Below are 230,686 nucleotides of genomic sequence, written 5' to 3' on the forward strand. Positions count from 1 at the left end.
CGTATGGTTTCAGGTTCTTTTTCACTCCCCTGTTCGGGGTACTTTTCACCTTTCCTTCACAGTACTGGTTCACTATCGGTCTCTTGGGAGTATTTAGCCTTACCGGGTGGTCCCGGCGAATTCAGACAGGATTCCTCGTGTCCCGCCCTACTCAGGATACCGCTATCGCATGACTTGATTGCCTGTACGAGCCTTTCACTCTCTATGGATAACCTTTCCAGATCATTCCAGTTCTCAGTCACTTGAACATTGCAGTCCTACTACCCCGCATTTGCCGTAACAAATACGGTTTGGGCTCCTTCCATTTCGCTCGCCGCTACTTTGGAAATCGATGTTTCTTTCTTTTCCTCCTCCTACTAAGATGTTTCAGTTCAGAGGGTTGGCCCACTTTCGTGTGACAGGTCTTCTACCTGCCGGGTTGTCCCATTCGGAAATCTCCGGATCAATTCTTGTTTGCAAATCCCCGGAGCTTTTCGCAGCTTACCACGTCCTTCGTCGCCTCCAAGAGCCTAGGCATTCCCCATACGCCCTTCATTACTTTCTTCCTTCCTTCCCGAAAACCCTATTGCGTTCTCGGGAAGCCTTATCTCATAACCTCAATCATGTCAAAGAACTTCGGAACTTGCGTTCCTCATGAACAGCACTCGGTTCGAACCTACGCCTAAAGCGGTGCTGTTGTAGCGTGTCTTTGAAGTTCAGAGCAGCTTACCTTTGAAACAAGCTCCAGAAAGGAGGTGTTCCAGCCGCACCTTCCGGTACGGCTACCTTGTTACGACTTAGCCCCAGTTACCGGTTTTGCCCTAGGTCGCTCCTTGCGGTCACGAACTTCAGGCACCCCCAGCTCCCATGGCTTGACGGGCGGTGTGTACAAGGCCCGGGAACGTATTCACCGCGCCATGGCTGATGCGCGATTACTAGCGAATCCAACTTCATGGAGGCGGGTTTCAGCCTCCAATCCGAACTGAGATAGGCTTTCGAGATTCGCATCCCTTCGCAGGGTAGCTGCCCTCTGTACCTACCATTGTAACACGTGTGTAGCCCCGGACGTAAGGGCCGTGCTGATTTGACGTCATCCCCACCTTCCTCTCGGCTTACACCGGCAGTCCCGCTAGAGTGCCCAGCTTTACCTGATGGCAACTAACGGTAGGGGTTGCGCTCGTTATGGGACTTAACCCGACACCTCACGGCACGAGCTGACGACAACCATGCAGCACCTAGTTTCGTGCCCCGAAGGGAAGACTTGTTTCCAAGTCCGTCACTAACTTTCAAGCCCGGGTAAGGTTCCTCGCGTATCATCGAATTAAACCACATGTTCCTCCGCTTGTGCGGGCCCCCGTCAATTCCTTTGAGTTTCATTCTTGCGAACGTACTCCCCAGGTGGATAACTTATCGCTTTCGCTTAGTCACCGACATTGTATCGCCGACAACGAGTTATCATCGTTTACTGCGTGGACTACCAGGGTATCTAATCCTGTTTGCTCCCCACGCTTTCGTGCCTCAACGTCAGATATAGCTTGGTAAGCTGCCTTCGCAATCGGTGTTCTGTATGATCTCTAAGCATTTCACCGCTACACCATACATTCCGCCTACCGCAACTACTCTCTAGTCAAACAGTATTAGAGGCAGCGCCGGTGTTAAGCACCGGAATTTCACCTCTAACTTATCTGACCGCCTACGCACCCTTTAAACCCAATAAATCCGGATAACGCTTGGATCCTCCGTATTACCGCGGCTGCTGGCACGGAGTTAGCCGATCCTTATTCGTACGATACTTTCAGCCGAATACACGTATTCGGGTTTACCCTCGTACAAAAGCAGTTTACAACTCATAGAGCCGTCATCCTGCACGCGGCATGGCTGGTTCAGACTTCCGTCCATTGACCAATATTCCTCACTGCTGCCTCCCGTAGGAGTTTGGTCCGTGTCTCAGTACCAATGTGGGGGGTTAACCTCTCAGTCCCCCTATGTATCGTCGCCTTGGTGAGCCGTTACCTCACCAACTAGCTAATACAACGCATGCCCATCCATAACCACCGAAGCTTTCAACCCCAAGTGATGCCACTCGAGATGTTATGGGGTATTAGTACCAATTTCTCAGTGTTATCCCCCTGTTATGGGTAGGTTGCATACGCGTTACGCACCCGTCCGCCGGTCGCCGACAATTGAAGCAAGCTTCAATCTCGCTGCCCCTCGACTTGCATGTGTTAAGCCTGCCGCTAGCGTTCATCCTGAGCCAGGATCAAACTCTCCATTGTAAAAAAATGTTTTGTTAAATCTTTAGCTCTATCTCAAAGGTATTGTTTGAAATCACTCCGAAGAGTGGATAAACTTTAGCTGCTCAAATACTTCAAAGAACACCGTTCCTATATTGCTATAAAGAACTTTCTCTTTTTTTCAGTCCCCCGCCGGCCTTGTCGACCCCTCGGTGAACCGTCCCAGTTTTTAGTGGGAAAGTGGTGCAAAGGTAATTCCTTTTTTTGAAACCTCCAAATCTTTTTCGATGTTTTTTTCAAACCCCGAATCAGACCGGATATTCGAAAGAACCTTGCTCCGCCTCGAGTTCCAAACCCTCGCGGGTTTCTCTCTCAAAGCGGGTGCAAAGATAAGTACTTTTTTAGCTTTTTTACAAACTTTTCACAACTTTTTTTCGATTTTTTACACCCGAAAAAGCAATCGACAGATTATCAGCGAGGTTTCAGAATGACATGGAAAGCATTATCTTTGTCCTGCAAAGAGAGAAGTGCATGAAACATTTATTAATATATATAGGTATGGCATGTGCCGCTGCCAGTTGTACCCCGGCCCGGCCGAAGCTTCAGAGCGGCGATTTGCTCTTTGAGGCGGGAGCCGGCTCGGCAATGAGCGAGGCTATTCGCTCGGCAACGGGCTCCGCTCGGGAGCTCTCCTACACCCATGTGGGCATCGCCGTGGTGAACGGCGGGGCCGATTCGGTACTTGAGGCGACCTCGGAGGGCGGCGTGCGGATGACGACGCTCGAAGAGTTTCTGGAGGGGGCGGCACGCATCGACGGGGCCCCGGCCGTCACGGCAGCGCGACTGAGGGATACATCGGGGCTTGCCGCCTCACTTAACCGCGCACGGCAGCATCTGGGCGAGCCCTACGACTACTCGTACCGGCCCGACAACGGAAAGATGTATTGCAGCGAATTGGTATGGGAGAGTTACCGCCGGCCGTCGGGCGAGCGCATCTTCCCGGCACGGCCGATGAACTTCCGCGACGAACAGGGTGAACTGCCCCGCTACTGGAGGGAGCTCTACGAGCGGCTCGGCGAGGAGGTGCCGGAGGGTGTGCCGGGAACCAACCCCAACGAGATGGCACGCGACAGCGCACTCCGCATCACGGGCCACTTCTTCAGATTCAGAGACAGATAACGGCCGAAAGCCGGGACAAAGGGCGTTCAGACAATCCGTTCGACCGTGATATCGGGGTCATTCTGCAGCACGGCCAGGTAGCGGTCTTCACCCGCCGAGCTTTTGGCCCGAATGACGAGCGTCGCGCGGTAGAGCATTCCCTCCCCGCTCCGCTCGGCCGTCACCTCGTAGGAGAGGACCGTATAATCCTCGGACTTAAGGCGGTTGAAGGCCTCGTTGAGCACGTTGCGGTCGGCAGCCGAGAAGACGAGCATGATGCGCCGCTGCCCCAGGCGGCGGAAGACGAGGTTAAGCCCCTCGAGACCAATCAGCGTGAGGACCGTCGCCGCTCCGGCAACCAGATACATTCCGGCGCCCGAAGCCAGACCGATGCCGGCCGAGGCCCAGAGGCTGGCGGCGGTCGTCAGGCCGCGGACCAGCTGACGGTGGATGATAATCGTACCGGCACCGATGAAGCCGATGCCGCTCACCACCTGTGCGGCGATGCGGCTCGGGTCGAGCTTCACCTCGGGCACGGCCGAAAGAATGTCGCTGAAACCGTACTGAGAGACGAGCATCATCAACGCACTGCCCATCGCCACCAAAAAATGGGTGCGGAAACCTGCATCCTTCACCCGATATTCGCGGTCGAGTCCGATGACCGTTCCGCAGAGCCCTGCCACGCAGAGCCTCAAAACAAAATTCCACTCCATGATGTGCTCTTCCACTATTTTAGGACGGCAGAGGCATCCGCCACCGAAGCTCTTCGCACCTGAGCAACCGCGCCCTTCAGGCCGGGCCTCTCGGCAGGCCCCGTCACGGACAGCCCCTTCCGTACTACAAATATAGTACAAAACAGCCGGACGGCCAACCCCCGCCGGCTACTGCGGGGGGATATGACCCTCACGGCGCAGGCTCCACCCCGCCCTACCCCCTCTGCGGCGGTTGCCGGCAGGAGATTTTGCGTCCGAAATACGAAAAATTTGTTCCGAACGTATTGTTCCACGAAAAAATTTGTATCTTTGCAGGCTATGTTTAACGAATTAACTGTTTACGACCATGCCAAAAATGAAAACTAATGCCGCTGCGAAGAAGCGTTTCACCTTCACCGGCACAGGTAAGATTAAGCGTCAGCACGCTTATCACAGTCACATCCTGACCAAAAAGACTAAAAAACAGAAGCGTAACCTCTGCTATTCGGGTATCGTTTCGGCAGCCGATGAGGCTAAAATCAAGAACCTGCTCGTCAAGTAATTGACCTGCGGAATTTTACTAATCAAGAGCGAATCAGCCCCGAAGAACGTGAGAGAAACACGTCGCTGACAGCTCTCAAAAACTTTAATCACTATGCCACGTTCAGTTAATGCTGTTGCGTCTCGCGCAAGAAGAAAAAAGGTTTTGAAACTTGCCAAGGGTAACTTTGGTTCAAGGGGAAATGTGTGGACCGTTGCCAAAAACACGGTCGAGAAGGGTCTGCAGTATGCTTATGCACACCGTCAGCTCAAGAAGCGGACATTCCGTTCGCTGTGGATTATGCGTATCAACGCTGCCGTCCGCGCGCAGGGAATGACCTATTCGCAATTCATCGGCAAAATCAACGCCAAGGGCATCGTCCTCAACCGCAAGGTTCTGGCCGACCTGGCAATGAACGAGCCGAAGGCATTCGAAGCAATAGTTAATGCAGTTAAATAGCACGGTCGGGCCTGAGCCCGGCGAGTTCACCGCAGCCGCGTCGGAAAGGCAACTTGCCGCCGCGCTGCAAAAAAGGCGGGACGCCCCACAGGGTGTCCCGCTCTTTTTTGTCTGAAACATAGAAGTCACCGGCCGAGCGCTCAAACAAAAAGCGCGGCTCCGTTGCGGAACCGCGCATGACCGGACAGACGGCCGTCTCTCATCGGGGCTGCCTCCAGCTCTCCCGGACGACGTCACTCAGAGCTTCATGACATCGTCTATTCCCATATCCTTGTAGGTGGTGGCCAGCTCCTCGCCCCGGTCCGAAATCACCAGCAGCTTGTCGCCCACCTTCAGCTCGGTCTTGCCCTGCGGCACGAAGTATTCACCGTCGCGGCAGACCATCATCACCAGCGTATTGTCCGGCAGAATAATCCGGCTGAGCGTATGTCCGTTCTCGAGCATCCCCTCGTTCACCTCGACCTCGGTGAGCACCGAATGGATGTTGTCCTGCATGTCGACGTCGAACGACGGCTTGCGCTCCTTGAAGGCCAGGCCGAGCAGGTTGGCCATGCCGCTCACGGTCGTTCCCTGGACCAGCAGCGAGATGATGGTTCCGATGAAGACCACATTAAAGAGCAGCTCGGCATGCTCGACGCCCGCCATGAGCGGGTAGGTGGCAAAGATAATCGGCACGGCGCCGCGCAGCCCCACCCACGAGACGTAGAGCCGGGCCTTGGCGGAGAAGCGACGGAAGGGGGCCATGCAGAGGAAGACCGAAACGGGGCGCGCCACCAGCATCAGGCAGGCGGCCACCACCACGCCGAAAATCAGCACGCGCGGCTCGAAGAGTTCATGGCTGTTGACGAAGAGGCCCAGCGTGAGGAACATCACAATCTGCACCAGCCAGGTGAAGCCGTCGAAGAAAATCGTCAGCGTCCGTTTCTGCGTCAGCTTGTAGTTGCCCACGACCAGTCCCGAAATGTAGACCGCCAGATAGCCGTTGCCGCGCAAAAGGTCGGTAAACGAGAAGGAGAAGAAGATGAAGGCCAGCAGCAGCACCGAATAGAGCGACGTGTTGGTCAGATTAATCCGGTTGATGGTCCAGACGGCCAGCCGTCCGATAAGATAGCCCGAAAGGGCTCCGACAACAAACTGAACGACCAGCATCAGCAGTCCGGAACCGATGCCCATACCGCCGGCATCGGGCGAGGTGAGCACCCCGACCAGCAGCACCGTAAGCATGTAGGCCATCGGGTCGTTCGAGCCGCTCTCGAGCTCGAGCAGCGGACGCAGGTTCTGGCTCAGCCCCTGCTTTTTGGTTCGCAGAATCGAGAAGACCGACGCCGAGTCGGTCGAGGCCATCGTCGAGGCGAGCAGCAGCGCGAGGGCAAAGGGCATCTCGATGCCGAGCCACGGCGCGATGAACCAGACCAGACCGGCCACGATGAAGGCCGTGACAATCACACCGACCGTCGCCAGCAGCACTCCGGGCCCGATAACCGGACGTATGTCAGAGAACTTGGTATCCATGCCGCCCGTGAAGAGGATGACGCAGAGGGCAATCATGCCGATGAATTGCGTCATGTCGAGCGAGCGGTACGAGATGAAGTGCCACCCGAAGAGCATGCCGACCCCCAGAAAGAGTAGCAGCGCCGGTGCGCCGAAGCGATAGGCCAGCTTGCCCGCCATCACCGCCACGAAGAGCAGCAGGGCGCCAATCAAGACGATATTTTCGGTACTGAAGTAAACCATCGATATTCGTTTGTTACAATTCGGAAATCCACATCGGCAAGGCCCCGCCGTCGGGGTCATGCCGCCCGCGTGCACGGCGCGGCGCGCAAAAAACGGGCCATAACCGACTGATGCACAACTCAGGCCATAGTGCCCCGCCTGCGGTTCACGCCGTCTTCCGCCGTCCCACAGCCGGCGCAGACAGCTCCGCCGATGCGGAGGCGCAACCGGGTGCAAGACGAAGGTTCCTCCGACAAAGAGGCACCCGGACCGGCTTCCCGACGGAACCGCATCATCGGAACGTTACAAAGATAGGAAAAATTATCCGCCAGAGGCTGCTCCCGCTCCGAAAAAGCCCGTCGTTGGCGAAAAATGGGAGAGCAATCGGGAAAAATGGAAAAGGCGGCCCTCATCCGCCTGCAGCAGAGAGCGGCGTCTCGCTGCGGAGAGATTCCCGCCTGTGAAACGCCCGGCCGAAGCTGCCTTCGCAAACAGCAAACGAGAGCCGGGATAGCGAAAGGCGACAAGAAAAGAGGGCGCAAACCGTCGAACAGTCCGTGCGGAGCGCACCGCCCCGCATGCCGGAATATTTCCGGACACGCCAGGGCATGCTGCTCGCCGGGGCATGCCAAGACACACCCTGCGCGGCAAAGCCCGGACCGGATATGCTACTGGGGAATGAAGATGTAGGTGATGGTTCCCGTCTGACGTGCGGGAGCCGAGTCGTCGATGTTGAAGAGCGAGTTGCGCGCGGCACGTTCGGCCATCTCGCGCATGCAGGCGTCACCGCCCGACCGCACACGGGCGGCCGTCACCTCTCCGGCCCGGTTGACCGTGATTTCGACCACCACCTCGCCGCCGCTCTCGCACCGGTAGGCCGGCACCTCGAGGTAGCGCTTCGTCCGCACGGGATTCTTCAGCGAGAAGGAGACCGTCACGCGTCCCTTGACCTTCACGTCGCTGCTCTCGCCCGTTTTGCCGCCGCCCCGCCGCTCGCGGATGGCCCGCTCCTCGGCCAGCCCCTGCTCGTAGGCCTCGCGGTTGGCCCGCAGCCGCTCCTCGGCGTCGGAGGCCGCCTCGTCGAGCGCACGCATGTCGGTGCCGCGGTCGTCGCGCAGTTCCCCTTCCGCGGCATTCTCGTTCGACATGCGGTTGCGGATGCTCGCCCAGTCGGCCGCATCCTGCTGCCGCTGGCGCACCTCCTCCTCGAGCTGCTCGCGCTGCTCCTCCAGCTCGGAAAGCGTCTGCAGGTCGATGAACATCCCCTGCGTCTGGGCACGCTGTCCGATGACGATTTTCGAGCTGACAAAGACAATCATCACCACCAGATAGGCGATGAGCGTCACGCACAGACCCACGCGATGGTCATAGGCCCACGACCCCGCATCCTCGCGCCGGTTGTCGAAGGGCAGGTTGAGCCGGGGACGCCGTCCGGCGGGACCCTTTCCGCGCTCCGGAGCGGGGGCGGCTTCACGACCGGAGGAGGGTTCGACCGGATTATTCTGTCGGCTGGGAGTCATTCGCTGTGCTGAAATTTGTCCGCAAAAATAACGCTTTTTAACGAAAAATTAATATCTTTGCGCGCAAATATACAACAAATTCACCGCCTATGTCTACCAAACAACAAACGCTCAAGGCTCCCATCTCCTTTTCGGGAAAGGGCTTACATACCGGCGTCAGCGTGAACATGACCATCCGTCCCGCTCAGGCCGACCGCGGCATCGTATTCCGGCGCATCGACCTCGAGGGCTGCCCCGAGATTCCGGCGCTCTGCGACTACGTAGTGGATACCTCGCGCGGCACGACCATCGAGCATGCCGGCAACCGGGTCAGCACCATCGAGCACGTCATGTCGGCCCTCTGGACACTGGGTGTGGACAATGCCGTCATCGACATCGACGCCCCGGAGACCCCCATCATGGATGGCTCGGCACGCGAATACGCACAGGCCATCAGCCAGACGGGCCTCGAGGAGCAGGAGGCGGAACGCAAATACTTCCAGGTGACCGAGAAGATGGTCTACACGATTCCCGAGAAGGGCGTGGCCATCATCCTCTTCCCCGACGACGAATTCTCCGTATCGCTCCACGTCGACTACAACTCGAAAATCATCGGCAACCAGTACGCCACCTTCAACCCCGGTGACGACTACACGGCCAAAATCGCCCCCTGCCGCACCTTCGTCTTCCTGCACGAGCTTGAGCCGCTGATGAAGATGAACCTCATCAAGGGCGGCGACCTGGACAATGCCATCGTCGTGGTGGAGAATCCCGTACCCGACGAGCAGCTGGAGCACCTCAAGAAAATCTTCAACAAACCCGATATCCGCATCACGGGGGGTTATCTGAACAACCTCGAGCTGCGCTTCAACAACGAGCTGGCACGCCACAAGCTGCTCGACCTGCTGGGCGACTTCGCCCTGCTGGGCCAGCGCATCAAGGGCCGCGTATGGGCCACCCGCCCCGGCCACTTCGCCAACACGGAGTTCATGCGCCAGCTCAAGCACACCATCCGCAAGGCGGGCGAGAAGCCGCGTTACTACTACGACTGCCGCAAGCCGGCGCTCTACGACATCAACGACATCCGTCGCATGCTGCCCCACCGCCCACCCTTCCTGCTCATCGACCGCATCTTCCACTGCGACAGCACGTCGGTGGCCGGCATCAAGAACGTCACGATGAACGAGCCCTTCTTCGTGGGACACTTCCCCGAGGAGCCCGTCATGCCAGGCGTGCTGATTGTCGAGGCGATGGCCCAGTGCAGCGGCATCATGGTGCTGCGCAGCGTTCCCGACCCGGAGAACTACTCGACCTATTTCATGAAGATTGACGGCGCGAAGTTCAAGCACAAGGTCGTTCCCGGCGATACGCTGCAGTTCGAAATCCATCTGCTCGAGCCCATCCGCCGGGGTGTCGCTCTGGTCGAGGCCAAGGCCTTCGTCGGCGAGACGCTCGCCTGCGAGGCTACGCTGATGGCCCAGATTGTCAAGAACAAGAAGTAAAACCCGTACGGAGGGGCCTTCTGCAGCCGGTTGCTGCGGGAGGCCCTCTGCCGTCACCCGGTCTCCATGCGCTGCCGGACAAACGACGATATTCCTATATATGATTAGCAAGTTAGCATACGTACATCCCGACGCAAAACTCGGTGCCAACGTCACCGTCGAGCCCTTTGCCTGCATTGCCGGCGACGTGGTCATCGGCGATGACTGCTGGATTGGCCCCGGCGCCGTGATTCACGACGGCGCCCGCATCGGCAAGGGGTGCAAAATCCATACGGCCGCTTCGATTGCCTGCCTGCCGCAGGACCTGAAGTTCGCCGGAGAGGTCACGACCGCTGAAATCGGCGACTACAACGACATCCGCGAGTATGTGACCATCAGCCGCGGCACCGCCTCGCGCGGCAAGACCGTCGTGGGTGACCACAACCTCATCATGGCCTACGTGCACATCGCTCACGACGACGTGGTGGGCAATCACTGCGTCATCGCCAACCGCGTTTCGCTGGCCGGCGAGGTCGAGGTGGGTGACTGGTGCGTTATCGGCGGCCACGTGGCCGTACACCAGTGGGTGCGCATCGGCGCCCATGCGATGGTCCAGGGCGGCGCGCTGGTAGGCAAGGACATTCCGCCCTACGTCATCGTCCGCAACGATACGCTGCGCTTCGCCGGCATCAACAAGATTGGTCTCTCGCGCCGCGGATTCACGCCGCAGCGCATCGGCGAAATCCACGACGCCTGCCGCATCCTCTTCCAGAGCGGGCTGAACTATCTGGCCGGCTGCGAGGAGGTGGAGCGTCAGATTCCCCAGAGCGACGACCGCGACGCACTGCTGCAATTCATCCGCTCGTCGCAGCGCGGAATCATCAAGCCCTATGCGGCCGATGCGGAAAAAGCATAGTTTACACGGTTTTTTCGAAGAAAGTGTTGGTTTCTTCGGAAATTAATCCTATATTTGCATTGTCGAAAGACGAATGCACGCAGTAAGGGGACGCAAAAGTCCCCTTATTTCGTAGTAATACCCCACCCCATCCGGGCTTTCGCCCCGAAAAAGGGCCACCCTCCACAACGGCCGATGAGGCGTCCGCAGGCACGGACAAAGGAGAAAAGGGCCGAGCGGGCAAGGCCGGAGCGAACAAGGAGGAGGATGCGAGCACGGGAGCCAGGGGGGGGCGAGAGAGGCAGGGGGAGAAAAAGACCAAGGAATCAGGAGGCTGAAGGACCGGGAGGCCGAGGAACTTGAAGACCAAAGGACCTGAAACCCGAAGACCGGCGGAAAAGCCGAAACCGAAACCGAACGAAGCACAACAAGAGACTATGATAGATACTCAGAAAATCATCGCACTGGCCGAGAGCCGGCTCGCTGGAACGGACATGTTCGTGGTGAGCTGCACCTGCACGGCGGGCAACGACATCGAACTGCTCATCGACAGCGACACGTCGGTCGACATCGACACCTGTGCCGACCTGAACCGCGCCATCGAGGAGGTGCTCGACCGCGACAACGAGGATTTCTCGCTCACGGTCGCTTCGGCCGGCATCGGCTCGGAGCTCAAACAGCTGCGCCAGTACCGCAAGCTCATCGGCCGCTCGGTCGAGGTGCTGCTGCTCAACGGCACGAAGATTCTTGCACGGCTCGACGCCGCCGACGACCAGGGCATCACCCTCTCCTACGAGGAGAAGCAGGCCGTCGAGGGCAAGAAGCGCAAGCAGAGCGTCACGGTGAGCCGCACCTACCCCTTCACCGAGGTCAAATACACCAAGGAGTATCTCGATTTCAAATAGCGCCGGAGCCGCCGCGCCTCCATGAGACGGATTGAGGCGGATGAAGACTAAATCGGAAACAAAACAAAAAAACATAGAACGACAATGGACAATCTCAACCTTATCAGCAACTTTGCCGAGTTCAAGGAGTTGAAGAACATCGACAAGAGCACGATGATTGGCGTGCTGGAGGACGTCTTCCGCCACGCGCTGCAGAAGCAGTATGAAACCGACGAGAATTTCGACGTCATCATCAACCCCGAAAAGGGCGACCTCGAAATCTGGCGCAACCGCACCGTCGTCGAGGACGGCGCCGTGGAGAACCCCAACATGCAGATTGCCGTCTCGGAGGTCAAGGCCATCGACCCGACCTACGAAATCGGCGACGAGTATGCCGACGAAATCAAGCTCTCGTCGTTCGGCCGCCGTACGGTGCTCTCGCTCCGTCAGAATCTGGCCTCGCGCATCCTCGACCTCGAGAAGGCCAACCTCTACGAGAAGTATTCGGAGAAGGTGGGCGAAATCGTCACGGGCGAGGTCTACCAGGTATGGAAGAAGGAGGTGCTGGTCCTCGACGACGAGGAAAACGAGCTCATCCTCCCGAAGGCCGAGCAGATTCCCAACGACTTCTACCGCAAGGGTGACACCATCAAGGCCATTGTCAAGAGCGTGGAGATGAACAACAATCAGCCGCGCATCATCCTTTCGCGCACGGCGCCCCAGTTCCTCGAGCGGCTCTTCGAGCAGGAGGTGCCCGAAATCTTCGACGGTCTGATTACCATCAAGAAGATTGTCCGCATCCCCGGCGAGCGCGCCAAGGTGGCCGTCGAGTCCTACGACGAACGCATCGACCCCGTGGGCGCATGCGTCGGCATGAAGGGCTCGCGCATCTACTCGATTGTCAAGGAGCTGCGCAACGAGAACATCGACGTGGTGAACTACACCTCCAACCCGCAGCTGATGATTCAGCGCGCACTCAACCCCGCCAAGATTTCATCGATTACCATCGACGAGGAGAAGAAGACCGCTTCGGTATACCTCAAGCCCGACCAGGTCTCGCTGGCCATCGGCAAGGGCGGTCTGAACATCCGCCTTTCGAAGATGCTCACGGGTTACGACATCGACGTCTACCGCGAAGTCGAGGAGGAGGACGTCGCCCTCACGGAATTCGCCGACGAAATCGACGGATGGATTATCGACGCGCTGAAGGCCGCCGGCTGCGATACGGCCAAGAGCGTGCTGGAACTCCCCGTCGAGGAGATTGCCAACCGCGCCGACCTCGAACTGGAGCAGGCACAGAAGGTCGTCGAGATTCTCAAGGCCGAATTCGAAGAGTAACTTAAAGCAAGAAAGGAGAGAAGAGATATTATGGGTAACGAAAGAAAATTAAGGCTCATTCAGGTTGCAAAGGAGTTCAAGGTGGGGCTCAACACCATCACGGACTTCCTGCAGAAGAAGGGCATCAAAAGCGACGGGTCGCCCAATACGCTGGTCGACGCGGAGACCTACGCCGTGCTGGAGAAGGAGTTCGGCGCCAACCGCAACGCCGGCAACGCCCGGGAAAGTGTCCGCGAACGGATTTCGATGAAACAGGGCACCGTGACTCTGGAGGCCGCCAGACAGAAGGAGCGCGAGGAGGAGAAGGAGGTGGTCATCAAGAGCCACGTCATCAGCGTGAAGGATGAGATTCCGCAGCCCAAGTTCCTCGGCAAAATCGACCTGAATCCCAAACCGAAGGCTCAGGTCGCCCATACCGAGCCTGCACAAGGCGCGGCAACGGCTGCCGCTGCCGCAAACCGTCCCGTACAGACCGCCGAGCCGAAGGCCGAGGCGCCGAAACCGGCCGCTCCCGCACAGCCGGCCGCACCCGCCGCCGAGCCGAAGGTTGAGAAGAGCGAGGCTGCGGCACCGGCCCCTGCCCCCGCCGCTGAAACGGCACCCAAGGCGGTCGAAACACCCCGCCCCGCCGTAGCAACGCCGGCAGCCCAGCCGGCCGAAACGGCGCCCAAGGCTGCCGAAGCGGCTCCGGCCGAGGCTCCGAAGGACAACGTTTTCCGTCCGACCATCACGCCGCTGGCCGGACCTCAGGTGCTCGGCACGATGGATGTCTCGGGCTTCGTTCCGGGCGGACGCCACAAGCGCAAGCGCCTGCAGAAGGAGAAGGTCGACGTGACGAAGAGCGCCCAGAAGAGCGGCAATGCCCAGGGTAACAGGGGCGGCAACGGTCAGGGCGGCCAGAACCGTCCGGGCGGCCAGCAGAACCAGCAGAATCAGCCCAAGCCGGGCGAAGGCCGCCGCAACAAGAACAAGAACAACAAGGCCCCGAAACCCATCGTCCGTCCCGAAGTGAGCGACGAGGAGGTATCGAAGCAGGTCAAGGATACGCTGGCCCGACTGACGGCCAAGGGTGCCAAGAGCAAGAGCGCAAAATACCGCAAGGACAAGCGCGAGGCGGTCGCCGAGCGCATGAACGAGGAGTTCGAACGCGAGGAACAGGAACGTTCGACGCTGAAGGTGACCGAGTTCGTCACCGTGAGCGAGCTGGCCACGATGATGAACGTATCGCCTACGGAGGTCATCACCGCCTGCATGAACCTGGGTCTGATGGTATCCATCAACCAGCGGCTCGACGCCGAGGCGCTGGTGGTCGTCGCCGAGGAGTTCGGCTTCAAGGTCGAGTTCGTATCGGTGGAGATTCAGGAGGCCATCCACAACGACGAGGACAAGGAGGAAGACCTCGTTCCGCGTCCGCCCATCGTGACGGTGATGGGTCACGTCGACCACGGTAAGACCTCGCTGCTGGACAACATCCGCAAGACGAACGTCATCGAAGGCGAGGCGGGCGGTATCACGCAGCACATCGGTGCCTACAGCGTGGAGCTCAACGGACAGAAGATTACCTTCCTCGATACGCCGGGTCACGAGGCCTTCACCGCCATGCGTGCCCGCGGCGCCGCCGTGACCGACGTCGCCATCATCATCGTGGCGGCCGACGACAACGTCATGCCGCAGACCATCGAGGCCATCAACCATGCCCAGGCGGCCGGTGTGCCGATGGTCTTCGCCATCAACAAAATCGACAAGCCGGGTGCCAACCCCGACCACATCAAGGAGCAGCTCGCCCAAATGAACTACCTGGTCGAGTCGTGGGGCGGCAAGTATCAGGACCAGGAGATTTCGGCCAAGAAGGGCATCAACCTCGACAAACTGCTCGAGAAGGTGCTGCTCGAGGCCGAGATGCTCAACCTGAGGGCCAACCCCAACAAGAAGGCGGTCGGTACGGTCATCGAGTCGACGCTCGACAAGGGGCGCGGCTACGTCTCGACGGTGCTCGTGCAGGGCGGTACGCTCCACGTGGGCGACGTCATCCTGTCGGGAACCTACACGGGCCGTGTCAAGGCGATGTTCAACGAGAACGGCAAGAAGGTGACCGAGGCCGGTCCCTCGACGCCGGTCCAGGTGCTCGGTCTGAACGGCGCGCCGCAGGCCGGTGACTCATTCAACGTGATGGACGACGACCGTTCGGCCCGCGAAATCGCCAACAAGCGCGAGCAGCTGCAGCGCATGCAGGGCATCATGACCCAGAAGCACGTGACGCTCGACGAAATCGGCCGCCGCATCGCCATCGGCTCGTTCAAGGAGCTGAACATCATCGTCAAGGGCGACGTGGACGGTTCGGTCGAGGCGATGTCGGGTTCGCTCATCAAGCTCTCGAAGGAGAGCGTCCAGGTGAACGTCATCCACGCCGCCGTAGGTCAGATTTCGGAGTCCGACGTGCTGCTGGCCGCCGCCTCGAACGCCATCATCGTCGGCTTCCAGGTGCGTCCGTCGGCCGCCGCCCGCAAACTGGCCGAGAGCGAGGAGATTGAAATCCGCCTCTACTCGATTATCTACGACGCCATCAACGACATCAAGGATGCCATCGAGGGCATGCTCGAGCCGGTGATGAAGGAGGAGATTGTGGCTTCGGTCGAGGTGATGGAGATTTTCAAGATTTCGAAGGTGGGCACCGTTGCGGGCTGCATCGTCCGCGAAGGCAAGCTCACGCGCAACACCCCGATTCGTGTCATCCGCGACGGTATCGTCATCTACACCGGCAAGCTGGGTTCGCTCAAGCGCTTCAAGGACGACGTCAAGGAGGTCACCTCGGGTCAGGACTGCGGTCTGAACATCGAATCGTTCAACGACGTCAAGATTGGCGACATCATCGAGGGATACGAGCAGGTCGAGGTAAAACGGACCAAGTAACCCGCGTAGAGAGAACAGCGGCACCGACCCGGCGCAGAGCGCTCCCCCGCCCGACTCCGCAAGCATGTGCAGCGGGCATCGGAGCGGCACAGCGCCGGCGGGAACCGCACCCCGGAAACGGCAACAACCAAAACTAAAGGCCTAATACCAAAAATTTACACACACAATGAACACCCAAATCAAATTCACGACACCGGAGGAGGCCGTCAAGGTCATCAAGTCGGGCGACCACGTCCACCTGAGCTCCGTAGCATCGGCACCCCAGTGCCTCATCAACGCCATGTGCGCACGCGGCGAGGCGGGCGAGCTGAAGGATGTACACATCCACCACCTGCACACCGAGGGCCCGGCACCCTATGCCGACCCGAAGTTCGAGGGGGTCTTCCAGCTCGATTCGTTCTTCGTAGGCGGCAACGTCCGCAAGGTGACCCAGAGCGGCTACGCCGACTACATTCCCATCTTCCTGAGCGAGACGCAGCGTCTCTACCGTTCGGGAGTGGTTCCCTGCAACGTGGCCATGATTCAGGTCTCGGCCCCCGACAAGCACGGCTACGTATCGCTGGGTACGTCGGTCGACGCCACGCTGGCTGCCGTCGAGACGGCCGAGCACGTCATTGCCGTCGTGAACAAGCACGTTCCCCGCGCCTTCGGTGACGCGATGATTCACGTCTCGAAAATCGACCTCTTCGTTCAGGACGACACGCCGCTCATGGAGGCACACTTCACCGAGCCCAACGAGATTGAGACGGCCATCGGCAAGCACTGCGCGGCGCTCATCGAGGACGGCGCTACGCTGCAGATGGGTATCGGCGCCATTCCCAACGCCGTGCTGGCACAGCTGGGCAACCACAAGAACCTCGGTATCCACACCGAGATGTTCGCCGACGGCGTACTGCCGCTGGTTGAGAAGGGTGTCATCAACGGCGAGGCTAAGAACATCGACAAGGGCAAGATGGTATCGACCTTCCTGATGGGTTCGCAGCGCGTCTACGACTTCATCGACGACAACCCGGGCGTGCTGATGATGGACGTCGGCTACACGAACGACCCCTACATCATCGCCAAGAACGACCGCGTGACGGCCATCAACTCGGCGCTGCAGGTTGACCTGACGGGTCAGGTATGCGCCGACTCGCTGGGCACGAAGTTCTATTCGGGCGTCGGCGGTCAGATTGACTTCGTCTACGGAGCCTCGCTCTCGAAGGGCGGCAAGGCCATCATCGCCATGCCTTCGATTACGAACAAGGGTGTTTCGAAGATTGCCCCCGTGCTGACGCCGGGTGCCGGTGTGGTTACCACGCGCAACCACATCCACTGGTTCGTCACCGAGAACGGTGCCGTGGACCTCTACGGCAAGACGCTCCAGGAGCGTGCCCGCCTGATTATCTCGGTGGCACACCCCTCGGCCCAGGAGGAGCTCGACCGCGCCGCATTCGAGCGCTTCGGTTCGCACCACCACTATGTGAAGAACTACATGGCCCAGAAGAAGTAGTCCATACTCTTCCCGCCAAATGCAGTCCCTGTCAGAGAGTCTCTGGCAGGGATTTTTTATGCCGATAAAGAGGGGAAAATAGGCTGAAAGGTCCGGTGATGCATCGAAGCAATTTTTTTTGTCTATATTTGATTTCACCCATAAACCCTTAAAAACAACCTATGAAAACCTTTTTCAAAGAAATTCTCCGTACCCTGACGTATCGGAGTGTATTCCTGTTGTCGCTGCCGATGCTGATGCTGGCTGCCCCGTCGTGCGAAAAGAGCGACGAACCCGACCCCACGGCACTCAAGGCCCCGGTGCTCACAGCCGGGGAGACGACCGACACCTCGCTCGAAGTGCGCTGGGAGGCGGTCGAACGGGCCGCGCACTACGAGTGGGAGTTCAACAGCACCAGCGGTGAGACGACCAACCACAGTTTCTTCGCCTCGGACCTTACCCCCTCGACATCCTATACGCTCCGCGTCAGAGCCTGCCCGGCGGCCGAAAACAAGAGCCTGCTGCCGTCGGAATGGAGCGAAATCACACTCACGACCGGCGAACGGAGGCTGGAGGATGTGCTCAGCATCAAGATTCTGCACATCAGCGACATCGGCGTGCAGGTCGAAAGTTCGTCGACGCAGACCGAGGAGACCTACTACCTGAGAATCAGCCCGGCCGACCAGGTCGACGGCCGCTCCGACGAGGAAATCCGCGCCGCCGACCGCGCCTTCTTCGAGGAGGAGGCCCGCACGCTCGGATTCACGCTGAGCGAATACCTCGACCTGCGGCTCGACAAGGGGACGACCGTCACCACCTCGGGGGCACTCTCCCCCAACTCGGCCTACTGCGTCTACGGGTACGGCATGCGCAACGACGGCACGGTGACCTCGAACCTGGTGCGCAAATCCTTCCGCACGCTGAGCAACGAGACGCCCCAGATAGCCATCACGCTCGGAACGATTGAAACCACCTCGGTCGAGGCGTCGTTCGCACCGCAGGACGGCGACATCGAATATGCCGCACTGCTGCGTCCGGCTGCCGCATACCTCGAGCTGGGCGACGAGGAGTGCCTCAAAAAGCTGGTCGAGGAGCTGGTCAAGGAGGGCATCGACGGCACATCGCTGCTGAAGGGCGACGCCACCCGCACCTTCGACATGCTGACGCCCGATACCGAATACCTGCTCTTCGCCTTCGGATACGACGCCGAGTCGCAACAGGCCTTCACCTCGCTCTCGCGCAAGGTCTTCAAGAGCGCCCGCGAGCTCTCGGAGCTCACCGTGGAAATCACCGTCGAGGACATCACCCCCGAGACGGCACAGGTTGCATTCATCCCTTCGGACAAGAACGCCACCTATTTCTATTCGGTCGAGCCGGCTCACCAATTCGAGGGGCTCACGGACGAGGAGTTCATCGCCCGGGCCGTAGCCAACGCCAAGGCGAGCGGACTGCTGAGCTTCTACCTCACCTCGGGCGACGAGGCCTACCGTCAGGACCTCTACCCCGACATGGACTACGTTGCCTTCGCCTTCGGATTCGAATACGGTTCGATGCAGGTTACCACGGGGCTCTTCCGAAACGAGTTCCGCTCGGGCCACCTCGACGTTCCCGAACTCGGAATCGACATCAAGGTCTCGAACCTCACCTCCGACACCGCCACCGTAACCTTCACCCCGACCAACGACGAGGCCTACTACTTCTCCTACGTGGCACCCTCGGCCGAATTCGCCGGACTCGACGACGACGCGATGATTGAGAAGGCCCTCTCGCTGCCGGGCTACGCATTGGCCTTTGTCGACTGCGGAACGCTGGACTTCGACGCGGAGCTCTCGCCCGGGACCGAATATACGGCCATAGCCTTCGGCTACGAGCACGACATGCCGACCACCAAGCCCTTTACGCTCACCTTCACCTCGCCCGAGTGGGAGGACCCGAGCCAGCTCTTCAAGATTTCGCACTCGAACCTCACCTCCGATTCGGCCGACATCCACGTCATCCCGGCCGACAAGCAGATGCGGTACTTCTCCGACCTGAAACTGTCGTCCGACTACGAAGGACTCACGGAGGAGGAAATCACCCGGAAGATGATTGACGAGGCGTGGTACATCTCGCTCTACATCCACTACGGCATTCTGGACGAACCCTTCTCGGGTCTTCAGGCCGACACGGAGTACACCTACTTCATCTTCGGATACGACAGCGATACGGGAACCCGCACCACCCCGGTAACCAGCTACCGGATTCGCACGGCAGCCCAATAACCCGGACCGAACAAAAACAAGGAAGCGCATCTCCCCAAAGGGAGGTGCGCTTCCTTGTTTCAACCGAGGGATGGCGCGGCTGAAGGGGTGGGTCACTTTATGGCCATGTGCCCGGCGCCGACACCGCGTGCCAGCACATACCCGTCGTCCGCCTTGCGGAGCGTCCCCTGCGCCACCATCTGGGCGACCGTGCGCGAGAGCGAGGGGCGCGCAACGCCGAGGATGAAGGCCACCTCCTGCAGATTCTGAATCACGCGGTTGCGCTGCAGGTAGCCCACCACGCGCGACGAGAGGCTCTGCAGGGCGAATTCGTGGATTTTCCGGCTCAGGAAGAGGCTGTGGTCCGACAGCACGGTCAGGAAGTTGCGCAGCACGACCTTGTCCTGCTCGATGAGTTCGAGCAGACACTCGCGGCTCATCACCCACAACTTGCAGTCCGAATTGGCGATAATCGTCACGGGAAAGATGCTCTCGGTGCCGAAGACAAAGGTCGAGGCCAGCACGTCGGGAGCCGTCAGGGCATCGAGCGTGAACTCCTTGCCCTCATCGTTGGTCATCCGGGCGTAGACGCTCCCTTCGCAGAGGAGAAAGACCGAGCGGCAGACGCTGTTCTGCAGGGCAATCAGGTCGCCCTTGGCGTAGGAGGCCAGACGGCCGGGCAGTTCGTGGAGAATACGCGTGACCACGGCCGGGTCGCTGCCGCGGAAAAGAGGCATATCGGAAATTTTTTGTTCCATATCAATATGGTTTACAACAACTTGACACCCTTCGTAACATTTGTTACGGATTTCGTCGTATCGTGGTCGTAGTTTTGCGGTCGAAATGGAATCGGAGGGCTCGCCGCAGCGGAGAAACCCGCTTCGGAAGAGGGTCCGGGAACAGAGGCAAAGATACGAAAAAGTACGACGCCGAAACGAACCCCGACCCGAAATTTTGCCCGACGCACCAAACAGCGCAACAAAAGGACAAATGAGCAAAAGAATAACCATCCTTCTGGCCGGCCTCGTGATGCTGGTCGCGTGCCAGAGCGAAGAGCCGCAGCCGGCACCGCGTCCGCAGCAGAGCGGCGGCGTGGTCTTCGAGCTGCAGTGTGAGGAGTATGCCGCGGCGGAGAGCCGTGCGGCATCGCTCCGCGCAACGGATTATGACCGCGTGGAGTTCGGCGTGGCGGACAGCGACGGCAACATCGTCGGGGAGCTCAAGGGCATCTACGACGCCGCCACTTCGCAGATGCGCATCGAAGGGCTCCGCGAGGGGGAGTACCAACTGCTGATTCTGGGCATCCGCGGCAACAGCGACCGGGACGGCGTACGCTTCCACCGCATGCGTCATATGGACGACCTCTGGCTGAGCTTCCCCGAGACGCTCGACCGCCCGCTTCAGGCCGAGTACTTCTACTCGCAGAGCCCCTTCAGCGTCATCTCGCGGACGACCGACGCGGGCCAGGTGCAGGAGGCCGTCGTCGAGCAGACGCCCGTACAGCGCCGCATCATCGGCCGCACGGACTTCTCGTTCACCTACAACAACCCCTACGTCGCCGCCGCGGTCCTTGAGAAACAGGCCGAGGTGGAGGCTCCCCGCTTCCGCACGCGGTTCTCGGGCGGCGGCGCCTTCTCGGGAGAGAGCGACGGGGCGGACATCGCACTGACGCTCGACGAGCAGCAGTCGTACCTCTTCCCCCCGACGGTCGACGGGGAGCCGCTGCGCGGTACCATCGAGCTCTTCACGCGGAACTATCTGGGCTACGAGGTGCGCCGCACCTTCGGCTTCGAACTCGAGCGGCTCGAGGCGAACCATATCGGCCCGATTCACACCGGGGTAATCCACCCCGACGACCCTTCGGGCACGATGTTCGTCTCGGAGCAGTACTACCGCACGAGCGACCACTCGCTCATCCTCCAGGACGACGAGCCCAAGAGCGTCTACGCCGACCCGGCCCAGCGCAAGTTCAACACTGCGGCACCGCTTCAGCTCTCGGTGGCCGATGACGGGCGCTTCCACGCCCGCTTCTACTCGCCCCGCCCGCTGAGCGACGTAACGGTCCGGGCGCTCATTCCGGGAGCCGGCAGCGAGTACCTCGACCTGGCCTATTTCGACCACATCCCCGCCTTTGCCGACTTCTACGGCGAGATGCCGCTCACGCAGCGCGCCTGCATCTTCCGCTCCGAGTCGGGACGGCTGATGCGCGTCGAGCGGATGACGCCCGAACAGCTGGCCGCCATCGAGTACCGCATCGTATCGAGCGACCCCTACTGGGCCAAGCTCCAGGGGATTATCCACGGCTGGAATATCAGCTTCGGACTCTACGGCGGCGACCCCGACCGTCCGGACGGAGGTCCCGACGGCAACTGGATGGGAATCCGCCCGGTGCACTGTCGTGAAGTGGTGGCCCTCTTCCTCAACTTCACCTACATGATTGACATGCCCGAGCACGAGGAGATTCTCCGCGCCAACGAGGACCGTCTCTACGGCAACGGCGGCGTCAACGACAAGGTGACGGCTGAAACCGTTCTGCGCCAAATGCGCCAGGCCCGGACGCTGAGTGTCGGTCTCGTATACCCGGGCAACGGCATCGTCGGACTGGGCGGCGGCACAGTCTTCGGAGCCTACCAGCAGGCGTGGCTGCAGCACTACTTCAACACCTACTCCTGCGAAATCATGTTCCACGAGCTGGGCCACGTGATGGGTTACAGCCACAGCAGCTCCTTCACCTACGGCCCGTGGGCCCAGGAGTTGATGAACCACTTCTACGTCAACCACATCGACCAGATGCCCATCGACTCGCCCTCGTACCTCAACAGTTCGCAGAACCCGAATCTATACTGATACGCACGATGAAAACGACCCTTATGAAATATGCCCTCCGGGGCCTTCTGCTCCCACTCCTGACGGGCTGCCACACGGGGCAGGAGCTCGCGACGCCCGACGGCGCCGCAGGCGGCGTGACGGTCCGCTTCGAGGCTGCCGCATCGACCTCCACACCGCTCGGCACCGCCCGCGTCACGGCCGACGACATGCAGTTGGGTACCGTCGTGGGCTTCCGCTTCGAGCAGGGGCGGCTTCGGGAAATCGCCGCAAGCGAGGCGACATTCACCGGCTCGAGCCGCACCTTCCACCTGCGGGCCCGCTCGGGGAGCATCTACTTCGTTGCCAACCCGCCGGCAAAAGTCTTCGAGGAGATGCAGCCCGACGTGACCACCCTCGAGGAGTTCCTCGCCGCCGAGGCGCCCACCGCGGCGATGACGGCCGACGGCCTCACGATGACCGGCTCGGCCGAACTTTCGGCTGCGGAGCGCACGCTCACCGTCGCTCTGACGCGGAGCGTGGCCCGGCTCGACCTCGCATCGACCGATGCCGGCGTGGAGGTCCACAGCGTCGTGCTCCGAGGCGCGGCCGACCAGGGCTACGTCAACGGCCGGAGCGATGTGACCACACCGCCGACGGCCTCGACGACGGAGTTCCGCCGCGAATACGGCGACACGCCGCTTGTCAACGGACGCGAGACGTTGCTCTATCTGGCCGAACAGAGCGAGGCGGCACTCACGGCCGAGGTGGTGGTCCGCTTCGGCGGAGGCTGGCACCGGATGGAGGCGGCACTGCCCGCTGAAATCCGCCGCAACACCACCTACACGCTGCAGGTGCGCGGCCAGGGGAGCGAACTCCGCGTGGAGATTGAGGCCGACGGCTGGCTGACGGGCGACAGCGTCGAGAGCCGTCCCGACCTGCGGGGGCTCATCGACCTCGAGGCCTCGGAGCTGCCCGACGGCGTCCGGGTCAACGAACTGCGCGACACGGTCCGCATCGCGCACGCCGAGAACCGCTTCCGGCTGGTGCTGCTGGCCGAGCCCGACTCGGAGCTCCGCATCGAGGGGCATATAGACGGCGTCACGGCAACGCCCGAAGAGCTGACCCGCGGCGTAGAACGCGTGGCGGCCGTCTCGGTCGAGAAGCGACTCTTCATGCCGGGCCAAGGCGAGGGATACCTCTGCCTCGACCTGCTGCGCGGCAACCTCCGCTCGGGACGCGTCGTCCTCATCTTCGAGGAGAACCCGATTCGGATGAGGGGGCAAATCACCTTCGACAGCGAGGGAGTCTGCGACTTCGACCGCTACATCGACGGCGAACTGGCCACCCTCTCGCTCCCCGAGGGGGCCGAGGCCCGGCTCGAGTTCGATGCCGACGAGGCGCTCTGGATGAAGCTCGAGCCCGCGCAGGATGAATACCGCCTGCTGGGGGGCTGGAAGCCCAACGACCCGAAGGCCGACGGCCGCGTGCAGGAGGCGCGCCTCATCGTCGACCTCAACGACGGCTCCCCCGAGGAGCGCTACACCATCCGCCGCCGCAACTGGGGCCTCCCGGTGGTCGAAATCGGCCGCAACTGGTGGTGCAAGTACAACCTGCGGGGCAACGTGAAGCGTTTCGAGGAGCAGGTCACGATTCAGGAGGACCCCGCCACCGAGGCCGAGCTGGCCGACTTCCTGGCCGCATGCGACAACGAGCAGCTGCTGGCACTCATGGGCGAGCAGTACCAGGGCGGCAACCCCGACGGGCTCCCGCTGCGCCACAACGGCGAGGCCTTCTACCACGAAGGGATGCAGGAGACGGCCGGCAACTTCGGAACGCTCGACCCCACCGCGATGGCGCCCGACGGATACCGGATTCCCGACCATGCGGATTACGGCTACTTCAGCGCCAACGACAACTTCAACCTCGGCGGCATCGGCGAGCGCCCCTTCTGGAACCGCACGCAGGACCGCGTCTGGGTGCGCATCATCGAGCGCGAGGCGGAGTTTCTCGGGGCAACCTACGGCACCGTCACCCTCTATGAGTTCACCGACGGCACCAACCACTGGGTGCTCTATGGACTGGGGCACCAGTGGAACACCACTCCGGGCAACATCGCCCGCATGAACCTGCTGATGGCCACCTGGGGCAACAGCGGAAAGACCTGGTCGATGGAGGGCTATGCCCAGAGCGACCGCCCCAACCAGAACTGGCTCAAGTATGTGAGTCAGAACGCCACCAAGACGCGCTCCATCCGCTGCATCAAGACCCCCGTGGAGTATATCTACGATTAGCGGCAGCCGAAGCGCCCGACCAAGAGAAACCGGAACGGAACCGGACAAATCCGAACCGAAACCTGGAATACAAAGCAGTACTAATCAATTCAAAAAAGGGGAACAAAGACCATGAACACGATTGCAAAAGCAACCACCGCAGCACTTCTCATCTCGAACCTGGCCCTGGTAGCCTGCGCCGAAAAGGAGCAGACTCCGGGCATGCCCGCCGCGGGCACCGTGCTCTCGCTCCGCATGGCCGACTACGAAGGCGCCGGACAGAGCCTTGCCGGCGAGAACGAAATCACCGACTTCAAGGCCTGCATCTTCGAAGAGGGCCGTATGACGCACATCTACGACAACATTCAGGCATCGGGCTCGGGATACGCGCTCCAGCTCGACAGCCACTCGGGCACGCTCTACGTCCTGGCCAACACGGGCAACCAGATTGACCTCCACGAGCTCCAGAGCCAGTCGCTCGACGAGCAGTCGTGGCTCAAGCAGACCATGGCGCTCGACCGCGAGGCCCCCGTTCACTTCTTCACGGGCAGCGTGAAGCTCGACGAGATGTCCTCTTCGCAGACGACGATTCCCGTTACGCTCAAGCGCGGTGTGGCTCGCTTCGACCTGCAGGTCAAGACGGCCGGCGTAGCCCGCATCAAGAGCATCACGATGAAGAATACCGCCGGAAAGGGTCTCCTCTTCACCTCCGACGCCGGCAGCCTCTCGCCTGAGGGTGTGGAGCGCGCCGAGAGCAGCGTGCGCTTCGACGAGCCGCTGACGGCAAACACCCAGGGTGTGATGTACCTCTACGAGCAGAGCAACGAGGGTCTCGAGGTGACCATCGAGGCTGAAATCGACGGCGTGGAGAAGAGCCTCTCGAAGGCCATCGACGGGGACATCCGCCGCAACACCGTCTACACGCTCACCGTGCGCAAGGATGTCATCGACGTCGAGGTCAGCCTCTCCTTCGACGAGTGGGAAGAGGGCGGCGACACGGAGCTCACCCCCGCCCGCCGGTAAGGCCACCCGACAAACACCCTTCAGGGCTCCCGGCTTCAGTCGGGAGCCTTTATCCCGAAACAGACCATTCACCCCAAAACGATGATTCTACGCAACACCTTCATACGCCTCATCCCGACACTTGCGCTTGTTGGCGGCACGCTCCACGCCTGCACGTCGCCCGACGACGGGACGACAGCACCCGGCGCCGGCGTTCGGAAGCTCCGCCCGCAGCTCGAGGCATTCGCCGACGGAGCTCAGACCGCACAGGGCGAAGAGTCGGTCGACCGGCTCGACGCCTACCTGTTCGAGCAGGGACGGCTGAGCGCACGCTTCGAGGGGCTGACGGCCGCAGGCGACGGCTTTGCCCTGCAGCTCGGGCAGCTCTCGGGCCGCCTCTATCTGGTGGCCAACGCCGGGGCGGAGGCCATCGGCACGCCCGAAGAGGGGCTCTCCGAGCAGGAATGGCTCGCGCGGAGCATCCTGTCGGGTGACGGAGCGCAGCCCCGCCACCTCACCGGTACCATCGAGCTGGGCAGCCTTCCCTCCGGCACGACCACGCTGCCCGTATCGCTCCGACGCGGCTATGCCCGCTTCGACCTGCGGATTCTGGTGGCGGGCGAGGCGGCCGTCGAGCGGCTGCTCTTCACCTCCGCCGCCCGGGAGGCCTACCTCTTCCCGAGGGAGCAGGTGGCAACCCCCGCTGGGGCGCCGACCGGCGAGGTGGAGGTTCGTCCCGACCGCCCCTTCACCGTCAGCACGCCCGCCGTCGCCCTGCTGCACGAGCAGGCGTCGCCCGAGCTGACCCTCCGCGTCGAGGCGCTCATCGACGGCAAGCCCTGCACCTTCGAGAAGAGCCTCCCGGCGGAAATCCGCCGCAATACGGTCTACACCGTAACGCTGCGCCGCGACATCGTCGACGCCGACGTTGAGCTGACCGTCGAGCCGTGGCGCGACGGCGGCTCGACGGAGCTGGAGCCCGACCTGGACGCTCTGCCGACGGTCGACCTCGAGCGTTCGGAGATTCCCGACGAGGTGACCGTTTCGGAGCAACGCACCGAGGTGACCTTCCCCTACTACCGGAGCGAGATGGTGCTCGCCGTCGACTGCAACGACGAACTGGAGCTGCTTCCGCTCGCGGGCTATCCGCTGACGGTCGAGCCTCTGGCCAACGACGGCGGCATCGAGGGGATGAACCGTTTCCGTATCCGCAAGGCGCTCTATGCCCCCGGCATGCCGGCCGACCGCGTCGAGCTGCGCTTCCACCGCAAGGGGCTCGGCAACGACTACCCCGAGGATTGCATCGTGCTCCACCTCGAGGCCAACCCGACCGCCATCGAGGGCCCGTTCGCCTTCTCGAGCCCCGGCTACTCGTACGACTTCGGCCGTTACGTGGACAACGAACTGGGGCGCTTCGCGCTGGCTCCGGGCAAGGAGCTCATCGCCGAGTTCGACGGTGACGAGGACCCCTGGGTACGCATCATTCCCGACACCGAAGAGCCGGCATTCACCCGCGTGGTGGCGGGCTGGCGCCCCAACGACCCCAAGGCCGACGGCCGCGAGCAGTCCGTGCGGCTGGTGATTCGCAACGCCGCGGACCACTCGCAGCGCGAGGAGTACACCGTCGTGCGCCGCAACTGGGGGCTGCCCGTCACGTGGTTCCACGGCGTATGGTGGTGCAAGTACAATTCACGGGGACGCTCACGCGAGTTCGCCGACCAGATTCTCCCCTCGACCGACCCCGCGGCGCTGGCCGGCAAGAGCCTCTTCAACTACCTGGCCACCTGCTCGCCCGAGGAGTATTACGAACTCTGGTGCTGGGCCTATCAGGGCGACAGCGGCATCGGGCAGCGCGTGGTCGACAAGGAGGGGGTGCTGGTCATGGACGGATTCACCAACACCAACACGGCCCACATCAACCGCCTGCCGGCCGATGCGCTCTCGCCCGACGGCTACGAGCTGCCCTCGCTCGAGGAGTTCAACCGGATGTTCGACGCCACGGACTACATCTGGATGATGTGGACCGGTTCGCACCAGCTGCGCAACCCCTGGGAGGGACACGCCACCGTACGGCGCACGCAGCAGCGGCGCAACGACCTCACGGTCGGCTCGGTCGCGGTCAAGGACCTGCTCTCGGTAGCGTTGACGAGCCCCGACTTCCCCGACCTCGAGGGGGTGACCTGGTACGGCCCCGGAGCACAGTGGAACGCCGACGGCATCAAGCACTCGGGCCACTACAACAACATGCTCTTCTCGGTCCATGCACCCGACGGCGGTGGATGGTACATCACCGGCGGCATGGGCAACCTCTACATGACGAAGAACGCCGCCGGCTACAACGACACGCGCCTGCTGCGCTTCAAGAAGTCGCCCGTCGAGTTCACCTACTGATGTCCCGCGGGGAGGAACCCGGCACCCGGAACTCGCCCGACACAGGCCGACATGCCGTCCCCGCCGCAAGTCAAAGCCCCGATGCATCCTGTGATGCATCGGGGCTTTTCGTCGCTGCACGGCCTGAACTTCATGCGGACCGCAAGCGGAGGGTCACTCCGACAGCGGCGTCGCCAGCTTCACGCGGACAAAGACCGGGAAGTGGTCCGACGGAGTTCGCGCCCTGTAGCGGTAGAAGGAGACCTCGCGCGGGAAGGCCCCCGACTTGAGCTCCTGGTCGCTCCCCTCGACGGGCGTGCGGTAGGTCGAAGTCAGCACCCCGTAGGAGCAGACCTCGACCGAGGGGGAGACGAAGATGTGGTCAATCCGGCTCGAGGTCATGGCCTCGGGGTCGAAGTTGTTGAAGGTGCCGTTGGGGGCGTAGCGTCGTTCGGCCGCCTCGTACGCATCGCGCAGCGCCTCGGAGCGGGCCAGCAGCGCATAGATTGCATCGGTCTGGTCGACGTTGAAGTCGCCCGTAAGGAAACAGCACTCGCCCGGCGCGCACATCGAGCGGATGCGTTCAAGGACCAGACGGCAGCTCTCGGCGCGCGCCCGGACGCCGACATGGTCCAGGTGGAGGTTGAAGAAGTGGAAGACAACGCCGCTCTGCCGGTCGCGGAACCTGCCCCACGTACAGATGCGGGGCAGCGCCGCATCCCACCCCACGCTCGGCCGCCCGGGACTCTCCGAGAGCCAGAAATGGCCTTCATCGAGCAGTTCGAAGCGCTCGCGGAGGTAGAAAATCGGGGCATACTCCCCCTGCGTCGCCCCGTCGTCGCGGCCGACGCCAATATAGGCATAGTCGGGCAGCCGGTCGAGCATGTCGTGCAACTGGTCGTCGAGCACCTCCTGTGCGCCGAAGATGTCGAAGCCCTGTGACTCGACAATGCCGCACACGTGCGGAAGGCGCCGCTCCCAGCCGTTTCCGGCCGCAGCATCCCCCTCGTTGCGGTAACGTACGTTGAACGTGGCGACGGTCATCTGCTGGGCCGTCGCTCCCAGCGTGCCACCCAGAAGCAGCACCCACAGCAGCAGGCGTTTCATCATCGTTTCGATTTTTGTATCGGGTTCATTTCGTAGAGCAAAGGTAACAAAATCCTGCCGTTTGAACCAATCCGACGACGCTTTGGAACGAATCCGTTCCACTTTTTCCGACGAGGCTCGGCCGTTTCGCAAATTTTTTGTATCTTCGTTGCGCCTTAAGGCGCGTAAGCGAGCCCTTCGCCCCTCTTCCGCGTCCGATACCGCACGGCGGCCACCCGCCCCGCGCGACGCCGGAGCGGGCATTTGTGCGACGAGCGCCCGCCGACCCCGAAACCGACTACAAAAACCGGAACAGCATGTACAGATACGACAGCCGGGTGGTCATCACCCTCGACGCAGGCGGCACGAACTTCGTCTTCGGCGCCATGCAGGCCAACAAATTCATCGTCGACCCCATCACGATGCCGTCGAACGCCCAGGACCTCGACAAATGCCTCGCCACGATGGTCGAGGGCTTCCGTCAGGTCATCTCCAAGCTGGAGACCAAGCCCGTGGCCATCAGCTTCGCCTTCCCCGGCCCGGCCGACTACCGCAACGGGGTTATCGGCGGCTACCTGCCCAACTTCCCGTCGTTCCGCGACGGCGTGGCGCTGGGCCCCTTCCTCGAATACACCTTCGGCATCCCCGTCTTCATCAACAACGACGGCGACCTGTTCGCCTACGGCGAGGCGCTCGGAGGCGCGCTGCCTGAGGTCAACGCCAAACTGGAGGCGCTCGGCAGCTCGAAGCGCTACCACAACCTCATCGGCTACACCTTCGGCACGGGCTTCGGCATCGGCATCGTCACCAACGACAACCAGCTCCATACGGGCGACAACTCCTGCGTGGAGACCTTCTGTCTGCGCCACAAGAAGATGCCCAACATCATCGTCGAGGACGGCGTGGCCGTGCGTGCCATCAAGCGCGTCTACGGCGAGGCTTCGGGCGACGTGAACCACCACTTCGAGCCGAAGGACATCTGCGAAATCGCCGACGGGACGCGTCCGGGCAATGTCGAGGCGGCCAAGAAGGCCTTCGCAGAGCTGGGCGAGGTTGCCGGCGACGCCATGGCTACGGCCGTGACGCTCATCGACGGACTCATCGTCATCGGCGGCGGCATCACCGCAGCGCGCAAGTACATCATGCCGAGCCTTCTGAAGGAGCTGCGCGGCAAAATCGGAACCCTCTCGGGCGAGACGCTCAACCGCGTCCAGATGGAGGTCTTCGACCTGGACAACGAGGAGGAGTTCAAGGCCTTTGCCAAGGGCAACCAGCGTCCGCTGAAGGTCTACGGCACGGACCGCTACGTGGCCTACGACCCGATGAAGCGCATCGGCGTGATGATTTCGAAGCTGGGTGCAAGCAAGGCCATCTCGGTGGGCGCCTATGCCTATGCGCTCCATCAGCTGGACACCAACAACGAACAATAACAGAACAACCCAATAGGAGAAAACCATGTATCCGTTCAAATTCAGACCCATTCTCAAGACCGTACTCTGGGGCGGTGAGAAGATAATTCCCTACAAGCAGATTGAATCCGACCAGAAGCAGGTCGGCGAGAGCTGGGAGCTCTCGGGCGTGAAGGGCAACGAATCGGTCGTTGCCAACGGCGAGCTGGCCGGCACGACCCTGCCCGAACTGCTGGCCCGCGAAAAGGAGCGTCTGCTGGGCAAGGCCAACTACGAACGCTTCGGCAACGAGTTCCCGCTGCTCATCAAGTTCATCGACGCCCGTCAGGACCTCTCGATTCAGGTGCACCCCAACGACCAGCTGGCCTGGGAGCGCCACCACTCAAAGGGCAAGACCGAGATGTGGTATGTCGTGGATGCCGACAAGGGGGCGCACCTCCGCTCGGGCTTCGCCAAGCAGGTGACCCCGGCCGAGTATGAGGCCAGCGTCGCCGACAACACCATCACCGACATCCTGAAGGACTACGAGGTGCACCCGGGCGACCTCTTTTTCCTGCCCGCAGGCCGCGTGCACAGCATCGGCGCCGGTTCGTTCATCGCCGAAATCCAGCAGACGTCGGACATCACCTACCGCATCTACGACTTCAACCGCAAGGGCGCCGACGGCAAGCCCCGCGAGCTGCATACCGAGCTGGCCAAGGGTGCCATCGACTACACCGTGCTGCCCGACTACCGCACCCACTACAAGGCCGAGAAAAACGAGCTCACGGAGCTGATTTCCTGCCCCTACTTCACCACCTCGCTCTGCGAGCTGGACGAGGAGAAGACCTTCGATTTTGCATCGCTCGATTCGTTCGTGGTCTTCATCTGCGTCGAGGGCCGGGGCATGGTCGAGGACAACGAGGGCCACAAGCTGGAGGTGCACCAGGGCGAAACGCTGCTGCTGCCCGCCACGACCCGCTCGCTGCGCGTCAAGCCGGAAGGGAAACTCAAGTTCCTGACCAGCTGGATTGCATAAAAGCAGGACGCATTTTTGGTAAAGTGTCGGAAAAAGGCTATCTTTAGAGTCCAAAGGGGATTGAACGATGAAAGATAGTCTTGCCACCGGCCTTCACACGATTCGTCGCACGAAGGGCATCCGCACCGCGGAGCAATCCGTTCCCGGGGCATCGGGCAGCGGCCCGATGCGGAGATGCGCGGCCGACGACGACAGGATTGCAACCCCTCCTTCCGGAGCGACCGGAACCGCAGAGCGTTACAATCAGCTCGACCTTCCCTGAACGGGGAAGGCTCCGGGCTGATTTTTCGCAAATATGTCCGCAACAAGGAGATACGGGAGGAGTGCCCGTACGAAGCGGCGAACGACAATCCGGATTGGTGCGGGCTCGTGAGGGCCGCGCCGGAACCAGAACCAAACAGAGTAAGAGCGCATGGAAGAAAGACTTGCAGCAATCGCGTCGCGATTTGCACTGGACGGTGAAATCCTCGACATCACCCCCGTGGGCGAGGGCTTCATCAACGACACCTACCGCATCCGCACCGGAAGCGGTACGCCCGATTACATCCTCCAGCGCAAGAACGGCAACATCTTCAAGGATGTTCCGGCCATGATGGAAAACATCCGCAAGGTGACCGACCACATCCGCCGCAAGGTGCTTGCCGCGGGCGGCGACCCCGACCGCGAAGTGCTGCGCGTCATTCCCACCCGCAGCGGCAGCCTCTCGCACCGCGACGAGGCGGGCGAGCACTGGGCCGCAACGCTCTTCATCGACGACACGGTCACCTACGACCGCGCAGACTCGCCCGAGCTGGCCCGCAAGGGCGGCATCGGCATCGGGCACTTCCAGTCGCAGCTGGCCGACTTCGACGAGCCGCTGGCCGAGACCATTCCCGGCTTCCACAACATCCGCCACCGCTTCGCGCAGTGGGACCGGACGCTCGCGCGCGACGCCGCGGGCCGCTGCCGCAGCGCAGCCGAGGAGATTGGATGGATTGAATCGCGGCGCGAGGAGATGCTCGCCTTCTGGCGGCTGGTCGAGGAGGGGGTCATACCCCGCCACGTGACGCACAACGACACGAAAATCAGCAACATTCTCTTCGACCGAGCGGGCAACGTGCTCTGTGTCATCGACCTCGACACGGTGATGAACTCCACGTCGCTCAACGACTTCGGCGACGCCATCCGCACCTACACCAACACGGGGGCCGAGGATGACCGCGACCTGCGGCGCGTCGGAATGTCGATGGAGCTCTTCACGGCCTACACGGAGGGCTATCTCTCGCAGCACGCCCGCGAACTTTCTCCGTCCGAAAGAGAATATCTGGCCTTCTCGGCACGTTATATTACCTACGAGCAGGTGCTCCGCTTCCTGATGGACTACCTCGACGGCGACACCTACTACAAGACCCGCAGCGCCGACCACAACCTGGTGCGCACCCGCGCCCAGTACCGGCTGCTCCAAAGCATGGAGGAGCAATACGACGCCATGTGCGACGTGGTGCGCAGGCTGGCCGACCGATACGCAACAACGAAACATTGAACATGACCATGAAGATAAGACACCTCAAACCGTTCGACACGACCGACCTCCGGGCCATGGAGGAGGCCTTCGCCGCCATCGAGCCGCAGCCGATAGCCTGCTGCAACTGGCCCGACACCTACCCCTACCGGCCGCAGGTCTCGTTCCGCATCTTCCATACGGGCGAAACGCTGTGGCTCCGCTTCGACGTGGAGGAGCGCTACACCAAGGGCGAAGTGACCGAGGACAACGGCCGCGTATGGACCGACTCCTGCGTGGAGTTCTTCATCGCGCTCGACGATACGGGCTACTACAACTTCGAGACGACCTGCACGGGACGCCTGCTGCTCGCCTTCCGCAAGGAGCGCGAGCATCCGACCCATGCCACACCGGAGCTGCTCGCCCGCGTCGGCCGCTACCCTTCGCTCGGGCGCGAGCCCTTTGCCGAGCGCGTGGGCGACAACCGCTGGTCGACCGTGCTGGCCATCCCGGCCGACGTCCTCTTCCGCCACCAGCTGAAGCGGTGGAACGGCGTGCGGGCCACGGCCAACCTCTACAAGTGCGGCGACGAGCTCTCCCACCCGCACTTCCTCTCGTGGCAGCCGATTGAGAACCCCAAACCGGACTTCCACCTGCCCCGCTTCTTCGCCGAGGTGGAGTTCGAGCAATAGAACGACAACAAAAGTTACTGCATAAATAGTCACAACCATGAACAACAGCAAGTATTCACTTCCGAAGGACGGCGGACTCATCGAAAGCTCCGCCCCCCGCGACATCATCCATCGCTACGAGAAGATTCGCACCTCGGTCTACGAGAACGAATATCTGGGTGTAAAGTATGTCGCCGACGTCATCGTGAAGATGATTCGCAACTACAACGAGAGCCACTGCTCGAACGAGGTCTACGACGAGAATGCACCCTTCGTGCTGGGTCTGACCACCGGCCGCACGCCGCTGGGCCTCTACCACGAGCTGGTAAAGCGCTACGAGGAGGGCGAGGTCAGCTTCCGCAACGTGGCCGTCTACAGCCTCGACGAGTTCTACCCCATCAAGTCGAGCGAGCAGCAGAGCCGCAACTACCGCATCCATGAGGATTTCCTCAACCACATCGACATCCTGCCCGAGAACATCCACATTCCCGACGGCACGATTCCCGAGGACAAGGTTTCGGAGTACTGCGCTTCGTACGACAGCGCCGCCAGCCACATCGACCTGATGATTATCGGCGTGGGCGAGAACGGCCAGATTGGCTTCAACGAGCCGGGCTCCTACGCCAAGTCGCGCACGCGTCTGGTACAGCTCAACTACGACACGCGCAAGACGCAGTCGGGTGCCTTCTTCGGACTGGAGAACACCCCGAAGATGGCCATCACGATGGGTATCGGCACCATCATGCACGCCGAGAAGATTATCCTCATGGCCTGGGGCGAGGACAAGGCCGATGTCATCCAGAAGGTTGTCGAAGGGGACATCAACCCGATGCTGCCCGCCTCGAACCTGCAGGCACACCCCAACATCGAGGTAGTCATCGACGAGAATGCGGCCCACCAGCTCACCCGCGAGCAGACCCCCTGGAAGGTGGGTCCCTGCAACTGGACGCCGAAGTTCGTCCGCAAGGCCGTCGTATGGCTCTGCGGCGAGGTGAAGAAGCCGATTCTGAAGCTCACCTACAAGGACTACATCGAGAACTCGCTGGGCGAGCTGCTCGAACAGGGCCGCACCTACGACCAAATCAACATCGACGTATTCAACGACCTGCAGCACACCATCACGGGATGGCCCGGCGGCAAACCCAACGCCGACGACTCGACGCGCCCCGTCTCGTCGAAGCCCTTCCCCAAGCGCGTGGTCATCTTCTCGCCCCACCCCGACGACGACGTAATCTCGATGGGCGGTACCTTCATCCGGCTCGTACAGCAGGGTCATGACGTACACGTAGCCTACGAGACGTCGGGCAACGTGGCCGTACACGACGACGTGGTGGTCCAGAACATCGACACCTCGCGCGAGCTGGGCTATGCCGACCACCTCGAGGAGGTGAAGCGCATCATCGCCGGCAAGAAGAAGGGCGAGCCCGAGCCGCGCGCACTGCTCGACCTCAAGGGTTCGATTCGCCGCGCCGAGGCACGCGCCGCCGTACGTTCGTTCGGTCTGAACCCCGACACCAACGCCCACTTCCTCAACCTGCCCTTCTACGAGACGGGCGGCATCAAGAAGGGACAGCTCACCGAGAAGGACATCAACATCATCGTCAACCTGCTGCGTGAAATCAAGCCTCATCAGATTTACGCCGCCGGTGACCTGGCCGACCCCCACGGAACGCACCGCACCTGCATGGAGGCGGTTCTGGGCGCGCTGGAGATTGTCAAGGACGACGATTGGCTCAAAGATTGCCATCTGTGGCTCTATCGGGGCGCCTGGATGGAGTGGGACCTCGGCATGGTGGACATGGCCGTGCCTCTGTCGCCCGACGAGCTCATCAAGAAGCGTCATGCCATCTACCGTCACCTTTCGCAGAAGGACATCGTTCCCTTCCCGGGCAGCGATACCCGCGAATTCTGGCAGCGGGCCGAGGAGCGTACGCAGCACACGGCACGTCTCTACGACCAGCTGGGCATGGCCGAGTATCAGGCCATCGAGGTCTTCGTCAAGATGTTCTGAGCGCCGCCGAAGCGAACGTAAAAAACAATTAATAACCGGGCGGAAGGGCCTTCCGCCGGAGTGCAACCCCTCAGCGTCGGACCCCGTCGGGGTGCCGTGCGGCATCCCGACGGGCAAGATGCGAAGGAGGACACCGGCAGAAAGGCCATACCGCCACAAACAGGAAACACCATGCGAGTAATTATCGAAAACACCCCGCAGCAGGTAGCGCAGTGGACGGCTCGCTACATCGTCGAGCAGATTCGGCTCAAGAGCAAGCTCACCTCGTCACCCTTCGTACTGGGCCTTCCGACCGGCTCGACGCCGCTGGAGACCTACAAGGAGCTCATCCGCCTCTACAAGGCGGGCGAGGTGTCGTTCAAGAACGTCATCACCTTCAACATGGACGAATATGTGGGTCTTCCCGAGGAGCATCCCGAGAGCTACCACTCGTTCATGTGGAACAACTTCTTCCGCCACATCGACATCATTCCCGAGAATGTCAACATCCTCAACGGCAACGCTGAGGACCTGGTCAAGGAGTGCGCCGACTATGAGGCACGCATCGAGGAGGCCGGCGGCATCGACCTCTTCATGGGCGGCGTGGGCGAAGACGGCCACCTGGCCTTCAACGAGCCCTTCTCGTCGCTCCAGTCGCGCACGCGCATCAAGACGCTGACCACCGATACGATTCAGGTCAACGCCCGCTTCTTCGGCGGCGATACGCGTCTGGTTCCGAAGACGGCGCTGACGGTGGGCGTAGCGACGGTGCTCTCGGCCAAGAAGGTCGTCATCCTCGCCACGGGCCACAAGAAGGCCCGCGCCGTACGCCACGGTGTCGAGGGCGGCTACAACCACCAGTGGACCATCTCGGCGCTGCAGGTACACCCCAGCGGCATCATCGTCTGCGACGATGCGGCCGCCGAGGAGCTCCGCGTCTCGACCTACCGCTACTTCAAGGACATCGAGAAGGATACGCTGATTTAAGGCGAGCGGATACGCCCCGGAGGTACACCTTCACAGATGCGAGGCGGCTGCCGATGGCAGCCGCCTCGCTGCGTTCAAGTTCAAATAGCAAAGGCACTTCTCTTCGCAGAAAGAAAGGGGCCTTTGCCATATCCTGCGGAATACGCACGTTCAAGTGGATGCGGCGGCACGGCCTGCGCAGGAAGATGAGAGCCGCACCAGAGCGGACAAAAAACGCCCGGCAAAGCACCCTCCGCACGGACACAAAAAAAGACTCCCGCCGCATCCGACGCGGCAGGAGTCTATTCAGGACCGTCGAGATACCGCCACAGGGCGGCATCGCACGGCTACTTCTCGTAGGCAAGGTTGTCGATGGCGAAGTAGTAGGGGCACATCGTATCCTCGCTCTCGACCGTGAAGGTCATGCTCGTAACCGTTCCCAGCGACGAGAGGTCGAGGGTCTCCCAGCCCGACTGCACCGTACCCGATGCCTTGTCGGCCATCACGAACTTCACCTCACCGCTCTTCGTCTCACCGTTGTAACCCGTGATGACACCCTTCACGTCGGCAACCGACGTCGCCTCCTTCGTATAATAGAGGTAGAAATAGGCGGTGTTGGCTACGGCAATCGATTTGGGGCGGACGGCCGTTGCAAAGCGCACGAGCGGAATGCCGTAGGGGGCGCCGGTCCATGCACCGTAGTAGGCAACGGCAAACTGCGACGAACCGTCGGCTCCACTGGTGGCATAGACGCTCTTGTCGTTGACATAGCCCGGCGTGGTCATGTCGGTGTGGTTCGAGATGACGAATCCGTTCCACGTATCGGTGTTCCAATCCAGTCCGGCATAGTCCGTGTAGAAGGTGAAGATGGAGGCATCGTCCTCGGTGTAGAGCGCGTCGTAGAAGAAGAGCGAACCGGCACCGAACGTCTCGCTCTCGGCGTCGTCATCGGTCAGCAGACGGGCCTGGGGCTTGCCCCAGATGTAACCCTCCGCGCCGAGGTTGGCACCTTCGAAATCAATCACGGTCGTCTTCGCTCCGGGGACCTCTTCGTCGTTCGAATCGGAGCATCCGGCAAAGGCCAGAGCGGCAAAAGCCAAATAGAAAAGTTTTTTCATCATTGTTTGTTATTTTGGTTGAACATATGCTCGGCAAACCGCACGCGAAGCGCAGGCTCCGCCCCTCCGCACTCGGAGAACGAACCTTTTTCCGACCGCACCCGGGACCGCCGGCCTATCCGACATCGAACGATGAAACGACCTGATGTCCGACACCTCCGTTCGCCGCAGAACGTGTCCGAAAAAGAGTCCTCTTCCGAAGGATGCAAGGCAGGTCTTCTGGCTTGTTCCGAACGCAATGCCTTCCCGGTCCCAAGGACCAGTGGCAAAGAGTATTGCGCCCATTGAGGAACTTACAGCAGCGGGAACTGCTGCCGAATTTCACGGCATTCCCATTTAATCACGCGGAGTGGTTGTGAACTCTTTGTGAACCATTGCGGTGCAAATTTAGAAAATAAATTCGTATCTTTGCCCACGCAAACAAAAATTATTTGGAAATCATGAAACACGCATACGTATTTCCGGGTCAGGGTGCTCAGGCCGTAGGCATGGGCAAGGACCTCTACGAACACGTACCCGAGGCGAAGGCCCTCTTCGAGCAGGCCAACGAGATTCTCGGCTTCCGCATCACCGACATCATGTTCGCCGGTACGGACGAGGAGCTCAAGCAGACCAAAGTGACGCAGCCCGCCGTATTCCTCCACTCGGTCATCATGGCCAAGGCGCTGGGCGTAAAGCCCGATGCCGTTGCCGGCCACTCGCTGGGCGAGTTCTCGGCACTGGTAGTTGCCGGAGCCCTCTCGTTTGAGGATGGTCTGAAGCTGGTTTCGAAACGTGCCATGGCCATGCAGGCCGCCTGCGAGGCGCAGCCCGGTACGATGGCCGCCATCCTCGGTCTGGAGGATAAGGTTGTCGAGGATATCTGCTCGTCGATTGACGGCGTGGTCGTTGCAGCCAACTACAACTGCCCGGGCCAGCTGGTTATCTCGGGTGCCGTCGAGGCCGTCGAGGCTGCCTGCGAGAAGGCCAAGGAGGCCGGTGCACGCCGTGCGCTGCGTCTGCCCGTGGGCGGTGCGTTCCACTCGCCGCTGATGGAGCCCGCCAAGCAGGAGCTGCAGAAGGCCATCGAGGAGGCTCCCTTCCAGACGCCGAGCTGCCCCATCTACCAGAATGTCGATGCGAAGCCCTATACGGACCCCGCCCGCATCAAGGCCAACCTGATTGCCCAGCTGACGGCCCCCGTACGCTGGACCTACATCGTCAAGAACATGCTCGCCGACGGCGTGACGGAGTTCACCGAACTCGGCCCCGGCACGGTGCTCCAGGGCCTCATCAAGAAGGTCGACAAGGAGGCTGTTGTCGAATCGAAATCGACGCTGTAGTACCACTGCACGGCACAGGAGGAAGGGGTTGTTTTTCAGTCCCTTCCTCTTTTTTTGTGCCGTTTGGAACGAAATATATTAAATTTTATTAAAATATATTGGCGTTTTTAATAATTCTTATTATATTTGCCGAAGTTCGGTTAAATAATGAGATAAAGGAATGGCATCGCTGACAGAATTCTTCAACAAGCACGAGGACGATGAGCTGAAGGGCATCACGCACAAGAACAGCATCATCAAACGTAACATCATCGCTCACATGGCCATCAACGGCGAATGCACGCTGTCGGAGTTGACCAAGGAGCTGCATATCAGCGTACCGACCATCACCAAACTGGTCCAGGAGCTCGTCGACGAGAACATCGTGACGGACCTGGGCAAGGTGGAGACCCCGGGCGGACGGCGTCCCAACATCTTCGGCCTGGCCAACTCGGCCATCTACTTCGCCGGAGTGAGCGTCAACCGCGACAAGATGAGCTTCCTGATTACCGACCTGCAGAACAACATCATCAAGGAAGAGTACGACAACACGTTCGAGCTGCTCGACCGCCCGCAGTGCCTCGAGCGCATCTGCAGCAACATCGAGCACTTCATCGCCACGTGCGGCATCGACCGCAGCAAGATTCTCGGCGTGGGCGTCTGCATGACGGGCCGCGTCAACCCCGCCACGGGGCGCAGCTACAAGTACTTCACCACGAGCGAGCAGTCGCTGCGCGACATTCTCGAGTCGCGCATCGGCATCCGCGTACTGCTCGAGAACGACACCCGAGCCCGCTGCTATGCGGAGTACACCTGCGGCAAGTCGAAGGAGGACAGCGACGTGTTGTACCTCCATCTGGGCCGCGGCGTGGCCATCGGCATCGTCATCGACGGCAAGCTCTACTACGGCAAGAGCGGCTTTGCGGGCGAGTTCGGCCACATCCCCTTCTTCGACAACGAAATCATCTGCTCGTGCGGCAAGAAGGGGTGCCTCGAGACCGAGGTTTCGGGTATCGCCATCGAGGAGAAGATGTGCCATCTGATTGAGAACGGGCGCAATACGATTCTCAAGGAGAAGTACGACCAGCAGAAGAGCATCCACATCGACGACATCATCGCCGCGGCCAAAAACGACGACAACCTCTCCATCGAGCTCATCGAGGAGGCGGGCGAGAAGATGGGCAAGGCGGTGGCCTTCCTCATCAACACGTTCAACCCCGAGACGGTCATCGTGGGCGGCAACCTGGCCGCAGCGGGCGACTACATCATGCTGCCGCTCAAATCCTCGACCAACAAATACTCGCTCAACCTGGTCTACAAGGATACGAAGTTCCGCCTGTCGAAGATGAGCGACAATGCCAACGCCTGGGGCGTAGCGATGCTCATCCGCAACAAAATCATCGGACTGTAAAGCTCATCCGGAGGCAGCGGGCACCCCGCGACCCGCACCGAATCGAAAAACATGAGACTCGAAGGCAAACTCATCCGCCTGCGCGCCGTCGAACCCAACGACGTCGAGCCGATGTACCGTTGGGAGAACGACCCCGCGGTCTGGCACGTCAGCGGCACGCTGGCCCCCTTCTCGCGCCATCAGCTGCAGCGCTTCGTCGACGAGCAGCAGTTCGACATCTACCAGACGCGCCAGATGCGCCTCATCATCGAGGCGCTCGAGACGGGACGCCCGGTCGGAGCGCTCGACCTCTTCGAATTCGAGCCGCAGCACCGCCGTGCCGGCGTCGGCATTCTGGTCCATGACCCGGAGCTCCGGGGTCTGGGTTACGCCTCGGAGGCCCTCGAGCTGCTGACGGAGTACGCCCGCGAGGTGCTGGGGCTCCACCAGCTGTGGAGCAGCGTCGCCGCCGGCAACAAGGCCAGCCTGGCCCTCTTCCGCCGGGCGGGATTCATCGAGACCGGCACGCGCCGCGACTGGCTCTGGAGCTCCGAAGGGTTCTGCGACGAGGTGATGCTCCAGCGCATGCTCTGAGGCGGATGCGGAGCACCGGACGTGCAGCCACCCCAAGCAAAACGGGCATCCAATCCGGGGCCCGACACGGCTCCACCCGACCCGACACAGCGACAAGACACAAAAAATCCCGCGACCTTTCGGTTGCGGGATTTTTCACCAATTTATAAATAAGTGTATTACTCCAGCCGGCGCGAACCGTCCGAGATGACTACGTCGTAGACCTTCGGCTCGTGGCCGTAACGGGCAGCGAACTGCTCCCGGGCCTTTGCGATGAAGTCGTCGTAGCGTTCGTCCTTCACCAGGTTGATGGTGCAGCCGCCGAAGCCGCCGCCCATGATGCGCGAACCCGTGACGCCGCACGCCTCGGCCACCTCGACCAGGAAGTCAAGCTCCTCGCACGACACCTCGTAATCCTTCGACATACCCCAGTGCGTCTCGTACATCCGACGGCCGACCGTCTCGTAGTCGCCCCGCCCCAGCGCATCGCAGACATCGAGCACACGGCACTCCTCGCCGATGACGTAGCGGGCACGCTTGTAATCCTCCTCCGAAATCTGCCCCTTCACGGCATCGAGCTGCTCCATCGTGGCGCCGCGCAGGAACTCCTGTCCCAGCACCCGGGCCACCCGCTCGCACGAAGCGCGGCGGTCGTTGTAGGGCGACCCCACCAACTCGTGCTTCACGCGCGAATCGAGCAGCACCAGACGGTATCCCTTCGGGTCGAAGGGAAAGTACTCATACTCGAGCGAGCGGCAGTCGAGACGAATCAGATTGCCCCGCTTGCCGAAGACCGAGGCGAACTGGTCCATGATGCCGCAGTTGACGCCGCAGTAGTTGTGCTCGGTCGCCTGGCCGATTTTCGCCAGTTCGAACTTGTCGATGCCGCACTGCCACAACTCGTTGAGGGCAAAGGCATAGGTCGATTCGAGCGCCGCCGACGAAGACATGCCCGCACCCAGCGGCACGTCGCCCGCAAAGACCGTATCGAAGCCGCCGATGCGGCCGCCGCGCTTCTGCACCTCACGGCAGACGCCGAAGATGTAGCGCGCCCACGACTGTGCGGGCTTGTCCGCCTCGCCCAGACCGAACTCCGAGGCCTCGTTCATGTCGAGCGACCAGGCCCGCACGCGCTCCGTGCCGTTGGGACGGATGGCTGCCATGATACCCTTGTCCACCGCTCCGGGGAAGACGAAGCCACCGTTGTAGTCCGTATGTTCGCCGATGAGGTTGATGCGTCCAGGTGACGTGAAGAGCGATGCCCCCTCGCCGTAGAGTTCCCGGAACTTGGCGAGAAGCTGCTCCTTCATATTCTTATTCATAAGTCAATATTTTGGTTGGATTCAAACTTTACGAAGATAGGCATTTTTTCCGAAATCCGAAAGCGGCAGCCGCAAAACTTACGCTTCATGCATCCGTCACACCGCTCCGCCGTCACCACCCTACCCTGCTGCCCGTACACGTGTGGAGTATAAGGTAACCGACCGTGGAGAGAAAGGTCCGCAGGCCGCGAAAACGGCAAACGCAGGCGGCCGGGAACAGCAAAGAACAGAGGGTGAAATAGGGCCATAGAGAGAACCGCGGGCAGAAACGGGGAAGAACCGGGGCGATGACAAAACCATGAAACGTCGGCCGGGCCGAAGAATTTTTGTTGCAGGTTGGCAAAATTTCCCTATCTTTGTTTTAAGTTTCGTTTTGTAATTACTCAAACCTGAATGCCATGAAAAAACTTTCGCTTCTTTTCATCCTTCTGGCTGCCGGTGCCGGCTCGGCTCTGGCCCAGCCCAAGGTCATCGCCCACCGAGGCTACTGGAAAGCCCCCAACTCGGCCCAGAACTCGCTCGCTTCGTTCTCCAAGGCCGACTCGATTGGGGTCTTCGCCTCGGAAATCGACGTATGGCTCACGGCCGACGACCGGCTCATCGTCAACCACGACCGCGTCTTCAAGGGGACGGACATCAACATGGAGCGCTCGACACAGCGCGATATCTGCAACATCGTGCTGGCCAACGGCGAGAACATCCCGACGCTCGACGCCTATCTGAAGCTGGTGACGACGAAACCCGACACGCGGCTCGTGCTTGAGATGAAGTCGCTCTCGGACCTCAGCCGCGAGGACCTCGCCGCCGAAAAAATCGTCAAGGCGCTGCGCAAGTACGGCCTTGTCGAGCGGACCGACATCATCGCCTTCTCGCTCAACGCCTGCCTGGCCTTCAAGAAGCTGCTGCCCGATTCGAAAATCTACTACCTCGACGGCGACCTCACGCCCAAGAAAATCAAGAAGCTCGGTCTGGCCGGCATCGACTACTCGATTGAGGCGCTGCGCAAGCATCCCGAATGGGTCGAGCAGGCGCACAAGCTGGGCCTCGAGGTCAACGTCTGGACCGTAGACAAGGAGGAGGACATGCGCTACTTCATCGACCTGGGTGTCGACTACATCACCACCAACTACCCCGAGCAGCTGCAGCAGCTCATCGGCGAGAAATAGCTCAGCACCCCGGCGTCGCAGCGCCGGGCCGGGAGCGATACGAAAGAAGCGCGTTGCCGACATGCGGCAACGCGCTTCTGCTTTTCTATCCCGGAACTGCCCTACGGCACGCTCCGACAGGTGCACACGGCGGCCGGCACAATGCGGCAGCCACCACCTGCGCCGACGGGACGGAGGCGGTTCAGACCTCAACCACGCGCACCTCGATGCCCCGCTCGCGAAGCTCCTTGAGGATATGGGGCTGCACCCCGCTGTCGGTGATAATCATATCGACCGAATCGAGGCTGCAAATCCGGCTGAAGCCCCGACGGCCGAACTTCGAGCTGTCGGCCAGCACGATGACCTTCTGTGCCGAGTTAATCATCACGCCGTTGAGCGCCGCCTCGAGCAGATTGGTCGTCGTCAGTCCGCACTCGAGGTCGATGCCGTCGACGCCCATGTAGAGCTTGCTGCAGTTGAAGTGTTTGAGCATCTCCTCGGCAAAGGGGCCCACCACCGATACCGAACTGCTGCGCGTGATGCCGCCGAGCTGGATTACATCGATGTTCGACTTCTGCGACAGAATCGAGGTGACGGGCACCGAAGCCGTGATGACGGTCAGCCGCCCGACCGGTTTGATTTCATGAGCCAGGAAAGCCACCGTAGTACCCGAAGCGATGATGACCGAATCGTCCCGTTCGAGCAGCTTCGCAGCCTCGGCTCCGATGGCACGCTTTTCGGTCACATTGCGCTTCTCCTTCTCGTTGACGTGGCGGTCGCTGATGTAGGGGCTGATGAGAATCGCACTGCCGTGCGTACGATAGAGCTTCTTTTGCGATTCGAGGTAGGAGAGGTCCTTGCGGATGGTCACCTCCGAAACCTTGAACATCTCGGCCAGCTGCGTGACCGAAATCGACCCGTGCTGTTGCAGCAGCGCCAGAATACGGCTGTGCCGTTCGGGCAGGCTCAGCAGGGACTCTTCACCGACTTGATTATTCATTCAAAAGCGTTTTTCGTTGATTATTTACGCTAAGATACGAAAATATATTCGGAAATGGAAGCATCGGGAGCAAAATTAACAACACTTCGGACATTTCGGAATAAAATTCAGTTTCATTTTGAAATAAAAGGGCAAATATTTTGAAATATAAAAAATCATAGCTACTTTTGTTCCGAAACGAAATTCATAAACCTATGAAAAGATCAACCCAACTCGAAAAATTATCCGAAAAAGGAAAAATCTGGGATATGGTCGTAGTGGGCGGTGGTGCCACGGGCCTGGGCGTCGCAGTGGACGCCGCATCGCGCGGTTTCAGCGTTGCCCTGCTCGAGAAGACCGACTTTGCAAAGTGCACCTCCAGCCGGAGCACCAAGCTCGTCCATGGTGGCGTCCGCTACCTGCAGCACGGCGACGTCATGCTCGTGCTCGAGGCGCTGCGCGAGCGCGGCCGCATGAAGGCCAACGCACCCCATCTGGTCAAGGACCAGGCGTTCGTCATCTCGAACTACAGCTATTGGGACAACTTCCTCTACTTCTGCGGTCTGACCTTCTACGACATGCTCTCGTTCGGCTTCGGATACGGACGGTCGAAGTTCATTTCGGCCAAGAAGGTGATGAAGTACCTCCCCACCTCGGTCGAGAAGGGTCTCAAGGGAGGCGTCGTCTATCACGACGGTCAGTTCGACGACTCGCGCATGGCGGTCAACCTGGCCGAAACCTGCATCGAGCAGGGCGGCGTGGTGGTCAACCAGGCAACCGTGACGGGCATCCTGCACAACGCCGAGGGGCGCGTCAGCGGAGTGACCTTCACCGACAACCTCACGGGAGAGAGCTATCAGCTCAATACCCGCAGCGTGGTCAATGCCGCCGGCTGCTTCGTCGACGACATCATGCACATGGACAGCCCCGAGCACCGCAAGATGGTGACCCCGAGCCAGGGCGTGCACCTGGTGCTCGACATGAAGTTCCTCAAGAGCGACTACGCCATCATGGTCCCCAAGACCTCGGACGGCCGCGTGCTCTTCGCCGTGCCCTGGCACGACAAGGTGGTCGTGGGTACGACCGACATCGTGCGCCCGAAGGCCGAGGAGGAGCCCCGTCCGCTCAAGGAGGAGATTGACTTCATCCTGGGAACGGCTGGCCTCTACATGAACCCCGCACCGACCTACAAGGACATCCTCTCGGTATTTGCCGGACAGCGCCCGCTGGCCGCACCCAAGAAGGAGGGCAAGAGCACAAAGGAGATTTCGCGCAGCCACAAGATTATCGTCTCGGACAACGGTCTGGTGACTATCACCGGCGGCAAGTGGACCTCCTACCGTCTCATGGCCGAGGATACGGTCGACCGCGCCATCGAGGTAGCGGGACTTCCCGCCCGCAAGTGCGTCACCAAGAAGCTCCACATCCACGGCTACCGCCCGAAACCCAACCTCAAGGACCACATGTATGTCTACGGAAGCGACGAGCCGAAGATTCTCGAGCTGATTCGTCAGAATCCCGAGCTCGGCGAGAAGCTCTCGCCCAAGTTCGACTACACGATGGCCGAGGTCGTATGGGCCGTACGCGAGGAGATGGCCATGACGCTCGAGGATGTGCTGGCACGCCGCGTGCGCATGCTCTTCGTCGACGCCCGCGAGGCGATGACCGCCGCTCCGAAGGTTGCCGCCGTCGTAGCCCGCGAGCTGGGTCGCGACAAGGCCTGGGAAGAAGAGCAGGTGAAAAAGTTCACGGAATTGGCAAAAGGTTATATCTTTGAGCAGAAATAACCGACCTTTCCGTACCACTACAATTAACGATTAACCGATACGGGTCCGCCGGATTGTTCCGCCGGACCCGTTCGAACGAAAACCCGACTCATGTTCAGCTTTTTCAATCCACCGGCCGCCAAGCCTCTTCTTCCGGCCGACAAAATCGACAAGCGCTACCGCCAGATGCGTCTACGCGTCTTTCTGGGCGCCTTCATCGGCTACGCAGCCTACTACCTGGTCCGCAAGAACCTCTCGCTGGCTGCACCCGGCATGATTGAGGCGGGGCTGCTCGACAAGGCAAGCGTCGGCATCGCCGGCTCGGCCATCTCGATTGCCTACGCCTTCAGCAAGTTCATCATGGGAAGCCTCTCGGACCGCTCCGACGCCCGCAAGTTCCTGGTCGTCGGACTGATTCTCTCCTCGCTGCTGATGATTGGCACGGGACTCTTCCCCTACAGCCACACCAATCCGGGGCTCAACGTCACGGTGGTCTTCATCCTGATGCTGGCCGTCGGCTGGCTCTCGGGCATGGGATGGCCTCCCTGCGGCCGCATCATGGCACACTGGTTCTCGCAAAACGAGCGAAGTTTCAAGATGTCGGTCTGGAACACCTCGCACACGATTGGCAGCGGGTCGCTCGGCCTGCTCGTCACGCTGGGTGTGGGGCTCTTCGTGGCGCTGGGCTGGGGTGACACCTGGCGCGCCGCTTTCATCTTCCCGAGCTGCATCGCCCTGCTGCTGGCGCTCTTCTGCTGGTGGGCGCTGCGCGACACGCCGCAGTCGTGTGGTCTGCCGCCCATCGACGAGTACCGCAACGACTACTCGCCCGTCAAGGCAGCCAAGGGTGAGGAGGAGAAGATTCCCTTCCGCCGCCTCTTCGTCGACTACATCTTCAAGAACAAGATTCTCTGGCTCATCGCGCTGGCCAACGCCTTCGTCTATCTGGTACGCTACGGCATCAGCGACTGGGCTCCGGTCTACCTGCAGGAGATGAACATCATGGACGCCTCGCAGAGCAACCTCGCCTTCTCGCTCCACAACTATGCCGGTGTGCCGGGCACGCTCATCTGCGGCTGGATTTCGGCCCGCTTCTTCAAGGGGCGCTGCGCTCCGGCCAACGTGCTCTACATGGTGCTGGTGCTGCTCGGAATCCTCCTCTACTGGAAGGCTGCCGCCGTGGCCCAGCTGCTCGCCGGCGGCTTCGGAGGCGACCCGACGGCCATCTGCCGCACGATTGTCTACGTGGCGCTCTGCGTCATCGGCTTCTGCATCTACGGCCCCGTGGCGCTGGTGAGCATCCAGGCGCTGAACCTCGTACCGAAGAATGCCGCCGGTACGGCTGCCGGCTTCGTCGGACTCTTCGGCTATCTGTTCGGAGATGCACTGCTGGCCAAAATCGTCATCGGCTCGGTGGCCGAAAGCAGCGCGGGAGGCTGGAACGCCACCTTCTGGATTTTCGTCATCGGCTCGCTGCTCGCCACGCTCTTCTGCGCAACGACCTGGCGCCGCGAAAAGATGTCGGTAGATTCGACCCGATAACAGACAATCCGCCTGCCGGTCGGCCCGGCAGGCGGAGGGAGACCGGCCGGCTCGGTTCAACGACCGGTCGTATAGGCCCTCAACTCACGGTTGAGGGCCTTTTCGTGTCCGCCGACCAGACGGTCGAGCAGCGCATGAAAGCGGGGCGAATGGTTGTGGTGAAGCGTATGGCAAAGTTCGTGGAGGATGACGAAATCGCGCAGATGTTCCGGAAGGGTCATCAGAAAGAGGCTCAGCGAGATGTGGTTCTGCCCCGTGCAACTCCCCCACTTCGAGCGCGAGGCGCGGATGGTAAGTTTCGTATAACGGAGGCCCGTGAGCTGCGACCAGCGCTCGATGCGCGGCGGCAGGTCCTCGCGGGCGGCGCGGCGCAGCTCCTCGATGCGCGCCGTACGCTCCTCGTCCGACAGCTCGGGCGACAGGGCCGGCTGCCGGCGGGCCATCCGCTCGCGCGCCGCCTCGACCCACGCAACCTTCGACTCGAGGAACTCAAGCGCCCGGGCCTGGGCGAAGCGCCACGGATAGGAGAGCCGCACGGCCCCCGACGGCCGCACCGAGAGCGTGACGCGCCGCGCACGGGAGGTGCGGGCGAGGGTCACCTCGCCCAGACGGGGATGGATGATGGTGCACTGCTCGGTCATCGGTCGGTTTGTCGGAGGGTTATCGGGTCATGGCGCAGTCGACCGCAACATGGTCGAGCCTCCAGACCGAATCGCGGCGGAAGCAGGCACTCGAGAAGAGAATCAGAATGTCGTCATCCTCGTAGAAGAGCATGCGGTCCTTCTCACGCTCGAAGTCCTCCTCCGTAGCGCTTGCCGCATCGAGGTGCACCCGCAGGAGCATCTGCTCCATCAACGCGCCGCCCGTAATCCGGAAATCGGGACGGTCATCGCCGAAGGCGAGGCGCAGCGTATCCTGGACAAAGAAGCCTCCGGAGCTGCCGTTCGCATAGTCGAAATCGGCATAGAAGGTTCTGAAACGGTCAATTCCCTCAATCCGACGGCTCGACGACGGCGTCACCCAGCACTCCTCCTCTCCGGCTCCGGCCTCCGTCACGTACTCCTCCTCAAGGGCAAAGGGAACCGCATGGCGGAACTCGTCGGGGGTGACCCCGAAGCGGCCCATGGCGAGCGTATCGCGGTATTCGAGGTAATCGAGCGCCTCGTAAAGGTCGCGGCACGTGCGGCGCTGCGTCGTGTCGGCCTCAAACCGGGCCAGGTCTATGCGTCCCCCGGCGGTGAGGATGCCCAGCCGCCCGGCGGCACGCTCGGCGCGCTGCGTCTGGGAACGAACGGCAAGGCGTGCAGGTTCGAGGGGCGGAATGTAGAGCAGCATGGCCGCCGTGACCATGGCCGCCAGCACGACCCACAGGTAGCGTCCCGCCCGGCGCGAAAGGAAGAGCAGCACGCAGAACGACATCACCGCACCGCTTGCCAGCAGCCAGACGCGCATCTCGGTCAGTCCGTATTCACCCACACGCCGTGCTACGCCGACCCAGAACAAGGCGACAAACGGCAGCGACAGAAAGTTGAAGCGGTCGTAGAACCAGTCGAGCGTCCGCCGCGCGAGCAGTTCGCGCAGCGCCTTGACCAGCAGCGCCGCAATGGTGAAGCCGAAGACCAGATAGGCCACACCGCCGTCGGGCAGCCGCCACGTGAAGAGAATTTTGAGCAGGTAGAGGTAAAGAATGGCCGCATAGGCGACCACGGCCGGCGTGAAGATGTAGTTGAGCATCACCTCAAGGATGCGCCCCCCGGAGACGCCGCGATGGAGCCAGCGGTCGAGCATCATCATAAAGAGCACCGGCACCACGAAGAACTGGTTCAGTATCTCGAGCCACAAGGAGAGGCGGGCGACCCATGCATCCGAATCGGACGAGAAGCCGAAGATGACAACCGTCGACCAGAGAATCGCCTCGAAGAGTCCGTATGCGACATACGCGAGGAGCATCGCCAGAACCGCCGAGCGCAGGTAGACCGCCACGTCGGAGACAAACTGCCGGTTCTCCCGCGCACGGCGGCAGGCGAGCAGCGCCAGCGGCGTGAGCACCAGCAGCGAGACGAGCCCCTGAGGCGTGGTCAGCCACTCGGGAAGCCCCGGCCAGAGCGCCAGCGGCACGAACGGCAGCCAGACAACCCAGTAGATGCGGCGCCAGGGGCCCTGCCCGACCAACAGGTTGACAATGAGCTGCACGAGCGCGCTCCACCCCAGAAGGGTCACCCACGAGGCGGGCGTATCTTCCCGCTCGAGATAGACAAGCATCGTAACGGTGAGTGCCAGCAAGAGCACCAGCTCCACCGGATGGCGGCGAACGACGGAGACAGCCCCTTCGCGGAGCGCCTTCAGCCCGTTTCGGAATTTCTGCTTCAGCTCCATATTCACTTGGGTTATGGGTTATCGGATGTTCTGTTCGTGTGCGGGATACACAGCCCTCGCCCACATGGGTGTGCTACCCTGCTACCCGCAACAGCTCCGCAGCGGCAGGATACACCCGGAAGGGCCTCACCCGAAAGCGTGCGCACGCGAACTGTCCGCACGCGGAAACGGCTACTGGCCGATGCGCTGGCGGACCACCTCGAAGAGCATCACGGCAGCCGCGGCCGAGACGTTGAGCGACTCGATGTGGCCGATGAGAGGGATGGCCAGCTGCTCGTCGCAGAGCTTGAGCACCTCCTTCGAGATGCCCGTATCCTCGGCCCCCATGACGATGACCGTCGGACGGCGGAAGTCGGCGTCGTAGAGCAGCTTGCGGCTCTTCTCGGTGGCGGCGACCACCTGGAAGCCCTCCGTCTGGAGCAACTTGAGCGTATTGCGTATTGAGCCTACGCGGCAGACCGGGATGGTCGTCAGCGCCCCGGCCGACGAGCGAATCGCCTCGGCATTGACCGGCGCTGCATTCTTGAGCGGCACGATGAGGCCGTGGGCTCCGGCGCACTCGGCCGAGCGGGCAATGGCGCCGAAGTTGCGCACGTCGGTCACCCCGTCGAAGAGGACCACCAGCGGCGTCTCGTCGTCGGGCACCCGCTCCAGAATGTCGTTGAGCTCGACATACTCGATGGCGGCAATCTGCGCCACGACCCCCTGATGGTTGCCCCGCACCAGCCGGTTGAGCTTCTCGACGGGCACCTCCTGCACCCGAATCCGGTGGCGGAAGCAGAGGTCGCGCAGTTCGGTCATCAGCGCCCCCTCGGCACCCTTGCGGATGTAGAGCTTCTCTATCTGCTTGCCCGCCTCGATGGCCTCGGCCACGGGGCGTATTCCGAAAATGATATTTTCCATCGTCGTTTGGTGTTTTTCGCGGTTTCGGGATATGGAGTTTCCGGGGCGGCCCGCTCCGATGCCTGCAGCATGCGGCGGTGCGGGATGAGCGCCCCCGGCGGAGCTACTCGCCTTCGGTAATTTCCAGCTCGTAGGAGGCCTTCTCCCACTCGTGCATCTGGTGGTCGTAGCGCGCCTTCAGGTCGTTGTAGGCCTTGAAGTCGGCCTCGTTGTACGCGCCGCCGGCTGCAAAGCGGGCGTCGTATTCGGCAATCTTCCGCTCGATGTCGGCCAACTCCGCCTCGATGCCCTCCACCTGCTTGCGCAGCTTGCGCAGCAGCTTCTCCTGCTCCTTGCGCTGCTCGTAGGAGGCCTTGCCCGAGAGCGGCGCCGCGGCAGGCTCCGTTCCTCCCTTCGCGGTTTTGGGTGCTGCCACCGTCTTCGCCACCGGCGCGTCGCGCCGCTCAATCTCCTGCAGCGACTCGAGCTTGCGCTTCTCGAGGAAGTAGTAGATGCCGCCCAGATACTCCTTCACGCCGCCGTCGCGGAACTCGTAGACCTTCTGAACCATGCCGTCGAGGAATTCACGGTCGTGCGAAACAACCACCACCGTGCCGTCGTACTTCATCAGCGCACTCTTCAGGATATCCTTCGAGCGCATGTCCATGTGGTTCGTCGGCTCGTCGAGCACCAGCAGGTTGCGCGGTTCGAGCATCATGCGGGCCATGGCCAGACGCGCCCGCTCGCCGCCCGAGAGGACCTTGACCTTCTTGTCGATATCCTCGCCGCGGAAGAGGAAGGCGCCCAGGATGTCGCGCAGGCGGGTGCGGATATCGCCCACGGCCACGCGGTCGAGCGTATCGTAGACCGTGAAGTCGCCATCCATCAGGTCGTCCTGATTCTGGGCATAGTAGCCGATGTTGACGTTGGCACCCAGACGGATGGAGCCTTCGGTGGGCGTGAGCTGACCGATGAGCATGCGCGCCATGGTCGTCTTGCCCTCGCCGTTGCGCCCCACCAGGGCAATCTTGTCGCCCTTCTCGATGGTGAAGTTGGCGCCGCTGAAGACATGCTTCGAACCGAACGACATGCCGGCGTCGCGGACCTCGGCCACAATCTGCCCCGAACGGGGAGCGGGCGGGAACTTGATGTTGAGCGTCGCGAGGTCCTCCTCCTCGATTTCAATCCGCTCCAGACGGTCCAGCTGCTTGATGCGCGACTGCACCTGGTTCGACTTGGTGGGCTTGTAGCGGAACTTCTCGATGAACTCCTCGGTCTTCTCAATCATCCGCTGCTGGTTCTCGTAGGCGGCCAGCTGCTGCGCCCGGCGCTCGGCGCGCAGGACGACGTATTTCGAGTAGGGAACCTTGTAGTCGTAGATTTTGCCCATCGAGAGCTCGACCGTGCGCGTGGTCACGTTGTCCAGAAAGGCGCGGTCGTGCGAGATGAGCAGCACGGCGCCGTTGTAGTTGCGCAGGTACTCCTCCAGCCACTGAATCGACTCGATGTCGAGGTGGTTCGTCGGCTCGTCGAGCAGGAATATCGAGGGGCGGCGCAGCAGCAGCTTCGCCAGCTCGATGCGCATGCGCCAGCCACCCGAAAATTCGCTCGTCGCGCGGCCGAAATCCTCGCGGCGGAAGCCCAGACCGAGCAGCGTCTTCTCGATGTCGGCGTCGCGCGTCTCGCCGCCGAGGATGCGGTAGCGGTCCTGCGCGTCGTTGAGCCGGTGAAGCAGCTGCTCGTAGGCGGCGCTCTCGTAGTCGGTGCGCTCGGCGATTTCGCGCGTGAGCGAGGCGATTTCGGCCTCGAGGCGCAACACCTCGTCGAAGGCCTTGGCCGTCTCCTCGACCAGCGTCGTGGTGTCGGCCACGCGCATCGTCTGGGGCAGATAGCCGATAGTGCACTCGCCGTTGATGGTCACGGCACCCGAGGTGGGCTGCTGCTCGCCGGTGATGATGCGCAGCAGCGTGGTTTTGCCCGCTCCGTTCTTGCCCACAAGACCGATGCGGTCCTTGGGGTTAATCAGGAACGAGATATTGTCGAAGAGGGTCCAGCCCCCGTAGCTTACGGTAAGATTGTCCAGCGAAATCATAATCGGAATAAAAACAGCGCAAAGGTAGCGATTTCTCCCGACAATCCGCCCCCGGCGGAGCGGAAATCACCCCGCAAGGCGGCAAAACGAGAGACGGGGCCGGAGGCCGGCAGGCGGGATGCAGGCTCAGACGCAGAGCATCCGCTCGATTTCGGCCTCGGGGTCAGCGGCGGCGAAGACGGCGCTGCCGGCCACGAGCACCTCGGCACCGGCATCGAACACCGCACGGGCGTTGCGCGACGAGATGCCGCCGTCGACCTCGATAAGCGTCTCGAGCCCCTGCTCCTGCACCAGCGTGCGCAGGCGGGCGATTTTGTCGAGCGATTCGGGGATAAAGGACTGTCCGCCAAAGCCCGGCTCGACGCTCATCACCAGCACCACGTCGACCAGCGGCAGGAGGTCGCACAACACGTCGACCGAGGTGGCCGGCTTGATGGAGATGCCCACCCGAACGCCGCTGCGGCGAATCTGCTCGATGCAGCCGTGCACGTCGCACGTCGCCTCGTAGTGGAAGGTCACCAGGTCGGCCCCCGCCTCGGCGAAGCGGGCAACGTACTTTTCGGGCTCGACAATCATCAGATGGACGTCGAGGAACTTGCCCGTGGCCTTGCGGATGGCCTTCAGCACGGGAAATCCGAACGAGATGTTGGGGACGAAGACCCCGTCCATGACGTCGATGTGGACCCACTCGGCGGCGCTGCGGTCTATCATCCGCGTATCGCGGTCCAGATGGCCGAAGTCGGCCGAGAGCATCGAGGGTGCTATGATTCTTTGCATGGTTGGTCGTTTTTTAAGGTTGCTGCTACAAAGATAGCGAACAAATCCGGCTCTGCAAGTGCCGGCCGCCCGATTCGCCCGGCTTTTCCGCCGCCGGCGGGCGGAAAGGTGCAGCTCGGGCAGCTGCACGACCCGAACCGGTCACCTGCGCCCGACGGCGAAGAGCATGCGGCAGCTCCGGCGTGCCGTAGAGGCCGAGGCTCGAGACAGGAGCCGAGGCGGCGACAAAAAGGGGCGGAGAGGGGGTTGCCGAAGCGAAATATTCACTACTTTTGCATGTATGAACACCATACTTGTCATTGCAATCGTCGTGCTCTGCCTGGCCACCGGAGCACTGGCCGTGGCGGCGGTGCTGCTGCGGCGCGACGTCGCACGGCTGCACCGCGAGAAGGCCGAGGCACTCGAGGCATGCGCCCGTGCCGAAGCCGAGGCGCGCACCCGCTTCGAGGAGCGCATGCGCGTCGAAACCACGCTGGCCGCCGAGCGCGAGCGGGCTGCGGCCGAACGCGAACGTGCCGCCGCCGAGATTGAGGCCCTGCGCAGCCGCTCGGCCGAGGAGCACGCCGCCGAGCAGGCCGAGCGCGAGAAGAGCGAGGAGCGGCTCCGCCTCCAGTTCCAGAACCTGGCCAACGAGGTGCTGGGCGAGCAGTCGCGCCGCTTCAAGGAGACCAACAAGGAATCGCTCGACCTGCTGCTCAAGCCCTTCAAGGAGAATATCGCCGAGTTCCGCGAGCGGGTCGAGCGCATCTACAGCCACGAGAACGAGGAGCGCGGCGCGCTGCACAACGAGCTGAAGAACCTCATGGAGCTCAACCGCCGCATCACCACCGAGACCACCAATCTGACCAACGCGCTGAAGGGCAACTCGAAGGTGCAGGGCGACTGGGGCGAGGTGATTCTCGAAACGATTCTCGACAGTTCGAACCTCATCCGCGGCGTGCACTACCAGACGCAGCTCAACATCAAGGACGAGGCGGGGAACAACCGCCGCCCCGACGTGGTGCTGCGGCTGCCCGAGGGGAAGTGCATCGTCATCGACTCGAAGGTCTCGCTGACGGCCTTCGTCAACTACACCTCGGCCGAGAGCGAGGCCGAGCGGGCGCGCCACCTGGCGGCCCATCTGGCCTCGGTGCGGCAGCACGTCACCGAACTGGGGCGCAAGGAGTACCAGCGGCTCGTCTGCCGGGAGGTGCAGCCCCCGGTCGAGTCGCCCGACTTCGTCATCATGTTCATTCCCAACGAGCCGGCCTTCCTCACGGCGCTGCAGAACGACCCCACGATTTGGGCGGACGCCTACGAAAAGAAGGTCATCATCTCGTCGCCGACCAACCTCTTCGCGCTGCTCAAGTTGGTGGACGACCTCTGGAAGCGCAACGCCCAGAGCCGCAACACGGCCGACATCGTCACCTACGGCACCAAGCTCTACGACCAGCTGGTCGCCTTCACCACGTCGCTCGAGGGGGTCGGTGCAGCGCTGGGCAAGGCGCGCGAGGCCTACGACGACGCCTACAAGCGGCTCCACACGGGCAACGACAACATCGTCCGCACGGGCGAGCGGCTGCGGCGGCTGGGGCTGCCGACCAAGCGGCGGCAGTCGGCCCGCACGCTCGAGGCGGCCGGCGCTACGGACGAGGAGCAGCCCGCCGACGAGGAGCTCCGCACACTGCCCGACGAGGCTTCGCACGCCGACCCGGCCCAACGCGGGTAGCTCCGCCGCTTTTCACCGGCAGACAGCAACGCATCGCTGCAAAATTACGTGCAGCGATGCGTTTCGTTTTCTATTTTTTCGTATCTTTGTAGGGATAAATGATACTCCCGACATGAAACCCCTGCATCTTATTCTGCTTGCCGCCACGCTGGCGCTCCTGCCTGGAGCCTCGGCGGCCGAGCATCCAAAGGCCGACCCCAACGCCGTGGTCGTCTGCGGCAATGCCCGCTTTACGGTGCTCACACCCCGCCTCATCCGCATGGAGTGGAGCCAGGACGGCCGCTTCGAGGACCGCGCCACGCTCACCTTCGTCAACCGCGAGACGAAGGTGCCCGACTTCAACGTGCGCGAGAGCAAGAAGCGCCTCACGCTCATCACCTCGGCCCTGCGGCTGACCTACCTCAAAGACGACGGCCCCTTTACGGCCGACAACCTCGAGGTGGCCTTCCGCATCGGCAAGAAGGAGGTGGCCTGGCACCCCGGCATGGAGGATTCGCTCAACCTGATGGGTACGGCGCGGACGCTCGACGGCGCGGACGGTGACCGCCTCAAGGAGCCCCTCGAGCAGGGCATCCTCTCGCGCTCGGGCTGGGCCGTGGTGGACGACAGCCAACGCCACGTGCTGACGCCCGACAGTTCGGCCTGGGGCCGGTGGGTGGTCCCCCGTCCCGAGGGCGAGCGGCAGGACCTCTACATCTTCGCCTACGGCCACGACTATCGTCAGGCGCTGGCCGACTATGCGCTCGTCGCCGGCCGTGCGCCGATGCCCCCCAGGTATACGTTCGGGTATTGGTGGAGCCGCTACTGGCAGTACTCCGACAACGAGTTCGTCGACCTGGTGCAGAAGCTCCGCAGTCTGGACATCCCGATTGACGTGCTGATTGTCGACATGGACTGGCACGAGACCTGGGGGCTGCGCAAGAACGACCCCACGCTCGACGAGTACGGGCAGCGGGTAGGCTGGACCGGCTACACGTGGCAGAAGCAGCTCTTCCCCTCGCCGCAGAACTTCCTCCGCTGGACCGACCGCGAGCAGCTGAAGACGGCGCTCAACCTCCATCCGGCGTCGGGCATCCAGCCCAACGAGGAGGTCTACGACGCCTTTGCCCGGGAGTACGGCTGGACGGAGCCGGGCAAGGGCATTCCCTTCCACATCGACGAGCAGAAGTGGGCCGACACCTACTTCAAGTGCGTGCTGGAGCCGATGGAGCGGCTCGGCGTCGACTTCTGGTGGCTCGACTGGCAGCAGTGGAAGGAGAGCCGCTTCACGCCGGGGCTTTCGAACACCTTCTGGCTCAACCACACCTTCTTCGAGCATGCACGGCTCGCACACCCCGCGCAGCGCCCCTTCATCTACCACCGCTGGGGCGGGCTGGGCAGCCACCGCTACCCGCTGGCCTTCTCGGGCGACACCTACGCCACGTGGCAGATGCTGGCCTACCTGCCCTACTTCACGGCTACGGCCTCGAACGTCAACTACGGATACTGGGGCCACGACATCGGCGGCCACATGTTCCACCGCAACCAGCAAGCCACCGACCCCGAGCTCTACACCCGCTGGCTGCAGTACGGCGTCTTCACCCCCATCTTCAAGACCCACGCCACGAAGGACTCCCGCATCGAGCGCTGCATCTGGATGTTCCCCGACTACCTCTTCACCATGCGCGACGCCATCCGGCTGCGCTACACGCTGGCACCCTATATCTATAACGCCGCCCGCCAGAACTACGACACGGGCGTAGGCATCTGCCGCCCGATGTACTACGACTCACCCGAAGAGGAGGAGGCCTACCGGGCCCGCGGGCAGTACATGTTCGGCGACGACATTCTGGCCACGGCCGTCACCGAACCCGTCGACAGCGTCACGGGGCTGGCGCGCTGCACGGTCTGGTTCCCCGCAGGGCGGTGGTACGACTGCGCCACCGGAGCCATGCACGAGGGCAACCGCCGCGACACGCTCCACTACACGCTCGCCGAGAATCCGTGGTATCTCCGCGCCGGGTCCATCGTGCCGATGAATCCCACGACGGTTAAAAACCTCCAGCAGCCGTGCGACACGCTCGTGCTGGAGTTCATCCCGGGGGCCGACGGCGAGCTGGACTACTACGAGGATGACGGCAACAGCACGGCCTACGCCGAGGGACGGTACGCCACGACGCACATCCTTCAGAGACAGAGCGAACAGGGCATACGGGTGCTCATCGGTGCACGCCGAGGCAGCTACGACGGTGCCCCCGCACGCCGGAGCTACGAACTGCGCTTCCCGGCCCAGTTCCCGCCCGTCAAGGTGCGCATCGGCAAACGCGAACTCCCCTATTCGCGCTTCCCCGAGGCCGGCACCTGGAGCTACGACCCCTACACGCTCGCACCGGTCATCCATACGGGCGAGGTCGCCTGCAGCGAGCCGCTCGCGGTCGAGCTGCAGTTCGCCCCCCAGGACCTTGCACGCCAGAAGGAGCTCTACGGCAAGAGCGGCATCTTCAGGCGCTGCCTCGCGCTGACGGTCGAGTTCAAGGCCGAGCAGGGCCGCCAGGAGCCCTACATCATGCTTCCCACCGAGTACCTCACCGTCTCGCAGACGCCGAACTTCATCGTCGAGGAGCCGACACGGGCCGCGGAGCACCTGCGCGCCTACGAGCAGAACAAGGCGCAGCTGCTCGAACAGGTCGACTCGCTGCCCTACATCGGCGCAGCGTTCAAGGAGCGGCTCAAGGCCCAGCTGAGCGACCTCGAATAGCCGGAGCCGGCAGATAAACAAGCGGGAGCAAAACCCTGATGGGTTTTGCTCCCGCTTGTTTGATTTCCTGCGGCAGGATTACCGCCGCTCCGGACCGAGCCTCATCCGCCCGTCGCCCCGGCTTGCGCACTCAGAAGAGCTTCTTTTTCGAGGTCGTCACGACGAAATCCTTCAGATAGAAGGGCTCGAAGTAGGCCACATCCTCCCGCCGGCCCTCGTCGAAGGCCTGCTGCGCCAGCCGCGCCAGACCACGCGCCGAGGGGGTCACCTCCACCAGACGGGCATCGGGCAGCACCTCAACGCACTTGCGGGCGCCGTTGCCGAAGATGACGAAGGGGCGCCCTTCGCTGCGGAAGCGGGCGAAGCTCTCGGGGCCGACCACCTCGGCCGAGACCTCGCTCAGCGGATGTCCCTCGCTGTCGAAGACCTGCGCATAGACCTCCATGCGCCGGGCGTCGACCATCGGGCAGAGCAGCGCACGGTCCCAGTCGTCGACCCGGATGATGCCCGCCTCGTAATCCTCGCGGGCCACCTCAGTCAGAGCATCGAGCGAACCGACAGCCAGCAGCGGAATCTGCAATCCGTAGCAGAGCCCCTTGGCAAAGGAGACGCCGATGCGCAGCCCCGTATAGGAGCCCGGCCCCTTGCCGACGGCCACCGCATCGAGTTCGTCGGGCGCAATGCCCGTTTCGCGCAGCAGTTCATCGACGAAGAGGCCCACCTTGCGCGCATGGTCGCGCCCCTCGTCGCTCTCGCGGAGCGACAGTAACTCGCCATCCTTGGCGATTCCGACCGAACAGATGTCGGTACCGGTTTCAATACAGAGTATCAGTGCCATATATTCATTGTTTCGTTTTCATTCACACTTTTTTGTTGCGGACTCGCCGGCCCCTACCGGCCGATGATGCCGAAGTGTTCGAAGGCCCGGCGCAGACCGTCGTCGTCGACCGACGCGGTCACGTAGTCCGCTGCGCGCAGCGCCTCCTCGCAGCCGTTGCCCATCGCCACGCCGACACCTGCCGCACGCAGCATTGCCGCATCGTTGCCTCCGTCGCCGAAGGCCATCGTCTCGGCCGGGGTGAACCCGTCGACGCGGGCGAAGAGCTCGAGCCCAGTCGCCTTGCTGGTCCCCGCGACGTTGATGTCGGCAAAGAGCGGGCACCACCGCGTAGCCATCAGCCCCGGAAGCTCGGCCATCACCCGCCGCTCGGTCGCCACATCGAAGAAGAAGCACATCTGGCGGCATTCGCACCGCTCGAAGAGCTCCCTCAGGTCGCACTCCACCGGAACGGGATGGGCCACCAGCCGGGCCCACTCCTCGGCTGCGGACGAAAGGCGGTTGACAAAGAGCCCCTCGTCGAGCTCGAAGGCCAGCGAGAAGCCCAACTGCCCGGCAAGGGCGAGCGCATGCTCGAAATCCGCGCGGGGGATGGGCACGCTGCCCACCGTACGGCCGTCGCCCGCCACGCAGTGCGAACCGTTGAGCGCCACCACGCCGTCGCAGGGAATCCCCTCGAGCACCTCGAGGTCCTTCGCCGCGCGTCCCGTGGCGATGTAGAGCTTCACGCCGGGCTCGTGCGCCTCGCACAGCGCCTCGCGGGCCGAGTCGGGCACCCGATGCGTGCGGAAGCTCACCAGCGTTCCGTCGACATCGAAAAACAGAGCCTTGAATCGTCTATCTTCCGTCATCCTTTCCTGTCCGTGTCGTCATCCGTGCGCGCGGACGACGGGTGCACCCCGCCGCCGCGCGGCGCAGCTACCGTTTGTAGGCCTTCATCGCCTTGTCCATCTCGCGGCGCGCATCGTTCTCCTTGAGGTATTCGCGCTTGTCGTAGGACTTGCGGCCGCGGGCCAGTCCGATGACGATTTTCGCAAGCCCCCGCTCGTTGAGGAAGAGCCGCAGCCCGACGATGGTCAGTCCGCGGTCCTGCGACGCACGTGCGAGTTTCTCCAGCTCGCGGTGCGTGAGCAGCAGTTTGCGGTCGCGGCGCGGCGCATGGTTGTTGCAGGTGCCCCAGTCGTACTCGGCGATGTTGACGCCGCGAATCCACAGCTCCCCCTTGTCGAAATAACAGTAGGAGTCGGTCATAGAGACCTTGCCGGCCCGAATCGACTTGATTTCCGTGCCCACCAGCACGACACCCGCAACCCACTCCTCGAGAATCTCGTAGTCGAACGTCGCGCGCTTGTTGCGTATGTTTATCTTCTTCTGTTCCGCCATATCGGCACAATTGTTGTCATTTTTACTTCGGGGCGGATGTCCGGCCCGGGGAGTCTGCTCCCCACCGGATATGTTCCGTACATGTCCTACCCTTATCTATTCTGTTTGCACACGTCGCGTGCTCCAATGCATGCACCGCCGGGCCTCCGCCCCTTTTTTATCACCCCGGCCTTCCGTCTACAAAATCGTCCGCTGCAACTTGTGGGAAATCGAGACCCTTGCCGCATTGAGCCGCGTCATGCGCTGCATGATTTCGGAGGTCTCGTCCTCGCTGAGGTCTCCCTTTTCCAGCTGCGCGCGCAGCTCCTTGATGAACCCATCGATAACCTTCGACTTGTAGAGCATCACCGCCTTGGGCACCCCCACGGCCAGCATCTCCGCCTCGCTCTCGACATGCACCTCCTTGCGCTTCCACAACTCCGAGGCGACGTAGTTGTCGTCCGAGGTGAGGATGTCGACCGAGGCGTTGCACACCTCCGGGTCGGGATGGTTGAGAAAGTAGTGCACCGGCACCTCGACCCCCGTGCCCAGCTCCTGCCAGTGTTCGCGGTAGGTGGCCAGAATCTGGTTGTAGAGCGGGTTGCGGAAGCTCAGGTTGTCGGCATCGAGCTCGGCGAAAATCACCTCGGCCACGTTGCAGGGGACCATGTTGCGCCCCTCCTTGAAGTCAAACGAGCAGTGGCCGTACTTGAGCAGGTACTTGACCAGCTCGCGCTCGAGCGCCTCGGTGCTGCTCCCCGCCTCGACGCGCTGGACATACTGCACCTCGGGCTGCACCTCCTGTTCGGAGCGCTGCCGCGCGCTCTGCCGCCGCAGGAAGTCGTCGGCCTCGCGGTCGCCCGTGGTCGAGATGCGCTTGCGCGCCACCTCCGAGATGAGGAGGTTCTCGTCGATGTCCATGATGCGGGCGCACTCCTTGATGTAGACCGAACGCTGAATCGGGTCGGGAATCTGGGCTACGGAGGTGACCATGTCGCCGATGAGCGCCGCCTTCCTGATGGGGTCGCCCTGGGCATCCTTCAGCAGCAGCTCGGCCTTGAACTCCAGAAAGTCGCGTTCGTGGTCGCGGATGTAGCCCTGCACCTCCTCGGCCGTATGGCTCCTGGCGAAGGAGTCGGGGTCCTCGGGCTCGGGCAGCAGCACCACCCGCACGTTCATCCCCTCGCGCAGAATCATGTCGATGCCGCGCAGCGAGGCGTGAATGCCCGCCGAGTCGCCGTCGTAGATGACCGTGATGTTCTTCGTAAAGCGCCCCAGCAGCCGAATCTGGTCGGTTGTCAGCGAGGTGCCCGACGACGAGACGACGTTCTCGACTCCGGCCTGGTGCATCGAAATCACGTCGGTGTAGCCCTCGACCATGATGGCGAAGTTCTGCTGCTGAATCGCCTTCTTGGCAAAGTAGAGGCCGTACAGCTCGCGCTTCTTGCTGTAGATTTCGCTCTCGGGCGAGTTCTGGTACTTGGCCACCTGCTTATCGGTGCGCAGCGTGCGGCCGCCGAAGGCGACGATGCGTCCCGAAATATTGTGAACCGGGAAGATGACCCGGTCGCGGAAGCGGTCGTAGAGCGAGCCGTCGCTCTCGCGCGCCAGCGAAAGGCCCGTCGAGAGGAGGAACTCCCGCTTGTAGCCCGCCGCCAGGGCATCCTTCGACATGCGGTCGCCCCGGGCGGGGCAGAAGCCCAGCCCGAACTTGCGAATCGTGGCGTCGGTCATGCCGCGCTTCTGACGGAAGTAGCTCAAGCCGACGCTGCGCCCCTCCGGCTCGTTGTGGAGGTAATTGGCGAAGTACGCGGCGGCCCAGCTGTTGAGCGCGAACATCGACTCGCGGTCGTCGTTGCGCCGCACCTCCTCCTCCGTCAGCTCCTTCTCGTGCACCTCGATGCCGTAGCGCTTGGCCACCATCTTCAGCGCCTCGGGATAGGAGATGCCCTCCTGCTCCATGAGGAAGGTGACGGCATTGCCGCCCTTGCCGCAGCCGAAGCACTTGAAGAGCCCCTTGGCCGGCGAGACGATGAACGAGGGGGTCTTCTCGTTGTGGAACGGGCAGCACGCCGTATAGTTCACACCCTTGCGTTTGAGCGTGACGTAGTCGCCGATGATGTCCACGATGTTGGCGGCGGCATAGATACGGTCTACCGTTTCCCTGTCAATCATACCGGCAAAGATACGAAACAATTCAGAAAGCTCGACCGTCGGCTCCCGATTTCTTTGCGCCCGCCGTCTGCGACGCCCCGTCCGGAGGGCGCCGCGGACAAAATAATGGGGCGCGAGTCTCCGTTTTATGAATTCTTCACTAACTTTGCTCCCATGAACTTCAACCTTGTATCGGACTATGCCCCCATGGGCGACCAGCCGGAGGCCATCGACCAACTCGTGAGCGCCATCGAGCACGGCTCGAAGCACAACACCCTGCTCGGCGTCACCGGCTCGGGCAAGACCTTCACCGTGGCGAACGTCATCGCCCGGCTCGACCGTCCGACGCTGGTGCTCAGCCACAACAAGACCCTTGCGGCGCAGCTCTACGGCGAATTCAAGAACTTCTTTCCCGAAAATGCCGTCGAGTACTTCGTCTCCTACTACGACTACTATCAGCCGGAGGCCTACCTCCCCTCGACGGACACCTATATTGAAAAGGACCTCTCCATCAATGCCGACATTGAGAAGATGCGTCTGAACACCGTCGCCACGCTCCTCTCGGGGCGGCGCGACATCATCGTCGTCTCGAGCGTCTCGTGCCTCTACGGCTGCGGCAACCCGGCCGACTTCCACGCCACGGCCATCAACATCCGCGTGGGTCAGGTGGTGAGCTACAAGCACTTCCTCTACAAGCTCGTCGAGGCGCTCTACACGCGCACCGAGCGGGAACTCGAGCCCGCCACGTTCCGCGTCAACGGCGACACGGTGGACATCATGGCCGCCTTCGGAGAGTTCGGCAACCAGTGCTTCCGGGTGATGTTCTACGACGACGAGGTGGAGGCCATCCAGAGCATCGACCCCGTCACGGGACAACGCATCCACTCGCTCGACTCGCTGACGCTCTACCCCACGAGTCTCTTCGTGACCACGAAGGAGCGCATCAACTCGGCCGTGCAGCAAATCTACCTCGACCTGGGCAAGCAGGTCGAATTCTTCGAGCAGTCGGGCCGCATGGTCGAGGCGCAGCGGCTCAAGCAGCGCGTGGAGTACGACGTGGAGATGATTAAGGAGCTGGGCTACTGCCCCGGCATCGAGAACTATTCGCGCTACTTTGACGGCCGCGCCGCCGGAACGCGCCCCTTCTGTCTGCTGGACTACTTCCCGCAGGATTACCTGATGGTGGTCGACGAAAGCCACGTCACGCTGCCGCAGGTGCACGCCATGTACGGCGGCGACCGTGCCCGCAAGGAGAATCTGGTCGAATACGGATTCCGGCTCCCGGCGGCGAAGGACAACCGGCCGCTGACCTTCTCGGAGTTCGAACAGCTGCAGGGCACCACCATCTACGTAAGCGCCACGCCGGCCGACTGGGAGCTGATGAAGAGCGAGGGTGTGGTCGTCGAGCAGTTGATTCGCCCCACGGGGCTTGTGGACCCGCCGCTCGAGGTCCGCGTGACGCTCAACCAGATAGACGACCTGCTGGAGGAGATTGACCGCCGGGTCAAGCACGACGACAAGATTCTCGTGACGACCATCACCAAGCGGATGGCCGAGGAGCTGTCGAAATACTTCGACCGCGTGGGTGTGCGCAACCGCTACATCCACTCGGATGTCGACACGCTGGAGCGCATCCAGATTCTCGAGGACCTGCGGGCCGGCATGTTCGACGTGCTGGTGGGTGTCAACCTGCTGCGCGAAGGGCTCGACCTGCCGGAGGTGGCGCTCGTGGCGATTCTCGATGCCGACAAGGAGGGATTTCTGCGCAACGTGCGCTCCATCACGCAGATTGCGGGCCGCGCCGCCCGCCATGCGCAGGGCAACGTCATCATGTACGGCGACACCTGCACCGAATCGATGCGCTACGCCATCGAGCAGAGCAACCGCCGCCGCGACATCCAGGTGCGCTACAACATGGAGCACGGCATGCTGCCCCGCAAGGCGCAGAAGAGCGGCTCGGGACAGAGCACGCTGCTGGCGGGCAGAACCACGGGCGAATCGACGCCGACGGTCTACCCCATTGCGGAGGAGCACTACATGAGTGCGGCCGACATCCAGAAGAGCTACGCGGCGAGCGAGAACATCGACGCGCTGATTGACAAGGCGCGGGCGGACATGGAGCGGGCGGCCAAGTCGCTCGACTTCCTGGCTGCGGCGAAGTTCCGCGACCGGATGTACGAACTGCAGAAGCTGCGCGAGGAACGAAAGAGCCACTAAAGCGGCGGTCGGCGCGTCGTACCGGTCCAAATCATCCAATCAGGCAATCAGAAGAAAAGCCGCGAGGAGGTCACTCCTCGGCGGCGTGGCGGAAGGTGAAGTATTTGGCCGCCAGATAGCTGTAGACCATCGTGATGAGCGAGGCCAGCATCTGCGAAGGGGTTGCCCAGAAGCCGCACACATCCACGAAAAGTTTCAGACAGAGGTAGTTGACCACCACCGAGCCCAGCACCGAGAGCAGGTAGCGGAAGAGCTGCGTGCCCCGCGGCAGCGGCGAGCGGCGGAAGGCGACGTGGCGGTTGAGCCAGAATCCCGAAAAGAAGGTGAACGGAAAGATGAAGAACATCGTGGCCACGTGGGGCGTGAGCACGACGAGCCCCAAATCGAGCAGCTGCTTGTCGAACAGATAGTTGTAGGCCAGGAAGTAGCATCCCCATCCGAAGACGACGTTGACTGCGCCGCAGACGGCATAACGGTAGGTCTGCCGGGGCAGAATCGCCGCGACCGGCTTCACGTAAAACCAGTCGACAACTTTGATTATCAGCTCCGAAAGGCTCATTTTGCGGAGTATACCCACATCTCCGGGAAGGCGCTGCGGCCGGCGCGCATGAACTGACGGCTCGCCTCGACGTCATCCGACTCGAAGGGCGAAACCATGAACTTGCCGCCGAAGCGATAGACCGTACAACGCATGGCCGGCTCCTTTTTGGCGGCAATCGCGGCGGCCCGTTCGGCATTCTCCAGCGTCGAGTAGACACCCAGCACCACATAGTGACGCTTCGAGGTCATGCGAAGCGGCTCACCGGCCGGTGCAGCGGGCTCCGGCGCGGCAGCTAACTGCGCAGAGGGCTGTGCGGCAGCGGATGGTGCGGATGTGGCAGGTGCGGAAGCCGAAGGGTTGGCCGCTTCGGCCGGACGGGGAGCCGGAGCCCCGGTCGGAGCCCCCTTTGCAGCCGCGTCGGCGGGTGCTCCGGCGGCAATCGTTCCGGCAGCATTGCCGGTTGCGGCAGCGGCATCATTCCCTGCGGCAAATACCCCACCCGCTTCGGCAGCTGCATCTTCGACAGCGGAGCCGGCAGCGAGCGCCTCGCCGGCAGCCGGCTCGGAGACCTCGACGAACTCCGCTTCGGGCTCATCGAGCGGATTGCGCTCCAGACCGAACTGGTAGACGAGCCCTCCGACGGCCAGCACCGCCGCAACGAGCCCCACCCAGACGCTCCAGTCGAGCCGGCGCGGCGTGTGGACCCGCATGGGCCTGCGGCCCTGGGGGTTAAGCCGGCGGTCGAAGGCTTCGTCGGGGGTGAAGTTCTTGAATTTCAACTCGCCGACCCCCTCCATCACCACTCCGTTCTCGGTCCGCACGCGGGAGAGCCAGCGCGCATAGATATCCTCGGCCGTCGCCTGGTCGCACCGGGCGGCACGGGCAATGGCATCGACGAGCGACTCACCGCTGCGCTGCGAGGAGAAGTTGACCAGCCGCACGGGGGGCTGCACCTCCCGGCGCGAGAGCCGCCGGGCCGCCTGACGTTCGACGCGGAGCGTGCCCACATCGGGAAGCCAGACCACGCTGTTTGCCGCGAGCAGATTGCCAACCAGGCGGTTGACCTGCTCGACCATCGAATTGCCGTTCATCGCTTATGCTTCTTTTCGGGTTTGGCCGCGGCGCTCTTTGCGGCGGGGTTCTTCGTCGACTGCACCGTCTCCTCGGGACGCGAATAGCCGCGGTAAATCATGTAGATGCCCAGCAGGATGAAGGGGATGCTGAGCCACTGTCCCATATCGAGCGCCCAGCCCACCTCGAAGGACTCCTGCTCGGTCTTGATGAATTCGATGAGAAAGCGCGTGAGGAAGATGCCGAGCAGACCGATGCCGAAGAGCACCCCGGGACGGCGGCGCGCCAAATCACGCCGGTAGTAGAGCCAGGCCAGCAGCGCAAAGGTGGCCACGTAGCAGAGCGCCTCGTAAATCTGGGTGGGATGGACCGCCTGGGGGGCAAACTCGTTCACCCACTTGACCGAACGCACGAACTCGAAGCCCCACGGAAGGGTGGTCGCCGTGCCGAAAATCTCGGAGTTGAAGAGGTTGCCCATGCGGACAATCGCACCGCCGATACCCACGGCAATCATGATGCGGTCGAGCGACCAGATGTAGGGCAGTTTGTTCTTGCGCGAGAAGAGCCACAAGCCGATGAGCAGGCCGATGGCGGCGCCGTGGCTGGCCATGCCGCCGTCGCGGAAGCCGGTGATGATGGTCCACGGACGGCTCAGATACTCCATCGTGTCGTAGAAGAGGCAGTGGCCCAGGCGTGCGCCGATGATGGTGGCCAGCGTGCCGTAGATGAAAATCGACTCCGAGACCTTCGAGGGGAGCCCCTCGCGTTTGCAGAAGTTGTCGAACAGCTTGGCGCCGACCAGAATTGCCAGCGCCCACATCAGTCCGTAATACCGGATATCGAAATCGCCAATCCGGAAGAAGACGGGATTGAAATCCCAAACGATACTCAACACGACAGAAAACGGGGTTTTAGAGTTGCTACATTAGTTTTTTTTGCGGGACGCAGGCCCGACTGCGGCCAAGGCCGGCGTCAAGGGCCGCATCCAGAAGGGAGACAGCGTCCCCCGACAGACAAATTGCGGAAACGGGAGCTCGGGAGCGCTCCGCCGCCCGGCTCCCGCACGATTTATTTCACGTCCGAGACATCGACCTTCTTGAGCGTGAAGGAGAAGGTGCTGCCCACGCCCAGCTCGCTGCGCACCGATATCCGCTCGCCGTGCGCCTCGATGATGTGCTTGACGATGGCCAGTCCGAGGCCCGTGCCGCCCTGCTCGCGCGAACGCGCCTTGTCGGTGCGGTAGAAGCGCTCGAAGACGCGCGGAATGTCCTCGCGGGCGATGCCCGTGCCGTTGTCCTCGACCTCGATGAGAATCTTGTCGAGCATGTCGCGGAAGCGGATGCGCGTCAGACCGCCCTCCTTGCCGTAGTGAATCGAGTTGATAATCAGGTTGACGAAGACCTGACCGATGAAGTGCTTGTCGGCCAGCACCCAGAAGGGCGAGGGGAGGTTGTCGGCCCCCTTGACCTGGATGCGGATGTGCTTGCGGTCGGCCTCCATTTCGGCCTGTTCGGCAATCTCCTTGGCCAACGCCACCACGTCGAACTGCTCCATCTTCATGCGCGTCATGTTGCTCTCGAGCTTCGAAATCGTATCGAGGTCGTTGACGATGTTAATCAGCCGGTCGATGCTCTTTTCGGCCCGCTCGAGGTACTTGCGGTTAATCAGCTCGTCCTCCAGCCCGCCGTCGAGCAGCGTCGAGATGTAGCCCTGGATGTTGAAAATCGGGGTCTTCAGCTCGTGGGCCACATTGCCCAGATACTGCTTGCGGAAGCGCTCGGCCTCCTTCAGACGGGCAATCTCCTTGTCGTTGGTGTCGGCCCAGGCGGTGAGCTCCTCGCCGATGTTCTCCACGTGCTTGTCGCGCAGTTCGGAGAGCACCTCGCGCGTATGGACGTCGCGCGAGAGGACAATCGAGTAAATCGGCTTGAGCTTGTAGGCGACGTATTTGCGGATGATGAAGAGTGCCAGCAGCGCCATCACCACGAAGACAATCAGCGCGGCGCAGAGCGCCATCCACCACACCCCGTGCAGCAGAAGCATGCACGCGGCGACGCAGAGGGCCGAAATCAGACCGATAATCAGCGAAGCGCCCTCCTTGGTTTTGATGCAGATTTTCATGACTTCATGTAGTTTTGCATGAGACGGGCAATATACTTGCCGATGATGTCGAACTCGAGGTTGACCACCGAACCGGGCTCGATACGGCAGAAGTTCGTATGTTCGAACGTATAGGGGATAATCGCCACGCGGAACGACGTGGGGGTCGAGTCGCAGACCGTCAGGCTCACGCCGTTGACCGTCACCGAACCCTTCTCGACGGTGCAGAGACCGCCGCCCTGGGGCTTGTATTCGAACTTGAAGTACCAGCTGCCGTCGGCATCGCTCTTTTCGGTGCAGACGGCCGTCTGGTCGACATGTCCCTGAACGATGTGGCCGTCGAGCAGTGCATCGGGCTTCATCGAACGCTCGAGGTTGACCAAATCACCCACACGGAGCAGCCCGAGGTTGCTCCTGTCGAGCGTCTCCTTCATCGCCGTTACGGTATAGGTGTCCTCCTTGATGTCCACAACCGTCAGACATACGCCGTTATGGGCGATGCTCTGGTCGATTTTGAGTTCGCTGCAGAAGTCGGCCCGCAGCGTAAAGTCCTTGTTCTGACGGTCCGTGCGGATGGCAACCACCTCGGCCGTACGCTCCACTATGCCTGAAAACATATCTTGCTCAATAATTGATTATCAACTTGCCGTTCACGCGATAAACGGCATCCAAATCGTTCATGTCGACGAGCATGTCGTCGTAATTCGCGCGGTTGACGGCCACCAGGCGGAGCTTGCCCTCCTGCTCGGCGGCACGTACTATGCGCAAAGTTACAATTTTTCGGCTTACAATCGCATATTCTTCGCCGGGAATAATCGCTTCGGGGTCGATGCGCTTGAGCAGAACGACCGTTTCGGGGGGGATGGAGTCTCCCATGGCGCGACCGCAGTAGACCATCGCGAAGTCGCTCTCGACCGGACGGGCGAACGACAGGCAGAGCCATTCGTCGCTCTTGAGCCGCGCGAGCTGTGCGAGCCCCTGTTCGACATCGACGTCGTAGAAGGGAATCCGGGCGCCCCGCTCGCGCGAGTCGGCAAACATCTGACCCTCACCCGTAAGCAGCCACAGTTTGTCGATTTGGGGGAACTTGGCCACGATGCGGTTGGCCACGTCGAACGAGATGCCGTTGTTGCCCCGCTTGATTTGGTAGAGATTCTCTCCGCGCGCGAGGCCGATGTAGCGGGCGAAATAGTTGGTAGTCATGTTCGCCCACTTGATGACGGCTTCGATACGCTCCCAATTATTTTCTTTTTCTCGCATTTTTTTCGCGTAATTAAAATTTTTTTTGCATCTTTGCAGTCCCGGTCCCGTAGTTCAATGGATAGAATATAAGATTCCGGTTCTTACGATAAAGGTTCGATTCCTTTCGGGACTACACAGCAGGCGCTTTCGAGTGCCTGCTTTTCGTTTATGGCCTCTTTCGTATGTTATAACGACAAAAATAATAACAAAAATCGAACGGGCAATAGAAAATATCAATTTTAATCCGAACCGTAACAGTTTCGGTACGGTTTGCTCGTCTCTTCTTACACATCATAAGCACAAACGGACACCCCGCCTCCTGTGAAGACGGGGTGCAAAGCATAAGGAAACGCAAGTGTGCTGTTTCAGAATGAAAAGCGCAAGCCCAGACGAAGCGTGAGGTCGAGCGGCGAATCGGCCCTCGCGGTCGTAAGGCGCGTCCGGGTCAGGTACCACGCCAGGTCGGGTTCGAAGTAGAGCCCCACGCGGCGGCTCAGGTCATACTGCGCACCCAGGGCGCCGCCGACCGACCACTGCAGGCCGGGTTCGTGCACCGCCGTCGAGCCAAAACGGGCGGCGACACACATCTCGGCCATCACCCCCGCACCAATATATAAGGAGAAGCCGCCGCGCTGGAGGAAGCGCCAGTCGAGGCGCAGCGGAATGCCGATGAAGTGAAGCTGCTGGCCCACATCCTCCGAACTGATGCGCAGCTTCACGTCGGAGCGCAGCAGCGAGTAGTTGACTCCGCTGCCGAGCGAGAGCCCGTAAGGCAGCGCATAGCGGAACGAGAGGCCGAAGCTCAGCGTCTGATGGTGGCGGAACGAACATGTGGAGTTATCGGGGTATTCGAAACGGTGGTCCAACACCACGTCGTTGCTCTCCGGAGCAACCAGCGCAGCGTAGGTTGCGGGGAGCGGAGCCGCACCGGTCGTCCGGGCAGCCTCGGGCGCACCCGAGGCAAAGGCTCCGAACGACATGCGGCGGGAGCCGCGCTCGGCGGCCGCATCCCGTTCCGTCCACGCCGCCTCCTGCCGGGGTAGATACCCCGACTTGTCGTCCGTCGCAGGCTCCCGATGGCGGGACGGGTCCATGCGTCGGGCGGGCTCGGAACGCAGGGCCGTCTGCGTCGGGCGGTCAACCGCAACCGGGACCGCCGCAGGAGAGGCCGCAGGAGAGACTGCAGGGGAAGCGGCACTACCCTGCTTCCGCACGGCCAGCGCCGGCAGCGGCTCCACGACAGGCGCCTCCACGCGGCTCATCACGGCCAAAAGCGGCTCCTTCGAGAGGGGCCGTTCCATGAAATGCTCAGCCCGGGCTGCCCCCGTCCCAAGCGGCTTCTCCGCGTGTGCACCCTCTGCCGGCAAGGACTCCGTCCCGCTCCCTGGCCAGTGCAGAGCCGCACGGAGGCGCTCCGCCGCCCCGGCATTCCGGAATGTTCCGCTCCCTGCGGACTGCCGCGACGGATTGCTCCAACCCGTTGAAGGGCCCAGCTCCGCAGCAGCGGTCACCACGTCCCACTCCGAGACCTCTTGCCCATCCGCGCCGCGCCGCTCAGTCCGGACGTCGGATGCCGAGACCGATACCGGACCCGATGCCGAACCCGATACCGGCTCCGCAACGAGTGCCGCAACCTCGCCGTCGCGAGGTCCGGATGCGGGAGGCAAGCCTCGGGATGCTCCGCTCCGATCGTAAAGCAGCCAGCCTCCTCCGGCCAGCAGCGCCAGCAGTGCGGCCGCAGCCGCCGGGCGCAGCCACCGCAGAGAGCCTCCGGCGCCGCGGCCGCTCCGCTCCGATGCGTCCCGAAGGTCCGCCGGCGCGAAGGAGCGGGGGGCTGCTCCGAGCTCACGCTCCAACCGTGCCCACACCTCCTCGGAGGGCTGCACCCCCGCTTCGCGCACGCTGCGCCGCAGTTCATCCGTCCAATCCCTGTTCCGTTTCATAGTTCATGCGTATCCAACCACGCGCGGAGTTTCCGCGCCAGAAGCGCCCGGGCCCGGGCCAGCTGCGACGAGGAGCTCTTCTCGTTGATGCCCAGCATGGCGGCAATCTCGCGGTGCGGGTATCCCTCGATGCAGAAGAGGTTGAAGACCGTCCGGTAGCCGTCGGGAAGCTCGCCGACAAGGCGCAGCAGCACCTCGCGCGGGATGCGGGCCACCTCGTCGTCTGAGGGCTCCGCGGCCGCGGGCAGCGCACGGCTCTCCTCGAGCCGCACCTCGCCCAGACGGCGTTCGCGCCGCAGATGCTCGAGCGCCGTATTGACCGCAATGCGCTCCATCCATGCCCGCAGCGACCCCTCGCCCCGGTAGCGGAAGCGGCCGATGGCGCCGAAAATCTTCAGAAAGGCGTCGTGGAGCACATCCTCGGCCGTCGCGCGGTCGCCCACATAACGCTGACAGAGCCCCAGCAGCAGAGCGGCGTAACGGTCGTACAGCTCCCTGCGGGCCGCATTGTCTCCCCTGCCGCACCCTTCGGCCAATATCTGCTCCCCGGTCTTCATTCCTTTTTCCAATGGAATAAACGCTTCGGAGGCAAAAATACTGCGCGGTCCCGAAAAAAATTCCTATTTTCGTACATCCGACATGCAGTATTCCGCCCCCAGTCCCGTTATAGGGGTGAAAAAACAATTGAAAGACATGAAACGATTCGCACTTCTGCTCGTCGCCACCCTGACGCTGACGCTTCACGGCTGCAACGACTCGGACGGCGACTATGCACGCTACTGGGCCGTGGCCACCGTCCATCCGCTCGGCGAGAACAACTACTACTTCACCACCGACAGCAACCGGAGCATCTACGCCGGCGACAAGAGCCGCATCATCGCCTACGAGCCCGTCGAGGGGCAACGCGCCTTCATCTGGTTCAACTACCTGCCCGTAGCGTTCGAGGGCTACGACTACAACGTGGAGCTCTACAAAATCGAGAACATCCTGACCAAGGAGGTCGAGACCGTAACGACCCCCACCGACCTGGCCCTCATGGGCGATGACCCGATTCAGCTGGTCGGCTGGCAGCTCGGAGGCGGATACCTGACCCTCCAGTTCGCCTTCCGCTCGCAGGGATTCACAACCCACGTGGTCCATCTGGTCAACAACGAGGCCACGACGGGCGAAGAGGCGCCCGAGGGGTATGTCGGGCTGGAGTTCCGCCACAACGCCCGCAAGGACCTCGACGGCCACTACGGATACGGGTACGCCTCGTTCCGGCTCGGCGACTTCGACCCGCAGACGACCGGCCGGAAGGGCATCTACCTGCGTACCCGCACCCCCGAAGGCGACGTGAAGTACATCAGCATCGAGCCCGAAACGACCGGAACGGGACGATAACCGCCCTGACAGGGACCTCTTCGGAGAGGCAGCGCACCATCCCGGGTGCGAAGTTCGGCCGCAGCCGTGCTCCGCGCCCGCTTTTTTATCCGCACCCGTTATCCGCACCTTATCCCCACCGGCAGTGCGGACAAGCCTTCAGACGAAGCCCCCCGCGCGAAAACTTTGCCCGGTGTTTGCCTTTGCGCGCACCTTTCACTATCTTTGCGACATGTCTATCGTACGCAATACCGAAAGCGACCTCGAATTCGAGAACAAGATACGCCCCCAGGAGCTGGGCGCCTTCTCGGGTCAGGACAAAATCGTCGAGAACCTGCGCATCTTCATCAAGGCGGCGCTCATGCGGGGTGACTCGCTCGACCACGTGCTGCTGCACGGCCCTCCGGGTCTGGGCAAGACGACGCTGGCCAACATCATCGCCAACGAGATGGGGGCGCAGCTGCGCGTCACGTCGGGCCCCGTGCTCGACAAGCCGGGTGACCTGGCCGGGCTGCTCACGAGCCTCAACCCGGGCGACGTGCTCTTCATCGACGAGATTCACCGCCTGAGCCCCATTGTCGAGGAGTACCTCTACTCGGCGATGGAGGACTACAAAATCGACATCGTGCTCGACAAGGGACCCTCGGCACGCTCCATCCAGATTGAGCTGGCCCCCTTCACGCTCATCGGCGCCACGACGCGCAGCGGACTGCTGACCTCGCCCCTCAGGGCACGCTTCGGCATCCAATGCCACCTGGAGTATTACGACGCTCCGGTGCTGGCCGGCATCGTGAAGCGCTCGGCGCGCATCCTCGACGTGGCCATCGACGACGAGGCCGCCAACGAAGTGGCGCTCCGTTCGCGCGGCACGCCGCGCATCGCCAATGCACTGCTGCGCCGCGTCCGCGACTTTGCCATGGTCAAGGGCGAGGGACACATCGACCTCCCCATTACGCGGTTCGCCCTCTCGGCGCTGAACATCGACTCGCGCGGGCTGGACCAGATGGACAACCGCATTCTGGGGACCATCATCGAGAAGTTCAACGGCGGTCCGGTCGGGCTGAACACCATCGCCACGGCCGTCGGCGAGGAGGCCGGCACGGTCGAGGAGGTCTACGAGCCCTTCCTCATCAAGGAGGGCTTCCTCAAGCGCACGCCCCGCGGACGCGAAGCCACGGCGCTGGCCTACGAACACCTCGGCATCGCCTCGCCACACGGAAGCGACGCCTCGCTCTTCTGAGCGGTGCACGCGGGGATAGCTCCTTCCGAAGAGCTCCGCAATGCAGCGCAAAGTTCCCGGCGGAACGTCCCCACGACGTTGTCCGCCGTATGTCATGACCCGGAAAACCCACCCGGCCCGCCGAAGGCCGCAAGGGATTCCGGGTCTTTTCCTATTTATGGAGGGATGTCCGGCCGCGGCTGCGGCGCTTTCCCGCAACGGCACGGAGCGCACAATAAATTCGGCTCCGGCACGTTATGTGATATTCAATAAATATAATTCAAAAAACGCACACTACGATGAACGCAAAAGATACGACCCTCGACGCCGAGGCTCTGAGCTACCACAGCGAACCCAGACCCGGCAAAATCGGCATCGTGCCGACCAAGCCCCACACCACGCAGCACGACCTGGCGCTGGCCTACTCGCCCGGCGTGGCGGCCCCGAGCCGCGCCATCGCCGCCGCGCCCGACGACATCTACCGCTATACGGGCCGAGGCAACCTGGTGGCCGTCATCTCCAACGGAACGGCCGTTCTGGGGCTGGGCAACATCGGAGCGGCGGCCGCAAAGCCCGTCATGGAGGGCAAGGCGATGCTCTTCAAGACCTTCGCGGGGCTCGACTCCTTCGACATCGAGGTCGACACGACCGACCCCGACGACTTCGTCCGCACGGTACGGAACATCGCCACCACCTTCGGAGGCATCAACCTCGAGGACATCAAGGCTCCGGAGTGCTTCGAAATCGAGGCCCGGCTGCGCCGCGAGCTCGACATCCCCGTCATGCACGACGACCAGCACGGCACGGCCATCATCGCCGCCGCCGCGCTGATGAATGCCGCCCGCATCGCCGGCAAGCAGACGACGGCGCTGCGCGTGGTCATCAACGGTGCCGGTGCGGCGGCCATCGCCTCGGCGCGGCTCTTCCTCAAGCTGGGCATTCCGGCCCAGAACCTCATCCTCTGCGACAGCAAGGGGGTCGTCTCGACCTACCGCACGGACCTCAACCCCATGAAGCGCGAGTTCGCCACCTCGCGGCGCATCACCACGCTGGCCGAGGCGCTGCTCGACGCCGACGTCTTCATGGGCGTCTCGGCTCCGGGCGTGCTGACCCCCGCCATGCTCCGCACGATGGCCCAGAACCCGATTGTGCTGGCGCTGGCCAACCCCGTACCCGAAATCTCCTACGAGGAGGCGCTCGCCTCGCGTCCCGACATCATCTTCGCCACGGGGCGCTCGGACTACCCCAACCAGGTGAACAACGTGCTGGGATTCCCCTACATCTTCCGGGCGGCGCTCGACGTGCGCGCCTCGGAAATCAACGACGAGATGAAGCTCGCCGCCTCCCGCGCACTGGCCGAACTGGCCCGCGAGGAGGTCCCCGAACAGGTTCTGAAGGCCTACGACATCGACCATCTTGAATTCGGCCGCGGATACTTCATCCCCAAGCCGCTCGACCCGCGGCTGCTCGTCCGCGTCTCGACGGCCGTGGCCCGCGCCGCCATGGAGTCGGGTGTGGCCCGGAAGCCCGTCACCGACTGGAAGGCCTACGAACGCGAGCTGGCCGACCTGCTCCGGTAGTGTCGGAGCGGATGAAAAGCCGAGGGGCGCTGCCGCACGCGTGCGGCAGCGCCCCTCGTGTCGTACGGGAGGCCGGAGCCATAGGCTAATCCTGTAAAAAAGAGGCACCGCAGCCCGAAAAACCGGCACATTTTGTTATCTTTGTTTTTCAAACGACACAATACCCGAAAAACGCCTCCGCATGAAACGACTGCTGCTTCTTACGGCCGCGCTGCTCTTCGCCGCCGCGGCTTCGGCCCAACCGCTCTGCTGCACCGAGGCCGGAACGGAACTCACCTATGCCCAATACGACGCCTCAGGCACACGCACGGGCCAGACACGCACGCTCGCCCTCTCCTGTGAAGAGACCGACGAGGGGCTGAAGGTCTACACCACCGAAGAGGAGCTCGACCCTTCGGGCACACCTTCCGGCAATGCCCTCAGCACATCGACGCTCGTCCGGCAGAACGACATGGTGCTGCAACTGGACGAGATGCTGCGGGGAATCGACCCCTCGATGCTGCAGGGAATGACCCTCGGCATGGGCGGCGACGCCTACAGCATTCCCTTCGCCATGACGCCGGGCGAGGAGCTCCCCGACATACGGCTCGAACTGAAGGTGAGCAAGGAGGAGCAGTCACTCTCCTTCCGCATCAACATCACCGACCGCAAGGTGCTCGCCCGCGAGGAGCTGGAGACCCCCGCCGGGCGCTTCTCCTGCTTCAAACTGCAGGAAAAATTCAGCTTCCGCTTCCTCTTCTTCAGCTTTGCGTCCCGGCGCGTAGCCTGGTACGCACCCGGCATCGGTGTCGTCCGCGAGGAGGAGCTGACGAAAAAGGGGAAGCTGGAGAGCAGCAGCGAGCTGATTGCCATCCGGCATGCCGACGCGGACGAAGAGCCGGCTGCGGGCGAAGCGACGGCGGGAGCGAAGTAGGCAGCCTCAACGGGGGCCTCGTGAACGGGGCTCCGCAACAACATTTCGGATAGAAAGAGGTCCGGCCGGCATGCGTGCCGGCCGGACCTCTTTTCCATATTTCGCAATGCCCCCTTGCCGGCGCATCCATGCTTCGGAGCCCCGGCAGCCCTTCGCTACCGGGCATCCGTAAAGAGCGTCGCAAACTCCGCCGTCGGGATGTCGCGCACCACGCAGTCGCCGATACCGGCCGGAAGCACGATGTGGAGCGTCCCCTGCTCGTTCTTCTTGTCGTGTCCCGCCTCGCGGAGCAGCCGCTCCAGAGGAACGGGGGGCTGCAGGTCGAACCCCAGCCGTTCGAGCAGCCCCACGATGCGGTCGCATTGCGCCGCATCGAGCAGTCCGAGCCGCCGGGCGGCACCCGCCATGAGGGCGATTCCCACGGCCACCGCCTCACCGTGGTTCATGCGGTCCGAACACTTCTCGATGGCATGGGCCAGCGTATGGCCCAGATTGAGCTTGCGCCGCTCGCCCCGCTCCCGCTCGTCGCGTCCGACGATGTCGGCCTTGACCCGGATGGCGGCCGTAATGAGGTCGCGGAGCTGCTCCGGAGCCTCGCGCAGCGCCGCAAAGGAACTCCGCTCGAGCGCGGCGAAGAGGTCGCGGTCGGCAATGAGCGCCGCCTTGACCATCTCGGCCAGTCCGGCCCGGAACTCCCTGTCGGGCAGCGTGCACAGCATCGCGGGGTCGCAGACGACGAAGTCTGGCTGGGCGAAGCAGCCCGCCATGTTCTTGTATCCGGCCACGTTCACGCCGTTCTTGCCGCCGACGCTCGCGTCGACCTGGGCCAGCAGCGTGGTGGCCACGAAGCCGAAGCGCAGGCCGCGCATGTAGGTCGAGGCGACGAACCCCGCCACGTCGGTGACGATGCCGCCCCCGACCCCCAGGATGAAGGTCGAACGGTCGGCCCCCAGGTCGATGAGCCGCTCGTAGAGTTCGCCGACCGTGCGGAGCGTCTTCGAGGCCTCGCCCTGACCGACTAACAGCCGTTCGTAGGGGGCGAGCAGCGGCGCGAAGAAGCGCTCGACCGTGGCATCGGTCACCACCACCACGCGCCCCTCGGGCAGCGCCCCCGTAAGCAGGTCGCCGACGGGTTCCACGTAGACCCGGCTGCGTTCACGGATTTCAAAAGCTGGCTTCATGCGCATTCCCGTTTATCATCAATAAAACAAAAGTAGCATATTTTACCGAGAAATTGCTACCTTTGCAGCGTTAAATCCATAGCTATGCAAAAACTACGCAATATCGCCATTATTGCACACGTGGACCACGGAAAGACCACGCTCGTTGACAAAATGATACTTGCCGGACACGTTCTGCGCGACAACGCCAAGCAGACCGGCGAACTGATTCTGGACAACAACGACCTGGAGCGTGAACGCGGTATCACGATTCTCTCGAAGAACGTTTCGGTCATCTACAAGGACTACAAAATCAACATCATCGACACCCCGGGACACGCCGACTTCGGCGGCGAGGTGGAGCGCGTGCTCAACATGTGCGACGGCGTGCTGCTGCTCGTCGACGCCTTCGAGGGGACGATGCCCCAGACGCGTTTCGTGCTGCAGAAGGCGCTGGCGCTGGGCAAGAAGCCCATCGTCGTCATCAACAAGGTCGACAAGCCCAACTGCCGCCCCGAGGTGGTCAACGAACAGGTCTTCGACCTGATGTTCTCGCTCAACGCCACCGAGGACCAGCTCAACTACAAGACCATCTACGGCTCGGCCAAGCAGGGCTGGATGTCGCACAAGTGGAACGAACCCACGAATTCGATTGTCCCGCTGCTCGACGCCATCATCGACGAGATTCCCGAACCGGTGGTGGCCGAGGGAACTCCCCAGCTGCTCATCACCTCGCTCGAATACTCGCCCTACACGGGCCGCATCGCCGTGGGCAAGCTCACGCGCGGCACGCTGCGTGCGGGCCAGAACATTACGCTCGCAAGCCGTGACGGCGTGACGATGCAGAAGACCAAAATCCGCGAGCTGATGGTCTTCGAGGGTCTGGGCAAGAAGAAGGTCGACGAGGTGCCGTGCGGCGAAATCTGCGCCATCACGGGCGTCGAGGGCTTCGAAATCGGCGACACCATCTGCGACTACGACAACCCCGAGCCGCTGCCCCCCATCGCCATCGACGAGCCGACCATGTCGATGCTCTTCACCATCAACAACTCCCCCTTCTTCGGCAAGGACGGCAAGTACGTCACCTCGCGCCACATCAAGGAGCGTCTCGACCGCGAGCTGGAGAAGAACCTCGCGCTGCGCGTAACGCCCGGCCCGACGGCCGACTCGTTCAACGTCTTCGGCCGCGGCGTGCTGCACCTCTCGGTGCTCATCGAGACGATGCGCCGCGAGGGCTACGAACTGCAGGTGGGCCAGCCGCGCGTCATCATCAAGGAGATTGACGGCCGCAAGTGCGAACCCATCGAGGAGATGACGGTCGACTGCCCCGAGCAGTATTCGGGTACGGTCATCGAGCTGGCCACCAAGCGCAAGGGCACGCTGACCAACATGGAGTCGAACGGCGACCGCGTGCGGCTGGAGTTCGACATCCCCTCGCGCGGCATCATCGGCCTGCGCTCCAACATGCTGACCGCCACGGCCGGCGAGGCGGTGATGACCCACCGTCTGAAGGATTTCGAGCCGTGGGTGGGCGACATCGAGATGCGTACCAACGGCTCCATCATCTCGAGCGAGACGGGTACGGCCTACGCCTACTCGATTGACAAGCTGCAGGACCGCGGCCGCTTCTTCATCTCCCCCATGGAACAGGTCTACGAGGGCCAGGTCATCGGCGAGCACACGCGCCAGAACGACATCACGGTAAACGTCACCAAGGCCAAGCAGCTCACCAACATGCGTGCTTCGGGTTCGGACGACAAGGCGGTCATCGTGCCGCCGAAGGTCTTCACGCTCGAGGAGGCGCTCGAGTACATCAAGGAGGACGAATACGTCGAGGTGACGCCCCACGCCATGCGTCTGCGCAAGATTTTGCTGCACGAGGTGGACCGCAAGCGGGCCGCCAAATAGGAACCGGCAATGGACCACTTCACCCTTTCGCTCGTCGTCGGAGCCGTGGCCGGCGCACTGACCGTCATTCCGATGTTCTACCAGCGGGCGGCGGCACACGCAGCCATCGCGGCCTTTCTGGTCTGCCTCTTCGCTTCGGTGCTGACCTTCTACGCCAAGCTGCCCTACCTGCCCTGGTGGGCCGACGGAATGGCCATCATGCTCATGCTGCAGCTCCCGACGCTCTTCGCGCTGGCGGGCAAGGAGCGCAAGACGATTCCCCTGCTGCTCCTCAACGCCCTGCTGCTCGGATTTCTGGTCAGCGTGGCCGAACGCTATCTCTGAGCGGCGTCAGAGGGGCGGAGCGGAGGTAAAAAGGGCGCGCGGAGGGTTGCCGACCCGGCGATGGAGGCGGGTCACACGAAAGCGTCCGGACCGACGGCAAAAGAGTCCAATATGCTAAAAACAAGAAAAAAACGGGATTTCTCCCGTTTTTTTCGTATCTTTACGCAGTATGGGAGTGGGCCCGGCGTTTAACGACAGAAGCACGTTAACGACAGACGCAAGGCCACGACTTCCCGAAAAACAACCGCGCCCATGAAACGAATCCTGATACTCTGCTCCACGCTCATCGCACTCGCTTTCGCCTCGTGCGCCAGGGACGAGGAGCGCGTCGAGCTCTGGACCGTAGCCTCCGAGATGGGCATTGCCCACGGAGTCTTCAACCTCCAGCCGGCGCTGATGATTCGCACCGACGAGTCGGCCGCCTGGCGCCCGATGTTCGACAACATCGAGGGGTTCACCTACGAGCCGGGCTACGAGTACCGCATCCGCGTACGCATCAATCCCGTGGCCGAGCCGATGGCCGACGCTCCGTCGTCCAAATACGCACTGGTCGAGCTCTACGAAAAACGCCCTGCCTCCTCGAATATCCCGACGGAATACTATCCCGAATTCACGATGGAGGTGGGCCCCAGCTTTTCGCACGTCGACGGGGTGGACTATCTGAGCGTCCGCCTGCCCGACTACGGCGTAGTGACCGAGTGGCAGCCCTGGCCGTGGCCCATCGACGGCTTCGACTACGAGGAGGGGCATATCTACCGGCTGCGCATCGGTACCTCGGTAACCCCGGCGCCGGAGGAGCCGGGCCGCTTCGTTGTAAAGTACACGATGCTCGAACTGCTCGACGTGACCGACGCCCAGTTGTAACGGATGTAATGCAGGCCCACGACGACCGACATGCCGCCGGAGAGAGGCTCCGGAGCGAAGAGAGGGCCGGAGCGATGGGAGGACCGGGACGATGGGAGGACCGGAACGATGGGAGGACCGGGACGAAAACGAGGAGGAGTAAAGAGATATAGAGGTGAGGTATGGAAGGAAGCTGAAGCCTCCCAGCCAATCAGCCCGGTCTGAAACGAAAATAGAACGGAGGGCTGCCCGAATTGTCGGGCAGCCCTCTCTGTTCCGCATCGTTCCATGCCGTTCCGTTCATGGAGCCGGATGCGAAGCCGTACGCCGGGCCGAAGGGGTTGGGCCGAAGAGGTTTGGACCGAAGGGGTTTGGACCGAAGGAGTTGGGACGGTACACCCTTCGGCAAATGGAGAAAGCCGGAGAGAGGTGCGTTGTGAAACGCTGCGGCGCCTATGCGGCCGTGGTCGAGAAGGTCGCCGTGGCCGCTTCGGTCGTCTGTTCGCCCTCCGAACTGATGCCGAAGACGATGACGACATACTCCGTGGACGCCTCAAGACCCTCGAAGAGCAGCCGGTTGCGGCCCGTGTGGGTATAGGAGGGGTCCGACCAGTCGACGTCGTCGAAGAGCTCGGCCGAGAAGATGATGTCGGAGACCGCCTCGTTCACCGTATCGTAGGAAGAGAACTCGTCGGCGCTCATCACCGAGGCGTAGTAGCGCACCGAGGCGTCCGAGGCCCCCACCTCGACCTCAATCGACGAGGCGGTGCACGCAACCTCCTGGATGATGAACTGACACTCGGCCGAGGGGGCGAAGGTTTCGGTGCAGAAGTAGGAGCGCGCCAGGCCGGTGGTCACCGTACCGTCGGCATCGAGGCCGAAGACCCCGACACAGTACTCCGTATCGTAGTAGAGGTCAGTCTCCTGAATGACGGAGCGGCCGCTGCGGAGCTCGCGTCGGAGGTACTCTTCGACCGAGAGTTTGTTCACACCGGCCATCACGCGGATGAAGTCGAGCTTCATGGCGATATACTCCTCGTCGGTGGCGCAGAGGGCATCCACCTCGGCACGGTTGTCGACCGACACGTAGTAGGTGCCTTCGCCCGAGGGGTCGACCGTGACGGTGGCACCGGTCATCGTCGCGTCGGAGACGGAGACCTGGAAACTCAGCGGCTGCTCCGCAGCGGAGTCGTCCGAATCGCTGCAGGAGCTAAAAAGCAGAAGCGCAGAGGCAGAAAGCACAAGCCTCCTGCAAAGAGAGAGCTGTACATACATAGGGCTAAGGGTTAATTTTTGATGGTATACGAAAGATAAGCGAAATTTCCGTACCTGCGACACGGAGGCAGACAAATCGAACCAACTTTCGGGACATATTGAGCGAAAAAATCACCTCTTTTTTGCAGTCCGGTAGGAGAGGATGTGCCACGTGATGCCGCCGGCAAGCAGCAGGAGCCCCGTCTGCGCCCAACGGCACGGCGCCACGACGAAGAGGGCGCAGAACCCCAAGGTCAGCCAGAGCAGCGTGAGCGAGAGGAGCTTCGCCCGCAGGGGAATGGCGCGGTGTTCGCGGAAATCGCGGATGTAGGGGCCCAGCCGCGGATGGGCGAGCAGCCAGGCGTAGAGGCGCGGCGAGCTGCGCACCCACAGAGCCGCCGAAAGCAGCAGAAAGGGGGTGGTAGGCAGCAGCGGAAGGAAGATTCCGGCGATGCCCAGCGCAAGCGACACGGCGCCCAGTATGGCCAGCAGGGTTTTCATGCGGTTCGGTACGGAGGCTCACGCGGCAAAAACCGCGCAAGGGTTGCGACGGCGGCCCGAAGGCGGCTGCGGCAAAATTAACACTTTTCGCCGAAGCACCCTCCGTGCGAAGGAATTTTTCCTATCTTTGTTCGACACCTGAGAACGGCCACGATGAAAAAACTTGCATTTGCACTGCTTCTGGCTGCAGCCCTCGGCACCATGCCGGAGGCCCGGGCGCAGAGAATCAGCGACTACACGCTCGTCATCGACAAGCGGGGCTGCGATGCGGCCAACATGCTCGTCGACTGCTCCTTCAGGCTCGATTTTGAGGAGGCCGACAGCGTGGCCCTCGCCTTCGGCGGCGACCCGGAGCTCTCCGTCGAGCACCTGACATTCGGAGCCAACCCCCGGCTCGAAGCGCGCTACGACGCGGCCGACAAACGGCTCCTTCTGCGCAGAAGCGGAGCGCAAAGCGTGCCGGTAAGGATGAGCTACAACTACACGAACCTGTCGGCCTTCTTCATCTACGGGGCCGGCAACGCCGAGCTCTGGGAGACCAGCTACGGCGAGTTCTACTACCCCATCCCGACAAACGGACGGATGGAGCTGACCCTCGAAGTGCGCACTCCCGACTCGCTCTCGCTGCTCGGCTCCTATCCGCTCCGACGCATCGACGCGGGCCGCCATGCCTGCACGGTGAAGGGGATGCTGGCCCAGTCGCTCTCGCTGGCATTCTTCCGCACGGAGGCCTACACGCACTCCGCCGAGGCAACCGCCGGCGGGGACATCGATATCTATCAGCTCGCCGGCATGGAGTGCACACCGGAGCGCCGCAACGAGCTGCTCACGCTGACGCAGGCCGCCACCGACTACTTCGGCCGGATATACGGCGAAACGTACCGCGCGCCGCAGAGGAACATCCCCTCGCTCCCGACCTTCCTCTTCCACGACGGCAAGGGCTTCAGCAACCGCTACAACATAGGCTTCATCTCCGCCTCGCAGGAGAAGTTCTCGACCTACCCCGACATCTATCCGCTGGTCCACGAAATCGGCCACCGCTGGCTGGGCGAATGGACGCTGCTCATCGACGACGGAGAGCCGGGCGCCTACTTCATCAAGGAGTCGCTCAACGAGTTCATGACCCTGATGTTCATCCGCCACCACTTCGGGGAGGAGGCCTACCGCGCACAGCTGGAGCGGTGCGAGCGGGAGTACCGCGCAATCGAGGGGACGCCCGGCGACGAGCCGCTCATCGCGATGGTCCGCAACGACAACAATACGGTCGTCTACCGCAAGGGGCCGCTGCTGCTCGACCGCCTCGCCCGACACATCGGATACGACAGGCTCACGGAGGCCATCGCCGGCTTCTACCGGGAATATTGCGGCAGGCATCCGCTCGCGTATGAAGACTTCGCCGCATGGTTCGAGCGATGCTGTCCCGGCCGGGGAGCGCTCCTCAACGAGCTGATAACCCGGAAATAACGGGCACAAGGAGACGAAGCCGGAGGTCGGCCGGCGTCCGGCGGCCTCCCCGCCGGGCGGCGGCATGTCGAGAACGTGTCGAAAAAAACAGGAGCCCGACCCTCGGTCGAGAGCCAATAATTGCTATATTTGTCTTCGATAAAAAAACTCACCACACGATTATGGAGAAAAAAATAGGAATCGCCAGCGACCACGCCGGCTACGAGATGAAGGAGTTTCTGGTGGGCTACCTGGGTGCCCAGGGCTACGAAGTGCTCGACTTCGGGACCGATTCGCCCGAGAGCGTCGACTACCCCGACTACGCCCACCCGCTGGCCGAGGCCGTCGAGTCGGGTCAGGTGCCCCTCGGCATCGCACTCTGCGGCACGGGCGTCGGCATGTCCATCACGCTCAACAAGCATCAGGGCATCCGCGCCGGTCTGGCCTGGACTCCCGAAATCGGGGCACTCATCCGCCGCCACAACAACGCCAACATCGTGGTGCTTCCGGCCCGCTTCATCACCAACGACGAGGCCGTAGCCATCCTCGACGCCTACTTCTCGGCCGAGTTCGAAGGGGGACGCCACCAGCGCCGCATCGACAAGATTCCCGTTCCGAAGCAGGAGCAGTAATTCCACCCCGCCCGAAAGCCAACGAAAAGGCGGATGACCCTCACGGAAGGTCATCCGCCTTTTTTATCGCGACGGAACGAAGCCTCGACAGCGCCTCCGTCTGCCGCGTGCGGCCGCCTCAGCGAATCGTTTCGCGGTGGAGGAACTCGCCCTCGAGCAGCGGAAAGTCGGGCGCCGGCTCCTCGAAGAGCCCGAAGACGGCCGAGCCGCTCCCCGACATCGAAGCGTAGAGTGCTCCGGCGGCAAGCATCCGCTCCTTCACCTCACGGATGGCGGGATGGCGGGCGAAGACCGTCGTCTCGAAGTCGTTGGTCACGCGCCCCTGCCACTCCGCAACGGGCAGCCGCAGCCGCTCGCCAAGGGGCGTTTCGGGCACCCGGGGACGGATGCCGGCATAGGCCTCGCGCGTCGAAACCCCCTCCCGGGGCTTCACCACCAGAAGCGTCAGCCCCGCAAGGTCGACCGCGAAGGGGTGCATCACCTCGCCGCGACCCGTGCAGAGCTGGGGCGTATTGCGCACGAAAAAGGCCGTATCGCTCCCCAGCTCGGCGGCCCGGGCGATGAGCTCCTCCTCCGAGAGATGAAGGGCATAGAGCTCGTCGAGGGCCAGCAGCACCGCCGTGCCGTCGGACGAGCCGCCGCCGAGCCCCGCCCCGAAGGGGACCCGCTTCCTAAGGCGCACCTCCGCACCCGCGATGCCGTAGTGCCGCTGCATGAGGCGGCAGGCCTTCATGCAGATGTTCTCCTCGGGGTCGCAGTCGACCGTCAGCCCCTCGCTCCGCAGCGTGAAGGCCGAGGCCGAGGGGAGGACCTCCACCTCGTCGAAGAGCCCGCGCACGGGAAACATCACCGTCTCGAGCTCGTGGTATCCATCCTCGCGGCGGCGCAACACGTCGAGCCCGAGGTTGATTTTGCAGTTTGCCTTGCGTATCATCGTGGAACAAAGATACGAAAAGGTGGCGGCAAACGGTCGCCACGGCCCGAAATTTTTACCCGACGCCCTTTCAGCCTCTTCCGGCAAGGCCTCCCCGGAGCCCTTCCGCCCCACTATCGAAGGGCTCTCAGAGCTCTTTCCATCCTGTCCTGAAAGGCCTCCCGGCCCGCTCCGGGACCGCGGACCGGGCGGGAACAGCCCGGCGGCCGAGAGCCGCTGCCGCCGGCCGTCCGAAGGGGCAAACGCAAAGATATTCGCAGAGTTTGGTCCGTAGGTTTGCGCTTTTCGCGAAAAATGTGTACTTTTGTAGGATTTACGGTCATAACCGCACACGCAACAGAAAACAACAACAAAACTCTTATGGATATACTTGCCAGTTTAATCAAACTCGTCTTCGGCTCGAAGGCCGACAAGGACCGCAAACAAATCGACCCCTACATCGAGAAAATCAAGGCCGTCTACCCCTCTATCGAGGCCCTCTCGAACGACGAACTCCGCGCCCGCAGCGCCGGGCTCATGAAGCAGATTGCCGACTACATCGCCGACGACGAAGCCCGCATCGTGGAGCTGAAGGCGAAGCTGGAGAAGCCCGAAATCTCGCTCGACGAGAAGGAGAAGATTTCGAAGGAGATTGACGATACGACCAAGCGCATCGACGACAAAATCGAGGTCAAGCTCGACGAAATCCTCCCCGAAGCCTTCGCCATCATGAAGGATACGGCCCGCCGCTTCGCCCAGAACGAGACGGTCGTGGTGACGGCCAACGACTTCGACCGCGAGCTGGCCGCCACGAAGGACTTCGTCACCATCGACGGCGACAAGGCCATATACGCCACCCACTGGCAGGCGGGCGGCAACGACGTGAAGTGGGACATGGTCCACTACGACGTCCAGCTCTTCGGCGGCGTGGTGCTCCACAAGGGCAAAATCGCCGAGATGGCCACGGGTGAGGGCAAGACCCTCGTGGCGACGCTCCCCGTCTTCCTCAACGCCATGGCCCGCAAGGGCGTACACGTGGTGACGGTCAACAACTACCTGGCCAAGCGTGACTCCGAGTGGATGGGCCCGATGTACGAGTTCCACGGACTGTCGGTGGCCTGCATCGACGACACGCAGCCCAACTCGCCGGCCCGCCGCCGCGCCTACATGGCCGACATCACCTTCGGTACCAACAACGAGTACGGCTTCGACTACCTGCGCGACAACATGGCCTCGTCGCCCAAGGACCTCGTGCAGCGCAAGCACCACTACGCCATCGTCGACGAGGTCGACTCGGTGCTCATCGACGACGCCCGTACGCCGCTCATCATCTCGGGCCCCGTGCCCAAGGGCGACGACCAGCTCTTCGAGCAGTACAACCCCGCCATCGAGCACCTCTACAACCTCCAGCGCGCGCTGGTCACCTCGCTGCTGGCCGAGGCGCGGCAGCTCATCTCGGAGGGCAAGACCGAGGAGGGCGGCGTGAAGCTCTACCGCGTGCACAAGGGTCTGCCCAAGTACAAGCCGCTGATTAAGTACCTCTCGGAGACGGGCATCAAGGCGCTGATGCAGAAGACCGAGAACATCTACATGCAGGACAACAACCGCCGCATGCCCGAAATCACCGACGACCTCTACTTCGTCATCGACGAGAAGCTCAACTCGGTGGAGCTCACCGACAAGGGTCACGAGGTGCTCTCGAAATACTTCAACGAGGACGGCTTCTTCGTGCTGCCCGACATCGGCGCCGAGGTGGCCGAGCTCGAGAAGAGTTCGCTCTCGCCCGAGGAGAAGGCGCAGAAGCGCGACGAGGTCATCAACGACTACTCCATCAAGTCGGAGCGCGTCCATACGGTCATCCAGCTGCTGAAGGCCTACGCCATGTTCGAGAAGGATGTCGAGTATGTGGTGATGGACAACAAGGTGAAGATTGTCGACGAGCAGACGGGCCGTATTCTCGACGGCCGCCGCTATTCGGACGGTCTGCACCAGGCCATCGAGGCCAAGGAGCACGTCAAGGTCGAGGCCGCCACGCAGACCTTCGCCACCATCACGCTGCAGAACTACTTCCGCATGTACCACAAGCTGGCCGGTATGACCGGTACGGCCGAGACGGAGGCTTCGGAGTTCTGGAGCATCTACAAGCTCGACGTGGTGGTCATCCCGACCAACCGCCCCGTCATCCGCGACGACCGCCAGGACCTCGTCTACAAGACCAAGCGCGAGAAGTACAACGCCGTCATCGAGGAGATTGTCCGTCTGGTGGGCCAGGGCCGTCCGGTACTGGTCGGCACCACGTCGGTCGAGATTTCGGAGCTGCTGAGCCGCATGCTGAAGCTCCGCGGCATCAAGCACAACGTGCTGAACGCCAAGCAGCACGCACTGGAGGCTCAGGTTGTTGCCGAGGCCGGTCGTACGGGCCAGGTGACCATCGCCACCAACATGGCCGGTCGTGGTACCGACATCAAGCTGACGCCCGAGGTGAAGGCCGCAGGCGGTCTGGCCATCATCGGCACGGAGCGCCACGAGAGCCGTCGCGTGGACCGTCAGCTGCGCGGTCGTGCCGGACGTCAGGGCGACCCGGGTTCGTCGCAGTTCTTTGTCTCGCTCGAAGATGACCTGATGCGTCTGTTCGGTTCGGGCCGCATCGCCTCGATGATGGACCGCATGGGTCTGAAGGAGGGCGAGGTGATTCAGGCCGGCATGATGACGCGCGCCATCGAACGCGCCCAGAAGAAGGTCGAGGAGAACAACTTCGGCATCCGCAAGCGTCTGCTCGAGTACGACGACGTGATGAACTCGCAGCGTGAGGTCATCTACACGCGCCGCCGCCATGCACTCTACGGCGAGCGCATCGAGATTGACCTGAACAACATCATGTACGACTATGCCGAGAACTTCGTGGAGACCAACCGCGGCATCGGCTACGAGGACTTCCGCATGGAGCTCATCCGCGAGGTGGCCATCGAGCCCTCGCTCGACGAGGCGGCCTACGAGGCGGCCAAGCCCGGCGAGCTGGTCGAGGCGATTGTCAAGGACCTCAAGGCTGCCTATGCCCGCCGCGCGAAGACGGTGGCCGACACGGTGCGTCCGGTCATGGAACGCATCTACGAGGACCGCAAGGAGCAGCTCGATTCGGACATCTATTTCCCGCTGACGAACGGCCATCTGGGCTACAACGTCCCGGTCAACCTGCGCAAGTGCAAGGAGACGGACGGTGCGGAAATCTACAAGGTATTCTCGAAGGTGGTGATGTTCACCACCATCGACGACGCCTGGCGCGAGCATCTGCGCGAGATGGACGACCTGCGCCAGAGCGTGCAGAACGCCACCTACGAGCAGAAGGACCCGCTGCTGATTTACAAGTTCGAGTCGTTCGGCCTCTTCTCGAAGATGCTCATCCGCGTCAACCGCGAGGTGCTCTCGATACTCAACCGCTCCTACATTCCGGTGCGCGACAGCGCCTCGGAGGCCGCCGCACAGCGCCAGCAACAGCAGCGCGAGCGGGCGAAGGTCGACGTGAACCGTCTGCAGGCATCGCGCATGCAGGCCGCCGCACAGGCCGGACAGGGCGAGAAACAGAAGCCGATGCCCATCCACGTCGAGAAGAAGGTGGGCCGCAACGACCCCTGCCCCTGCGGCAGCGGCAAGAAGTACAAGAACTGCCACGGCAAGGGGCTGTAGCAGCACGCCCCTGAACGAACGTCAACAACCGACGGAGCGAGGCGGCGGGGACGGAAGCGTCCGTCACGTCGCCTCCTCCGTTGGACAAACCACCGCCACATGGGATACCAGGAAGAGAAGCAGCGCCAGCTGGACTTGCGCTATCTGAGAATGGCCCGCATCTGGGCCGAGAATTCGTACTGCGTCCGCCGCAAGGTGGGGGCGCTCATCGTCAAGGACAAGATGATTATCTCGGACGGCTACAACGGCACCCCCTCGGGCTTCGAGAACATCTGCGAGGACGAGACGGGCAAGACGAAGTCCTACGTGCTGCATGCCGAGGCCAACGCCATCACGAAGGTGGCCAAGTCGGCCAACAACTGCGACGGCTCGACGCTCTACATCACGGCAGCCCCCTGCATCGAGTGCTCGAAGCTCATCATCCAGGCCGGCATCAAGCGGGTGGTATACAGCGACGAATACCGCTCGGAGGAGGGGCTCAACCTGTTGCGCAAGGTGGGCATCGAGTGCGTGCAGCGCTCCATCGACGAAGAGTGAGTGCAGACGACTGCACGCGAATACAGACAGGGAGTCTTCCGACCGACGGGAGACTCCTTTTTTTGTATACGACTTGTGACGGGGGATATTTTGCTGCGCGCTTTTTGCGGCCGACTGCTTGAAAATCGGCCGAAAATCCGTACCTTGCAACAAATAAAATTGCAACCGGAGATGAAACGAATCGTCATCGTGGGCGCCACCTCGGGCATCGGACTCGAGACGGCCAAACGCTTCATCGGCAAGGGGTGGCGCGTGGGCGTCGCCGGCCGCCGCATCGAACCGCTCGAGGAGCTGCACGCACTGGCACCCGACCGCGTGGAGTACCAAACGCTCGACGTCACGTCGGACGATGCACCTCAACGGCTCGAGGAGCTCATCGTGCGGCTCGGAGGGATGGAGCTCTACCTCCACTGCTCGGGAATCGGCTACCGCAACATAGAACTCGACCCCGCGCTTGAGGTAGCGACGCTGCGCACCAACGGCGAGGGCTTCGTGCGGATGGTGACGGCCGCCTTCGGCTGGTTCCGCGCCCACGGCGGAGGCCATCTGGCCGTCATCAGCTCGATTGCCGGGACGCGGGGGCTGGGCAGCTCGCCGGCCTACTCGGCCACCAAGCGGATGCAGAACACCTACATCGACGCACTGGCCCAGCTCAGCCACATGGAGCGGCTCAACATCCGCCTGACGGACATCCGCCCGGGATTCGTCGCAACGCCGCTGCTGAACAAGGCCAACCACTATCCGATGCTCATGCCCGTCGGACGGGTTGCCGACTGCATCGTCCATGCGCTCGAACACCGCCGCCGGCGCATCGTCATCGACCGGCGCTACGCCGTGATGGTCTTCTTCTGGCGGCGGCTGCCCGAATGGCTCTGGGAGCGGCTCAACGTCCGCACCACGGTTTGAAACAACACCCAAGCCTCAACCAAAACCTCACCCGAAACCAGAATTTCCCCACCATGAAAAAACTGCTTCTGATGCTGGCGCTGCTTCCGCTCGCCGCCCTCGCGCAGCCGCGCACCGAACGGCTGCTCGAACAGGGCTGGCTCTTCACGCGCGAAGATGCGCCCGAATTTGCCCGCAACGACTTCGACGACTCCTCGTGGCAGGCGGTCACCGTGCCCCACGACTGGGCCATCTACGGCCCCTTCAGCGTCGGCAACGACCTCCAGCTCACGGCCATCGCCCAGGACGGCCAGACCCAGGCGATGGAGCATGCCGGCCGCACGGGCGGCCTGCCCTTTGTCGGCACGGGGTGGTACCGGCTCCGCTTCACGACGCCCGAACTGCGCGAAGGGGGCCACTGTACGATGCTCTTCGACGGCGCGATGAGCCACGCCCGAGTCTACGTCAACGGCCACGAGGCCATCTACTGGCCCAACGGCTACAACGCCTTCCACGTCGACATCACCCCCTACCTCCGTCCCGACGGGGAGAACCTGCTGGCCGTGCGGCTCGAGAATCTGCCCGAGTCGTCGCGCTGGTACCCCGGCGCCGGACTGCTGCGCAACGTCCATCTGCTCACCACGGGCGAGGCCTACATCCCGGTCTGGGGAACGCAAATCACCACGCCCGTCATCGCCGGCGACCACGCCCGCGTACGGCAGCGGACCGAGGTGGTGCTGCCCGAGGGGCGGACGCTGGCCGACTATACGCTCGCAACGGAGCTGCGCAACGCCGCGGGAGAGGTCGTCGCCTCGGCGCGCACCGACGGCACGCGCTACGACAACCACGCCGTCGAGCAGGAGTTCATCGTCGAGCACCCCGCACTGTGGAGCCCCGAAACGCCGGCGCTCTACACCTCCGTCACACGGCTCTACGAGGGTGACCGCCTCTGCGACGAGTATACGACGCGCTTCGGCATCCGCACCGTCGAAGCGGTACCGGGCCGGGGCTTCCTGCTCAACGGCCAACCGGTGAAGTTCCGCGGCGTCTGCAACCACCACGACCTCGGCCCGCTGGGCGGCATTGCCAACGAGGCGGGCATCCGGCGTCAGGTCCGGCTGCTCAAGGAGATGGGCTGCAACGCCATCCGCACCTCGCACAACATGCCCGCCCCGGAGCTGGTGGCCGCCTGCGACGAGATGGGAATGATGGTGATGGCCGAATCGTTCGACGAATGGAAGGCCCCGAAGGTCGAGAACGGCTACCACCTCCACTTCGACGAGTGGGTCGAACGCGACCTGGTCAATCTGGTACGCCACTTCCGCAACTCCCCCAGCGTGGTGATGTGGTGCATCGGCAACGAGGTGCCCGACCAGTGGGACGGCGACCGGGGTCCGAAGCTCACGCTCCGGCTCCAGAGCATCTGCCACCGCGAGGACCCGACACGCCCCGTGACGCAGGGCATGGATGCCCCCGATGCGGTGGTGAACAACAACATGGCCGCCGTGATGGACATCCCCGGCTTCAACTACCGCCCGCACAAGTATCCCGAGAACTACGCCAAGCTGCCGCAGCGGATGATTCTGGGCAGCGAGACCGCCTCGACGCTCAGTTCGCGCGGCGTCTACAAGTTCCCCGTCGTGCGGCGTTCGATGCACCGCTACGACGACCATCAGGCCTCGTCGTACGATGTGGAGCACTGCGGCTGGTCGAACCTTCCGGAGGATGACTTCATCCAGCACGACGACCTGCCCTACTGCATGGGCGAATTCGTCTGGACGGGCTTCGACTATCTGGGCGAGCCGACCCCCTACTACTCCGACTGGCCGAGCCACTCGTCGCTCTTCGGCATCATCGACCTGGCGGGTCTGCCGAAGGACCGCTACTGGCTCTACCGCAGCCACTGGAATCCCGAGGTAGAGACGCTCCACATCCTGCCCCACTGGACCTGGCCCGGACGCGAGGGGGAGACGACCCCCGTCTTCGTCTACACGAACTACCCCTCGGCCGAGCTCTTCATCAACGGCAAGAGCCAGGGACGCCGCAGCAAGGATTTCTCCGTAAAGGTCGACAACAGCGGCGACTCGCTCTCGCTCAACAGCTTCGCCCGTCAGCGCCGCTACCGGCTCATGTGGATGGATACGCGCTACGAGCCCGGCACGCTGCGTGTGGTGGCCTACGACGCCGAAGGGCGTCCCGTGGCCGAGCGCGAGCTCCGCACGGCGGGCAAGCCCAGCCGGATTGTGCTGACGCCCGACCGCGAACGGATGGCGGCCGACGGCAAGGACCTCATCTTCGTGACGGTGAGCGTCGTCGACCGCAACGGGAACCCCTGCCCGACGGCCGACAACGAAATCCGGTTCCGCGTGACGGGCAACGGCTGCTACCGCGCCGGAGCCAACGGCGACCCCACATCGCTCGAATCGTTCCAGGAGCCGCACATGAAGCTCTTCTCGGGCATGATGACCGCCATCATCGTCTCGGACGGCACGCCGGGCGAAATCACGGTGGAGGCCACCTCGCCGGGGCTCAAACGGGCGCGGCTGACCCTCCGCGGCGAGTAGCGGACGCACGCCCAACGAAAGGAAACGCAATACGGGCCGGAATCCATCATGGGGATTCCGGCCCGTACCGTTTTCGGCGCTTCGGTCACACAGCCGTTACTTCTCGCCGCTCTACTTCGTGCCGCTCGGCTTCGCGCTGCCGCACCGCTCGCGGTACATCGTCCGAATGAGGGCGGCAGCGGCCTCAAGCGAAACATGCCCCGTATTGACCATCAGGTCGTAGTGGTGCGGGTCGGACCACCGCTGCCCGGTATAGAACTCATAGTGGTTGCTGCGGTTGCGGTTGACGCGCTCGATTTCGGCCTCGGCCTCCGATTCGGGAAGGTCATACTCCTCGACGCAGCGGGCCACGGCATCCGCCCGGTCGCAGCAGCAGAAGATGCGGAGCACCCGCGGCGAGGAGCGCAGCACGAAGTCGGCGCAGCGGCCGACGATGATGCAGGGCCCCTTGGCGGCCAGCTCCTGCACAATCTTGCTCTCGGCAACGAAGAGCACGTCGTCGGTAGAGAGGCCGCGTCCGGCCCGTGTGCCCGACGAGAGGATGCACTTGAGCCAGAAGGAGGGGATTGACTGCTCGTTCTCGACGATGTAGCGCTCGTCAACGCCGCTCTTCTGCGCCGCCAGACGGATGAACTGACGGTCGTAGAGCGGCAGGTGCAGCTCACGCGCAAGCAGCTCGCCCAGGCGGTGGCCGCCGCTGCCGAATTCGCGGGCAATCGTTATCACGGCATGGTCGGCATCCGGAGCTGCGGCCGTTCCTTGGCCCGCCGCACCATCGAGCCCCGTCCAATGGTCGAGCCGCCGGAAGCAGGGGGTCAAAAAGTGGACGATGGGCCCCACGGCGAGCGCCGCCACGACCGTACCCTCGCGCACACCGCGGATATCGGACATGAAGAGGTAGGAGAGCAGGCAGGCCAGCAGCACCAGCGTCAGGTCGAAGGCCAGCTTCGTATAGCCGAAGTCGAAGTGGTGGCGGCGGCAGATGACCTGGACCAGATATTCGCCGGCCGTCATCGCCACGTTGACCCGCACCTCGAGCGCGATGCCCGCCGCCAGAATGAAGCACCCGACGATGAGCCACAGCAGCTTGGCCGCATAGGCCACAGGCTCGAGCCAGAAGAGCATCAACATGGCGCAGTCGATGAAGAGTCCGAAGCTGAGCGAGATGGGAATCTGCAGCAGGTAGGAGGTGCGTTCGCGGCGCAAATCCTCGCGCGTCATGAAGAGGAGGTCCAGCAGCACGAAGGTGAGGTTGAGCAGGATGGTCCACTGCCCCATCGTGAGCGGCGTGAACATGCTCAGCACGTAGTTCACGCTCGTGATGGGTGAGGTGCCCAGCAACGCCTTGGTGATGAAGGCCACGCCCAGCGCATTGATGAAGAGCGACAGGACGAAGAGGGCATAGCGCCTGAAAAGATATCGGTCCATGGGTATTCCCGTTTGAATGTTCAGGCGACAAAGTTCGCACAGTTTTCGGTCATTCCGACACAAATATGCGACTCAGTTTGGTAAAAAACGAAACAAATCGTACCTTTACGGAACAAATCTCCGTCCATCCGCATGCAAATTCCGCTTCCCGACTTTCTGCACCCCGTAACCGCCGGCGCGCCGGTCTACTGCGGCACGGCCTCCGGCGGAGGCACACCGGGCCGGAGCCTGGTGCTGGAGCGGGGGTTTCACTTCGTACTCTGCACCGGAGGCAGCGCACTGGTCGTCGAAGGGGCCGACACGGCCGCCCGAAAAGTTGCAGAGCTACCCCACGCAGCCGAAAGCCGGGACACCGACGAACCAAACATGCCGACACCCGGGAACACCGACAAGGGCCACAGAAACGAGATGGGCGACAAGGGAGGCGCCGCCGGGTCGAAGCCCCGCAAAGGGGAACGGAGGCTGCAGCAGGGCGACCTGCTGCTGCTCTCGCCCAGCCGCACGGCAACGTTGCGGCTCGACGGAGCGCACGACACGCTGGAGTGCATCTGCATCGACCCCGACTACTTCGACACGCTGCCCGACGGACAGCCCCTCTACAACCAGCTTTCGGGGTATCTGGGCGACGACCGGCTGCCGGTCGTTCGGCTCGACGGGACACAATACGGGGCACTGCGGCTCACCGCATCGCTCTTTCCGGCTCATCCGGCCGGGAGCGGGCTCTACGACGAAGCCATCCTCCGCCACCTCTGCAGCCTCTTCCTGCTCCAGACGGCCGGTCTGCTCTACCGCCACCGGGCCAACGCCCCGGCATTCGTCAAGCGGCCCAACGAAATTTTCCGCAGCTTCAAGCGTCTGGCCGTCAAGAACTACCGCACGGCCCACGACATCGCCTTCTACGCCGGACGGCTCCACATCTCGTCCACCTACCTCTCGCGGATTGTGAAGCAGGTGACGGGCCACACGGTCAAGGCCCATCTGGCGGAACTGCTCTGCGCCGACGCCCGGCGGCTGCTGAGCTGCTCGGACCTGGACATCAAGGAGATTGCCGATACGCTCGGCTTCTCCGACCAGTCGGCCTTCGGAAAGTTCTTCGCCCGGCAGACCGGCTGCTCGCCGCTCCGCTTCCGCCGCGAACGGGCAACGCGCTGAGCCCCTTTTCCATACCGGTCGGGCCTCCAGCGGCACTCAGCTCCGGCCCCCTCCCGCACCTTTTTACTCCTCCACGTCGTCTCTCGGCTCCCCTACCCTGTATCCCGTTCCGTCTCGTCGTCACGCGGCTCACCTCTCCTCCGAAAACGAAGCGAGCCCGCACGACACTCGGGTCGTGCAGGCTCGCTTGCAGCAGGGTCCGCTGCGGCGGCCTCAGAAGGGAAGGTCGTCGGGGTCCTCCTCGGGCATGACGGGCGCCTGAGCGGGCTGAGACTGCGGCTGAGGCTGAGCGGCTACCGGCCGGGGCTGCGCACTCTGCGCCGGCTGGCCGTAGGCGCCGTTCTGCGCCTGGGAGCCTCCGTACCCCGAAGCCCCTTCGGACGAGGCGGGGTTGTCGCTGCGACGTCCCAGCAGGTTCATCGTATCGGCCAGAATCTCGGTCGTATAGCGCTTGTTGCCATCCTTGTCCATCCACTCGCGCGTACGCAGACGCCCCTCGATGTAGAGCTGCGTCCCCTTGCGCACGTAGCGGTCCACCACGTCGGCCAAACCGCGCCACAGCGTAATGGTGTGCCACTCGGTGTGCTCCTTCGTTTCGTTGGTCTGCCGGTCGAACAGACGCTCGGTCGTCGCCAGACGCACGCGAGCCACCTTCGTGCCGTTCTCGAGGCTCCGCACTTCGGGGTCAATGCCCACGTTGCCAATCAGAATTACCTTGTTTACCATATGTGAATCCTTATGTGTTCCATACCTCGGCCGATGCTCAGAGCGAGCGAATCATCCGCTTGAAGAGCACGGCCATGCGCGTTCCGGCCAGCCGGCCCTGACGCTGTACATCCTCGTGGTCGCCCACCTCGTCCGACAGGCCGCAGTTGGTGATGACCGAGATGCCGAAGACCGGAACCGACATGTGGCGCGCCACAATCACCTCCGGAACGGTCGACATGCCCGCGGCATCGCCGCCGATGGCCTTGAAGTAGCGGTATTCGGCCTGCGTCTCGAAGGTCGGACCCGTGCCGCCCACGTAGACACCGTACTGCAGCTTGATGTGCTCCTCCTGGGCGATGGCCGTCGCGCGGGCAATCAGCTCGCGGTCGTAGCAGTTGTGCATGTCGGGGAAGCGGGGGCCCAGTTCGGCCATGTTGGGGCCGATGAGCGGGTTGGGCATCAGGTTGATGTGGTCGGTGATGACCATCAGGTCGCCCACGCGGAACGAGGTGTTGATGCCTCCCGAAGCGTTCGAGACAAAGAGGTAGCGAATGCCCAGCAGCTTCATCACCCGCACGGGGAAGGTCACCTGCTGCATGCCGTAGCCCTCGTAGTAGTGGAAGCGGCCCTGCATGGCCACCACGCGATGACCCTCGACCAGGCCGAAAATAAGCCGTCCCTTGTGGCCCTCGACCGTCGAGACGGGGAAATTGGGAATGTCGTGGTAGTCGATGGTGTGTTTCGTCTCAATCTGGTCGGCGAAATCGCCCAGACCGGTTCCGAGAATGATGCCCACTTCGGGGCGGAACGACTCGGTCGCCTGCTCCAGGAAGGCTGCCGTCTTTTTAATTTCCTCTAACATCTTCTTCGAGTTTTTGCAGAAAATCCGTTGCCGAATCCTCTATGAATGAAATATTTATGGGCATATAATACAATCGCCGGCGCACCTCCTCCGGAATCTTCGAGCTGCCCACCATCTTGACCGCATCCTTCTCCGTGGTGACAATCGACGCCTCGGGGCACTGCCCCACCATGCGGGCCAACATCGACATGTCGCGCACCTTATATACATGGTGGTCGTCGAGCGACACCTCCTCGACCACGTCGTAGTACTCGCGCAGCGAGGCGACGAAGGGCTTCGGATTGCCAATCCCCGACAGTGCAATGACCTTGCCGCCCGGAGCGGGCGACGGCGCGAGCGCCTCACCGGGGAAGAGCGGCTGGGGCATGAAACTCTCGAAACGGGTGAAGTAGACCTTCTGGTAGGCCACCTGGATGAGCACCTTGCGCAGGATGCGCCGGTCGATGGGGGCCATCTTCTCGGGACACTTCGTCACGATGAAGTAGTGGGCGCGGTGCAGCGCCTCCGGCAGGTCGCGCAGCGTACCGGCCGGCAGCATCCGGTCGTGCTGGATGGGACGCGTGGCGTCGACCATCACGATGTTGATTTTCGGCTCGACGTAGCGGTGCTGGAAGCCGTCGTCCATGACGATGAGATCTATCTCGGGATGCTCCGTCTGGATGCGCCGGATGGCGTCGGCCCGCTTCTCGCAGACCACCACCAGCGTCTCGGGGAACTTGCGCTTGATTTGCAGCGGTTCGTCGCCCACGTCGCGGTAGTGCGACGTAGGCTCCACCTCGAGGTAGCCCTTCGTCCGGCGGCCGTAGCCGCGCGAGAGCAGCGCCACGCGGTGCATCTGCGACATGTAGCCGATGACCATCTCGGCCATTGGGGTTTTGCCCGTACCGCCGACCGTGATGTTGCCGATGCAGATAATCGGGATGTCGAACTTCTCGCTCTTGAGCACACCCCAGTCGAACAGGCGGTGACGCAACGTCACGGCCATGCCGTAGAGCCACGAGGCGGGGGCGAGCAACTGTTTGAGCATCCGGACAATTCGTTTAGATACACGGTCTTCCAAGTTTCAAAGGTAGGAATAAATCCCCGGACCGCAAAACAAATCCCGACAAAACTCGCCGCCTGCGAGAATCGGGCAATAAAATGCGGCGCGAATCCGTTTTTTCACTATCTTTGCTCACATCTATGAAACTATTCCGACTCACCCTCTGCGCGCTGCTGCTCTCGGCTGCGGCATCGTGCAACCGCAACACGGCCTCCTCGCAGGAGGAGGCCGAAGCCGAACCCCTGCACGACATCCGATACGGCATCATCGCCGACGACTACCGCCTCGAAGAGAACGAAGTGGCCCAGGGCGAGACCATGGGCAAGATTCTCAACCGCTACGGCATCTCGGCCGCCGTCATCGACCGGCTGGACAAGGTGGCCGAGAAGACCTTCCCCTTACGCAACATCCGCGCCGGCCAGAAGTATGTGGCCTTCATCCACGAGGATTCGCTCTACGCGCCCCATCTGGACTACCTGGCCTACGAGCGCAGTCTGTCGGACTACGTGGTCTTCGAGTTCATGGGCGACTCGGTAGCCGTCCGCACGGGCGAAAAGGAGTTCACCACGCGACGCTCGAAGAAGAGCGCCGTCATCACCTCCTCGCTCTGGGGCTCCATCATGGAGAAGAACCTCCCCTACGCGCTGGCCGCCGAGCTGGAGGACATCTACCAGTGGACGGTCGACTTCTTCGGCATCCAGAAGGGTGACAGCTTCACGGTCATCTACGACGAGCGCTTCATCGACGACACGGTTTCGATAGGCATCGGCCGCATCTGGGGCGCCCGCTTCAACCATGCCGGCAAGGAGTACTACGCCATCCCGTTCCGCCAGGGCGGGAAGCTCCAATACTGGGAGGCCGACGGGGCCAGCCTGCGCAAGCAGATGCTCAAGGCGCCGCTCAAGTATACGCGCATCAGCTCGAAGTTCACCTATGCGCGCAAGCACCCGATTTACAAGGTCTACCGTCCCCACACGGGCGTCGACTACGCCGCCCCGAAGGGTACGCCCGTACATGCCGTGGCCGACGGCGTCGTAGTCTTCAGAGGCTGGGGCGGCGGAGGCGGCAACACGCTCAAAATCAAGCATCCGGGCAACATGATGACCGGCTATCTCCACCTGAGCGGCTTTGCCAAGGGCATCACGCAGGGCAAGCACGTGACGCAGGGCCAGCTCATCGGCTACGTGGGCTCGACGGGTGCCTCGACGGGTCCGCACCTCGACTACCGCGTATGGCGCAACGGCAAGCCCATCAACCCGCTCACCATCCCGCAGGAGCCTTCGGAGCCCATTTCGAAGGAGAACCGCCGGACCTTTGAGTTCGTCCGCGACCGCATCATGGCCGAGCTCAACGGCGACGTTCCCGCCGAGGAGCGCATCGTGCAGCTCGACTCGCTGGTCGTTCCCGAAGGGTTCGTAGCGAAGCAGCTGGAGGCTCCGGCCGCTGAAAAAAAGGCCTCGTCGGAAGGGAAAGCGGAAAGCAAGAAGAGCTGATTGCGGCAAAGTCGGAGCACGGAACAGGGTGACGCACCCCGGTGCGGCACGGTATTTTCAGAGAAGCATACTACCACGATGACCACAGGCGTTATAATCGTAGCGGGCGGAAGCGGGAACCGAATGGGGAGCAGCATCCCCAAGCAGTTCCTCTTCCTGGGCAATCGCCCCGTGCTGGCCCACACCATCGACGCATTTGCCCGGGCACTGCCGCGTGCGGCGCTCGTGGTCGTGCTCCCGGCCGAACACATCGACTACTGGCGCAACCTCTCGGCACGCTTCGACGTGGCGCCGCACCGCATGGTAGCAGGCGGGCGTGAGCGCTTCGACTCGGTGCTCCAGGGACTCGAGGCGCTGCCTTCGGAGACGGAGCTCATCGCCGTACAGGACGGCGTGCGGCCGCTCGTCTCGCGCGGGCTCATCCGACGCATGTTCGAGGCGGCCGAGCAATACGGCGCGGCGATTCCCGTCGTGGCGCCGGTCGACTCGTTCCGCAGCGTGGAGGGCGAGGATGATTCAATCATCGTCGACCGCCGCAGGCTGCGCATCGTGCAGACCCCCCAGGTCTTCCGCGGCGAACTGCTGCGCGACGCCTACCGGGTCGGCTACCGGCCGGAGTTCACCGACGACGCCTCGGTGGTCGAGGCCTCGGGCTGTCCGATACACCTCTGCGAGGGGGAGCGCGCCAATCTGAAAATCACCACGCGCGAGGACCTGGTCGTAGCCGCGGCGCTGCTCGAAATGCGCGACGAAGAGGAGCAGCGGCAGCGTGCGGAGCAGGAAGGAACTGCGCCGGAGGACGCGGCCGAAGCGGCGGACGGCGCCGGCGAACGATAACAGAGAGACGACAGAACAGAACAGAAAAGAGATACGGACGAAGAGGAGGCGTCCCGCAGGAACGAACCAAAGATGGAACACATCTACACATACCGCTTCAGCCGGTCGATGTACTACCGGGCAGCCGCCTTCATCGGCGTCTTCATCCTGCTCGGATGGCTGCTCTACCACCTCTATGCGGGCGGGTTCATCTCGGCATGGTTCACCTCGTGCGTCGTGGCGCTCATCGCCCTGATGGCGCTCTCGATTCCGCGGCGGATTGTCGTCACGGAGGAGAAGGTCGAGGTGCGCTGCCTGCTCGACATCACCGAGGTGCGCCGAGAGGAGATTGCCTCGGTGCGACGGGTCGACAACCGGCGCATGAAGTGGTTCATCCCCCTCTTCGGCGGCTACGGATTCTTCGGATACTACGGTCACTACCTCGACCTGAGGCGTTTCGAGCGGGTGAAGCTCTACGCCTCCGAGTGGCGCAACTTCGTCGAGATTACCGACATCTACGAGGAGCGGCTCTTCGTCTCGTGCGCCGAGGCGGACCGTCTGGTCGAGGAGCTCACCCCGCCGACGGGCAACCGTCCCGAGGACGATGACGAGGAGAACGAAGAGGACGATGAGGCCGCAGCTGAGGATTCGGCAAAGGTGAACGGAACCGGGAGATAGGCCGGTCTTTTCACCATCACACAGAAAACCCACTATTTACAAACCTTTTAAAAAATCAAAAAAAGATGAAAAAGTATCGTTGCACCGTATGCGATTGGATTTATGACCCTGCAGTCGGCGACCCCGAAGGTGGCATCGCCCCCGGCACGGCATTCGAAGATATTCCCGAGGATTGGGTTTGCCCGCTTTGCGGCGTTGGCAAGGACCAGTTCGAGGTAGTCGAGGAGTAATCCCCGACCTGCCGCATACGGCCATGCGGGCGTATCCGTTCGACGGATACGCCCTTTTTTTGTGCCGTACGGAGCACTGCGGAGCACGGAGACCGTGCGGTGCGTGCGGCGAAACGGAACGGTCGCGGCGAAACAGACGGACGTGCGGGAAAACAGCCGCGGGCAACAGCAGCAGGAAACAGCAGCAGGAAACAGCGTGCAGGAAACGGCGGCGGAAACCAGCCGCGGAAACCAGCCGCGGAAACCAAGCGCGGAAACCAGGCGCGGAAAACGACAGAGGGAAACGGACGTCCTCAACGACTGCGCAGCCATAACGTGCCGTGTACCCAGCCCTATGCCCCCATATGCAGCCATAAACAAAAAAAACGGGACGCCCCGACGCATGGGGCATCCCGTTGAATTCAGGCTGCGGAGGGGCGTCACCAGGACGCACCGCTTCGCCTCGACCGCATCAGTTGATGTTGGGCAGGTAGGAGTAGTTCTTCGAGTAGTTGAGCATCTGCTCGACGTAGTTGTTCGGGTAGGAAATCTTCACGTCGACCACCTTGCCGTCCTGCTCCACCAGCTCGAACTCCGGATTGACAAATCCGCCGTAGGGCTCGATGTTGAGGGCCGAATAGCGCTCGAGCACCTCGCGATGGAGTTCGGGGTCGACCTTGACGGCGTAACGCTCCACCAGCTCGCGGCCCGCCTCGTAGTCGCCCTCGGACTTGATACGCTGAATCTCACCCAGCATGCGGCCGAAGAGCTCACGCAGCTTCTCGAAGTCGTTCACCACCACGTAGCGCTTGCCATCCTTCGTGACCCACTCGATGACGTTGTCGGCACGCCCCTGCTCGTAGCACCACTCCGAGATGAGCTTGCGGTTGCGCATGTGCGACTCCTCGACGTTCTTACCCGGCTCGATGCGCGCCAGCTGCGTCATCATGCCGTTGAGGATGTACTTGGCATAGCCCGCCTTGGCCACGTCGAACGAGGGAACGAGTCCCAGCTCGACCATCTTGGGGTCGCCCAGGTAGTAGAGACCGAAGAGGTCGGCACGCGCCTCCTCGAGCGTCGAGCCGTAGCTCTTCAGCTCGCCGCCCTTGACGCCCGGAGCCAACTGGCCCGAGCCGTGGCCGAGGCACTCGTGCAGGTCGGTATGCAGGTCGTCGGCCAGCTTGCCGTAGCGGTCCATCCGCTCGCGGTCCTCGGCGCGCAGGACGAACTCCTCGTTGAAGCCGTTGCCGTGGGCCGCCATGTCATAGGCATAGGTAATGTTGTCGATGGTCACCGACTTCGAGCCGTACTCCTTGCGAATCCAGTCGGCGTTGGGCAGGTTGATGCCGATGGGCGTCGAGGGGTAGCAGTCGCCGCCGAGCATCGCCACGGTGATGACCTTGGCCGAGACGCCCTTCACCTGCTTCTTGCGGTACTCGGGAGCAACAGGCGAGTGGTCCTCGAACCACTGTGCGTTCTCCGAGATGACCGTCGTGCGGTGGCTGGCCGTCGAGTCGACGAAGTTGACAATCGCCTCCCACGAAGCCTTGCGGCCCAGCGGGTCACCGTAATCCTCGATGAAGCCGTTGACGAAGTCGACGTTCGACACCGTGTCGCGCACCCAGCCGATGTTGAAGCGGTCGAACTCACGCAGGTCGCCCGAGCGGTAGTAGGATATCAGCGCGGCGATGTTCGACTTCTGGGGTTCGTTGGCCACCGCCTCGGCCTTTTCGAGCCAGTAGACAATCCGCTCGATGGCCGGCGAGTACATGCCGCCCACCTTCCAGACCCGCTCGCACACCTTGCCGTTCTCCTTGACCAGCTTCGAGTTGAGTCCGTAGGAAATGGGCTCCGGGTCGTTGGGGTCGGCCATTGCGGCGTAGAACTGCTCGACCTCGGCCTGGGTTACCCCCTCGTAGTAGTTGTTCGACGAGGTGGCCACCAGGTCCGCGCCCGCCGCCTGGTTCAGACGCGAGGCGTAGAGCGAGGGGTCGAAAATCGCCTTGCAGACCTCGCCGCGCAGGGCGTTCAGCTCGCCGAAGCACTCCTCGGGGATGGTCTCGATGACGTCGAGCAGGTAGCCCTCCGTAAATTCGGGGACGAACTTGTCGTTCGAGTAGTGGTGGTGGATGCCGTTGGCGAACCAGACCTTCTTGAGGTACTTCTCCAGAGCCTTCCATTCGGGCGTCGTACGGTCGCCCTTGAAGTGCTCGTAGACGGTCTCCAGCGTGCGGCGCACGGCCAGGTTGTACTTGAAGTTCTGGTCGTAGAGGATGTCACGGCCGCACTTGGCCGCCTCCGAAAGGTAGTAAATCAGCTCCTTCTGCTCGAGCGGCAGCTGCTCGAAGCCGGGAACCTCGTAACGAATCACCTTGATGTCGTCGAAACGGTCGACCACCCAAGGGGCCTCGCTCTTCGGATGCTCTCCGCACGAAGCCAGCACAGCGCCAAGCAATGTCATGGTAACGGGAATCGGTAGATTTTTTTTCATACAATAAAATTAATGTGTTTGCTCCATTTTCCGTGCCTCGCCGGCACGAAGCATGTCGGGTTCGAACTCCAAATATACGAAAATCCCGCAAAAAAACGCATCTCCCCGCAGGAAGATGCGTCGGTCATGTTGCAAGGTCAGGCTCAGAACTTGAAGTTGTAGCCCACCAGGACGAAGAAGCAGCCGTTGTGCAGCTTCACGTCGGCATCCTTCGACAGGTTGTTGAAGCCCACGTCGTAGCCCACTCCGGCAAAGAAGTTGTCGAGGAACTCGACGCTCGCGCCGAAGCGCATGCCGAATTCGGAGCGCTTGAAGTTGGAGTCGGTTCCGAAGGTATCGGCCTTAACCGAGGTGTCGCCCGACTGGGCTTCGGTGGTGCCGCCCAGTCCGAGCGAATAGTAGAAGCCCGCGGCCGGGATAATCGAAATCTTGTCCGAAATGTTCCAATGGTAGTTGACCATAATGGGCACCTCGAGGTAGGTCATGCGGATGGTCGTGGTCGTCCGCTCCACTTTCTGCTCGGCTCCCTTGAGCGAGAGGTAGAGGCCCGTCTCCAGATAGAAGGGCATCGACTCCAGGAAATTGTACTGATAGGAGCCGCCCACCTGGAACGAAACGCGCGACGAAGGCGACATGGACATGCCGTCCTGCTTGAAGGTCATGTTGGAGACATTCATACCGGCGCGAATACCGACAATGTGCTTCTCCTGAGCGGAGAGCGTGCCCGCAACGCAGAGCGCGCAGAGCAGAGCAACGAGTTTCTTCATACTCTCGGTTTTTAAGGTTCGACCCGTACCGACCGGGGTCGTTTGATGGTTAGGGGTTGGTTGGGCCGGCTCCGGACGGTACGGATGGAGGGGGCATCCCGGCTCCGGCCACATTTGCACACCCCAAGTTACGACTTTTTCCGCGACATTCCAAACTTTCGGCCGCCTCTTTGAACGAAGAAGCACACCCGGACGACGTTTTTTTCCGGTTTTTTTCATTCTTATGATTATCTTTTCTACCTTTGCCCCGCAATTTGTTGCCAAAGCGATGAAAATCTTTACCCGTGTCAACGAGCTCCGCGAGGAGCTGGACAAGAGGGAACAGGCCGGAATCGGCTTCGTTCCCACGATGGGCGCCCTGCATGCAGGCCACCGTTCGCTGGTGGAGCGCGCCCGCAAGGAGAACTCCACCGTCGTGGTGAGCGTCTTCGTCAACCCGACGCAGTTCAACGACAAGAACGACCTGCACCGCTACCCCCGTACCCCCGAGGCCGACGCCCGCGTACTGGAGCAGGCCGGCGCCGACTTCGTGCTGATGCCCTCGGTCGAGGAGATTTACCCCGAGCCCGACACCCGCACCTTCGAGTTCGGTGCGGTGGACAAGGTGATGGAGGGCGCCACGCGTCCGGGTCACTTCAACGGCGTGGCCCAGGTTGTCAGCCGGCTCTTCGACATCGTCCGCCCGGCGCGTGCCTACTTCGGCGAGAAGGACTTCCAGCAAATCGCCGTCGTCAAGGCGATGGTCCACCAGCTGGGACTCCCCGTGCAGATTGTCGAGTGCCCCATCGTCCGCGGCGAGGACGGTCTGGCCCTCTCGTCGCGCAACACGCTGCTCGACAAGGAGCACCGCGCCGCTGCACCTCACATCTACGCCACGCTGCGCGCCGCCGTCGAGAAGTCGCACGAGATGACGCCCGACGAGCTGAAGGCCTGGGTTACGGCCGAAGTCGAGCGCAATCCGCTGCTCAAGGTGGTCTACTATCAGTCGGTCGACGCCGCAACGATGCAGGAGGTACACGACTGGAACGACGCTCCGCGCATCCAGGGCTGCATCGCCGTCATGGCCGGACAGATTCGTCTAATCGATAACATCCGTATCCGATAATGAAATTCCAAATCGAAGTCATCAAATCCAAGATTCACCGCGTGAAGGTCACGCAGGCGGATTTGAACTACGTGGGCAGCATCACCATCGACGAAGCGCTGCTGGAGGCTGCCAACATGATTGAGGGCGAGAAGGTCCAAATCATGGACATCAACAACGGCGAGCGTTTCGAGACCTACATCATCAAGGGCGAGCGCGACAGCGGCTGCATCTGCCTCAACGGCGCCGCGGCACGCAAGGTCCAGGTGGGCGACGTGGTCATCATCGCCTCCTACGCCCTGATGGATTTCGAGGATGCCAAACAGTTCCGCCCCTGGGTCATCTTCCCCGACACGGAGACCAACCGTCTGGTGAAATAGAGGCGACCGAGGGCCGCTGCAAGGTCTGTTCGGAAGAAAAAAAGCCCGAAAAATGAAAAACTCCCTGCGTCGGGGAGTTTTTTTGTTTCTAATCGTTATATTTGCTGACGGGAAACCGGGACGGTCCGCAGCGGACCCATCCCCGGCCCGCAGTTTCGTATGGACACCACGCTCGCCATCCTCGCCTTCCTCTTCGCACTCATCGGCATCGCCGGGTGCATTGTTCCGGCGCTTCCGGGCGTCATCCTCAGCTACGCGGGGCTGGTCTGCGCCTACTTCTGCTCCTACTCGCAGATTTCGACCGCCGCACTGCTCATCTGGCTCGCCGTCACGCTCTTCGTCTCGGTGGCCGACTATTTTCTGCCTGCCTACATGACCCGCCGCTTCGGCGGCTCGCGCGCCGGCGCCATCGGTGCCACCATCGGCACCGTCGTCGGCTTCTTCTTCATCCCGCCGCTGGGCATCCTGCTGGGGCCCTTCGTCGGTGCCGTCATCGGCGAGCTGTGCCACAACCGGGAGGATATTTCAAAGGCCTTCCTCGTCGGCTTCGGCTCGTTCCTTTCGTTCATCGTCGGCACGGGGCTCAAGCTCATTGCCGCCGTGGGCATGTTCGTGCATATCTCCGCCGACACCTATCCGGTCGTGCGGGAGTGGTTCGCCTCCATTTTCTAAACCAAACCATAGATGAAAAAACTCAGATTCCTGGCCGTCTGCATCGCAGCGATGCTGGCAGCCGCTTGTTCGGGAGACAAGTACGAATCGGTGGCCGGCGACCCGCTGGGCACCCGCATCTACACGCTCGACAACGGACTGAAGGTCTACATGAGCGTCAACCGCGAAACGCCGCGCATCCAGACCTACATCGCCGTACGCGTGGGCGGTAAGAACGACCCCGCCGAGACCACCGGTCTGGCACACTACTTCGAGCACCTCATGTTCAAGGGCACGCCCAACTACGGCACCTCGGACTACGCCGCCGAGAAGCCGATGCTCGACGAAATCGAGCAGCTCTTCGAGGTCTACCGCAAGACCACCGACGAGCAGGAGCGCGCAGCCATCTACCACCGCATCGACTCAATCAGCTACGAGGCTTCGAAAATCGCCATTCCCAACGAGTACGACAAACTGATGGCCGCCATCGGCGCCACGGGCACCAACGCCTACACGTCGCAGGACATGACCGTCTACGTCGAGAACATCCCCTCGAACGAGATTGAGAACTGGGCGAAGATTGAGGCCGACCGCTTCCGCAACCCCGTCATCCGCGGCTTCCACACCGAGCTGGAGACCATCTACGAGGAGAAGAACATGTCGCTCACGCGCGATGCGCGCAAGGTATGGGAGGCGCTTGACGCGGCACTCTTCCCCCACCACCCCTACGGCACGCAGACCGTGCTCGGTACGCAGGAGCATCTGAAGAACCCCTCGATTACCAACGTGCGGAACTACCACAAGACCTACTACGTGCCCAACAACATGGCCATCTGCCTCTCGGGTGACTTCGACCCCGAGCAGATGCTCTCGGTCATCAAGAAGTACTTCGGCGACATGCAGCCCAACCCCGAGCTGCCGAAACTGCAGTTCCAGCCCGAGGAGCCCATCACCGAGCCCGTCGTACGCGAGGTATACGGTCTGGAGGCAGCCAACGTGCTGCTCGGATGGCGTCTGCCGGGCGGCTCGACCGACCCGAACGATGTGGCACAGATTGCCAGCGCCATTCTCTACAACGGCCAGGCAGGTCTGATTGACCTCGACATCACGCAGCAGCAGAAGGTGCTCGGCGCCTACGGCGGCTACTCGGGCCAGCCCGACTACAGCACGTTCCTCGTGGGCGGCAGCCCCAAGGCGGGCCAGACGCTCGAGGAGGTGCGCGACCTGCTGCTTGCGGAGGTGGCCAAGCTCCGCTCGGGCGACTTCGACGAGAAGCTCATCGAGGCCTCCATCAACAACTTCAAGCTCTACCAGATGAGGGCCTACGAGGACAACGACTCGCGCGCCGACATGTACGTGCAGTCGTTCATCGCCGGCACCAACTGGGCCGACGAGGTCGCACAGCTCGACCGCATGTCGAAAATCACCAAGCAGGACGTCGTCGACTGGGCCAACAAGTACCTCGGCGAGAAGAGCTACGCCATCGTCTTCAAGCGCGAGGGCGAGGACAAGAGCGTACAGAAAATCGCCGCTCCGAAAATCACCCCGATTGTCACCAACCGCGACAAGCAGAGCGCCTTCCTCACGGAAATCCAGCAGTCGAAAGTGAAGCCCATCGAGCCCGTCTTCGTCGACTATCAGAAGGATATGGCGCAGTTCGACGTGCGTGACGGCATCCACGTGCTCTACAAGAAGAACGAGCTGAACGACATCTTCACGCTACGGTACACCTTCGACACGGGCACGGAGAACAACCCGGCGCTGGGCCCGGCATTCACCTATCTGAGCTACCTGGGCACCGACACGATGAGCGCCGAGCAGATTGCCTCGAAGATGTACGACATCGCCTGCTCCTTCTACATGGGCGCCGGCAACAACCAGAGCACCATCACGATTACGGGTCTGAGCGAGAACATGCCCCGCGCCATGGAGATTGTCGAGGGGCTGATTGCCGGAGCGGTGGCCAACGACGCCATCCTCGAGAACCTGAAGCAGGACCTCCTCAAGTCGCGCGCCGACTCGAAGCTCAACCAGGGGCAGAATTTCGGCGCCCTGCAGCGTTACATGCGCTACGGCGAGGAGTTCATCCGCAAGTCGACCCTGACGAACGACGCGCTGAAGTCGCTCGACTCGAAGAGCCTCATCGCGGCGGTTCAGGAGCTCATGGGCAAGCAGCACGAGGTGCTCTACTACGGTCCCATGGAGCAGGAGGCCGTGAAGACGGTCATTGCCGAGAAGCACAAGGCTGCTGCGGAGCTCACGCCGCTCGAACTGTCGCACCCGAAGCCGCTGCGCACGGATGAGAGTAGCGTCATCCTGGCCCAGTACGACGCCAACCAGCTCTACTACCTGCAGTACTCGAACCGCGGCGAGGCCTTCGATGTGAAGAACGACCCCGAAATCACGCTCTACAACGAGTACTTCGGCGGCAGCATGAACTCGATTTGCTTCCAGGAGATGCGCGAGGCACGCGGTCTGGCCTACACGGCACAGGCATGGCTGGGCACCCCCGCATATGCCGATGACTGCTACAACTACATCGCCTTCATCGCTACGCAGAACGACAAGATGCAGACCGCCATCGAGGCATTCGACGAAATCATCAACCAGATGCCCGAATCGGAGGCTGCCTTCGGCATCGCCAAGGAGGCCGTGCTGAGCCGCCTGCGCACCGAACGCACCACGGGAATCGACGTGCTGAGCTCCTACATCGCACTGCGCCGTCTCGGCCTCTCGGAGGACCGCGACCGTCAGATTTTCGAGCGCGTGCAGAACATGACGCTCGACGACGTGAAGGCCACGCAGCAGAAGTGGGTCAAGGACCGTCACTACACCTACGGCATTCTGGGCGACATCAAGAACCTCGACCTGAACTACCTCAAGACGCTCGGTCCCATCAAGACCGTTTCGCAGGAGGAAATCTTCGGCTATTGATGCCTCCGGCATTCATGCACGACAACGGCAGCCCCGACGGGCTGCCGTTTTTCGTGGCTCCTCAGCAGCCGGTCGCGGCAGCATGTCGTTGCAACAGCCAGCCGCAACCTCCTCTGCTCCCTGACTGCAAAAAAGAATGAAGCGGACTTTTCCTGATGGAAAGGTCCGCTTCGTTGCGGTCAGCCCGGCGGCAACAGCCTCCCATGCGGGTAGCCGTCGGCCGCAACCGGCTGCAGGCATCAATAGCGGTAGTGGTCGGCCTTGTAGGGACCCTCGACCGGCACGCCGATGTAGTCGGCCTGCTTCTGCGTCAGGTGCGTCAGTTCGACCCCAAGGTTGTCGAGGTGCAGGCGGGCAACCTCCTCGTCGAGGTGCTTCGGCAGGCGGTAAACCCCTACCTCGAGCTTCTTCTGCCAGAGCTCCATCTGGGCCAGGCACTGGTTGGTGAAGGAGTTCGACATGACGAACGAGGGATGGCCCGTAGCGCAGCCCAGGTTTACCAGACGGCCCTCGGCCAGAATGAAAATCGAGTGTCCGTCGGGGAAGGTGTACATGTCGACCTGCGGCTTGATGGTGGTCTTCACGGCGTTGGACTTCTCGAGACGGGCCATCTGGATTTCGTTGTCGAAGTGGCCGATGTTGCAGACGATGGCCTGGTCACGCATCCGCTCCATGTGCTCGAGCGTGATGATGTCGCAGTTGCCCGTGCAGGTTACGTAGATGTTGCCTTCGGCCAGAGCGCTCTCGACGGTCTTCACCTCGAAGCCCTCCATGGCGGCCTGCAGCGCGCAAATCGGGTCGATTTCGGTCACAATCACCCGGGCGCCGTACGAACGCATCGACTTGGCGCACCCCTTGCCCACATCGCCGTAGCCGCAGACGACGACCACCTTGCCGGCAATCATCACGTCGGTGGCGCGCTTGATGCCGTCGGCCAGCGATTCGCGGCAGCCGTAGAGGTTGTCGAACTTCGACTTGGTGCAGGAGTCGTTGACGTTGATGGCCGGCACGAGCAGCTCGCCGGCAGCCTGCATCTGGTAGAGGCGGTGTACGCCGGTGGTGGTCTCCTCGCTCACACCCTTCCATTCGGCCACCGTGCGGTGCCACTTGTCGCCGTCCTCGGCGAGAATCTGCTTCAGCGTGCCGAGGATGACCTCCTCCTCGTAGGAGGAAGGCTCGTAGTCGAGCGACGAGGCGTCGTTCTCGGCCTTGAAACCCTTGTGAATCAGCAGCGTCGCATCGCCGCCGTCATCGACGACGAGCTGCGGGCCCTTGCCGCCGGGGAACGAGAGCGCCATGGCCGTGCACCACCAGTACTCGGGCAGCGTCTCGCCCTTCCAGGCGAAGACCGGAACGCCGGCCGCAGCGATGGCCGCAGCGGCGTGGTCCTGCGTAGAGAAGATGTTGCACGAGCACCAGCGCACGTCGGCACCCAACTCGACGAGCGTCTCGATGAGAATCGCCGTCTGGATGGTCATGTGCAGCGAACCCATCACACGAACCCCCTTGAGGGGCTTCAGCGGGCCGTATTTGCGACGCACGGCCATCAGACCGGGCATCTCGTGTTCCGAAACCTCAATCTCCTTACGTCCCCACTCGGCCAGCGACATGTCGGCCACCTTGTAGGGAATGCTCAAATCCAGAAACATAACTAATCGGTTTATACTTTATGATGTTGAATACGCATTGAATATGCTAACAGCTCTTTTTTTCAGCGGTACCGACCGGACTCCACACCCGACGCTCCGCCGTTCTCAACTGCGGCCCACGCTCCTGCCATTCTCGCTCCGCCGCTCACTGCCCGGCCGCTCGTCCAGCCGCTCACTACCCTGCCGCTCCTGCTGCTCCTGCTGCTCCTGCTGCTCACCGCTCCGCCTTCCGTGCGGCAAAGAAGGCTTCGGCCTCGCGGCGGTCGGCCTCAATCTGGCGCTGCAGCTCTTCGACCGATGCGAACTTGCGCTCTTCGCGCAGCCGGCGCAGCAGCCGAATCCGCAGCCGCCGGCCGTAGAGCTCGCCCTCGAATCCGAAAAGGTAGCTCTCCAGACGTCGCTCCGTGCCGCCGACCGAGGGGTTGCGCCCCAGGTTCGACATGGCGCCGTAGAGCTGCCCGTCGACCTCGGCCTCCGAGAGGTAGACCCCGTCCCGGGCCTCCAACGCATCGGGCACCGCAAGGTTGGCGGTCGGAAAGCCAAGCCTGCGCCCCAACTGGCGGCCGTGCACCACCGTCCCTTCAATCACCACAGGCTCCGTCATATCTTTCGGGTCAGTTTGCGCACCAGGCTGAACTGCGAGAAGAACTCCTTGGCGAAGACACGCAGCACCGTATAGGAGGGAATCGCCAGCAGCATGCCGAGGATTCCGGCCACCGAGCCGGCGATGAGAATCACGATGAAGACCTCGAGCGGATGCGCCTTGACCCGCTCCGAATAGAGCGTCGGCTGCAGGACGAAGTCGTCGAGCCCCTTGAGCACCAGCAGCGAGGCGACAATCACCAGCACCGTATGGCCGACGGTTGTCCCCTCGATGGGGGTCATCACACCGATGCAGACTGACATCACCCCGCCGATGAGCGGGCCGGCATAGGGCACGACGTTCATCACACCCATAACCAGTCCGATGAAGCAGGCGTCGACCGTATGCATGCCGAAAGCCATCATCACCAGCGAGACGGCAATCATCAACAGCAGGCTCTCCGTGAGGATGCCCGTGAAGTAGCGGGACAGCAGCACCGTAATCGAGTCGAGTGCCCGGGTGATGTTTTCGTGGTAACGTTCGGGAAAGACCGCCGAAACCATCGCATAGAAGAGCCCCTCCTCCTTGAGGAAGAAGAAGGTGATGAACGAAATCGAGAATATCGCCACCACCGACGAGAGCACGACGTTGAAGAGCGACGAGACGAGCGTGTTGAGCGACCCGAAATTGACCATCGAACACAGCCCCGAGCTGAGCGCTTCGGAGAGCGAGAAGGTGCTCTCGGGCAGCGCAAAGAGCTCATCAAGGTAGTACTGAATGCGCGAAACGGGTTCCGAGATGGAGTTCATGACGGCCGTGAAGTCGAGACTTGCCAGCTGCTGCACCTTGTTGAAGAACAGCGGCACGAAGAGCGTGCAGAGCACCGCCAGCACGACCCAGATGACCACCAGCGTTGTGAAGGCCGCCAGCCAGCGCGGCACACGCCAGCCGCGGATACGGATGCCCGAGAGCAACTTCACCAGCGGATTACCCATGACGGCCAGCACGGCCGAGACCAGGATATAGACGACGATGGAGCTGAAATACCACACCAGAAAGAGGACGGCTGCCGTAATGGCGGCGCCGGCCACGAAACGAAGAACGGTCTGAGGGGTAATTGCCATCGTGCGTTGCTCTTTCGGAGCTCCTTTAATCCTTATTATTCAATTTCAATGTGGGACTTCAGCCGGGCAATGGGCGTCTGCGAACCAACGACCGGGTCGCCGATTTCGACGAGCAGCTCGCTATCCTTCGGCACGAGCACGTCGACACGCGAGCCGAACTTGATGAAGCCCGCCACGCTGTTCTGCTCGACCCGCTCACCGGGTTTCATGTAGGAGACGATGCGGCGTGCAATGAGCCCCGCAATCTGGCGGAAGAGGACCTGATGGCCCGAATCCATCCTTACGACGGTCGTCGTCCGCTCGTTCTCGGTCGAGGACTTGGGGTGCCACGCCACCAGGAAGCGGCCCGGGTGGTATTTGAAGTATTCGACCACACCGCCCACGGGAACCCAGTTCATGTGGACGTTGGTAATCGACATGAAAATCGAAATCTGCAGCATCTCGCGGTGGAGGTGCTCCTCCTCGCAGACCACCTCGGTCACCACCACACGGCCGTCGCACGGCGCGAAGACCAGGTCCGCATCGTGGATGCGCACGCGGCGCGGCTCACGGAAGAAGGCCACGATGAAAAACCAGAACAGCAGCAGCAGGACGGCGCACAGCCACATGACGCTGATGTTGGCATGGTTGACGAGCAGATGGTAAATCAGCCACCACAGCAGCAGGCAGAAGACGCCCGAAAAGCAGATGATTCTGTATCCTTCCTTGTTGATTCTCATCTTCGAATCGTATTAGAGGGTAAAACGCTTGTTACATGACATAATAGAGGTAGACCGTCACGAAGGGCGCCGAGAGCAGCATCGCATCGAAGCGGTCGAGCAGTCCGCCATGGCCGGGGATGATGCTGCCCGAGTCCTTCACGCCGGCTGCCCGCTTGAACATCGACTCGACCAGGTCGCCCAGCACACCCGTCACGGCAGCCACCAGCGCAAAGCCAATCCATGCGGCCGGAGAGCCACCCACCTGCCAGCTTCCGATAACCCCGACCAGCACGGCGCCCACCAGTCCGCCGAAGAAACCCTCCCAGGTCTTCTTGGGCGAGAGGCGCTCGAAGAGCGGGTTGCGGCCGACGGCCATCCCCACCAGGTAGGCGAAGACGTCGTTGGCCCAAATCATGAAGAGGTAGTAGACCATCAGAACCGGTTGGCGCTCGCCCCACATCGTCGGGATGTGGCACATGAGCGCCAGCGGGAAGGCGACGTAGAAGAGCCCGGCGAGCGTCGCACCGATGTCGGCAATCGGGTTCGCCTGACGGCGGTAGAGCTCGCAAATGAACATGAGCGGCAGGAGCAGCAGCAGAAAGACCACACCGATGCCGGTCAGCTGTTCGGAGTGCGTGCCGCCGACCGTAATGGCAAAGCTCAGGCCGAAGAGCACCACGCCCGCCACGATGCCGACCACCTCCAGCGGCTGGTTGCCGTGGCGGCGGGCCAGCCCGTAGAATTCGACCATGCCGCCCACAAGCAGCACAAGAAGCAGTGCGCCGAAGCTCCACTGCGAATAGAGGATGCAGACGAGCATCACGACGGCCAGCACCAGTCCGCTCACCGTCCGCACCACGAGGTTCTTCATCGTTTCTCCCATTCCGTGTCCGTTTTTAGGTTAGTGTTCCGAGGTGGGTTCGGGGGTATTCTCTCTCTTGGGTTCGTCAGGTTCGGTTGCACCGGATGCGGCCGGCGCGCCGTTCTTTGCGTCGGAGGCGTCGGCCTGCTCCGTATCGGAGGCAGCGGCCGTGCCGTCGGCCGGACGGGCATCGGCAGCATCGCCCTTCGCTGCATCGCCGCCCTTCGCAGCGGTGTTGCGGGGCTGCTGGGCAGCGGGACCCAGAATCTGCTCGAGGTCCTCGCTGTAGATGGTCTCCTTCTCGAGCAGCAGGTCGGCGATGGCGTTGATTTGGGCGTTCTTCGCCTCGATGATGGCGCGGGCACGGGCATAGGCCTCCTCGACGAAGCGGCGCACCTCAACGTCGATGTCGTGGGCCGTCTGCTCGCTGAAAGGTTTGGTAAAGGTATCGCGCGTACCGGTCGAATCGTAGTAGCTCAACGGGCCGATTTTCTTGCTCATGCCATAGTAGGTCACCATGGCGTAAGCCGTCTTGGTCGCACGCTCCAGGTCGCTCAGCGCACCGACACCGAGTGTGTGGTAGTTCACCTCCTCGGCAATGCGGCCGCCGAGCAGGCCGGCCAGCTGCTCCTCGAGCGCCTCGTCGGTTACGTGGATGCGGTCCTCGTCGGGCGACGACCAGGTGGCACCGAGGCTGCGGCCGCGCGGCACGACGGTCACCTTGAGCACGGGGTCGCACTCGGGCAGCGACCACATCACCACGGCGTGGCCCGCCTCGTGGATGGCCGTGATGCGCCGCTCCTCGGGCGTCATCGGCATGTTGGGCTTTTCGAGTCCGCCGACGATGCGGTCGATGGCGGCGAGGAAATCCTCGCGCGTGACGAACTTCTTGTTGTGACGGGCGGCAATGAGCGCCGCCTCGTTGCAGACGTTGGCAATGTCGGCACCCGAGAAGCCCGGAGTCTGGCGCGCCAGGAACGAGCGGTCGAGCTGCGGGTCAAGCTTGAGCGGACGCAGGTGGACGTCGAAAATCTCCTTGCGCTCGTTGACGTCGGGCAGCCCCACCTCAATCTGGCGGTCGAACCGTCCGGCACGCGTCAGCGCCTTGTCCAGAATGTCGACCCGGTTGGTGGCAGCCAGCACGATGACGCCCGTGTTGGTCTGGAAGCCGTCCATCTCGGTCAGCAGCTGGTTGAGCGTATTCTCGCGCTCGTCGTTGCCCGAGAAGCCGGCATTCTTGCCGCGCGCCCGGCCGATGGCGTCGATTTCGTCGATGAAGACGATGCAGGGGGCCTTCTGCTTGGCCTGCTCGAAGAGGTCACGCACGCGCGAAGCACCCACGCCGACGAACATCTCGACGAAGTCCGAACCCGAAATCGAGAGGAAGGGGACGTTGGCCTCGCCGGCCACAGCCTTGGCCAGCAGCGTCTTGCCCGTTCCCGGAGGGCCTACCAGAAGGGCTCCCTTCGGAATCTTGGCGCCCAGCTCGCGGTACTTGTCGGCCTTCTTGAGGAAGTCGACGATTTCCATGATTTCGACCTTCGCCTCGGCCAGACCGGCCACATCCTTGAAGGTCACGCGCTTGGCGTTGTCCTTGTCGAAGACCTGGGCCTTGGCCTTGCCGACGTTCATGATGCCGCCGCCGGCACCGCCGCCTCCGCGAGCCATCGAACGCATGAGGAAAATCCACACGCCGATGATAAGCACCCACGGAAGGACGTTCACCAGAATGTTGGTCCAGTTGTTGCGCTGGGTCTCGTATACGACCGGAATCTCCGTTCCGGTGCGCTGCTCGACCTCCTTCAAATCCTCACGGAAGGAGTCCACCGAACCGATGGTGAAGATGAGCTGAATGCCCTGCTCGGGCATGTGGCGGTAGAGCGGCTGCTCCGCGTCGTTGCGGTACTTTTCGATGGCCTCCTTCTTGAGGAAGACCTGGGCCTCCTCGCGGTTCACCACCTGGATTTTCTCGACCTCGCCCTGTTCGACCATCTTTTCGACGGCCGTCCAGTCGCTCGGCAGCGGAGCGTCGCTTCCGCCGTTGAGGAAGTACCATCCCAGAATCATCACGGCGATGATTCCGTAAATCCACATCCACGAGGGACGGGGCATATTCATATTGGGGCGTTTGTTCCCGTTCTGTACGTTTGCCATAAAATTCCGTTACTCTTCGTATTCATAACGCGTCATCGGCGCATCGGCCCACAGCTCCTCCAGGCGGTAGAAGCTGCGCAGCTCGGTCTGGAAGATATGCACCACCACGTCGACATAGTCCATTGCAATCCAGAAGGCGTTCTGCTGTCCCTCGACGCGCCAGACCTTTTCGCCCAGCTTTTCGAGCACCTTCTCCTCCACACCGGCGGCGATGGCCGCTACCTGGGTGGTCGAGTCGGCGTTGCAGACCACGAACTTCGAGCAGATGGCGCCGTCGAAGCCCGAAAGGTCCAACGAGACGATGTTCTTGCCCTTCTTATCCTCGATTGCGCTGACAATGGTTTCAATCAGTTTGTCCATAAATAAATGATAGGTGTCTATAACTTCGCAAAGATAGGAATAAGAATTTAAAATTCACAATCCGTGCCTCAAAATCGGGCAACGGAGGGTGTTCGGCGGAGGCAGGAGGAGGGAAGAGGCTGCACCGGAGGGCCGGAGGGGGGCAGAGCGGCTGCGGGGCCAAGCGAAGCTCCGACCCCCAAACACGAACAGGCGCGGCATCCGCTCCGAAGCAGGATGCCGCGCCCGACCGGAAGGTCCGCGCAGCGGCGGGGCTACGACTTTTTGACGTTGTCCAGAATGGTCTGTGTCAGCGCCTTGATAATCGAACTCTTGACGTAGGTGCGCCGCACGGCCACAGCGATTTTGCGCGACGTGGCCCCCTTGGCCAGCATCTTGAGGCGGTCGCGGTGGTCGGCCGGAATGTACTCGATGGCCATCTCGGGAATAATCGTCAGGCAGGAGGTGCAGTCGACAATACGCATCAGCGTGTCGAGCGAACCCGACTCGAAGGTGAAGTGCGACGGCATGTTGCGCTTGGCCTGGCAGAGCTCGATAATCTGGTCGCGCATGCAGTTGCCGGCGCTCAGAATCACCAGGTCGCGCAGGTCGATATCCTCGATGCGGATGTTCGAACGCTCGTAGAGCGGATTCTCGGGCGAGACATAGGCGAAGAAGCGGTCGTTGAAGAGCTCCTGTTCGAGGATGCCCTCGCCGCAGGTGCCGCTGGCTACCAGCGCCGCGTCGATGCGGTCGCGCCGCAGCGCCTCGACGATGTCGGCCGTAATCATCTCGGAAATCTCCAGTTCAACCTTCGGATAGTCATGCACGAACGAGGGGATGAACTTGTGGAGCAGGTAGGGGGCGATGGTCGGGATGACACCCAGCCGCAGCCGCCCGGCCGTCTCGCCCTTCAGCTCGGCCACCGACTCCTTGATGTTGTTGTAGGCGCGCAGCGTCTCGCGGGCCCGTTCGAGCACCACCTCGCCCGCCTCGGTCGGGATGACGGGTTTCTTCGAACGGTCGAGCAGCACCACGCCCAGCTCCTCCTCGAGCGACTTGACCTGCATGCTCAACGAGGGCTGCGTGACGAAACAGTGCTCCGCCGCCAGCGAAAAGCTGCCGCAGTTGGCCACGGCCAACAGGTATTCGAGCTGAATGATTGTCATAATGGGGTTCTATTTGCGAAGACGAAAATATAAAAAAAATCTATATTCCACAAATTTTTGCGCCCCGCATCGGGATTTTCGTATTTTTGCCCGTAAAAGCGGCCGTACCTGCCGAAGGAAACGCCGCACAAATGACGCGAACGGCTTCACCGTGAGCCGCCCGCGGCAGCGAGCGCCGCCCCCGGATGCGGGTGACGGGGAACGTGCGGAGTGCGCCGTGTGCGCACCCGCGGCAGGACGCTCCGCAACAACCCTTCAAGCAAGGAAGAACGAAACACCACACCCGCCGGAAAACAACAGATATGGGAAAAATCATACTCACGGGGGACCGCCCCACCGGAAAACTTCACTTGGGACACTACGTAGGCTCGCTGCGCCGCCGCGTCGAGCTGCAGAATTCGGGCGAATACGAGCGCGTCTTCGTCATGATTGCCGACGCGCAGGCGCTCACCGACAACGCCGACAACCCCGAAAAGGTGCGCCAGAACATCATCGAGGTGGCGCTCGACTACCTCTCGTGCGGCCTCGACCCCGAGCGCACCACCATCTTCATCCAGTCGCAGATTCCCGAGCTGTGCGAGCTGGCCTTCTACTACATGAACCTGGTCACCGTGGCCCGTCTGCAGCGCAACCCGACGGTGAAGGCCGAAATCCAGCTCCGCGGCTTCTCGGATGCCAACGCCGAGGAGGAGGGTCCGCAGCGCCAGGGCATTCCCGTGGGCTTCTTCACCTACCCCATCAGCCAGGCCTCGGACATCACGGCCTTCCGCGCCACCACCGTGCCGGCCGGACAGGACCAGGAGCCGATGATTGAGCAGACGCGCGAAATCGTCCACAAGTTCAATGCGGTCTACGGTCCGACGCTCGTCGAGCCGGAGATTCTGCTCCCCGAAAATGCCGTCTGCATGCGGCTTCCGGGCACCGACGGCAAGGCCAAGATGTCCAAGTCGCTGGGCAACTGCATCTACCTCTCGGATTCGGCCGAGGAGCTGCGCAAGAAGGTGATGGGCATGTATACCGACCCCGACCATCTGCGCATCGACGACCCGGGCAAAGTCGAGGGCAACACCGTCTTCACCTACCTCGACGCCTTCTGCTGTCCGGAGCACTTCGCCAAGTACCTGCCCGACTACCAGTCGCTCGACGAGCTGAAGGCCCACTACCGCCGCGGCGGCCTGGGCGACGTGAAGGTCAAGAAGTTCCTCATCGCAATACTCAACGAGACGCTCGAGCCGATTCGCGAACGCCGGGCCTACTTCGAGGAGCACATCAGCGACGTATACGAGATGCTGCGGGCCGGTTCGGAATCGGCCCGCAAGGTGGCCGCCCAGACGCTCCACGACGTGCGCAACGCCATGCGCATCAACTACTTCGACGACAAGGAGCTCATCGAGGCTCAGGCCCGTCACTACAGCCACCACGCATAGCGGCCGCCCGATGGCACAATACCGAAGGTCATGAAGAGAATCCGCCCGGAACGCATCTACCTGCTCTTCCTGAAGCTCACCAAGCGGCTGAACGACCGCCAGATGCTGATGCTTCTGGCCGTCATCGTGGGTGCGCTGGCCGGCGTGGGCACCTACCTCTTCGAGATTCTGCTCTACGCCATCAAGAACGGACTGACGCAGTGGTTCCCGGTCGACAGCGCCCACTTCCTCTTCCTGGTCTACCCGGTGGTGGGCATCGTGCTGGCGTCGCTCTTCGTCAAGTACATCGTCCGCGACAACATCTCCGAAGGGGTCACGCGCGTACTCTATGCCATGTCGCGCCGCAATTCGCGCATCGCCGCCCACAACTGCTGGACGTCGGTCGTCGGCGGCGCCACGACCATCGGATTCGGCGGTTCGGTGGGTCCCGAGGCCCCCATCGTGCTGACGGGTGCCGCCATCGGCTCGAACGTCGGACGCCTCGCCCGCCTCAACTACAAGCATACGACGCTGCTGCTCTGCTGCGGCGCCGGCGCAGCGCTGGCCGCCATCTTCAAGGCCCCCATCACGGGCGTGGTCTTCGTGCTCGAGATTCTGATGCTCGACATCACCGCCGGCTCGGTCATTCCGCTGCTGATTGCCTCCATCACGGCCACCACCTTCGCCTTCATGCTGCGGGGCTTCGACCCCATTCTGGCCGTCACGCTGCAGCCGGCCGACGCCTTCGAGCTGTGGCAGATTCCGCTCTTCATCCTGCTGGGGGTCTGCTGCGGACTGATGGCGTGGTACTTCACCACGATGAACACCCGCGTGGGCAACATCTTCAAGCGCATCGACCGGCAGTACAAGCGCTGGATACTGGGCGGCGCCGTGCTCGGCATCCTGATTTTCATCTTCCCGCCCCTCTACGGCGAAGGTTACGAGGGCTTCACCTCGCTCATGCACGGCAACGCGCAGGCGCTCTTCGACAACTCGTTCTTCTACCGTTTCCGCGACATCGACTGGGTGGTGCTGCTCTTCGTCGCCGCCACGATGTTCTTCAAGGTCATCGCCATGGCCTCGACCAACGCTGCGGGCGGCGTGGGCGGAACCTTCGCCCCGTCGCTCTTCGTCGGCGCCTTCACGGGGGCGCTGCTCGCACTGCTCTGCAACCTGCTCTTCGACTGGCAGGTCTCGCTCGTCTCGTTCACGCTCGTGGGCATGGCCGGCGTGATGGCCGGCGTGATGAAGGCGCCGCTCACCTCCATCTTCCTCATCGCTGAGCTGTCGAACGGCTACGGGCTCTTCATCCCGCTGATGATTACGGCCTGCATCTCCTTCGCGGTGGATTACTACCTCGACCCCGACTCCATCTACACCAAGCAGCTGCGCCAGCGCGGCGAGCTGCTCACCCACGACAAGGACCAGTCGGTCTTCGTCTTCCTGAAGCTCGACGAGTTGATGGAGACCGACTTCTACCGCATCAAGGAGAACTACACGCTGGGCGACATCGTCCACATCATCTCGACGGCGCGGCGCAACATCTTCCCCGTCATCGACAACTTCGGCCGGCTACAGGGCATCGTCCAGCTGGACGACCTGCGCGAGGACATGTTCAAGCGCGAGAAGTACGGCACGCTCATCTCGCACTACATGATTGACCCGCCCGACCGCATCATGGAGCACGAGGCCATCCAGAGCGTGCTCCAGAAGTTCGAGGACAAGCACACGTGGATGCTGCCCGTGGTGGACAAGCAGGGCCACTACCTGGGCTTCATCTCCAAGTCGCGGATTCTGAACGCCTACCGCGAACAGCTGGTCAAGATTCAGCAGTAGCCCCCACGGCACGCCAGCCGGATGAGGCGAAGCAGCGGGAAGGTTGCAAAGAGGCTGCGGTGAGGCTGCGGGCGGCGCCGATCCGGATCCGTCACCAAAACCGGCACCTGAACAGGAACAGAAACCGGCATCGGAACAGAACCGGCACCAAACCGGCCTCGAAACCGGCCCCGGCGCCGGAGTGCAAAGCAAACAGGAACCAACAACCCATAACATCATGGAACCCGAATTCAACGCCCCGTCGTGGAGCGACGAGCTGGACTGCGCCGTCACGCTCTGCGACACCGAAGGGGTCGTGCTCTACCAGAACGAACGCTCGATAGCCGTCAACGGCGACGTGCGTGGACGGTCGATGCTCCCCTGCCACAACGAACGCTCGCGCGCCATCATCGCCCGCCTCATCGCCGAGGGGGGCCGCAACGTCTACACCATCGAGAAGCGCGGCGTACACAAGCTGATTTACCAGACCGCGTGGCGACGCAAGGGGGTCATCGGCGGACTGGTCGAGTTCTCGCTCGAACTGCCCGACAAGATGCCCCACTACGTACGAAGCTGATTCCATCCAATTAAAAAACGCTGCACGATGCTCCATTTCGATTGCGACTACATGGAGGGGGCCCATCCCGAGGTGATGCGCCGTCTGGTCGAGACCAACCTGGAACAGAGCCCGGGATACGGGCTCGACCCCCACACTGCCCACGCCCGCGAACTCATCCGCCGGGCATGCGGCGCTCCCGATGCCGAGGTCTACCTGCTGGTGGGCGGCACGCAGACCAACGCCACGGTCATCGACGGCCTGCTGCGCCGTCACGAAGGGGTGCTGGCCGCTACGACGGGTCACATCAACGTCCACGAGGCGGGTGCCATCGAGGCGGCGGGCCACAAGGTGCTCACGCTGCCCGAACACGAGGGCAAGGTGCGGGTCGAGGAGGTGGAGCGCTACATCGACGACTTCTACCGCGACGAGACCTGCGAGCACATGGTGGCCCCCGGGATGCTCTACATCTCACACCCCACGGAACTCGGCACGCTCTACACCCTCACGGAACTGGAGGCGCTGCACGAGGTCTGCCGCCGGCACGCGATTCCGCTCTACATGGACGGCGCCCGACTCTCCTACGCCCTGGCTGCGGAGGAGAACACGCTCTCACTGCACGACATCGCCCGGCTGTGCGACGTCTTCTACATCGGCGGCACGAAGACCGGCCTGCTCTTCGGCGAGGCGGTCGTCGCCCACCCGGGACTGCTGCCCCACTTCTTCACCCTCGTCAAGCAGCACGGCGCCCTGCTGGCCAAGGGGCGGCTGCTGGGCCTCCAGTTCGAGACGCTCTTCACCGACGGGCTCTATCTGCGCATCGCGCGGCAGGCCATCACGACGGCCCGCCGCCTCAGGGAGGCGCTGCTCCGGAAGGGATATCGCCCCTACATCGACTCGCCGACCAACCAGCTCTTCTTCGTGCTGCCCAACAGCGAAATCGACCGTCTGAGCCAATACGCGACCTTCGAGCTGTGGGGTGCCCGCGGCAAGGAGGAGTCCGTCGTCCGCTTCGTCACCAGCTGGGCCACCGGCGAACAGCAGGTCGACGAACTGATTGCCCGGCTCTAACGGCTGCAGCCTCCGCCCCGCCTCCCATTGCGGAGTATTGCTCCGCGAAAGAGTTTTTTTCATCCGACGAGCAATTTTTTGTCGCGTATACTTGCCAAAATGTAAAATAAACTTTACATTTGTGACGGCAGACGGGAGCAGTGCGCACCTCCGCCGGTCTGCCGACACCGACAAAAAAGGACAACCATGGACAAAACACTTCTGCTGCCCCATTGGTTCAAGAGAATCGGATGGGTGCTTTTCATCCCGACGGCCCTCTTCGGGCTGCTGATGGCAATCGACGGATTCAACGGCGTCCCTTCGTACCTGCTGCCCGAAGCGGTTGCGCGGGGAGAGTTGCTCGACCATCTGTGCAACAACATCGTACTGTTCGGCATTCTGCTCGGAGTGCTCTTCATCACATGTTCGCGCGAGCGCATCGAGGACGAGTGCATCGCCCGCATCCGCCTCAACGCGCTGCTGGGGGCGCTCTACGCAACCTTCGGCCTCACGCTGATAACCGCCCTCGTGCTCTACGACTTCGAATTTCTCTACTTCATGATTTTCAACCTCTGCCTGCTGCCCGTACTCTTTCTCATCATCGAGCAGCTGCTGCTGTGGAGGTTCAGACAGGAGGGCCGACATGAAGAATAGCATCCGTGTGGCACGCGCCGAGGTGCGCATGACCCAACAACAGCTGGCCGATGCAGTGGGCGTAAGCCGCCAGACGGTGAATGCCATCGAGAGCGGGAAGTTCATCCCCTCGACGCTGCTGGCCCTCAAGCTCGCCCGCCAGTTCCGAAAGCGGGTCGAGGAGCTCTTCACACTCGACGAGGAGGATTAGCCCGTCCCCTCGCTCGTATATATGAGAGGTCCCCGCTGCTGCATCTTTGCGCAGCAGCGGGGACCTCTTCATTCAGCCACCCGGAAGGTATCGCAACTGGACATCGCAGCCGGGTCATCGCAGCCGGCCGATACGACGCAAAGGCAAATCTCCCGACTACATCGGGATAAGGGTTACGGCCTGACCGCCGCCCGGCGCCATGCGCACCTCGAGCGAGTCGGCTGCCGTCACCTCACGCTCCGAGATGGTGTACGACGTGGGGTTGCTCTGCCAGTCGGCATCGGCACCGTCGGCGTAGATGGTGGCGCGGTAGCGGCGACCCGCCTCGAGGAAATCGAGCGGAAGGGTCAGCGTCCGCGCCTGCTCGTTGGTCGCAGCACCGAGGAAGTAGCGGTCGCCCGCACGGCGCACCACCGCCACGAACTCGCCCGGTTCGCCGGCCAGAGCACGCGACCAGTCGCAGTCGGCGTCAAAATCGCGGAAGAACTGGAAGGCGGGGTGCCCCTCGTAGTGCTCAATCATGTCGGAGGCCATCTGCACGGGCGAATAGAGAATCACCCAGTTGGCAATCTGCTTGGCGAGGGTCGTATTGACGCGGCTCGTCCCCTGGTCCAGGTCGTTCCACTTGCGGCGGCGGGGCGAGTTGCGCGTATTTTCGAAGAGGATGTCGAACGTGCCGGGCGTGTAGTCCATCGGGCCACCCAGCAGGCGCGTGAAGGGAAGCATCACCGTATGCGAAGGGGGATTGCCGTCGCTCCAGGCGTTCCACTCCATGCCGCGGGCCCCCTCGCGCGACATCATGTTGGGCCACGTACGGCGGATGCCGCAATCCTTGATGGGCTCGTGGGCGTTGACCGTCATGCGGTAGCGCGCCGCCGTCTCAACCACCTGCTGGTAGTGGCGCACGCCGTACTGGCTGTGGTGGAAGTAGCCGTCGGGGAAACCGCCGGCGTAGCCCGTCTTGAGGTTGTGCACCCCGTGGTCCGTATACCAGGCCATCGCCTGTCCGAGCTGCCGCTCGTAGTTGGGGATGTTGCCGCCCGTCTCGTGGTGGCCGATGATTTCGATGCCCCGCTCGGCGGCATAGCGCGCCACCTCATCCATGTCGAAGTCGGCATAGGGCCGCGTGAAGTCGAACGACTGGCGGCCGCCCCAGCTCTCCCAGCCTTCGTTCCACCCCTCAAAGAGCACCCCCTGGATGTTGTTCGCCGCGGCGAAGTCGATGTAGCGCTTGGCATTCTCGGTCGTGGCGCCGTGGCGCTCGTCCATCGTCCAGCTCTCGACACCGAGGTGCATGCCCCACCAGACGCCGACGTACTTCATCGGACGAATCCAGCTCGTGTCCTCGATTTTGCAGGGTTCGTTCAGGTTGAGAATCAGCCCCGAATTAATCAGCCCCACTGCCTCGTCGGCCAGCTGCACCGTACGCCACGCCGTCGTGAAGCTGCCCGCCGTGCGGGCCTTCGTGCCGTCGGGAAGAGGCGCCAGCTCCGACTTGAAGCAGAGCGGCGAGGTGCGCAGCAGCGTCATCTCGGGGAAGTCGTAGAGCGCCGCCTCGTGGATGCTGCCGTAGTGCCGCCCCACGTGGAAGGTGGCCGGCGTATTGGCATCGGTCAGCTCGCTGAGCGGCAGATGGCGGTAGAGCAGTTCGTAGGTCTCGAAGTTGGCCGGTATGGTCCACGAGTCGCCGTCGGCGGCAAAGCGGAACTCGGTCCGCTCGTCGGTAATGATGAGCGAATCGGCACCGGGGACTTCGTATTCGTAGCGGAAGCCGACGCCGTCGTCGAAGAGGCGGAAGCGCATCGTGAGCCGCGTGCCGGTGTCGTTCGACAGGCGGACGGCCATCTCGTTGCAGTGGTTGCGCATCTGCTTGTTCTCGCCCCAGGGCTGGCTCCACTGCTCGTCGATAGTGCGGCGCTCGACGCCGCGGATGCGGAAGCCCGAATCGAGCACCGCCTCGCGGCTCTCGAAGCCGAGGGCCGAGGGAAGCAACAGCTCCTCACCGTCGGCAAGCAGCGTGTAGCTCATGCCCCCGCGGGCATCGAGCGCAAAGCGAAGTTCATAGCGCCCGTCGGGCGAGCTGAGCGAGGTATCCGAAGAGCAGGCGGCAAGGAGCAGTGCCGCCGCCAGCGGAAGCAAAAGGGAAATGACTCTTTTCATGGTGTTGCAGTTACGGGTTTCGGGGTTTGGCGGAGCCGACTCAAGGAGCGGCCGGAAGCGTGCTGAAAAGGTCGATGGGGCGGCCCCGCATCCGGGCTCTCCGCAATGCAGGCGGCCTTCGGGTGCACAATCCGAAGGTCGCCTGCAAGGCGTTGCGGCGCGTTTGACCGCCGTCAGAGCTTGATGTCGTAAATCTGGATGACGCCCACCAGCTTGCCGGCCTCGTCGTTGACCAGCAGCGAGGTAATCTTGTTGCGCGTCATCATCTTCTCTGCCTCGATGAGCTTCGCATCGGCGCAGATGCTCTTGGGGTTGGGCGTGGCGATGTCCGCCGCGCGGATGTTGAAGAAGTCGGCCCGGCGGCGCTCCATCGTGCGGCGCACATCGCCGTCGGTCACGATGCCCTCAACGCGGTCGCCCTCGCAGATGATGATGAGTCCCAAACCGCCCTTGCTGATGGTGTGAATCATCTCGGTGGCCGAGCAGTCGGGCCCCACGATGGGCAGGTCATGCGAACGCATCACGTTGCCGACGGTCATCAGCAGGCGACGGCCGAGGCTTCCGCCCGGATGCAGCCGCGCGAAGTCGATGCTCGTGAAGCCGCGCAGCTTCATCAGCGAGACGGCCAACGCGTCACCCATGGCTATCTGGGCCGTGGTCGAGGTGGTGGGGGCCAGGTGGAGGATGCAGGCCTCCTCCTCGACCCGCACGTCGAGGTGAATGTCCGAATTCTTGGCCAGCGTCGATTCGGCGTTGCCCGTCATCGAGATGAGCGTATTGCCGTTGGTGTGGATGAAGGGGACAATCTTGAGGATTTCGTCCGTCTCGCCCGAATAGGAGAGCGCCAGAATGATGTCCTCCTTCGAAATCATGCCCAAATCGCCGTGGAAGGCCTCTCCGGGGTGGAGGAAGAAGCTCGGCGTACCGGTCGAGGCGAGCGTGGCGGCGATTTTGCGCCCCACGAGGCCCGATTTGCCCATACCCGTCACGATGCATTTGCCCCGGCTGGCGAGAATCGCCTCCACGGCCTGCACGAAGCTGTCGCCCAGCGACTGTTCGAGGTGGCCGAGTGCCAGCATTTCGGTATGCAGGGCCCGGCGGGCCACCTCCAGAATCTGGGACTTGTTGTTGTCCGTCATGTTTACAGCAAAGATTTGATTACGTTCTCCAGTTCGCCGAGCGGCAGCATGTTGGGGCCGTCGCTCTTGGCCCGGTCGGGGTCTGGATGCACCTCGAAGAAGTAGCCGTTGGCACCGAAGGCCTTGGCCGCCAGCGCCATGGCAGGAACAAACTCGCGGTTGCCGCCCGTCTTTCCGCCCGCCGCTCCGGGACGCTGTACCGAGTGCGTGCAGTCCATGACCACCGTGCGCGCAATGTGCAGCATGTCGGCGATGTTGCGGAAGTCGACCACCAGGTTGTTGTAGCCGTAGATGTTGCCCCGCTCCGTGAGCCAGATTTCGCGGGCGCCCGACTCGAAGGCCTTCTCGTAGGGGTAGCGCATGTCGGCACCCGAGAGGAACTGCGCCTTCTTGATGTTGACAATCCGGCCCGTGCGCGCGGCGGCGACCAGCAGGTCGGTCTGGCGGCAGAGGAAGGCCGGAATCTGAATCACGTCGACCACCTCGCCCACGGGAGCCGCCTGCCACGCCTCGTGGATGTCGGTCAGCAGGCGCAGGCCCCACTTCGCACGCACGTCGGCGAGCATCTGCAGCCCCTTCTCCAGGCCGGGGCCGCGAAACGACGAAAGGGAGGTGCGGTTGGCCTTGTCGAACGAGGCCTTGAAGATGATGTCGGTCCCCAGCGCCCGGTTGATGGCAACGAGGCGTTCGGCTACCGCGTCGAGCAGTTCGGCCGATTCAATCACGCAGGGACCAGCGATGAATTTGGTTTCCATAGGAACAAATATAACACAAAAAGCCGAATCCGGCAAATTTATTCACCCCGCTCCGCATGTAATTTTACCCGCAGCGTGCTGCCGCGCCGCATCCGACCCGCCTGCGAAGCAGGAGGCACCGCAGCAGTCGAGGCGCGGCGGGCGGGGGCACGGCGGGAGCCCGGCGGAGGCACGGCGAAGGCACGGCGAAGCGTGCAGCAAAAGGACCGTTCCGACGGCCCTGCCGATAAGGCCACAAGACGGCATCCGCCCAGCCCAGCCCAGCCCAGTTCGGTTCGGTCCGGTTCGGTCCGGTCCGGTTCGGTTCGGTCCAATTCCGTACAATCCCGTCCGGTCCGGGCACAAAAAAGGCGTCTCCACTCCCTTATGGAGAAGAGACGCCTCCAATTTGCTACAAATCGGGACCATGCCGCGGAACAAATCCCGTCCGGAAACCCCATTCCGAAATTGACACTCCGGAATCAAGCCGCCGGGGAACGACAGCGACCGCTACCTCCGGTCAATCCGGGCCAGGAACTCCTCGGCGCGCGCCAAATCTTCGGGCGTGTCGATGCCGATGGTCTCCACGTCGCTGATGCCCACACCGATTTTATATCCGTTTTCGAGCCAGCGCAGCTGTTCGAGCGATTCGGCCAGTTCGAGCGCCGACTGCGGCAGCGCCGTCACGGCGCGCAGCACCTCGGCCCGGAAGGCGTAGAGCCCGATGTGCTTGTAGAAGGTGTGCTTCGAGAGCCACTCCTCGCGCGGAACGCCCCGCAGGTAGGGAATCACCGAACGCGAAAAGTAGAGGGCGTTCGACTCGCGGTCGAGCACCACCTTGGGCGAATTGGGGTTCTCGAGCGCCGCAAGGCCGTCCGCCTCGGTGAAGGGCTTCACCAGCGTGGCGATGTCGGTACCCGGGCGGTCGAAGCAGCGCTTGACGGCCTCGAGCTGCGAGCGCTGGATGAAGGGCTCGTCGCCCTGCACGTTGACCACCACGTCGTAGGAGGCTCCTTCGCACGCGCAGATGCGGTCGAAGGCCTCGCGGCAGCGGTCCGTACCGCTCCGGTGGTTCGGCGAGGTCATTTCGACCCGTCCGCCGAACGCACGCACGGCTTCGAAAATCCGCTCGTCGTCGGTCGCCACCACGGCGTCGTCCATCGCATCGGTCACCTGTTCGTAGACCCGCCGGATGACGGGCTTGCCCCCCAGCACCGCCAGCGGCTTGCCGGGAAAGCGCGTCGACGCATAGCGCGCCGGAATGATTGCAAGAAACTTCATCGTTCTCTATTGGGTTAACTCATCGGAACCTGTCGGCGAGAAGGAGCGTCGCGTCGGCGCCTCTCCTCCGGCCGGTCCCGCAACTTGTGCTCATGCTCCCGGATTGCACTCAGCCTTCCGGAACCGCGGCGGCTATCGCTCCGCTTCCTTGGCGGACGGGGCCGCCTGCGCGACCGGAGCCGCAGCCGGGTCGGCCGGCTCGAGCGCCAGACGCAGCACGTCGTCGTTCGTCCGCACGTAGTGGAACGTCAGCCCCTCGATGTACTCGGGCTTGATTTCGGCGATGTCCTTGCGGTTCTCCTCCGAGAGAATCAGGTCGGTGATGCCGGCGCGCTTGGCAGCCAGAATCTTCTCCTTAACGCCGCCCACGGGCATCACGCGGCCGCGCAGGGTCGTTTCGCCCGTCATGGCAATCCGCTCCTTCACCTTGCGGCCCGTGTAGGTCGAGACAATCGAGGTGACCATCGTGATGCCGGCCGATGGTCCGTCCTTGGGGATGGCCCCCTCGGGGACGTGGATGTTGATGTCGTTCGTCTCGAAGAGCTTGGGGTCGATGCCCAGCTCGGCGTAGTGGGCCATTACCCACTCGTGGGCGATGGTGGCCGACTCCTTCATCACATCGCCCAGATTGCCCGTCAGACTGATGCGCCCCTTGCCGGGGGTCAGGCACGACTCGATGTAGAGGATGTCGCCCCCCACCTCGGTCCAGGCAAGGCCCGTCACGACGCCCGTCATGCCGCCCACCTCGTACTCTTCACGGAGGAACTTGGGCATGCCGAGAATCCGCTCCACCTCGGCAGCCGACATGGCCGCCTCATAGGGCTCGTCGAAGGCAATCTGCTTGGCACGGGCACGGGCCAGCTTGGCCAGATGCTTGTCGAGCGAACGGACGCCCGCCTCGCGCGTGTAGCCCGAGATGAGCTGCTCGACCACCTCGGGCGTCAGCGTCAGCTCTCCGTCGGGAATGCCGTGCGCCTTGCACTGCTTGGGCAGCAGGTGGTCCAGCGCAATGCGGACCTTCTCCTCGAGCAGGTAGCCCGGGATGTTAATCATCTCCATACGGTCACGCAGCGCCGGGGCGATGTTGCCCACGTTGTTGGCCGTGGCGATAAAGAGTACCTTCGACAGGTCGTACTCCATGTCGATGTAGTTGTCGTGGAAGGTGGTGTTCTGCTCGGGGTCGAGCACCTCCAGCAGGGCGCTCGAGGGGTCGCCGTGGTTCGAAACCGTCACCTTGTCAACCTCGTCGAGAATGATGACCGGATTCGACGAACCGCACCGCTTGATGGTCTGGATGATGCGGCCCGGCATGGCACCGATGTAGGTGCGGCGGTGTCCGCGAATCTCCGACTCGTCGTGCAGGCCGCCCAGCGAGATGCGCCCGAACTTGCGTCCCAGCGCCGCCGCCACCGACTTGCCCAGCGAGGTCTTGCCCACTCCCGGAGGGCCGTAGAGGCAGAGAATCGGCGACTTGAGGTCGCCCTTGAGCTTGATAACGGCCAGATGCTCGAGGATGCGCTCCTTGACCTCCTCGAGTCCGAAGTGGTCGTGGTCCAGCTGCTCGCGGGCGCACTTCAGGTCGAGGTTGTCCTTCGTCACATCGTTCCACGGCAGCTCCAGAAGCAGCTGGAGGTAGGTCATCTGGACCGAGTACTCCGCCACGGCGGGGTTCAGCCGCTCGACCTTCTGCAGCTCCTTCTCGAAGGTTTCGCCCACCTCCTTGGGCCAGTTCTTCTTCTTGGCCTCCTCGCGCATGCGCTCGATGTCGGCATCGGCGCCGTCGCCCAGTTCGTCCTGGATGGTGCGCATCTGCTGCTGGAGGTAGTAGTCGCGCTGCTGCTTGTCGATTTCCTGCTTGACGCGCTCCTGGATTTCGTTCTTGAGCTCGGCCAGCTGCTGTTCGCGAATCAGAATCTCGAGCAGCTTGCGGGCACGCGCCAGCAGACCCGGAGCCTCAAGCAGCGACTGACGGTCCTCGTCCGAAAGCTCCAGATTGGTGCATATGAAGTTGATGATGCCCCGCTTCGAGTCGATGTTCTTGATGGCGAAGGCCGCCTCCTTGGGCATGTTGGGCGAGATGTTGATGATGCCCAGCGCCACGTCGCGAATCGAGTCGACCAGCGCCTCGAACTCGATGCTCCGCACGTCGGGCATCGTGTCGCGCAGCGCCGTCACGCGCGCCTTGAAGTAGGGCTCCGTCGAGACATACTCGCCGATTTCAATCTTCTCAAGTCCGTTGAGAATCACCGTCAGGTTGCCGTTGGGCATCTCCAGAATCTTGATGATGCGCGCAGCGGTGCCCACCTTGTACATGTCGTCGGGCGAGGGGTCTTCCACCTCGCTCTCGCGCTGGAGCACGGCGCCCAGGATGCCGTTCTCGGCATTGACCGCGCGCACCAGCGAAATGCTCTTGTCGCGCCCGACCGTAATGGGGGTGATGGCCCCCGGGAAGAGCACCGACGAACGCAGCGTGAGAATCGGAATCACGTCGGGGATTTCGGTCTCCTCCACCGGTTCGTCGCCACCCGTCACGATGGGAATGACCCGATGCTTGCCGTCGAGTACCTCGGGCAAAACGTTCACGTCGTCGATTTCGACGGCTTCAATCTTCTTATCTTTTTCGTTCATGGTTCTCCTACAAAATATATATGGTTGCAAAGGTAACGATTTTTCAGAAATTTTATTTTATCTTTGGCAGATTGTTAATAACTTTGCAGTCCAAATCACGTAAAAAACCGAATCATGCAGCTCGCAGACAAATACGCGCCTCAGGATATCGAGGCCAAATGGTACGACTTCTGGATTCAGCACCGCTTCTTCCACTCGGAACCCGACAAGCGGCAACCCTATACCATCGTCATCCCGCCCCCCAACGTCACGGGCATGCTCCACATGGGCCACATGCTCAACAACACGCTGCAGGACGTGCTCATCCGCCGCGCCCGCATGACGGGCCGCAACGCCTGCTGGGTGCCGGGCATGGACCACGCCTCGATTGCCACCGAGGCCAAGGTGGTGGCGATGCTCCACGAAAAGGGGATTGAAAAGTCGCAGCTCACGCGCGAGGAGTTCCTCCGCTACGCCTGGGAGTGGAAGGAGAAGTACGGCGGCATGATTCTCCGCCAGCTGCGCAAGCTGGGCGCCTCGTGCGACTGGGAGCGCACCTGCTTCACGATGGACGAGGTGCGCACGCGCAGCGTCATCCACGTCTTCTGCGACCTCTACGAAAAGGGCAAAATCTACCGCGGCGTGCGGATGGTCAACTGGGACCCCGCAGCCAAGACGGCCCTCTCGGACGAGGAGGTGGTCTTCAAGGAGTCGCACGGCAAGCTCTACTACCTGCGCTACAAGATTGAGGGCACGGAGCAGTACATCGTCGTGGCCACGACGCGTCCCGAGACCATTCTGGGCGATACTGCGCTCTGCGTCAACCCCAACGACCCGCGCTACGCCTCGCTGCCGTCCGACGCACGCGTCATCGTGCCGCTGGTCGGCCGCTCTATTCCGGTCATCCGCGACGAGTATGTCGACATCGACTTCGGAACCGGCGCGCTGAAGGTCACCCCGGCCCACGACGTGAACGACTACATGCTGGGCGAGAAGTACAACCTCGAGACGATTGACATCTTCAACGACGACGGCACGGTGAACGACAAGGTGGGCATGTACGTGGGCCAGGACCGCTTCGACGTGCGCCGCCAGATTGAGAAGGACCTCGACGCGGCCGGGCTGCTCGAGAAGACCGAGGACTATACGAACAACGTCGGCTACTCGGAGCGCACGGGCGTCGCCATCGAGCCCAAGCTCTCGATGCAGTGGTTCCTCTCGATGCAGGAGCTCGCGGAGCCGGCGACGAAGGCCGTCATGGAGGATGCCATCCGCTTCGTCCCCGAAAAGTACAAGAACACCTACCGCCACTGGATGGAGAACATCAAGGACTGGTGCATCTCGCGCCAGCTGTGGTGGGGTCAGCGCATCCCGGCCTACTACCTCCCGAAGGGGGGCTACGTGGTGGCCGAGACGGCCGAGGAGGCCCTCGAAAAGGCCCGCGCCAAGACGGGCGACGCCACGCTCCAGGCCAGCGACCTGCGCCAGGACGACGACGTGCTCGACACGTGGTTCTCGTCGTGGCTCTGGCCCATCTCGGTCTTCGACGGCATCCTGCACCCGCACAACCCCGAAATCGAATACTACTACCCCACCAACGACCTGGTGACGGGCCCCGACATCATCTTCTTCTGGGTGGCCCGCATGATTATGGCGGGGTATGAATACCGCCACGAGAAGCCCTTCGGCAACGTCTACTTCACGGGCATCGTGCGCGACAAAATCGGCCGCAAGATGTCCAAGCAGCTCGGCAACTCGCCCGACCCGCTGGACCTCATCGCGCAGTACGGCGCCGACGGCATGCGTGTGGCGATGCTCATGTCCTCGTCGGCCGGCAACGACGTGATGTTCGACGAGGCGCTCTGCGAGCAGGGCCGCAACTTCGGCAACAAAATCTGGAACGCATACCGGCTGGTCAACGGCTGGCAGGTCGACGAGAAGCTCGCACAGAACGAGGTGAACGCCGCTGCCGTCGAGTGGTTCCGCAACATCATGCGCCGCAACATCACCGAGCTGGAGGCCGACTTCCGCAGCTACCGCATCTCGGAGGCCTTCAAGCGGCTCTACAAGCTCTTCTGGGACGACTTCAGCGGCTGGTACCTCGAGCTGGTGAAGCCCGCCTACCAGTGTCCCATCGACGCCGAGACGCTCGCCCGCACGAAGGAGTTCTTCGACGAACTGCTCCGCCTGCTCCACCCCTTCATGCCCTTCGTCACCGAGGAGCTCTGGCAGCACCTCGCACCGCGCCGCGAGGATGAGACTATCATGCTGGCACAGCAGCCCGCAGCCGGCGAGGCGGCGGACGAGCAGTTGCTGGCGCGCTTCGAGCTGGTGCAGGAGGTCATCACGGCCGTCCGCAACATCCGCAAGCAGCGGAACATTCCCCAGAAGGAGGCGCTGCGACTCGAGGTGATGGCCGACGAGAACTACCCCGCAGAGTATGCTCCGGTGCTGGTCAAGATGCTCAACCTGAGCGAGGTGAAGTGCGTCACCGAGAAGGACGACACGGCCGCGGCATTCATCGTCAAGACGACGCGCTACTTCGTCCCGATGGAGGGGCGCATCGACGTGGAGGCCGAGCGTGCGAAGCTGCAGCATGACCTCGAATACTACGAAGGCTTCCTCGCCTCGGTGATGAAGAAGCTCTCGAACGAGCGCTTCGTGCAGTCGGCCCCCGAGAAGGTGGTGGCCAACGAGCGGGCCAAGCAGGCCGACGCCGAGGCGAAAATCGTCGCGCTGCGCGAACAGCTCGCCGCACTGACGAAATAGGGTCCCCACCAACGGGCGACAGCCGATGCCGCCTGCGGGCCCGCAGAACCGGATGCTCCTCGCCCCCGAAGGGACGGGGAGCATTGGTTTGCCCGGGACAGCGAAAGGCTGGCCGCATGGGGGGGGGCGACAGGGCTCAACCGGACGGACAAACAGAAGGGCTGAAAGACAGAAGGACTGAAGGTCCGACAGACAACCGGACAGACAACGGACGGGCAGACGGGGCCGAAGAACAGACTGTCTGGACAGACAGACGACGAAACAGCAAAAGACAACCGCACGACTTTGGAAATCACAATCTATACCGACGGTTCGGCGCTGGGCAACCCGGGGCCGGGAGGCTACGGCGTGGTGATGCTCGCCGGCCGCTTCCGCAAGGAGCTCTCGCAGGGCTACCGTCTGACGACGAACAACCGCATGGAGCTCATGGCGGTCTGCGTGGCGCTCGAGACGCTCCGCTTCGAGGGCTCCGACGTGACGCTCTACTCCGACTCGAAATACGTGGTCGACGCCGTGACCAAGGGGTGGGTCTTCGGCTGGGAGCGCAAGGGCTTCGCCGGCAAGAAGAACCCCGACCTCTGGATGCGCTTCCTGCGCATCTACCGCCGCCACCATGTCCGCTTCGTCTGGGTGAAGGGGCATGCCGAGACGGTCGAGAACAACCGCTGCGACCAGCTGGCCGTCGCGGCGGCCAACGACCGACTCCGTCTGCTCGAGGATACGGGCTACACGCCCGGCGCCTGACGGCCGCCCTCGTCGGGCGGAGTTCTGCATCCACCGTGCAGTTTCGAAGAGAGGTCCCTGCTCCGGAAGGGACCTTGCAACGAACGGCCGGGCAACCCAAGTCCGGAGGGAGGAGGCTGCCGGGTAAAGCGGGGAAATTTTCCGGAAATGAAGAGACCCGGCGGAACGGAGAAGGCGGAGTCCCCGGAGAAGAAGGAAGAGGCAGAGGAGCAGGCCAGGCCCTGCTGCACAAGAATCGGAGAGCCCGGGAGGAGCCGTTACGACTCACCTCCCGGGCTCTCCGGTTTTCATTGCCCCGCCGGACCTGAGGGTTACTCCCCGTCGCGCACGAAGGCGTGCTCAATCTGGACGATGTAGCAGTAGTGCAGGTCGTGGTCGGGATACATGCGCTCGAGCAGCTCCTTCTGCAGGAAGCCCTCGGCCTCGAACCGCCCGACATACATCTTGCGGCACTCCAGCACCAGACGCGCCTCGCCCACGGCCGGCGTTCCGGCATCGGTCCGCACGACGGTGAGTCCCGAAGCGGCGAACTTGTCCCCCTCGCGCCCCGAATGGCTGCCGCAGTAACGCAGCGCATCGCGGTAGCGCTCGTCGAAGAACGAGAGCGTCAGCCGCTCGTTCGCCTCGACGAACTGACGCGTGTAGCGCGTCGGACGGATGACGACCATGGCGGCCGGATGGCCCCATATCTGACCCACGAAGCCCCAGCTGGCGGTCATCGTGTTGCACCGCGAGGCATCACCCGCCGTGATGAGCATCCACTCCTGTCCGATGGCGCGGATGAAGTTGTCGGTGATGTCCAGGGGCGAAATTTCATGAAAGTGTTGCATGTTTTTTTCGTTTTTTTACTCCATAAAAGTAGAATAAAATCGGGAAACATGTGCCGGAATTCCGAAAATCACATTATTCTTCCTATCTTTGTAGACGTTTAGAAAAACATAATCCCATCGCCCGATGTTCAAGACCTACCTGCGGCTGCTGGGCTTCGCCAAGCCCATCGAGAAATATGCCATCCCCTACTTCTTCTATGCCGCATTCTACGCCCTGTTCAACACCATCAACTTCGTCCTGATTATCCCGATTCTCACGACGCTGTTCGACCCCGAATACGAATTCCAGCCCGTCTACGAACTGCCCCACCATCTGGGCATCAACCAGGAGACCTTCGCCCAGCTCATCGGCTACCTCTACACGAAGTTCTTCGGCACCGACTTCAGCGTCTTCCGCATCCTCGTGCTGCTGGCCCTCACGGTGATAGTCACCAGCCTGCTGAGCAACACGTTCCGCTATCTGAGCTCGTGGACCATCGAAAACATGCGCACCCGCACGCTGCAGCGCATCCGCAACGAGGTATTCGACAACGTGATGAACATGCACGTGGGCTTCTTCAGCGACCAGCGCAAGGGCGACGTCATCTCGAAAATCACCAACGACGTCTCGGTCGTGCAGTTCTGCATCACCAACACGCTGCAGGTGGCCTTCCGCGAGCCGCTGCTCATCATCGGCTATCTGGTGGCGATGATTCTCATCTCGTGGGAGCTGGCTCTCTTCTCGATTCTCTTCCTGCCCGTCGTGGCGCTGCTCATCGGGCGGATTGTCAAGAAGCTGCGCCACCCGGCCAAAACCAGCCAGAAGCGCATGGGCGAGATGGTGAGCACGCTCGACGAGTCGCTCTCGGGCATCAAGGTCATCAAGAGCTACAACGCCACCGAATACATCAAGGAGAAGTTCCACGCCATCAACGCCGATTTCTCGCGGCTGCTGCTCTCGATGGTGCGCCGCCAGCAGCTGGCATCGCCCATGAGCGAATTCCTTGGCATCTCGGCCGCCGGCGTCATCCTCATCTTCGGCGGCATGCTCGTGGTGCGCGGCTCGCTCGATGCGGGAGGCTTCGTCGCCTTCCTGGCCATGTTCTCGCAGATTACGCGGCCGGTCCGCACCTTCATCGACCAGTTCGCCACCATCAACCAGGGTATCGCCGCCGGCGAGCGCATCTTCACGCTGCTCGACGCCCGCAGCGAGGTCGAGGACAAGCCCGACGCCATCCAGATGAAGGGGCTGCGCGACAAAATCGAGTTCCGCAACGTGCACTTCTCCTACGACGGCAGCCGCGAGGTTATCGACGGCGTATCGTTCGAGATTCGCCGCGGCCAGACCGTAGCCCTCGTGGGCCCCTCGGGCGGCGGCAAATCGACGCTCAGCGAACTTATCCCCCGCTTCTACGACCCCACGGCGGGCGAGATTCTCATCGACGGCATCTCGCTGCGCGACTACGACCAGGAGAGTCTGCGCGCCCACATGAGCGTCGTGGCGCAGGATACGATTCTCTTCAACGACACCATCGAGAACAACATCGCCATGGGCCGCCCCGGCGCCACGCACGAGGAGATTGTCGCGGCGGCCAAGGTGGCCAACGCCGACAGCTTCATCCGCGAGGCGCCCGAAGGCTATGCCACCAACATCGGTGACCGCGGCTCGAAACTCTCGGGCGGACAGCGCCAGCGCCTCTCGATTGCCCGCGCCGTGCTGAAGAACCCCGAGATTCTGATTCTCGACGAGGCCACCTCGGCCCTCGACACCGAGAGCGAGAAGCTGGTGCAGGATGCGCTGAACAACCTGCTCGTAGGCCGTACGTCGGTGGTCATCGCCCACCGGCTGAGCACCATCCACAACGCCGACAAGATTATCGTCGTCGAACACGGCCGCATCGCCGAGGAGGGGACCCACGCCGAGCTGATGGCCCGCAACGGCATCTATGCCAAGCTCATCGAGATGCAGTCGTTCGACTGACCCAAACACCCGCGGAAGACCATGACCGAAAAGGAGAAGATGCTTGCCGGCGAGTGGTTCTCGTCGCCCGACGAGGAGCTCACCGTCGAACGCCGGCGCACGGAGCGCCTGCTGCGCCGCCTCAACGTCGAGCTGACGGCCGACGACGAGGCCTACCGCACCACGCTGCGCGAGCTGCTCGCACCAGGCTCCGAGGGCTTCATCCGCGCCCCCTTCTACTGCGACTACGGCTACAACATCTCGCTGGGCCGTGGAACGTTTCTCAACTTCGACTGCGTCATCCTCGACCTGGCCTCCGTCCGCATCGGGTGCCGCACGCTCATCGGCCCCAAGGTGCAGCTGCTCACGGCGCACCACCCCTTCGATGTACAGCAGCGCGCGGCGGGGCTGGAGGCCGGACGTCCGATTGAAATCGGCGACGACTGCTGGCTGGGCGGCGGGGTGATTGTCTGCCCGGGCGTCCGCATCGGCAACCGGGTCATCATCGGCGCCGGCGCCGTGGTCACGCGCGACATTCCCGACGATTCGGTGGCCGTGGGCAACCCCGCCCGCGTCATCCGCACCCAGGGCAAATAATCCGAGGGGCAGGAAGAGCAGGGACGGAAACAGAGAAAGAACAGAGGCGGGAGCAGGGGCGGAAACAAAGCCAGAGACGGAAACAGCGGCGCATGCACCTGCCCGCTCCGCACCTGCCGTCCGACACCCCAATCATGCACGGGACGCCCCCGAAGGCGACGTTTCGGCCCCGCGAAGTACGATTTCGAGCCCCGGAGGCCCCGTTTTCCGATTCTTTTTCCTATCTTTGCGTGTTTCAACGACAATCATAAACACGCCATATGAAATTCAAGGAGTATAAAGGCCTCGACCTGGCGGGTCTGGCCGCCGACGTGCTCGCGGAGTGGGACTCCGACGACACCTTCCACAAAAGCATCTCCACGCGTGAGGGACATCCGACCTTCGTCTTCTACGAGGGTCCCCCCTCGGCCAACGGCATGCCCGGCATCCACCACGTCATGGCCCGTACCATCAAGGACGTATTCTGCCGCTATAAGACCCAGCAGGGCTATCTGGTCCACCGCAAGGCGGGCTGGGACACCCACGGACTCCCCGTCGAGCTGGGCGTCGAGAAGAAGCTCGGCATCACCAAGGAGGACATCGGCAAGAAGATTTCCATCGAGGAGTACAACCGCACCTGCCGCGAGGCGGTGATGGAGTTCAAGGGCGTGTGGGAGAAGCTCACCCGCCAGATGGGCTACTGGGTCAACATGGACGACCCTTACATCACCTACGACAACAAGTACATCGAGTCGCTGTGGTGGCTTCTGAAGCAGCTCTACGAGAAGGGGCTGCTCTACAAGGGCTACACCATCCAGCCCTACTCGCCGGCCGCCGGAACGGGCCTCTCGACCCACGAGCTGAACCAGCCGGGCTGCTACCGCGACGTGAAGGATACCACCGTCGTGGCGCAGTTCCGCATCCGCAACCCCAAACCCGAGATGACGGGCTGGGGCACGCCCTACTTCCTGGCATGGACCACCACACCCTGGACGCTGCCCTCGAACACGGCCCTCTGCGTGGGTCCGAAAATCGACTACGTGGCCGTGCGCACCTACAACCCCTATACCGGTGAGAAGCAGACCGTCGTGCTGGCCAAGGCGCTGCTCTACGCCCACTTCAACCGCAAGGCCGAAGGGCTGGCGCTCGACGCCTACAAGCCGGGCGACAAGCTCGTCCCCTTCGAGGTGGTGGGCGAGTACAAGGGTCCGGAGCTGGTCGGCATGGAGTACGAGCAGCTGCTCCCGTGGGTGAAGCCCATCGAGGTGGACGAGCAGGGCACCTGGCACGACGCCTCGGCCAAGGCCTTCCGCGTGATTCCGGGTGACTACGTAACCACCGAAGACGGTACGGGTATCGTCCACATCGCCCCGACGTTCGGTGCCGACGACGCCAACGTGGCCCGCGCAGCAGGCATTCCGTCGCTCTTCATGCTCACGCGCAAGGGTGAGACCCGCCCGATGGTCGACCTCACGGGCAAGTTCTTCCTGCTCGACGAGTTGGACGAGCAGTTCGTCCGCGAGTGCGTCGACATGGAGGCCTACCGCGAGTACGAGGGCCGCTGGGTCAAGAACGCCTACGACCCGCAGTTCACCGTCGACGGCCGATACGACGAGAAGGCTGCCCAGGCGGCCGAGTCGCTGGACATCTACATCTGCATGCGGCTCAAGACGGCGGGCAAGGCCTTCAAAATCGAGAAGCATGTCCACAACTACCCCCACTGCTGGCGCACGGACAAGCCGGTGCTCTACTACCCGCTCGACTCGTGGTTCATCCGCTCGACGGCCGCCAAGGAGCGCATGATTGAGCTCAACCGCACCATCCGCTGGAAGCCCGAGTCGACCGGCACGGGCCGTTTCGGCAAGTGGCTCGAGAACCTCAACGACTGGAACCTCTCGCGTTCGCGCTTCTGGGGCACGCCGCTGCCCATCTGGGCCACCGAGGACCGCTCCGAGATGAAGTGCATCGGTTCGATTGAGGAGCTCATGCAGGAAATCGAGCGTTCGATTGCCGCCGGCGTGATGAAGGAGAACCCCTTCCCCCACTTCAAGGTGGGCGACATGTCGGCCGAGAACTACTCGACCCAAAACATCGACCTGCACCGTCCCTACGTCGATTCAATTGTGCTCGTCTCGTCGAAGGGCGAGCCGATGCGCCGCGAACCGGACCTCATCGACGTATGGTTCGACTCGGGTGCCATGCCCTATGCCCAGCTGCACTACCCCTTCGAACACGGAGGCGACTACTTCCGCACGGTCTACCCGGCCGACTTCATCGCCGAGGGTGTCGACCAGACGCGCGGCTGGTTCTTCACGCTGCACGCCATCGCCACGATGCTCTTTGACTCGGTGGCCTTCCGCAACATCATCTCGAACGGTCTGGTGCTCGACAAGAACGGCAACAAGATGTCGAAGCGTCTGGGCAATGCCGTCGACCCCTTCGACATCCTCTCGACCTACGGCCCCGACGCCACGCGGTGGTACATGATTTCGAACTCGCAGCCGTGGGACAACCTCAAATTCGACCGCGACGGCGTGGACGAGGTGCGCCGCAAGTTCTTCGGCACGCTCTACAACACCTACTCCTTCTTCGCCCTCTACGCCAACGTCGACGGCTTCACCGGCCGCGAGGAGGAGGTGCCCGTCGAGCGCCGTCCGGAAATCGACCGCTGGATTATCTCGCTGCTCAACACGCTGGTCAAGAACGTGACCGAGTCGCTCGAGAACTACGACCCGACGCCGGCCGCCCGCGCCATCCAGGAGTTCGTGGGCGAGAACCTCTCGAACTGGTACGTGCGTCTGAACCGCAAGCGTTTCTGGGGCGGCGGAATGACCGAGGACAAGCTGGCCGCCTACCAGACGCTCTACACCTGTCTGGAGACCGTCTCGATGCTCGCGGCGCCCTTCGCACCCTTCATGATGGACCGCATCTTCCGCGACCTGAACGCCGTGAGCGGGCGCCATACGGAGTCGTCGGTTCACCTGTCGACCTATCCGAAGGCCGACGAGCGGCTCATCGACTCGTCGCTCGAGGAGATGATGTCGCTGGCACAGCGCGTCTCGTCGATGGTGCTAGCCCTGCGCCGCAAGGTCTCCATCAAGGTGCGCCAGCCGCTGACCAAGATTCTCATTCCGGTGCTCGACCCCGCCATGGCGCGCCACATCGACGCCGTGCGCAACCTGATTCTGAACGAGGTGAACGTCAAGGAGCTGGAGCTCATCGAGCAGACGACGGGCATCATCACCAAGCGCATCAAGCCCAACTTCAAGACGCTCGGCCCGAAGTACGGCAAATACATGAAGCAGATTGCCGCCCTCACGGCCCAGTTCTCGCAGGAGCGCATCGCCGAAATCGAGTCGGCCCCCGAGAGCGTGCTCGAAATCGACGGGCAGCAGATTGTCGTAACACCCGCCGACTTCGAAATCACCTCGGAGGACATGCCCGGATGGCTTGTGGCATCGGAGGGCAAGCTGACCGTGGCGCTCGACATCACCCTTACGGACGAGCTGCGCGCCGAAGGTGTGGCACGCGAGTTGATTAACCGCATCCAGAACATCCGCAAGGATTCGGGATTCGAGGTGACGGACAAAATCCGCGTCGAAATCGAGCAGAAGGAGCTCGTGGCCGATGCCGTGGCCCGCTACGCCGACTACATCGGCTCGCAGACGCTGGCCGTCGAGGTGAAGAGCTCGGCCGAGCCTCAGGGCGAGGTGGTTGTCGCAACCGATATCGACGAGGAGCCGCTCCGCATCGCCGTAACCCGCATCCGATAGGGTGCTGCTGCGGCCGCGCCCCCGGGGCGTCCGGTCCGCATACGGAACTGCACAGTACAGCGGGGGCCGCAGCGAGCGGCTCCCGCTGCTGTAAACAGGGCGGAACGAAGGGTTCATTATTGACCGGAAAATTTGGTTTTCTGAAAATAATTCTTTACTTTTACATAAAACCAAAAGCAACAACCATGGCAGACGAAAGAACAAGATACAGCGACGCCGAACTCGAAGAGTTCAAGCAGCTCATCCTGAAAAAGCTGGAGAATGCGCGCGCCGACTATGAGCTTCTGCGTGCGACCATCACCCATACGGCCGACAACGATACGGAGGACACGTCGCCGACCTTCAAGGTGCTCGAAGAGGGCGCCACGACCCTTTCGAAGGAGGAGAGCGGCCGTCTGGCAGCCCATCAGATGAAGTTCATCCGCAACCTCGAGATGGCGCTCGTCCGTATCGAGAACAAGACCTACGGCATCTGCAAGACCACCGGCAAGCTCATTCCGAAGGAGCGCCTGATGAAGGTGCCCCACGCCACGGAGTGCATCGAAGCCAAGGAGGCCCGCAAATAGTCTGCGGCCGGGTGCCGGTGCGGAGCTAAACGGGGGAGCAAAGAGAGCAAAGAGAGCCAAGAGGGTCCAAGGGAGCCAAGGGAGCCGGAGCCAAGGAGCCGGAGCCAAGGGGTCCAAGAGAACGGGGAACCGGGAACCAAGGGCAAAAGGCCGAGAAGCCGGAGGACCGGAGAACTGAAGAAACGAGGAACCGGTGGCAAGAGACCCGGAAACCGGAGAACCGGAGGACCAAGAAGACGAGGGGTTGGAGCAGGTATGGAAAGAAGCCGGACTTCTTGTAGCCTGAGGCGTGGAAGTTCGGAGTACTGAGGACCTTGTCGCGCCAAAAGCACGCCCCGAAAACCAGCAAGACCCGTAAGCCCCGCAGCCACGGAAACAACTGCAAACCGTCTCATAAGCCATTTCCACCATTGGAAATGGCTTTTTGCATTCCCGCCTTGCGGAAAATGCCGCAACCGAGGGCTCATTGCGGGAATCACGCCCTCTTCAGAGCCACTCGCGGGACCGGAGCGGCATAACACGGAGGCAAAAAACCGAAGAAGGTCCGTCACCGCCCCCGACTTACGGCTTCACAAAAAGGCATGGGCAAAACGTCGAAGAAGCCAAATGGCACCCATTCACCATACTTTTTCACCCGAAAAAACGTTATCTTTGAGGTCATGGTCCGGAGGTTATTCATCCTCGCCGCAGCACTGCTGGCGATGCAGACCGCTTTGCCCCAGATGAAGCGGCCGGAACCTCCACGCGCCGAGTTCTTTACGCCCGACTCGGCCCGCATGCGCACCTCCCCCTCGGAGCGGACCGAACGCCTCTACGACAGCATCCGCTCGAAAACCAGCCGCTGGGCCGTGCCCCGCATGCTCTACGGACTCCTCTTCACCCGCAGCCGCATCGACACCACCCGCAGCGGCGCGGTCGAGGACGAAAGCCAGCGCTTCCTCCCCTACGAGGGACGGACCATCGGTTCGGTCACCATCGAACGCAACCAGGTATTCGACCCCGACGGCAACTGGCTCGAACGGACCGGCAACAACCTCCACATCCTCACGCGCGAACGAGTGCTGCGCCGCGACCTGCTCTTCGGACCGGGCGACACGCTCGATGCCGAGCAGCTGGTCCGCAACCAGCAGCTGCTGCGCTCGCGCAGCTACGTGTCGGACGCCGAGCTGGAGATTCGCCCCGACTCGCTCGACTCGACGCGCGTCGACATCATCGTCCATACGCGCGACAGCTGGACCATCGGCGTCGACGCCGGCCTCCATTCCGAGGGGCACACCATGTTCGGCCTCTACGACGCCAACATCTTCGGTACGGGCAACATGCTCCGCGTGAAGACCAACTTCAGCCGCAAGGACTTCTCCTACGGCGGCAACATCGTCGAGTATGAGATTCCCAACATCTTCGGCTCGTTCTACTCGGCCAGCTTCTCGGCCGGGCGTGACTTCTACAACTCGGAACTGAAGCTCAACTTCGGCAAGGAGTTCATCCGGCCGACCGACTACGAGGTGGGCATCAGCTACGAGAACGTCAAGTCGAAGTACTACCTTATCGACCGCGACACCTCGGACCTGGTGAAGGTGAAGACCTTCGACATCTGGGCCGGACGCTCGCGCTACATCCGTTCGATACGCTCGAGCATCTACTTCACGGGGCGTTACGGCTTCACGCAGTTCAGTCGCCGCCCCGAGGTGCGCGCCGACTACAATCCGGCGTTCCACAACAGCGAGGAGATGCTCTTCAGCGCGGGTCTCTACCGCGAGAAGTTCTACACGGCGAACATGGTCTACGGATTCGGTACGCGCGAGTACCTGGCCACGGGCTACAAGGCCGAGCTGGTGGGCGGCTACTCGTGGGGCGAGTTCAACGACGAGATGTATCTGGGTACGGTCTACAAAATCGGCGGTTTCACCCGTGCCGGCTACCTCATGGGCAGCTTCACGCTGGGAAGCTACATCGACCTGGCAGACGGCTCGTGGCACCACAGCGCCGTGGATGTCGACCTGCAGTGGTTCTCGAACCTCTACATCTATCGCCGCAACCGCGTCCGCCAGTTCCTCTCGCTGAACTACACCCAGGGATGGAACCGCGATGCGGGCAGCTACGAAATCGTGCGCTTCACCCGCGAAAACGGACTCGAAGCGCTCAAGGAGCACATCACGGGTACGAACCGCATGGTGCTCAACACCGAAACGGTGCTCTTCACCCCCTACCAGCCGCTCGGATTCCGCATTGCCTTCTTCGGATTTATCGACATGGGGCTCATCGGCTACTCGCCCAACATCTTCAAGAACGACTTCTTCACCTCGTTCGGACTGGGCATCCGGCTCAAGAACGAACGTCTGATTTTCAGCGCCATCCAGCTCCAGCTGGGTGTTGCCTTCGGCAAACGGGGGCTGGTCGAGAGCGAATACTACCGCATCTCGAGCCAGACACGGCTCGAGCAGTACCGCTATCTGCCCAAGCGGCCCGAGGTCGTGGGCTTCCAGTAGGGAAACTGGCAACCCGCACAAACGAAGGAGCGGAACCGCAGCCGCAGAAGGCCCCGGTTCCGCTCCGTCATTGCTCTTCAGAGGTCACACGAGGGTCAATGCCCTGCGGCCGTCACCTCCTGCCCCTTGGTATCGATTCTGAAGTCGCGGCCGTCCAGCCGCACGCGGGCCGTGAAATCGACGAAATCCTCCGCCTGCTCGAACTGACAGGGAAGCACCTCCGAACCCGAACGGTCGACATAGCCATAGCCGCGCCCCTCGAGGTAGACGCGCCCCAGTCCGCAGCTGAAGGGCCACACCTCGTCGTAACGGTAGGGAACCATCAGCTCGCCCGTCGGGGCGATGTAGCCCCAGCGCGGTTTGTAGAAGTCGTCGCGCACCATGCCCAGACGCATGACGGCGGCACGCCGCTCGCTGAACTCGCGGGCATCGTCGAAGCGGGGCGAAATCACCTCGCGCCCCTCCGTGTCGACATAGCCGCAATAGTGGGTCATGGCGGGGAAAATCGCGCCGCGCGTATTCTCGTTGAAGGGTGCCAGCCCGTCGTGAAAATCCCCGAGCGACTCGTAGCGGAACGAGCTGAGCTCGCGGCCGAGGCGGTCGATGGCCCCGAAGTGCACGCCGTCGTAGCTCACCACGGCGACACGCTCGTTGAAGCTCCGCGCCACGGCATAGCGGGCCGGGAGCACCACGCGCCCCGTCAGGTCGAGGTATCCGTAACGTCCCCCGCCGCTGCGGAAGAGCAACCGTCCGTCGCTCGGAGCGCCGAGCTCCTCGTAGCGGCACGCCACCGGCTCGCCGCCCAGCGAATCGACCAGCCCCCAGCGCAGCCCCTGGTCGACCGTGCGGGCCGCAAGGGCGTAACCGCCTGTAAAGGGGGCAATCGTATCGTACCGGCAGGGGATAACCTCGCGCCCCAGGCTGTCGAGATATCCGCGTCTGGCGTTGCGCAGGGCGGCCATCCACCCCCGTTCGCCGACCGGTCCGATGGAGTCGTAGAGGCAGGGCACCACCTCGCCGCCGCTCTCCGAGAGGTAGCCGCGGCGGCCGTTGCGCACGGCTGCACGCCAGCCCCGAAGGCCCGGCTCGCCGATTTCGCTGTAGAGGCAGGCGATGACCTCGCGCCCCTCACGGTCGATGCGGCCGCGCAGGCCGCCCGGCAGCTCGACCCAGGCCAGGCTGTCGGCAAAGGGCGAAGCCACGGCATACTCGGGGGCGATGACCATCAACCCCGTGGTATCGATGTAGCCCCACCGCTCGCCGGGAATCTGCACGGCGGCACGCCCCTCGCTGAAGGGGGCCGCAGCGGCATAGCGGCAGGGTATCACAAGCCGCCCCTCGGCATCGACATAGCCCCAGCGGGGCGCCCCGTCGACCGTATCGAGCACGGCGGCCCGCCGCTCGCGAAGCTCGCCAACAGACGCATAGCGGGCCGTACGCCGACGGAAGTCGGGCTTGCAGCCAACCACCGCCGTCAGCACGCACAACAACAGAAGAAGTCGTTTCATGGCTGATGTTTTTTCCTACTGCAAAGATACCAAAAGAGGGGCGTATTCGGGCACCCGCACCCGGGATTTTTGCATCGGTAGCGCATCTGGCCCCTCGGCGGCGGCGCGGCTCCTGCCTCATCCGCCCTGCGTCCGCCGAAGAGGCGGCCATCCGAAAAGGCCCCGTGCAAAAGAATGCCGCCACTCGTGATAACGCCGCACAAAAAGGGGAAGTGACCCGAAGGCCGCTCCCCCACTCGAACTTTTATTCTGACGCTTACCGTTTCTTGTTTGTCTCGACAATAATCGCGCCATTGCGGGCCTTGCGGCCATACTCGCGAATGGCCGAAGCATCTTTGAGAATCATCATCGACCGGATGTTCGAAGGTTCGCCCAGCAACTCGTCCAGCTCGCCGGGTTTCAGCTTGTCGGCACGGTACTCCTTGCCGTCGATGACCCAAAGCACCCCCTTCTGCGAAGTCGGTTTCGTAGAGCCTCCCTTCACGGAGATAATCGGCTCGCCCTTCGGCATTCCCTGCCCTGCGGCAGCAGCGGCTGCCGACGAACCGGAGGAGGAGGTCGAAGTCGAGGTCGAGGTGGAAACCGAGCCGGCGCCGGAGGCCGAGGCCGAGACGGAGGTTCCGTCACCGGTGATGACGATGGTCTGCGGCGAGGAGGCGAGCTGATGCCCGTCCAACTCGCGCTGCGCCTGCTCAAGCTGCTCGCTGGCTTCGCGCAGCTGCTGCTGCACGGCCTTCCACTCGTCGCTGTTCAAATACTGACGGGCCGCCTCCAGCGAGGCCTCGGTCTGCTGCCCGTCCAACTCGCGCCGCGCCTGCTCAAGCTGCTCGCTGGCTTCGCGCAGCTGCTGCTGCACCTTCTTCCACTCGTCGCCGCTCAGATGCTTCCGGGCAGCCTCAAGACCGACACGCGCAGCCTCAAGACCGGCGCGTCCCGCCTCGAGGCCCTCGGCCCCGGCACGGAGCGACCCTTCGAGTTGCCGGGCAAAATCGTTCGTGAGGATGTAGACCACCCCCTTGGCCTCCGGCCGGTCGAACTGCTCTATTACGGAGGGCTCCTTGATGACCTTCACCGACGCAATCTCCGAAGGGTCGATGTCCAGCTCAGCGTAGCTCTTCCGCTGACCGTCCAGAATGTAGATATATTGGTCGGTCGTCCCTTCCGAGGAGTTACCCCGAAGGGTAATCCGGACGATACCCGACGCCGGGTCGTCCGACTTCTCCACATCGACCGAGGCAATCCGCTCCACCTTGAGCGTGTCGAGCGCCGAGGCCGTCACCTCGCGGCCGTTGATGAAATAGCGCACCGCAGGCTGCTTGAGCGCCGCCTGTGCCGACCCGGCGAGCCCCTCCGATGCCGACTGCCCTGCCTCGGCCGAGGCATCACGCAACGCGCTGTCGACCAGTGCCGCAACCGATGTGCCGTTTCCGACGGCCGAGGATAGGAAAGTTCCGGAATTTTGCGTACCTTTGTCTACGGGAACGCGGTAGACGGTTTCTGCAAAGGCGCCGAGCGCAAGCCCGACAAGCGGCAGGAAGACCAACGCACGGGCGTAGTTCCACCGCGATGATTTCTTACGTAACATCATGGTAATACGGTTTTTAAGTTTACTGTGATTGAAGCTGTTGGCAACTGAGCACCACCTCCTGCCAGCAGCTTTCCTTATTAACAACATCTGATATTCGCGTGCATCGACGCCGCTACGGAGCACCGCCTCGTCGGCCTCGTATTCGTGGATGGCGCGCAACTCGCGGCGCAGGAGCCACATCGCGGGGTTGAACCACTGCAGACATCCGGCAAGGTCCGCCACGAGCAAGTCGACCGAATGGTGCAGCCGCAGGTGGGCCTCCTCGTGCAGCAGGACATCGCGGAGCAGGGCATCGTCGTCCTGTTCCGAGACGACAATGTAGCGTCCCCAGCTGAAGGGGGAACCCTTCTCGGGACGGCGCACCAGCACCATGCCGCCTGGAAGACGCTCGCTCCGCCCGCCGTGAACAATGCTCCACACCCGCACGAGCGATACGACAACCCACAGCAGCATAGCCACGACGCCCGCCGCAAAGAGCATCGCCAGAAGCTCCCGCCACGGAAAGGGTTTCGCAGCGGCCACCGCCTCAACGGGCAGTGCGGGCTGTGTCACTACCGGCAGGACAAACGGCTCGGGCGCGGGCAGGTCGCGGTAGAGGGTCACCACGCAGCAAGGCAGCACGAACGAGAGCACAAGCATCGCAAGCAGCACGACGCGGTTGAAGCGATGGAAGGTCTCGCGGCTGAGCAGCAGTTTGTAGAAGAGGTAGAAGACTGCCAGACAGGCGCCCGTCTTCAGGCTGTATAGCATCAGGTCGTACATGGCTACCGGCTGTTTTCACGTTCGATGCGGTCGATGAGCCCGCGCAGCTCCTCGACCGAAATCTTCTCCTCCTCGACCAGCGCCGAGACGGCGCCCAGATAGGAGTTCTCGAAGTACTTGCGGATGACGCCACCGAGCGTCTGCCGCGAAAACTCCTCCTCGCTCACCACCGGGAAGTACTGGTAGGTCGCCCCGAAGGCCTTGTGCGAGAGGTAGCCCTTCGCTTCGAGCGTACGGACAATCGTCGAGACGGTATTGAAATGGGGGCGAGGTTCGGGGCAGAGCGCCACCACCTCGCGCACGAACAACGGGCCGTGCGCCCAGAAATAGCGCATCAGCTCCTCCTCCTTATGGGTCAGTTTCTCCATGGCAATCAGCGGGGTGTTCTCCTCCTGCATTCCCCGCACAACAAAGGTAGCAAAATTTTTCCGCCGAGCAACTATTTTTTATAGTTATTCAACTAAAAAATTTAGTTTTCCACAAAAACAGACGACAACGTTCTGACATCCGACCGGTACGACCTATATAAAAAGGGAGCGAAGACCCCGCAGGGTCTTCGCTCCCAAAGTGTACACACACGCCCCGTCCGGGGCCGGGAAGGGCGTCAGCGCATGAGCACCTCGACGCTTGCATTGTCCATGCCGGGCATCGTACGGCCGATACCGGCGCCGATGTAGGTCGGGTCGCAGACCGTATAGCGCTTGCCGCGCACGACGACGTAGTCGCCCGGAGCCTCCCCCTTGAAGCAGACCGCCGCAGCCACGTGGCCCGGATACTCGAGCAGCACGACGTCGAGCCCCAGCAGCTCGCGCACGAGCAGCGAATAGAGCACGGCGCGGTCCTCGCAGTCGCAGGCCGGATAGAAGAGCGTCTCCTCGGCAAAGAGCGGACGTTCGTAGCCGAACTGCTCGTCATCGGTGGCGTAGGGGAATGCCGTCTGCACGAAGTTGAGCAGCATGTCGGCCGCCTCGGTCTCGCTTCGGCCCGAGAGAGCCTGCTGCAGGGCGGGATAGAGGCTCTGACGCACGGTGGCGCCCACCGAGGGGATTTGGTAGACCGCAACGTCGCAGCAGGGGAAGAGGTTGTAGTAGTCAATCAGACTGCGGTCGACCACCACGTCGGCCTGAAGTTCGGGATAGCGCTTCGAGACGAGGTGGCGCGGAGCAACCTTCCGTTCGGGAAGCGCCGGAACCGACGGACGCAGCGCAAGGAGCCGCTCGCCCGGGAAGGCGCGGTTGAAGACATAGTAGCCGCCCGATGCGGGCAGGTTGCCCACGACGAAGAACTTCTCGCCGCCAAGCTCGAGGTAACGATAGCCATAGAGCATGCCCGAGGCGGGGACGAGCAGCACGAGGCGCTGTCCCGTGCGGGCGATGCGCACTTTGTAGCCCGACTGCGCCATGAGGAAGGTCTGGAGCAGCACCGCCTCGTTGGCCGCACCGTCGTACCAGGCCGAGGCGAGGAACTCCAGCATCTTGAGGTAGCCCCAGTCGTCGAGGCGCAACTGGTCGCGCAGACGGTGGCACTCCTCCGTCACCGTACGGTAGGCCGGTGCCGAGAAGGACTCCCAGAGCGTTGCCACGGAGCCCTCAGAGACGTCGCGCAGGCGGGGCTTCGACCCCTGCACGGCGGGCACGGCATACTCCGTACCGACGAAGGTGAAGCGCTGCTGCGGCCCCTTGAGCTTCGACCCGCCGCGCATCGCACCGCCACGGTCGGCTGCAACCTCATCGGCGGCAGGCACTGCCGGTGCGGCGGGCGTCACGGCGGGAGCACTCGGAAGGGCCGGTTGTGCCGGGGCCGAAGGCGCGGTCACGGGAGCTGCCGGACGAACGGGAGCAGCCGGGCCGGCGTCGGGTACGGCCGGCTTCACGGGAGCTGCCGGAGCATCGGAACCCAACACCGACGAGAGGTTGTCTCCGCCGACGTTCCCGCCCTCGGGACGAAGCGTCGGGAGCTGCCCCGACTCGCCTCCCGCGAGGATGTTGCCTCCGTCGGGTCGAAGCTGCGGCGCGCCGCCTCTCCCCGCAGCGGGGTCAGCAGGCACATCGGGGCGGATGGTCGGCGCGGAGCCACCCTGCAGCGCCGCATCGGTGTCGGGGATGAGGTTCCCCTCCCCCGCTGCCGGCCCGACCGCTGCGGGAATGTCGGGTTCGACGACCGGCTCAGGAGCCGGAGCCACGGGCTCGACCACCTCGGCAACGGGCACGGCGCGCGGTGCAGGCGGCTCCTCGTCGGGCGGCGTCGCGGGAATCGGAGGCGCCGGCTGCGACTCGGCCTCAACGGCCGGCCGCTCCTCGGCAGCGGTCCACCGCTCGCGCATGTAGCGGATATACTCGGCATTGCGCGAATCGATGTACTCCTGATAGGCCTGCTGGCGCTGACGGATGAACTCCTCGTAACTGCTGCGCACATCCTGGGCGGAGACCGCAGCAACGGTCAGGGTCGCAATCGCGGCGACGAGCGCCGCACGTATGGGTCGGTTCATGGACTTCGTTTTTTAAGAGACAAAAAGCGGCGTCCGCCCCGTACTCCGGAGCCGGACACCGCGTGAGCAAAGCGGAGGACTACTGCTGCGAATACTCCGAGAGCTTCTGCTCGTAGAGCTTCTTGAACTGGTCGAACTCGAAGTCCGACATCAGCTTCTCGTCCTTCTGCATCTCGTCGAGCACGTGCTGCTTCATGTCGCTCTTGCTCAGCTGCATGCATACATAGTGACGATAGTCGCCGTTGGCCTCCTTGAAGAGTTTCTCATCGACGAGCGTCATGCCCGACACCGACTGCTTGACAATGGCGTAGGTGAGCTCCGTAACGCGCTCCTCGTAGCTGCGGGCGGTCTGGCTGGGAAGTTTCTGCGACTTGGCGTAGTTCTCCATCACGGTTGCGATGTCGGTCTGCACGGCGGCGGCAATCTCCTGACGGGCATTCTGCATGGCAATCTTCTTGGCCATCGACTGCTCGGGGCTTACACCGCTCTGCACGGCACGATAGTAGTCGGCATCGCTGCGGTACTCGGGACCACTGAGCGGGAGCACCTGCTCCACCATGTCGGTCTGCGGCTTGCGCGGCGCCTTGGACGACGACGAGCAAGAGGTCGTGGCGGCCAGCATCGCCAGCGCACCAACCATAAGCATCATTTTTTTCATCTTCAAAAGAATTTAGCGGTTAGTGAAATTGAGTCTGTAGGGAAGATTGAAGCGCACGTCGGTCTGACGGCCGTCGGCTCCGACGATGCGCAGCGTACCGTTGAGCAGCACGCTCCGGCGCGCGGGAGTCACCTGCGGCACGGAGGCCGTGAAGCGCAGCGTATGGACCCCCTTGCCCTCGAAGGCGTAGCCCGCAAGCGAGCCCTGGGCCGCAGCACCGAACTCCGGCACGCGGATGTCGACGTGACGCACCTCGAAGCGCGTATCGTTGTTCGACCGCAGCGGCACCGAGATGCGCCACGTCGCCACGCTATCGGCTCCGGGGCCGAGCGCGTCGATTTCGACCGTACCGAAGGGACGTACGGCCAGCTTGCCCTCCGTGGGGTCGAAGACCACGCGGTGCTGCAGCCGCCGTCCGCCGAAGGTGTAGGTCATCGTGATGAAGTTCTCCTCACCCTCGATGCCCGCCTCGTCGTAGAGCAGCGCATAGCCCCCGTCGAGCGGCACGACGCGCAGGTTGGTGGCATAGTCGCTCTCCAGGCGCGGCTGACGGTCCGACGTCACGCGGCGGCCGTGCAGCGCCAAGTGATAGCAGTAGCACCCCAGCGAGGCGCTGTCGGGCACGATGGCAACCTCGCCGCACGCCTGGCGACAGCGCTGCTGCAGGTTGACGGCCCGGTTGCGGCGGTCCGTATCGAAGAAGTAGTCGATGAGCGGATTGAGCGCCGCGGCCGTCTGGTCGAGGAAGCTCAGGTCGGTGAAGGTCTCGAACTGCTCCTCGAGCTGCTCAAGACGCTCCAGATGCTCGTTGTCGAGGGCCCGGAAGGCGGCAATGGCCGCGCTGCGGTCGGCATCGGTGAAGGGATACTGCACGTGGTAGATGTAGTAGTAGCTCTTCTCCTGCTTGACGAAGCGCCGCTCCCAGTAGACGCCGAGCGCCCGCGAGAGGGAGATGTCGCACAGATAGGGCATCGAGGCCCCGGTGGTTCCCACCTCGGAGGCGTAGCTGTTGAGCAGCGAGACCACGCCGTTGCGGGCCGTCTGCTCCTGGTAGAGCTTTTCCTCGGAGGTGATGTTCGAGGCAATCGAGGTGATGATGTGCTGGCGGATATCCGTCAGGCACTGCTTCTGGGCCTGGTCGAGCGTCGGGGCCGTCGCCGAGACGGTGAAGTAGTCGGGGCACGAGATGCCCAGCCACGCGGGCGCCTTCTTGGCGCTGCGTTCAACCACCTTCTCCTTCTGTGCCGAGGCGGGAAGCGCCACAGCCAGGAGCAGCAGAAGCGTCAGGAGCCGTTTCATGACTTTTGATTTTTTACGTTGCCGGAAAGGGCCGCATAGAGTGCGAAGAGCCACCCGATGACGGCCAGCGCATTGACGATAATCACCACGGGAAGCGCCACGTGGAGCCACGCAAAGAGGATGTTGAGCAGGAAGGTGACGAGCAGCAGGATGCTCGAGACGGTCGAGAAGAGCACCGTCCGGTTGGGGCCGGTCGTGAAACCGATGCCCAGCACCGACACCAGGAAGAGCAGCGCCACTACGGTGGCGATGACCGTCATCACCGTCTCGACGCCACAGGCCAGATAGCCGTAGCATACCAGGCCGCCGAGCAGCAGTGCGATGACTGCGGGAATGGGTCTGAATTTCATGACTTGCTACTTTTGAGGTGGAACAACGGGGGGAACCGGCGGTACGGGAGGCACCGGCGGCACCGGGACGAAGCAGGGGGCCAGTTCGGTCACCGCGCCGGCCTGCTCCCAGGCGGGCATGCCCTGCTTCCAGACGAGCGTCTCGCGCACGATGCGGCCGTCGGCAATCATCTGGCGGATGACTTCAAGCGCAAAGGGCCCCGTCTGCTGGCCGTTCACCGCAACGTAATACATCGTCGTGGTCAGGGGCGGCGGAGTCTGCGACGTCTGAGGCGCCATCGTACCCTGCATGCCGCCCATCATGCCGTTCATCATGCCGGCCATGTTGCTGCCCACGGCGCCGCCCAGCATCATCCCGGCCATCATGCCGGCAGGGTTGAGTCCGTCGCCGCCACCCATGCCGCCGCCCATCTCGCCAAGGCTCTCGGCCGCAATCTTGGCCACCTCGGTCTGCTGGTTGAGCCGGTGTGCGGCGAAGTAGTCGGTCTCGGCACCCAGATTCTGGCGCTTGAACTCCACTTCGCGGCCCATGCGCAGGCGCTCGACGGTATCCTCCGTGCGGGCCCGGGTCAGCTCGGTCATCTGCGCCGTGGTCACCTCATAGAGGTCGGCATAGCCCTCCGAATCCTTGTCCAGAGCGATTTCCGAGAGGTCCAGACGCTTGAGGTTCACCCCGAAGTCGTCGGCAAGCACCGACCGCAGCCGCTCCTCGACAAGCGTCGTCACCTCGTCGATGTGGCGCTCAATCTGCAGCAGGGGAATCTGCCCCTTCGACGGAGCATTGGTCACCACCGACTTGGTATAGCGCACTACCGAAGCACGCACCTCCTCGGCGAAGTCATCCATGTCGAACTGCATCATGCGGTGCAGCGAGATGAACGACTTGTAGTCCGTAATGTTGAAGAGCAGCTGCCCCTTGACCGTCACCGGCACGGCGTAGTCCAGGAACCGGGGGTCCGAGACGTCGAACTGCGGGACAAAGAAGGGCAGACGGACGTTGCCCGCCAGGTTGATGAAGTAGATTTCGGCCTGGAAGGGGGTCTCCCCTCCAAAGACCGACCCCAGGATGCCCGAAAGCACGGGGAAGTTGGCCGTCTTGAGCGTCGTGTCGAGCGGACCTTCGAAGTAGTCCATCTCCTTGCCGTCGTTCTGGCGGTAGACGAAGACCGCCACCTCGCCCTGCTTGACGCGGAGCGTACTGCCCCACCGGATGGCATTCTCGCGGCGGCTCGGCACCCCTGCGGGCGACCATTTCCACACCAGATAATCGGGTTCGTCGCAGCGGATGACATCCAGGATGCCGCCTTCCGCCTTGTTTTTGCTGAAAAGTCCCATCTTATTCTACCATTTTTTTCAATTTGGCCGTATCCGACGCATAACGCAGCGCAACCCGGCCGGCAAATGCGGCCGCGTCGGCCTTCCGGTCGGCGGCAAGATAACTACCTACAATCTTCCGGGCGCACTCCAGGTCGCCCATCTTCCCCTGGCAATAGGTGAAGAAGAACTCCTCGGCGGCGTCGAAGGCGTTGTACTTGAGGATTTCGTCCAGCACGGAGAGTCGGGCGGCATTGTCGCCGTACTCGCTGTTGTCGGACGAAGCGGCGAAGGCGGCCACACGCGCCTTCCACGGAGCTGCCTCACCCTCGGCGGCCGCCTCCCCGGAGCTCTCTCCGCCCGGAAGGCTCTGCTCCGTTGCCGGAGCCTCGTCGCGCGAGGCGAGGTCGGTCGAGAAAATGCCGCCGGCAGCCACCACGATGACCACCACGGCGAAAACCAGCCACAGCGTGCGGCTGCGCCGACGGGCTGCGAGGTGCTCCGCCTCGACGGCGTTGATTTCGGAGGTTATCTCCTTGATGAGCCGCGAGACCTCGATGTTCTTGCCGAAGCTGCGGCGCGCAAGGCGCTCCTGGTATTCATATTCGTTCTTTAGACGCTCGAACGCACCGGCGCTGGTCGTACGCTTCGTGAGCTTGCGCACGAGCAGGTAGAGCGCCACCACGCCGCATGCGATGCCCAGCAGCCAGAAGAGGCCCGCCTCGCTGATGAGGGCCAGCACGACGAAGTAGAGGGCCAGCACCAGGAACAGCACGAAGAGCATGTTGCGCAGGCTGGCGGCAAACGAGGGTTTGGGCATGTTCTTGCTGCGCAGCAGCAGCTCTTCGAGCCTGTTGACCAGCTCCTCGGCCGTCGGCGAATCATCGCCGTCGTTCATCACGTATCCGCAGACGGGGCATACTTTCGAAAGCAGAGGCATCTCCTCCTTGCATCGGGGACATTGTGCCATGGGTATTCTTCGTTTTATCGGGTGATTACTTCAGTTTGCCGAACAGCCAGGCGTTGATGCCCGAGAGCGACACCTCGGCCGCAGCGCTGCGGGCCGACTCGGCGGCCTTGGACGACGCCTCGAGACGCATCTTCTCGAGCATCATCTGGTTGTCGAACGCCCGCTGCGAGGCTTCGCGCTCCTGCTCCAGACGGGCCAACTCCGCTTCGCGTGCGGCGCGCTCGGCCTCGCTCATCTTCGCAGCCACCTGGTCAATCATCGCATAGGCCTCCTTGGCCTTGTTGCTGGCGGGGTTGACCGCCACCAGGGCATCCATCGCCTCGGCGTAGTTGCCCTTGACCATCTCGACCTTGGCGCGCTGCATGGCCGTCTCGGCCACGCGGTCGAGCAGCTGCGTGGCCAGCTCGACCTTGAGGCTTGCCACCGAGGCGTACTCGGGCACGCTCTCGGGAATGGCGTCGAGCACCGCTACGGCCTCAACGTACTGCTCGCGGTCGGCCAGCGACTGCGCCTTTGCAATCAGCACGGGGACCCGCTGCGCGTAGTAGTCGACAATCCGCTCGCGGCAGCTGTTCATGAAGTTGCGCATGGCGGGCGTACGGGGCGAGAGCCGGTTGATGGCGCTGATGTAGGCCTTCGACTCCGAGGCTCCGATGCCGCGCACCGGCACGGCCGTCTCGGCGATGATGGTCTGCTCGGCCACGGCGACCACGTAGACCGAAATCTCCAAATCGACGATGAACTGCGCCGGAGCCGTGGCCGTCGTCTTCTTGTCGAGAACGAGCACGTTGGGCGTCAGGACGAACTCGCCCGAGAGCGAGCCGTATCCATTCTGCGTCGCCAGCTGCAGCATCCGCTGCTGGAGCGTATTCTTCACGCCGGCGGGCAGCTCCAGTTCATCGCAAACGTAGGGCGTCACGGCCACCAGGTCCGTCTGTGCGAACGACGCTGCGGAGAGGAACAACGCCGCCACGACCCCGAAAAATCTCTTCATCATGCTGTTTGAGTTTTTATGCGGCGAAGGCCCGGCAGCGGACACGGGGTCCGCCGTCGGGTCTGCCGCGCAGTTCATGCTACATCATTATTTGCCTCCGATGGTCAGGATTGCCTGTCCCAGACCGCGAATCGTGAGCTTCGACTCGATGCCGTACTTTTCGCGCAGCTCGCGGCGCAGGCCGTTGGCCCACGAGCGGGCGTCGAGCGCGCGGCCGTTCTCGTTGAAGAGCGGGATGCGCACCTGCTCGAAGTACATGCGGCTCTCCGAGGCGTCGGCCGTCGTGAAACGACCCTCGACCGTATTGGCAGCCACCCAGTCCTCGATGAGGAAGCCCAGCTCGTCGCCGCCCACCTCGCTCTCGAAGTCATATTCGCTGTCGCTCCAGCAACGGCACGTCAGGGCGATTTCACGTCCCTTGGTCTCCATATCCTGGAAGTGCGCCATCAGCTGATTGCAGAAGTCCTCCAGATTGGCGTTCACGGCCTCCGACAGCGTCACGGGGAGCTCCATCCAGGCGGCAGGCTCCGGAGCGCTCGTACCCGAGCCGGCGGCGACCTGCTTATCGGTGTAGGCATCGAGACCCTGAAGGTTGAAGGTCACCGAGACGTCGCGTCCGATGCGGTTGACGGTCCACGTCACCTGCATCCAGATGTCGGCGCGGGCCACCCGCTTGAGCTTGTCGAGCGGCGACTCGGCCAGTTCGGCACCCGTCTCCTTCGACATGGTGAGCGACTCCTCGGCCTCTTCGGTCTTCAGCCGCTTGAGCATGGCCTCCATGCTCCGCAGCGGGAAGCCCCGCTCGGCCATCAGTTCACCCAGCTTGCTGGTCACCAGCAGCAGGTCGGCATCGCCCTGGATTGCCTTCGTGTAGTCGGGCACCTTCTCTTCGGTCCCCTGGTTGTCGAAGGTGGTGTAGTAGCCGTTCTGGATGCACCACACATCGCTCGGCACGACCATAATCGTCGGCTTCTTGGCACCCTGCGCATAGCCCAGCACGGCGGCCAGGAGCAGGGCACACGACAAAATCACTCGTTTCATATCCACAACGGTTTACAGGTTAGAAGATGGAATCCAGGCTCTTGATAATTCCTTCGCTTTCGAGGCGGTTGCGCAGCTCGGAGTACTGCACCGTCACGTAGACGGCCACCTTGTACTCCTTGCCCATCTTCACCACGTTGCCGGCTCCCGAGCTGTTGGCAACCGATACGTAGCGGGCATAGTCACCCCCGTCGGCGAAGAAGCTATCGAAGAACGCGGCATAGGTCTGTTCGGCGTTCGGGTCGCTTACCAGCGGCTTGAGTGCGCGGGCACGCTTCGAGCGGTCGTTGTTGGCCGCCGCCCCCTTGAAAATCAGGCCGTGAACGGCATTCTTGAGCGCCTGCTTGCGGGCCACGTCAACACTCTTCGAATAGCTCCAGACGCGGACCAGCACCGTATTGTCGGCACCCACCGCCTCGTTCTGGATTTCATAGCGCCATGCGGCAGTCTCCGCATTGGCCTTCTTGGTCTTGTTCTTCTGACCCGCGAAGAGCATCGCGGGCAGAAGGACAAGCATCAATATGAAAACTAATCTTTTCATTGCAGTACAATATAAAAAGGTAACAGGTTCATGCAACGTCCATGCGGCACACTACTTCTTCTTGGTCTTCATGCGCAGCAGCAGACCCTCGTAGTAGGCATCCTTGCTCTTGCCCACCAGCAGCGTCTCGCCCGTCTTGGCCTCCTCCGACGGAGCACCCGCCTCGGTGCTGTAGGAGTTGTCCCAAACGTTCTTCTTGTCGACGGTCAGCTCGCCCTTCTTGACGTAGGAGACGCGCTCGACGGAGTCCTTCATGACAATCTTCTTCTCGAGCACTTCGAATACCTCGCCGCCCTCCAGACCGTCACGCGTACCGATGCGGGCTGCATAGGTGCGGGTCGGACGACCCTTCTTGTCGGTGGTCTCGTGCACGATGAGCGGGGTCTTGGTCTTGAACTCGTCGTACTTGCGCTCGAACTTGGCCAGCACGCCGTCCACGGCGTCGGCGGCAGCCAGACGAATCAGCTCATTCTCGCTCTTGTCGGTGAAGACGCCGGCCTTGGTCTTGGCCCATGCGCGCTCGTTGCCGATGAACTGCAGCGAGAAGAGGTCCGAAGCGTTGTAGGCATCCATGTTGAAGGCGCCGGTCTCGTTGTCCCACAGCTCGTTGAAGCGCTCGGCGATGGCATCGTTCCAGCGCAGACGGAAGAGGTAGGAGTCAACCGTTACGTAGTATCCGGCACCCAGACCGGCCTTCACGCCCATCTCGGCCACCTTGAGCGCCATCTTGCCGTAGCCCGACGAATCGAACTCGGCGGCGGCGTACATCGGCAGCATGATGTCGGCCACCAGCGCATCCTTGGCCTTGTAGCCGAAGCGCGTCACCACCACGAAGGTGTTGCCCACCAGCTCCGAGAGGTCAATCTGACGCATCAGGTAGTGCGAACCGGCCTCGGTCGCAGCGGCCACCTCCGACTCATCGGCCGAGACGTTCAGCATGCCGCGCTCGAGCACGGTGGAGTCGGTGTACTGGCCGTCGGGACCGAGGAACCAGCCGTCGGCCAGACGCTTGGCCACGTGGTTCTCAAGCAGGTACTTGTTGGCCAGACGCGCCACGTTGAGCTTGATGACCGTATCGACGGTCTGCGTCTGGGTCGCCATCAGCTGACGCAGAATCTGGTTCATCGTCTCGTTGTAGTAGGTCTGCTTGGGAGCCGTACCACCCGTCTCGAGGATGTTGAGATACTGCTCCGTGGGGGTGCAGGCGAGGTTGAAGGCCGCCTCGTCGTCGGCAGTGAGCGTATAGGCCGTCGGGTCGATGACGCGCAGCGACGTCTCGATGTTCTGGTCGTTGTACTTGGGGTTCCACTCCGCATTGAGGAACGCCTCGCGGAGCACATCCTTCTGGGGCACGGAGGCATCCTCCATCATCATCAGGCAGACCGAGTTACGCACGTACTCGTCCGAGGCTACCTTTTTGTTGAGCTCCTGGGCCGACACACCCTGAGCCGTCATTGTGGCGACAGCCGCCGCAATCGTGAGTCCAAAAAACTTCATGTAACGAACAGTTTAAGTTATTAGTTAAAAAGTTTGCTTGCCGACACCGTGATACGAAAAAAGGGCGGAATACCGTCCCAATCGCAAAAAACGCCGTATCACGACCGTCGACCGGACTGGACCGGGCAGCGGAAGCGATTTGTGAGCCTTTTCCGAATATGAACGGACGTTTCTCACCCCACAAATCATTCTCACAAGTAAAAACAAAGATAACCTTATTTTTCAAAATATCCTACTTCCGGCCGTACGTTTATTCATTTTGTCATCATTTTCTCACAAAAAAAGTCAACTCAGCCCCTTTTTTCATCATTTTACCCGTGCAAAAACGGTTCAGCAGGGGTATTATTCCTAAAAAAAACACGAACGGACGTACACCCGTTTTCGGTCACCACTACCCTATTATGGCCCGATTCCGGCATTTCACCCACCCGACAACCGCCGGCAGCTTACACTTCGAAACCCTGCCCGGAGGGATGATTCCGACCGGCAGGGCAACCCGGCAGGAACCGGAGACGGGAAACGGAGACGGAGACGGAGAACGGACAGGATAGAGTGAATACGGCGAAGGCCACCCTGCCCGACGTCCGGGCACCGGCCCGCCCGAACCGAAGCGCGCGGACATGCTTCACACACCGGCATAAAAAAGCCCCGACGTCCGGAGCGTATGGGGACATCCGACCGACACAAAATAGCCCCGACGTCCGGAGCGTGCGGAACGTCTCCAAACCGACACGAAAAAGTTCCGACAGACAGGGCCCACGCTTCACTCCCGACACGAAAAAGCCCCGACGGAAACCGTCGGGGCTCTTTTTTCGGAAGCGAAGCGCCTACTCCTCGTTGCGGTAGGTGTGCTCCACGTAAATGGCGCGCTGCATCGCCTCACGCTTGGCCACCGAAGGCTTCGTGAAGTACTGGCGACGACGGAGCTCCTTCAGGACACCCGTACGCTCGTATTTACGCTTGAACTTCTTCAGGGCGCGCTCGATGTTCTCGCCCTCTTTTACCGGCATGATAATCATGGTATGTGTTGTTTTTTAAGTTTGCAAAAATTAAAATTGAGGTTGTCTTTTCATTGGAAGTAGCCCGGAGGAACCTCACCTCCGAACGACGTCGAATCATCTTTCAGTTCCGTCTTCCGCACCCCGAATTGCAGGTAGGGAGCCAGCCGCGCTGCCTCCTCCCGGGTCAATATGTCGTCCTTTACCAACTCTTCGAGGGTACTCCAACCTCCTTTCAATTGTCTTGCCTTGAGCAGTTTCCGCAACGTGCGGGGTGCCATGTAGGGATGGCGTCCCAACTCGTTCGGGGCTGCAAAGTTAATATCAATTTTTCGAATTTGAAAGCTATCGCAGCGAATTTGTTTCAATATTCGCTCGTAATTGCGCTCCGTAACGCCCGGCACCTCGGCCAGTTGCTCGACCCGCACGAAGCCGCCCAGCCGTTCGCGGTAGCGCATGATGGCCGTCACGGTCTTCTCGCCGATGCCGACGACGCTCCGCAGCGCAGCCGAATCGGCGCTGTTGAGCTCGACGGGCTCCTCGAAGGGCGAGGGGCGCCGCTCCGCAAAGAGGACGTAGGGCTCCAGGGCGTCGGCCACCGAATCCGAGATGACGTAGCAGGCGCGCAGCTCCTCCATGTCGCGGATGCCGCTCGCATCGCGCCAGCGGATGAAGACCTGGGCCTGACGCCGCGACAGGGCCCCGATGGCCTGCAGATAGGCGGCGCTTACCGTGTCGACCAGGAAGGGCTCGGGAGCAATCGGCTGCGGCACAATCCGCTCGCGGCTGTACGAGCGGGGCGCGAGGGCGTACTTGCGGCCGATGCGGATGTAGGGCGCCAGACGGCGGTAGAGCGAATCCGAGAAGCCATAGCAGAGGGCCACATCCTCGGGAATGCGGAAAATCTTGCCCGAAGCGCGGTACTTGAGCAGGCTCACCGCCTCGTACTTCGAGAGCCCGAGGCTGCGCAGCTCGTCGTAGTCGGCCCGGTTGGGGTCGAACGGGCGCAGACGGGCCGAGTCGACCCGCTCCTCGAACTCCCGTTCAAGCAGGTCGGCATCCTGCTGCGTCGTCCGTGGGCGGGCCAGCAGCAGGCCGAGGATGACCAGTCCGGCCAGCGGCAGAAAAATCGCCACAGCACGCACTTCGCGTTCCGAAAAGAGTGGCTTCATGGTTCGAAAGGATTTGCGCGCCGCCCCGCATATCACCGGAAACAACCCCTCGGCAGGCGCCTGTTACAAAGATAATACTTTTATTCGAATCCGCCCCGATGCAACGGCCGGCCGCAACATCTTTGGCCCGAAAACGAACACCCGGCGCGACCGCACCCTCACCTCCACACACCGCAGCCGGCCCCCCCTCCGCCCGCCGACCCGCGAGCGGAGGCGCAGCAAGACAACAACCAGGACGCAGACCGCAAAAGGGGCGGCACCGTGCAAAGGCGGGTCGTAAAACGGAAGCGGGGAGGCCGCAGCCTCCCCGCTTCGCTCAAAAACCTAACTTCTCCAATGTACCGCTAACGCATGAAGAGCAGCTCGCGGTATTTCGGCAGGGGCCAAATCTGGTCGTCGACAATCTCCTCCAGCTTGTCGATATGGTAGCGAATCTGGTCGAAGAAGACCGCCACCGTATCGTGGTAGGCGATGGCCTTGGCACGCTGGTCCTCGATGGGGTTGGCGTGCTTGCGCGCCTCAATCATCTCGCCCGTCAGGCGCTGGATTTCAGCCGTGTGGCCCTGTATTTTCTTGATGAGTTCGATGTCGGCCGCAGCGTTGAGCCCCGGAATCTGCGCCATCTTGTAGACCTTGTCGAGCAGCATCGCCTCGTAGCGCGAAGCCGTCGGCACGATGTGGTTCATCGCCAGGTCACCCAGTACGCGGCCCTCAATCTGAATCTTCTTGGTATAGGTCTCCCACTTCACCTCGGTGCGGGCCTCGAGCTCGACCTTCGAGAAGACGCCCGTTGCAGCGAACATGTCGAGCGACGCCTGGTCCAGATAGCGGTCGAAGATGAGCGGCGTGGAGGTCTCGCAGTCCAGACCGCGGCGGGCCGCCTCGGCCTTCCACTCGTCCGAATAGCCGTTGCCGTCGAAGCGAATCGCCTGGCAGGCCTTAATCATCTGCTTGAGCACCTCGTAGATGGCCTTCTCCTTCTTCACGCCGGCCTCAATCTGGGCGTCGACGTTGCGCTTGAACTCCGTCAGCTCGTTGGCCATCGCCGTATTGAGCACAATCATCGCCTCGGCGCAGTTGTCCGACGAACCCACGGCGCGGAACTCAAAGCGGTTGCCCGTGAAGGCGAAGGGCGAGGTGCGGTTGCGGTCCGTATTGTCGAGCAGCAGAGTCGGGATGTGCGAGATACCGCTCATCTTGAAGACGCTCTTCGCGTCGAAGCGAATCGCATCGTCGCCGCTCGAGGCTGCCAGCTTGTCCAGCACGGCCGAGACCTGCGAACCGAGGAAGGTCGAGATGATGGCCGGGGGTGCCTCGTTGGCGCCCAGACGATGGGCGTTGGTGGCGCTCATGATGGAGGCCTTGAGCAGACCGTTGTGCTTGTAGACCGCCGAGATGGCATTGACCAGGAAGGTGATGAACTGCAGGTTTTCACCGGCCGTCTTGCCCGGACCGAGCAGATTGACGCCCGTATCGGTGCCCAGCGACCAGTTGTTGTGCTTGCCCGAGCCGTTGATGCCCTTGAAGGGCTTCTCGTGGAGCAGCACGCGGAACTGGTGGCGGCGCGCAATCTTGTCCATGATGGTCATCAGCAGCTGGTTGTGGTCGTTGGCAAGGTTGACCTCCTCGTAGACCGGAGCCAGCTCGAACTGATTGGGAGCCACCTCGTTGTGGCGCGTCTTGACCGGAATGCCCAGCTTCAGGCACTCATACTCGAGGTCCTTCATGAAGGCCATCACACGCGTCGGAATCGCACCGAAATAGTGGTCCTCCAGCTGCTGGTTCTTGGCCGACTCGTGACCCATGAGCGTACGCCCCGTGAGCATCAGGTCGGGACGTGCGGCCCAGAGACTCTCGTCAACGAGGAAATACTCCTGCTCCCAGCCCAGATAGGAGAAGACCTTCGAAACATTCTTGTCGAAGTAGTGGCAGACCTCCGTGGCAGCGGCATCAACCGCCGAAAGGGCCCGCAGCAGGGGCACCTTGTAGTCGAGCGCCTCGCCCGTATAGGCGATGAAGACGGTCGGAATGCAGAGCGTCGTGTCGACGATGAAGGCCGGCGACGAGGGGTCCCACGCCGAATAGCCGCGCGCCTCGAAGGTGTTGCGGATGCCGCCGTTGGGGAACGACGAGGCGTCGGGCTCCTGCTGTACGAGCAGCTTGCCCGAGAACTCCTCCAGCACGCCGCCCATTCCGTCGGGCTCGGCGAAGGCATCGTGCTTCTCGGCCGTACCGCCCGTCAGCGGCTGGAACCAGTGCGTATAGTGGTCGGCACCATGCTCAAGCGCCCACTGACGCATGCCGGCGGCGATGCTGTCGGCCACGTCGCGCGTGAGCGGCGTACCGTTCTCCATCGTATCGAGCAGCGCTGCGTAGGTCTTCTTGTCAAGGTACTTGCGCATGGCAGCGCGTCCGAATACCTTCTCTCCGAAATAATCCGAAGGACGTCCATCGGGAGCCTTCACTTCAACGGCCGTGTGGTTGATTGCCGCATCGACCATCTTGAATCTGAGTTGAGACATAATCTGGATGGGGGATGAATTGTCGTTTTATCTTTCGAGTGCAAAGGTAAAAAAATAAACGCTGTCGTTGTTTTGCAAAAATCGCATTTTTTCGAAAAGCACCTCATTTTTTCGCGATTTTCCGAAAAACAGACCCTGTTTTCAGGCAGACACCCCGTTTTTCAGAGCCATTTTCCGGAAAACAGCATCATTTTTCATCGCACATACGCAAAATCGCCTGTTTTTGATTTTTCTCGATTTTATTCCTATATCATACTAATTTTATCCTAAATAACCGAACAAGTCACCGGCAGGCCTAAAAACTGCATCCGGGGTATTGTTATTTTCCTAACGATTTTTTGCTTCATTCTCCCGAATATTTTATACCTTTACGTGCAATTTTGGACAACACTTATACTAATCTCTAATATAGTTATGGCAAATACCCAACGTGAAAAGCTGTTCACCGAATTCCCTCCGGTCCCGACCGAGAAGTGGGAAGAGGTGATTAAGGCCGACCTGAAAGGTGCTGACTACGAGCGCAAACTCGTATGGAGAACCGGCGAGGGATTCAATGTCCGTCCCTACTACCGGGCCGAAAATCTCGAAGGTCTCCGGTTCCTGGGCTCCCAGCCCGGAGAGTTCCCTTATGTAAGAGGCACGCGCGCGAACAACCACTGGCATGTACACCAGACCATCCGCGTGGAGTGCCCCAAGGCTGCCAACGAAGAGGCGCTCAAGCTCCTCAACGCAGGCGTCGATGCACTCGGACTCTGCATCGCTTCGGAGAACTTCTCCGCCGCCGACCTCGACACGCTGCTGGCCGGTATCCACATCCCGGCCATCGAGCTGACCTTCTGCGGCGAGCATCCCGCTGCCGTAGCCGAACTCTTCCTCGCAAAGGTCGAGAAGGAGGGCATCGCCAAGGAGGATGTACACGCCAACTTCTGCATCGACCCGCTGGTCAAGGGCCTCACCTCGAAGGGTGACTTCTGCTCGGAGAACGGCGCCAAGTGCTTCGCACGCATCGCCGAGCTGGTCAAGAAGACCAAGGAGTACAAGCACATCCGCGTGGTAACCGTCTCGGGCCATATCTTCAGCAACGCCGGCTCGACCATCGTCGAGGAGCTCGCCTTCACGCTCTCGGCCGGTCACGACTATCTGGTGCGTCTGATGGACGCCGGTCTGAGCGTCGACGAGGCTGCCCGCAAGCTCCGCTTCTCGATGGCCGTCACCTCGAACTACTTCATGGAGATGGCCAAGTTCCGCGCCGCCCGCATGCTCTGGGCCAACATCGTCAAGGCATACAACCCCGAGAAGGATTGCGCCTGCAAGATGTACACCCACGCCGTAACCTCGACCTGGAACCAGACCGTATACGACCCCTATGTGAACATGCTCCGCGGCACGACCGAGGCCATGTCGGCCTCCATCGCCGGCATCCACTCGCTGGAGGTGACGCCGTTCGACGCATCGTTCGAGGCTCCGACCGAATTCTCGAAGCGCATCGCCCGCAACGTCGAGCTGCTGCTCAAGCACGAGGCTCACTTCGACCAGGTGGTTGACCCGGCCGGCGGTTCGTACTACATCGAGAACCTCACCCAGTCGATTGCCAACGAGGCCTGGAAGCTCTTCCTCGAGATTGAGGAGAAGGGCGGCTACACGGAGGCCTACAAGTCGGGCTTCATCGTAGAGCGCGTCAAGGCTTCGGCTGCAGCCAAGGACAAGAACATCGCCACGCGCCGTCAGATTCTGCTGGGCGCCAACCAGTACCCCAACTTCACGGAGAAGGCCGGCGAGGAGATTAAGCAGGAGTGCGTAACGCGTCCCGAGAGCGAGGGCAACACGCTGAAGCCCTACCGCGGCGCCATGGCATTCGAGGCCATGCGTCTGCACGTGGACCGCAGCGGCAAGGAGCCCAAGGCATTCATGCTCACCTGCGGCAGTCTGGCAATGGCCCGTGCACGCGCCCAGTTCTCGTGCAACTTCTTCGCCTGCGCCGGCATCCGCGTCATCGACAACACCTTCTTCAAGTCGGTTGAGGAGGGCGTCGAGGCCGCACTCGCATCGAAGGCCGAAATCGTCGTTGTCTGCGCATCGGACGACGACTACGCAACGGTCGCTCCGAAGGTCAAGGAGCTGCTCGGCGGCAAGGCCATCCTCGTTGTGGCCGGTGCACCCGCCTGCACGCCCGAACTCGAGGCACAGGGCATCACCAACTTCATCAACGTGAAGTCGAACGTGCTCGAGACACTGAAGTTCTACCTTAAAGAGATGGGAATCTAATCATGAGAGCTAAATTTTCAGAATTAAAATACGAAGGCGGTCAGCAGAAGAGCTGCTGCGCCTCGAAGGGCTGCGGACAGGTGGAGCCGTGGCTGACGGCCGAGCGCATTCCCGTCAAGGGAACCTATACGGCCGAAGACCTCGAAGGCATGGAGCACCTGAACTATGCGGCAGGTATCGCCCCCTTCCTGCGCGGTCCCTACTCGACGATGTATGTGATGCGTCCGTGGACCATCCGCCAGTATGCCGGTTTCTCGACCGCCGAGGAGTCCAACGCCTTCTATCGCCGCAACCTGGCGGCCGGTCAGAAGGGTCTGTCGGTGGCTTTCGACCTGGCTACGCACCGCGGCTACGACGCCGACCATCCGCGTGTGGTTGGTGACGTGGGCAAGGCCGGTGTGTCGATTTGCTCGGTCGAGGACATGAAGGTGCTCTTCAACGGCATTCCGCTCGACAAGATGTCGGTTTCGATGACCATGAACGGCGCCGTGCTGCCCATTCTGGCCTTCTACATCGTCACCGGTCTGGAGCAGGGCTGCACGCTCGACCAGCTTTCGGGTACGATTCAGAACGACATCCTCAAGGAGTTCATGGTGCGCAACACCTATATCTACCCGCCCGAGTTCTCGATGCGCATCATCGCCGACATCTTCGAGTACACCTCGAAGAACATGCCCAAGTTCAACTCGATTTCGATTTCGGGTTACCACATGCAGGAGGCAGGCGCAACGGCCGACATCGAGCTGGCCTACACGCTGGCCGACGGTCTGGAGTACCTGCGCGCAGGTATCAACGCCGGCATGTCGATTGACGCCTTCGCACCGCGTCTGTCGTTCTTCTGGGCCATCGGCATGAACCACTTCATGGAGATTGCCAAGATGCGTGCCGCACGTATGCTGTGGGCCAAGATTGTCAAGCAGTTCGACCCGAAGAACCCCAAGTCGCTGGCACTGCGTACCCACTCGCAGACCTCGGGCTGGTCGCTTACGGAGCAGGACCCCTTCAACAACGTTGCACGTACGGCCATCGAGGCCATGGGCGCCGCTCTGGGCCACACCCAGTCGCTGCACACCAACGCATTGGACGAGGCCATCGCGCTGCCGACCGACTTCTCGGCACGTATCGCCCGCAACACCCAGATTTACATCCAGGAGGAGACCAGCATCTGCCGCGAAATCGACCCGTGGGCCGGTTCGTACTATGTCGAGACCCTCACCAACGAGATTGCACACAAGGCCTGGGAGCACATCCAGGAGGTCGAGAAGCTGGGCGGTATGGCCAAGGCCATCGAGACCGGTATTCCGAAGATGCGTATCGAGGAGGCTGCCGCACGCAAGCAGGCTCACATCGACTCGGGCGCCGAGAAGATTATCGGCGTGAACGAGTACCGGCTTGAGAAGGAGGCCCCGATTGACATCCTGGCCGTCGACAACACCGCCGTACGCGAGAGCCAGATCAAGCGTCTGAAGGAGCTGCGCGCAACGCGCGACAACGAGGCCGTGAAGAAGGCTCTGGCCGCCATCACCGAGTGCGTGAAGACCAAGAAGGGCAACCTGCTCGAGCTGGCCGTCGAGGCAGCCAAGGTGCGCGCTACGCTGGGTGAGATTTCCGACGCCTGCGAGGTAGTCGTAGGCCGCTACAAGGCAGTTATTCGTTCCATCTCGGGTGTATACTCTTCAGAAGTGAAAAACGACAAGTCTTTCGAGCGCGCCAAGGAGCTGTGCGCCGAGTTCGCCAAGAAGGAGGGCCGTCAGCCGCGCATCATGATTGCCAAGATGGGTCAGGACGGTCACGACCGTGGTGCCAAGGTGGTTGCCACGGGTTATGCCGACATCGGTTTCGACGTCGACATGGGTCCGCTCTTCCAGACTCCGGAGGAGGCCGCCAAGCAGGCCGTCGAGAACGACGTTCACGTAGTGGGCGTATCGTCGCTGGCCGCAGGTCACCTCACGCTGGTTCCGCAGCTGATTGCCGAGCTCAAGAAGCTGGGCCGCGAGGATATCATCGTGATTGTGGGAGGCGTTATTCCTCACCAGGATTACGACGAGCTCTATCGCGACGGTGCCGCCGCCATCTTCGGCCCCGGTACGCCGATTGCCACGGCAGCCATCAAGATGCTTGAGATTCTGCTCGCCGAGTAACCGAAGCGACGCATGTACGAAATACCCGCCGGATGCATCCGGCGGGTATTTTTTTGTCCCGGCCCCGCTCCTCGGAGGGGAAAGGGGCGACTGTCCCTCCGAGGCAAAAGCGACTGCCCCATCGGAGTAAAAGCACTACCCTACCCAGGTAAAGGCGACTGCCCCACCGGGGTAAAGCACTACCCTACCAAGGTAAAACGAATGCCCCATCGGGGCAAAACCGACTACCCTGCCAAGGCAATTGCCCAACCGTTGCCGGCACGGAATGCCCCGCACAAAAAAGGCGAAGCCGGGTCCATTGATGGACCCGGCTTCGCTGCGTTGATATCCGAAGCGGTGATGTGCCCGTCCCGGAAAACCCGACCGACCCTGCCGGCTCGGCTCGATTCGGCAGAATCGGCTGACCAGCCCGGTTGAGTCGGGAGCGGTTAGTCGGTTCAGCCTGTGCGGCCGGTTCGGTCGGTTCGGCCAATTTTCCCTTAGAGACAGGCCTCGAGAATCCGGCGTGCAACGGCTCCCGTCACGTTGCCGGCCTCGCCATAGGCAACACCTTCGGCATTGAAGCGGCGCTCAATCTCGGCAATCGTCGCCTCACCGATACCCTCCTGCGAGAGGCGGGTCGAGAGCCCCAGCGAGCGGAAGAACTCCTCGGTGCGGGCAATCGTCCGGTCGATGCGCTCCTCCTCCGTGCCGTCGGCAATGCCCCAGATGCGCTCGCCGAACTGAAGCAGCTTGCCGTGCTTCTGGTCGCGCAGCACGCGCATCGTACCGCAGGCAACAATCGCCAGCGTGGCGCCGTGCGTCAGGCCGTGGAGCGCCGTCAGCTCGTGGCCAATCATGTGGGTCGCCCAGTCCTGCGTCACGCCCATGCGAATCATGTCGTTGAGCGCCAGCGTTGCCGAGAGCATGTAGTCCGACATGGTATCATAATCATGTTCGCCGCTCAGGGCACGGGGAGCCACCTCGACCACCGTGTGGAGGATACCCTCGGCCCAGCGGCCCATCACGCGCGACTGGCCCGTCGTGGTGAGGTACTGCTCGAGCACATGCACGAACGTATCGGCCAGACCGCAGGCAATCTGACGTTTGGGCAGCGAGTAGGTCACCTCGGGGTCGAGAATCGAGAACTGCGGATAGGTGCCGTAGAAGGCCCTCTTTTCACGCGTCTCGTGGCGCGAGATAACCGCTCCGCTGTTCATCTCGGAGCCCGTGGCGGGCAGCGTAAGCACCGTTGCGAAGGGGAGCTGCGCCGAGGCCTGACCCTTGAGGACAATCTCCCACGGGTCACCCTCGTAGCAGAGGCCCGCAGCGATGAGTTTCGTACCGTCGATGACCGAGCCGCCGCCCACGGCCAGCAGGAAGTCGACCTGCTTCTCGCGGCCCAGAGCTACCGCCTCGCGGACCGTCTCGACCGAAGGATTGGGCTCAATGCCCCAGAACTCGAACCGTTCGTGCCCCTCGAGGGCCTTCGTAACCTGGTCATATACGCCGTTCTTGCGGACGCTGCCGCCGCCGAAGGTGACCAGAATGCGCTTGCCTGCGGGAATGAGTTTCGACAGCCGGGCAATGGTCCCCTTGCCGAAGACCAGGCGCGTAGGATTGTAATAGATGAAGTTGTTCATATCCGTATGATGTTTTTCGTGAATCGCTCTGCGGGAGCATTTCGTCTCCGAAAGATAGGCAAAAAAACGGGAAAAAGAAAGAGCCGGACCTCGAGGTCCGGCTCTTCTCAATCGGATGTTGGGCCGCGCCGTTAGAAGTACTTGCCGCGCAGGTCCTGGATTTCAGCCATCTGCTGGATGGCGGGAAGAGCCATCTGCTGGGCCATGTTCTCGGCCACGGCTTGTGCACGCACCTTCTCACCCTCGGCCGTCTGCTTCTCCTCGGTGGCGATGTTGTCCACCACGAAGACATAGACGCCCGACATACCCTTGACGGGAGCCGAAACAACCCCCTTCTCGGTGGTCGAAGCGATGGCACCTACCAGACGGGGCTCGATGCCGGGGCCATTGATGTAGAACGAAGCGTAGCTGACGTTCTCGAAGGGGGCAACCTCCGAGCCGAGGCTTGCAGCCTGCTCATCGAGCGTCGCACCCGAGAGCTCCTTGACGATGGCGTCATACTTCTTGTCGCGGAGCAGCTGCATGCGAATCTGCGAGGCGACCTTCTCGGGCGAGGCATACTCGTCGTCGTCGATGGCCGTCAGCGTGGCAATCACATAGTCGTTGTCCACGGTGAAAATCTCGGAGATGTCACCCACCTTGGCGCCATAGGCCCAGCGGGCAACCTCGCGCGAATCCTCCAGACCGCGAATCGTACGGTCGCCCTGCACGAGGGTAGCCACGCGCGGCGTCACGGCAGCCGTCGTGGCTGCATCGGCGAAGGACTCCTTGGCGTTGACCGAGAAGGTGCCGGCGGCGTTGTGCACCTGGGTGCGGGTAGCCGTCGAGGCCTCGACGGGATAGGTGATGGAGGCAATCTGGTAGTGCTTCGAGGGTTTGTCGGCACGGTAGACCTGCATAATCTGGATGGCGTCGCCCGAGGCAATCTTCACGATGTCACCGCTCTTGGCGCCGGCCAGAGCCTCGGCAAACTCGCCCGTGAAGGCCGAGAAGGGAAGCACGCCCACCTCGCCGCCGTTGGCAGCCGTTGCGTCATAGACCGAGTAGCGCGAAGCCAGCTCGGCAAAGTCGGCACCACCGCGCAGCACGCCCATGAGGCTGTCGGCCAGCGACTCCTCGGTATAGGGAAGCACGATGTGCTTGATGCCCAGCGAATCGGGCGCCGTCTTGACGTCGAGCACGCGGGCCATCGTCCACTCGTTGTTCTTCAGCACGGGACCGTACTGCTTGCCGGCAGTCAGCGCCTCGGCCTCGTCGTCGGTAAGCTGGGCTGCCGAAACGTAGTTCTCGGCGATGCGGCCGTTGCGGTTGCTGCGTACGAAGGTGCGCACCTCGTCGGAGGCTGCCAGCTGGGCACCCACCTCCTTGGCCTGCTTCTCCAGCGCGAGCATGTCGTCATCGGTGGGGTTCACCTCGAAGATGACGTAGGAGAGCGTGCGCGAAGGCTGCTGCTTGAACATCTGCTTGTGGCTCTTGTAGTATTCGTTCATCTCCGACGAGCTGACCGTGAAGAGCGAATCGGGCATCGAAGCGTACTTCTTGCCGGCCCAACGACCCGAGAAGGTGTTGTTCGCCGAAGCAACGCCGTTGGCCACCTCCAGAGCGTTCACATAGGTGCCGCCGCGGACCAGACCCATATACTTCTGGAAGAGACGCTCGAGACGCGCCTGCTCGTTGAGCGCCTGCCATGCGGCCTGCGCCTGGGAGTTGGTCTCGGCCTGGGCAAGGAACTGACTTACGGCCGCCACGTTGTAGCTGCCCGTACGGGGGTCGGCGAAGGCGTTGAAGAAGGCCTGCGAGGGCTGCTCGCCGCTCACCATGGCCATACGCTCGGGCTCCGTCACGCGAAGGCCGAGGCGCTCGAAGCCCGGGTCGAGCACATACTTCGAGAAGAGCTGCTGCCAGGCTGCGTTGGCCAGCATGGCCGACTGCTGCTCGTCGGAATCGACGGTGCCGCTCTGCGAACGCACGCGCTCGTAGGTCTCGTAATACTCCGAATAGTTGATTTTCTCGCCGTCGATGACGCCCACGCGGGGGTCATTGCCCGAGAAGCCCATCTCGGTCTTCAGCGACAGGATGAATGCCAAGAGGGCGAGTGCGATGATAATCGAAAGCACGATGCCGAACTTGGTCCGTAAGGTGTTTAAACTTGCCATATGAAAACGTTAAATATTTGTTTGCTTGGTGCTAACCTTCCGCGTCGTCGGGCTGCGACAGCCCCGCCGAGGCGGAGCGGCAGAAGGCGTTCCGAATTAGGGCCAAAGATAATAAATATTCTCGTAAATATGCCATAAAAAAGCGGAAAAATCCCCTCGGTCATCAACTGCCGTGCGGGAATCATTCCGCTTGTCCATTCTGCCTCTCCATTCCGACTGCCCGCGATTGCGTACGATTCACTGCGCACGCTCTTCGGAGCATCTTCCATCCGCCTCTTTCGGGCATATCGCCCGACACATCTGCATGCGGACCTCATGCCTCAGAAGCTCTCACGACCCTCGCAGGACGCGCTTCTCCATTTCCTGCCCCTCGGACAGGCTCCGACCGACCCGGACCCCGGAAGCTCAGAGCTTGCGGACCCGCGCCAGTTCGATGCGCGAACGGGTCGTGCGGAGAATCTTCACCTGGAGGTTGCCCGCCGAAACGGTCTCTCCGGGCGAAGGGATGCCTTCGTTGTGGAAGAGGATGAATCCGGCCAGCGTGTCGTACTCGCGGCTCTCCTCGATGCCCAGGTCGTACTTTTCGTTGAGGTACTTCACCTCCAGACGGCACGAGAAGACCCACTCCTGCTCGCCAACCTGCTTCTCAATCAGGTCGGGCACGTCGTGCTCGTCCTCGATTTCGCCGAAAATCTGCTCGAGCACATCCTCGAGCGAGATGATGCCCGCCGTGCCGCCGAACTCGTCGATAACGACGGCCACGTTGCTGCGGTGCTTGATGAAGTTCTCGAGCACGGACTGCAGCGGCATGGTCTCCGGCACGAAGCTCACCTCCATCATGACGCTCTCGATGCTCTTGGGCGCCGTGAAGAGGCTCTTAGAGTTGACATAACCCACGATGTTGTCGATGCTCTTGCGCCAGACGAAGATGCGCGAATACTTCGTCTCGACGAAACGCTCGGTGAGCTGTTCGAGGGTGGTGTCGTCCAGGTCCACGGCCTCGATATCAACCCGCGGGACCATGCAGTCACGCACGCGCAGGTCGGCGAAGTCGAGCGCATTCTGGAAGAGTTTCAGCTCCTGGTCGGGCTCGGGTCCCTGCTCCGTGCCGGCCGTATCGAGCAGCGCGGCGAGGTCCTCGCGGTCGAACTTCGGCTCGGCCACCTGGCGCTTGAGCCGGCGGCCCGCCAGGAAGAGGATGCCCTGCGAGATGAGGGTCGTCAGCCGCGCGATGGGATAGAGCACGATGTAGAAGAAGTAGATGACCGGAGCCAGCGAGCGGTAGTAGAAGTTGGGGCTGTTGCGGAATACGGACTTGGGGAGGAACTCCGCCACGAAGATGATAATCACGGTCGAGACGGCCGTTTCGATGGCCACCGACCCCTCCTGGGCAATCCGCTCCCACCCCAGCAGGTGGAAGATGCCGCGCAGCAGTAACGACATGTAGAGCGAGTAGACGACCAGCGCAATGTTGTTGCCCACCAGAATGGTGGTGATGTACTGCCCCGGGTGGCGGGCGAAGATGTCGGCGATGAAGTCGAACATCCGGCTCTGCTTGCGGTCGATTTCCAGCTTGAGGCGGTTCTTGCTCGTGAAGGCAATCTCCATGCCCGAAAAGAAGGCCGACAGCAGCAGCATGACGGCAATCAGTATGACGGAAGACAACATCGGTGGCTACACTTTTTAGGTGTTATTCTATCTATGCGTGACTTTACTTTTCGGCGCTACTTCTGCTCCCCATCGGACGTCGACAGCTTGGAGGGAGCCGCCAGCTCAAGGCGTTCAGTCTTCAGCGTGGAACGCTCCCCGGAGGAGTTACGGGCGCTCTCTGCGGCACCCTGCAGACTCGGCACCGACTGCGAGGCGACGGGCGCGGGAGCCGACACCTCCTTGCGCGCGGGTTGCGAGGAGCGCGGCGAAGAGTAACGGACGCGTGGAGCGGGACCCGGACGCGTCTGCGACTGTGGAGTAGCTGCAGCTGCACGGCGCTCGGCACGCACGCTGTCCCGCTCGGCCCGTTCCGTGGAGTCGGCCGGCTGGCGGGGTGTGGCATCGACCTCCATCTGCCCCTTCATCCGGCGGAACCGCCAGTCTCGGAACTGCTCGTCCGACTCGAAGCCCTCGCCGATGAAGACGTCGCGGCCTCCGTTCTGGACGATTTTCGAGTCGACATTCGAGTAGATTTTCCCCGTACGGGCATTCCAGAAGAGCTGCTGCGTATAGAGCGTCTTGCCGTCCGACTTCTCGACCACCACGTTGCCCTTCGCCTCCCACAGTTCGCGGTTTTCGTAGTAGATGGCGTAGTTGGCCGTCAGCACGGCGTCGACCGACGAGAGCGAATCATCCTTGTAGGTGGTGATTTTCACACCCTTGCGGAACTCGCGGTAGGGTTCCGCGCCGAGCGTGTAGCCCTCGACGAGCGGAGTGGTGAAGACATAGGACTTGCGGCCGTTCTGCGACATGACAATCAAGAGGTTCTCGCTGTACTCGGTCATCATCGCCTCGTTGGCCGCCTCATCCGTCTGCTGCCCGGACTCCCCGCAGGAGAATAGCAAGATAGCACTTCCCGCAAGGGAAAGTGCTACCTTGAGATACTTCATGAGAATGGTTCCCATCCGAAGCGTTTAGCGCGTACGAACGGTCGTAACCACACCGGCTGCCGTACCGCACGTTACGGTGTAGCGGGCACCGGGCTGCAGCTCGTTGAAGAAGCACTCCTCCGAGGTGGGGAAGTGGTTGCGGTAGGACGCAAGGGCAGTCTTGGCATTCTCCAGATACTCGGGGCTGTCCTGCAGCAGGTTCACGGCCTGCGACATCGTGTCGTAAGCAGCCCAGAAGGTTGCCTGTCCGGCGATGCCGTCACATGCAGCGGCCGAAGCGGCATAGCACTGAGCCAGCACGAAGTACGAAAGACCGTTCTCGGGGTTGAGCTCACGCAGCTGACGTGCGGCGGCTGCGGCACCCGAATAGTTGGCGGCCACGAGGTCCACGAGGCTGATGCGGACGAGCAGCTTCTCACGCTCGATGTTGTCGGTCTCGGTGGCAAGCGCCTCGTTCAGATACTTGATGGCCTTGTCATACTCACCCTTGGCCTGGAAGCCCTGTGCCAGGGAGAGCGCCGTCTCCGAGGTGGGGTGAGCGTTGTAATACTTCTCGGCCGTCGTGAAGAAGAACTCTCCGTCGCAGTTGGCACGCGACATGAGCGATACGGCCTGTGCAAGGGTTGCCTCGTCGTCGGGGTTGGCCTCGAGCTTCTTGCGGAAGAGCTCCTCGAGGTTGTCGCAGCTGGCGGCACCGCTCAGACCGAAGGCGGCGTCAAACTGATTCTTGCTCTCGATGGCATCGGGGTTGTTCTCGAAGATGGGCGTCAGACGGTCGTACTCCGAAATCACCTCGTCGGGGGTCACCTCGTCGGTGGTCTTGTAATCCTCGCAGAGGTTGCCGAAGTAGAGGGCTACGGTCTCCGGGTCAACGTTCTCGCCGCCGGCATCGATGGCCTCGCGGAAGAGCTTGCGGATACCGGCACGGTCGGAGGGACGGTAGATGACATACTCGCGGGCCTTGCGGTCGAGGATGTAGGCGGTACCCTGCTTCGGGTTGTCGCCGAAGTACTTGGCGCGCAGGTCGTACATGAGCATCAGCGAGTCAACGTAGGCGTTCTTCTCGGCGAGGCTCTTCGCACGGTTGATTTTGTTCTTGTAGACAATGGCGCCGCGCTGGTAGATGGCCGACGAAGCCTCGGGGCAGCTCTTAATCAGGGCGTTGAGGTAACGGGCGGCTGCATCGTAGTCGCGGTTGTCGCACGACTCCTTCAGGAAGTTGCTGTTGAGGATGTTCTGCTGCTTCTCCTCAAGCGTCGAGCCCCACTTGGCATACTGGGGTGCGTTGAGGTCCTGTGCCATGGAAGCCGAAGCGACCAGGGAGGCTGCAGCGGCGAGCAAGATTTTGACGTGTTTCATGGGTCAATGAGTATTTGTTTTATTGTTGTTGCGTGTGTTACCGGAGGAGGGGGCTGTGCCGCGCTGCGGATGTGCAAAAATACGACGAAACCGACAGAAATACAAATTTTCAGAGGTTAATCATACTTCGGACGGAGGAACCAGTATTCGTTGTTCTCGGCGCCGGCGAAGAGGGTGAATCCGATGGAGAACTTGATGTACTGCTGGCGCACGAGACCCAGACGCTCCGCGACGTTGAAACCGCGCATGCCGTACTCCACGCCCACGTCAATCGACGAGAAGGCGCGGTACTTGACCGGAACGCCCACGCCGAACGTCACGGCCATCTGGTCGAGGCGCTGTCCGCCGAAGGTCTGATGGTAGGTACCGTAACGCAGGCCCAGCCGATAGGCCCACCGCTTGAAGAAGTTGCGGATGTCGTAGCGGTTGGGGGTGTACTCCACGCCCAGCTTGACGGTATGCGTATCGGTATAGGCCACCTCGTACGACCTCATCACGGTGCTTCCGTCGGGCGCCGTCTCGGGGGTCACGCCCGTATGCTCGACATTGCCGTTGCGGCCGCCCCAGTTCTGATAGACGTAGTCGACGCCCATGGCCCACTTCGAGGTCTGGTAGTAGACGCCCACGGCCAGCTGACGCGGCAGCACCAGCGCCAGGTGGGTCGTATCGCCCTTGATGGTGGTATTGTAGAGGTCGCCCACATAGATGCTCTTGGTCACCGTGGGGTTGAGGTCGCCGCCGAAGTCGTAGGTGGCGCCCACCGTGAGCAGCCGCTTGCGGTCGATGATGGCGTTCCACTGCACGCCGAGCTGCCCCTTGAACGACGAGATGCTGTAGTTGTCCGTGCCGACGGTCGACGAGAAGTTGCCGTCGCCCGTGATGGCCTGCGGCGTCATGACGAACGTGCGGTCGATATCGCCCCAGTAGTACTGGACGGCGATGCCCACCGAGAGGTTCTTGACCACCTCCCAGCCCACGCCCAGCTTGACCTCCGTCACGTCGCCCTCGCCCTGGTACTGGTACTGGATGCGGCCCACGTTGCCCCAGATGGGGTCATCCTCGGGACCGCCGTAGGTCTGGTTGTACTTCACGCGGTAGCCCACTGAGCTGTAGGGCGTCAGGCTGAAGCCCAGGCCGAGCTTCTTGGCCAGCGGGAGCTGGAAGGCGATGTCGTGGAAGTTGAACGTATTGTAGGCCGTGCGCTTGGTGGCCCCTTCGGCCGTCTGCGCGTTGTAGTAGTTCTGCCCCTCGACTCCGAAGTCGAAGAGGACGCTCTTCTGCGGCGTCACGCTGTAGGAGGCGGGATTGAGCAGATTCATAACCCCCGAATTCCGCATGGCGACACCCACACCACCCATCGAACGGGTCGGCAGCGTTCCCTGCGTGTTGAGCTCGCCGATTCCGTACATTGTATAGGGAGAGAAGGCGTTAATGCTGCTCGTCTGGGCCGAAAGGCTTGCCGGGATGAGGGCTGACGCCGCAACGGCCAGGCAGAATAGGGTTTTCTTCACTTGCATTGTACTCTAAAATTCTGTTCAATCCGCGAAAGACCAAATTACAGTCTGCAAATATCGTATTTTTAATCCGTTTCGCAAAGTATTTCGCGTCGCCACCCGTAAAAATCACGCAGAGGTCCGCGCAACGGCCCTGCAGGCGGGCGATGTAGCCCTCGATTTCGAAAAGCATGCCCTGGAGCACCCCCGCCTGGATGGCCTCGACGGTCGAGCGTCCGAGCAGCACCGGCTCGTCGCACGCCCCGCACAGGGGCAGACTGGCCGTACAGTCGTGCAGCGCACGGAAGCGCATCTGCATGCCCGGAGCGATGTTTCCGCCGCGATAGGTGTTGTCGGCCGTCACCAAATCGATGGTGACCGCCGTGCCGAAATCGACAATCAGCACGTTGCGGCCCGGATAGAGCCCGTTGGCGGCTACGGCGGCGGCCAGCCGGTCGCTGCCCAGCGTACGGGGTGTGGCATAGTCGTTGCCCAGCGGCACGGGCACCTCGGGCGTGAACTCCACCACGCGGCCGATGCGCCGCCGAAGCAGTTCGACGGTGCGGCGGCGCACCTCCTCGCCCCGCGTCGAGGCGACGATGGCCCGCTCAATCTGCGGCCGGCGCTGCAGCAGAGCGTCGACCCACCCGGCCGAGAACTCCACCACGGGTGCCTCCGTCTCGAAGCCCTCCGCATCGAAGAGGGCCGTCTTGGTGAGCGTGTTCCCTATGTCGACAATCAGATTCACAGCTGCTGCAGGGTTTTCCACGCCTCCTCGACGTCTTTGACATTTCTAACGGTCATCGCCAGCCGATTATTGTGCTGCTTGAGTACAAATCGGGCCGGTTGCTGGGTCACACGGCGAAGCAGCTCCATGAAGACGTCGCTCTTGTAGAAGGGCGAATTCTCCTCGCCGACGAACTGCACAATCATCAGTCCGTTCTTCACCTTGACACGCTCCATACCCAGGCGGATGGCCTCCCAGCGCAGCCGCACGACATTGAGCAGCTCGCGCGCGGCGTGGGGCAGCGGACCGAAGCGGTCGACCAGACGGTTCTCGAAGGCCTCGAGCTCCGCCTCGTCCTTCGTCGAGTCGAGTTCGCGGTAGAGCTTCAGACGCTCGGCCTGCTGGCTGACGTAGGTGTCGGGGAGCCCCGCCTCGACGTCGATTTCGATGTGGGCGTCGTCGATGAAGCCCATCCGTCCGACGACCTTCTGCTCGGCCTCGCTCAGCGCCGGAACCTGCAGCCCCTCGGCACGCAGCTCGGCGATGGCCTCGTTCATGATTTTCTGGTAGGTTTCGAAGCCGATGTCGGCGATGAAGCCGCTCTGCTCGGCACCCAGCAGGTTGCCCGCACCGCGGATGTCGAGGTCCTGCATGGCGATGTTGAAGCCCGAACCCAGGTCCGAGAACTCCTCGATGGCTCTGAGGCGGCGCCGCGCGTCGGGCGTCAGAAGCTCCTCGGCCGGGGTGAGCAGGTAGCAGTAGGCCTTGCGGTTGCTGCGCCCCACGCGGCCGCGCAGCTGGTGCAGGTCGCTCAGGCCGAAGTGCTGCGCGTTGTTGACGATGATGGTGTTGGCGTTGGGGATGTCGATGCCGTTCTCGACGATGGAGGTCGACAGCAGCACGTCGAACTCCCCGTAGATGAAGTCCATGATGAGCTTTTCGAGCTGCTCGGCCGGCATCTTGCCGTGGCCCACGCCGACACGGGCCTTGGGGCAGAGGCGCGTGATGAGCCCCTGCAGCGTCGGCAGGTCCTCCACACGGTTGTGGACGAAGTAGACCTGGCCGCCGCGGGCGAGTTCGGCCTCGATGGCGTCGCGCACAATCTCCTCCGAGAAGACATGCGTCTCGGTGACAATCGGCTGGCGGTTGGGCGGCGGCGTCGAGATGACCGACAGGTCGCGCGACCCCATGAGCGAGAACTGCAGCGTACGCGGAATGGGGGTGGCCGTGAGCGTCAGCGTGTCGACCGAAACGCTCATCTGCGTGAGCTTCTCCTTGGCCGCCACGCCGAACTTCTGCTCCTCGTCGATAATCAGCAGTCCGAGGTCCTTGAAGCGAATCTGCTTGCCGAGCATCTTGTGCGTGCCGATAAGGATGTCGATGCGGCCGGCGGCGAGCTCCTCGCGGATTTGGGCCACCTCCTTGGCCGTCTTGGTCCGGTTGAGGTACTCGATGCGCACCGGGAAGTCGCGCAGACGCTCCGAAAAGGAGCGGTAGTGCTGCAGCGCGAGGATGGTCGTCGGCACCAGCACGGCCACCTGCTTGCCGTCGGTCGCCGCCTTGAAGGCGGCGCGGATGGCCACCTCGGTCTTGCCGAAGCCCACGTCGCCGCAGACGAGGCGGTCCATCGGCTGGTCGGACTCCATGTCCCGCTTGACGGCGGCCGTGGCGGCCTGCTGGTCGGGGGTATCCTCCCAGCGGAACGACGCCTCGAGCTCGTGCTGGAGGTAGCTGTCGGGCGAGAAGGCGAAGCCCTTCGAGGCCTTGCGCTTGGCATACAGCGCGATGAGCTCGCGCGAGATATCCTTGACGGCCTTCTTGGCCGCATTCTTGAGCTTCTGCCAGGCGCCGGTCCCCAGCTTGTAGACCTTGGGCGGCTCGCCGTCGCCCGACTTGTAGCGCGAGATGCGGTGGAGCGAGTGGACGTTGACGAAGAGCACGTCGCCATCCTTGTAGACCAGCTTGATGGCCTCGTGCGTCTTGCCGTTCTCGGTGATTTTCACCAGTCCGTCGAAGCGCCCCACGCCGTGGTCGATGTGCACCACGTAGTCGCCCGGGCGCAGCTGGTTGAGCTCGGCGATGGTCATCTGCTCGTCGCGCTTGATTTCGCCGTTGATGCGGTAGCGCTGGTAGCGGTCGAAAATCTGGTGGTCGGTGTAGAGGCAGAGCTTCAGGTCGTTGTCGACGAAGCCCTCGTGAAGCGTCAGCGCCAGAGGGCGCACGACCACCTGCCCGCGGCCAATCTGGTGAAAGATGTTGCTCAGGCGCTCCATCTGGGCGCGGTTCTCCGAGAGGATGTAGGTCTCGTAGCCGCGCAGGCCGTTGCGAATCATGTCGTCGGCCAGCAGGGCGAAGTTCTTGTTGAAGGCGGGCTGCGGCGCCGTCGAGAAGAGCACCTCGGCATCGGCCGGGCGCTCCTTCAGGTTGTCGCGCAGCATGAAGATGCAGCCGCCGCCGATGTCCGACAGCAGGCCGTTGCGGCTAGTCAGCAGCGAGTCGATGCGCTTCGGGTCGTCGAGGTCGGCCACCACCTTGCGGCGCAGGTCGTTGATGCGGCGCAGCACGAAATCGGCGTCGAAGAACCAGAAGGTGGCCTCCTCACCAGCGAAGCGGGCCAGCGAGACGCGCTCCGACGGAGAGGTCGCAGCCGTGAGGTCAGGGAGAATCTCGATGTGGTCGAGCTTGTCGGAGGAGAGCTGGCTCGAGATTTCGAAGCGGCGAATCGAGTCGACCTCGTCGCCGAAGAAGTCCACGCGGTAGGGTTTGCTCTCGGCAAAGGAGAAGACGTCGACGATGCCGCCGCGCAGCGAGTACTGGCCCGGCTCGTAGACGAAGTCGACCTTCTCGAATCCGGCGTCGACCAGGGCGTCGACCAGCACCTCGGGCGAGGTGCGGTCACCCACCGCCACGCGAATCGTATCGCGGCGGAGCGTCTCGGCGTCGGCCACCCGCTCGGCCAGCGCCTCGGGATAGGTGCACACCACCGTATATCCGTCGTCGTGCGCACGGAGGGCCGCCAGAGCGGCCGTACGCTGCACCACCCCCTGGGCATCCTCGCCGCCGTAGGCGATGGAGCGCTTGTAGGAGGAGGGGAAGAAACAGATGCGCGACTCGTCGAGCAGGTTGTAGAAGTCGTTGAGCAGGTAGGCCGCCGCGTCGCGGTCCTCGGCCACGAAGATGTGGAGCCCCCCGCAGCGGGCGATGGCCGCGGCGGCATAGAACGAGAGCGCCCCGCCGACCAGCTCCTTCAGGTGGACGGTGGCGCCCCGGCGTCCGAGCTCGCGGCACAGGGCCTCGAGCTGTTTTGAATCGGCGACAAATTGCGCCAGTTGCTGACTCGGAAGCATTCCGAACGGTTATGGGTTAGACAATTCCGATTTCGGTGCCCGGCCCGACGGTTTTTGGCGCCCGGCCTGACGGTCGCTTCGGTCGGCTCACTTGTTGATGTTAATCAGGTCGTTGTCCTTGCGGTCGTGGTAGTGGACCTCGATGATGCCGATGCTCTGGTCCTCGACCACGCGGATGCGCGCCTTGTATTTCCACTCCCAGCGGCGGCGCAGCGACCAGAGTCCCTTGCGCAGGTAGGAGGCCACGTAGGGGCTCACCACCAGCTTGATGTACTTGTGGCCGCGGTCGAGCGTGAGGAACGAAATCTGATTCTCGATTTTCTTGTCCAGCAGCACCGTGGGCTCGATTTTGCCCGTACCGTTGCAGGTGGGGCAGACGTCCGAGACGCTCTCGACGGCTACCGGACGCACACGCTGACGCGTGATTTGCATCAGTCCGAACTTGGTGAGCGGCAGCACCGTATGCTTGGCCTTGTCGGTGGCCATGAGCTTGACCATCTCGTCGTAGAGCGCCTGGCGGTTCTGCGCCTTGTGCAGGTCGATGAAGTCGATGATGACGATGCCGCCCAGGTCGCGCAGGCGCAGCTGGCGGGCAATCTCCTTGGCGGCCGCCAGATTGACATCCATGGCCGTCTGTTCCTGGTTGTCCTCGGCCTTGGTACGGTTGCCCGAGTTGACGTCGATGACGTTCATCGCCTCCGTATGCTCGATGATGAGGTAGGCGCCGCGCCGCAGCGAGACATACTTGGCAAAGAGCGACTTGATTTGCTTCGAGATGTCGAAGTTGTCGAAAATCGGCACGTTGCCCTTGTAGAGCTTGACGATTTTCACCATCGAGGGGTCGATGAGCTTGATGTAGTTGCGAATCTCGTTGTACATCGCCTCGTCGTCGACGGCAATCTGCGAGAAGGAGTCGTTAAGCGAATCGCGGATAATCGTGTTGGCTCGGCTCATCTCGCTCATGAGCTGGGCCGGAACCGACTCCGCATTCTTGCGGATGGCCGCCACGGTCTTGCGCCAGCGGTCAATCTGCGTCTGGATGTCGTGTTCGATGTCCTCATCCTTGGCCTCCATGGCCGCCGTACGGATGATGACGCCGAAGTTCTTGGGCAGCACGGCGGCGGCAATCCGCTTCAGGCGCTTCTTTTCGTCGGCCGAGCGGATTTTCTGCGAGAGGAAGACCTTCGACGAGAAGGGGACCAGCACCACGTTGCGGCCAGCCAGCGAGATGTCCGACGTCAGACGCGGACCCTTGGTCGAGATGGCCTCCTTGGCCACCTGGACCATGATGCTCTGTCCGACCTGCAGATAGCTCGAGATTTTGCCGTTCTTGTCGAGCGCCGGCTCGAGTTTCATCGTCTCGGTGCGCAGCCCCCGCTTGCCGGGCTGCTGCGATTCGACCATCTTCTGGAGCGAGGGGAACTGCGTTCCCAGGTCGAGGTAGTGGATGAAGGCATCCTTTTCGTGCCCTATGTTGACGAATGCCGCGTTGAGACCCGGCATGATTTTACGCACCCGTCCCAGATAGATGTCGCCTACGGCGAAGCCCGTCTGGCACTGCTCCTTGTTGAGCTCGACCAGCACCTTGTCCTCGCACAGGGCAATGGATATCTCCGTCGGGTTAACGTTAACGATTAGTTCCTTGTTCATGTATATCGTATTCGCGCCCGGGTGCCGGACGCTGTGGGTGAAATGAGTATGGGGCCGCGCTTGGTGCATGGAGCGGCGGCGGACTCCAAAGACGTCGGGAGCCCGTACAGCAATGGTGGAATCGACGGAAGGGCTCCGCGTGCGGTTTCATTGCGAGCCGAACCGCAACGGCTCTTTCGGATTACATCCCTCGCACGGGGAGATGCCTCAGCAGAAAAAACAGGTAAAGCTAAAAGAGCCCGGGGCCCCTTTAGCTTTATCTATCGTTTAGCACAAAGGTGCTACCCTACTTTTTCTTGTGGCGGTTCTTGCGCAGACGCTTCTTACGCTTGTGCGTGGCCATCTTGTGACGCTTATGCTTCTTTCCGTTCGGCATAGTGCTTAAAATTTAAGAGGTTCTTGGATTAATTTGTTATTTCACCTTCGCTGCGAAGCTCTTTGCGGGCTTGAAAGCAGGAATGTTGTGCTCGGGAATGGTGATGGTGGTGTTCTTCGAGATGTTGCGGGCCACCTTCGTTGCGCGCTTCTTGACGATGAAGCTGCCGAAACCGCGCAGGTATACATTATTATTATTGGTCAGCGAAGTCTTGATGCTCTCCATGAAAGCCTCGACGATTGCCTGTACCTGCACCTTCTCAACGCCGGTGCTCTTAGCGATTTCGCTTACGATATCTGCCTTGGTCATATTTCTTATGATATTAAAATTAAGTCCCTTACAGGTTTTCAGACTGCAAATATACATTTAATTTATGTATCTGCCAACAAACCGCCATTTTTTTTCATTTTTTTCGTTTCGGCAGCCAGATACCAGCAAGACAGCGGAATAGCAAATATCGGGCAAAAAAATGACCGCTGCCGGAAACGACTCCACTCGCGCCTTTCGGGAAGAGTCCGCATCGGCATGCAACCTTCTATTTCACAACTCATTGCTGCGCCACCAGGCAGATTGGCGCCATCCTTGGCCGCAACCCGCTCCGTCCGGTCGTTCGCCCGCTCCGGCGGAACGCCCTCCATGCGCACGCACCGAAAAAGGCAGCACGCCGCCGAGAAAAGATATCGAAAGGAAATTTGAGCGCCGAAAGGAAAGCCGCCGTCTGCACGGCCATCCCGGCGGCCGGACAATCCCCCGCAGCGCCCGAACACCGCCCGGAAGGCACAAGGCCCCTTTCTCCGGACGGGGACTCAATAAATAGCGCGGTTTTTGCGTTAATATGGTAAATATCGCTATTTTTGTAATCCCTAACCGAACGAACTATGGTCAAGATACTCTGGGTCGACGACGAAGTGGAGCTGCTCAAGCCCCACGTGCTCTTTCTCAAGCAGAAAGGCTACGAGGTCGACACCTGCAACAACGGTTACGACGCCATCGACATGGCTGCCGAAGGCTCCTACGACCTTATCATCCTGGACGAGATGATGCCCGGCATGACGGGGCTCGAGACGCTTCCCAAAATCAAGGAGGTGCGCCCCACCACGCCCGTCATCATGGTTACCAAGAGCGAGGAGGAGAACATCATGAACAAGGCCATCGGCTCGAAAATCGCCGACTACCTCATCAAGCCGGTCAACCCCAACCAGGTGCTCCTCTCCATCAAGAAGAACGTCCACTCGCAGCAGCTGGTCACCGAACAGACGACGGCCGACTACCGTTCCGAGTTCGGCCGCATCTCCTCGCAGCTGCAGATGGCCGACTCGTTCGCCGACTGGTGCTCGCTCTACCGCAAGCTGACCACCTGGGAAATCGAGCTCTCGGAGTCAAGCGACCAGAGCATCAGGGAGGTGCTCACCTACCAGAAGAGCGAAGCCAACCAGGAGTTCTCGAAGTTCGTCCGCCGCAACTACTACAACTGGATTAACCGCCGCGACGAGCAGTCGCCCGTCATGTCGCACATGCTCATGCGCACGAACATCTTCCCCGTGGTGGACGAACACCCCAAGACGACGCTGATGCTCATCGACAACTTCCGCTACGACCAGTGGCGGTCGATTTCGTCGCTGCTGCGCGGCTACTACGACGTGGTGCTCGACGACTTCTACTGCGCGATTCTCCCCACGGCGACCCAGTATGCGCGCAACGCGATTTTCGCCGGTCTGATGCCGTTCGCCATCGACAAGCTGATGCCCGACAAGTGGCTCAACGACAACGAGGAGGGGGGCAAGAACCAGTACGAGGAGGAGTTCCTGCGCCGGCTGATGACGCGCAACGGCAAGAACTGGAAGCTGTCGTTCGACAAGCTGGTCCGTCCCGAGCAGGGGCGCAAGCTGGTGGACAACATCCAGAAGGTCTACGACGCCGACTTTTCGGTCATCGTCTACAACTTCCTCGACATCCTCTCGCACGCCCGCACCGAGACGGACATCATCCGCGAGCTGACCGAGGATGAGGCGGCATTCCGTTCGCTCACCCGTTCGTGGTTCGAGCACTCGGACATCTTCACCATGCTCAAGCTGCTGGCCGAGCGCCGGCACACGGTCATCATCACCTCGGATCACGGCACCATCCGCGTCGACAATCCGGTAAAGGTGACGGGCGACCGCGAAACGTCGGCCAACCTGCGCTACAAGACGGGGCGCAACCTGGCCTACAACTCGCGCGAGGTATACGAGGTGCAGCGTCCGGAGGATATCCAGCTGCCGTCGAGCAACCTCACCTCGAGCTACATCTTCGCCTACAACAGCGACTTTTTGGTCTACAACAACGACGCCAACCGCCACATCCGCTACTACCGCAACACGTTCCAGCACGGCGGCATCTCGATGGAGGAGATGATTGTCCCCTACATCGTGCTGAGGCCCAAGCTGTAGACGCCCGGCCGGAAGCGGGAGCCGGAAACAAGGCCGGGAACCGGAAACGGGAGGCCCGAGCCGGCAGGGCGGCCGAAAGAGGCGTACGGAGGGGTGCGCCACGGACCGGAAACCGGCAAACGCAACAGGCCGGCAACATATTAGCAACAGACAACACATACGCAAAAGATAATGATGAAAACCATTCACATCACCTCGCAGGAGGACCTGGGCGAGGTAGCCGACGCCGTCATCGAGATGCTCGGACGCCGCCGCGTGGTCGCCTTCCGCGGCGGCATGGGTGCCGGCAAGACCACCCTCATCCGCGAAATCGTCGCCCGCCTGGGTTCGGAGGATACGGTGACCAGCCCCACCTTCGCCATCATCAACCAGTACTCGGTTCCCTCGGGCAAGCGCATCTTCCACTTCGACTTCTACCGCATCAACGACATCCGCGAAGCCTACGACTTCGGCTACGAGGAGTACTTCTATTCGGGGGACCTCTGTCTGGTGGAGTGGCCCGAGAAAATCGAGTCGCTGCTGCCCGAAGATACGATGAACGTGCGCATCACGGTCGACGACGACCAGAGCCGCACCTTCGAAATCGACTGACGCGGAGCGGCAGCCCCGACCTCCACAGCTCCGGCTTTCGCTCAGCGCGGCGCACCTTGCTGTGCCGCATGCACCCTGCACCCCATGACGGCGGGCCCCATCGCGGGTCCGCCGCTCTGTTTCGCTTGCCGCTCCTACGCCGGTGCATTGCCCTCCCGAAGGCGTGGTGCAGCCACGCGGCAGGCGGCAACGGCCGTCCCTCTACGGCGGGCCGCCGTGCGCTCTCCGGAAAAGTACATTTTCGCTTGGCGCTGCAGCCGCCTTTTTGTATATTTGCCGCCGATTCGGGCCGCAGACGAAACCATTCGGCCCGCAAACGAGCAAAACAGAACCTTACAACACACACCTATCCATGCAGGAATACATCTCCAAACAGCATCAGATTCTCCGCCCCGCGGAGCAGATTTACGCCGTCATCAGCCGTTTCGACAACCTCACCCCCGCCCTGGCCGACCGGGTCGAGGAGTGGCAGGCCACCGAAGACACCTGTTCGTTCAAGGCCAAGGGCTTCACCGTGAAGCTCCGCATGGCCGAGCGCGAGGCGCCGAAAAAAGTGAAGATTGTGGGCGACGACGGCGGCGTGCCGATGGACTTCGCCTTCTGGATTCAGCTGCATCCGGTCGCCGAGAACGACACCCGCATGCGTCTGGTGCTCCACATCGAGCTCAACATGATGATGCGAATGATGATTGGCTCGAAGCTGCAGGGTGCCATCGACCAGATTGCCGAGGGCATCGCCCGCGCCATGAACAGCGCGCCGCAGTTCTGAGCCCCGCCCCGGCCGCGGCATCGGCCTCAACGAGGAGGCTGTCGCAGGAGTCGTTACAAAACGAGCGGTCCGCTCCCGACTGGGGAGCGGACCGCTCGTTGTATGTTGAAGTCTGACGCCGCGGCGGCGGGCAACTAAAGTACCTGGGCAGTCGGGGTACCGGGCACCGGCAGCAACATGCCAGCAGCGCACCGGGCCGGTGCACTACCCTCTCATGGCGCGGGCCACGCAGCGAATCGTCGGGAAGGAGTCGCGCAGATGAAGCTCCGCCTCGGCGGCATTGCACCACGCCACGCGGTCGATGCCCTCCTCGGTCTGGGGCGAAGGGGTGCCGCCGTCGAGTGCGTGCAGCTCGTACCACGAGGTGCGCTTGAGCTCCCACTTGCCGTAGAGGTTGTAGGCGTGGTAGGTCCGGCAGAGCGGCCGCACCACCTCGCAGCGGACACCCGTCTCCTCGGCCACCTCGCGCACGGCGCAGTCGGGCAGCTCCTCGTAGGGCTCCAGGTGCCCCTTGGGCAGGTCCCAGCGCCCGTTGCGGTGAATCATCAGCCACTCGCCGCGGCCGTTCACCGCAATGCCGCCCGCCGCCTCGACCGGAAGGAACTCCTCGGCAAAGCGGAGAAAAGCCCCCTCGGGGTCGTCCGAAAGGATGGCCACGCTGTTGTTCGTTTCGAGAATTTTCAGTATCTTGGCACGTGAAACGGCCGTTCCCTTTTCCAGAATCACGTCGCACGAGGCCCCCACGGGGAGCTCGCCGGCAAAAAGTACGGACTTGTCCGCAAAGAAAAGCGTTCGCGTCATTGCAGGAATTTTGACACAAAAATAGAAATTTTATTTCAAACTCAATCAATCAGGAAACCGTAAGGAAATGAAAAAATTGCTCCTCATGACAGTCGTCGCAGCAATCGGCCTGAGCGGTTGCGACCAGCAGGCGTCGCAAAGCGCGGCCACCGACAACGCCCTCACGCCCGAAGAAATCGAGGCGGGCATTCTCACCCCCGAGGTGATGTGGAAAATGAAACGCGCGGGCTCCTCGTCGCTCTCGCCCGACGGCACGCGGCTGCTCTATGCCCAGACCGTGTACGACATGGCCGAGAACCGGGGCACGACCTCGCTCTACGTCGAAGAGATGGATTCGAAGCAGGTCAAGTGCCTTGCAGAGGGCTCCTCGCCGCGCTGGAATGCCGACGGCAGCCGGATTTACTTCCTCTCGGAGCGCAGCGGCTCGTCGCAGGTATGGGTGATGGATGCCGACGGCTCGAACGCCCGTCAGGTGACCGGGCTGCAGGAGGGAGCTCCCGCCGTCGAGGGCTTCGGCATCAGCCCCGACGAGCAGCACATCTGGTGGGTGCAGCAGGTGCAGGTGGCCGACCGCCGCTCCTCCGACGTGCACCGCGACATGCCCAAGTCGAAGGCACGCATCTACGACGACCTGATGGCCCGCCACTGGGACTACTGGGACGAGGGGAGCTACCGCCACATCTTCGTGGGTGAGCTCGCCGGCGGCAAGGCCTCCGAGGGTGTCGACATCCTCGACGCCGAGGCGGCGTGGGACGCCCCGCTGGCCCCCTACTTCGACATGGCCGAGATTGCGTGGAACAACGCCGGCACCCGGCTCGCCTACACCTGCAAGCCGCTGACGGGCATGCGCTACGCCGTTTCGACCGACTCGGACATCTTCGTCTACGACCTGGCCTCGGGCACGACGCAGAACATCTGCAAGCCGGACAGCGTCAACTATCCCGGCGGGCTGACCATCCAGTCGAACGAGCTCCCGGGCTACGACAAGTATCCCGTCTGGTCGCCCGACGACCGCTACATCGCCTTCCTCTCGCAGCGGCGTGCCGGCAACGAGTCGGACAAGGCGCGGCTCTTCCTCTACGATACCACGACGGGCGCCATGACGGACCTCACCACCGAGTTCGACTACAACGCCCAGAACGTCGTCTGGGAGGATGCCTCGACGCTGCTCTTCGTGGCGCCCATCGAGGCGACGCACCAGATTTGCCGTGTGCGGCTCACCGACGAGGGGCACTCGCCCGTGGAGGTGCTCACGCGGGGCGACCACGACCTGACGTCCTTCTCGACGGGCGGCGGCCGCGCGGTGGCCGAGCGTGCCACCATCTCGTCGGCCCCCGAGTTCTTCGAGGTGAGCCTCTCGGACGGTTCGCTCACTCAGATTTCGGAAATCAACCGCGACATCTACGACCACATCCGCATGGGCGAGGTGCAGAAGCGCTGGGTGAAGACCACCGACGGCAAACAGATGCTCACGTGGGTCATCCTCCCGCCCGACTTCGACCCCGCGAAGAAGTATCCCGTGCTGCTCTACTGCGAGGGCGGCCCGCAGAGCGTCGTCTCGAACGGCTGGAGCTACCGCTGGAACTTCCAGCTGATGGCCGCCCGGGGCTACATCGTCGTGGCGCCCAACCGCCGCGGCGTACCCTCGTTCGGACAGGAGTGGCTCGACCAGATTTCGGGCGACTACTCGGGACAGAACATCCGCGACTATCTGGCTGCCATCGACGACGTGGCACGCGAGCCGTGGGCCGATGAGACGCGCATGGGCTGCGTGGGCGCCTCGTACGGCGGCTATTCGGTCTACTTCCTGGCCGGCTGCCACGAGCACCGCTTCAAGGCCTTCATCGCCCACTGCGGCATCTTCGACTTCGACTCGATGTACGGCGAGACCGAAGAGCTGTGGTTCGTCAACAACGACTACGGAGGCGCCTACTGGGAGAAGTCGAACGCCACGGCGCAGCGCTCCTACGCCAACTCGCCCCACAAGTTCGTCAGCAAGTGGGACACGCCGATTCTCATCATCACGGGCGAATACGACTTCCGCATCCCCTACACGCAGTCGCTCGAGGCCTTCACCGCCGCACGTCTGCAGGGGGTTCCGGCCCGGCTCGTCGAGTTCGAGGATGAGGCGCACCAGGTCTTCAAGCCCCAGAACTCGATGGTCTGGAACCGCGAATTCTTCGGCTGGCTCGACAAGTACGTCAAGCAGCAGCAATAGAGCCGGCGGCCGGTACGAACCGGTTGCGGCAACCGAACAAGGCCTGTCCCGCGAGGGGCGGGCCTTTTTTGCGGCCGATTCAGAGACGGCTGTCAGATGCCGCAGCCGAACGCCGGAGTCGGAACAACGGAGCGCGGCAGAGAGGCGGGACGAGGCGGACGGGACAAACGTGACGGGGCGAACGAAACGAAACGGTGGCGGGAACGAACGGGGTGGAATAAAGCCGGGCAGACGGAGCAAAGCCCCCGCATGCCAAAACGAACAATATTGGACCATCGGGCTAAAAAGAGTGTCCGAAAGGAGGGCTTTTCTGCTCCAAAATTCTTTTTCCGCGAAGGAGAAAAACGGGAAAAATCGGGGCGTTCATGATGAAAATCGGGGTGTTCGTTGAAATTATTTTCCCGTGAAGGGCGATATGACTATTTTTGCATACAGTCAATAAAAGACAGATTTCTATGCGAATACACTCCCGGACAATCCTGCTGGCACTCGCCGTGCTGGCGCTCGGTTGCTCGAAAGAGGAGAGCGGCGGAGCATCTTCCGACCGGCTCATCACCGCCACCGTAGGCTCCGGCCCGCAGATTGAAGTGAAGCCCATGACCGAACTGGGCGACGACGGCATCTCGGTCCGCTGGTCGACGGGCGACAAAATCGCCCTGTGGGCCTTCAACGCCGAGGGCGAAGCGACGCTCTCTGGCTCGGAGTTTGCCCTCTGGCACTACAACCAGGAGTACGGCGACGCCAAATTCACGGCACAAATCGAACCCATGGCCGAAGGGAGCTACGACTACTGCGCCCTCTCGCCCGTACCTGCATCGGTAAGCGGCACGACCGCCTCCTACGTCATCGCGTCGGAGCAGAACGGCCGCTTCGACGGCCGTCACGACGTGATGGTGGCCACCCCGGTACAGGGCGCCGGCGCCCTGCAGGAGGGCGACAACAGCGAGCAGGTCAACTTCCGCTTCAAGCACAAGGTACACGTCCTGAAAATCGACATCGCCTCCAACGCCCTCGGCGAACCGGTCGAGGCGCTCGAGCTGACCTTCCCGCGCGCCGTAGTCGGAACGATGAACATCGACCTGCGCGACGCCGGGGCTGCCCCGTCGCTCACGGGCGGTGCCGTCAAGCTGACGCTGCGTCCGGAACAGGCGGTCGATGCGGGGAGCACGCTGGTGGCCATCATCGCCCCGGCCGACTTCACCACCGAGGAGGAGATTCGCATCAAGGCCATCAGCCGCAACTACGAATCCGTCGAGGCACGCATGCCGGGCAAGAGCTTTGCCGAGGGGCACACCACCCCCATCCGGCTCCATGTGCCCGAGGCAGACATGAGCGGCACGCGTCTGCGCTTCTCGCTCAACGGCACGGGCGAAGAGACGCTCGGCGAACCCGTGCAGCGCTTTACGCTGACCGCTCCCGAGGGGATGGACCTTGGCGACGGCAGCAACACGCACACCTTCACGGTCGGAGAGGAGCCCTGCGACCTGCTGCTCCGCGAGCTGCCCGAGGGCATCTCGGGCGCCGCCTTCACCGTCACCTTCGAATCGGAGAACGCGCTGCTCACCCGTTCGTTCGTCATGCCGCAGATTATCCCCTTCCAGACCAACGTCATCCCGGCATTCGACATCCCCTACCTGCTCTTCGAGGACTTTTCGTCGCTCAACCAGACTACCGGCGAGTCGGACAACCCGGGTGTCGGCGGCACCGACGTCGTCTCGGGCGACCGCACGGGCATCGACCTGAGCCAGTGGGGCCTCTCGACGCAGGGATGGACCGGCAGCCGCATCGGCGTCGAGGCGGGAGGCGCCGGCAGCGCCAACGGTGCGGTGCGCATCTGCGCCCGCGTCGAGAACCAGCAGATTGCCTCGAACACCTACAACGCCCGTCTTGACTCGGCCCCCCTGGGCGGCATCAAGGAGGGCAAGAGCCCCTCGGTGCGCGTCACCTACAACTACAAGGGCGGACGCTGGTCGATGAAGATGCGCCTGTCGTGGGTCCAGCTCGTCGACGACGGGCCCGGCAACGGCACGGCCGTCTACAGCTACGGCTACACCGACGTGCAGGGCTTCCAGGCCGGCTCGGTAGCCATCCCCAACCTGGTCGAAAGCAACGTCGTGCTGCCCGCAACCGAGGGCGCCGACCGCAACCAGAACCAGACCTACGACGGCATCTCCTATGAGAACTCGTTCGTCATCCCGGCAGCCACCAGCCTTACGCGCGCCTCGTGGAGCGTCAGCTCGACGATGAACGACGCCCCCATTTTCGGCGCCAACGGCAACTTCTGGCTCTACATCGACAACGTCAAGGTATCCATCGTACACTAAACGCCGCTGCACATGAAACGACTTCTCATCATACTCTCCGCCGCCGCGCTCACAGCCGGCGCCGGATGTTCGAACAACGAACCGGCGGCTTCGGCCGGGGGCTACGGCCGCCTGGAGCTGCACTGCACGCCGAGCAACGACATCGTCGCGGGTGTCTCGACCCGCGCGGAGGCCCCCGCGGGCGAGGAGTTCGCGCTCCGCATCACGGGCACGGACTACGACCGCAGCTGGGAGACGCTCGCCGCCTTTGCGTCGGCCGACGAGCTCTTCGCCAAGGGAAGCTACAAGGCCACCGTAACATGGGGCGACCCCACGCAGGAGGGCTTCGGCAAGCGCTGCTACGCCGGTGAGCGGGAGTTCGAAATCCAGCCCCGCCAGACCACCGAGGAGCACATCACCGCCACGGTGGCCAACTCGCAGGCGCTCGTCCGCACCACGGAGCAGTTCCGCAAATACTTCCACGACACCCGCTTCAGCGTCACCACGGGGTCGTCCAACACCTTCGAATTCACCTTCGAGGGGGGCGGCAGCGACCCGGACCAGACCGACCCGCTCTGCGTGGCGGCCTCCACGTCGCTCGCCGTCAACGGCACGGCACGGCGCCAGAGCGCAACGGGCACCGACTCGGGCCGTGAGGTCAACTTCCCCGAGCAACGGCTCGAGGCCACCACGCCCCGCACGCGCCACATCTTCGAGTACGACGCGGCCGATGCCGGCAGCGCCACGCTCAACATCTACATCGGGGTGGACGAAGAGGGCAACGACCTGCTCGTCGAGACCCGCGTCATCGAGGTGGAACTCAACGACGACTCCATTCAGCAATAAAACATGAGACTCCATATGCGAATTCTTACCCAATGCCTTGCGATGCTCTCCAGCGCGGCGCTTCTGGCCGGATGCGTCAACGAAGAGCCCAACTACGCCAAGAAGCCCGATTCGGGCAACGGCACCCCGACCGAGGTGGGCTACCTGAGCCTGAGCGGTCTGGAGATGAAGGTGATTTACGACGGCGAGACCGAGACCATGCCCGACGACACGGCCGACGCCTCCGCAACGCGGGCCGCGACGCCCCAGGTCGACGACTTCATCGTCGAGGTGGTCAACGCCCGCGGCGAATCGGTCGCCAGCAAAAGCTACGCCGAGTGGAAGGCCGCGGAGCGGAACGAACTCCCGGTGGGCAGCTACACGCTCAAGGTCCGCTCGCAGGAGCAATTCCCCGACGTGGAGTGGGAAGCGCCCGTATATGCCGCCTCGAAGGATTTTGTCATCGAGCGCGAGCAGACCACCACGCTCGACGACATCACCTGCACGCTGGCCAACATCAAGGTGACGATGCTCTTCTCGGCCGACCTGGCCGACATGCTGAGCGACGACACGAAGGCCGTCATCTCGCTGGGTGACAAGAGCATGGAATTCGGCAAGAAGGAGACCCGCGCGGCCTACTACCTGCCCGAGAAGGAGCTCAACACGCTCGAATTCCAGCTCACGGGCTCGTTTGCCGACACGGGCAAGCCCGTCACGCTGAACAAGAGCATCCCGAACGTCAAGGCGGGACAGTGGCGCAAAATCACGCTCGTCATCGAGTGGGCCGACAAGGGCGACGTGGTCTTCGACATCGAGGTCGACAACTTCGTGCTCGACGAGACGGTCGAGGTGAACGGCACCGACGGACTCTGGGAGGAGGTCATCGGCGGCGACGCACCGGAGGACGCCCCCGCCATCGTATGGGAGGGTCAGGAGCTCTCGCAGCCCTTCACGCTCACCGACGCGATGTTCGACCAGACGGGCAACTGCACCGTGCCGTTCCGCTTCAAGGTGACGGCCCCCGGAGGGCTCACCTCGCTGGGCGTGGCCATCGACTCGGACAACGCCTCGCTGCTCGAGGTGCTCGACCGCATCCAGCTGCCCCGCAGCTTCGACCTCTGCACGCTCGACGCCTCGTCGACGGCCGGAGCCGTGCTGACGAGCTTCGGACTGCCGCTGGGCAGCCAGGTGGTGGGCCAGCAGGCACTCACGCTCGACATCACGCGCCAGATTCCGCAACTCTACACATACGCCGGCACCCACACCTTCGCCCTGACGCTGGGCGACGCCGCCGGGAAGACGACGCAGGCGACGCTGACCCTCGTGGTGAAGAAGGGCGGCACGCAGACGGGTCCCGTCATCACGTGGCGCGGCTACAACATCGACCAAAGCTATGACCTGTCGGCCGACATGACCATCGTCGTCGACATCGAGTCGGAGAACGGCATCAAGGCCTTCGAGGTGAACATCGACTCGGAGGTGCTTGCCCCGATGCTCGGTGCGGTGGGCATTCCCGAGACGTTCGACCTCTGCACGGTCGACGGCGCGCTGGCCGAGACGCTCCAAAGCTTCGGCTTCAAGACCGGCAGCGACGTCACCTCGCCCATGTCGTTCGACATCACGCAGTTTGTCAGCATCCTGATGATGATGGATGCCGGCGAGCACAAGTTCCACCTGGCAGTGACCGACGACAACGGCGTCACGACGCGCAAGACCCTCCATCTGATTAACCGGAAGTAATTCCACACAAACGAACGACTGCGATGAAACATCTCATTCTATATGTTGCGGCGCTTGCGGGACTGCTCCTCGGCGGAGGCTCCTGCTCGAAGGAGCAGACGGCCGGAGGCACGGAGGGGTACGGCCGCGTGGAGATGGCGCTCTCGACCACGCGCAGCGACGAGGGGGGATACGACCCCTTCGAGCACCTTGCGGTCCGCATCTACAACGCCGACGGCGGGCTCATCCGCCAATACGACTCGCAGGAGGCGCTCCCCTCCTCGCTCGAGCTGCTGGCGGGCGACTACCGCATCGAGGTGGAGCTGGGCGAAGAGCTTCCGGCCTCGTTCGACGCCCGCTGCTACCGGGGCGCCGAGTCCTTCACCGTCACGGCGGGCCAGACGTCGCGCGTCGACGTGGAGTGCCGCCTGCGGAACACCGTCGTCGAGGTCAGCTACGACCCCACAGTGGCCAAGAACTTCAACGAGGGCTACCTCACGTGGGTTGCCGCGGGTGACAAGCTCGACCCGACGGCTGCCGAAGAGGGCTCCCTCGCGGCACTGCGCTTCACCGAAAGCGGCACGGGCTACCTGCTGCTGCCCGAGGGGGTGACCTCGCTCAGCTGGCTCTTCCGCGGCGAACACCCCGAGAAGGGGCTCATCGAGAAGTCGGGACGCATCGACGACGTGAAGGCCGCCGGCAAGTACCAGCTCTCGTTCCGCTACTCGGAGGACCTGCCGGGCTTCATCGACTTCACGCTCACGGTCGACACCTCGACCGACGACCACGACGATACGATTATCTTCAGCCCCGACCCCACCATCACGGGCGACGGCTTCGACATGAAGGCGGTCCAGAAGTACACCTCGGGCGAGCGCCGCTTCCTCATCACCTCGATGGGTGCGCTCTCGTCGACGACGCTGCGCGTGGGTGACGCGCAGTACGACCTGCTCCACCCCACCGAGCCGGGCATCACCGCGCAGCTCACCTCCGAAACGTCACTCACGGTGACCCTCGGCGAGGAGTTCCTCTCGCAGCTGCCGGCCGGCAGCCAGACGCTCACCTTCGACATCGACGACGAGGATGGCGGCCACCTCACCGCCACGAGCGAGTTCCGCTTCGAGGGGCTCATCATGGTTGGCGAGGGCGACTACGACCTCTGGAACAACACGGTGACGCTGCGCGCGATGGTCTTCGACAGCCACACCCCCGCAGTGCGCTTCTCGCTGCGCCGCACCCGGGCCAACGGCGAGCCGGTGAGCGAGGAGTGGCAGCAGCTTGACGGCAGCCGTACGGGCGAGGACCTCTACACGGCCACCTTCGCCCCGCAATGGAACGAATCGAACAACGAGGGTGGACTCTCCGTCTACACCCCGGCGGCCGGCAGCGGCATCTTCGCCAATGCGGAGTACGCCTACGCCGTCACGCTCGACGGAACGCCCCGCGGCGAGGGCTCGTTCACGACCTCGACCACACAGAGCATCCCCGACGGCGGGATGGAGAGCGCATCGCTCCCCTGCTTCGGTGTCGAGATAAGCAGCAACTCGTCGTTCTGGGCCAGCGGCAACAACTCCTTCGCCAAGACGCTCTGCTCGCAGGGCACCTTTGCGGGAATGGGCGGCTCGTACTGCGCCAAGCTGGCCTCGTCGTCGCCGCCGCTGGTGGGTCTGGCCGCCGGCAACCTCCTCTCGGGCCTCTTCTACAAGGACGGTCTGACCACCGGCGTGGTGGAGTTCGGACAGCCCTACACCTGGCAGGCGCGGCCGCGTGCCATGCGCGTGAAGTACCACGCCACGGTCGGCATCGTCAACAACGACAAGGGCTACGCCGGACCGCCCATCAAGAGCGGCGACCAGGACCGCGCCACCATCTACGCCTGCATCGTCGACTGGAGCGCCCGCCACAAGGTATCGTCGGGTACCAGCGCCCCGACCGGCGCCTGGAACCCCACGACCATGCAGAGCACCGACGAGGGGGCCATCATCGGCTACGCGATGCTGACGCTCGACGGCAACACCGAGGGTGACGCCATGCTCACGCGCGACATCGAGTTCCACTTCTACGACCACGCGGCACGCCCCTCGGGCAAATACGCCATCGTCATCTCCTGCTCGGCCAACGCCTACGGCGAGTACATGCTCGGCTGCACGTCGAACGTACTCTACGTCGACGACTTCGAATGGGTTTACTAACGACACAAACGCACGCATCCATGCGCATACTGACATACTCACTGCTGCTCGCGCTCGCGGCGCTGCTGGGCACGACCCCGGCGCTCCGGGCCCAGGAGTCGCACCGCAACCCGCTTGCAGCGGCCGAAGAGACGGCCGCCGAGGAGATGGCCTCCGAGGAGGCCGCCGACGCCCGGACGACCCAAAAGACCGAGCTGCGCCCCATGACCATCAACGAGAAGCGCCGGCAGCGCGGCCTGACCGACACGCACAACCTCTTCGTGCCGCGCGGACAGTGGATTTTCGGCGGTACGGCCTCCTACTCGGCCCACTCGAACGACTCGTACCGCTTTCTGGTCATCGAGGGCATCGAATCCGAGGGCTACACCTTCCGCATCAGCCCGATGGTGGCCTACGCCTTCCGCAACAACATGGCGCTCGGCGCACGTTTCGCCTACGGGCGCACGCTGCTCAAGCTCGACAAGGCCAACCTGAGCCTCGGCGACGAGGATTCGGGCATCAACCTCCAGGCCAAGGATTTCTACTCGCTCAAGCACTCCTACACCATCTCGGCCATCTGGCGGCAGTACATCCCGCTGGGGCGCAGCAAGCGCTTCGCGCTCTTCAACGAGACGCAGCTCTCGGTGGGCGGTTCGCAGGCCCGCTTTGCCAACGACTCGCCCGTGAAGGGCACCTACGAGACGGGCTACTCGCTCTCGCTGGGCTTCTCGCCCGGTATCGTGGCCTTCGCAACGAACAACATGGCCGTCGAGGTGAATGTCGGCGTGATGGGTATCTCCTACTCCCACACCAAGCAGGTCCACAACCAGGTGACCGTCGGCAAACGCTCGGCAAGCATGATGAACTTCAAGGTCAACATCTTCTCGATTGGCCTCGGCATGGCCTTTTACCTCTAAAACGGCACGCGCATGAAAAAGACGATACTCTTCACGATTCTGACCCTCTTCACCCTGCTCGGCGCAACGGCCGAAACGGTGCCCGATGCCGCAAGGCCCGCAGCGGAAGATTCGCTGCGGATGTCGGGTGCCGAAGCCGGCAAGACGAAGCGGCACTTCCTCCCCACGCGCCGGCGCATCGACCGTGAAATCAACAAGCTGAAGTTCGCCTACAAGGGCGAGGTGATGATGGGCCTTACGGCCTCGTACGGCACCCTGACGAGCGACGACACCGACTTCATGATTATCCTCGACAACATCAACGCCGACGGTACGATGGCCTCGGTGCGCCCCTTCGCCGGCTACTTCTACCGCGACAACCGCTGCATCGGCGTCCGCTTCGGATACACGCACATCGACGGCACGCTCAACAACATGCGCTTCGACATGGGCGAATCGAACGACATCTCGGCCGAGATTCCCTATGTCAACCTGCAGAGCGACAACTATGCCTTCGGTCTGTTCCACCGTTCCTACGCCGGATTGGACCCCAAGGGGCGCTTCGGCCTCTTTGCCGAGTTCGAACTCTCGTTCTCGACCGGCAACACGCAGTTCGCCTACGAGACGAGCGGCCAAATCAAGCGCACCTACAGCGAGAACTCGCAGCTCAAGCTGGGCTTCAACCCCGGCGCGGCGGTCTACATCTTCCCCAACGTCTGCGCCACCATCTCGTTCGGACTGGGCGGCATCCAGTACACCAACGTGACGCAGAAGGATGCCGACGGCAACAAAATCGGCTCGCGCCAGTCGTCGAACATGAAGTTCAAGCTCAACATATTCTCCATCAATTTCGGAATGACCATCCACCTGTGGGACAAGAAAAAGTTATAATAGGATGAGATTGAAAAGATACCTGACCGCCCTGCTGGCCGCAGCGGCCCTGCTGGCGCAGTCGTGCATCAAGAACGACATACCCTACCCCGAGGTCGAAATCAACATCACGGGGGTCGAGGGGCGCGGGTTCACCGTCGCGTCGATTGACGTGACGACGCGGACCGTCACCCTCTCGCTCGAGGAGCAGACCGACATGGGCGCCGTCGAAATCGACAAGGTGACGCTCGGCGTGGTCTCGCACAGCACGAGCCTGACGAACGAGGAGCTGCTCGCCCAGGTGCGCTCGTCGCGCGAGCTGACCGGCACGTTCGACCTCCGCACGCCGCTCTACGTGACGCTGTCGCTCTACCAGAGTTTCGAGTGGAGCATCGTGGCCGAGCAGAACATCGAGCGCCGCTTCAGCGTGGCGGGACAAATCGGAGCGTCGCAGTTCGACGTGCCCAACCGCACGGTGGTGGCCAACGTACCCCAGGGAACGGACCTCAGCGCGCTGCAGGTCAACGAACTCAAGCTCGGACCGGCCGACATCACCACCTACTCGCCGACGCTCGAAGAGCTCTCGGGAACGAGCTTCGAGACGGTGCGCTTCGTCGACGTCACCTGCTTCGGGCAGACCGAGCGGTGGATTCTCCACGTCGTTCCCGTCGACGTGACGGTCATGCTGACACAGGTCGACGCCTGGAGCAAGGTCATCTGGCTCTACGGCGCCGGTGTCGAGGGGCGCAAGATGGGCTTCCGCTACCGTGTGAAGGGGTCGGAGGAGTGGCTGGAGGTGCCCGACGTCGAGGTCGACGGCGGCAGCTTCAAGGCCCGCCTCAAGGCCGAGGCCGAGACCGACTACGAGGTGGTGGCCTATGCCGACGACGACCTGTCGGAGCCCCGCAGCGTCCGCACCGAGGCGACCTGGACACTCCCCAACGGTGGCTTCGAGGAGTGGACGGCGCCCGACCTCAACATCACCCCCAAGCGCAAATACTGGCTGCCCTACCTGCTCGACGACGGGACGCCCTTCTGGGATACGGGTAACAAGGGTTCGACGACACTCAGCGAGTCGGACAACATCTCGATTCCCGAGAACGACCCGCGGCCCGGTTCGACGGGCACCCGCTCGGCACACCTCACCTCGAAGTGGGTGGTGCTGAAGTTCGCGGCCGGAAACCTCTTCACGGGCGAGTACTTCGCCACGAAGGGAACCAACGGCGTGGTGGGATTCGGCCGCCCGTGCGGCTACCGTCCGACGGCACTCCACGGATGGGTGAAGTTCAAGGGGGGCAAAATCAACCGCGTGGGCAGCGTTCCGGTCGGTGTGGACATCCAGCAGGGTGTGACCGACGACAACGGCATCATCTACATTGCGCTGGGTACGTGGACCCCCGAGAAGTACGGTGTCTGGGTCGACTACATCACGCGCGACTTCTACGGTACGAACGACGTTCCGATTGCCGTCTACACGGGTGACAAGAGTTCGTTCTTCAATGCGCAGGGGCCCGACGTAGTGGGCTACGGCGAGAAGGTGATGGTGGAGAACATCGACGAATGGACCGAGTTCACCATCCCGATTGAGTACACCTCGACGGACCGCGTGCCGACCCACATCCTCATCGTCTGCTCGTCGTCGCGCTGGGGCGACTACTTCACCGGCTGCGACAAGAGCGAACTGTGGGTGGACGACTTCGAACTCATCTACGACTGATGCGGCCCGAGGCCGCAGCCATACCGAGCCCGGTGACCCGACGGTCACCGGGCTTTTTCTTGCCTCTGAGGGCCGAAGAGGCGACATGGGGCAGGGCTGGTCTGCACGGGCAGAAACAGGCTGAAAACGGAAGAAAAGAGGGTGAAGAGAGCAGAGACGGCGGAAGGAACCCGGCAGAAAAGGCTCGGCGGAAGAAACCCGTGCGGAAAAAGAGGCTGAGAACGGGCAAAGGGTTGCAGGAAGCGAAGCAAGGGAAAAGGCGAAAAGAAGGCGGGAAGACAGCGGGAGGAACAGGCACAAAAAAGAGGGACTCTGCATCCTGACAGAAGCGGAGTCCCTCCCGGGTTATGCCCCTCGCACGCCGCTAACGGCGGGCAAGACGGCAATATGTATCGTAACGACCGATTACGTCGTTGACATAGGCTCTCGTCTGCGCGACACCCGTGAACTTGCCGCACTTGACGGCGTCGTTCTCATAGTACTCGGGCTGCGCCTTGAGCTCAAGGTAGCGCGAAACGACCTCCCATGAATTGGGATTCTCGCCGTTGAGCCGCGCGAGTCGGCGGGCATCGTTCACATGACCGATTCCGCCGTTGTAGCAGGCCAGCACGATGCTCATCCGGTCCTTTTCCGAAGTTCCCTGCGGGAAGCGGAGCATCGACTGAATCGTCGACATCAGTCGGTTGGCCAGCCAGACGTTCGTCTCGGGGTCGGCAATCTGCTCGACCGGAACGTCGAACTGACGCGCTACGGAGGGCATAATCTGCATCAGACCGCGCGCTCCGCTGCGCGACACGATATCGGGCGTAAAGCGCGATTCGTGGTAGGCTATGGCACTCATCAGCCGCCAATCGTTGCCCTCACGCTCGCTGATGGAGCGAATCAGGCCATCGTAGGCCGAGATTACCGGTGCGTCGTCGAGATAGGGGGAGGCCGTCGCGGAGTCCACCGTCTCGTCCGACTGCTGCGTTCCGTCCATCGGAACGCTCATGCGGGCATTGAAGCCGTAAAAGGTAGTAATTAAGGTTAAGAACGAAAAGGTTAAAACTGTCTTTTTCAGCATACATCACTGTTTTGCGGGCAGCTTACACCGTGCAGAACAGTACGCTAATCATAGAACCCCCACGAGATACCGATTTTGAACATGCCCGGATTGAGCGGGTAGTCGGCCAGCGAGAAGTACTCGCCATTGCCGAACAGCCCCTTGTTCAGATGCTGGTATTTGAGGAAAATCCTCATTCTCTTCCACTTGGCCATCAGGAAAAGGTCGACGTAGGGATAGTTCCCCACCTCGGTCTCCCGCTGGTTGTAGAACACCGACAGTGCCGGATTGTAGCCGGGGGCATAGTACCGCGTATGGTAATGCCCGTCCAGTCCGAACTGCAGGCGCAATACGTTGCGCACGGCCCAGAACTCGTAGTAGTACGAGAGGTAGGCGCTGAGAAGCGGAACGGGTACAACTTCTTGATTCGTACTCCACTGCAACAATACCCTGTTGTCCAGATGAAGTCCGCCTAAGCGGAAATCCTTGCGAGCGTACACACTCGTGAGGCTTACACTCCCCGAATGCTGCGCCACCAGGCGGTCGTTCCCGTAGTAGATTTTGTCGGTCACGACACCCTGCCACGCCTCCACCTCGAAGGCATAGTCGGGCAGCGAGAATTTCACCTCGAATCGAGTTTCAGTCTCCTTGTCCAAAGGAGCGGACCACATGTAGTGGTTCGAGCACAGATTCTCCTCCCAGTAGCTGGGCGAACGCCGCTCCATCGAGAAGCGTCCCTCGAGAATCAGGGGATGGCCGCGGAGCGTCCCCATCAACGCCAGGTGGGCCCCCAGCGTCAGGTCTCCGCCTCTGTATCCCGACGGGTAGAACTTCACGTTCGCATCCCAGTCGACATACCGTTTGATTTTGCCGCCCACCGAGCCGTAGGCGAAAAAACTGGTCTTCTTGACCGTAGAGTACTTGCCCGAGAGGAAATCCTCCGGGTCAAACTGCGCATAGGTGTGCAGGTCGAGTCCCACACCTCCGTCGATGGTTCCCACCACGCCGTTGCGGTCCCACGGCTGCGCCTGCACGAAGAGGCGGTTCGATATCACGCGCTCGTAGGTCGAGTCGCGCGACTCGGTGGGATTGAGGTACCAGTTGTCGTAGTAGTAACCCTCGGTCGGAATCCACTCCCCGGTATCCGGGTTCCGCGAACCGCGTTCGTCGGTATAGGGTGCCCGGATGTCGGTATAGACCTTGCTCCACGAGTTGTACTCGAAGGAGTGCCCGATGTAGACGGCCGAAAGTCCGGCTATCGAGTAGTCCTCCTCGGTGACCCGCTGGAGCGGGATGCCGTACGACTGCGTGATGAAGAAGGCGTTGTTGCGGTAGAGGTTCTTCGCCTCTGCATCCGCCAGCTTCATCGGAACGCCCGACGGCATCTCGAACGTGGTGTCGGCAATGGCCCATTTGCCAACCACGCCGCCGTTCTCCTGCTGCTCGATGTGGTTGTTGATGTAACCGGCATGCACCGAGTAGCGTTTGCCCGTATGGTTGAACGCCAGGGCGAGGTTGTGGTTCTTGGTCGACGACCAGATGTACTTGCCCCGCGTTCCGCGCGCCTTGTAGTCGACGTTGAAGCCCGTCGACGGCGATATCTGTGCCGCATGCATGATGTCGAAGTTCTCCTCGCGGTACTTCTTCTGGCCCGATTCGAGGTACGAGAGGCGAATCATCGGCTTCTTCGTATTGTAGAACGGCACGTTCTCCATGTCGTAGAGGTAGGCGTAGTATGGCGCCGCAAAGGTGAAGTTGAACTCCTGCGGCCGGTCGAAGTAGTTGAGCGGCTGCGACGTCTGGCCCAGACCTCCCTGCGCCATGTCTCCCACCCCGTGGCGGTAGAAGGGGTAGTCGATGCGGTAGTCCGCAAGCGTGGTGTCGATATCACGCAGCTGCACGCGGTTGTAGTCGCGGCTGATGTGCCACATGAAGTTGGGACGCGCCCGCGTCGAGTCGTCGAAGAAGTAGCTCTCGAGCGGCTTGCGGATTTTGCGCTCCTTCTTGGTGGTATCCTGTTGCTGCTGGCCTTCGCCCTCCTCGCCATTCATGTTCTCGTAGGGGTTGCCGCCGTAGAGCGCCCCCGACTGCCCGTTCTGCTGCGCACGCATGAGCGCCCGAGCGTCCAATCCCTGAGCGGAACCGCCTTGGGGCCACACGACAAGGAGCAGCCCGGTCAGAAGCGCCCAGAAGATTTTGTTCGACCACCGATTCATACGTTCAGGAGCGGTTTTGCGCCGCAAAGGTAATTAAAAATTTTTTAAATATTCAAATCCGGCATTCCTCCGCCCGACGTGAACCGCTCACGGGCAGAGGGTTCCGCGCGCTGCCGGATGGATGGTTACTCCACTTTCGGAGCATCGTCCGAGGCGCTCCGCGCCTCCTCATCCGTGCGCTCTTCGGCCGCCTGCGCCTCCGCCGGCTCCTGCCCGCCGCGGTTGGCCTGCATCCCCCAGCGGATGGCCGAGATGAGGATGTAGAGCAGGATGATGACCGGAATGGCATAGATTCTCAGCGAGGCAATCACCGCCACGCAGAGCAGCAGGAAGAGGTAGCGGATTTGGTTGCCGCGCCAGCCGAAGCCCCGGAACTTGAGGGCGAACATCCTCACGGGCGAGACGAGCAGCCACGACATCGCCACCACGACGATGAGCAGCGGCCAGCCGCCGAAATCGAGCCCCGTACGCACGCCGATGAATCCCAGCGAGGAGAAGAAGAGGGCGTTGGCCGGGGTGGGCAGGCCGCAGAATTCGGTGTGCTGCGTCTCGTCGATGTTGAACTTGGCCAGCCGCAGCGCCGAGAAGGCCGCCATGACGAAGCATACGAAGGTTGCCACAAGGCGAATCCACACGGGGGTTCCCTCCGCCATCCCGCCGACGGTCATCGCATAGACCACGGCCGAGGGGGCGAATCCGAAGGAGACCATGTCGGCCAGCGAATCGAGCTCGACGCCGATTGCCGAGGGGCACTTGAGCAGCCGCGCCACGAAGCCGTCGAAGAAGTCGAAGACGGCGGCCAGGACAATGAGCCAGAAGGCCCATTCGAGGCTGCCGTAGACCAGCGCCGCCAACGATGCGAACGCTCCGCAGAGCAGGTTGGAGAGCGTCAGCAGGTTGGGAACCGTAAAGAGTTTAATCTTCATCGCGAAGAAATAATTTATACTGCATGGGCGGCAAAGTTACAAAATATTTTTATCTTTGTCTTGCTGAACACGCTATAATATAACTTATGGAGAGCAAGAAATATTGTGTAATCATGGCGGGCGGCATCGGTACGCGCTTCTGGCCCAAGAGCCGTCAGGCCATGCCCAAACAGTTTCTCGACATACTCGGCACCGGGAAATCGTTCATTCGCCAGACCTACGAGCGCTTCGCGCCGATGATTCCCGCCGGGAATTTTCTGGTGGTGACCAACCGCCGCTACAAGGAGCTGGTGCTGCAGCATCTGCCCGAGCTCGACGAGCGGCAAGTGCTCTGCGAGCCCATCGGCCGCAACACGGCCCCCTGCATCGCCTATGCGGCCTATACGCTGCTCAAGCGCGACCCCGAGGCCGAGATGATTGTCACCCCGTCGGACCATCTGATTCTCAACGAGGAGGAGTTCCGACGCATCGTCACGGACTGCGCCTCGTTCGCCTCGGAGCACGACGCGCTGCTGACCATCGGCATCACCCCCACCCGCCCCGAAACGGGCTACGGATACATCCAGGTCTCGGACGAGCGGGCCATCAGCAAGGTGAAGAGCTTCACCGAGAAGCCCGGTCTGGAGCTGGCGCAGACCTTCCTCCAGTGCGGCGAGTTTCTCTGGAACTCGGGCATCTTCGTCTGGAAGGTGAGCACCATCATCGAGGCCTTCCGCCGCTATCTGCCCGAGCTGCACGCCCTGTTCAACGGCGCCATGCCGGCACTGGGGACCGACGCCGAGCGCACGGCCCTGGAGATTGTCTTTTCGGAGTGCCGCGCCGTCTCAATCGACTACGGCGTGATGGAGAAGGCCGACAACGTATATGTCCACCGCGGCGACTTCGGCTGGAGCGACGTGGGAACCTGGGGCTCGGTCTACCAGCACTCGCGCAAGGACCGCTACGCCAACGCCGCGCCGGATGAAGGGTGCTACCTCTACGACACGCGCAGCTGCATCGTCTCGCTGCCCAAGGAGAAGATTGCCGTCATCAGCGGCCTGAAGGAGTACATCGTCGTCGACACGGAGGACGTGCTGATGATTTGTCCGCGCGCCGAGGAGCAGAACATCCGCAAGTTCATCGACGAGGTGAAGTTCCACAACGGCGACCGGCACATCTGACCGCCGCCGACCCCAACGGGACCCGTACCGCTGCGCCGGTGCGGGTCTTTTGCACAATCGGGGACAGAAGTCCGGCGCGACACGCCCGGCCCCGGCCCCCCCAGAACCGATTCGAACAGAGACAGCACATGAACATTCAGGAACTCTACGCCATCTACCGGCAGCATCCGCACATCTCGACCGACTCGCGGCGGATACTGCCCGACTCGCTCTTCTTCGCCCTGAAGGGCACTTCGTTCGACGGCAACCGCTTTGCCGCCGAGGCCCTCGAAAAGGGGGCCGTGCGGGCCGTTGTCGACGACCCGTCGGCAGCCGGCGAGGGGTGCATCCTCGTCGACGACGTGCTCGCGACGCTCCAGGCGCTGGCCCGCGAACACCGCCGCGCACTGGCCATACCAATCCTGGCCATCACAGGCAGCAACGGCAAGACGACGACCAAGGAGCTCGTCGCCCGCGTGCTCTCCGAGCGCTTCGTGCTCCGCGCCACGCAGGGCAATCTGAACAACCACATCGGCGTGCCGCTGACGCTGCTGGCGATGGATGCCTCGACGCAGTTCGGCGTGGTGGAGATGGGGGCAAGCGCCTGCGGCGAAATCGCCCTGCTGGCCTCGATTGCCGAGCCCGACTACGGGCTCATCACCAACATCGGCCGGGCCCACCTCGACGGCTTCGGCGGTCCCGAGGGGGTGCGCCGCGGCAAGGGCGAGCTCTACGACTACCTCGCCGCCCACGGCGGTACGGCCTTCGTGCCCGAAGCCGACCCGACGCTCGGCGAGATGGCCGTCGAACGGCCCGCTCTGAAGAGCGTCCGCTGCCCGCTCGACGGCGCCGACGGGATTGAGAGCCATCTGGAGGGGGCCTACAACCGGGCCAACATCGCCGCTGCAGCGGCTGTGGGACGCTATTTCGGGGTTCCCGAGGAGCGGATTCGCGCGGCGATTGCCGGCTACCGTCCCGACAACAACCGTTCGCAGCGGGTCGTAACGGGGCGCAATACGCTCATCGTCGACTGCTACAATGCCAACCCCTCGAGCATGCACGCCTCGGTGGAGAACTTCCTCGGCGAGCCGCTCGACGGGCGCACGCAGCGCATCTTCATTCTGGGCGACATGCTCGAACTGGGGGCCTGGTCCGAGGAGGAGCACCGCGCCATCGCCGCGCTGGCCGCCGGCGACCCTGCGGCGCGGCTGATGCTCGTCGGCGGCGAGTTCGCCCGGGCCTGCGCCGGAAGCGAGGTGGCACGGCGCGCCGAATTCTACCCCTCGCGCACGGAGCTGGCCGCCGAACTGGAGCGCCACCCGGTCGGGAATGCCCTCGTACTGGTCAAGGCCTCGCACGGCATCGGGTTGGAACACATCATCGACAAACTCTGAAAGACTATGAAACGACTGCTGCTCTCGCTCTGCATCCTGCTGACGGCCGCACCGACGCTCCGGACCGCAGCACAGACAAGCGGCGCAGCGCCGGAAGCCGCAGCGCACGACACGGCATACGGCGCCGCATACGAATCGCGTCAGGTGGAGTGCGAACGCGACTTCGGCAAACTCCACGGCACGCTGACCGTACCCGCCGGGGGCGCGCAGACCGCCCTGCTGCTGATTGCCGGCTCGGGCCCCACGGACCGCGACGGCAACAACCGGCTGGGCATCCGCTGCGACGCCTACCGCCTGCTGGCCGAGGAGCTGACGGCAGCGGGCTACGCCGTGCTGCGCTACGACAAGCGGGCCATCGGTTCGAGCCAGCTCGACGACCCGACGCAGCTGCGGGAGCTCACCTTCGACCAGTACATCGACGATGCCGTGGCGCTGGCCGACCTTCTCTCGAAGGAGGGCTTCCAACGCGTGGTGCTCGCAGGTCACAGCGAAGGGGCGCTCATCGCACTGGTCGCCGCACAGCGTTCGCCGGCCGTTGCGGGCGTCGTCTCACTCTGCGGCACCGGCTACCCGCTCGACAAGGTGCTCCGCCTGCAACTGGCCGGGCAACTCGTTCCGGCGCACATGGAGCTCTACTTCGAAGCGATGCAGATAATCGGGGCACTCAAGCGGGGAGAGCGGGTCGACATGGCCTACCACCCCCAGTTCCAGGCGCTTTTCAACACGGACGTGCAGCCCTTCATCATCTCGCAGATGCGCTACGACCCGCAGCAGGAGCTCCTTAAGGTCAAGGTCCCGGTGCTGATTGCAGCCGGCGACAACGACCTGCAGGTTCCCGCATTCCATGCAGAGGAGCTCGCCGCGGTGCGCCGTGACGCCCCGCTCCGCATCATCCCGAAGATGGCGCACACGCTCAAGGCGTGCGACGAGACGACGCTCGAAGGACAGATGCGCACGGCCTATGGCGACCCGACGCTGCCCCTCGCCCCGGGACTTGTGCAGGCCATCACGGAGTTTCTCGGCGGGCTGTAACCGCTCCGGAGGCTGCCGGCCCCCCGCCGCTACACCCGTCCCGACCGCCACACCCCACCGCCCGGGGCCGCACGCTGCCGCAGGAGCCCGTTGCCGGAGAAAAGGCCCGGGAGCCGCCGAGAAACGGGGCCTTGGCCGCACGTTTACCAAATATTTTGCTATTTTTGCACAGACTTACCAAAATTTCCACCCGATTATGACACTCAACGAATACCAGCAGCACGCCCTCGAGACGGCGATATATCCCGAGAACCGCAAAATCATCTACCCGACGCTCGGCCTGACGGGCGAGGCGGGCGAAGTGGCCGACAAGGTGAAGAAGGTCATCCGCGACGGTCACGAGGAGTTCACCGACGAGAAGCGGCTCGAAATCGTCAAGGAGATTGGCGACGTGCTGTGGTACTGCGCCACCCTCTCGCGCGATTTGGGCTACGACCTCGACGAGGTTGCCCGCATGAACGTCGAGAAGCTCCGCTCGCGCATGCAGCGCCACCTCATCTCGGGCAGCGGCGACAACCGGTAGCGGTCCCCGCCTCCCGGACTTCGAAGCGGGCATTCTGCCAGTCGCGGCAGGCCCCCTCCGACCAACATCAGCAGGCGCCCCTCCGGCCGACGGCGCCCCGACCACGACGCCGCCCCGACCACGACGCCGCCCCGAGGCGACAACCGGCAGCAGGCCCAACGCGAGGCCCCGGACGCGGCCACAGGTCCGGCCGGAGGCCCCGGACGCGGCAACAGGTCCGACCGTCGGCCAAGCCCTTACGAACGGCTCGCGAGCAGCTGCACGACACCCCGCCGAACACCCCATCGAACCAACGTTTCAAAGCATACCTTGACATGAACCAGGAAACACCCAAAACATCGCTTCCCGAGAACGCCTACCGCGAACTCAAACGCGGCGAGGAGTACACTCCCGTCATGCCGGCCTCGCCCGCCCCGATTGAAGTCACCCCCTACTCGGTGCTCATGGGCGTCGCCATGGCCATCATCTTCTCGGCCGCCGCTGCCTATCTGGGGCTGCGCGTGGGCCAGGTCTTCGAGGCCGCCATCCCGATTGCCATCATCGCCGTGGGCATGGGCACCGTGCTGGGCAAGAAGAACATGCTGGGCCAGAACGTCATCATCCAGTCCATCGGCGCCTCGTCGGGCGTCGTTGTCGCCGGAGCCATCTTCACCCTCCCGGCGCTCTACATCCTGGGGCTCGACGCCGCCTTCTGGCAGGTTTTCCTCTCGTCGCTCTTCGGCGGCATGCTGGGCATCCTGCTCATGATTCCCTTCCGCAAGTACTTCGTCAAGGAGATGCACGGCAAATACCCCTTCCCCGAGGCCACGGCAACCACCGAGGTGCTCATCTCGGGCGAGAAGGGGGGCAACCAGGCCAAGCTGCTCGCCGTGGCGGGTCTGGTCGGCGGTCTCTACGACTTCGTGGTCGGCACCTTCGGACTCTGGACCGACGCCGTCTCGACGCGCATCTGCGCCTGGGGCGAGACGCTCGCCGACAAGTTCAAGGTGGTCTTCGGACTGAACACCTCGGCCGCCGTGCTGGGTCTGGGCTACATCATCGGACTCAAGTATGCACTCATCATCACGGCCGGCTCGTGCCTCGTATGGTTCCTCATCGTACCGCTCGTCGGCTCGCTCACCGAGGCGCTCGACCCCGCCGCGCTGGCCTCGCTGCTGGGCGTGACGAACCAGGGGCTGCTGGATGACCCGCAGCAGCTCTTCACGGCCGAGAACCTCTACACCTACATCGGCAAGCCCATCGGCATCGGCGGTATCGCCATGGCGGGCATCATCGGCATCGTCCGCCAGTCGCGCATCATCCGCCAGGCCGTCGGTCTGGCCGTCTCGGAGCTGGGCGGCAGCAAGAAGGGGGCCGACACCACCGAGCGCACGCAGCGCGACATCACGATGAAGCGCATCCTCTCGCTGCTCATCGCCACGCTCGTCTGCGTCTTCGTCTTCTTCCACTTCGGGCTGCTCGACGGCTGGGTACAGTCCGTCACGGCGATTCTCATCGTCTTCGTCATCTCGTTCCTCTTCACCACCGTAGCGGCCAACGCCATCGCCATCGTGGGGTCGAACCCCGTCTCGGGCATGACGCTCATGACGCTGATTCTCTCGTCGCTGGTGCTCGTGGCGGTGGGTCTGAACGGCACGACGGGCATGACCGCCGCACTGATTATCGGCGGCGTGGTCTGCACGGCCCTCTCGATGGCCGGCGGCTTCATCACCGACCTCAAAATCGGCTACTGGCTGGGCACGACGCCCCGCAAGCAGGAGACCTGGAAGTTCCTGGGCACGTTCGTTTCGGCCGCAACGGTTGCCGGCGTGATGATTGTCCTCAACAAGTCCTACGGCTTCGTCGGCGAGGGGGCGCTCGTCGCTCCGCAGGCCAACGCCATGGCGGCCGTCATCCAGCCGCTGATGACCGGCGGACAGACCCCCTGGATGCTCTACTTCTGCGGCGCGGCGCTGGCGCTCGTGCTGACAGCCATCGGCGTGCCGGCCCTGGCCTTCGCCCTGGGTATGTTCATCCCCATGGAGCTCAACGCCCCGCTGGTGGTCGGCGGTCTGGTCTCCTGGTACGTCTCGACACGCTCGAAGGACCAGGCGCTCAACAAGGCGCGCATGGACCGCGGTACGCTCATCGCCTCGGGCTTCATCGCCGGCGGTGCGCTGATGGGCGTGGTGAGCGCCATTCTGAAGTTCTGCGAGGTAGACTGGTTCCTCTCGGACTGGGCCTCGTCGAACGCCGCCGAGTGGACCGGACTGGTGATGTACCTCGTGCTGATTGGCTACTTCTCGTGGCACACGCTCCGCGCCCGCAAGGAGGAGTAGCGACATAGAAACAACCTTGCAATTGATTTCAAGAAACCCCTAAAAAACGACCGAAAAAAGATATGGAACTCAAGGACCGATTTCTGAAGTATGTCTCCTACGACACGCAGTCGTCGGAGCAGAGCAATACCTTCCCCTCGACCGAAAAGCAGAAGGTGCTGCTTGCGGCGCTGGCCGACGAGATGCGGACGCTCGGCATGACCGACGTCACGATGGACCGCTACGGCTACGTGATGGGCACCATTCCGGCCACGCCCGGGTGCGAGAACGCCCCCGTCATCGGCTTCATCGCCCACGTGGACACCTCGCCCGACATGAGCGGCCGGGACATTAAGCCCCGCATCATCGAGGAGTACGACGGCGGCGACATCTTCCTCAACGGCCACCTGACGATGACCGTCAAGGACTTCCCCGAGCTGAGCTTCTTCAAGGGCCACACGCTCATCCACACCGACGGCACGACGCTGCTGGGGGCCGACGACAAGGCGGGTGTGGCCGAAATCATGAGCGCGGCCGAGTACCTGCTCGCCCACCCCGAGCTCCGGCACGGCAAAATCCGCATCGGCTTCACCCCCGACGAGGAGGTGGGACGCGGCGTGGACTTCTTCGACGTGGAGGCCTTCGGTGCCGACTTCGCCTATACGGTCGACGGCGGCATGGAGGGCGAGCTCGAGTATGAGAACTTCAACGCCGCGAGCGCCAAAATCGAAATCCAGGGGCGCAACGTCCACCCGGGCTATGCCAAGGGGAAGATGATTAACGCGCTCGACGTGGCGTGCGAACTGCAGACGCTGCTGCCCGCCGAACAGCGCCCGCAGTATACCGACGGGTACGAGGGCTTCTACCACTGCGTCGGGGTGAACGGCACGGTGGAGCACGCCTCGGTGAGCTACATCATCCGCGACCACGACGCCGACCTCTTCGAACAGAAGAAGGTCTACATGTGGGCGTGCGTCGACCTGCTCAAGAAGAAGTACGGGCAGGAGGTGCTGACGCTCACGCTCAAGGACCAGTACTTCAACATGCGCAAGATGGTCGAGCCCCATCCGCAACTCATCGACAAGGCGCTCGAGGCGATGCGCGAGGCCGACGTGAAGCCGATTGTGCGGCCCATCCGCGGCGGCACGGACGGCGCGCGGCTCTCGTTCATGGGTCTGCCCTGTCCCAACCTCTTCACGGGAGGCATGAACTTCCACGGCAAGTTCGAGTACTGCTCGCTCACCACGATGCACAAGGCCATGCAGGTGGTCATCAACCTGGCCCACCTGTGGGCCGAATAGCGCACGGCGCCCAACTCTGAAAACGATGGACAACTACGGATTTGTAAAGGTTGCGGCGGCGGTGCCGCAGGTTGCGGTGGCCGACTGCGCGCGCAATGCCGAGCGCATCGTGGCGCTGGCGCAGCAGGCCGCACGGCGGGGCGTCGAACTGGTCGCCTTCCCCGAACTGGCCGTCACGGGCTACACCTGCGCCGACCTCTTCCTGCAGCCCGCGCTGCTCGATGCGGCGGACGAGGCGCTGGGCGAAATTATGCGCCAGACGCGCAAGTTGCCGCTCGCACTCATCGTCGGTCTTCCGCTGCGGCACGAAGACCGGCTCTACAACTGCGCGGCGGTTGTGGCCCAGGGGCGCCTGCTCGGCGTGGTGCCCAAGAGCTACATCCCCAACTATGCCGAATTCTACGAGGCGCGCTGGTTCGCCTCGGGGGCCGGCATCGAGGAGGAGCGCATCACGGCGGCGGGTCAGGAGGCCGACTTCGGCACGGAGCTCACCTTTGCGGTGAACGGCGCCGAGTTCGGCATCGAAATCTGCGAGGACCTCTGGGTGGCATCGCCCCCCTCGTCGCGGCTGGCACTCAACGGTGCAAAGCTCATCTTCAACCTCTCGGCCTCGCCCGAGGGGGTGGGCAAGCACGCCTATCTGCGGGAGCTGGTCGCTCAGCAGTCGGCCCGCACCCATACGGCCTACGTCTACTGCTCGGCCGGCTTCGGCGAGTCGTCGACCGACCTGGTCTTCGCCGGCAACGGACTCATCGCCGAGAACGGCACGATGCTGGCCCAGGCCGCCCGCTTCTCGCTCGACGAGCAGCTGACGGTGGCCGACGTCGACATCGAGCGGCTGGAGTTCGAGCGGCGGCGGAACACCTCGTTCCGGATGCGCGAAGAGGCGGGCGAGAGCACCGTGATTGAGATGGAGCTGCCCGACGCGCTGAAGGCCTCGGCACTCGACCGGAGGGTGGACCCCATGCCCTTCGTTCCGGCCGACGAGGCGCACCGCAGCGAACGGTGCGAGGAGATTTTCCAGATTCAGTCACACGGTCTGGCGCGCCGGCTGGCCCACACGGGCTGCCGCTGTGCGGTAGTGGGCATCTCGGGCGGTCTGGACTCGACGCTGGCGCTGCTGGTCACCGTCCGCACGTTCGACATGCTGGGGCTCGACCGCCGGGGCATCCTCGGCATCACGATGCCGGGCTTCGGTACCACGGACCGCACCTACCGCAATGCGCTGAAGCTCATGGAGGGGCTGGGCGTGACGGTGCGCGAGATACCCATCCGCGACGCCTGCCTGCAGCACTTCCGCGACATAGGGCTTCCGGAGAGCGACCGCTCGGCCGCATACGAGAACGCCCAGGCACGCGAACGGACCCAGATTCTGATGGATGTGGCCAACATGGAGGGGGGACTGGTCATCGGCACGGGCGACCTCTCGGAGCTGGCGCTCGGCTGGGCCACCTACAACGGCGACCAGATGTCGATGTACGGCGTCAACGCCTCGGTGCCCAAAACGCTGGTGCGCCATCTGGTCCGCTGGGCCGCCGACACCGAGCGCGACGGGGCGACGCGCGCCACGCTGCTCGACATCATCGACACGCCGGTGAGCCCCGAGCTGCTGCCCGCCGACCGCGAGGGCAACATCGCCCAGAAGACCGAGGACCTGGTGGGCCCCTACGAGCTGCACGACTTCTTCCTCTACAACTTCGTGCGGGCGGGGTTCCGGCCGGCGAAAATCGCCTTCCTGGCCGAGCAGGCCTTCGCCGGAAGCTACGACCGCGAGACGATTGTCAAGTGGCTCCGGGTCTTCTTCCGCCGCTTCTTCGCGCAGCAGTTCAAGCGCTCGGCGATGCCCGACGGCCCGAAGGTGGGCTCCGTCTCGCTCTCGCCGCGCGGCGACTGGCGCATGCCCTCCGACGCCTCGGCGGCGCTGTGGCTCCGCGAGTTGGAGGAACTCTGAGCGGGCCCGGAGGCAATAACCGGGACAGCCGCTGCCGGCTTGCCCCGAACAAGAGAAAAAAGATGAAAAACGACAGAATGATGAAACACATGACACTGCTCCTCACGCTGGGGCTCCTGCTTTGGGGCGCCCAGGTGCAGGCACAGGACTGGAAAGATGCCCTCAAGAAGGTGGTGACTTCGGCTGCCGACGAGGCGACAGGCGGCAAGCTGACCGAGGTGGCCATCGTCGGGGCGTGGCGCTACACCGGTCCGGGCATCAAGTTCGAGGGCGAGAACCTCACCAGCCAGCTGGGCGGCGCAGCCATCGAATCGACCGTCACCAAGCAGCTTGTGAAGGGCTACGAGCTGGTAGGCATCCGCGAGGGGGCCTGCTCGTTCGACTTCGCCGGAGACGGAACCTTCACGGCCCAGCTGGGGTCGCACGAGCTTGCGGGCAGCTACACCTTCGACGCCTCGACGCACGAACTGGCGCTGCAGGTCTCGACGGGCAAGATTCCGCTGGGGACCATCCCGGGCCGCGCCTATCTGAGCGGCACGGAGCTGCAGCTGGTCTTCCCCGCCACGAAGCTCGTCGAGCTGATTGAGAGCCTCGGGCAGAAGATTCAGGCCCTCTCGTCGGTCACCAAGCTGCTCGAAAACTACGAGAACGTCTACATCGGCTTCGCCTTCTCCAAGTAGAGCGGGCGGCTGCGGCCGGACAGAACGAGACAAGCGGAGCTCCTCCCCATGCGGGAAGAGCTCCGCTCGTTTGATGCAAACCGCTCGGCGCCGGCTCAGAGGAAGAGCACGGCGAGGGTTGCGATGCAGAAGCCGCCGGCAAATCCGGCCAACACCTGCCAGCCGTTGTGGCTGCCCAGGTAGAGGCGGGCCGAGGCGAGGGCCCCGGCGCAGAGGATAGCCACCGAGAGCGGCACCATCATGTTGCCCACGCCGGCGACGTTCATCAGCACCAGCAATGCCACGACGGCACCCATGCCCGTCAGGTGGAGGCTGATTTTCCAGTAGTGCGAGACGACGAGGCACATCCCCTCGCAGCAGGCGGCCGCCAGCATGAACTTGCGCAGGAAGTCGGCCGCGGGAATGCGCGAAAGCGTGTAGGCGCAGAGCAGGTAACAGCAGAGGCCTGCCACCAGCGGCAGCGTACGCTCCTCGCGGCGGTCGACCCGCCAGTCCGACAGGCGCCCCAGCGAGCGCAGCAGGGCGAGCACCAGCAGCGGAATCACCAGTGCGTAGAGCACGACGACCCACAACAGGTAGAGTTTCACATCGAGGGGATAGCGCGCAAAGGTGGTCATCGTCAGCAGCAGCGCCATGACGTAGAGCGGCAGCAGAAAGGGGTGCAACGCCCACGAAAGCCCCTGGGATATCTTGCGGTAATTCATCCGTTACAAATTTTACAAAGGCGCGGTGCCGAAGCCGTTGCTCCGCTCTTCGGCCGGAGCATCCGCCCCGCCGCAAACCGGGTCGGCCGGAGCGACGGTCCGCGCAGCCTATATCTGTTTGCGCAGCCGTGCGACGGGGATGTTGAGCATCTCGCGGTATTTGGCCACCGTACGGCGGGCGATGCGGTATCCCTTCGAATTGAGGATATCCATCAGCGTCTCGTCGGTCAGCGGGTGACGCTTGTCCTCCTCGTCGATGCACTGCTGGAGGATGTTCTTGATTTCGTAGCTCGAAACCTCCTCGCCGCTCTCGGTCTGCATCGCCTCCGAGAAGAGCGACTTGAGCAGGATGATGCCAAACTGCGTCTGGACATACTTGCTGTTGACCACGCGCGAGATGGTCGAGACGTCGAGCCCCGTGCGGTCGGCAATATCCTTGAGAATCATCGGCCGCAGCTTCGACTTGTCGCCATCCTTGAAGTACTCCTTCTGGTAGTCGAGTATGGTCTGCATCGTCCGCATGAGCGTATCGTGGCGCTGCTTGATGGCCGAGATGAACCACTTGGCCGAGTCGATTTTGCTCTTGACGAACTGCAGCGCCTCGCGGTCCTCGGCCTTGACCGTGCCGTCGGGGGCCACCATGTCGCGGAGCATCTCCGCATAGCGGCGGTTGATGCGCACCTCGGGGATGTTGCTCGAGTTGAGCGAGAGGTCGAAGCGCCCGTCGTGGTAGTCGAGGATGAAGTCCGGAACGATGTAGGGGGTCGTATCGGTTCCCCCCTCGGCGTAGAGGTTGCCCGGCTTGGGGGTCAGGCGGCGGATTTCGGCGATGGCATCGCGGAACTCCTCCTCGCTCACCTGCAGGCGGGAAATCAGCTTCTCGTAGTGCTTCTTGACGAACTCGTCGAAGTAGTCGGTCAGGATGCGGCGGGCAAGACGGCGCGCCGGCGTATTCATCGGCAGCTGACCCATCTGCAGCAGCAGGCACTCGCGCAGGTTGCGGGCGCCGATGCCGGCGGGCTCCAGGTCGTGGATGACGTCGAGCAGCCGTTCGAGCTCCTCCGCCGTGGTCTCGATGCCCAGCGTGAAAGCAATGTCGTCGGCAATGGCATCCAGCTCCCGACGCAGGTAGCCGTCCTCGTCGATGCTCCCCACCAGGTAGGTGGCCAGCTTCATCTCCCGCTCCGAGAGGTTGCGGTAGCCGAGCTGCTCGACCAGGTACTCCTGCAGCGAGCGTCCCTCGGAGAGAATCACCGGACGCTGCTTGTCGTCCTTCGAATAGTTGTTGATGCGGCTCTTGTAGGAGGGCGTCTCGTCCTCGCGCAGGTATTCGTCGACCGAAATCTGCTGGGGCTCCTCCTCTTCGGGCGTACGTTCGTCCTCCTCCAGCACGATGTTGTTCTCGATTTCCTGCTTGATGCGCTGCTCGAGCTGCATGGCGGGAAGCTCCAGCAGCTTGATGGTCTGAATCTGCTGGGGCGAGAGCTTCTGCTGAAGCGAAAGGACCTGTTTCTGTGTTATTGCCATATCGAATCCAAATTAAGAATCAGCTTCTCATTTGGCTCCTTCATTTTCGGGTTTGTTCGGGTCTCACGGTTCGGGTCTGCACCCCGAAATCAAGCCGCGCGGGGCCGAAGCCCCGCCGGCAGGCTCTGCACGGAAACAATCAGAAATCGGCGTGCTGCGGCGTACGCGGGAAGGGCTGCACGTCGCGGATGTTGGTCATGCCCGTGACGAAGAGCAGCAGGCGGTCGAAGCCCAGGCCGAAGCCCGAGTGAGGCGCCGAGCCCCAGCGGCGCGTGTCGAGGTACCACCACAGCTCGCGCTCGTTCATGCCCAGCTCCTTGACGCGGCGGTTGAGCTTCTCGTAGTCGGCCTCACGCTCCGAGCCGCCGATAATCTCGCCGATGCCCGGGAAGAGGACGTCCATGGCGCGCACCGTCTTGCCGTCGTCGTTCTGCTTCATGTAGAAGGCCTTGATGTCCTTCGGGTAGTTAATCAGGATGACCGGGCGCTTGAAGTGCTCCTCGACCAGGTAGCGCTCGTGCTCCGACTGTAGGTCGCAGCCCCAGTCGCACGGGAATTCGAACTTGCGGCCCGAAGCCTTCAGAATCTCGATGCCCTCGGTGTAGTCCAGACGCTTGAAGTCGTTGTGGAGCACGAAACGGAGCCGGTCGAGCAGCCCCTTGTCCCACATCTTGTTCATGAACTCGAGGTCCTCCATGCAGTGGTCCAGCGCATACTGGATGAGGTACTTGAGGAAGTCCTCGGCCAGCTCCATGTTGTCCTCCAGGTCGTAGAAGGCGGCCTCGGGCTCAATCATCCAGAACTCCGAGGCGTGGCGCGGCGTGTTGGAGTTCTCGGCGCGGAACGTGGGGCCGAAGGTGTAGATGCGGCCCAGCGAGAGGGCACCCAGCTCGCCTTCGAGCTGACCCGAGACGGTCAGGTTGCACGACTTGCCGAAGAAGTCCTTCGTATAGTCCACCTTGCCATCCTCCGTGCGGGGCGGATTGGCGATGTCGAGCGTCGTCACCTGGAACATAGCACCGGCACCCTCGCAGTCCGAAGCGGTGATGATGGGGGTGTGGAAGTAGTAGAATCCGTGGCTGTTGAAGTACTCGTGGATGGCGTAGGCCATGGCGTGGCGGATGCGCAGTACGGCGCCGAAGGTGTTGGTGCGCGGACGCAGGTAGGCGATGTCGCGCAGGAACTCGAGCGAGTGGCCCTTCTTCTGGAGCGGGTAGGTATCGGGGTCGGCCGTGCCGTATATCTCGATTTTCGAGGCCTGCACCTCGACGCCCTGACCCGAGCCGGGCGAGGCGACCAGACGGCCGTCCACACGGATGCAGGCGCCCGTGGTGATGGGCTTGAGCTCCTCGTCGGAGAATTTCGCAAGGTCAACCACCACCTGGATGTTCGACAGACACGAGCCGTCGTTCATGGCGATGAAGGCCACGTTCTTGTTGCCGCGCTTGGTGCGCACCCAACCCTTGACGACCACGTCCGTATCGACGGCTGCCGCCTTGAGTATTTCAGCGATTCTCTGTGTTTTCATATCGTGATTCTGTTGTTTTCCGTTTGCTTTTCGAATTGACAAAGGTATCGATTATTTGTGATTTCTCAAAATAAAAAGTACCTTTGTCCGCATCTGACATCATCCGAACCGAAATGAAGCAGACGATACTTCTTCTTGCCGCCCTCTGCTGCACGGGAGCCCTCCAGGCCCAGCAGGCGGGGCGCATCTACCGCACCGAGGTCATCCCCTACGACACGCGCCACGACGCCGAGGCGCGCAACCGCGCCGGAGTGGAGGCCTACCGGGAGTTCAAGCCCCGGATGCTCGTCTCCGAGGGCGAGGTGCTCATCGCCGGCCAGAGCCTCGAGATTCCCTACGCCTGGACCGACGGCAACGTCTACCTCCACATCGAAAATGCGGGGCGGCCCTACCGCCTGACGCTCAACGGCGAGGAGGTGGCCCTCTGCGCCGACCCCGTCACGCCGGCCGAGTACGCCCTGACGCCCTACATCCGCGAAGGAGAGAACTCGCTGCTGCTCGAGCTGGACAACACCGGGCGGTCGGCCATCGATCCCGAGGCGACGCCCCGCGAGCCCTTTGCCGGGAGCTACCTCTACATGCAGAACAAGCGCTCGATTCGCGACTTCACCATCTCGCTCGAACCCGACCCCGAGGGGCGCGACTTCGGCGTGCTGCGGCTCGACATCGTGGCCCAGAACTCCTACAACTACGACGAGCCGGTGACCGTCGGCTACGACATCTACTCGCCCCAGGGCAAGCTGCTCGAGTTCAACATGACCGAGGTGACCATCCCCGGCCGCTCGACCGACACCGTGCGCTTCGACCCCTACATCTACGGCACCTTCGCCAACAAGTGGGAGGGCGGCGCCAAAAGCGTCCCGCTCTACAAGGTGATGCTCTTCACGCGGCGCGACGGCGTCTACAAGGAGTACATGCCGATGAAAATCGGCTTCGGCAAGACGGAGCTGCGCGACGGCAAGCTGATGCGGCTGGGCAAGGAGCTCACGCTCAAGCGCGTGCGCTGCAATGCCGGGACCGACCCCACCGCGACGCGCCGCGAACTGCTCCGCCTGAAGGGGCAGGGCTACAACACCGTCTGCCCCGACTGTCCGCAGCCGGCGTGGTTCTACGCCCTGTGCGACGAGACGGGACTCTACGTCATCGACCGCGCCGCCATCTCGGCACCCGAGCGGCGCGGGGACCGCACCGTCGGAGGGACGCCGTCGAACGACCCGCAGCTGGCCGACGAGTACCTCGAACGGGTGAAGGCGATGTACTACCGCTCGCGCAACTTCACCTGCGTGGTGGCCTTTGCGCTGGGCGCCCCCTCGGGCAACGGCTACAACATGTACAAGGCCTACGAGTGGCTCAAGTCGGTCGAGAAGTCGCGCCCGGTCATCTACGAGGATGCCGACGGCGAGTGGAACAGCGACCTCTGAGGCCGGCAGCCGGCACACCGTCACACCGTCACACCGTCACACTGCCACACTGCCACCCCACATCCGAAAATTCGAAAAGTGACCATCGAACTCATAGTCATCGGCAAGACCGATTCGAAGGAGGTCGCCGCGCTGGTCGAGCAGTACGCCCGGCGCATCGACTTCTACTGCCGCTTCCGCTTCACGGTGCTGCCCGACGTGCGCAACACGCGCAGCCTCTCCGAGAAGCAGCAGCGCACGGCCGAGGGTGAGGCCATCCTCCGTCAGCTGACCGAGGGCGACTACGTGGCGCTGCTCGACGAGCACGGCACCGAATACCGCTCGGTGGAGTTCGCCGCATGGCTCCAGAAGCGGATGAACAGCGGCATGAAGCGGCTCGTGCTGGTCATCGGCGGTCCCTACGGCTTCTCGGAGGCGGTCTACGCGCGGGCCGATGCGCGCCTGTCGCTCTCGAAGATGACCTTCTCGCACCAGATTGTGCGGGCGCTCTTCGCCGAACAGCTCTACCGCGCCTTCACCATCCTCAACAACGAACCCTACCACCACGAATAATGATGGAGCGCCGCCCCGCCATAGCCGTCATCGCCCCCAGCATTCTCACGGCGCTGGGCATGAAGTCGATTCTCGAGAAAATCATCCCGATGGCCGAGGTCGAGGTCTTCAACGACGTGCATGCGCTCGAGGAGAGCGGCATGGAGCGCTACTTCCACTTCTTCACCGCCGCGCCACTCTTCGTGCGCCACAGCGCCCTCTTCCGCCCCTACCGCCGGCGGGTGATTCTGCTCGCCGGAGGGTCGGTTCCCCCCGAGCTGGCCGACATGCGCCGCCTGAACATCCTCCGCAGCGAGGAGGAGCTCGTGCGCGACATCATGCACATGCACCGCAGCGTCCACCACGACGCCCACGACCCGGCGCCCGACGCCTCCGCCGCACAGGGGCCCGTGCTCTCGGCCCGCGAGGCGGAGGTGCTGGCCCTCATCGCCCGCGGACACATCAACAAGGAGATTGCCCAGCGGCTCGGCATCGGGCTGACGACGGTCATCTCGCACCGCCGCAACCTGATGGAGAAGCTCGGCATCCGCTCCGTCTCGGGGCTGACGCTCTACGCCGTCACGCGGGGCTATGTCGAGGCCGACGAACTCTGAGCGGAGCGCTCACGGGGCCGCTCCTCATAAATTAGGATTGCATTTTCGCGCGAAAAGCCCTTACTTTGCACCCGATTCGAACCATGCACCCGTGAAACCGCGCCTGCGCCACATCCCGCTTCTGCTGCTTTCGGCCATTGCCGCCGCCCTCCCGGCGGAGGGGCTTCGTGCACTGCCGCGGCCCCGCGACAAGGCCGCGACCGAAGAGAGCGACCTGCTCGCCGACACGGTGATTCAGGTCGACCGCGTCCAGGTGACGGCCATCAAGCAGGGGCTCATGCTGCGCAGCGAGCCCGTCGCCTCGTCGATTCTGGGCGAGCGGATGCTCGAACGGCGCCACGTCGACGCCCTGAAGGATGCCTCGCTCATCGTCCCCAACCTCCACATCCCCGACTACGGCTCGCGCATGACCTCGTCGATTTACGTCCGCGGCCTCGGCGCCCGCATCGACCAGCCCGTCATGGGGCTCAACGTCGACAACGTCCCGGTACTCAACAAGGACAACTACGATACGGAGCTGGCCGACATCGAGCGCATCGAGGTGCTGCGCGGCCCGCAGTCGACCCTCTACGGCCGCAACACGATGGGGGGCGTAATCAACGTCTACACGCTCTCGCCGCTCACCTACGAGGGCATCCGCCTCGGCATGGAGTACGGCAGCGGCAACACCCTCAAGCTGCGCGCGGCGGCCTATCAGAAGCTGCGCGAAGGGCTGGGGCTCTCCGTGACGGGCTACTACAGCCACAGCGACGGCCTCTTCGAGAACCGCTCGACGGGCAAGCTGTGCGACTGGGAGCGCAACGCCGGCGGACGGTGGCGCCTGCAGTGGCGCAGCGGCTCGCGCTGGCAGATTGACAACACCTTCGCCGTCTCGGTGCTCCGCCAGGGAGGCTATCCCTACGCCTACGTCGGCGAAGAGATTAAGGTCGACGGCCAGAGCGTCATCCGCCCGGGCGAAATCAGCTACAACGACCCCTCGTCCTACCGCCGCACGCTGCTGAGCGACGGACTGACCGTCCGCTACGAGGGCGAACGCTTCACGCTCGCCTCGATTACGAGCTACCAGTACTCCGACGACGAGATGATACTCGACCAGGACTTCCTGCCCCTCTCCTACTTCACGCTGCGGCAGGCCCGCACGGAGCACACGCTGACCGAGGACATCGTCATCCGCAAGCGGGGCAAGGGAAACTACCGCTGGCTGTTCGGCGCCTTCGGATTCTACCGCCACGGGGTGATGGACGCCCCCGTGAGGTTCAAGCAGTATGGAATCGACGAACTGATTCTCAAGCATATCAACCAGGTGAATCCCGACTATGTCGACGTCTGGGACGACGACAACTTCGTGCTGGGGAGCACCTTCCGCATGCCGACGCTCGGCGCCGCACTCTACCACGAGTCGGAGTACCGCACGGGGCGCTGGCGCTTCACGGCGGGGCTGCGCTTCGACTACGAGCACGCCACGCTGCGCTACCGCAACTTTACCGACACGGGGTGCAAGACCTACCGGACCGACGAGGAGGGCAACCGCGAGCTGGTGGCCACCACGCCCATAAAAATCGACACGCGGGGCACGCTGCGCGACCTCTTCACCGAGCTGCTGCCCAAGGTGACGGTCACCTACTCCTTCGACGAGAACCGCAACCTCTACCTCTCGGTCGCCAAGGGCTACAAGGCCGGCGGCTTCAACACGCAGATGTTCTCCGACGTGCTGCAGCAGCAAATCATGAAGGAGTTCTTCCACGTCGGCACGCAGTACGACATCCGCAAGGTGGTGGGCTACGACCCCGAGTACAGCTGGAACTACGAGGTCGGGGGCCACTTCTCCTGCCTCGAGGGTGCCATACGGGGCGACTTCGCCCTCTTCTGGATTGACTGCCGCGACCAGCAGCTGACCGTCTTCCCCGAGGGGAGCACCACGGGGCGCATGATGACCAATGCCGGCCGCACGCGCAGCCTCGGCGCCGAGGTGGCCCTGCAGGCGGTGCCCCACCGCAACGTGGAGCTCAACGTCGCCTACGGATACACCGACGCCCGCTTCGTGGAGTACAACAACGGCATCGAGGACTACGCCGGGAAGCGCATCCCCTACGCCCCGGAGCACACCTTCTCGGCCCTCGCCTCGTGGGAGATTCCCGTCGGCCTGCGCTGGCTCGAGCGCATCGTCCTGCAGGCCGACCTGCGCGGCACGGGACCGATTGCCTGGAACGAGCAGAATTCGCTCCGGCAGTCGTTCTACCTGCTGACGGGAGCCTCGGTGCGCTTCGAGCAGCGCCACTTCTCGCTCGACCTCTGGGGCCGCAACCTCGCCGATACGCGCTACGACGTCTTCTACTTCCGCTCCATCGGCAACGACTTCGTGCAGCGGGGACGTCCGCGCACCTTCGGCATAACGCTCAACATCAACCTTTAGAAAAGACTAATCCAAACACATTCAGACAACGATGAAAAAACTGTTTGCACTCCTTGCCTGCCTCTTCGTGGCAGCCGCCTGCAACACGGAGGACGAAATCTCGTTCAAGACCCAAATCGGCTACCGGGGAACCCTCGACATGCATCTGCTGGCCGACCCCTCGCAGAGCTACACCTACGAGAACGTCTCGTTCGAGCTGAAGAGCTCGACGGAGGACAACACGCTGACGCTGTGGATTTACGACATGCAGTTCCCGGGCATGCCGATGGCCATCGACATGACGCTGCCGGGCATCGGCTACACCTCGTCGGGCGATACGGCCACCCTCTCGGCCGACGAAGTAATCCCCTACTACGGCGAACGTCCGATGGAGGAGCGCAAAATCACCGCGCTGCGCGGCACGGCAACCGCCGAGCGGCTCACGCTCACCTTCGAGTGCATGGGCTACAGCCTCAGCTACACGGGCACCAAGTAGCCGCCGGGCGCTCCGTATCAACACCAACCCCCACCATTACGACAACCATGTTTGCAACCATCTTCAAACGACTGCTGCTTCTGACCGGTGCACTCACCATGCTGGCCTCCTGCAGCGACGACGACTCGGGACTTCCCAACGGATATGTCTATCTGGGCGGGAACCCCTATCTGGAGGAGGGACACCTGACGGGAACCAACCTCCACTTCTACGGCACGACGACGGTCCGCGACACGCAGAGCGGCGAGAGCTACACCAACCGGGAGGGATACATCGAACTGGCCGGGCTCTACGACTTCACGCTCTACCTCCACCGCTTCCGCCTCGAGGCCGGAACATGGGGCAGCGAGATGCGGCTCCGCGACGTCGGATACACCCCCACGGGCGACCGCTCGCTCAGCTTTGCGCTGGAGGAAGCCATTCCCGAGGTGCAACAGCCCAACGAGGTGGGCGGCGGGGCCACCTACCGTCCCGACGAGGAGCTCCGCATCACGCAGTTCGAGGGGCGTATCGACGACATCGACTGCCGCATGAGCTTCACCGTGGCCGGACGCTGGCAGGTTGCCTATGAAGGGCGCCTGATTGGACCGAAATAAATATTTTTTCGTACCTTTGCCGCATGAAACCCGAATACATACCTTTCGTCAAGGAGCTCATCGAGCTCTGCATCAAAGAAGACATCGGCGACGGAGACCACACGTCGCTCTGCTGCATCCCGGCCGACGCGCACGGACGCATGCGCCTGCTCTGCAAGCAGGAGGGCGTCATCGCCGGCATCGAGGTGGCCCAAATGGTGTTCGACCGGCTCGACCCCGAGATGCGGTTCGAGCAGAAACTCAACGACGGCGACCACGTCCAGCCGGGCGATGTCGCCTTCTACGTCTCCGGCCGCGTACGCTCGCTGCTTCAGGCCGAGCGCATCGTGCTCAACATCATGCAGCGCATGAGCGGCGTGGCAACCCAGACGGCCTTCTACGTGAAGCACCTCGAGGGGCTGCACACCCGCATTCTCGACACGCGCAAGACCACGCCGGGCATGCGCGTGCTGGACAAGATGGCCGTCAAGCTGGGCGGCGGCGAGAACCACCGCATGGGGCTCTTCGACATGATTCTGCTCAAGGACAACCACATCGACTTCGCCGGCGGCATCCGGAAGGCCATCCACGGCGCCCGCGAATACCTGCACGCCAAGGGCAAGCAGCTCCCCATCGAGTGCGAGGTGCGCTCGCTGGAGGATATCGACGAGGTCTTTGCCGCCGGAGGCGTCGACCGCATCATGTTCGACAACTTCACCCCCGAGATGACGCGCAAGGCGGTTGAAAAGGTGGCGGGCCGCTGCGAGACGGAGTCGAGCGGAGGCATCACCCTCGAGACGATGCGCGCCTATGCCGAGTGCGGCGTGGACTTCATCTCGGTTGGGGCGCTGACCCACCAAATCAAGTCGCTTGACATGTCGCTCAAGGCGTGCGAATAGCCGCCCGGCAGACATCCGACCCTGACATCCGAAAAAGAGACGACCGACGGCCGCCGTCACCGACTCCATGAGCCGAGGACGGCGGCCGTTCGCATCGGATGGGTGGGCTGAAGTAGAAAAATGCAGCTGCGCACACCAAAATCCGGACGGACGCATCAAGCCGGACGCACGAAACCGCACACACGAAGCCGGGTGCATGAAGCACCGACCGGAGCGGCGAAGGACCGGCTTCCGCGCCGTGGCCCCTACGAAGTGGTCCGGAAGTACAAATTGGTCCGGCCCTGCTACCGAAAGCGGTCGAAAAGCCCGCTGCAAGCGGATGCTGCGCCTATTTTTCGGACAAAAGAGGCGGCTGCGGAGTTGCACCATCCGCCGAAACCATTAAATTTGCAGCCGGAAGCCGACCCGGGCCCGCTGCGGAAGGGAGCCCGGCCTGCTTCCCGCCCGAGGGGCGCCCGACGCCCGCCCGGGCAACCATACACCCAAATCCAACGCCCGTGAAACGACTGCTCCATACCCCGCTTTTCCTGCTTCTCTGGCGCATCGTGCTGCTCTATGTGGTGCTGATGCTCTGCCGCATGGTCTTCTACCTCTACAACTACGAACTGCTGGGCGCGCTCTCGTGGCACGAGGCGGGACAGCTCCTGCAGGGGGCGCTGAAGTTCGACACGGCCTCGATTGTCTACGCCGAGGGGCTCTTCATCCTCCTCTCGCTGCTGCCCCTTCCGCGCCGTCTGCGCGAGCGGGGCTGGTGGCGCAACCTGCGCTACGGCTACTACGTGGCGGTGGGTGCGCTGCTGGTGGTGGCGGTCAACATGGCCGACTGCGTCTACTTCCGCTACACGCAGAAGCGCTTCACGGCCGAGGAGCTCTTCTTCGCCGACAACGACAACTCGGCGCAGCTGGTTGTGAAGTTCCTGGGTGAGAACTGGTACCTGGCGCTCGTCGCCGCGGGCCTCATCGCCCTGCTTGCATGGGGCTACCGCCGCAAGGCGCGCGAGGAGAGCCTGCTGCGCGACGGCTGGAGCTACTATGCGGGCGGCACGCTGCTGCTGGCCCTCGGCGCGGCGCTCTCCATCGCCGGTATGCGCGGCGGCATGACCCGCATGACGCGTCCCATCACCCTCTCCAACGCCACGCTCTACACCCCCGACAGCGGCAAGGCCAACCTCATCCTGAGCAACCCCTTCTGCATCCTCCGCACGGCGGGCAGCAGCGCGAAGGTCTCCTACCGCAAGTACTACGCCGCGGAGGAGCTCGACAGCCTCTTCACACCGCTCCACATGCCCGCCGACTCGGCGGCCGTCGACCTCTCGGGACGCAACGTGGTGCTCTTCGTCATGGAGAGCATGTCGGCCGAGCACTCGGCCCACCTCATGCCCGAGCTCTACGCCGGCCGTGCGGAGCAGGGCTTCACCCCCTTCCTCGATTCGCTCATGCGCGAGGGGTTGTGCTTCGAGCGCTTCTATGCCAACGGCACCCGCTCCATCCAGGCGCTCCCCTCGGTGCTGGGAAGCATTCCCTCGTTCAAGACCCCCTTCGTGCTGATGCCCCAGGCGCTGGGCCGCAGCCGCCAGCTGCCCGCCATGCTCTCCGACCGGGGCTACGAGACGCTCTTCTTCTGCGGCTCGGAGCACGGTTCGATGGGCTTCGGGGCCTACGCCCGCTCGGCCGGCGTCGAGCGGCTCGTCAGCCGCGAGGATTACGAGGCGGCCCACGGCAAGGGGGATTTCGACGGATACTGGGGCATCTGGGACGAGCCCTTCCTGCGCTTCACGGGCGAGGAGCTGGGCCGCACGCGCGAGCCCTTCTTCGCCACGCTCTTCACCCTCTCGTCGCACCACCCCTTCGTCGTGCCCGAAGAGTACGCCGACTCGCTTCCCGAGGGCTACACCCGCATCCACAAGGGGGTTGCCTACGACGACATGGCCTTCCGCCGCTTCTTCGAACGCTACAAGGACGAGGAGTGGTTCCGCCGCACGATTTTCGTCTTCACGGCCGACCACGTCTCCTCCGAGAAGTTCGCCGAGGAGAGCCTCGCCTTCCCCGGCAACATGCGCATCATGGGCTTCATCTACACGCCCGACGGCGCGCTGCGCGGCACCATCCGCGAGGTTGCGCAGCAGCTCGACCTCATGCCGACACTGCTCGGGCTGCTGGGCAACCGCGAGCCCTACTTCGCCTTCGGCCGCGACGTGCTCAACGAGCCGGAGCGTCCCCGCTGGTCGGTCTCCTACGGTGGAGGCAACTTCCGTGCAGTGACGGGCGACGCCACACTGCTCTTCGACGAGGAGCAGGCCACGGTCGAGCCCCGCACCGACAGCGGCTGCATCCCTTCGGCCGGCGACACGCCCGACGCCGCCGCGCTGCTGCCGCAGCTCAAGGCGCTCATTCAACAATACTACACCCGCATCGAACGCAAGGACTACACGGTCGGCGGGGACAACACGCTTCATACCGATGATTGAATTTCAACCCGTCCGGCTCGAAGACCGGGCAACCATCGAACGCTTCACGATGTCGTCCGACATCACCAACTGCGACCTCTCGTTCTCGAACATGTACTGCTGGCAGGAGGTCTACCACAGCGCATGGGCCGTGGTGGACGGCTTTCTGGTGATTCGCTTCCAGATTGACGGCGGCGAGCGGCTGGGCTACATGCAGCCCGTCGGCGAGGGCGACTGCGCCCGCATCATCCCCGCGCTGCGCGAGGATGCTCATGCCCACGGGCAGCG

The 230,686-nt window shown here is 62.6% G+C and carries 176 protein-coding genes, 1 tRNA gene, 2 rRNA genes and 1 riboswitch (2 of these 180 cut by a window edge); of the genes, 95 read left to right on the forward strand and 84 right to left on the reverse strand.

From position 1 onward, the window contains the following. Positions 1–544 (reverse strand): 23S ribosomal RNA (locus B5F90_RS02035); it reaches 2,327 nt to the left of the window's first position. 183 nt (positions 545–727) lie between these two features. Then, positions 728–2,255: ribosomal RNA gene (locus tag B5F90_RS02040) — 16S ribosomal RNA — on the reverse strand. Together the 16S and 23S rRNA genes form the textbook arrangement of a ribosomal RNA operon. A 516-nt stretch (positions 2,256–2,771) precedes the next feature. Between B5F90_RS02040 and B5F90_RS02050 the strand changes: the two genes are divergently transcribed. Further along, positions 2,772–3,392, forward strand: a complete 621-nt coding sequence (locus B5F90_RS02050; RefSeq protein ID WP_262481249.1) for a YiiX/YebB-like N1pC/P60 family cysteine hydrolase — start codon at positions 2,772–2,774, stop codon at positions 3,390–3,392. 26 nt (positions 3,393–3,418) lie between these two features. Here B5F90_RS02050 and B5F90_RS02055 read toward each other — a convergent pair whose 3' ends face one another. Beyond that, positions 3,419–4,084, reverse strand: coding sequence for an MgtC/SapB family protein (locus tag B5F90_RS02055; RefSeq protein ID WP_087360687.1), 666 nt, complete (start codon positions 4,082–4,084; stop codon positions 3,419–3,421). A 346-nt stretch (positions 4,085–4,430) separates the two neighbouring features. Here B5F90_RS02055 and rpmI point away from each other — a divergent pair, with 346 nt between their 5' ends. Further along, on the forward strand, positions 4,431–4,625 hold the full coding sequence (gene rpmI / locus B5F90_RS02060; RefSeq protein ID WP_087360689.1) for a 50S ribosomal protein L35: 195 nt from the start codon (positions 4,431–4,433) through the stop codon (positions 4,623–4,625). 93 nt (positions 4,626–4,718) lie between these two features. Further along, a complete protein-coding gene (rplT, locus tag B5F90_RS02065; protein WP_087360691.1) occupies positions 4,719–5,063 on the forward strand; it encodes a 50S ribosomal protein L20 in 345 nt (114 codons plus the stop codon). Between the two features lie 237 nt (positions 5,064–5,300). Here rplT and B5F90_RS02070 read toward each other — a convergent pair whose 3' ends face one another. Together B5F90_RS02070 and B5F90_RS02075 are read right to left on the reverse strand one after the other, a co-directional pair. After that, positions 5,301–6,797, reverse strand: a complete 1,497-nt coding sequence (locus tag B5F90_RS02070; RefSeq protein WP_087360694.1) for a potassium/proton antiporter — start codon at positions 6,795–6,797, stop codon at positions 5,301–5,303. 647 nt (positions 6,798–7,444) lie between these two features. Continuing rightward, the gene (locus B5F90_RS02075) at positions 7,445–8,296 is read right to left on the reverse strand and encodes an energy transducer TonB (RefSeq protein ID WP_143256078.1); all 852 of its coding nucleotides are present in this window, start codon (positions 8,294–8,296) and stop codon (positions 7,445–7,447) included. Positions 8,297–8,385: 89 nt separating this feature from the next. On the opposite strand from B5F90_RS02075, the gene B5F90_RS02080 reads away from it, so the two are divergent. The 7 genes from B5F90_RS02080 (at position 8,386) to B5F90_RS02110 (ending at position 19,515) form a co-directional block, all read left to right on the forward strand. Then, positions 8,386–9,777, forward strand: coding sequence for a bifunctional UDP-3-O-[3-hydroxymyristoyl] N-acetylglucosamine deacetylase/3-hydroxyacyl-ACP dehydratase (locus tag B5F90_RS02080; protein ID WP_087360696.1), 1,392 nt, complete (start codon positions 8,386–8,388; stop codon positions 9,775–9,777). A 100-nt stretch (positions 9,778–9,877) separates the two neighbouring features. Beyond that, positions 9,878–10,672: an acyl-ACP--UDP-N-acetylglucosamine O-acyltransferase gene (lpxA, locus tag B5F90_RS02085; RefSeq protein WP_087360698.1), complete on the forward strand. Its 795-nt coding sequence runs from the start codon at positions 9,878–9,880 to the stop codon at positions 10,670–10,672. A gap of 416 nt (positions 10,673–11,088) precedes the next feature. Continuing rightward, a complete protein-coding gene (gene rimP, locus B5F90_RS02090; protein WP_087360700.1) occupies positions 11,089–11,556 on the forward strand; it encodes a ribosome assembly cofactor RimP in 468 nt (155 codons plus the stop codon). A gap of 84 nt (positions 11,557–11,640) precedes the next feature. After that, positions 11,641–12,873 (forward strand): transcription termination factor NusA, encoded by a 1,233-nt coding sequence (gene nusA, locus B5F90_RS02095; RefSeq protein ID WP_087360702.1) that lies wholly within the window; start codon positions 11,641–11,643, stop codon positions 12,871–12,873. Positions 12,874–12,903: 30 nt separating this feature from the next. Beyond that, complete coding sequence (gene infB, locus B5F90_RS02100) at positions 12,904–15,783, forward strand: translation initiation factor IF-2 (RefSeq protein ID WP_087360704.1); 2,880 nt, start codon at positions 12,904–12,906, stop codon at positions 15,781–15,783. A gap of 166 nt (positions 15,784–15,949) precedes the next feature. Next, on the forward strand, positions 15,950–17,275 hold the full coding sequence (locus tag B5F90_RS02105) for an acetyl-CoA hydrolase/transferase C-terminal domain-containing protein (protein WP_087360706.1): 1,326 nt from the start codon (positions 15,950–15,952) through the stop codon (positions 17,273–17,275). A gap of 161 nt (positions 17,276–17,436) precedes the next feature. After that, positions 17,437–19,515 carry a fibronectin type III domain-containing protein gene (locus tag B5F90_RS02110; protein ID WP_143256079.1) on the forward strand — a complete coding sequence of 693 codons (2,079 nt, stop codon included), beginning with the start codon at positions 17,437–17,439 and terminating at the stop codon, positions 19,513–19,515. 92 nt (positions 19,516–19,607) lie between these two features. On the opposite strand, the gene B5F90_RS02115 is transcribed toward B5F90_RS02110, so the two are convergent. Next, positions 19,608–20,231, reverse strand: a complete 624-nt coding sequence (locus B5F90_RS02115) for a Crp/Fnr family transcriptional regulator (protein WP_162607738.1) — start codon at positions 20,229–20,231, stop codon at positions 19,608–19,610. 253 nt (positions 20,232–20,484) lie between these two features. Between B5F90_RS02115 and B5F90_RS02120 the strand changes: the two genes are divergently transcribed. From B5F90_RS02120 to B5F90_RS02135, 4 genes are all read left to right on the forward strand, one after another. Next, positions 20,485–22,341, forward strand: a complete 1,857-nt coding sequence (locus B5F90_RS02120; RefSeq protein ID WP_087360712.1) for a hypothetical protein — start codon at positions 20,485–20,487, stop codon at positions 22,339–22,341. 23 nt (positions 22,342–22,364) lie between these two features. Then, positions 22,365–24,593 carry a hypothetical protein gene (locus B5F90_RS02125; protein ID WP_087360714.1) on the forward strand — a complete coding sequence of 743 codons (2,229 nt, stop codon included), beginning with the start codon at positions 22,365–22,367 and terminating at the stop codon, positions 24,591–24,593. 111 nt (positions 24,594–24,704) lie between these two features. Next, positions 24,705–25,595, forward strand: coding sequence for a DUF4906 domain-containing protein (locus B5F90_RS02130; RefSeq protein WP_087360716.1), 891 nt, complete (start codon positions 24,705–24,707; stop codon positions 25,593–25,595). Between the two features lie 81 nt (positions 25,596–25,676). Further along, a complete protein-coding gene (locus B5F90_RS02135) occupies positions 25,677–27,965 on the forward strand; it encodes a hypothetical protein (protein WP_087360718.1) in 2,289 nt (762 codons plus the stop codon). A gap of 153 nt (positions 27,966–28,118) precedes the next feature. On the opposite strand, the gene B5F90_RS02140 is transcribed toward B5F90_RS02135, so the two are convergent. Then, positions 28,119–29,051 (reverse strand): endonuclease/exonuclease/phosphatase family protein, encoded by a 933-nt coding sequence (locus B5F90_RS02140; protein ID WP_087361261.1) that lies wholly within the window; start codon positions 29,049–29,051, stop codon positions 28,119–28,121. Between the two features lie 296 nt (positions 29,052–29,347). Between B5F90_RS02140 and B5F90_RS02145 the strand changes: the two genes are divergently transcribed. The 6 genes from B5F90_RS02145 to nagB all read left to right on the forward strand — a co-directional run bounded on the left by B5F90_RS02145 (position 29,348) and on the right by nagB (position 36,585). Then, positions 29,348–30,460, forward strand: coding sequence for an ROK family protein (locus B5F90_RS02145; RefSeq protein WP_087360720.1), 1,113 nt, complete (start codon positions 29,348–29,350; stop codon positions 30,458–30,460). A gap of 25 nt (positions 30,461–30,485) precedes the next feature. Then, positions 30,486–31,457 carry a type I phosphomannose isomerase catalytic subunit gene (locus tag B5F90_RS02150; protein ID WP_087360722.1) on the forward strand — a complete coding sequence of 324 codons (972 nt, stop codon included), beginning with the start codon at positions 30,486–30,488 and terminating at the stop codon, positions 31,455–31,457. Between the two features lie 412 nt (positions 31,458–31,869). Beyond that, complete coding sequence (locus B5F90_RS02155) at positions 31,870–32,979, forward strand: aminoglycoside phosphotransferase family protein (RefSeq protein WP_087360724.1); 1,110 nt, start codon at positions 31,870–31,872, stop codon at positions 32,977–32,979. Positions 32,980–32,987: 8 nt separating this feature from the next. After that, a complete protein-coding gene (locus B5F90_RS02160) occupies positions 32,988–33,629 on the forward strand; it encodes a carbohydrate-binding family 9-like protein (RefSeq protein ID WP_343213189.1) in 642 nt (213 codons plus the stop codon). 37 nt (positions 33,630–33,666) lie between these two features. Continuing rightward, positions 33,667–35,619 (forward strand): PIG-L family deacetylase, encoded by a 1,953-nt coding sequence (locus tag B5F90_RS02165; protein WP_087360728.1) that lies wholly within the window; start codon positions 33,667–33,669, stop codon positions 35,617–35,619. A 171-nt stretch (positions 35,620–35,790) separates the two neighbouring features. Beyond that, positions 35,791–36,585: a glucosamine-6-phosphate deaminase gene (gene nagB / locus B5F90_RS02170; RefSeq protein ID WP_087360730.1), complete on the forward strand. Its 795-nt coding sequence runs from the start codon at positions 35,791–35,793 to the stop codon at positions 36,583–36,585. Between the two features lie 326 nt (positions 36,586–36,911). Here nagB and B5F90_RS02175 read toward each other — a convergent pair whose 3' ends face one another. Then, positions 36,912–37,685 (reverse strand): DUF4465 domain-containing protein, encoded by a 774-nt coding sequence (locus B5F90_RS02175; protein ID WP_234025656.1) that lies wholly within the window; start codon positions 37,683–37,685, stop codon positions 36,912–36,914. Positions 37,686–37,873: 188 nt separating this feature from the next. Continuing rightward, a riboswitch (cobalamin riboswitch) is annotated at positions 37,874–38,073 on the reverse strand. A gap of 49 nt (positions 38,074–38,122) precedes the next feature. Between B5F90_RS02175 and fabD the strand changes: the two genes are divergently transcribed. The 3 genes from fabD (at position 38,123) to B5F90_RS02190 (ending at position 40,967) form a co-directional block, all read left to right on the forward strand. Beyond that, positions 38,123–39,004, forward strand: a complete 882-nt coding sequence (gene fabD / locus B5F90_RS02180; RefSeq protein ID WP_087361265.1) for an ACP S-malonyltransferase — start codon at positions 38,123–38,125, stop codon at positions 39,002–39,004. 160 nt (positions 39,005–39,164) lie between these two features. Continuing rightward, entirely contained in the window at positions 39,165–40,394 is a 1,230-nt protein-coding gene (locus tag B5F90_RS02185) for an ROK family transcriptional regulator (RefSeq protein ID WP_087360732.1), read from the forward strand. 51 nt (positions 40,395–40,445) lie between these two features. Continuing rightward, the gene (locus B5F90_RS02190) at positions 40,446–40,967 is read left to right on the forward strand and encodes a GNAT family protein (protein WP_087360734.1); all 522 of its coding nucleotides are present in this window, start codon (positions 40,446–40,448) and stop codon (positions 40,965–40,967) included. Positions 40,968–41,125: 158 nt separating this feature from the next. Here the strand turns inward: B5F90_RS02190 and galK are convergent, their stop codons facing one another. Next, positions 41,126–42,256 (reverse strand): galactokinase, encoded by a 1,131-nt coding sequence (gene galK, locus B5F90_RS02195; RefSeq protein ID WP_087361267.1) that lies wholly within the window; start codon positions 42,254–42,256, stop codon positions 41,126–41,128. Positions 42,257–42,666: 410 nt separating this feature from the next. Here galK and B5F90_RS02200 point away from each other — a divergent pair, with 410 nt between their 5' ends. Next, entirely contained in the window at positions 42,667–43,434 is a 768-nt protein-coding gene (locus B5F90_RS02200) for a glycerophosphodiester phosphodiesterase family protein (protein ID WP_087360736.1), read from the forward strand. A 181-nt stretch (positions 43,435–43,615) separates the two neighbouring features. Here B5F90_RS02200 and B5F90_RS02205 read toward each other — a convergent pair whose 3' ends face one another. Further along, positions 43,616–44,413: a DeoR/GlpR family DNA-binding transcription regulator gene (locus B5F90_RS02205; RefSeq protein ID WP_087360738.1), complete on the reverse strand. Its 798-nt coding sequence runs from the start codon at positions 44,411–44,413 to the stop codon at positions 43,616–43,618. A 194-nt stretch (positions 44,414–44,607) separates the two neighbouring features. On the opposite strand from B5F90_RS02205, the gene B5F90_RS02210 reads away from it, so the two are divergent. Both B5F90_RS02210 and B5F90_RS02215 read left to right on the forward strand, forming a co-directional pair. After that, positions 44,608–46,179, forward strand: a complete 1,572-nt coding sequence (locus tag B5F90_RS02210) for a glycerol-3-phosphate dehydrogenase/oxidase (protein ID WP_087360740.1) — start codon at positions 44,608–44,610, stop codon at positions 46,177–46,179. 90 nt (positions 46,180–46,269) lie between these two features. Continuing rightward, positions 46,270–47,700 carry an MFS transporter gene (locus tag B5F90_RS02215; protein ID WP_087360742.1) on the forward strand — a complete coding sequence of 477 codons (1,431 nt, stop codon included), beginning with the start codon at positions 46,270–46,272 and terminating at the stop codon, positions 47,698–47,700. A 56-nt stretch (positions 47,701–47,756) separates the two neighbouring features. Here B5F90_RS02215 and B5F90_RS02220 read toward each other — a convergent pair whose 3' ends face one another. The 5 genes from B5F90_RS02220 to rpe form a co-directional block, all read right to left on the reverse strand. After that, positions 47,757–48,341: a YgjP-like metallopeptidase domain-containing protein gene (locus B5F90_RS02220; protein WP_087360744.1), complete on the reverse strand. Its 585-nt coding sequence runs from the start codon at positions 48,339–48,341 to the stop codon at positions 47,757–47,759. A 19-nt stretch (positions 48,342–48,360) separates the two neighbouring features. Further along, positions 48,361–50,076, reverse strand: coding sequence for a DUF4153 domain-containing protein (locus tag B5F90_RS02225; RefSeq protein WP_087360746.1), 1,716 nt, complete (start codon positions 50,074–50,076; stop codon positions 48,361–48,363). A 171-nt stretch (positions 50,077–50,247) separates the two neighbouring features. Next, the gene (rlmB, locus tag B5F90_RS02230; protein WP_087360748.1) at positions 50,248–50,979 is read right to left on the reverse strand and encodes a 23S rRNA (guanosine(2251)-2'-O)-methyltransferase RlmB; all 732 of its coding nucleotides are present in this window, start codon (positions 50,977–50,979) and stop codon (positions 50,248–50,250) included. A gap of 103 nt (positions 50,980–51,082) precedes the next feature. Continuing rightward, positions 51,083–53,050 carry an ABC-F family ATP-binding cassette domain-containing protein gene (locus B5F90_RS02235; protein WP_087360750.1) on the reverse strand — a complete coding sequence of 656 codons (1,968 nt, stop codon included), beginning with the start codon at positions 53,048–53,050 and terminating at the stop codon, positions 51,083–51,085. A gap of 126 nt (positions 53,051–53,176) precedes the next feature. Beyond that, the gene (rpe, locus tag B5F90_RS02240; RefSeq protein ID WP_087360752.1) at positions 53,177–53,827 is read right to left on the reverse strand and encodes a ribulose-phosphate 3-epimerase; all 651 of its coding nucleotides are present in this window, start codon (positions 53,825–53,827) and stop codon (positions 53,177–53,179) included. Between the two features lie 280 nt (positions 53,828–54,107). Here rpe and B5F90_RS02245 point away from each other — a divergent pair, with 280 nt between their 5' ends. Together B5F90_RS02245 and B5F90_RS02250 are read left to right on the forward strand one after the other, a co-directional pair. Continuing rightward, positions 54,108–55,535: a DNA recombination protein RmuC gene (locus tag B5F90_RS02245; RefSeq protein ID WP_087360754.1), complete on the forward strand. Its 1,428-nt coding sequence runs from the start codon at positions 54,108–54,110 to the stop codon at positions 55,533–55,535. 112 nt (positions 55,536–55,647) lie between these two features. After that, positions 55,648–58,272: a glycoside hydrolase family 31 protein gene (locus B5F90_RS02250; RefSeq protein WP_087360756.1), complete on the forward strand. Its 2,625-nt coding sequence runs from the start codon at positions 55,648–55,650 to the stop codon at positions 58,270–58,272. A 130-nt stretch (positions 58,273–58,402) separates the two neighbouring features. Here the strand turns inward: B5F90_RS02250 and tsaB are convergent, their stop codons facing one another. From tsaB to dnaG, 4 genes are all read right to left on the reverse strand, one after another. Further along, entirely contained in the window at positions 58,403–59,110 is a 708-nt protein-coding gene (gene tsaB, locus B5F90_RS02255; RefSeq protein ID WP_087360758.1) for a tRNA (adenosine(37)-N6)-threonylcarbamoyltransferase complex dimerization subunit type 1 TsaB, read from the reverse strand. Positions 59,111–59,163: 53 nt separating this feature from the next. Beyond that, positions 59,164–59,961: an HAD hydrolase family protein gene (locus B5F90_RS02260; RefSeq protein WP_087360760.1), complete on the reverse strand. Its 798-nt coding sequence runs from the start codon at positions 59,959–59,961 to the stop codon at positions 59,164–59,166. Between the two features lie 67 nt (positions 59,962–60,028). Beyond that, positions 60,029–60,493, reverse strand: a complete 465-nt coding sequence (gene smpB, locus B5F90_RS02265) for an SsrA-binding protein SmpB (RefSeq protein ID WP_087360762.1) — start codon at positions 60,491–60,493, stop codon at positions 60,029–60,031. A gap of 177 nt (positions 60,494–60,670) precedes the next feature. Further along, positions 60,671–62,647 (reverse strand): DNA primase, encoded by a 1,977-nt coding sequence (dnaG, locus tag B5F90_RS02270; RefSeq protein ID WP_087360764.1) that lies wholly within the window; start codon positions 62,645–62,647, stop codon positions 60,671–60,673. A 153-nt stretch (positions 62,648–62,800) separates the two neighbouring features. Between dnaG and uvrB the strand changes: the two genes are divergently transcribed. After that, positions 62,801–64,843 (forward strand): excinuclease ABC subunit UvrB, encoded by a 2,043-nt coding sequence (gene uvrB / locus B5F90_RS02275; protein ID WP_087360766.1) that lies wholly within the window; start codon positions 62,801–62,803, stop codon positions 64,841–64,843. A 70-nt stretch (positions 64,844–64,913) separates the two neighbouring features. Here the strand turns inward: uvrB and B5F90_RS02280 are convergent, their stop codons facing one another. The 6 genes from B5F90_RS02280 to B5F90_RS02305 form a co-directional block, all read right to left on the reverse strand. Continuing rightward, positions 64,914–65,402 (reverse strand): GtrA family protein, encoded by a 489-nt coding sequence (locus tag B5F90_RS02280; RefSeq protein WP_087360768.1) that lies wholly within the window; start codon positions 65,400–65,402, stop codon positions 64,914–64,916. Continuing rightward, a complete protein-coding gene (locus tag B5F90_RS02285) occupies positions 65,399–66,475 on the reverse strand; it encodes a hypothetical protein (protein ID WP_087360770.1) in 1,077 nt (358 codons plus the stop codon). Before B5F90_RS02285 ends, B5F90_RS02280 begins: the two co-directional genes overlap by 4 nt. Next, positions 66,472–67,350 carry a prolipoprotein diacylglyceryl transferase gene (gene lgt, locus B5F90_RS02290; protein ID WP_087360772.1) on the reverse strand — a complete coding sequence of 293 codons (879 nt, stop codon included), beginning with the start codon at positions 67,348–67,350 and terminating at the stop codon, positions 66,472–66,474. The genes B5F90_RS02285 and lgt overlap by 4 nt, the downstream gene beginning before the upstream one ends. 173 nt (positions 67,351–67,523) lie before the next feature. Beyond that, a complete protein-coding gene (locus tag B5F90_RS02295) occupies positions 67,524–68,576 on the reverse strand; it encodes an ATP-binding protein (protein WP_087360774.1) in 1,053 nt (350 codons plus the stop codon). Further along, on the reverse strand, positions 68,573–69,172 hold the full coding sequence (locus B5F90_RS02300; protein WP_087360776.1) for a riboflavin synthase: 600 nt from the start codon (positions 69,170–69,172) through the stop codon (positions 68,573–68,575). The genes B5F90_RS02295 and B5F90_RS02300 overlap by 4 nt, the downstream gene beginning before the upstream one ends. 7 nt (positions 69,173–69,179) lie before the next feature. Beyond that, positions 69,180–69,815, reverse strand: coding sequence for a hypothetical protein (locus B5F90_RS02305; protein ID WP_087360778.1), 636 nt, complete (start codon positions 69,813–69,815; stop codon positions 69,180–69,182). A gap of 43 nt (positions 69,816–69,858) precedes the next feature. Here B5F90_RS02305 and B5F90_RS02310 point away from each other — a divergent pair. Next, a tRNA-Arg gene (locus B5F90_RS02310) sits at positions 69,859–69,930 on the forward strand. 232 nt (positions 69,931–70,162) lie between these two features. Here B5F90_RS02310 and B5F90_RS10770 read toward each other — a convergent pair. After that, positions 70,163–71,098 carry a PorT family protein gene (locus B5F90_RS10770; RefSeq protein WP_143256080.1) on the reverse strand — a complete coding sequence of 312 codons (936 nt, stop codon included), beginning with the start codon at positions 71,096–71,098 and terminating at the stop codon, positions 70,163–70,165. Positions 71,099–71,736: 638 nt separating this feature from the next. Then, entirely contained in the window at positions 71,737–72,297 is a 561-nt protein-coding gene (locus tag B5F90_RS02320; protein ID WP_087360782.1) for a sigma-70 family RNA polymerase sigma factor, read from the reverse strand. A 136-nt stretch (positions 72,298–72,433) separates the two neighbouring features. On the opposite strand from B5F90_RS02320, the gene B5F90_RS02325 reads away from it, so the two are divergent. The 4 genes from B5F90_RS02325 (at position 72,434) to B5F90_RS02340 (ending at position 76,814) form a co-directional block, all read left to right on the forward strand. Beyond that, complete coding sequence (locus B5F90_RS02325) at positions 72,434–73,123, forward strand: NigD-like C-terminal domain-containing protein (RefSeq protein WP_162607739.1); 690 nt, start codon at positions 72,434–72,436, stop codon at positions 73,121–73,123. Between the two features lie 211 nt (positions 73,124–73,334). Further along, on the forward strand, positions 73,335–74,342 hold the full coding sequence (gene ruvB, locus B5F90_RS02330; RefSeq protein ID WP_087360786.1) for a Holliday junction branch migration DNA helicase RuvB: 1,008 nt from the start codon (positions 73,335–73,337) through the stop codon (positions 74,340–74,342). A gap of 278 nt (positions 74,343–74,620) precedes the next feature. Beyond that, positions 74,621–75,901 carry a malic enzyme-like NAD(P)-binding protein gene (locus B5F90_RS02335; RefSeq protein ID WP_087360787.1) on the forward strand — a complete coding sequence of 427 codons (1,281 nt, stop codon included), beginning with the start codon at positions 74,621–74,623 and terminating at the stop codon, positions 75,899–75,901. 181 nt (positions 75,902–76,082) lie between these two features. Continuing rightward, the gene (locus B5F90_RS02340; protein ID WP_087360789.1) at positions 76,083–76,814 is read left to right on the forward strand and encodes a hypothetical protein; all 732 of its coding nucleotides are present in this window, start codon (positions 76,083–76,085) and stop codon (positions 76,812–76,814) included. Between the two features lie 155 nt (positions 76,815–76,969). Here the strand turns inward: B5F90_RS02340 and aroB are convergent, their stop codons facing one another. Beyond that, positions 76,970–77,995: a 3-dehydroquinate synthase gene (gene aroB / locus B5F90_RS02345; RefSeq protein ID WP_087361269.1), complete on the reverse strand. Its 1,026-nt coding sequence runs from the start codon at positions 77,993–77,995 to the stop codon at positions 76,970–76,972. Positions 77,996–78,079: 84 nt separating this feature from the next. Between aroB and typA the strand changes: the two genes are divergently transcribed. The 3 genes from typA to B5F90_RS02360 all read left to right on the forward strand — a co-directional run bounded on the left by typA (position 78,080) and on the right by B5F90_RS02360 (position 81,070). Further along, positions 78,080–79,882 carry a translational GTPase TypA gene (gene typA / locus B5F90_RS02350; protein ID WP_087360791.1) on the forward strand — a complete coding sequence of 601 codons (1,803 nt, stop codon included), beginning with the start codon at positions 78,080–78,082 and terminating at the stop codon, positions 79,880–79,882. A gap of 9 nt (positions 79,883–79,891) precedes the next feature. Then, entirely contained in the window at positions 79,892–80,206 is a 315-nt protein-coding gene (locus B5F90_RS02355; protein ID WP_087360793.1) for a hypothetical protein, read from the forward strand. Positions 80,207–80,458: 252 nt separating this feature from the next. After that, positions 80,459–81,070 carry a DUF4377 domain-containing protein gene (locus B5F90_RS02360; RefSeq protein ID WP_087360794.1) on the forward strand — a complete coding sequence of 204 codons (612 nt, stop codon included), beginning with the start codon at positions 80,459–80,461 and terminating at the stop codon, positions 81,068–81,070. A 432-nt stretch (positions 81,071–81,502) separates the two neighbouring features. Here the strand turns inward: B5F90_RS02360 and B5F90_RS02365 are convergent, their stop codons facing one another. Together B5F90_RS02365 and B5F90_RS02370 are read right to left on the reverse strand one after the other, a co-directional pair. Beyond that, entirely contained in the window at positions 81,503–82,324 is an 822-nt protein-coding gene (locus tag B5F90_RS02365) for a hypothetical protein (protein WP_143256081.1), read from the reverse strand. Positions 82,325–82,435: 111 nt separating this feature from the next. Next, entirely contained in the window at positions 82,436–82,804 is a 369-nt protein-coding gene (locus tag B5F90_RS02370; RefSeq protein ID WP_087360798.1) for a YbaN family protein, read from the reverse strand. A gap of 153 nt (positions 82,805–82,957) precedes the next feature. Between B5F90_RS02370 and B5F90_RS02375 the strand changes: the two genes are divergently transcribed. Both B5F90_RS02375 and rpiB read left to right on the forward strand, forming a co-directional pair. Further along, complete coding sequence (locus B5F90_RS02375) at positions 82,958–84,268, forward strand: hypothetical protein (RefSeq protein ID WP_087360800.1); 1,311 nt, start codon at positions 82,958–82,960, stop codon at positions 84,266–84,268. A gap of 161 nt (positions 84,269–84,429) precedes the next feature. Continuing rightward, positions 84,430–84,879, forward strand: coding sequence for a ribose 5-phosphate isomerase B (gene rpiB, locus B5F90_RS02380; protein WP_087360802.1), 450 nt, complete (start codon positions 84,430–84,432; stop codon positions 84,877–84,879). Positions 84,880–84,997: 118 nt separating this feature from the next. Here rpiB and ispE read toward each other — a convergent pair whose 3' ends face one another. Further along, positions 84,998–85,813 carry a 4-(cytidine 5'-diphospho)-2-C-methyl-D-erythritol kinase gene (gene ispE, locus B5F90_RS02385; protein ID WP_087360804.1) on the reverse strand — a complete coding sequence of 272 codons (816 nt, stop codon included), beginning with the start codon at positions 85,811–85,813 and terminating at the stop codon, positions 84,998–85,000. Between the two features lie 360 nt (positions 85,814–86,173). Here ispE and secA point away from each other — a divergent pair, with 360 nt between their 5' ends. From secA to B5F90_RS02405, 4 genes are all read left to right on the forward strand, one after another. Then, the gene (gene secA / locus B5F90_RS02390; protein WP_087360806.1) at positions 86,174–89,476 is read left to right on the forward strand and encodes a preprotein translocase subunit SecA; all 3,303 of its coding nucleotides are present in this window, start codon (positions 86,174–86,176) and stop codon (positions 89,474–89,476) included. Positions 89,477–89,575: 99 nt separating this feature from the next. Continuing rightward, entirely contained in the window at positions 89,576–90,013 is a 438-nt protein-coding gene (locus tag B5F90_RS02395; RefSeq protein ID WP_087360808.1) for a dCMP deaminase family protein, read from the forward strand. Between the two features lie 171 nt (positions 90,014–90,184). After that, entirely contained in the window at positions 90,185–90,919 is a 735-nt protein-coding gene (locus tag B5F90_RS02400) for an SDR family NAD(P)-dependent oxidoreductase (RefSeq protein WP_087360810.1), read from the forward strand. Positions 90,920–90,972: 53 nt separating this feature from the next. After that, positions 90,973–93,462, forward strand: a complete 2,490-nt coding sequence (locus B5F90_RS02405; RefSeq protein WP_087360812.1) for a DUF4982 domain-containing protein — start codon at positions 90,973–90,975, stop codon at positions 93,460–93,462. A 111-nt stretch (positions 93,463–93,573) separates the two neighbouring features. On the opposite strand, the gene B5F90_RS02410 is transcribed toward B5F90_RS02405, so the two are convergent. After that, complete coding sequence (locus B5F90_RS02410) at positions 93,574–94,890, reverse strand: cytidylate kinase family protein (protein WP_087360814.1); 1,317 nt, start codon at positions 94,888–94,890, stop codon at positions 93,574–93,576. A gap of 132 nt (positions 94,891–95,022) precedes the next feature. Here B5F90_RS02410 and B5F90_RS02415 point away from each other — a divergent pair, with 132 nt between their 5' ends. Continuing rightward, positions 95,023–96,042 carry a helix-turn-helix domain-containing protein gene (locus B5F90_RS02415; protein ID WP_087360817.1) on the forward strand — a complete coding sequence of 340 codons (1,020 nt, stop codon included), beginning with the start codon at positions 95,023–95,025 and terminating at the stop codon, positions 96,040–96,042. Between the two features lie 213 nt (positions 96,043–96,255). Here B5F90_RS02415 and ssb read toward each other — a convergent pair whose 3' ends face one another. The 3 genes from ssb to lpxK are packed head-to-tail and all read right to left on the reverse strand — an operon-like array spanning position 96,256 to position 98,639. After that, complete coding sequence (gene ssb / locus B5F90_RS02420) at positions 96,256–96,768, reverse strand: single-stranded DNA-binding protein (RefSeq protein ID WP_087360819.1); 513 nt, start codon at positions 96,766–96,768, stop codon at positions 96,256–96,258. Between the two features lie 37 nt (positions 96,769–96,805). Then, on the reverse strand, positions 96,806–97,612 hold the full coding sequence (locus B5F90_RS02425) for a purine-nucleoside phosphorylase (RefSeq protein WP_087360821.1): 807 nt from the start codon (positions 97,610–97,612) through the stop codon (positions 96,806–96,808). Then, positions 97,596–98,639: a tetraacyldisaccharide 4'-kinase gene (gene lpxK, locus B5F90_RS02430; RefSeq protein WP_087360823.1), complete on the reverse strand. Its 1,044-nt coding sequence runs from the start codon at positions 98,637–98,639 to the stop codon at positions 97,596–97,598. Before lpxK ends, B5F90_RS02425 begins: the two co-directional genes overlap by 17 nt. Positions 98,640–98,794: 155 nt before the next feature. Between lpxK and B5F90_RS02435 the strand changes: the two genes are divergently transcribed. From B5F90_RS02435 to rd, 4 genes are all read left to right on the forward strand, one after another. Beyond that, positions 98,795–100,147 carry a peptidoglycan DD-metalloendopeptidase family protein gene (locus B5F90_RS02435; RefSeq protein WP_087360825.1) on the forward strand — a complete coding sequence of 451 codons (1,353 nt, stop codon included), beginning with the start codon at positions 98,795–98,797 and terminating at the stop codon, positions 100,145–100,147. A gap of 78 nt (positions 100,148–100,225) precedes the next feature. Continuing rightward, positions 100,226–100,984 (forward strand): 2-C-methyl-D-erythritol 4-phosphate cytidylyltransferase, encoded by a 759-nt coding sequence (locus B5F90_RS02440; protein ID WP_087360827.1) that lies wholly within the window; start codon positions 100,226–100,228, stop codon positions 100,982–100,984. A gap of 72 nt (positions 100,985–101,056) precedes the next feature. After that, positions 101,057–101,641: a PH domain-containing protein gene (locus B5F90_RS02445; RefSeq protein ID WP_087360829.1), complete on the forward strand. Its 585-nt coding sequence runs from the start codon at positions 101,057–101,059 to the stop codon at positions 101,639–101,641. A 65-nt stretch (positions 101,642–101,706) separates the two neighbouring features. Next, positions 101,707–101,871, forward strand: a complete 165-nt coding sequence (gene rd, locus B5F90_RS02450) for a rubredoxin (protein ID WP_087360831.1) — start codon at positions 101,707–101,709, stop codon at positions 101,869–101,871. Between the two features lie 451 nt (positions 101,872–102,322). Here the strand turns inward: rd and B5F90_RS02455 are convergent, their stop codons facing one another. Together B5F90_RS02455 and B5F90_RS02460 are read right to left on the reverse strand one after the other, a co-directional pair. Then, complete coding sequence (locus tag B5F90_RS02455; protein ID WP_087360833.1) at positions 102,323–104,311, reverse strand: dihydrofolate reductase; 1,989 nt, start codon at positions 104,309–104,311, stop codon at positions 102,323–102,325. 173 nt (positions 104,312–104,484) lie between these two features. After that, positions 104,485–105,108: a porin family protein gene (locus B5F90_RS02460; protein ID WP_162607740.1), complete on the reverse strand. Its 624-nt coding sequence runs from the start codon at positions 105,106–105,108 to the stop codon at positions 104,485–104,487. A gap of 268 nt (positions 105,109–105,376) precedes the next feature. Here B5F90_RS02460 and panC point away from each other — a divergent pair, with 268 nt between their 5' ends. From panC to B5F90_RS02480, 4 genes are all read left to right on the forward strand, one after another. Continuing rightward, positions 105,377–106,213, forward strand: a complete 837-nt coding sequence (gene panC / locus B5F90_RS02465; protein WP_087360837.1) for a pantoate--beta-alanine ligase — start codon at positions 105,377–105,379, stop codon at positions 106,211–106,213. After that, complete coding sequence (panD, locus tag B5F90_RS02470) at positions 106,213–106,572, forward strand: aspartate 1-decarboxylase (RefSeq protein WP_087360839.1); 360 nt, start codon at positions 106,213–106,215, stop codon at positions 106,570–106,572. The genes panC and panD overlap by 1 nt, the downstream gene beginning before the upstream one ends. 159 nt (positions 106,573–106,731) lie before the next feature. Then, on the forward strand, positions 106,732–107,244 hold the full coding sequence (locus tag B5F90_RS02475) for a DUF456 domain-containing protein (RefSeq protein WP_087360841.1): 513 nt from the start codon (positions 106,732–106,734) through the stop codon (positions 107,242–107,244). A 12-nt stretch (positions 107,245–107,256) separates the two neighbouring features. Then, positions 107,257–110,157 (forward strand): insulinase family protein, encoded by a 2,901-nt coding sequence (locus B5F90_RS02480; RefSeq protein ID WP_204229521.1) that lies wholly within the window; start codon positions 107,257–107,259, stop codon positions 110,155–110,157. 239 nt (positions 110,158–110,396) lie between these two features. Here the strand turns inward: B5F90_RS02480 and ahcY are convergent, their stop codons facing one another. From ahcY to B5F90_RS02520, 8 genes are all read right to left on the reverse strand, one after another. Then, entirely contained in the window at positions 110,397–111,806 is a 1,410-nt protein-coding gene (ahcY, locus tag B5F90_RS02485; RefSeq protein ID WP_087360843.1) for an adenosylhomocysteinase, read from the reverse strand. A gap of 214 nt (positions 111,807–112,020) precedes the next feature. Then, positions 112,021–112,410 carry a riboflavin kinase gene (locus B5F90_RS02490; protein ID WP_087360845.1) on the reverse strand — a complete coding sequence of 130 codons (390 nt, stop codon included), beginning with the start codon at positions 112,408–112,410 and terminating at the stop codon, positions 112,021–112,023. Then, positions 112,407–113,513 carry an AI-2E family transporter gene (locus B5F90_RS02495; RefSeq protein WP_087360847.1) on the reverse strand — a complete coding sequence of 369 codons (1,107 nt, stop codon included), beginning with the start codon at positions 113,511–113,513 and terminating at the stop codon, positions 112,407–112,409. The genes B5F90_RS02490 and B5F90_RS02495 overlap by 4 nt, the downstream gene beginning before the upstream one ends. A 35-nt stretch (positions 113,514–113,548) precedes the next feature. Then, positions 113,549–114,232 carry a phosphatidylserine decarboxylase family protein gene (locus B5F90_RS02500; protein WP_087360849.1) on the reverse strand — a complete coding sequence of 228 codons (684 nt, stop codon included), beginning with the start codon at positions 114,230–114,232 and terminating at the stop codon, positions 113,549–113,551. 31 nt (positions 114,233–114,263) lie between these two features. Next, the gene (locus tag B5F90_RS02505; protein WP_234025658.1) at positions 114,264–115,097 is read right to left on the reverse strand and encodes a phosphatidate cytidylyltransferase; all 834 of its coding nucleotides are present in this window, start codon (positions 115,095–115,097) and stop codon (positions 114,264–114,266) included. 18 nt (positions 115,098–115,115) lie between these two features. Continuing rightward, on the reverse strand, positions 115,116–117,194 hold the full coding sequence (gene ftsH / locus B5F90_RS02510; RefSeq protein WP_239307725.1) for an ATP-dependent zinc metalloprotease FtsH: 2,079 nt from the start codon (positions 117,192–117,194) through the stop codon (positions 115,116–115,118). 45 nt (positions 117,195–117,239) lie between these two features. Further along, positions 117,240–117,590, reverse strand: coding sequence for a ribosome silencing factor (gene rsfS, locus B5F90_RS02515; protein ID WP_087360856.1), 351 nt, complete (start codon positions 117,588–117,590; stop codon positions 117,240–117,242). Between the two features lie 254 nt (positions 117,591–117,844). Further along, complete coding sequence (locus tag B5F90_RS02520) at positions 117,845–118,738, reverse strand: hydrogen peroxide-inducible genes activator (RefSeq protein WP_087360858.1); 894 nt, start codon at positions 118,736–118,738, stop codon at positions 117,845–117,847. A 302-nt stretch (positions 118,739–119,040) separates the two neighbouring features. On the opposite strand from B5F90_RS02520, the gene trpS reads away from it, so the two are divergent. The 6 genes from trpS (at position 119,041) to B5F90_RS02550 (ending at position 124,409) form a co-directional block, all read left to right on the forward strand. Beyond that, positions 119,041–120,165 (forward strand): tryptophan--tRNA ligase, encoded by a 1,125-nt coding sequence (trpS, locus tag B5F90_RS02525; RefSeq protein WP_087360860.1) that lies wholly within the window; start codon positions 119,041–119,043, stop codon positions 120,163–120,165. A gap of 30 nt (positions 120,166–120,195) precedes the next feature. Beyond that, the gene (locus B5F90_RS02530) at positions 120,196–121,980 is read left to right on the forward strand and encodes a chloride channel protein (protein WP_087360862.1); all 1,785 of its coding nucleotides are present in this window, start codon (positions 120,196–120,198) and stop codon (positions 121,978–121,980) included. Positions 121,981–122,197: 217 nt separating this feature from the next. Further along, complete coding sequence (locus B5F90_RS02535; RefSeq protein WP_087360865.1) at positions 122,198–122,536, forward strand: PAS sensor protein; 339 nt, start codon at positions 122,198–122,200, stop codon at positions 122,534–122,536. 27 nt (positions 122,537–122,563) lie between these two features. Next, positions 122,564–123,586, forward strand: a complete 1,023-nt coding sequence (locus tag B5F90_RS02540) for a beta-eliminating lyase-related protein (protein ID WP_087360867.1) — start codon at positions 122,564–122,566, stop codon at positions 123,584–123,586. Positions 123,587–123,772: 186 nt separating this feature from the next. Beyond that, positions 123,773–124,219, forward strand: coding sequence for a hypothetical protein (locus B5F90_RS02545; RefSeq protein WP_087360869.1), 447 nt, complete (start codon positions 123,773–123,775; stop codon positions 124,217–124,219). After that, complete coding sequence (locus B5F90_RS02550; protein WP_087360871.1) at positions 124,209–124,409, forward strand: helix-turn-helix transcriptional regulator; 201 nt, start codon at positions 124,209–124,211, stop codon at positions 124,407–124,409. Before B5F90_RS02545 ends, B5F90_RS02550 begins: the two co-directional genes overlap by 11 nt. Before the next feature lie 156 nt (positions 124,410–124,565). Here B5F90_RS02550 and B5F90_RS02555 read toward each other — a convergent pair whose 3' ends face one another. The 5 genes from B5F90_RS02555 to lon form a co-directional block, all read right to left on the reverse strand. Then, positions 124,566–126,569 (reverse strand): glycoside hydrolase family 97 protein, encoded by a 2,004-nt coding sequence (locus B5F90_RS02555; RefSeq protein WP_087360873.1) that lies wholly within the window; start codon positions 126,567–126,569, stop codon positions 124,566–124,568. A gap of 173 nt (positions 126,570–126,742) precedes the next feature. Then, positions 126,743–127,708, reverse strand: coding sequence for a KpsF/GutQ family sugar-phosphate isomerase (locus B5F90_RS02560; RefSeq protein WP_087360875.1), 966 nt, complete (start codon positions 127,706–127,708; stop codon positions 126,743–126,745). 2 nt (positions 127,709–127,710) lie between these two features. After that, positions 127,711–128,463, reverse strand: a complete 753-nt coding sequence (kdsA, locus tag B5F90_RS02565; protein WP_087360877.1) for a 3-deoxy-8-phosphooctulonate synthase — start codon at positions 128,461–128,463, stop codon at positions 127,711–127,713. Between the two features lie 489 nt (positions 128,464–128,952). Beyond that, on the reverse strand, positions 128,953–129,723 hold the full coding sequence (gene kdsB / locus B5F90_RS02570; protein WP_087360879.1) for a 3-deoxy-manno-octulosonate cytidylyltransferase: 771 nt from the start codon (positions 129,721–129,723) through the stop codon (positions 128,953–128,955). A gap of 132 nt (positions 129,724–129,855) precedes the next feature. Beyond that, positions 129,856–132,351, reverse strand: a complete 2,496-nt coding sequence (gene lon, locus B5F90_RS02575; RefSeq protein WP_239307726.1) for an endopeptidase La — start codon at positions 132,349–132,351, stop codon at positions 129,856–129,858. Between the two features lie 114 nt (positions 132,352–132,465). Between lon and B5F90_RS02580 the strand changes: the two genes are divergently transcribed. Together B5F90_RS02580 and rnhA are read left to right on the forward strand one after the other, a co-directional pair. After that, positions 132,466–135,099 carry a valine--tRNA ligase gene (locus B5F90_RS02580; RefSeq protein ID WP_087360881.1) on the forward strand — a complete coding sequence of 878 codons (2,634 nt, stop codon included), beginning with the start codon at positions 132,466–132,468 and terminating at the stop codon, positions 135,097–135,099. Between the two features lie 285 nt (positions 135,100–135,384). Beyond that, complete coding sequence (rnhA, locus tag B5F90_RS02585) at positions 135,385–135,843, forward strand: ribonuclease HI (protein ID WP_087360883.1); 459 nt, start codon at positions 135,385–135,387, stop codon at positions 135,841–135,843. Between the two features lie 311 nt (positions 135,844–136,154). On the opposite strand, the gene B5F90_RS02590 is transcribed toward rnhA, so the two are convergent. Then, on the reverse strand, positions 136,155–136,673 hold the full coding sequence (locus B5F90_RS02590; protein WP_087360885.1) for a flavin reductase family protein: 519 nt from the start codon (positions 136,671–136,673) through the stop codon (positions 136,155–136,157). 124 nt (positions 136,674–136,797) lie between these two features. On the opposite strand from B5F90_RS02590, the gene B5F90_RS02595 reads away from it, so the two are divergent. The 5 genes from B5F90_RS02595 (at position 136,798) to B5F90_RS02615 (ending at position 146,016) form a co-directional block, all read left to right on the forward strand. Then, entirely contained in the window at positions 136,798–138,633 is a 1,836-nt protein-coding gene (locus tag B5F90_RS02595; RefSeq protein WP_087360887.1) for an ABC transporter ATP-binding protein, read from the forward strand. Between the two features lie 21 nt (positions 138,634–138,654). Next, a complete protein-coding gene (locus B5F90_RS02600) occupies positions 138,655–139,209 on the forward strand; it encodes a sugar O-acetyltransferase (protein ID WP_087360889.1) in 555 nt (184 codons plus the stop codon). Between the two features lie 260 nt (positions 139,210–139,469). Next, positions 139,470–142,961, forward strand: coding sequence for an isoleucine--tRNA ligase (ileS, locus tag B5F90_RS02605; RefSeq protein ID WP_087360891.1), 3,492 nt, complete (start codon positions 139,470–139,472; stop codon positions 142,959–142,961). Positions 142,962–143,146: 185 nt separating this feature from the next. After that, entirely contained in the window at positions 143,147–143,527 is a 381-nt protein-coding gene (locus B5F90_RS02610) for a TraR/DksA C4-type zinc finger protein (RefSeq protein WP_087360893.1), read from the forward strand. A gap of 659 nt (positions 143,528–144,186) precedes the next feature. Beyond that, positions 144,187–146,016 carry a hypothetical protein gene (locus B5F90_RS02615; RefSeq protein ID WP_087360895.1) on the forward strand — a complete coding sequence of 610 codons (1,830 nt, stop codon included), beginning with the start codon at positions 144,187–144,189 and terminating at the stop codon, positions 146,014–146,016. 95 nt (positions 146,017–146,111) lie between these two features. Here B5F90_RS02615 and B5F90_RS02620 read toward each other — a convergent pair whose 3' ends face one another. The 16 genes from B5F90_RS02620 to B5F90_RS02695 form a co-directional block, all read right to left on the reverse strand. Then, complete coding sequence (locus B5F90_RS02620; protein ID WP_087360897.1) at positions 146,112–147,524, reverse strand: WG repeat-containing protein; 1,413 nt, start codon at positions 147,522–147,524, stop codon at positions 146,112–146,114. Positions 147,525–147,780: 256 nt separating this feature from the next. After that, positions 147,781–149,874 (reverse strand): M56 family metallopeptidase, encoded by a 2,094-nt coding sequence (locus B5F90_RS02625; protein ID WP_087360899.1) that lies wholly within the window; start codon positions 149,872–149,874, stop codon positions 147,781–147,783. A gap of 2 nt (positions 149,875–149,876) precedes the next feature. After that, positions 149,877–150,242 carry a BlaI/MecI/CopY family transcriptional regulator gene (locus B5F90_RS02630; protein ID WP_087361273.1) on the reverse strand — a complete coding sequence of 122 codons (366 nt, stop codon included), beginning with the start codon at positions 150,240–150,242 and terminating at the stop codon, positions 149,877–149,879. A 236-nt stretch (positions 150,243–150,478) separates the two neighbouring features. Next, entirely contained in the window at positions 150,479–152,362 is a 1,884-nt protein-coding gene (locus tag B5F90_RS02635) for a hypothetical protein (protein WP_087360901.1), read from the reverse strand. 79 nt (positions 152,363–152,441) lie between these two features. Then, positions 152,442–153,011: a hypothetical protein gene (locus tag B5F90_RS02640; protein ID WP_143256082.1), complete on the reverse strand. Its 570-nt coding sequence runs from the start codon at positions 153,009–153,011 to the stop codon at positions 152,442–152,444. A 21-nt stretch (positions 153,012–153,032) separates the two neighbouring features. Then, positions 153,033–154,319, reverse strand: a complete 1,287-nt coding sequence (locus B5F90_RS02645; protein WP_087360906.1) for a hypothetical protein — start codon at positions 154,317–154,319, stop codon at positions 153,033–153,035. Beyond that, positions 154,316–154,669: a hypothetical protein gene (locus B5F90_RS02650; RefSeq protein WP_087360908.1), complete on the reverse strand. Its 354-nt coding sequence runs from the start codon at positions 154,667–154,669 to the stop codon at positions 154,316–154,318. The genes B5F90_RS02645 and B5F90_RS02650 overlap by 4 nt, the downstream gene beginning before the upstream one ends. 6 nt (positions 154,670–154,675) lie before the next feature. Then, positions 154,676–156,004: an SPFH domain-containing protein gene (locus B5F90_RS02655; RefSeq protein ID WP_087360910.1), complete on the reverse strand. Its 1,329-nt coding sequence runs from the start codon at positions 156,002–156,004 to the stop codon at positions 154,676–154,678. A 1-nt stretch (position 156,005) separates the two neighbouring features. Continuing rightward, positions 156,006–156,953 (reverse strand): hypothetical protein, encoded by a 948-nt coding sequence (locus B5F90_RS02660; protein ID WP_143256083.1) that lies wholly within the window; start codon positions 156,951–156,953, stop codon positions 156,006–156,008. 25 nt (positions 156,954–156,978) lie between these two features. Then, entirely contained in the window at positions 156,979–157,950 is a 972-nt protein-coding gene (locus B5F90_RS02665; RefSeq protein ID WP_106633523.1) for a hypothetical protein, read from the reverse strand. An 84-nt stretch (positions 157,951–158,034) separates the two neighbouring features. Continuing rightward, complete coding sequence (locus B5F90_RS02670) at positions 158,035–158,988, reverse strand: DUF6175 family protein (RefSeq protein WP_087360916.1); 954 nt, start codon at positions 158,986–158,988, stop codon at positions 158,035–158,037. Between the two features lie 19 nt (positions 158,989–159,007). Continuing rightward, positions 159,008–159,529 carry a hypothetical protein gene (locus tag B5F90_RS02675; RefSeq protein WP_143256084.1) on the reverse strand — a complete coding sequence of 174 codons (522 nt, stop codon included), beginning with the start codon at positions 159,527–159,529 and terminating at the stop codon, positions 159,008–159,010. A gap of 51 nt (positions 159,530–159,580) precedes the next feature. Next, positions 159,581–161,026 carry a hypothetical protein gene (locus tag B5F90_RS02680; RefSeq protein ID WP_143256085.1) on the reverse strand — a complete coding sequence of 482 codons (1,446 nt, stop codon included), beginning with the start codon at positions 161,024–161,026 and terminating at the stop codon, positions 159,581–159,583. Positions 161,027–161,853: 827 nt separating this feature from the next. Continuing rightward, complete coding sequence (gene rpsU / locus B5F90_RS02685) at positions 161,854–162,045, reverse strand: 30S ribosomal protein S21 (protein WP_087360922.1); 192 nt, start codon at positions 162,043–162,045, stop codon at positions 161,854–161,856. A 50-nt stretch (positions 162,046–162,095) separates the two neighbouring features. After that, positions 162,096–163,196, reverse strand: a complete 1,101-nt coding sequence (locus B5F90_RS02690) for a helix-hairpin-helix domain-containing protein (protein ID WP_087360924.1) — start codon at positions 163,194–163,196, stop codon at positions 162,096–162,098. 344 nt (positions 163,197–163,540) lie between these two features. Continuing rightward, positions 163,541–165,718 carry a glutamine synthetase III gene (locus tag B5F90_RS02695; RefSeq protein ID WP_234025661.1) on the reverse strand — a complete coding sequence of 726 codons (2,178 nt, stop codon included), beginning with the start codon at positions 165,716–165,718 and terminating at the stop codon, positions 163,541–163,543. A gap of 414 nt (positions 165,719–166,132) precedes the next feature. Here B5F90_RS02695 and B5F90_RS02700 point away from each other — a divergent pair, with 414 nt between their 5' ends. Then, entirely contained in the window at positions 166,133–167,983 is a 1,851-nt protein-coding gene (locus B5F90_RS02700) for a methylmalonyl-CoA mutase family protein (protein ID WP_087360927.1), read from the forward strand. Positions 167,984–167,985: 2 nt separating this feature from the next. After that, on the forward strand, positions 167,986–170,124 hold the full coding sequence (gene scpA, locus B5F90_RS02705; protein ID WP_087360929.1) for a methylmalonyl-CoA mutase: 2,139 nt from the start codon (positions 167,986–167,988) through the stop codon (positions 170,122–170,124). 479 nt (positions 170,125–170,603) lie between these two features. On the opposite strand, the gene B5F90_RS02710 is transcribed toward scpA, so the two are convergent. The 10 genes from B5F90_RS02710 to B5F90_RS02755 all read right to left on the reverse strand — a co-directional run bounded on the left by B5F90_RS02710 (position 170,604) and on the right by B5F90_RS02755 (position 185,763). Beyond that, positions 170,604–171,746 (reverse strand): iron-containing alcohol dehydrogenase, encoded by a 1,143-nt coding sequence (locus B5F90_RS02710; protein WP_087360931.1) that lies wholly within the window; start codon positions 171,744–171,746, stop codon positions 170,604–170,606. A 131-nt stretch (positions 171,747–171,877) separates the two neighbouring features. Then, complete coding sequence (locus B5F90_RS02715; protein WP_087360933.1) at positions 171,878–173,902, reverse strand: peptidylprolyl isomerase; 2,025 nt, start codon at positions 173,900–173,902, stop codon at positions 171,878–171,880. Between the two features lie 405 nt (positions 173,903–174,307). Continuing rightward, a complete protein-coding gene (locus tag B5F90_RS02720) occupies positions 174,308–175,570 on the reverse strand; it encodes a hemolysin family protein (RefSeq protein ID WP_087360935.1) in 1,263 nt (420 codons plus the stop codon). Positions 175,571–175,626: 56 nt separating this feature from the next. Then, positions 175,627–176,517, reverse strand: coding sequence for an LPS export ABC transporter periplasmic protein LptC (gene lptC / locus B5F90_RS11110; RefSeq protein ID WP_239307727.1), 891 nt, complete (start codon positions 176,515–176,517; stop codon positions 175,627–175,629). A gap of 9 nt (positions 176,518–176,526) precedes the next feature. Further along, positions 176,527–177,861: an enzyme of heme biosynthesis gene (locus B5F90_RS02730; RefSeq protein ID WP_204229522.1), complete on the reverse strand. Its 1,335-nt coding sequence runs from the start codon at positions 177,859–177,861 to the stop codon at positions 176,527–176,529. Positions 177,862–177,977: 116 nt separating this feature from the next. Continuing rightward, on the reverse strand, positions 177,978–179,378 hold the full coding sequence (locus tag B5F90_RS02735) for a hypothetical protein (protein WP_204229523.1): 1,401 nt from the start codon (positions 179,376–179,378) through the stop codon (positions 177,978–177,980). Next, positions 179,290–180,102: a type III pantothenate kinase gene (locus B5F90_RS02740; RefSeq protein WP_087360939.1), complete on the reverse strand. Its 813-nt coding sequence runs from the start codon at positions 180,100–180,102 to the stop codon at positions 179,290–179,292. Before B5F90_RS02740 ends, B5F90_RS02735 begins: the two co-directional genes overlap by 89 nt. Beyond that, the gene (gene mfd / locus B5F90_RS02745; RefSeq protein WP_087360941.1) at positions 180,099–183,428 is read right to left on the reverse strand and encodes a transcription-repair coupling factor; all 3,330 of its coding nucleotides are present in this window, start codon (positions 183,426–183,428) and stop codon (positions 180,099–180,101) included. Before mfd ends, B5F90_RS02740 begins: the two co-directional genes overlap by 4 nt. 87 nt (positions 183,429–183,515) lie before the next feature. Then, positions 183,516–185,078 carry an Rne/Rng family ribonuclease gene (locus B5F90_RS02750; RefSeq protein WP_087360943.1) on the reverse strand — a complete coding sequence of 521 codons (1,563 nt, stop codon included), beginning with the start codon at positions 185,076–185,078 and terminating at the stop codon, positions 183,516–183,518. Positions 185,079–185,490: 412 nt separating this feature from the next. Continuing rightward, positions 185,491–185,763 (reverse strand): HU family DNA-binding protein, encoded by a 273-nt coding sequence (locus B5F90_RS02755; RefSeq protein WP_087360945.1) that lies wholly within the window; start codon positions 185,761–185,763, stop codon positions 185,491–185,493. A 569-nt stretch (positions 185,764–186,332) separates the two neighbouring features. Here B5F90_RS02755 and B5F90_RS02760 point away from each other — a divergent pair. From B5F90_RS02760 to B5F90_RS02770, 3 genes are all read left to right on the forward strand, one after another. Beyond that, positions 186,333–187,883, forward strand: coding sequence for a response regulator (locus B5F90_RS02760; RefSeq protein WP_087360947.1), 1,551 nt, complete (start codon positions 186,333–186,335; stop codon positions 187,881–187,883). A gap of 174 nt (positions 187,884–188,057) precedes the next feature. Next, complete coding sequence (tsaE, locus tag B5F90_RS02765) at positions 188,058–188,474, forward strand: tRNA (adenosine(37)-N6)-threonylcarbamoyltransferase complex ATPase subunit type 1 TsaE (protein WP_087361277.1); 417 nt, start codon at positions 188,058–188,060, stop codon at positions 188,472–188,474. A gap of 352 nt (positions 188,475–188,826) precedes the next feature. After that, a complete protein-coding gene (locus tag B5F90_RS02770) occupies positions 188,827–189,243 on the forward strand; it encodes an SRPBCC domain-containing protein (protein WP_087360949.1) in 417 nt (138 codons plus the stop codon). 204 nt (positions 189,244–189,447) lie between these two features. Here the strand turns inward: B5F90_RS02770 and B5F90_RS02775 are convergent, their stop codons facing one another. Continuing rightward, the gene (locus B5F90_RS02775; protein ID WP_087360950.1) at positions 189,448–190,044 is read right to left on the reverse strand and encodes an NUDIX domain-containing protein; all 597 of its coding nucleotides are present in this window, start codon (positions 190,042–190,044) and stop codon (positions 189,448–189,450) included. A gap of 67 nt (positions 190,045–190,111) precedes the next feature. Here B5F90_RS02775 and B5F90_RS02780 point away from each other — a divergent pair, with 67 nt between their 5' ends. The 8 genes from B5F90_RS02780 to B5F90_RS02815 all read left to right on the forward strand — a co-directional run bounded on the left by B5F90_RS02780 (position 190,112) and on the right by B5F90_RS02815 (position 202,763). Then, entirely contained in the window at positions 190,112–192,262 is a 2,151-nt protein-coding gene (locus B5F90_RS02780; RefSeq protein WP_087360952.1) for a S9 family peptidase, read from the forward strand. Positions 192,263–192,717: 455 nt separating this feature from the next. Next, the gene (locus tag B5F90_RS02785; RefSeq protein WP_087360954.1) at positions 192,718–194,586 is read left to right on the forward strand and encodes a fimbrillin family protein; all 1,869 of its coding nucleotides are present in this window, start codon (positions 192,718–192,720) and stop codon (positions 194,584–194,586) included. Between the two features lie 12 nt (positions 194,587–194,598). Then, a complete protein-coding gene (locus tag B5F90_RS02790) occupies positions 194,599–195,411 on the forward strand; it encodes a DUF4493 domain-containing protein (protein ID WP_087360956.1) in 813 nt (270 codons plus the stop codon). Positions 195,412–195,426: 15 nt separating this feature from the next. Next, the gene (locus B5F90_RS02795; RefSeq protein WP_087360958.1) at positions 195,427–197,130 is read left to right on the forward strand and encodes a DUF4493 domain-containing protein; all 1,704 of its coding nucleotides are present in this window, start codon (positions 195,427–195,429) and stop codon (positions 197,128–197,130) included. Positions 197,131–197,153: 23 nt separating this feature from the next. After that, positions 197,154–199,301: a DUF4493 domain-containing protein gene (locus B5F90_RS02800; protein ID WP_087360960.1), complete on the forward strand. Its 2,148-nt coding sequence runs from the start codon at positions 197,154–197,156 to the stop codon at positions 199,299–199,301. Positions 199,302–199,321: 20 nt separating this feature from the next. Beyond that, positions 199,322–200,197: a hypothetical protein gene (locus B5F90_RS02805; protein WP_087360962.1), complete on the forward strand. Its 876-nt coding sequence runs from the start codon at positions 199,322–199,324 to the stop codon at positions 200,195–200,197. 12 nt (positions 200,198–200,209) lie between these two features. Further along, a complete protein-coding gene (locus B5F90_RS02810; protein ID WP_087360964.1) occupies positions 200,210–201,067 on the forward strand; it encodes a hypothetical protein in 858 nt (285 codons plus the stop codon). A gap of 4 nt (positions 201,068–201,071) precedes the next feature. Beyond that, positions 201,072–202,763 (forward strand): PCMD domain-containing protein, encoded by a 1,692-nt coding sequence (locus B5F90_RS02815; protein ID WP_087360966.1) that lies wholly within the window; start codon positions 201,072–201,074, stop codon positions 202,761–202,763. Positions 202,764–203,127: 364 nt separating this feature from the next. Here the strand turns inward: B5F90_RS02815 and B5F90_RS02820 are convergent, their stop codons facing one another. From B5F90_RS02820 to pssA, 3 genes are all read right to left on the reverse strand, one after another. After that, positions 203,128–203,826 carry a transglycosylase SLT domain-containing protein gene (locus B5F90_RS02820; RefSeq protein ID WP_087360968.1) on the reverse strand — a complete coding sequence of 233 codons (699 nt, stop codon included), beginning with the start codon at positions 203,824–203,826 and terminating at the stop codon, positions 203,128–203,130. 44 nt (positions 203,827–203,870) lie between these two features. Beyond that, positions 203,871–206,021 (reverse strand): putative porin, encoded by a 2,151-nt coding sequence (locus B5F90_RS02825; RefSeq protein WP_087360970.1) that lies wholly within the window; start codon positions 206,019–206,021, stop codon positions 203,871–203,873. A 125-nt stretch (positions 206,022–206,146) separates the two neighbouring features. Further along, complete coding sequence (gene pssA, locus B5F90_RS02830; RefSeq protein WP_087360972.1) at positions 206,147–206,947, reverse strand: CDP-diacylglycerol--serine O-phosphatidyltransferase; 801 nt, start codon at positions 206,945–206,947, stop codon at positions 206,147–206,149. Between the two features lie 86 nt (positions 206,948–207,033). Here pssA and B5F90_RS02835 point away from each other — a divergent pair, with 86 nt between their 5' ends. From B5F90_RS02835 to B5F90_RS02870, 8 genes are all read left to right on the forward strand, one after another. Further along, the gene (locus tag B5F90_RS02835; RefSeq protein ID WP_204229524.1) at positions 207,034–208,107 is read left to right on the forward strand and encodes a mannose-1-phosphate guanylyltransferase; all 1,074 of its coding nucleotides are present in this window, start codon (positions 207,034–207,036) and stop codon (positions 208,105–208,107) included. Positions 208,108–208,241: 134 nt separating this feature from the next. Beyond that, on the forward strand, positions 208,242–209,480 hold the full coding sequence (murF, locus tag B5F90_RS02840; protein WP_087361281.1) for a UDP-N-acetylmuramoyl-tripeptide--D-alanyl-D-alanine ligase: 1,239 nt from the start codon (positions 208,242–208,244) through the stop codon (positions 209,478–209,480). A 6-nt stretch (positions 209,481–209,486) separates the two neighbouring features. Then, positions 209,487–210,512: an alpha/beta fold hydrolase gene (locus B5F90_RS02845; protein ID WP_087360974.1), complete on the forward strand. Its 1,026-nt coding sequence runs from the start codon at positions 209,487–209,489 to the stop codon at positions 210,510–210,512. A gap of 196 nt (positions 210,513–210,708) precedes the next feature. Next, a complete protein-coding gene (locus B5F90_RS02850; protein ID WP_087360976.1) occupies positions 210,709–211,035 on the forward strand; it encodes a nucleoside triphosphate pyrophosphohydrolase family protein in 327 nt (108 codons plus the stop codon). Between the two features lie 314 nt (positions 211,036–211,349). Further along, on the forward strand, positions 211,350–213,353 hold the full coding sequence (locus tag B5F90_RS02855; RefSeq protein ID WP_087360978.1) for an oligopeptide transporter, OPT family: 2,004 nt from the start codon (positions 211,350–211,352) through the stop codon (positions 213,351–213,353). A gap of 62 nt (positions 213,354–213,415) precedes the next feature. Then, positions 213,416–214,633 (forward strand): peptidase T, encoded by a 1,218-nt coding sequence (pepT, locus tag B5F90_RS02860; protein ID WP_087360980.1) that lies wholly within the window; start codon positions 213,416–213,418, stop codon positions 214,631–214,633. A 25-nt stretch (positions 214,634–214,658) separates the two neighbouring features. Continuing rightward, complete coding sequence (locus B5F90_RS02865; RefSeq protein WP_087360982.1) at positions 214,659–216,584, forward strand: NAD(+) synthase; 1,926 nt, start codon at positions 214,659–214,661, stop codon at positions 216,582–216,584. A gap of 62 nt (positions 216,585–216,646) precedes the next feature. Beyond that, positions 216,647–217,264: a DUF4923 family protein gene (locus B5F90_RS02870; protein ID WP_239307728.1), complete on the forward strand. Its 618-nt coding sequence runs from the start codon at positions 216,647–216,649 to the stop codon at positions 217,262–217,264. Positions 217,265–217,359: 95 nt separating this feature from the next. Here the strand turns inward: B5F90_RS02870 and B5F90_RS02875 are convergent, their stop codons facing one another. The 3 genes from B5F90_RS02875 to asnS form a co-directional block, all read right to left on the reverse strand. After that, entirely contained in the window at positions 217,360–217,968 is a 609-nt protein-coding gene (locus B5F90_RS02875) for a hypothetical protein (RefSeq protein ID WP_087360984.1), read from the reverse strand. A gap of 108 nt (positions 217,969–218,076) precedes the next feature. Further along, the gene (gene rpoN, locus B5F90_RS02880) at positions 218,077–219,495 is read right to left on the reverse strand and encodes an RNA polymerase factor sigma-54 (RefSeq protein ID WP_087360986.1); all 1,419 of its coding nucleotides are present in this window, start codon (positions 219,493–219,495) and stop codon (positions 218,077–218,079) included. 139 nt (positions 219,496–219,634) lie between these two features. Further along, positions 219,635–221,023 carry an asparagine--tRNA ligase gene (asnS, locus tag B5F90_RS02885; RefSeq protein ID WP_087360988.1) on the reverse strand — a complete coding sequence of 463 codons (1,389 nt, stop codon included), beginning with the start codon at positions 221,021–221,023 and terminating at the stop codon, positions 219,635–219,637. Between the two features lie 113 nt (positions 221,024–221,136). Between asnS and B5F90_RS02890 the strand changes: the two genes are divergently transcribed. The 9 genes from B5F90_RS02890 to B5F90_RS02930 all read left to right on the forward strand — a co-directional run. Continuing rightward, positions 221,137–222,444, forward strand: a complete 1,308-nt coding sequence (locus B5F90_RS02890; protein ID WP_087360990.1) for a glycoside hydrolase family 2 TIM barrel-domain containing protein — start codon at positions 221,137–221,139, stop codon at positions 222,442–222,444. Between the two features lie 78 nt (positions 222,445–222,522). Continuing rightward, complete coding sequence (gene rlmH, locus B5F90_RS02895) at positions 222,523–222,996, forward strand: 23S rRNA (pseudouridine(1915)-N(3))-methyltransferase RlmH (protein ID WP_087360992.1); 474 nt, start codon at positions 222,523–222,525, stop codon at positions 222,994–222,996. Further along, the gene (locus tag B5F90_RS02900; protein ID WP_317046017.1) at positions 222,996–223,589 is read left to right on the forward strand and encodes a LuxR C-terminal-related transcriptional regulator; all 594 of its coding nucleotides are present in this window, start codon (positions 222,996–222,998) and stop codon (positions 223,587–223,589) included. Before rlmH ends, B5F90_RS02900 begins: the two co-directional genes overlap by 1 nt. 91 nt (positions 223,590–223,680) lie before the next feature. After that, entirely contained in the window at positions 223,681–226,002 is a 2,322-nt protein-coding gene (locus B5F90_RS02905; protein WP_239307729.1) for a TonB-dependent receptor, read from the forward strand. A 31-nt stretch (positions 226,003–226,033) separates the two neighbouring features. Beyond that, a complete protein-coding gene (locus tag B5F90_RS02910; protein WP_087360998.1) occupies positions 226,034–226,477 on the forward strand; it encodes a hypothetical protein in 444 nt (147 codons plus the stop codon). Between the two features lie 47 nt (positions 226,478–226,524). After that, entirely contained in the window at positions 226,525–227,073 is a 549-nt protein-coding gene (locus tag B5F90_RS02915; RefSeq protein WP_087361000.1) for a hypothetical protein, read from the forward strand. Positions 227,074–227,096: 23 nt separating this feature from the next. Beyond that, complete coding sequence (nadC, locus tag B5F90_RS02920; protein ID WP_087361002.1) at positions 227,097–227,951, forward strand: carboxylating nicotinate-nucleotide diphosphorylase; 855 nt, start codon at positions 227,097–227,099, stop codon at positions 227,949–227,951. Between the two features lie 497 nt (positions 227,952–228,448). Beyond that, a complete protein-coding gene (locus B5F90_RS02925) occupies positions 228,449–230,419 on the forward strand; it encodes an LTA synthase family protein (RefSeq protein ID WP_087361004.1) in 1,971 nt (656 codons plus the stop codon). Beyond that, positions 230,412–230,686, forward strand: the 5' end (the start) of a protein-coding gene (locus B5F90_RS02930) for a GNAT family N-acetyltransferase (RefSeq protein ID WP_087361006.1). 1,114 nt of this gene lie beyond the right edge of the window; 275 of the gene's 1,389 nt are visible here — the first part of the coding sequence; the start codon lies at positions 230,412–230,414; its stop codon lies beyond the right edge, outside the window. Before B5F90_RS02925 ends, B5F90_RS02930 begins: the two co-directional genes overlap by 8 nt.

The organism is Alistipes sp. An31A (genome assembly GCF_002159425.1).
Taxonomy (GTDB): domain Bacteria; phylum Bacteroidota; class Bacteroidia; order Bacteroidales; family Rikenellaceae; genus Alistipes; species Alistipes excrementigallinarum.

Bases quoted from the DNA above. Each gene is read 5' to 3' on its own strand.
- B5F90_RS02325 (WP_162607739.1), top strand. From the start codon at position 72,434: ATGAAACGATTCGCACTTCTGCTCGTCGCCACCCTGACGCTGACGCTT.
- kdsA (WP_087360877.1), bottom strand. From the start codon at position 128,463: ATGGAAACCAAATTCATCGCTGGTCCCTGCGTGATTGAATCGGCCGAA.
- B5F90_RS02530 (WP_087360862.1), top strand. From the start codon at position 120,196: ATGAAGAGAATCCGCCCGGAACGCATCTACCTGCTCTTCCTGAAGCTC.
- B5F90_RS02735 (WP_204229523.1), bottom strand. From the start codon at position 179,378: ATGCAAGTGAAGAAAACCCTATTCTGCCTGGCCGTTGCGGCGTCAGCC.
- B5F90_RS02630 (WP_087361273.1), bottom strand. From the start codon at position 150,242: ATGGAGAAACTGACCCATAAGGAGGAGGAGCTGATGCGCTATTTCTGG.
- B5F90_RS02855 (WP_087360978.1), top strand. From the start codon at position 211,350: ATGAACCAGGAAACACCCAAAACATCGCTTCCCGAGAACGCCTACCGC.
- rd (WP_087360831.1), top strand. From the start codon at position 101,707: ATGAAAAAGTATCGTTGCACCGTATGCGATTGGATTTATGACCCTGCA.
- B5F90_RS02225 (WP_087360746.1), bottom strand. From the start codon at position 50,076: ATGGAGCTGAAGCAGAAATTCCGAAACGGGCTGAAGGCGCTCCGCGAA.
- typA (WP_087360791.1), top strand. From the start codon at position 78,080: ATGCAAAAACTACGCAATATCGCCATTATTGCACACGTGGACCACGGA.
- B5F90_RS02915 (WP_087361000.1), top strand. From the start codon at position 226,525: ATGTTTGCAACCATCTTCAAACGACTGCTGCTTCTGACCGGTGCACTC.
- B5F90_RS02625 (WP_087360899.1), bottom strand. From the start codon at position 149,874: ATGTACGACCTGATGCTATACAGCCTGAAGACGGGCGCCTGTCTGGCA.
- B5F90_RS02120 (WP_087360712.1), top strand. From the start codon at position 20,485: ATGAGCAAAAGAATAACCATCCTTCTGGCCGGCCTCGTGATGCTGGTC.
- B5F90_RS02590 (WP_087360885.1), bottom strand. From the start codon at position 136,673: ATGCAACACTTTCATGAAATTTCGCCCCTGGACATCACCGACAACTTC.
- trpS (WP_087360860.1), top strand. From the start codon at position 119,041: ATGGGAAAAATCATACTCACGGGGGACCGCCCCACCGGAAAACTTCAC.
- rimP (WP_087360700.1), top strand. From the start codon at position 11,089: ATGATAGATACTCAGAAAATCATCGCACTGGCCGAGAGCCGGCTCGCT.
- B5F90_RS02720 (WP_087360935.1), bottom strand. From the start codon at position 175,570: ATGTTGTCTTCCGTCATACTGATTGCCGTCATGCTGCTGCTGTCGGCC.
- B5F90_RS02300 (WP_087360776.1), bottom strand. From the start codon at position 69,172: ATGTTTTCAGGCATAGTGGAGCGTACGGCCGAGGTGGTTGCCATCCGC.
- asnS (WP_087360988.1), bottom strand. From the start codon at position 221,023: ATGAAAACACAGAGAATCGCTGAAATACTCAAGGCGGCAGCCGTCGAT.
- B5F90_RS02820 (WP_087360968.1), bottom strand. From the start codon at position 203,826: ATGCTGAAAAAGACAGTTTTAACCTTTTCGTTCTTAACCTTAATTACT.
- B5F90_RS02790 (WP_087360956.1), top strand. From the start codon at position 194,599: ATGAAACGACTTCTCATCATACTCTCCGCCGCCGCGCTCACAGCCGGC.
- B5F90_RS02365 (WP_143256081.1), bottom strand. From the start codon at position 82,324: ATGTATGTACAGCTCTCTCTTTGCAGGAGGCTTGTGCTTTCTGCCTCT.
- B5F90_RS02480 (WP_204229521.1), top strand. From the start codon at position 107,257: ATGAAAAAACTCAGATTCCTGGCCGTCTGCATCGCAGCGATGCTGGCA.
- B5F90_RS02305 (WP_087360778.1), bottom strand. From the start codon at position 69,815: ATGCGAGAAAAAGAAAATAATTGGGAGCGTATCGAAGCCGTCATCAAG.
- B5F90_RS02355 (WP_087360793.1), top strand. From the start codon at position 79,892: ATGGACCACTTCACCCTTTCGCTCGTCGTCGGAGCCGTGGCCGGCGCA.
- B5F90_RS02395 (WP_087360808.1), top strand. From the start codon at position 89,576: ATGGGATACCAGGAAGAGAAGCAGCGCCAGCTGGACTTGCGCTATCTG.
- B5F90_RS02815 (WP_087360966.1), top strand. From the start codon at position 201,072: ATGAGATTGAAAAGATACCTGACCGCCCTGCTGGCCGCAGCGGCCCTG.
- B5F90_RS10770 (WP_143256080.1), bottom strand. From the start codon at position 71,098: ATGGAACGGCCCCTCTCGAAGGAGCCGCTTTTGGCCGTGATGAGCCGC.
- mfd (WP_087360941.1), bottom strand. From the start codon at position 183,428: ATGCTTCCGAGTCAGCAACTGGCGCAATTTGTCGCCGATTCAAAACAG.
- B5F90_RS02795 (WP_087360958.1), top strand. From the start codon at position 195,427: ATGCGAATTCTTACCCAATGCCTTGCGATGCTCTCCAGCGCGGCGCTT.
- B5F90_RS02675 (WP_143256084.1), bottom strand. From the start codon at position 159,529: ATGAAAAGATTAGTTTTCATATTGATGCTTGTCCTTCTGCCCGCGATG.
- rpe (WP_087360752.1), bottom strand. From the start codon at position 53,827: ATGCAAAGAATCATAGCACCCTCGATGCTCTCGGCCGACTTCGGCCAT.
- B5F90_RS02375 (WP_087360800.1), top strand. From the start codon at position 82,958: ATGAAAAAACTTGCATTTGCACTGCTTCTGGCTGCAGCCCTCGGCACC.
- B5F90_RS02190 (WP_087360734.1), top strand. From the start codon at position 40,446: ATGAGACTCGAAGGCAAACTCATCCGCCTGCGCGCCGTCGAACCCAAC.
- tsaB (WP_087360758.1), bottom strand. From the start codon at position 59,110: ATGGCACTGATACTCTGTATTGAAACCGGTACCGACATCTGTTCGGTC.
- B5F90_RS02360 (WP_087360794.1), top strand. From the start codon at position 80,459: ATGAAACGAATCCTGATACTCTGCTCCACGCTCATCGCACTCGCTTTC.
- rplT (WP_087360691.1), top strand. From the start codon at position 4,719: ATGCCACGTTCAGTTAATGCTGTTGCGTCTCGCGCAAGAAGAAAAAAG.
- B5F90_RS02580 (WP_087360881.1), top strand. From the start codon at position 132,466: ATGCAGCTCGCAGACAAATACGCGCCTCAGGATATCGAGGCCAAATGG.
- B5F90_RS02770 (WP_087360949.1), top strand. From the start codon at position 188,827: ATGCAGGAATACATCTCCAAACAGCATCAGATTCTCCGCCCCGCGGAG.
- secA (WP_087360806.1), top strand. From the start codon at position 86,174: ATGGATATACTTGCCAGTTTAATCAAACTCGTCTTCGGCTCGAAGGCC.
- B5F90_RS02665 (WP_106633523.1), bottom strand. From the start codon at position 157,950: ATGATGAAGAGATTTTTCGGGGTCGTGGCGGCGTTGTTCCTCTCCGCA.
- rpmI (WP_087360689.1), top strand. From the start codon at position 4,431: ATGCCAAAAATGAAAACTAATGCCGCTGCGAAGAAGCGTTTCACCTTC.
- B5F90_RS02220 (WP_087360744.1), bottom strand. From the start codon at position 48,341: ATGACCGAGCAGTGCACCATCATCCATCCCCGTCTGGGCGAGGTGACC.
- B5F90_RS02135 (WP_087360718.1), top strand. From the start codon at position 25,677: ATGATTCTACGCAACACCTTCATACGCCTCATCCCGACACTTGCGCTT.
- lon (WP_239307726.1), bottom strand. From the start codon at position 132,351: ATGAACGAAAAAGATAAGAAGATTGAAGCCGTCGAAATCGACGACGTG.
- B5F90_RS02700 (WP_087360927.1), top strand. From the start codon at position 166,133: ATGGCAAATACCCAACGTGAAAAGCTGTTCACCGAATTCCCTCCGGTC.
- uvrB (WP_087360766.1), top strand. From the start codon at position 62,801: ATGAACTTCAACCTTGTATCGGACTATGCCCCCATGGGCGACCAGCCG.
- B5F90_RS02340 (WP_087360789.1), top strand. From the start codon at position 76,083: ATGAAACGACTGCTGCTTCTTACGGCCGCGCTGCTCTTCGCCGCCGCG.
- B5F90_RS02710 (WP_087360931.1), bottom strand. From the start codon at position 171,746: ATGAACAACTTCATCTATTACAATCCTACGCGCCTGGTCTTCGGCAAG.
- nusA (WP_087360702.1), top strand. From the start codon at position 11,641: ATGGACAATCTCAACCTTATCAGCAACTTTGCCGAGTTCAAGGAGTTG.
- B5F90_RS02495 (WP_087360847.1), bottom strand. From the start codon at position 113,513: ATGGCAATTACCCCTCAGACCGTTCTTCGTTTCGTGGCCGGCGCCGCC.
- B5F90_RS02115 (WP_162607738.1), bottom strand. From the start codon at position 20,231: ATGCCTCTTTTCCGCGGCAGCGACCCGGCCGTGGTCACGCGTATTCTC.
- B5F90_RS02540 (WP_087360867.1), top strand. From the start codon at position 122,564: ATGCTCCATTTCGATTGCGACTACATGGAGGGGGCCCATCCCGAGGTG.
- B5F90_RS02670 (WP_087360916.1), bottom strand. From the start codon at position 158,988: ATGAAACGAGTGATTTTGTCGTGTGCCCTGCTCCTGGCCGCCGTGCTG.
- B5F90_RS02620 (WP_087360897.1), bottom strand. From the start codon at position 147,524: ATGAAACGACTTCTTCTGTTGTTGTGCGTGCTGACGGCGGTGGTTGGC.
- B5F90_RS02680 (WP_143256085.1), bottom strand. From the start codon at position 161,026: ATGAAGTTTTTTGGACTCACGATTGCGGCGGCTGTCGCCACAATGACG.
- B5F90_RS02850 (WP_087360976.1), top strand. From the start codon at position 210,709: ATGACACTCAACGAATACCAGCAGCACGCCCTCGAGACGGCGATATAT.
- nagB (WP_087360730.1), top strand. From the start codon at position 35,791: ATGCGAGTAATTATCGAAAACACCCCGCAGCAGGTAGCGCAGTGGACG.
- B5F90_RS02645 (WP_087360906.1), bottom strand. From the start codon at position 154,319: ATGAAACGGCTCCTGACGCTTCTGCTGCTCCTGGCTGTGGCGCTTCCC.
- B5F90_RS02105 (WP_087360706.1), top strand. From the start codon at position 15,950: ATGAACACCCAAATCAAATTCACGACACCGGAGGAGGCCGTCAAGGTC.
- infB (WP_087360704.1), top strand. From the start codon at position 12,904: ATGGGTAACGAAAGAAAATTAAGGCTCATTCAGGTTGCAAAGGAGTTC.
- B5F90_RS02890 (WP_087360990.1), top strand. From the start codon at position 221,137: ATGAAGCAGACGATACTTCTTCTTGCCGCCCTCTGCTGCACGGGAGCC.
- B5F90_RS02245 (WP_087360754.1), top strand. From the start codon at position 54,108: ATGAACACCATACTTGTCATTGCAATCGTCGTGCTCTGCCTGGCCACC.
- panD (WP_087360839.1), top strand. From the start codon at position 106,213: ATGAAATTCCAAATCGAAGTCATCAAATCCAAGATTCACCGCGTGAAG.
- B5F90_RS02445 (WP_087360829.1), top strand. From the start codon at position 101,057: ATGGAACACATCTACACATACCGCTTCAGCCGGTCGATGTACTACCGG.
- B5F90_RS02650 (WP_087360908.1), bottom strand. From the start codon at position 154,669: ATGAAATTCAGACCCATTCCCGCAGTCATCGCACTGCTGCTCGGCGGC.
- ssb (WP_087360819.1), bottom strand. From the start codon at position 96,768: ATGGTAAACAAGGTAATTCTGATTGGCAACGTGGGCATTGACCCCGAA.
- B5F90_RS02440 (WP_087360827.1), top strand. From the start codon at position 100,226: ATGACCACAGGCGTTATAATCGTAGCGGGCGGAAGCGGGAACCGAATG.
- B5F90_RS02155 (WP_087360724.1), top strand. From the start codon at position 31,870: ATGGAAGAAAGACTTGCAGCAATCGCGTCGCGATTTGCACTGGACGGT.
- B5F90_RS02640 (WP_143256082.1), bottom strand. From the start codon at position 153,011: ATGATGCTTATGGTTGGTGCGCTGGCGATGCTGGCCGCCACGACCTCT.
- B5F90_RS02110 (WP_143256079.1), top strand. From the start codon at position 17,437: ATGAAAACCTTTTTCAAAGAAATTCTCCGTACCCTGACGTATCGGAGT.
- smpB (WP_087360762.1), bottom strand. From the start codon at position 60,493: ATGGCGGAACAGAAGAAGATAAACATACGCAACAAGCGCGCGACGTTC.
- B5F90_RS02785 (WP_087360954.1), top strand. From the start codon at position 192,718: ATGCGAATACACTCCCGGACAATCCTGCTGGCACTCGCCGTGCTGGCG.
- B5F90_RS02260 (WP_087360760.1), bottom strand. From the start codon at position 59,961: ATGACGGAAGATAGACGATTCAAGGCTCTGTTTTTCGATGTCGACGGA.
- B5F90_RS02205 (WP_087360738.1), bottom strand. From the start codon at position 44,413: ATGAATAATCAAGTCGGTGAAGAGTCCCTGCTGAGCCTGCCCGAACGG.
- B5F90_RS02755 (WP_087360945.1), bottom strand. From the start codon at position 185,763: ATGACCAAGGCAGATATCGTAAGCGAAATCGCTAAGAGCACCGGCGTT.
- B5F90_RS02845 (WP_087360974.1), top strand. From the start codon at position 209,487: ATGAAACGACTGCTGCTCTCGCTCTGCATCCTGCTGACGGCCGCACCG.
- B5F90_RS02370 (WP_087360798.1), bottom strand. From the start codon at position 82,804: ATGAAAACCCTGCTGGCCATACTGGGCGCCGTGTCGCTTGCGCTGGGC.
- B5F90_RS02910 (WP_087360998.1), top strand. From the start codon at position 226,034: ATGAAAAAACTGTTTGCACTCCTTGCCTGCCTCTTCGTGGCAGCCGCC.
- B5F90_RS02070 (WP_087360694.1), bottom strand. From the start codon at position 6,797: ATGGTTTACTTCAGTACCGAAAATATCGTCTTGATTGGCGCCCTGCTG.
- nadC (WP_087361002.1), top strand. From the start codon at position 227,097: ATGAAACCCGAATACATACCTTTCGTCAAGGAGCTCATCGAGCTCTGC.
- B5F90_RS02080 (WP_087360696.1), top strand. From the start codon at position 8,386: ATGTCTACCAAACAACAAACGCTCAAGGCTCCCATCTCCTTTTCGGGA.
- kdsB (WP_087360879.1), bottom strand. From the start codon at position 129,723: ATGAAGTTTCTTGCAATCATTCCGGCGCGCTATGCGTCGACGCGCTTT.
- B5F90_RS02695 (WP_234025661.1), bottom strand. From the start codon at position 165,718: ATGTCTCAACTCAGATTCAAGATGGTCGATGCGGCAATCAACCACACG.
- ispE (WP_087360804.1), bottom strand. From the start codon at position 85,813: ATGATACGCAAGGCAAACTGCAAAATCAACCTCGGGCTCGACGTGTTG.
- B5F90_RS02405 (WP_087360812.1), top strand. From the start codon at position 90,973: ATGAAAAAACTGCTTCTGATGCTGGCGCTGCTTCCGCTCGCCGCCCTC.
- ruvB (WP_087360786.1), top strand. From the start codon at position 73,335: ATGTCTATCGTACGCAATACCGAAAGCGACCTCGAATTCGAGAACAAG.
- B5F90_RS02825 (WP_087360970.1), bottom strand. From the start codon at position 206,021: ATGAATCGGTGGTCGAACAAAATCTTCTGGGCGCTTCTGACCGGGCTG.
- B5F90_RS02870 (WP_239307728.1), top strand. From the start codon at position 216,647: ATGAAAAACGACAGAATGATGAAACACATGACACTGCTCCTCACGCTG.
- rpiB (WP_087360802.1), top strand. From the start codon at position 84,430: ATGGAGAAAAAAATAGGAATCGCCAGCGACCACGCCGGCTACGAGATG.
- B5F90_RS02075 (WP_143256078.1), bottom strand. From the start codon at position 8,296: ATGACTCCCAGCCGACAGAATAATCCGGTCGAACCCTCCTCCGGTCGT.
- aroB (WP_087361269.1), bottom strand. From the start codon at position 77,995: ATGAAGCCAGCTTTTGAAATCCGTGAACGCAGCCGGGTCTACGTGGAA.
- B5F90_RS02410 (WP_087360814.1), bottom strand. From the start codon at position 94,890: ATGGACCGATATCTTTTCAGGCGCTATGCCCTCTTCGTCCTGTCGCTC.
- B5F90_RS02235 (WP_087360750.1), bottom strand. From the start codon at position 53,050: ATGATTTCGCTGGACAATCTTACCGTAAGCTACGGGGGCTGGACCCTC.
- B5F90_RS02250 (WP_087360756.1), top strand. From the start codon at position 55,648: ATGAAACCCCTGCATCTTATTCTGCTTGCCGCCACGCTGGCGCTCCTG.
- B5F90_RS02780 (WP_087360952.1), top strand. From the start codon at position 190,112: ATGAAAAAATTGCTCCTCATGACAGTCGTCGCAGCAATCGGCCTGAGC.
- B5F90_RS02550 (WP_087360871.1), top strand. From the start codon at position 124,209: ATGAAGAATAGCATCCGTGTGGCACGCGCCGAGGTGCGCATGACCCAA.
- B5F90_RS02055 (WP_087360687.1), bottom strand. From the start codon at position 4,084: ATGGAGTGGAATTTTGTTTTGAGGCTCTGCGTGGCAGGGCTCTGCGGA.
- B5F90_RS02560 (WP_087360875.1), bottom strand. From the start codon at position 127,708: ATGACGGACAACAACAAGTCCCAGATTCTGGAGGTGGCCCGCCGGGCC.
- B5F90_RS02050 (WP_262481249.1), top strand. From the start codon at position 2,772: ATGGCATGTGCCGCTGCCAGTTGTACCCCGGCCCGGCCGAAGCTTCAG.
- scpA (WP_087360929.1), top strand. From the start codon at position 167,986: ATGAGAGCTAAATTTTCAGAATTAAAATACGAAGGCGGTCAGCAGAAG.
- B5F90_RS02760 (WP_087360947.1), top strand. From the start codon at position 186,333: ATGGTCAAGATACTCTGGGTCGACGACGAAGTGGAGCTGCTCAAGCCC.
- B5F90_RS02435 (WP_087360825.1), top strand. From the start codon at position 98,795: ATGAAACTATTCCGACTCACCCTCTGCGCGCTGCTGCTCTCGGCTGCG.
- B5F90_RS02775 (WP_087360950.1), bottom strand. From the start codon at position 190,044: ATGACGCGAACGCTTTTCTTTGCGGACAAGTCCGTACTTTTTGCCGGC.
- ahcY (WP_087360843.1), bottom strand. From the start codon at position 111,806: ATGTTTCTGGATTTGAGCATTCCCTACAAGGTGGCCGACATGTCGCTG.
- B5F90_RS02280 (WP_087360768.1), bottom strand. From the start codon at position 65,402: ATGAGCCTTTCGGAGCTGATAATCAAAGTTGTCGACTGGTTTTACGTG.
- lptC (WP_239307727.1), bottom strand. From the start codon at position 176,517: ATGGGAACCATTCTCATGAAGTATCTCAAGGTAGCACTTTCCCTTGCG.
- B5F90_RS02715 (WP_087360933.1), bottom strand. From the start codon at position 173,902: ATGGCAAGTTTAAACACCTTACGGACCAAGTTCGGCATCGTGCTTTCG.
- B5F90_RS02475 (WP_087360841.1), top strand. From the start codon at position 106,732: ATGGACACCACGCTCGCCATCCTCGCCTTCCTCTTCGCACTCATCGGC.
- B5F90_RS02490 (WP_087360845.1), bottom strand. From the start codon at position 112,410: ATGACGGAGCCTGTGGTGATTGAAGGGACGGTGGTGCACGGCCGCCAG.
- B5F90_RS02615 (WP_087360895.1), top strand. From the start codon at position 144,187: ATGGTCCGGAGGTTATTCATCCTCGCCGCAGCACTGCTGGCGATGCAG.
- tsaE (WP_087361277.1), top strand. From the start codon at position 188,058: ATGAAAACCATTCACATCACCTCGCAGGAGGACCTGGGCGAGGTAGCC.
- B5F90_RS02130 (WP_087360716.1), top strand. From the start codon at position 24,705: ATGAACACGATTGCAAAAGCAACCACCGCAGCACTTCTCATCTCGAAC.
- B5F90_RS02555 (WP_087360873.1), bottom strand. From the start codon at position 126,569: ATGAAAAGAGTCATTTCCCTTTTGCTTCCGCTGGCGGCGGCACTGCTC.
- B5F90_RS02875 (WP_087360984.1), bottom strand. From the start codon at position 217,968: ATGAATTACCGCAAGATATCCCAGGGGCTTTCGTGGGCGTTGCACCCC.
- B5F90_RS02335 (WP_087360787.1), top strand. From the start codon at position 74,621: ATGAACGCAAAAGATACGACCCTCGACGCCGAGGCTCTGAGCTACCAC.
- lpxK (WP_087360823.1), bottom strand. From the start codon at position 98,639: ATGCTCAAACAGTTGCTCGCCCCCGCCTCGTGGCTCTACGGCATGGCC.
- galK (WP_087361267.1), bottom strand. From the start codon at position 42,256: ATGAAGGAGCAGCTTCTCGCCAAGTTCCGGGAACTCTACGGCGAGGGG.
- B5F90_RS02295 (WP_087360774.1), bottom strand. From the start codon at position 68,576: ATGAAAATCTGCATCAAAACCAAGGAGGGCGCTTCGCTGATTATCGGT.
- B5F90_RS02175 (WP_234025656.1), bottom strand. From the start codon at position 37,685: ATGATGAAAAAACTTTTCTATTTGGCTTTTGCCGCTCTGGCCTTTGCC.
- B5F90_RS02215 (WP_087360742.1), top strand. From the start codon at position 46,270: ATGTTCAGCTTTTTCAATCCACCGGCCGCCAAGCCTCTTCTTCCGGCC.
- B5F90_RS02865 (WP_087360982.1), top strand. From the start codon at position 214,659: ATGGACAACTACGGATTTGTAAAGGTTGCGGCGGCGGTGCCGCAGGTT.
- ftsH (WP_239307725.1), bottom strand. From the start codon at position 117,194: ATGAATATGCCCCGTCCCTCGTGGATGTGGATTTACGGAATCATCGCC.
- B5F90_RS02125 (WP_087360714.1), top strand. From the start codon at position 22,365: ATGAAATATGCCCTCCGGGGCCTTCTGCTCCCACTCCTGACGGGCTGC.
- B5F90_RS02210 (WP_087360740.1), top strand. From the start codon at position 44,608: ATGAAAAGATCAACCCAACTCGAAAAATTATCCGAAAAAGGAAAAATC.
- B5F90_RS02655 (WP_087360910.1), bottom strand. From the start codon at position 156,004: ATGGGACTTTTCAGCAAAAACAAGGCGGAAGGCGGCATCCTGGATGTC.
- B5F90_RS02145 (WP_087360720.1), top strand. From the start codon at position 29,348: ATGTACAGATACGACAGCCGGGTGGTCATCACCCTCGACGCAGGCGGC.
- lpxA (WP_087360698.1), top strand. From the start codon at position 9,878: ATGATTAGCAAGTTAGCATACGTACATCCCGACGCAAAACTCGGTGCC.
- B5F90_RS02150 (WP_087360722.1), top strand. From the start codon at position 30,486: ATGTATCCGTTCAAATTCAGACCCATTCTCAAGACCGTACTCTGGGGC.
- rlmB (WP_087360748.1), bottom strand. From the start codon at position 50,979: ATGGAAAATATCATTTTCGGAATACGCCCCGTGGCCGAGGCCATCGAG.
- B5F90_RS02800 (WP_087360960.1), top strand. From the start codon at position 197,154: ATGAAACATCTCATTCTATATGTTGCGGCGCTTGCGGGACTGCTCCTC.
- B5F90_RS02750 (WP_087360943.1), bottom strand. From the start codon at position 185,078: ATGAACAAGGAACTAATCGTTAACGTTAACCCGACGGAGATATCCATT.
- B5F90_RS02805 (WP_087360962.1), top strand. From the start codon at position 199,322: ATGCGCATACTGACATACTCACTGCTGCTCGCGCTCGCGGCGCTGCTG.
- B5F90_RS02835 (WP_204229524.1), top strand. From the start codon at position 207,034: ATGGAGAGCAAGAAATATTGTGTAATCATGGCGGGCGGCATCGGTACG.
- dnaG (WP_087360764.1), bottom strand. From the start codon at position 62,647: ATGATTGACAGGGAAACGGTAGACCGTATCTATGCCGCCGCCAACATC.
- B5F90_RS02635 (WP_087360901.1), bottom strand. From the start codon at position 152,362: ATGAACCGACCCATACGTGCGGCGCTCGTCGCCGCGATTGCGACCCTG.
- rpoN (WP_087360986.1), bottom strand. From the start codon at position 219,495: ATGGCAATAACACAGAAACAGGTCCTTTCGCTTCAGCAGAAGCTCTCG.
- B5F90_RS02320 (WP_087360782.1), bottom strand. From the start codon at position 72,297: ATGAAGACCGGGGAGCAGATATTGGCCGAAGGGTGCGGCAGGGGAGAC.
- pepT (WP_087360980.1), top strand. From the start codon at position 213,416: ATGGAACTCAAGGACCGATTTCTGAAGTATGTCTCCTACGACACGCAG.
- B5F90_RS02520 (WP_087360858.1), bottom strand. From the start codon at position 118,738: ATGACAATCATTCAGCTCGAATACCTGTTGGCCGTGGCCAACTGCGGC.
- B5F90_RS02600 (WP_087360889.1), top strand. From the start codon at position 138,655: ATGACCGAAAAGGAGAAGATGCTTGCCGGCGAGTGGTTCTCGTCGCCC.
- B5F90_RS02400 (WP_087360810.1), top strand. From the start codon at position 90,185: ATGAAACGAATCGTCATCGTGGGCGCCACCTCGGGCATCGGACTCGAG.
- pssA (WP_087360972.1), bottom strand. From the start codon at position 206,947: ATGAAGATTAAACTCTTTACGGTTCCCAACCTGCTGACGCTCTCCAAC.
- B5F90_RS02165 (WP_087360728.1), top strand. From the start codon at position 33,667: ATGAACAACAGCAAGTATTCACTTCCGAAGGACGGCGGACTCATCGAA.
- B5F90_RS02810 (WP_087360964.1), top strand. From the start codon at position 200,210: ATGAAAAAGACGATACTCTTCACGATTCTGACCCTCTTCACCCTGCTC.
- B5F90_RS02200 (WP_087360736.1), top strand. From the start codon at position 42,667: ATGAAAAAACTTTCGCTTCTTTTCATCCTTCTGGCTGCCGGTGCCGGC.
- B5F90_RS02285 (WP_087360770.1), bottom strand. From the start codon at position 66,475: ATGAACGGCAATTCGATGGTCGAGCAGGTCAACCGCCTGGTTGGCAAT.
- B5F90_RS02140 (WP_087361261.1), bottom strand. From the start codon at position 29,051: ATGAAACGCCTGCTGCTGTGGGTGCTGCTTCTGGGTGGCACGCTGGGA.
- rpsU (WP_087360922.1), bottom strand. From the start codon at position 162,045: ATGATTATCATGCCGGTAAAAGAGGGCGAGAACATCGAGCGCGCCCTG.
- B5F90_RS02455 (WP_087360833.1), bottom strand. From the start codon at position 104,311: ATGACATTGCTTGGCGCTGTGCTGGCTTCGTGCGGAGAGCATCCGAAG.
- ileS (WP_087360891.1), top strand. From the start codon at position 139,470: ATGAAATTCAAGGAGTATAAAGGCCTCGACCTGGCGGGTCTGGCCGCC.
- B5F90_RS02730 (WP_204229522.1), bottom strand. From the start codon at position 177,861: ATGAAACACGTCAAAATCTTGCTCGCCGCTGCAGCCTCCCTGGTCGCT.
- B5F90_RS02535 (WP_087360865.1), top strand. From the start codon at position 122,198: ATGGAACCCGAATTCAACGCCCCGTCGTGGAGCGACGAGCTGGACTGC.
- B5F90_RS02500 (WP_087360849.1), bottom strand. From the start codon at position 114,232: ATGAGAATCAACAAGGAAGGATACAGAATCATCTGCTTTTCGGGCGTC.
- B5F90_RS02160 (WP_343213189.1), top strand. From the start codon at position 32,988: ATGAAGATAAGACACCTCAAACCGTTCGACACGACCGACCTCCGGGCC.
- rsfS (WP_087360856.1), bottom strand. From the start codon at position 117,590: ATGGACAAACTGATTGAAACCATTGTCAGCGCAATCGAGGATAAGAAG.
- B5F90_RS02690 (WP_087360924.1), bottom strand. From the start codon at position 163,196: ATGAAGCCACTCTTTTCGGAACGCGAAGTGCGTGCTGTGGCGATTTTT.
- B5F90_RS02425 (WP_087360821.1), bottom strand. From the start codon at position 97,612: ATGTTAGAGGAAATTAAAAAGACGGCAGCCTTCCTGGAGCAGGCGACC.
- B5F90_RS02610 (WP_087360893.1), top strand. From the start codon at position 143,147: ATGGCAGACGAAAGAACAAGATACAGCGACGCCGAACTCGAAGAGTTC.
- B5F90_RS02545 (WP_087360869.1), top strand. From the start codon at position 123,773: ATGGACAAAACACTTCTGCTGCCCCATTGGTTCAAGAGAATCGGATGG.
- B5F90_RS02415 (WP_087360817.1), top strand. From the start codon at position 95,023: ATGCAAATTCCGCTTCCCGACTTTCTGCACCCCGTAACCGCCGGCGCG.
- B5F90_RS02595 (WP_087360887.1), top strand. From the start codon at position 136,798: ATGTTCAAGACCTACCTGCGGCTGCTGGGCTTCGCCAAGCCCATCGAG.
- B5F90_RS02505 (WP_234025658.1), bottom strand. From the start codon at position 115,097: ATGGGAGAAACGATGAAGAACCTCGTGGTGCGGACGGTGAGCGGACTG.
- fabD (WP_087361265.1), top strand. From the start codon at position 38,123: ATGAAACACGCATACGTATTTCCGGGTCAGGGTGCTCAGGCCGTAGGC.
- panC (WP_087360837.1), top strand. From the start codon at position 105,377: ATGAAAATCTTTACCCGTGTCAACGAGCTCCGCGAGGAGCTGGACAAG.
- B5F90_RS02900 (WP_317046017.1), top strand. From the start codon at position 222,996: ATGATGGAGCGCCGCCCCGCCATAGCCGTCATCGCCCCCAGCATTCTC.
- B5F90_RS02460 (WP_162607740.1), bottom strand. From the start codon at position 105,108: ATGAAGAAACTCGTTGCTCTGCTCTGCGCGCTCTGCGTTGCGGGCACG.
- B5F90_RS02185 (WP_087360732.1), top strand. From the start codon at position 39,165: ATGGCATCGCTGACAGAATTCTTCAACAAGCACGAGGACGATGAGCTG.
- B5F90_RS02660 (WP_143256083.1), bottom strand. From the start codon at position 156,953: ATGGCACAATGTCCCCGATGCAAGGAGGAGATGCCTCTGCTTTCGAAA.